The organism is Streptomyces sp. SirexAA-E (genome assembly GCF_000177195.2).
GTDB classification, from domain to species: Bacteria; Actinomycetota; Actinomycetes; order Streptomycetales; family Streptomycetaceae; genus Streptomyces; species Streptomyces flavovirens.
Genome location: NC_015953.1, coordinates 4,008,778 through 4,229,087, shown reverse-complemented (window position 1 = coordinate 4,229,087; position 220,310 = coordinate 4,008,778). Strand labels below are relative to the sequence as shown.

The following is a 220,310-nucleotide window of genomic DNA, read 5'->3' as shown; positions in this document are numbered from 1 at the left end:
GCTCGCCTACGGCTACACGCGGCGCCGGTTCGCCCTGCCGGGCGGTGCCGCCCCGGAGAACGTCTCGCTGATCGCGGCCGTGACCGAGGCGGCCGACCGGTCCTGACGCGCCCCTACGTCTCCGCGTCCAGCCCCTCCGCCAGCACCTCGGCGAGGTGCCGGGCGCGGCGACCCGCCAGTTGGTCGAGCTGGGTGCGGCAGGAGAAGCCGTCGGCGAGCAGTTCCGTGTCCGGTCCCGCCGCCCGCACGGACGGCAGGAGCTGGTCCTCGGCGCAGGCCACCGAGACGTCCCAGTGCCCCTTCTCGAAGCCGAAGTTGCCGGCCATCCCGCAGCAGCCGCCGCTCAACTCCCCGGTGAGTCCCGCCCGTTCCCGTAGCCGCCGGTCGGCCTGCGCACCGAGGACCGCGTGCTGGTGGCAGTGGGTCTGGCCGGCGACCGGCCGGTCCAGGCGGGGCGGCTCCCAGCCGGGCGCGTACTCCTGGAGGTACTGCGCCAGGGTGCGCACGGACGCGGCGAGGCGGGCGGCGCGCGGGTCGTCGGGGAGGAGTTCCGGCAGGTCCGTGCGGAGGGTGGCGGCGCAGCTGGGTTCCAGGACGACGACCGGGCCGTCGGGGACGCCGGCCATCCGGTCCAGGGTGCGGCGCATGACCGTACGGGCCCGGTCGAGCTGCCCGGTCGACACGTAGGTGAGGCCGCAGCACACGGCGCGCTCCGGGTACACGGGGGTGCGTCCGGCCGCTTCCAGGACCCGGACGGCGGCGCGGCCGACCTCGGGCGAGAGGTGGTCGGTGAAGGTGTCGGGCCAGAGGGTGACGGTCTCCCCGCGCACGGCGCCCCGGCGCGTGCGGGCCCAGCGGCGGAAGGTCCGGCGGGCCAGCACCGGGATCGTCCGCTCGGGCGCGATGCCGCCGAGCCGTTTGGCGAGGGCGGCCAGTGGGCTCAGGCGGGCCAGCGCGTTGAGGAGTCCGGCGAAGGGGGCGGCCATCCGGAGCCACTGCGGCAGCCGGCCCATCGCGTAGTGCGCGGCGGGCCGCCGCCGCCCCCGGTAGTGGTGGTGCAGGAACTCCGCCTTGTACGTGGCCATGTCGACGCCGACCGGGCAGTCGCTGCGGCAGCCCTTGCAGGACAGGCAGAGGTCGAGCGCGTCCCGCACCTCGGTGGACCGCCAGCCGTCGGTGACCACCTCGCCCGCGAGCATCTCGTGCAGCAGCCGGGCGCGGCCCCGGGTGGAGTGGGCCTCCTCGCCGGTCGCCCGGAAGGAGGGGCACATGACGTCGGCGCCCGGTGCGGTGGCGGTACGGCACTTGGCGACGCCGACGCAGCGGCGTACGGCCGCCGAGAAGTCGCCGCCGTCGTCGGGGTAACCGAAGGCCACGTCCACGGGCCGCTTCGGGAGCACCGCGAAGCGGAGGTCGTCGTCGAGGCGGCCGGGGCGGGCCAGCATGCCGGGGTTCATGCCGCCGTCGGGGTCCCAGAGGTCCTTGTAGCGGGTGAACAGGTCGACGAGAGCGGCCCCGTACATCCGGGGCAGCAGCTCGGCCCGGGCCTGGCCGTCGCCGTGTTCGCCGCTCAGCGAGCCGCCGTGGGCGACGACGAGGTCGGCCTGCTCCTCGGAGAAGCGGCGGAAGCGGGCCACCCCGTCGGGGGTGAGCAGGTCGAAGTCGACGCGTACGTGGATGCAGCCGTCGCCGAAGTGCCCGTAGGGGGCGCCGCGCAGGCCGTGTGCGGCGAGCAGGGCGCGGAAGTCGCGGAGGTAGGGGCCGAGCCGGGCGGGCGGTACGGCGCAGTCCTCCCAGCCGGGCCAGGCCTCCGTGCCGTCGGGCATGCGGGTGGCGGTGCCGGCGGCGTCCTCCCGGATGCGCCACAGGGCGCGCAGGTCCGCCGGGTCGGTGACGACGGCGGCGTCCAGGGCGTCGGCGGCCCGGACGATCCGCTGCGCGTGGGCGCGGGCCTCGGCGGGGGTGGCGCCGCCGGTCTCCACGAAGAGCCAGGCGCCGCCGCGCGGCAGTACGGCTGCTTCGCGTACGAGGTCGGCGGCCATGCCCTCGACGGTGAGCGGGTGGTGCGGGAGGAGGGCGGGGGCGGCCTCGGCGGCGGCCGACTCGTCGGCGTAGCCGAGGACGGCGAGCGCGCGGGCCGGGGGTGACGCGACGAGGCGTACGGTCGCCTCGGTGACGACGGCGAGGGTGCCCTCGCTGCCGCAGAACGCGCGGGCGAGGTCGGGGGTCCCGCCTGCTCCCGGGCCGTCGGGCAGCAGGGCGTCGAGGGCGTATCCGGAGATGCGGCGCGGGAGTTCGGGGAAACCGGTGCGGACGAGGGCGCGGTGGGCCTCGTCCTCGGCGAACTCCCTGAGTCCGGGCGGGGCGCCGGTCCAGCCCCGGCCCAGGTGCGCGGGTTCCGCGCCGCCGGAGTAGCGCAGGACGCGCAGACTCTCGACGTTGTCGGCGGTGGTGCCCCAGGCCACGGAGTGGGAGCCGCAGGCGTTGTTGCCGATCATGCCGCCGAGGGTGCAGCGGCTGTGGGTCGACGGGTCGGCTCCGAAGGTCAGCCCGTGCGGGGCGGCGGCGGCCCGCAGCTCGTCCAGGACGAGACCGGGCTGGACGACGGCGGTACGGGTGGCGGGGTCCAGCTCCACGAGGGCGCGCAGGTGCCGGGTGAGGTCGAGGACGACGCCGGTACCGGTGGCCTGGCCCGCGATGGAGGTCCCGCCGCCGCGGGGGACGACGGGCACGCCGTGCTCCCGGCACACGGCGAGCGCGGCGGCCACGTCGGCGGCGTCGCGGGGGGCGACGACTCCGAGCGGGACACGTCGGTAGTTGGACGCGTCCATGGTCGTCAGCGCGCGGGCGGTGGGGGTGAAGTCCACGTCACCGCGCACGGCGGCGGCGAGTTCTCGGGCGAGGTCGCGGTACGGGTCGGCCATGAGGCCAGCATGCCGGGTCCCGGGGCGGGTCAGCGGTTGTCCCGGCTGCCGGTGCGGGGCGGGCCTCCCGCGCCGGTCCCGTCCCCGGACGCCGGACGGGCCGCCGGACGGGCCGCCGGACGGGCCGCCGGACGGGCCGCCGGACGGGCCGCCGGCGGTGGGCCCGGCACGTGTCGCCGGGCGGGTCCGCTACTGCGCGCAGACCTGCTTGTCCCCTTCGACGCGCTGGATCTCGTCCGGGGCCTTCTCCGGGGCGCTGAGCGGGGTGCCCGCCTCCACGAAGTCGGGGCCCAGGGTCAGGACCATCGGGTCCATCTCGCCCGCGTCCGTCGTCGTCGGCTTCAGCGCCGAGGCCGACAGGCCCATCATCGCGGCCAGGCTGCGCGCCTGGTCGGCCTGGTTGGGGGCGTAGACGAGCTGGGTCTTCTTCACGTTCTCGGGCGCGTTCGACTTGTTCGTGGACTTCAGCACACCCTGGCTGTTCTGAAGCCAGTCCAGGGCGTTCTGCGCGGAACCGGCCGGGGCGCCACCGTTGTAGACGTCCACCCGCACGTCCGCCGGGGCGGCCTTCGCGCCCTTCAGCTTGGCGGCTTCCTTCTCCTTCGCCGCGGCCTTCTTCTGGGCGGCGACCTCGGTGAAGGAGACGTCCTCGCGCATCATCGAGAAGACCTGCGGTGCCTTCGACCGGTCCAGGATGACCGTGGCCTTGTCGTCCGGGTTGTCCAGCACCGGGACCGTGGTGAACGTGATGTTCTTCGGGTCGACCGAGGCCAGCTCCATGCCCAGCTTCCGCAGTTCGTTGATGTCGGCGATCTTGTCGTCGACGGTGAGCGCCTTGGTGGCCGCCTCCGCGAGCGTCCACATCTTGGTGGGGCTGGTCAGCGTGTCGTTGGACTTGAGCTTGCGCAGCAGCGAGCTGAGGAACTGCTGCTGGAGCTCGATGCGGCTCAGGTCGCTGCCGAAGCCGACGGAGTACCGCGTGCGCAGGAAGGACAGCGCCTCCTCCCCCTGGAGGGTGTGCTCGCCCTTCGCGAGGTTCAGGTGGGACTTCTTGTCGTTGATGTCCTTGGCCAGGCAGACGTCCACGCCGTCGACGGCGGTGGTCAGGGTCTTGACCGCGTTGAAGTCGGCCACCATGAAGTGGTCGACCTCCAGGCCGGTGAGTTCGGTGATGGTCCGCATCGTGCAGCTGGGCGTCCGGTCGGACTGTCCGAGGCTCGTGTTGAAGCGGTCGCCCTCCGTGCCCGGGATGGTCTTCGTCGAACCGTCGTCCTGCTTGGTCGGACAGTCCGGGACGGTCGCTATCAGGTCGCGCGGAACGCTCAGCGCGGTGGCGTTCGTCCGGTCCTTGGAGACGTGGAAGAGGATCGTCGTGTCGGCGTGGCCGACGCTCTCCTTGTCCCCGTAGCCTTCGTTGCCGTCTCCGGTGCGCTTGTCGGTGCCGATGACCAGGACGTTGATCGGGCGGTCCTTGCTGAAGCCGCCGGTCCCCGCGCCGTCGCTGGAGACGGCGGTGATGTTGCCGTTGAAGTGCTGGTAGACGAGGTAGCCCGCCGTGGCGGTGCCCACCAGCAGGAACGCCAGCGCACCGCCCGTCCAGACCAGGGCCTTCTTCTTGCCGGACTTCCTGGACCGCGTCGACCTCGCCCCGCGGCGGCCCGTCGCGGGCGCGGCACGGCCGCCCGCCCGCCCTCCTGGACCGCGCTCCGGCGTGGCGTCGCCCCGGCCGCCCCGGCGCCCACCGCGCTGTCCGGGTACGGAGGCCCGTTCCTCCGAGGACGGAGTGGCGCCGGGGGCCTCGCGGCGGCGGGAGGCGGGCGCGGCACCGCCACGGGAGGCCGAGGCCCCCGATCGCGCGGAAGCGGTCGGTCCCGAGGAGGGCGATCCGGCGGACGGGCCGGACGGCGTGGGGGTTAGCCCTGTGGAGGGAGTCAGTCGCAGTTCGTAATCGCCGGTGTCCGGATTGAGTACCCACTGGTCTGCGGGGTCGATGCCCTCGTCCCGCCCACGGCCTTGCGCGTCCACGGTTGCCTGCGTCCTCCGTCGGGGCCACGCGGCGCCTCCCCCTCAAGGCGCCCGCGGTGTGTCTTACGGCAGTGCCGCGACCTAGGGGGTCGGCTGCACCGGAGCGCTCACACTAGCGGCCCACCCGCCCTCAGGCGACGATCGTGACAAATCCCGCTCCACACACGCGACATATCGCCATATTCGCTACTGCTTCACCACGTACATCCGGCCACTCGCCCCTCCGGCCTCCTCGGAAGACCCGCGCCAGCATCGACTTCAAGACAAATTCCAAACAGAAGTGGCCACAAGGGATCGCCAAACGCGGCATCAATTCTCCTATAGTTGCCGGTACTTGATCAGGAACAATCAGCTCCAGTTGTGCTTCTTTCGCCACAGCCGCACCGAAGCGCCCGGATTGTCCCTGCCCCCCAAACCGTCCGCCCCGAGGACTCCGATTGCGCCCTTCACTCCGGCCAACCGCGCTCGCCCTGCTGGTCTCGGCAGCCGTCACCGGTTCCCTGTGCCTGTGGGCGGTGGCCGCGGCACCCGCCTCGGTACGGACCCCCGTGTCCTGGGGAGCGGGTGCCTCGGCCCTGCTGCTGTGCGTCGCGGTGGCCCTCACCGTCCACGCGCGGATCACCGCGCGGACGCTGCGGGCCCTGCGGACCGCCGACGCCGAACGCTTCACCGCCGAGATCTCGCGCCTCGTCTCCACCTCCGCCGCCGAAGCGCAGCGCTTCACCGCGGACACGGCCCGCATCAAGGCGGCGGCCGCCACCGAGACCTCCAGGGTCACGGCCGAGGCCGCCGAGCACGTCGCCCGCGTGACGGCCGAGGCCGACGCCGAGCAGGCCCGCCTCACGGCCGAGAACGCCCGGCTCACCGAACGCGCCCGGCGCAGCGAGACCGAGCGCTCCGCAGCCGTCGCGGCCTGCGCCAACGCGGCGGGCCGCATGCAGGCGCTGGCCACCGGCATGCTGGCCGACCTACGGGAGATGGAGCACCGGCACACCGCCGAGGACGTGCTCGGTGACCTCCTCCACCTGGACCACCGCACCGCCCAGGCGGGCCGGCTGGCCGACTCCATCGCCGTACTGACCGGGGCGCGTTCCGGGCGGCGCTGGGCGAAGCCGATCGTGATGGAGTCGATCCTGCGCGGCGCGATGGGCCGCATCGGCGGCTACCAGCGCATCCGGCTGCACTCCACCAGCGACGTGGCGATCGCGGGACACGCCGCCGAGGGCGTCATGCACGCCCTGGCGGAACTCCTCGACAACGCCGCCAACTTCTCGCCGCCCACCGCCGAAGTCCATGTGTACGTCGAGGAGGTCCCGGCCGGGATCGTCATCACCGTCGAGGACAGCGGCCTGGTGATGAGCGACGTCCAGCTGCGCCGCGCCGAGCGTGCCGTGGCGGCCCGCGACCAGGACCTCACCGGCCTCTCCGGGACCCGTCTCGGCCTCGCCGTGGTCGGCCGGCTGGCCCGTAAGCACGGTCTGACGGTCTCCTTCCGGCCGTCGGCGCGCGGCGGCACCGGCGCCTTGATGATGCTGCCGCACGAGCTCATCTCCCGTGGCGCCCTCCTGCCCGCCGTGCCCGCCCCGGCCGCCGCCGAGCGCCCGGAGCCGGAGCCGGTCCACGCGTCGGCCCGCTCCCGGGACGCCGGGCCCGGACAGGGCGACCCGGCACCGGACACCCGGGAAGAGGGCACCGCCCGGCCCGGCTCCGCGCCCGACAGCGCCTCCGAGACCACCGGGTCCGTCCCCCGGTTCGGCGAGAGCGGCCTGCCCAAGCGCCGCCGCGGCCGCACCCTGGCCGCCGCCGAAGCACGTAACGGCAACGCCGCCCCCGGCGGAGCCGATTCCCCCAGGCCCCGTACCACCGACCCGAAGGTGCAGGCGGCACGCTTCAGCACCTTCAGTCAGGCGGTCCGCGCCAACACCCCGCACCCGGAAGGCAACACCCGATGACCGCGACGACCGACGAGAAGCTCAACTGGCTGCTGGAGGGTCTGCTGGAACGCACTCCCGGCGCCCGGCACGCCCTGGTCCTGTCCCGGGACGGTCTGAAGCTGTGCCGTACCCCCGAGCTCTCCGTCGACCAGGCCGACCAGCTCGCCGCGATCTCCGCCGGTATCCAGAGCCTGTCGCACGGCGCGTCCGTGGAGTTCGGTGACGGGACCGGCGGGGTGCGCTCCGCGATGGCCGAGTTCTACGGCGGTGTGCTGTTCATCGTCGAGGCGGGTGCCGGCGCCCATCTCGCGGTCGTCGCCGCGGAGGACTCCGACGTCGGCCTCGTCGGCCACAACATGAGCGAACTCGTCGAGCAGCTCGGCGAGTACCTGGTGGCCCCGCCGCGCTCCTCGGGCGGGACCGACGCGGTGGCGCAGGCCACGGAAACCGCGGACGTATGACGTCGGCGCCGCGACCCCGCCCCGGGCGCGACGACGCCCCGGACCGGCTGTACACCCTCACCGGGGGCCGCAGCCGGTCCGGCTCGGACGCCTTCGACCTGGTGACCCTCGTCGTCGCCGAGTGCGATCCGGCGCCCGGGATGCAGTCGGAGCACGCCGCGATCCTGCGGATGTGCGAACGCCCCACGGCCGTCGTCGAGATCTCGGCCACCCTGAATCTGCCCGTCGGCATCGTCCGCATCATGCTCTGCGACCTGCTCGACACCGGCCGGATCAGCGCCCGCCATCCCCGTACTGCCCGTGTCGCGGACCGGCTCCCCGACACCGACACCCTGGAACAGGTGCTCGTTGGACTCCGCAATCTCTGACCGTGCCGCCCTGCAGGCGACGGCCGACAACGGACTGAAGATCGTCGTGGTCGGCGGCTTCGGGGTCGGCAAGACCACCATGGTCCGTTCCGTGAGCGAGATCCGTCCGCTCAACACGGAGGAGACCATGACCCGCGCGGGCGAGGCCGTCGACGACCTCGACGGTGTGCAGTCCAAGACGTCCACCACGGTCGCCTTCGACTTCGGCCGCATCACGCTCGACGCGCGTTCGGTCCTCTACCTCTTCGGCGCCCCCGGCCAGGAACGCTTCTGGTTCCTGTGGGACCGCCTCTTCTCCGGGACCCTGGGGGCCGTCGTCCTCGTCGACACCCGGCGGCTCGCCGACTCCTGGTACGCCATCGACCGGCTGGAGCACCACGGCACGCCGTTCATCGTCGCGTGCAACGACTTCGGCGGGCCCCTCCACACCGAGCAGCAGATCCGGGAGGCGCTGGACCTCTCCCCCGACGTCCCGCTCGTCGAGTGCGACGCCCGGGACCGCTCCTCCAGCAAGTACGTCCTGATCACCCTGGTCGAGCACCTCCACGCGCTCTCCGAGGCCCGCGCGAAGAACGCCGGCGCGGCCCTCGCGGGCGGTCAGGGCGCCACGGCGATGACCCCGGAGCGCACCCTGTGACCACGTGCCCCGTGCCCCACGGTTCCGTCCCCCTGTCCGGGCCGCGGTTCCAGACCGACGCCGCGCAGGTGTACCGGGACATGCGCCGTGACCACGGCGCCGTGGCCCCCGTCGTGCTCGACGGCGGGGTACCCGCCTGGCTGATCCTCGGCTACCGCGAGCTGCACCAGGTCACCAACGACCCGGTGCTCTACAGCCGGGACTCCGACCTGTGGAGTCAGTGGGAGAACATCCCGGACGACTGGCCGCTGCTGCCCATGATCGGCCACAAACAGCCGTCGATCCTCTACACGGTCGGCGAACGGCACACCGCCCGCGCGGCGATGATCGGCAACGCGCTGGAGGCCGTCGACCCGTTCGCGCTCAAGCGGTACGCGGAGGAGTTCGCCGACGACCTCGTCGACCGTTTCTGCTCCACCGGCCGCACGGACATCATCGCCGAGTACGCGATGCTGCTGCCCGCGCGTGTACTGGCGAGGATCTACGGATTCGGTGACGAGATCCTCGGCCCCCTCGTCGGTGCGATCAACGATCTGATCGACGGTGGCGAGGGCGCCATCGCCGGCCAGCAGCTCCTCGGCGGGGCCATGTACCGGCTCCTCGCCGACAAGCACGCCGAGCCCGGCGACGACGTCGCCTCCCGGATGCTCCAGGACCCGGGCGGCTTCTCCGACGAGGAGGTCGCCCAGGACCTCATGGTGATGATGGCCGCGGGCCACCAGCCGACCGCCGACTGGATGGGCAACTCGCTGCGGCTGATGCTCACCGACGACCGCTTCGCCGCGTCGCTGTCCGGCGGCCGGCACAGCGTCGCCGAGGCCATGAACGAGGTCCTCTGGGAGGACACCCCCACCCAGAACGTGGCGGGCCGCTGGGCCTCCCGCGACACCCACCTCGGCGGACGCCACATCCGCGCCGGTGACCTGCTGCTCCTCGGTATCGCCGCGGCCAACGGCGACCCGCAGGTACGCACCGACGGTTCCGCCCTGACCGGTGGGAACAACGCGTTCCTCTCCTTCGGCCACGGCGAGCACCGCTGCCCGTTCCCGGCGCAGGAGACCGCGGAGGTCATCGCCCGTACGGGGATCGAGGTGCTCCTGGACCGGCTCCCGGACGTGGACCTCGCCGTCCCCGAGGACCGGCTGACCCACCGCCCGTCCCCGTGGCTGCGCGGACTGACGGAGCTGCCGGTGCACTTCACGCCCACCCCCGCCCTTGGAGGACAGCAATGACCCGGATCGCCCTCGACCCCTTCGTCGCCGACCTCGACGGCGAGAGCGCCGCGCTGCGGGCCGCCGGGCCGCTGGCCGAGGTGGAGCTCCCCGGCGGGGTGCACTGCTACGCCGTCACGCACCACGCCGAGGCCCGCCAGCTGCTCACCGACAGCCGGGTGGTCAAGGACATCGGCGTCTGGAACGCCTGGCGGCGCGGCGAGATCCCGATGGACTGGCCGCTGATCGGCCTCGCCAACCCGGGCCGCTCGATGCTGACGGTGGACGGTCCCGAGCACCGAAGACTGCGCTCCCTGGTCGCGCAGGCGCTGACGGTGAAGCGGGTGGAGCGGCTGCGGGCGGGCATCCAGGCGCTCACCGACGCGAGCCTGGACCGGTTGGCGGCCCTGCCCAGGGGTGAGCGGGTCGACCTGAAGGCGGAGTTCGCGTATCCGCTGCCGATGAACGTCATCAGCGAGCTGATGGGCGTGGACGCGGCCGATCACCCCCGGCTGAAGGTGCTGTTCGAGAAGTTCTTCTCGACGCAGACCCCGCCGGAGGAGGTGCCGCAGATGATGGCGGACCTCGGGACCCTCTTCACGAAGATCGTCGACGACAAGCGGGCGAACCCGGGCGACGACCTCACCAGCGCCCTGATCGCTGCTTCCGAGGACGGCGACCACCTCACCGACGAGGAGATCGTCAACACCCTCCAGCTGATCATCGCGGCCGGTCACGAGACGACGATCAGCCTGATCGTCAACGTGGTGGAGGCGCTCCAGACCCACCCCGAGCAGCGCAAGCGCGTGCTGAGCGGGGAGGTGCCGTGGGAGAACGTGATCGAGGAGACCCTCCGCTGGAACACGCCCACCTCGCACGTCCTGATCCGCTTCGCGACCGAGGACATCGAGGTCGGCGACAAGGTCCTGCCCGAGGGGGAGGCCCTGATCGTGTCGTTCGGCGCGCTGGGCCGCGACGAGAAGCAGTACGGCCCGACCGCCGGTGACTTCGACATCACCCGCTCCCCGAACCGCCACATCGCCTTCGGGCACGGCCCGCACGTCTGCCCGGGTGCCGCGCTCTCCCGTATGGAGGCCGGGGTGGCCCTGCCCGCGCTGTACGAGCGCTTCCCGGAGCTGGACCTGGCGGTCCCGGCGTCCGAGCTGCGCAACAAGCCGATCGTGACCCAGAACGACCTGTACGAACTCCCGGTCGACCTCGGCTGACGTCCCGGCGGCCGCCCGCGACGAGCACGCCGGCACCCCCTCCGCGACACCGTCCACGGGCCGGAGCGCGCGTCTCATCCGACGGACACGGTTCCCGGACCGTGTCGCGGAGGGACTACGCTCCGGCTCGTGGCCGATATCCAGATTCCCGCTGACATCAAGCCCGCCGACGGACGTTTCGGCGCCGGACCCTCCAAGGTGCGGACGGAGGCGCTCGACGCGCTGGCCGCCACGGGCACCTCTCTCCTCGGTACGTCCCATCGCCAGGCCCCGGTCAAGAACCTGGTCGGCGAGGTACGCGACGGTGTGCGCAGCCTCTTCTCCCTCCCCGAGGGCTACGAGGTGATCCTGGGCAACGGCGGCTCCACCGCCTTCTGGGACGTCGCGACGCACGGACTCATCGAGAACAAGTCCCAGCACCTGAACTTCGGCGAGTTCTCGTCCAAGTTCGCGAAGGCGGCGAAGCTCGCCCCGTGGCTGGCCGACCCGACCGTGATCTCCTCCGACCCGGGCACCCACCCGGACCCGGCGGCCGAGGCGGGCGTCGACGTCTACGCCCTCACCCACAACGAGACCTCCACCGGCGTCGCCGCCCCGATCAAGCGGGTCGCGGGCGCCGACGAGGGCGCGCTCGTCCTGGTGGACGCCACCTCCGGTGCGGGCGGCCTGCCGGTCGACATCACCGAGACCGACGTCTACTACTTCGCCCCGCAGAAGTCCTTCGCCTCCGACGGCGGCCTGTGGATCGGTGTGTTCTCCCCGGCGGCCCTGGAGCGCGCGGCGCGGATCCACGCCTCCGGCCGGCACGTCCCGGAGTTCTTCTCGCTGCCCACCGCGATCGACAACTCGCTGAAGAACCAGACGTACAACACCCCGGCGCTGGCCACCCTCTTCCTGCTCAACGAGCAGCTGAAGTGGCTGAACACCCAGGGCGGTCTGGACTTCGCCACCGGCCGCACGGCCGCGTCCTCGCAGGCGCTGTACGGCTGGGCCGAGGACTCCAAGTACGCCACCCCGTTCGTCACCGACCCGGCGAAGCGTTCGCAGGTCATCGGCACGATCGACTTCGAGGACGGCATCGACGCGGCGGCCGTCGCCAAGGTGCTCCGCGCCAACGGTGTCGTCGACACCGAGCCGTACCGCAAGCTGGGCCGCAACCAGCTGCGCGTGGCGATGTTCCCGGCGATCGACCCGGCGGACGTCCAGGCGCTGACGGCGTGCGTCGACCATGTGATCGACAAGCTGTAGCGGCGCGTCCGAGACGGCCCCGCACACACCGGTGTGCGGGGCCGTCCTCTGCGCTGTCACTCGCCGGGGTGATCTCGTGGCCGCGGGACGATCGGGGATGCCCCGACCTACGATGATGGCCTCGACACCAGCCATTCCAGGAGGCCCGCAATGTCTGCAGCAGCAGTCGAGCACCCCTGTGGCGATGAACCGGAACCCATGCTCGTGACGGCGAACCGCCTCATGGAACAGCTTCCGGGGTATCGCGTCGAGATCATCGGAGGCGTCATCACCGTGGCCGCGCCACCGGACGGCCCGCACGCCCGCGCTCTGACCAAGCTCATGCGTCCCTTCATCGCAGCCGGGCTCGACGACGGAGAGACGGAAGTCCTCCAAGGCGTCGGCCTCTGGCTGCCGAGCGGCCCAGAGGACTACGCCGTCGCGGACCTGGCGATCGTCGACGCCGACTTCGACGCACACCTCGTCGAGAACAACTGCTACGGCCCGGCCGTCTTCCGCCTCGTACTGGAGGTGACGTCCGGCAACTACAAGAACGACCTGCGCAACAAGGTCTCCGCCTACGCCGAGGCCAAGATCCCCGTCTACGTGGTCGTCGACCGCAAGCACGGCCGGGTACACGTCCTCACGGAGCCCACCGGCTGCGGCTACGACAACCACGAGGTCTACGCCCCCGGGCAGTCGGCCGTGCTCCCCGGCTCGATCGGGGCCGAGGTGACGCTGAACGCCGCCGAGTTGGTCGAGGCCGGGCGTCCCCGCGCGTAGGGACCGCCGGTCCCGGTCACTACGATCCGGGGATGACGAAGACCAAGGCCGTGCCGTACACCGGCGGCGAGAAGGAAGTCCTCCACGCGAGCCTCGACCGGCACCGGGACGTGGTCCTGTGGAAGCTGGACGGGCTCGACGACGAACAGCTGCGCCGCCCCATGACCCCGACCGGCACGAACCTGCTGGGCCTGGTCAAACACCTGGCCACCGTCGAGTACGGCTGGTTCTGCTCCGCGTTCGGCCGGGAGACGGAGGACTTCTGGTTCGACACGTACACGGACGACATGACGATCGCCCCGGACGAGTCGACCGAGCGGATACTCGCCTTCTACGCCCGGGCCCGTGCCGCCGCGGACCGGGCGATCGAGGAGACCGGTCTGGACGACACGGGCACGTCGTGGAACGGCACCACGGTGTCGATGCGCTGGGTGCTCGTCCACATGATCGAGGACGTCCTGCGGCACGCCGGTCACATGGACATCGTCCGTGAGCTGATCGACGGCGCCACGGGCTCTCATCCCGCCTCCTGACCTCCCGGCCCCGCCAGGCTCGCGCGCAGGGACCGGACGCCGGCACTCCACTGCTCGTCCTGGTTCACGTCGGCCCAGAGCTCCAGCAGTTCGGACTCGTCGGCGACCACCCGGTCCAGCGCCCGCACGGCGAGCTCCCGGAGCTTCGGGTCCAGCGGGGGCAGGGGGTCGTCCGGCCCGTACACCGAGTCGACCGGTGCCCCGCCCGGCATCTGGGCGGCGAGCAGGGCGGCTGCGGCGACCGCCACCACCCCGTCGTAGGCGTCGAGGTACTCCTCGGCGCCGGTACGGGCCGCGGAGGTCAGCGCCTCCTCGATCAGCGCCTCCCGCTTGCCGGGCGGTGCGTCGTCCAGGCTCCCCGTGAAGTCCGCGGCGGTGTCGCTGTCGAAATGGCCCATCCCCCAGGTCCCCATGGAACCCCCTCCTCAGTCGGTGGCCCCATCCTCCTCGCCACCACTGACAAGGGGCTCCGGCGCGAGAGGCTTCCTCGCGATCAGGAAGGCCTGCGGTGTCTTCTCCGGAAAGGCGCTCTCGGTGTCGGCCTCACGCAGCATCCGGGCCCGCATCTCCAGGCCGGCGTCCTTCAGCAGCACCTCCACCTGCTCGGGCCGCCGCCGGCGGAAGTCGAGCGAGACGTCCCGGCCGAAGGCGTCGTCGAGGTGGAGGGTCGTGTCACCCGCCTGGAAACCCAGCAGGAGGTGTCCGCCGGGGGCGAGCACTCGGTGGAACTCGGCGAACACCTGCGGGAGCCGCTCGTCCGGCACATGGATCGTGGAGTACCAGGCGAGCAGGCCGCCCAGCCCGCCGTCCGGCAGGTCCAGGGCGAGCATCGAACCTTCCTCGAACCGCAGTCCGGGGTAGCGCGACCGCGCCTCGGCCAGCATCCCCGGGGACAGGTCGACGCCGAACACGTCGGCCCCCGAGGCGTGCAGATGGGCCGTCACCCGGCCCGTGCCGCAGCCGATGTCGGCCACCGGCCCTCCGCCGCCCGCCGCCACCAGTTCGGCGAAGCCGGTCAGGACGCCCCGGTCGAGCGGCTTGGCGGCGAGTTCGTCCTGGAAGCGGGACGCGTAGAGGTCGGCGAAGGCGTCGTAGGAGGTGCGGGTGGTCTGGAGGAAGGCAGGTTCGGTCACGGTCGGGCACTGTAGTCGGGCCCCGGCCCCCGTGTCGGTGCGTCGTCCGGAGGGCCGGTGACGCGGAGCGCGAGGACGGCCACGTCGTCGGGGCGCGGGAAGTCCTCCAGCCCGCGCGAGAGCGCGTCCAGGAGCTCCGGCAGGGGCCTGTCCCCGTGCGCGGACAGCATCGACACCGCCTGCGCGATGCCGTCGTCGATGTCGCTGTCGCGGTGTTCGACCAGGCCGTCGGTGTAGAGCATCAGCACGCTGCCCGGCGGGAGTTCGCGTGTGTGGTCGCGGCGGGGCGAGCCTGCCGGGGTGCCCAGCAGGAGCAGGTCGTGCTCCTGGAGGGCCGATACGCGACCGCCGGGCAGGCGCAGCAGGGGCGGTGTGTGGCCCGCGTTGGACCAGGTCAGCCGCCACCGGTCGCCGCACGGGTCCAGGCGGGCGTGCACGGCGGTTCCGCCGGGGCCCAGGGGCAGGACGGCGAAGGTGCTGTCGACGGCGGCCAGGGCTGCGGCGGGCGAGTGCTTACGGTCCCCGAGGGTGGCCTGCCGCAGCATGCTGCGGACCTGGCCCATCACGGCGGCGGCCCGCATGTCGTGGCCGATGATGTCGCCGATGGAGACCATCAGCGCGGCCTGCCGCCCGGCCGACCCGTCCGGCACGAGGTAGGCGTCGTACCAGTCGCCGCCGACCATGTCCTGGTCGGCGGCGGGCAGGTAGAGGGCCGCCATCTCCAGGCCGGGCACGACGGGGAGCGCGGTGAGCATGGCCGACTGGAGCTGTTCGGCGGCGCTGAGCCGGTTCTCCACGAACAGCGTGCGCTCCACCGCCTGGCTGGCGTATCCCGCCACGGCGGTCAGCACCGCCTCCTCGGTGACGGTCAGGACGTGGGCCTCGGCCCAGCACCACATCAGCACCCCGCGCCCCCGGGCCAGCGGGACGCACAGGACGGAGCTGAGGCCCAGGGAGTCGTACCCTGCCACGGCCTCGGGGCAGAAACCGTCGGCGAGTGCGGCGTGGTCGGGCACGAAGACGGTGCGCTGCTCCCGCATCGCCTGGGCGCTGGGGAAGCCCGCGTCCCGCTCCAGGCGGTCGATGTCGGCCTCCACCGGCCGCAGGTCGTCCGGGTCGGCCACCCGGAACAGTCCCCGCTCGTCGGCGAGCAGCAGGCCCACGTAGGACGGCTCGGCGGGGCCGGCGAACAGGCGGCGCAGCCGTCGGAGCAGGTCCGTCAGCTCGCGGGAGCGGCCCAGCTCGACCGAGGCGCGCAGCAGCACGGCGGCGTGGTCCCGGTCGCGCCGGATCTGCTCGGTGGCGATCCTCAGGCGCAGCTCCACCGAGCAGGCGGCGGCGAGGTCCTCCAGGTCCCGCAGCTCGTCCTCGGTCCACTCCCGGGGCTCGTGGCCGATGGCGCAGAGCGAGCCGAGGACGTGCCCGTCCGCGTCGGTCAGCGGCATCCCGGCGTAGGCGATGACCCGCAGGTCCGGGATGGCGAGGCTGGCGCAGGTGAGCCGGTAGAGCCGCGAGTCGTTGAGGATCAGCGGTTCGCCGCTGGCGACGACGTGCTGGCAGAAGGAGTGGCTCAGGGGGGTCTGCCGCTGTGACGCCCAGGGCTCCTCCAGTCCGACCATGCCGGGGAAGACCTGCCGGTCGGACTCCAGGATCGACACCAGCGAGACGGGGACGTGGAGGGACCGGGCGACCATCCTGGCGAAGCGGTCCATGCCGGGATCGGCCGCCGCGGTCAGCCCCGCGAGCCGCAGGGCTTCCAGCCGCCCCAGTTCGTCCACGGAAGGTCCTTTGTCGATCGGTCGGCGTGGGTCACACCCTCCCGGGCCGCGCGCCCCCGCGGCGGCCCGCACAGACAGACTGATGACGACGGTATCGGACATCTCATGCCATGTCATGGCCAAAGGGCACGTCCTGCGGGGCCTCACGCCGCCACCGCACCTCCCCGTCCTCCCGTTCCTCCGTGGGTTCCAGCCCCGCGGCGGCGGCCACGGCGGCGGACGCGGCGTGCTCCGGGTGGATGTGGGCGACGACGGCAGGCACCCCCTGGTCCAGCAGATGCCGGACCAGGCCCACCGCGGCCTCCTTCGCGTATCCCCGGCCCTGCCACCCCGTCCCCACCACCCAGGCCACCTCGGCCCGCGTGCCGCGCACGGTGGCCTGCACGTATCCGGCCAGGCGCCCGTCGGCGCGGACCCGGAGCACCCAGTTCCACCAGAGCTCGGCGGGATCGGGCGAGCCGGCGGTCTGCCGCTCGTAACGGGCCCGCAGGGCGCCGGCGTCCTCCGGGGCGCCACCCGTGTAGGCGTGGAGGGCCGGGTCCGCGAGGACGGCGGCCATCTCGTCCGCGTACGCGGGGCGGAGCGGGACGGCGTCGAGGCGGCGGGTGGCGAAGGGCGCGGGGCCGGAAGGCGCGGGGCCGGAAGGCGTCGTGGGCGGCGTCGTCATGGACGGCGACCCTACGCCGGGACGGGCCCCGCGCGTCGGCGCACCGGGGGGCCGGGCCCGACCGGACCGGTCCCTCCCGATTTCATGCACCATGGGACATATGGAGACGATCCGTGAGCTAGAGCCTTTTGTGAAGCAGTACACCGTCCTGCTCAGCAGCCGCCGGCCGGACGGAACCGCTGCCCGTACCCCCGTCAGCATCGCCGTGGAAGGCGACCACGCGTACATCCGTACGTTCTCCTCGGCCTGGAAGGTCGACCGCATGCGCAACCACCCGGTGGTGGAGATCGCTCCCTGCACCGTGCGGGGCGCGCCGACCGGGCCGCCGGTCAAGGCGTGGGCGCGCCTCCTGCCGCAGGGGTCGAAGGAGAACACGCACGCCGCCCGGACCCTGTCCCGGAAGTATCCGGCGCTCCAGGGCGTGGCCGTGCCCCTCACCCACCGGCTGAAGCGCGACCGCACCCTGCACTACGAGCTGCGGCCCTTCTCCGACGAGCAGTGAGCGGGGGGCGCCGGGCGGTCAGTCCAGGTCGGTGCCCCGGCTGACCTTCTCCCACTCCCTCAGCTCCGCCCGCACCGAGTCCAGGTGGCCGGTGATCGCGTCCACCGCGTCCCCGCCGAGCACCAGCCGCAGGGGCGTCGGCTCGGCCTCCAGCGCCAGCCGGATCGCTGCCGCGGCCTTCGCCGGGTCGCCCGGCTGGGCACCTCCGCCGTCCCGCACGGCCTTCCGGGTGGCCCCGGCGGTCTCGGCGTACGCGGGGCTCTCCTCGCTGAAATACGCGGCACCCTGGCCGAACAGGTTGGTCCGGAAGGCGCCCGGTTCCGCGATCAGCACCGTGACGCCGTGCGGCCGTACCTCGTCCGCCAGCCCCTCGGCGAGCTGTTCCAGCGCGGCCTTGGTGGCGCTGTACGCGGAGAAACCGGCGAAGGACAGCTGCCCGCCCATGCTGCTCATCATGACGACCGCACCGCTCCGCCGCTCCCGCATGTGCGGCAGCAGCGCCCGGGTCAGCCGGGCCGGTCCGAACACGTGCAGCTCGAACAGGTCCCGCAGCTCCTGCTCGGTGGTCTCCTCGAACGCCCCGACCTGGGTGCGCCCGGCGTTGTTGACCAGGACGTCGACCCGGCCGTAGCGAGCCAGGACGTCGGCGGCGACCGCGTCGATCCGCTCGGCGTCGGTGATGTCCAGGGCGACGGCCTCCACCTGGTCGGGGTGGGCGGCCACCAGATCGTCCAGGGCCTGGGGCCTGCGTACCGCGCCGATCACCGTGTCGCCGGCCGCGACGGCGGCCTGAGTGATCGCCCGGCCGAAGCCGCTGTTCGCACCGGTCACCAGCCACACCTTGCCGTTGTTCCCGACCATCGTGCCTCCCTCGCCATCTGCCGTACGGGGCGGCCCCGTTCGGTGAATCCCATCCTTCGCCACGCCTCCCGCCCCCGTCCAAGACCCGCTGTGATAGCCATGAGGCATGGACGTCCACGGGCGCGATCTCCGCTACTTCGCCGCGGTTGCAAGGGAGTTGAGCTTCACCCGAGCCGCCGGGCGCCTCTTCGTCTCGCAGCCCGCGCTGAGCAAGCAGATACGGATGCTGGAGAAGCAGCTGGACGCGGAGCTGTTCGAGCGGGACCGGCGTACGGTCCGGCTGACCGCCGTCGGACAGGCCCTGCTGCCGCACGCCCAGGTGGTGCTGGCGGCCTGGGAGGCGGCCGAGGCCGCGGTGGGAGAGGCGAAGGCCGCCGAGCGGGCGACGTTGACGATCGGGATGTCCACCAGTCCGGGACGCGGCCTGCTGCCGGCGCTGCGGGCCCGTCTCACCGCACGCTTCCCGGCGGCCCGGCCGGTGCTGCGGCAGGTCAACTGGGCCGACCCCACCGCCGGGCTGGCGGACGGGACGAGCGATGTGGCCTTCGTCTGGCTGCCGTTGCCGGACGCCGGGCGCTACCGGTGGGTGGTGGTGGCCCGGGAGCCCCGGATGGTGGCCCTGCCGGACGGTCATCCGCTGGTGGCGAGGGCCGCCGGTGACCCCGAGGGAGCGGTCGACTTCGCCGGCCTCCTGGACGAGCCGTTCCTCGCGCTGCCGTCCGCGGCGGGCCCGCTGCGGGACTACTGGCTGGCCCTGGACTCCCGGAACGGCCGGGAGCCGAAGCTTGGTGGGGTGGTCGCCAGCGCCGAGGAGACGCACGAGGCGGTCGCCAACGGCGAGGGCGTGGCCCTGCTCGCCGCGGGCAACGCCCCGCTGGTCGCCCGGGACACCGTGGTCTGCCTGCCGGTGCGCGGGATCACCCCGTCGGAGCTGGCCGTCGCCGTACGCCGTGAGGACACACGCCCGCTGTCCCGTGCCTATCTGGCCGGGGCCGGGGACCTGGCCGCAGGCGCGCCGGACTGAGCTCCGGGGTGCTCAGCCGCGCCGCTTCCTGAAGCCGAACACGACCAGGGCGATGACGGCGAGCAGCACGGCTCCCCCGGTCACCGTGCCCTTCTCCGTGCCGTCCGCGTCCTGGCCGCCCCCGCGCCCGGAGCCCGATGCCGCACCGGAGGATGACGTACCGCCGTCCTCCCCCTTCCCGCCGTCGTAGCCGTCCTCGGCCGTGGCCTCGACCCGCTGCACCCGGCTGCCCTCCCCCTCGGAGCCGAACATCATCGCCGAGCCGTCGGCCGTGTACGTCACCGACTCCGACTGCCTCTGGAGCGGTGCGCGCACCGCGTGGTCCGCGCCGAGCCGGCCGTTCTCGAAGAGGTAGCCCCGTGCGCTGAAGTAGGAGCGCAGCACCAGGTGTCCGCCGTCGGGGGAGAACGCCCCGTCCGTCACCCAGGGCACCTCGCCCACCCGCCGGAAGACGTTGTTCCGCCCGGTGGCCAGCTTCTCGGGGCCTTCGTAGAGTCCGCCGCCGTCCTCGTTCTTCGAGGCGATGTAGACCCGGCCGGTCTTCGGGTGGACCATCAGCGCCTCGGCGTTGCGGGGCCCGTCGGCGTACGTCACGTCGAACTGGGTGGCCTGCACGGTGGTGTCCGCGAGCCGCTTCGGTTCGGGGAAACGGTAGATCCAGACGTGGTCCCAGGTCCCGTCGAGGTTGTCCCCGATGTCACCGACGTACAGGTTCCCGTCCGGGCCGAGCGATATCGCCTCCACGTCCCGGGGTTCACCGACCCCGCGCATGGTGACCGTCGCGACGGTCTTCCCGGTCCGGGAGTCGACGGCGAAGACGTACGGGCCGTCGTCGCTGTCGTTGTGCGTCCAGTAGATCCCGGGGTGGACACGGCTGGCGGCGAGACCGCTGGACTCGGTGATCCGGGGGTCCTCGATCGTGAAGCTCTGATCGGCCTTCCCGTCGTCCGCCGTGGCGGGTGCCGCCCCCGCACCCAGCAGGACGGCGGCAGCGGCGGCGGTGGCGAAGGCGGTCAGCGGCGGTCTCATGCCACAAGTGTCCACTGTCACGTACCGGGCCGTAGAGGTGATCGGACATGATGTGGCCATGCGTTTTCTCTTCGTCGGCGACTCCATGACCATCGGGCGTTCCGGCGACTTCACCTGGCGCTACCGCATGTGGCAGCACCTCGAAGCGACGCTCGGCGACGGCGGCTACGCGATCACCGGCCCGCGCACCGAGCTGTACGACACCGAGGCGGGAGCCCCGGTCTCCCACGCGTACGGCGACCCGTCCTTCCCGGCCCCCGCCCGCCGGCACCTGGCCGGCTGGGGCGAGGGCTGGCTGCACATGGCCCCGGTCGTCGCCGACGCGGTACGGGCCGCCCGCGCGGACGTCCTGCTCGTCTCGCTCGGCCTGATCGACCTCGGCTTCTACACGGACAGCGACCGGACCGCCCTGAACGCACGGGGGTTCATCGCGGCGGCACGCACGGCGAACCCGCACGTCCGCATGGTCCTGCTCCCCGTGATACCGAACATACGGGCCGAGTCGGACGCCCCCTTCGCCGCCGAGTGCGACCGCTTCAACACACTCCTCGCCCAGGCCGTGGCCGACCTGGACACCCCGTCCTCCCCGCTGCTGCTCACGCCCCGTCCCCAGGGATACGACATCCACACGGACACCTACGACGGCACCCACCCCGGCCCCACCGGCGAACACCGCCTGGCCGCCGCGTTCGCCGACGCCCTGCACCAGGCGTGGGGCATCGGCGGACGGTACGCGGGTGCCCTGGCCTCGGCCTGAGGCTGCCGAGGAGCGCCACCGCCGGGCCACCGCACCGGAACCGGAGCGGTGATCACGGGCGTCGTCGTAGCGGACGGCGCCGGGCGGTCCGGCGGTCACGCAGGGGGGCGGGCGGGGCGTTGACGAGGACGGGGAATGGTGTGAACGGGGCATCCCGGTGGGGCTGGGCGCGGGGGCGCGTCCTCGCGTCGGTGGCCGTGCTGGTGGCCCTCCTGCTGGTCTTCCACGCCGTCGTCCCCGACACCCCCGCCCACCTCGGCAGTCTGCTGGAGACGTTCCTGCCGTGGCTGGGTCTCGCCGTCCCCGTGCTGCTCGTCCTGGCGCTCCTACGCCGCTCGTACGGGGCCCTGGCCGCGCCGCTGCTGCCGGCCGTCGCGTGGGCCGCGCTCTTCGGCGGGCTGCTGCTCCCGGGCGGCGCCCCGGGGGACGGGGACCTCACGGCCGTCCAGCACAACGTCAGCGATGTGAACCCGGACCCGTCCGGCACGGCCCGCGCCCTGCGGGACACGGGTGCCGGGCTGGTCGCCGTGGAGGAGCTGATGCCCGCCGCGCTGCCTGCCTTCCAGGCGGTCCTGGGGGCCGACTACCCGTACCGCGCGACCCAGGGCACGGTCGGCCTCTGGTCGACGTACCCGCTGTCCGACGTGCGGAAGGTCGACATCAAGCCCGAGGCGATCGGCTACGGCTGGGACCGCGGGATGCGGGCCACCGCCCGGACACCTCAGGGCGAGGTCGCGGTGTACGTCGCCCACCTGCCCTCGGTCCGGCTGGGCCTCGGCGGGTTCCGCGCGCAGTGGCGCAACGAGAGCGCGGTCCTCCTCGGTGAGGCGCTCGCCGCCGAACCGCTGGACCGGGTGGTCCTGCTCGGCGACCTGAACAGCACACTGGACGACCGCGGCCTGGACCCGGTCACCTCCCGCCTGACCCGCCCCGACACGGACCTCGCGTTCAGCTGGCCGGCGGGACTGCCACTGGCCAGGATCGACCAGATCCTGACCCGCTCGGCGAAGGTCACCCACCTCTGGTCCCTCCCGGCGACAGGCAGCGACCACCTGCCGGTCGCGGCCCGCATCAAGCTCTGAGTCGGGGCCGCCGAGCGAGCGCGTGCCCCTACGCACGTGCCCGCGCCCCGCCCCCCTCCACCTGGACACGGCCCCGGGGCCTACTCCGCAGGCCGCGCGATGCCCATCATCTCCAGCCCGAGCGTGGTGAGTTCCTGCGACACCTCTTCGGGCCGGGCGCGCCGCGCGCGGCGGCTGTGGTGGGCCATCAGTTCGTGCACGGTCCCCACCATCACCATCACCACGACGCGGTGGTCCCGCTCCTCCACCTCCCCGCGGACGGCGGCCCGTTCGGCCTCGCCCGTCAGGAAGTCCGCCCACAGGTCCTTCCACCGCTTGCAGTGCTCGTCCACCGCCGGACTGACGCCCAGCACCTCCACGAACGTCACCCGGGCCTCACGGAGGTCCCTGGTCACCGCGTACACGTACGCGTCGAACAGACGCCGGAAGCGCATCGCCAGCGGGCAGTCGTCCATGCCCTCCGAGAGCAGGGCCTGTTCGGAGGCGCGCAAGCCCTTGGTGGTCACCCGGTTGTGGATGGCCATCAGCACCCCCTCGCGGGAGCCGAACTCCTCCCACAGCACCTCCTCCGGCACCCCGGCCACCTCGCACAGCGCCTGCTCCGACGTCTGCGCGTAGCCGTAGACCCCGAACAGCTCCAGCCCCGCTTCGAGAAGCTGCCCACGGGCCCGGGTACGAGCCAGGTCGATCGTGCCGGTCACCTGATCCACCGAGACATCCACGACGGTCCCTCCTTCGTCTGCCACATCTCCGTCCGTTCGCGGCGGCTGAGCGGTGTCGCGAGCGCGGGAGAGGATTCGTCACCTCTGCATGGCGCCTGCGCCATTGTCCTCGCCCCGGCGTCCGAACCCCGGATCCGCCGCGCCGCCACACCCGGCCCGAACTCATGTCTCAGCACGGCTCGGTACGCGGCCCGTTGACGACCGCGAACCGCTCCCGCCACGGCAGCGGATCCGGCTGTTCCTCGGCCAACTCCCGCTGCCGGAGCCAGAAGCGGCGAGCCTCCGCCCTTCCGCACGGCCCGCACAACTCCTCGTCGCGCAACGGCCGGAAGAGGTGCTCGTCGCCCGGCCCCGCGCAAGGGATCATCGCGGCCGCCGTCGGCTTCGGCGCGTACGCCTCCGGCTGCGGTTCCTCCGGCAGCTTGTGCACGAGCCGGTACCGCAGGAACCCGACCGCCGACCGCACGCCACCGTCCGGCAGTTCACTGGTCAGCACCCGCCGCAACTGGGCCGCCGTGACGCCGCGCCGCAGCCACTCGGCGGCCAGCGCGGCGAGGGCCCGGGCCTCCTTGACGCCGAGGTACAGCTCCCGGCACGCGTGCCGCAGCGAGAGCAGCACCCGCTCGCCCTCCGCGACGTGCGGCGGCAACGGCGCCTCCGGCTCCGGCTCCCCCTCCTGCTTCGTCCCCTCCCGTTTCGCCCCGGGCTTCGCTTCGGAGGGTGGGTGGGGAGAGTTCTTCTCCCGTTCTTCGTCTACCGGTAGTTGACCACCGACCACCCGGCCCGCCGGTCCACCGACCGCCGGTTCGCCGACATCCGGTTGACCGACCGCCGGTTCCCGCGCACCCGGACACACCGAGACCTCTGAGGCGCCGCCCTGGCGGACCGCGGCGGCCTCGGCGGGTGTCAGGGAGACGTTCGACAGCAACTGCGCGGTCGCCCAGAGCCCACGCACGCCCTGCTCCCGCCGCTCGTGCAGGAACCCGTTCACGACGAGGAGCTCCTTGGCCTTCTGGTACGCCCTGCCGGTGATGCCGAGCTTCCGCGCGTGCTCGCCGAGCGGCATGTCCGCCAACTCGTCGGGGAGACCCTGCACATACAGCAGGAGAATCTTCGCGTCACTCGTGAGACGCGGATGGCGCACGACATCATGCGAAGCCTTCGTGTAGCGCCGGGAGGGCGCGATAGCATGCCGAAGCATTCCTGGTGGACTCCGTATCCACTAGCGGGTGAAGGCCCTCGGATCGGTGTTGGTAGCACCCCCGGGGGCCGCCCTGCGCGCGCGCGTGCACACAGAGTGTAATGAGGCGATCACGCTATCGCACCGCAGGAACCCCCGACACCCGAACAACGGGGGGCACACTCCTTCGATCAGGCACTCTCCAGAGCGCCGAGCGTCAGTTCGTGCAGCAGCCCCGGGTCGACGTACGGTGCCTCGCGCGTGGGCTTCGACCGCCAGTCCAGCGGCCACGTACGACCGTCGAGCGCCGGGACGCCCACGAACGCGTCGCAGCGCGCGTCCCGCCCCATGAGCCGCGCACCCGCCGGCCACCGGTACGCGGCGGCGGAGCGGGGCGGCAGCAGGAAGTACATGCTCCGCTCCCCGACCCAGGAACGCACGATCGGACCGGCCCGGAAGTCCGTGAACTGCATGATCTCGTAGGCCACTTGCTCGCCCAGCACCCCGACGATCCGCACGGCGTCGAAGTGCACCCCCGTGTGCCGGAGGGCGTGCCCGCTCGCGGGAATCCAGGACGGCACCGACTCCGGTGAACTTTTCTGATCCATACGGACAGCGTGAACGCCGACACATACGGTGACCAGAGTCACAGAGCGTCTGTGCACTGTCGTGTACTCGGGAGGTGGAGCTGTGCACTCCGGTGAACAGGGAAGCAGTAACGCGGAGATGTTCGGCACGCTCCTCCGTTTCTACCGCGAACGGGCCGGGCTGTCCCAGGAGGCACTGGGCGCGAAGATCGGTTTCTCCAAGTCGCAGGTGGCGATGGTGGAACGGGGAGCGAGACCGCCGAAGGGCGGCTTCATCACGGGAGCCGACAAGGCTCTGGGTGCACAAGGTGCACTGGAGGCGGCGGGGACGAAGCTGCGGTTCAGCTACTTGCCCGCGTGGACCGAGGAGTACACAGAGCACGAGGCTGTGGCGGTTGCGCTTCACAACTACGAGAACCATGTAGTGCCAGGCCTGCTCCAGACTGACGCGTATGCCCGGAGCGTCTTCGGCTGCCACTGTCCGCCGCTGGACGACGATGAGATCGAAGGGCGAGTGCGGACCCGTCTGACACGGCAAGATCTCCTCCGACGCCGCCCCGCCCCGATCGTCAGCTTCGTCCTGGAGCTGATCGTCCTCACGCGCCCACTTGGTGGAAACAGGACTCTGAAGGAGCAACTGCTGCACGTACTTGAGGTTGCCCAACTGCGCAACGTCGAGGTCCAGGTCATGCCGCCCGACCTGCGCAGCCACTCCGCGCTAAACGGCCCGATGTTCTTGCTGGAGAGTCCCGCGCGCGATCACCTCGCCTATATCGAAGGCCAGAGTGGCGGTATCTTCGTCACGGAACAGCCCGAGCTGAGCAATCTGTTCGCCCGGTACAGCCTTCTCCGGGCGCAAGCCCTCAGCCCGGAGGAATCCGCGAAACTGATCAAGCAGATGGCAGAGGCCCTATGACTACCGACCTCTACTGGTTCAAGAGCAGCTACAGCGGCAACGAGGGCGGCAACTGCGTCGAGATCGCCGTTGCCTGGACCAAGTCCACGTACAGCGGCGACCAAGGCGCCTGCGTCGAGGTAGCCGCCTGCCCGCACGCCGTCCACGTGCGGGACTCCAAGGACCTGACCGTCCCCGCCCTCACCGTCTCCCCCGCCGCCTGGACCGCCTTCGTCGGTGACGTGCTCCGCGTGTGACGTCAGCTGCCGCCTCGCACCTCTTCCTTGATGAGGGCGCGGAAGGAGCGCGGGGGCCGACCGGTCAGGCGGTGGACGGTGTCGGTGGTCCGGTCCTCCGCGCCTCCGGCGATGGCACGGTCCATACCGGCCAGCAGCGCGGCGAACTCCGCCGGTACCTGCGCCGTGAGGCGGTCGCGCATCTGCTCGTAGGACAGACGGCGGTGGGTCACGGTCCGACCGGTGACCTCGGTGATGATCGCGGCGATGTCGTCGTAGCCGAGCGCCTCGGGTCCGGTGAGGACGAGGTCGGTGTCGGGGGCCTGTGCGTCGGTCAGGGCGCGGACGGCCACGGCCGCGATGTCCCCGGCATCGACGAAACCGACCCGGCCGCTCCCGGTGGCGGACGCGATGACGCCGTCCGCGCGGATGCTCGCGGCATGGGCGTGTGTGCCGGTGAAGTTCTGCATGAACCACGAGGGCCGCAGTACCGCCCACTGTTCGAACAGACCGGGCAGGGCCTGGTGCACCGTTCCCACCGCCGGGCCGCCCTCGGGGACGGCCGAGGAGCTCAGCAGCACCGCGCGCCGTACCCCCGCGGCACGGGCCAGACGGAGGAACGGCAGCATGACCGCCTCCGGTTCGACGTCACCCACGGGCGGTACGAGGTAGACGCGGTCGATGCCGTCGAGGGCTGCGGCGTGGGTGGCCGGGTCATACCAGTCGAAGGTGACAGGCTCCGCGCCGGCGACCGGGGCGGCCCGTCGTCCGGCGGCTCTCACGCGGTGGCCTGCGGCCGTCAGCTGTGCGGTGGTGCGGCTGCCTGTGGTGCCCGTGGCGCCGATGACCAGGGTGGTACCGGTGTCGGTCATCGGCTGCTCCCGGCGAAGTCGGCGCCGTCCTCACGGAGGACGAGGGGGTTCCAGTAATCGCGGTACGAGGCGAAGCGCCCGTCCCGGACGGTCACGACGGCGATGTAGGTCATGTCGAAAGGCGCTCCGGTCTCCACCAGGCGGCCGACGCCACGCATCTCGACCACGATCGTCTGCGGATCGGCGGTCTCGTGGATCAGCAGATCGGGGAAGTCGTGGAGGTCGATGTGGTCGGGATAGTGGCGCATGTAGGCGGCTATCGCCTCCCTGCCCTCCAGGCGCCGGGGCCAGCCCTCGGGGGCGAAGGGGAACTCCATGAGGCCGTCCTCGCCCCACAGGGCGACCCAGGCGGGAATGTCCTTGTCGAGCAGCAGTCGCAGGCTGTGGCGGTACAGATCCGCCGGGGAAGTCGGTGCGGACATGGGTGTCCTCCAGGTCGTACAATCCGGACTACGGGTCCGCTTCAACGATACGGACCAGCGGTCCGCTTCGCAAACGAGGGAGCAGCATGCCCGAGCCCAGGTCCCGCAAGGACGCCGCCCGCAACCGGGAGGCGGTCCTCGCGGCCGCCGACGCCCTCTTCGGACGCTGCGAAAGCCCGGACGACGTCACCATGGCCGACGTCGCGGCGGCGGCCCAGGTCGGCAAGGGCACGATCTTCCGCGCCTTCGGCGATCGGGCAGGGCTGCTCCGCGCCCTGTACGAGGCACGGCTCGAACCGATCAGGAAGGCCGTCGAGTCCGGCCCGCCGCCCCTGGGGCCGGCGACCCCACCGCAGGACCGCGTGCCCGCCCTGCTCGACGCCACCCTCTGCTTCAAACTCGACAACCGGAGCCTGGCGCTGGCCCTGGAGGAGAGCGGGAGCGGGAGCCCGTACCGGGCGGAGCACTACGAGCGGTGGCACAGCATGCTGCGAGCGGTGCTGGAGCAGATCCCCGGACTGCCCGACAGCGGCTTCGCCGCCCACGTCCTGCTCGCCGCCACGCGAGCCGATCTCGTCGAGCACCTGGCCGGCGAGAAGCACGTGCCACGGGAGACGATGCGCGCTCAGCTGGCGGACTTCACCGCCGCGCTCCTGGCCTCCGGCTCACGGCGGGAGTCGGATGCGGGTGGGTGACCGAGAACCGTACAGGCCCGGCCTCACGGCCGGCCGCGCCGTACCGTACTCCCCGGGGTGTGCACGCGACTCCCCGGGGAGTACGCGATCGGGAGGAACCATGCAGCTCGACATGGCGGCCGACGAGCTGAAGTCGGTCCTCAACCGGCTCCGCCGGGCCCAGGGACAGATCGCCGGGGTCATTCGCATGATCGAGGAGGGCCGGGACTGCGAGGACGTCGTGACCCAGCTGGCCGCCGCCTCCCGCGCTCTGGACCGGGCCGGGTTCTCGATCATCGCGACGGGCCTGGAGCAGTGCCTGGCCGAGGAGGGCGGGACGGCCGCCGACAAGGACCGGATGCGCGCCCGGCTGGAGAAGCTCTTCCTCTCGCTGGCCTGAGGCCCTTGGCGGCCGTCGCGGGCCGGGACAAAAGCATTTGCCCCGCCCGCGGCCGGTCGCGGACCATTCCTGCCTGTGACCACGACACCCGCGCAGGAGATCCCCCGTCGTCCGCTCGCCCTGATCACCGGCGTGGGCCGCACGATCGGCATCGGCGCCGGGATCGCCCGCCAACTGGCCGCCTCGGGCTGGGACATCGCCTTCACCTACTGGACTCCGTACGACCTGCGTATGGAGTGGGGGGTCGAGCAGGGCGCCACCGAGGCGATCACCGCCGAGCTCACCAAGCGGGGCGCCGCCTCCGTCGCGATCGAGGCGGACCTCACCGACCCCGACGCCCCCGGGCGCGTCCTCGACGAGGCCGAGAGCCGGCTCGGGCCGGTGACCGCGCTGGTGATGTGCCACGCCGAGTCGGTGGACTCCGGGCTGCTCGACACCTCGCTGGAGAGCTTCGACCGGCACTTCGCCGTCAACGCCCGGGCCTCCTGGCTGCTGATCCGCGCGTTCGGGCTGCGCTTCCGCTCCGCCCCGGGGACCGGCCGGATCATCGCGCTGACCAGCGACCACACGGTCGGCAATCTGCCGTACGGGGCGAGCAAGGGTGCCCTGGACCGCATCACCCTGGCCGCCGCCCGCGAACTGGCGCACCTCGGTGTGACGGCGAACGTCGTCGACCCGGGCCCGGTGGACACCGGCTGGATGTCCCCGGAGGCCAAGCAGAGCCTGGCTTCCGCCACCCCGGCCGGCCGCCTCGGCACCCCCCAGGACACCGCGCACCTGGTGGACTTCCTGTGCTCTCCGCAGGGCCGGTGGATCAACGGGCAGCTGCTGATGAGCAACGGGGGCCTGGCCTAGGGTCCGCCTCGGCGGACGTCAGCGCTCCGGGAACCGCTCTCCGCAGGCACTGCAGAATCTCGGCGCCCGGTCCGCCGACAGCCGCCCGCACTCCGGGCAGACCAGGTCCAGCATGCAGGGGGCCTCGCCGCCCTCCTGGGCCGTGGGCGCCCGGACCGGCGCCGACGTGATCGCGAGACCCGGGCGGCGGCGGTGCACCGTGAGGTACGTCAGCCCCTCGGGCCCGGCCTCCAGGGCGCGGCGGGAGGTCCGGGGCAGCCAGATCACGGTGGTCGGGGCCAGGTCGAGGATGCCGCCGTCGCCCGTACGCAGGCGGCCGCCACCGGTGAGGACGAGCAGCAGGACGTCCAAGGTGTCCTCCTGGTGCTCCCCCACCGCCGCGCCCGGCGCGAGGCGCACGTAGTTGGCGTCCAGCTCGCGGCCCCGCTCGGCGAGATGCCACAGCGCCCCGCGCTCGTCCGGCGCGGCGGAGGCGAGCAGGTCGTCCAGCACGGCAAGCACCTGAGGAGTCGCGTTCACGGCGCCCAGGCTACGCCCGGGGCGGCGCCGTTCGACGGGACGGTGCGGGGCACCGGCGGACGGCCGGCCCCGCACCGCCTGGGACCTTACGAGCAGGTGAACCGGGCGGCCGCCCAGTCCCCGTGATCACCGGTCTTGGAGCCATTGGTGTCGGTGACCTTCAGGCGTACATGGCGTGCCCCGTCGAGCGGCACGTCCACCGGTACGGTCTTCGACGCCCCGGTCATCTTCGGCGAGGTCCACACCACCGCGCCGTCCGCCTCGACGGAGAAGGCGACCTCGCCGTAACCGTCGATCTCGTCGTCGATGCCGACGTCGGCCGTGAACGCCGTGCACCGGCCGCCGGTGTACACCTCGATGTCGGAGTCGGCGTGGACGCCGATCCCCTTGGCGTAGGTCTTCCCCGCGAGGGTGAGGGTGCGTCCGTCGGCCGCTCCCGACTCGCCGTTGGACCGATCGCGTTCCGCCGGGCCGTAGCCGTTGGTGTCCCGGAGCCAGTCCAGGTCGCTCGCCCAGGCGTCGGCGGTCGGGGGCGGCGGCGTCACGTCCACCGCGAACCGCTGGACGGCCGCGCGCGACTCGCCCCTCGCGCGATGGCGGACGAGCGCCGTGACCGACGCCTCGCCGAGCTCCGCGTCCTCGGCGGGAACGACGGCGACCCGCACCCTCTCCGTCCTGCCTGCGGGGATGCGGCCCTTGACGCGGGCGGGGGTCGCCTGCCAGCCGTCGGGGACGTCGAGCGTGATCTCGGCGTCCGTCACGTCGGCGGTGCCGGCGGTGACATCGACGGCGACCGTGCCCGCGGTCCCGGCCCCGATCTCCTGACCGCGCGGCGCGGAGAGCGTCGCCGCGGCCGTGGGGGTGCGGCCACCGACGGCGCTGGTGCCGTCGAGCCTCAGGGTGAACGGCTCGGCGGTGCTCAGCGGACGCGTCTTGATCTTCACCACGCCGCCGCGGTCGTCCTTGTCGTACCACCAGCCCGCCGCCGCCTTCTCGTACGCGGCCTCGGAGCCCAGCCGGGGGAGCTTGCCCGCGAGTTCGACGGCGCGCGGTGCGGAACCGGTGTGCACGCTGAACTGGTACGGCCGCTCGCTCTGCTTGCCCGCGAAACCGCCCTTGCTCGCGCCGATGCGTATGGCGACGTCGCCCGCGCCCCGGACCGGTGCGTCGACCTCCGCACGCTGGGTGGCGTACGCGCCGTCCCGGTGTTCACGCGTCACGCCGTCGTCCTCGTAGAGGGTGAACGACGAGTCGCCCTGCGGATAGACGTCCCAGGCGAGCGCGGAGTCCGCCGTGCGGTCCGTGTACGAACGGATGCCGGGCCACATCGGAATAGCCGCCCCGGCCTTCACGAAGAGGGGCAGGGTGTCCAGCGGAGCGCTGTAGTCGTCGATCGTGGTCGGCCCCTTGTAGGTGCGTCCGCTCCAGTAGTCGATCCAGGTGCCCTTCGGCAGGTAGATGCCGTCGCGCTCGGTGGAGTCCTCGTAGACGGGCGCGACGAGGAAGTCCTCGCCCGAGAGGAATTCGTACTTCGCCGCGTCGCCCGAGGCCCTGGGGTCGTCCGGGTACTCCAGGGCGAGCGGGCGGACCATACCGACACCGGTCTTGGTCGCCTCGTGGGCGTAGGAGTACTGGTAGGGCAGCAGCGACTCCTTCAGCTTCAGGTAGTCGCGGTTGACCGAGGTGTACGGCTCCCCGTACCGGAAGGGCTGCTTGTCGTTGGCCGCCCATCCGTCCATGGTCATCGTGGTGCCGAGGAGCATCTTCCACTGGAGGTCGCGGGTGTACGTCTTGGCGCTGCCGCCGAAGATGCCGTCGACGTCACCGGTGGTGTAGGCGAGCCCGGACATCGTGGCGCCCGCGTACGTGGGGATCTGCCAGCGTATGTACTCCCAGCTGCCGGTCTGGTCGCCGGACCACTGCACTCCGCAGCGCTGGGCGCCCGACCAGCTCTCCGGTGCCCAGGTGAAGCCGCGGGCGTCGCTGTTGTCCTCGATGCCCTTGTAGGCGTCCTTGCAGCCGTCGAGCGCGAACTTGTAGCCGGCGCCGACCCAGGCCACGTCGAGCTTGGCGACCCGCTGCCCGGCCCTGACCTGGTCGCCGATCTTCTCGATACCGTCCTCGGTCCACAGCCCGAGCTGCGTGCCGCGGTCCTGGAGTCCCTCGGCGGTCTCCGGCAGGTTCTCGTAGCCGCAGCCGTACCCGTCGTTGACGAGCATCCAGCCGTTGGGCATGTCGTGTTCGAGGTAGCCGTCGGCGACCTCCAGCGCGTCGAGGGTGTGCCGTTCACCGCGGTTGGCGTTGTGGAGGTAGCAGTCCGCGTCGCCGATCTCCATCCCGTAGACGGGCGGCAGGAAGGGCTTGCCGGTGAGGTCGGTGTACTGGCCGATGACGTCCTTGGCGTCGCCGGTGAAGTAGTAGGCGTCGAAGCGGCGTTCCCGGGCGCTCGCGCTCACCGGGTCGGTGAAGGAGTAGGTGTTGGGGGCGTAGGTGTTGCGGAAGACGCCGTAACCGGCCGAGGAGAGGTAGAACGGGACCGAGTTGGGATGGCCCCCGTCGTCCCAGTCGTAGTCGACGCTCACCTCGACGGTCTCGCCGCGGTGCGAGGTGTTGCCCCGGCCGTTCTGCATGCCGCCGCCGTAGAACTGCTCGCGGGCACCGCGGGCCAGGGTCTGGGTGGTCCTCTCGTCGTCCCAGCCGATCCCCTCGGTCTCGGACCACACCCGGGTGCCGTCGGAGCGGTACAGGGCGAAGCGCAGCGGTGACTTGTGGACCCGCAGCGTGACCTCGGACGTGCTGAGGTCGTAGCGGTCGCCGCGGTCCTTCCAGCGGGTGGCGGGTGCGGCCCCCTGAGCCAGCACGATGTCGTCGCCGGTCGGGTCGGTGAACTCACCGTCCGGCGCGAGCTCGATCCGGAAGGTCTCGGCGGACACGAAACTGACGCGGGCCGCGGCGGCGCCCGCGCGAAAACGGTAGACGGAACCGTCGGCCTCGAAGCCGGTGACGTTCCCGACGGTGGTGACGTCCCCTGCGGTGGTGCTCCCGGTGGCGGTGTCCCCGGTGGTGACGGCGGTCGGTTCGGCTCGGGCGACGCCGGGACCCGCGAGCACGGTCAGGAGACCGAACACGGCGCCGATTAATGCTCCCTTGATGCGCATTCTTGATTGCATGGGAGCTGTTTAGCGCAGTCCCGAGCAAGCCGCTAGAGGGCGGGTCGCTCTGGCTAAGCTCGGGGCCGTTGTTCGGCCGCCCCCGCGCGCCCGCCGCGGACGGACGTGCGCACCCCCGAGACGGAGAGGCCACCGTGGACCGGAAGCCCGACCAGCCGTACCCGCCGACCGAGCCGTACGACCGGGGGATGCTCGATGCCGGCGACGGCAACCTCGTGTACTGGGAGGTCTGCGGAAATCCGGCCGGCAAGCCCGCCCTCGTCGTCCACGGCGGTCCCGGCTCGGGGTGCACCACCCGGGCCCGGCGGTTCTTCGACCCGGACCGCTACCGGGTCGTCCTCTTCGACCAGCGCAACTGCGGCCGCTCCACCCCGCACGCGAGCGACCCGGCCGCCGACATGCGGCACAACACCACCGCCCACCTGATCGCCGACATGGAACTCCTGCGCCGCCACCTCGGCATCGAGCAGTGGCTGCTGTACGGCGGCTCCTGGGGCTCCACGCTGATCCTGGCCTACGCCGAGCAGCACCCCGAGCGGGTCTCGGAGATCGTGATCCCGGCGGTGACGACGACCCGGCGCAGCGAGATCGACTGGCTCTACCGGGGCGCGGGCGCGTTCTTCCCCGAGGCCTGGGACCTCTTCCGCGCGGGCGTCCCGGAGGCGGCGGGCCCCGGGGACCTGGTCGCCGCGTACGCCCGGCGGATGGAGAGCCCCGACCCGGAGGTACGGGCGCGGGCCACGGCCGACTGGTGCGCCTGGGAGGACGCGGTGCTCTCCATGGAGAACTGGAGCGGCCCGCCCCCGTACAGCGGCCGCCCGGACCGCGACCGGCAGGCGCTCGTCCGGATCTGCTCGCACTACTTCTCGCACGCCGCCTGGCTGGAGGAGGGGCAGCTGATCCGCGACGCGGTCCGGCTGGCGGGCGTCCCGGGGGTGCTGGTGCACGGACGCTTCGACATGGGCGGCCCGCTGACCACCGCCTGGGAGCTGGCGAAGGCCTGGCCCGGTGCCGAACTGACGGTGATCGACGGCGCGGGGCACCTGGGCGGGCCCGCGACCAGCCGTGCGGTGCTCGACGCGCTGGACCGGTTCGCGCGGCTCTGAGGCGACCTACTTGCTTCGAGCGCGCTCGAAGGCGTTGGCTTGGGCCCCATGAAGTACACGCAGCTCGGACGCACCGGACTCAAAGTCAGCCGCCTCGTCCTGGGGACGATGAACTTCGGCCCCCAGACCAACGAGAGCGACAGCCACGCGCTCATGGACGCCGCCCTGGACGCGGGCGTCAACTTCTTCGACACCGCGAACGTCTACGGCTGGGGCGAGAACAAGGGCCGCACCGAGGAGATCCTCGGCACCTGGTTCGCTCAGGGCGGCGACCGCCGGGACAAGGTCGTCCTCGCGACCAAGGTCTACGGCAACATGGGCGCCGACGGCGAGGCGTGGCCCAACCACGACAAGCTGTCCGCCCTGAACATCCGCCGCGCCGTCGACGCGAGCCTCAAGCGGCTCCAGACGGACCACATCGACCTGTACCAGTTCCACCACGTCGACCGGTCCACCCCGATCGACGAGATCTGGCAGGCCATCGACGTACTGATCCAGCAGGGCAAGATCCTGTACGCCGGTTCCTCCAACTTCTCCGGCTACAAGATCGCCCAGGCCAACGAGCGGGCCCGGCAGCGGGGCAGCTACGGCCTGGTCAGCGAGCAGTGCATCTACAACCTGATGCAGCGGGACGCCGAGATGGAGGTCATCCCGGCCGCCCAGGAGTACGGCCTCGGCGTCATCCCGTGGTCGCCGCTGCACGGCGGGCTGCTCGGCGGCGCGATCCGCAAGGAGCGCGACGGCGGCGGCGCCCGCTCCACCTCCGGCCGCTCCGGCGAGGCGCTCGCCGACCCGAAGACGCGGGCGCAGATCCAGGCGTACGAGGACCTGCTGGAGAAGCACGGGCTGGAGCCCGGCGAGGCGGGTCTGGCCTGGCTGCTGACCCGGCCCGGCATCACCGGCCCGATCTCCGGCCCGCGGACGCGGGAGCAGCTCGACTCCGCCCTGCGGGCGGTCGAGCTGGAGCTGTCGGACGAGGTGCTGGCCGCCCTGGACGAGATCTTCCCGGGCCCCGGCCCGTCGCCGGAGAACTTCGCCTGGTAGGGACCGTGCCGTGCGGCCGTCCTCGCGGGTTCAGCCCCCGAGGGCGGCCGCCGCCGCGACGACGAGGAACATCAGCACGAGCACGGCCGCCATGATGCGGTTTCTGGTCTTCGGATCCACCCGACGAGCGTAACCGCCCGCCTCACCGTCCCAGCGGCCAGGCCCGCACCACCTCGTACCGGGGCTGCTCCCCCGGCACCCCGCTCGCGGGCAGGTGGCTGCGCACCAGGGCGAAGCCGTCCACCTGCCACTGAGTGCCCTCGAAGCCGTCGAGGGCCGCCGTGTACGGGGCGAGATCGACCGGGACGCGGCTGCGGGCCAGGGTGAGGTGCGGGATGTAGGGGCGGTGCTCGTCCACCGGCACCCCGGCCCGGCGGGCCGCGGCGGGGCGACGGCCGCCGCGAGTTCGTCGCCGGCGGGTCCGGGCGGCAGGACGGCGGTGAAGAGCCGGCTGCGCGGGCTGCTGTTCATGGGGCCGAGTCCGGCAGCGTCCCGGCGCGTCGGTTGAACGCGCGGCCGCCCTCCGTCCCGGTGCGGGAGGAGGGCGGCCATGTGGTCGGTCCTGCGGCGGTCAGGCCGCCGTCGCGAGCTGTTCGCGCGGAACTATTCGCACGTGCGGGCGGCCCGGACGCAGGTCGACCTTGAGGCGCAGGCCCCCGACCCGGGTCAGCATGAAGCCCACACCGAGCGCGGCCACCATGGAGACGGCGCCACCGGCGGCCATACCGATCCGGGCGCCGTAGGCGTCGCTGATCCAGCCGACGATCGGGGCGCCCACCGGCGTACCTCCGGCGAAGACCATCATGTACAGGCTCATCACCCGGCCCCGCATCTCGGGGTCGGACGCCATCTGGACGCTCGTGTTGGCGCTGATGTTGGTCGTCAGACCGATCATGCCGATCGGCACCAGCAGGATCGAGAAGAGCCAGACGGACGGCGAGAGCGACGCGGCGATCTCCAGGAGACCGAAGACCGTGCCCGCGAGGACCAGCATCCGCAGCCGCGAGGAGCGGCGGCGGGCGGCGAGCAGGGCACCGGCCAGCGAGCCGGCCGCCATCAGGATGTTGAAGAACGAGTACATCCCGGCGCCGCCGTGGAAGATCTCGTCGGCGAAGGCGGTGAGCCAGATCGGGAAGTTGAAACCGAAGGTACCGACGAAGCCGACCAGGACGATCGGCCAGATCAGCTCGGGCCTGCCGGACACGTAGCGCAGGCCCTCACGCAGCTGGCCCTTGGCGCGCTTCACGGTCACGGCCGCGTGCAGCTCGTTCGTCCGCATCATCAGCAGGCCGACCAGCGGGGCCGCGAACGACAGGCCGTTCAGCATGAAGGCCCAGCCGCTGCCGACCGTGGTGATCAGGACACCCGCGACGGCGGGGCCGATGAGCCGGGCGGACTGGAAGTTCGCCGAGTTCAGGCTGACGGCGTTCCGCAGCTGCGCGGGGCCGACCATCTCGGAGACGAACGACTGGCGCGCCGGGTTGTCCACGACGGTCACCATGCCGAGCAGGAACGCGATCAGGTAGACGTGCCAGACCTCGACGACGCCGGAGAGGGTCAGTACGGCGAGTGCGATGCCGCACAGACCGAGCGCTGCCTGGCTGATGAGGAGCAGACGCCGCTTCGGGAGCCGGTCGGCGATGACGCCGCCGTACAGGCCGAAGAGCAGCATCGGGAGGAACTGGAGTGCCGTGGTGATACCGACGGCGGCAGCGGAACCGGTGAGGCTCAGGACGAGCCAGTCCTGCGTGATGCGGGACATCCAGGTTCCGGTGTTGGAGATCACGGCGCCCGTGGCGAACAGGCGGTAGTTGCGGATCTTCAGCGACGAGAAGGTCCCGCCGGTCTTGCTCTCGTGGGTGGAAGTCGGTGCGGGGGCGGAGTCTGCTCCGGATCCCGTACTCAAAAGAGTTCGCCTCCTCGGGCGTATACGACGTACGTACTGACGAGGACGTGGCGGCGGGCGCCGCGGACCGTGTCCGCCGCGCCCGAGGTCACAGGTGGGCCAGCTTCTCCAGCACGGGCGCTGCGGCCCGCAGCGTGTCCCACTCGTCCTCGTCCAGGCCTTCGGCGAGGTTGGCCAGCCAGGCGTTCCGCTTGGAACGGCTCTCGGCGAGCATGGCTTCCGCCTGCTCGGTGCGGCTGACCATCTTCTGCCGACGGTCTTCGGGGTGCGGTTCCAGTCTGACCAGGCCCTTGGCTTCCAGCAGCGCGACGATGCGGGTCATCGACGGCGGCTGCACGTGCTCCTTGCGGGCCAGCTCACCGGGGGTGGCGGAACCGCACCGGGCGAGAGTGCCGAGCACCGACATCTCGGTCGGGCTCAGCGACTCGTCGACGCGCTGGTGCTTCAGGCGCCGGCCCAGCAGCATCACGGCGGAGCGAAGGGAGCTCACGGCGGCGGCACTCTCACCGTCGTGGATCAGGTCAGGCATGTTCATTAGCGTAACTCATTAGCTTCACTAAAGACCACTCGGTGGTACACGCGCGAGAAACTGATCACCCGAACGAGTGAGTATGGGCCGGAAACACGCGCGAAACGGTCACATGTGCAGGGACCCTGCATGACATGGGATCGACAGTGCTCAGCCTGCGGATAGACGGTGAGCTGCTCGACCGGCTCCGCCGTCGCGCCGCCAGACGCGGTATGAGCGTGCAGGACTACGTGGTCCAGACGCTCGTCCGCGACGATTTCGACGAACGCTTCAACGCGGCCGTCGACGAGACGGAGAAGTTCTACGGGGCGGACCTCCCGCCCGTGGACCCGGCCGACCGGGTCACCTGAGGGAGATCCGCCCCGTAGGGGTGGACGTGTGCGGCGGTGCCTACGTGAGGCCGAGCGCCGGCATCGCGTAGTAGAAGACGAAGACCGCCGAGACCACGTACATCGCCACCGGGATCTCACGACCGCGGCCCACCGCCAGGCGCATCACGGTGAAGGCGATGCAGCCGATGCCGATGCCGTTGGTGATCGAGTACGTGAGCGGCATCATCAGCATGGCCAGGAACGCCGGGATGGCCAGCGTGAAGTCGCTCCAGTCGACGTCCCGCACATTGCCCGCGAGGATCAGGAACCCGACCGCGATCAGCGCCGGGGTGGCCGCCTGCGAGGGGACCATCGTCGCCAGCGGCGTCAGGAACAGCGACACCGTGAAGAGCAGCCCGGTCACGACGCTCGCGAGGCCGGTACGGGCCCCCTCTCCGACACCCGCCGTGGACTCCACGAAGCAGGTCGTCGCGGAGGAGGAGCTGCCGCCACCGGCGGCGACGGCGACACCGTCGATGAACAGGACCTTGCTCATGCCCGGGAACTTGCCGTCCTTGTCCATGAGCTTCGCCTCGTCGCCGACACCGAGGATGGTGCCCATCGCGTCGAAGAAGCAGGACAGCAGGACGGTGAAGACGAAGAGGACACCGGTCAGGATGCCGACCTTCTCGAAGCCGCCGAACAGGCTGACCTCACCGAGCAGCCCGAAGTCCGGGGACGAGACGGGGTTGCCCGGCCACTTCGGGACGGTCAGCCCCCAGGCGTCGGCCGGCAGCTCGGCGATCGCGTCGATGACCAGCGCGACGACCGTCATGACGACGATGGAGATCAGGATCGCGCCCGGCACCTTGCGGACGATCAGCGCGAGGGTCAGCAGCGTGCCGAGGATGAAGACCAGGACCGGCCAGCCGTTGAGGTGGCCGTCACCACCGAGCTGGAGCGGCACGGTGGTGTGCGCGACGTCGGGGATGCGGGAGACGAAACCCGAGTCGACCAGGCCGACCAGCAGCACGAAGAGGCCGATACCGATCGCGATGCCCTTGCGGAGCGACCTCGGCACCGCGTTCATCACGCGTTCGCGCAGGCCGGTCGCGACGAGGAGCATCACGACGATGCCCGCGAGGACGACCATGCCCATCGCGTCCGGCCAGCTCATCCGGGGCGCGAGCTGGAGGGCGACGACGGTGTTGACGCCGAGGCCGGCGGCGAGCGCGATCGGGACGTTGCCGATGACGCCCATCAGCAGCGTGGAGAACGCGGCCGACAGCACCGTGGCGGTGACGAGCTGACCACCGTTGAGCTGGTGCCCGTACATGTCGTGTGCGCTACCGAGGATGATCGGGTTGAGCACGATGATGTACGCCATCGCGAAGAACGTGGCGAGACCGCCGCGGATCTCACGCGCGACCGACGACCCCCGCTCGGAGATCTTGAAGAAGCGGTCCAAGCCGCCGTTGGACTGCGGAGAGGCCGGGGGCGGCGTGGCGTCGACCGGAGCGGTGGCCGAGGGGGACATGTATGACCTTCAGTCGTGCATCGGGGGATTAAAAGTGGTCAGCCTTGGATGTTCATACAAATAATTCGAGACAACCAGAAGCAGATTCAGTATGAATACATAAGGCGAAGATCGCTATCTCCGCGCGTAGACCCTTGGCCCAACTGCTCCGTCCGCCCCCGTCCGGCCAGGTCCTAGACTGGTCGCATGGAGAAGTGGACACCGAAGCACGAGGCGCCCGAGCCCCTGGAGGGCCCCGTCGTCGCCACCGTCACGGGGGGCACCGTCCTCTGGTTCGTCCTCTTCCTCGTCCAGATCCCCTTCTACGGCTGGTACGACGACCACGGGCACACCTGGTGGCTGTGGACCTGCCTGGCCGGCGCGGGGCTCGGTCTCATCGGCGTCTGGTACGTGCGCGCCCGGGACGCGGCGATCAAGCGCGACGCCGCGCGGTCCGGGGAGCCGGCTCCGGGCGCCCGGAGCTGACGGGTCCTCCCCGTACGTAGTACGACGGGACGGTTCCCGTCCTCCCACGGTCTGATCTTCGGGCCCCTCGGTGGGTGAGTCCTCCCTTCCCCCCGTACCGTCGGAGCCATGACGCAGCGGGCACTCGACTCCCCCGGAGAACAGCCGGACCCCGTACAGCCCCCTTCCGGGCCACCTCGCGGGCTGAGCGCCTCCGAGGTCGCCGAGCGGGTCGCACGGGGCGAGGTCAACGACGTGCCGGTGCGCTCCTCGCGGTCCGTCACCGAGATCGTCCGCGCGAACGTCTTCACCCGCTTCAACCTGATCATCGGCGTGCTCTGGCTGATCATGCTCGCCGTCGCGCCGATCCAGGACAGCCTCTTCGGCTTCGTGATCATCGCCAACACCGGGATCGGCATCATCCAGGAGTGGCGCGCCAAGAAGACCCTGGACAGCCTCGCGGTCATCGGCGAGGCGAAACCCACCGTGCGGCGCGACGGAGAGGCCGCCGAGGTGTCCGTCTCCGAGATCGTCCTGGGCGATCTGGTGGAGCTGGGGCCCGGGGACAAGGTGGTCGTGGACGGCACGGTCGCCGAGGCCGACAGCCTGGAGATCGACGAGTCGCTGCTGACCGGTGAGGCCGACCCGGTGATCAAGCGGACGGGCGACGCGGTGATGTCCGGCAGCTTCGTGGTCGCCGGGGGCGGCGCGTTCACGGCGACCAAGGTCGGCCGCGAGGCCTACGCGGCACAGCTCGCCGAGGAGGCCTCCCGCTTCACCCTCGTCCAGTCCGAGCTGCGCAGCGGCATCAGCACGATCCTCAAGTACGTGACGTGGATGATGGTGCCGACCGCGCTCGGCCTGATCATCAGCCAGCTCGTCGTCAAGGACAACAACTTCAAGGACTCCGTCGCCCGTACCGTCGGCGGCATCGTCCCGATGATCCCCGAGGGCCTGGTCCTGCTGACCTCGGTCGCCTTCGCGATCGGCGTCATCCGGCTCGGCCGCAAGCAGTGCCTCGTGCAGGAGCTGCCCGCCATCGAGGGGCTGGCCCGCGTCGACATCGTCTGCCTGGACAAGACCGGCACCCTGACCGAGGGCGGCATGGACGTCACCGAGGTCCGGCCGCTGAACGGCATGGACGAGGTCTACGTCCACCGGGTCCTGGCCGCCCTGGGCGCCTCCGACCCCCGCCCCAACGCCAGCCTCCAGGCGATCATCGACGCCCACCCGGACGGCGGTGGCTGGACCGCCACGCGGACGATGCCGTTCTCCTCGGCCCGCAAGTACAGCGGCGCCTCCTTCACCGAGGACGACGGCGGCACCTCCGCCTGGCTGCTGGGCGCCCCCGACGTGCTGCTGGAGGCCGACGACCCCGCCCTCACCGAGACCGGCCACCTCAACGAACAGGGGCTGCGGGTCCTGCTCCTCGCCCGGGTGCGCGGTGAGCTCGACGCCCCGGACGCGGCCTCGGGCGCCACGCCCGCGGCACTGGTCGTCCTGGAGCAGCGGCTGCGCCCGGACGCCGGGGACACCCTGGCGTACTTCGAGGACGAGCACGTCGACGCGAAGATCATCTCGGGGGACAACGCCGTCTCGGTCGGCGCGGTCGCGCAGAAGCTCGGCATGCCGGGCGCCGAGCACGCCGTGGACGCCCGCAAGCTGCCGGCGGAGCACGACGAGATGGCCTCCGCGATCGAGCGGAACGCCGTGTTCGGCCGGGTCACCCCCCAGCAGAAGCGGGACATGGTCGCGGCGCTCCAGTCCCGGGGCCACACCGTGGCGATGACCGGCGACGGCGTCAACGACGTCCTGGCGCTGAAGGACGCCGACATCGGGGTCTCGATGGGTTCGGGCTCCGAGGCGACCCGGGCCGTGGCGCAGATCGTGCTGCTGGACAACAGCTTCGCCACGCTGCCCTCGGTGGTGGCGGAGGGGCGCCGGGTCATCGGCAACATCACCCGCGTCGCCACCCTGTTCCTGACCAAGACCGTCTACTCGGTGCTGCTGGCGGTCCTGGTGGTCTGCTTCCAGGTGGAGTACCCGTTCCTGCCGCGCCACCTCACGCTGCTGTCCACACTGACGATCGGGGTGCCCGCGTTCTTCCTGGCGCTCGCCCCCAACAAGGAGCGGGCCCACCCGCACTTCGTACGCCGGGTCATGCGGTACTCGGTGCCCTCGGGGCTCATCGCGGGGGTGGCGACCTTCGTCACCTACCTGCTGGCCCGCCACCACTACAGCGGGCCGGGGGCGCTGGACGCCGAGACGAGTGCGGCGACGCTCACGCTCTTCCTGGTGTCGATGTGGGTCCTGGCGATCATCGCGCGGCCCTACACCTGGTGGCGGGTCGCCCTGGTGGCGTCGATGGGGCTGTGTTTCCTGCTCGTGCTGGCGGTGCCGTGGCTCCAGCACTTCTTCGCCCTGAAGCTGGTGGGCTCGGTGATGCCGTGGACCGCGGTGGCGATCTCGGTGGTGGCGGCGGCCGCCCTGGAGGTGACCTGGAAACTGGTCGGCCGCCGCTTCCGCGGATAGGAACCGCCGGCGGACAGGAACCGCCGGCGGACGGGAGCCGCTACTTCACGTCGACGAAGTCACCCGCGGCCGTCACGGCCGGGGTGGTCGACGTACCGGCGAAGGTGTAGCGCCAGTAGCCGTCCACCGAGGCCTTGACCGTGGTCTTCAGCGTGCCGGTGTTGGACGTCTTGAGGGTCTTGACGGTGGTGTAGGTCTTGCTGTTCTTCTTGCGGAACTGCAGCTTGACGGACTGCCCGGCGTAGCCCTTGTAGGTGCCGGTCTCCCAGTTGGCGCGCGACAGCTTGCCGGTGACCGTGAGGGTCTTGCCCTTCTTCACGGGCTCCGGGGCGGCGTTGACGGTGAGCTTGGAGAGCCGCTGGAGCTTCGTCTTCGCGAACGCGGTGTTGTCCACGTCCTGGCCGTCCTTGCTGAGCGCGGCGACGGCGACCTTCCAGGTCGTGGCGTCGGAGTTGATCAGCCAGCCCGGGTCCACCGTGACGGTCAGCGTGCAGGTGGAGGTGGTGGCGTTGACGGCCTTGCAGGACGCCTTCTTCTCGTTCTGCGGGAAGCCGAAGCTGTCGTCGGACTCGATGTCGCCGCCGATCCACAGGGCGGTGGCGACGTCGGCGATGCCGGAGTCGTCGGTCGCCGTGACGACGACGGAGACCTTCTTGGGCGCCGTGGTGCCGACCACGATCGGCTTGCCGCCGTTGACGACCGCCTTGGTGATCTTGAGGTCGCCGTTCACGGTGAGCGCGCGGGCGGCCATCCGCTCCTTGGCGGGTGCCTGCTGGGGCGCGGTCAGCCCGAGGTCGGGCGTCCACGAACGGCCGCCGTCGGCCTGGGCGGCCGGGACGGCGAGAGCGGAAAGAGCCAGGGCGCCGGAGGCGACGGCGACGGTGGCACGTATACGCATGTGTTCCCCTGATGGAGAAGGGGGCCCGCGGCGCGTGGTTCGGCCGGCCGGGCCCGTCCGGTCGATGAGTCTGCTGACTCGACAGATCAGACGGACACCGGATGTGAATGGTTGTACACATCCGTGACCTTCTGGTGAAGATCACGGATGTGTACAGGCTCGGGCTCTCAGTCGAACCAGCGGTCGCGGGCCAGCTCCTCGGTGCGGGACGGATCCTCCAGCAGGGCCGCCACCTCGAAGCGGCGCGGCCACTGACCGGCCGCCCACGCCAGACCGGCCGCCACGCCTTCCAGCGTCGAGGCGTGGACGACACCGTCCGGGGTGCGGCGCCAGTCCAGCTCGACACCACCGGCGCGGAGTTCGGCGTGTTCGAGGTAGGTGCCGGGGGTGCCCGCGCCCAGCAGGACCCGCACGGACTCCGGCACCCGGTGCTCCTCGCCCTCGGTCGTCACCTCGGCCTCGACGCTCTCACCGAGCCGCCGCACCTGGAGCAGCTCGGCCAGCTCGGCGGCGCGCGCCGGTGCCACCGGCAGCAGCGGCACCCCCTCGGTGAGCGGCAGCACGTCGGGGGCGTCCGCGATCACCGCGTCCGCCGCGTCGGCGACCCGCACCTCGCCGTCCACGACGGCACGCAACTCGTCGGGCAGGGTGACCTGTTCGGGGTCCAGCTCGGCGAGGGCGGTGTACAGCGAGTGCAGTTGCGGGGCGGTGACGGGGCGGTCCTCGTCCGCGAGCCTGGCCAACAGCTCGGCCGCGCCGCCCGGCTCGTCCAGGAGGGCGGCCACCGAGGTCCGCACCCCGAGGGCGCGCAGCACCTGGGCGTCGTCGAAGCCGGTGGCGTCGACGGAGTCGTACAGACCGGCCAGACGCGGGTCGCCGCCCGCGGCGCGCAGACCCGCCGGACGCCGGCCGTCGAGCACCGGGTGGTCGCGCAGCCACCAGGCGGTGTAAGGGCGCACGGACTGCGTCGTACCGTCCGGGAGCAGGACGCGTACCGGCTGGGTCAGCGCGTCGCGCAGCGGCGGCCGGGCCAGCATGGCGAGCGCCTGCGGCCAGGCGTCGTCGTCGACGAGGTCGAGGTCGCGTACGGCGACGAGCTCGGTGGCGACCGGCGGCACCGGCATGTCGGGCAGCTGGTCCAGGACGTCCTCGCACCACACGTCCACGGCGTCGAGCAGCCCGGCGTCGTCGGGCTCGGCGAAGTCGCCGTCCCGGGGCTCCAGTTCGTCCGGGTCGAGGACGACGTCGGTGGCGCGTACGAGGGCGAAGGTGGCCAGCACCCCGCAGGCGGTCAGCGGCTGCTCACCCCAGCGCTCCGTCAGTTCCTCGTCGCACAGGGCCAGTTCACCCTCGCGCATCACCTGCGCGAACGGGCTCCCCGGCAGCACGAGTTCACCGGCGGGGGCGGGTTCGCCGTCCTCGTCGGGCAGCGCCAGGGCACCCAGCCAGGGCTCGTCGCCGGGCTCCAGGTCGGCGTCCCGTACGAGGGTCAGGACGGTCTCGGCGAGCTCGTCGCCGTCCAGGGCGTCCTCGTCCCAGATCTCCCCGGCGTCCAGCGATCCGGCGACCGCCGCCCGAACCTGGGGGGTCATCAGGACGGCACGCGGGGTCGCGGGCAGGGCGCCCAGCTTCTCCAGCAGCGGGTGGGCGGCGTCCGGGTGGGCGACCTTCAGCCCGAGCCGGGCCAGCCGGGCGAGGACGGGGGCGGTCAGCGCGTCCGGCAGCGGCAGGAGGACCTGGCGGGGGCCGATCGTGGTGCGGGGCACCTCGTCCGCCGCGCCCTCGCCCGCCAGCGGGACGGGCAGCCCGGAGAGCCGGTCCGGGTCGACCCCGGCGAGGCTGTCGTAGAGCCGCCGCCACCACTCCGGGGCGCGTTCCAGGCCGGCCAGCCGGTCGATGGCCTCGGTCAGCGGGAGGCGGGCGACGCCGAGTGTGCGCAGCTCGGCGCGGCGTTCCAGACCGGCGGGCAGCAGACAGGGCAGCACCTCGGCCAGCACCCGTACGGTCTCGGCGCCCGCCCCCTCGACGACCTCGGCCTCCAGCGGGCGCAGCGCGGTGGTCGCGGTGCGGGGCGAGCCCTCGGCGTCGGCCTCCCAGTCGTCCCACCGGTCGTCCTGTGCCGCGAGGTCGCGGGGCGCCGCGGGCTCCAGGAACGCGACCTCGGGCAGCCGCTCCAGGATCGCGGCGCGCAGTTCGCCGTCCAGCTGCCCCTTGCCGAGCGGGCCGGGCACCAGCGCGATGGTGGCGGTGGACACCGGCTCCCAGGCGGCCAGCAGCTCGGCGTACGCGTCGGCGGCCCGCTGCACCAGGAAGTCGGTCAGCGGCCCGGGCGCGGGGTGCCTGCGGGTGGTGTCCAGCGGCAGCGAGGCGATCAGCAGCGCGGGCACCCCGAGGGGTTCCTCGGTGGGAGTCGGCGCGTGCACCACCGGGGCGGTACGGGGGGCGCGGGGTGCCCCGTCCTCGTCGACGGGCACGGCCCAGGTCACCGACCAGTGCGGACGCAGCCGCTCCTCCACGGGCCGGTCGGCGAGCAGCGCCCGCTCGACGGGGCCGTGGTGGACGACGGTGCGCCAGCGGTGGGTGCCGTCGGCGGAGTCCTCGACGTGGGTGTACGGGCCGTGCTGCGAGCGGCTCAACGTCCTTACGCCGTCAGGTGTTTCGATGACGATCTCGGCGAGGCCGGGCAGCGTCAGCAGCAGCGCGTCGTCCACCGAGGCGAGCAGCCGTGCGACCAGGTCCTCGGCGACGCCGTCGCGCAGGGGCAGCACGACGACGGTGTCGTAGCCCTCGGGCGCGGTGCCCTCGGCGGGCAGCGGGAGTCGGAGCAGCGGTACGTGCCCGTCGCGGCGGCGGAGCTCGTCCCCGAGGCCGGGGCTGCCGGTGGCCGCCTGGCGTGCGAGGTCGCGGGCCTCGGCGAGGGACCAGCGGACGCCGCCGTGCCGGCCGACGAGGGCGGGCTCGTCGCTGACCGCGAGGACGGCGGCGAACCCGACGCCGAACCGTCCGACGGCCTGCTCGTGGCCCTCGCGCTTGGCGGAGGCCCGCAGGGTGCTCAGGGACTCGACGCCGGTGGCGTCCAGGGGGGCGCCGGTGTTGGCGGCGGCCAGGACGGCGCGGCCGTCCCGGTCCTCGTGCAGGGTGAGCCGGAGCCGGCCGGGGACCCCGGCGCGGCCGGCGGCGTCGGCGGCGTTCTGGGCCAGCTCGACGACGAGACGGTCCCGGTAGCCGCCGAGGACCAGGTCCTCCTCGGCGTTGGCGTCCTCACGGAAGCGGGCGGGCCCGGCTCCCCAGGCGTCGAGCACACCGCGTCGCAGCCGCGCGGTCCCGAACGGATCGGCCCCCTCGGTCGCATTCATGCTCACGCTCGCAACTCCACTCTTCCGGTGACCCTGACGCCCAGTGTGCGCCCGAAGGTACCGCGCGTGGAGCCGCCCATCCGGCCGAGGGGCCGCGCCCGTCGAGGACGGGCAGCCCTGAGGGGCCCACCCTGAGATCGAGGGCAGGCGCGGTGGACCGGATCGCGCCTCCAGGAGTCCTCCGGAGCCCCTGGGGCCTCAGGAGCCCAGGAGTGGTCCAGGAGCCTCAGGAGTGGCCCAGGTCCTCCGTCGGGCCGTCCGGCTGGGCCGGGACCGAGCCGGAGTCGTCCGCCGGCCGCAGCGAGTACTCGTCCACCCGCATCGTGTCCATCGCGTGCGGTACCGGCTTCGGCGGCTTCGGCATCACCGCCGCCTCGGAGTGCCCCCCGCACCCGTACGCCAGCGAGACCACCCGGCCGTCCGCGGGGGCGAACTCGTTCGCGCACACCCCGAACGCCTGCCGCAGCGAGCCCGCCATCGGCACCAGGAACGCACAGGTCACACAGGACGCCGGCGCCGCCTGCGCCATCGGGGTCCGGGGCCCGAAGGCCTCGTCCCAGCGTTCCGCCGCCATCCGCAGCCCGTACCGGGACAGCACCCGCGCACGCCGTGCCCCGAGCTCCTCCGCGACGGAGGCGATCGCGCCGCGGTTCACGTCCGTGGGGCGGGACGTCAGCTCGGCGTCCTCCACGTCGACGAGGTCCGCGATGCCCTCGGACATCTCCGCGATCACCGAGTTCGGCGGCGGCTCGTCCTCCCCGGTGTAGCCGGGCTCCAGGCGCGGGTCCTCCGCCTCGGTGGGCAGCAGGTCGCCCGGCCCCATGTCGCCGGGCCGCAGCCGCTCGCTCCACGGCACCCACTCCGGGGCGAGGAGCGCGTCGGAGCCGGGCAGCAGCACCGTTTCGTCAAGGGTGACCTTCTTGGCACGGGAGGCGCGGGCGACCGTCACCGCCCAGCGCCAGCCCCGGTAGCCGGGGTCCTTGCACTCGAAGTAGTGCGTGACGACCCTGTCACCCTCGGAGACGAGGGACACATGCTCGCCGACCACACCGGGTGCGGCAGCCTCCTCGGCTGCCGCCCTGGCGAGGTCTACCGCCTCGGCGCACAGACGGTCGGGGGCGGGGGTACGGGCCGTACGGCTTCGCGTCGTCGCAGCACTCACAGGTCTCGCTTCTCTCCATACGCCGTCTCACGAGCGCGCCAGCAGCCCATCGATGTCCGATTTCGGCTGTCGCGGGTGCGGGCGGAGCGGACCTGGGGGCCGCGTCGACGTCCACACCCGCGGTGCCTGCCTCGGGCGCGCCTTCTGCCACCCATTCTGCGGGATCGCGAAGAGGCGCGCGGCCAAGAACCATCGCCGGTGGCGCGTGAGTGCACGCTACCCTCTCCGCCGCCCCGCGCCCACATGCACGTACCGAACAGGACCGGAACAGCAGCGGGACGGCGCCGCGACCGGTCGGGATCCACCGTCCGGAAGAGGGCGCCGGGCTCACCCGACAGAGCGTCCGCCGCCGCGCCCGGCCCGATCATGGGGTTCGTGACGGCAGGGGGTGGGGCACTATGACTGACGTGGCTGCCGACCGGTCGTCCGACGGGTCCGGCCCCCTTCGCAGGGCGGGCCGGGCGATCGGCCGTGCCCTGCGCGCGCCGTTCAGCTGGACCGGCAGGGGCATCCGCAAGGCGACCCACGCCCACGGGGCCGGCGAGTCCGGCCTCGGCAAGCTGATCGAGCTGCACGCGGTCAACGGCGCGGGTGACGTCATGATCACCGTCGCGCTCGCCTCCACCGTCTTCTTCTCCGTACCGACGGACGAGGCGCGCGGGCGCGTCGCCCTGTACCTCGCCGTCACGATGGCCCCCTTCACCCTGCTCGCCCCGGTGATCGGCCCGCTCCTGGACCGGCTGCCGCACGGCCGCCGGGCCGCGATGGCGGGGGCGATGTGCGCCCGGGCGGTGCTCGCGCTCACCATGTCGGGCGCGGTCGCCACGGGCGGCCTGGAGCTGTATCCGGCGGCTCTGGGCGTCCTGGTCTGCTCCAAGGCGTACGGGGTGGTGCGCAGCGCCGTCGTCCCGCGCCTGCTGCCTCCACGGTTCTCCCTGGTGAAGGCCAATTCCCGGGTCACCCTGGCCGGGCTGCTGGCGACGGGTGTGGCCGCCCCGATCGGGGCGGGCCTGCAGACCGTCGGTTCCGCCTGGCCGCTCTACGGCGCCTGCGCGATCTTCATCGGCGGCACGGTGCTCGCCTTCACCCTGCCCGGCAAGGTCGACTCCGCGAAGGGCGAGCGCCGCGCCCGCCTGGTCCCGCGCGGCGGCGAGGTACGGCCGCCCGCCGAGCCGGGAAGCACCCGCAGCGACCTGTGGACCACCCGGTGGGGCAAGGGGAAGAAGGGGAGGCCGGGGCTGCGGTCCGTCGGCCCGGCCGTCCTGCACGGCCTCCAGGCCAACGCGGCGCACCGCGCGCTCTCCGGATTCCTGATCTTCTTCCTGGCGTTCCTGCTGCGCGAGCACCCGCTCGGCGGGCAGAGCGCCGCCGTGTCCCTCGGCATCGTCGGCGTGGCGGCCGGCGCGGGCAACGCCATCGGCACGGCGGTGGGCTCCTGGCTGCGGGCGCGCGGTCCCGAGGTGATCGTGGCGACCGTGCTGGGGCTGGCCCTGGGCGTGGCGGTGCTGGCCGCCGTGTTCTTCAGCACCGTGCTGGTCGCCGCGCTGGCGGCGGTGGCCGGCTTCACCCAGGCCCTGTCGAAGCTGTCGCTGGACGCCATGATCCAGCGGGACGTGCCGGAGGAGGTGAGGACGTCCGCCTTCGCCCGGTCCGAGACCCTGCTCCAGGTGTCCTGGGTCCTCGGTGGCGCCATCGGCATCGCCCTCCCGCTCAACGGAGTGCTCGGCATGTCGGTCGCCGCGGGAATCCTCGCGCTCGGCGCGACCACCTCCGTACGGGGTCTCCTGGGCGCCGCGCGGCGCGGCTCACCGCACCCCCGCGTGGCGTGAACGGTGCCGACCGATAACCTTCGGCGCATGACCGTTGCGTTCTTCTCCGGTAAGGGCCGTCGAATCGGCGTCGCTCTCGGTGCCGTGTCCGCGGGACTCCTTGTCCTGTCCGCCTGCGACAAGCCGACGCCGCTCGCCACCGTGACGGTCGGCGACAACTCGGTGAGCACCGAGGCCGCCTGCTACAACGACGGCAAGGCACTCAAGGAATCCGAGATCGAGGGCTGCCTCAACAAGAAGGCGGACAAGACCGTCGAGGTCGCGATGGACGACAAGGTCCGCTTCGGCGTCGACCCCGAGATCGCCGACCACGGCTGGACCCTGTTCATCAACGGCCAGCAGGCCGAGCAGGAGCCGTACAAGAAGACCTACCGCTCGATCCCGGGCAGCGCCTTCTTCGCCAGCCAGACCGGCGAGGCCACCGCGGACAAGACGCAGGTCAGCATCGTCGAGACGCAGGGCCAGAAGCTCACGGGTGTCTGGCACTTCCAGCTCAAGAAGACCTCCTGACCGCCTGATCCCCCGATTCGCCAGGAGCTCCGCCGTGCGGGTCCTCGTCGTGACCGCCGTCCCGGCCGAACGGGACGCGGTCACGCGCGCCGTCGGCCGGCCGCCGGAGATCCGGGCCGTGCCGGGCGCCGAGGTGCACCGGGCGGGCCCCTTCGACGTGGTCGCGGGCGGTGCGGGACCGGCCGCCTCGGCGGCGGCCACCGCGTTCGCCCTGGCCGCCGCCCGGACACCCGACACCGGGGCGGCCGACTCCTCGACATCCCGCCTCGGGGGGCCCGGCTCCGAGCCACCCGGCTCCGGGTCACCTGGCTTGCGGTCACCTGCCTTGCGGTCACCTGACTCCCGGTCACCTGACGACGCGCCGTACGGGCTCGTCGTCTCCGCCGGCATCGGGGGCGGTTTCGCTCCCGCCGCGCCCGTCGGCTCCCTCGTCGTGGCGAGCGCCATCGTCGCCGCCGATCTGGGCGCCGAGACCCCGGACGGATTCGTGCCCGTCACCGGTCTCGGCTTCGGCAGGGACCTCTTCGTGCCGCCCGCCTCCCTCGTACGGGAGGTGGCCGAGGCCACCGGGGCCGTGCGGGGCCGGGTGCTCACCGTTTCGACCGTGACCGGCAGCGCCGCACGCACCGCCGCGCTGCTGGCCGCCCATCCCGGAGCCGTCGCCGAGGCCATGGAGGGCTTCGGCGTCGCGGAGGCCGCCGACCGGCTCGGCGTGCCGGTACTGGAGCTCCGGGCCGTCTCGAACGCCGTCGGGCCCCGCGACCGGGACGCCTGGCGCATCGGCGAAGCCCTGGCGGCGCTCACCGAGGCGTTCGGGAAGATCGCACCCGTAGTGGAAGGCTGGACCCATGACCGACTCGACCGACTCCGCGCCCCGCACCGTGACTGACAGCGCCGGCGGCATACCGCCCGAGCTGCGGATCGCCTTCTCGCCGTGCCCGAACGACACCTTCGTCTTCGACGCCTGGGCGCACGGAAGGGTCCCGGACGCGCCCGCCCTCGACGTCACCTTCGCCGACATCGACCTCACCAACGGCATGGCCGAGCGCGGCGAGTTCGACGTCCTGAAGGTCTCCTACGCCGTACTGCCGTACGTCCTCGACGAGTACGCGCTGCTGCCCTGCGGCGGCGCGCTGGGCCGCGGTTGCGGGCCGCTCGTCCTCACCCGGGAGCCGGGCGCGGACCTGACCGGCAAGACCGTGGCGGTGCCCAGCGAGCGGTCCACCGCGTACCTGCTGTTCCGGCTCTGGGCGGCCGAGGTGGTGCCCGGCGGCGTGGGCGAGATCGTCGTCATGCCGTTCGACCAGATCATGCCCGCCGTGCGCGACGGCCGGGTGGACGCCGGTCTGGTGATCCACGAGGCCCGCTTCACCTACCAGAACTACGGCCTGCACAGCCTCGCCGACATGGGCGAGCACTGGGAGTCGACCACCGGGCTGCCGATCCCGCTCGGCGCGATCGTCGCCAAGCGGTCCCTGGGCCAGGAGGCGCTGGAGCGGCTGACCGACGCCATCCGCACCTCGGTGCGGATGGCGTGGGACGACCCGGAGCGGTCGCGCCCCTACGTCGCGGAGCACGCCCAGGAGATGGACCCGGCCGTGGCCGACCAGCACATCGGGCTGTACGTCAACGAGTTCACCGCCGACCTCGGCGAGAACGGCTACGCGGCGATCCGCGGCCTGCTGACGCGGGCGGCCGCCGAGGGCCTCGTACCGCCGCTGGCCCCGGACGCGCTGTCGGTCACCGGTCGCTGACGCCTGAGACGCCGGGTCACCGCCGCCGCGCGCGACCGCCGCGGCGGTGCCACCCGCAGGGGGGACGCGTGCGTCACACGTCGAGCTGGTCCGCGACCGCCCGCAGCAGTCCGGCGATCTTGGCGCCCGCGGCCTTGTCCGGGTAGCGACCGCGCTCCAGCAGCGGCGTGATGTTCTCCAGCACGGTCGTCAGGTCCTGCACGATCGACGCCAGCTCGTCCGGCTTGCGCCGCTGCGCGGCCGCGACGGAGGGCGTGGGGTCCAGGACGACGACGGACAGGGCCTGGTCACCGCGCTGGCCCGCGACCACGCCGAACTCGACGCGCTGACCGGGCTTGAGGGCGTCGACACCGGCCGGGAGTACGGACGAGTGGACGAAGACGTCGTCGCCGTCGTCGCGCGAAAGAAAGCCGAAGCCCTTTTCCGAATTGAACCATTTGACCTTACCCGTGGGCACGTCTGTCCTCGTCCTCGTACTCGTCGGTGGGGCGGGAGAGCCGCGAAACGGCTCCGGATAGCAGTACAGCGGGTCCCGTGACCCGCCACGTCCAAGGCTAGTGGCCCGGAGGCCGAAGACAAGACGTCGCCGAACGGCTCCGCCGAGCTGGGAACTACCCTGGCCGGGTGAGTACTACTCCTTCCGGCGCAGGCGACCGGCTCGTACAGGTCGGCGCGATCGTCTTCTTCGTCGGCGCGCTCGCCACCCTGGTGACCGTCGCCCCCCTGTTCCTGGGCACCGATCCGTTCCCGTCCGCGGCTTATGCGGTGTGCATGCTGATGGGGCTGGGCTTCCTCATCGCCGCCGCCGGTGTGGTGCGCTCGGTCTGGAAGAGCTCGCCGAAGCGCGCCGCCGCCCGCTGACCAGGCCCCTCAGACCGCCTCGCCGCGTGCCGCCCAGGCGTTCAGCCAGGCCGGGAACCCGGTGAGATTTGGCAGGATCACGTCGGCGCCCGCGGCCCGCAGCTCCTCCTCGTCGCACGGTCCGGTGGTGACGCCGACCGACAGGGCGTCCGCCGCGCGCGCCCCGCGTACGTCGCCGGTGTGGTCGCCGACGTATATCCGCGCGCCGTGGTCCAGGAGCGCCTCCGCCTTGCCCTCGGCCCAGAGACCGCCGATCAGGACGTCCGGCACCAGGCCGAGGTGGTCGAGGTGGAGCTTGGCGTTCGGCTCGTACTTGGCGGTGACGACGATCGCCCGCCCGCCGAGCGCCTGGACCGCCTCGACGGCCTCCCGGGCGCCGGCCAGCGCGGGCGTCGGCGTGATCGCCCGGTCCGGGTAGAGCGCGCGGTACCGGTCGGCGGCGGCGGCGATCGACTCGGGCGGGTACCAGTTGGTCAGCTCGTCCTCCAGCGGCGGACCGAGACGGCTCACGACCAGGTCGGTGTCGATGTACACCCCGGTCTCGGCCGCCAGGGTCAGGTAGGCGGCCTTGATGCCGGGCCGGGAGTCGATGAGCGTCATGTCCAGGTCGAAGCCGACCGTCAGGGTGCGTGAAGGCATGCCGCCATTGTGCCGAGCGTCCGGAACCCGGGTGACGGCGCGGCGGCCCCCGCAGGGTGCCCACGGGCCCGGAGAAGGGGTGCCGGGCCCCGGAGAAGGGGTGCCGGGCCGGACGGGACCGCCAAGGGCACACTGACCCGGTTGACAGGCCGCGCATAGACTCAGCCAAGCCTTACCTTGCTCGTCCTCGCCACCCGATTGGTTCCGATGGCCCCCGCCGCACCCCGCCTCTCCAGACGCGCACTCGCGACCGCGGTGGCCGTCCTCGCCCTGCTGCTGGCCGTCCTGCTCAGTCTGGCCGTGGGCGCGCGGACCATCGCGCCCACCGCGGTCGTCGACGCCCTGCTGCACGGCGGGCACTCGGACGCCGCCGAGGTGGTCCGCGAGATGCGGGTGCCCCGCACCCTGATCGGGCTGATGGTCGGCGCGGCCCTCGCCCTCGCGGGTACGGCGCTCCAGGGCATCACCCGCAATCCCATCGCCGACCCCGGGGTCCTCGGCATCAGCCAGGGCGCCTCGGTGGCCGTGGTGCTGGCCATCGCCTACGCCGGGATCCACACCCTCTCCGGATACGTGTGGTTCGCCTTCGCGGGGGCCGCCGTCGCGTCCGTCGCGGTGTACGCCATCGCCTCCCGGGGCCGTGGCGGCGCCACCCCGGTGAAGCTCGCGCTGGGCGGCGCGGCGATCAACGCGCTGCTGGTGTCGGTGACCATGGCCGTGCTCACCACCAAGGCGTCCGCGCTGGACGAGTTCCGTTTCTGGCAGGTCGGTTCGATCGCCGGGCGCGAGGCCCAGGTCGCCCAGCAGATCTGGCCGTTCCTGCTGGTCGGCATGGTGCTCGTGCTCTCCGTGGCGCGCGGCCTGGACGCGTTGGCGCTGGGCGAGGACGTGGCGAAGGGCCTGGGCCGGAACGTGGCGGCCGTACGGATCGTCGGCGGCATCGGCGCCACGGCGCTCACCGGCGCCGGGGTCGCGGCGGCCGGGCCGATCGCCTTCGTCGGCCTCGCGGTCCCGCACATCGCCCGCGCGATCGTCGGCGGCGACCACCGCTGGGTGCTGCCCATGGCGGCGCTGATCGGGCCCGTGATGCTGCTGGTCTCCGACGTCGTCGGCCGGATCGTCCTGCCGCCCGGCGAGGTACCGGCGGGCGTGATGACGGCGCTGATCGGTGTGCCGTTCCTCGTCGCCCTCGTACGCCGGAAGGCGGTGCCCGCGTGACCACGGACACGGCAGTGCCCGCACGCCCCCCGGTCCGGCCCGCCGGTTACGGCGTCGTACGGGTCGGGAGGCGGGCCGGATTCCTGCTCCACCGGCGGGCGGCGCTGGTCTCGCTGGGGCTCGCCGTGCTGCTGGCCGCCCTCTCGGTGGCGTACCTCTGCGTCGGCGAGAGCTTCGTGGCGCCCGGAGAGGTGGTGAAGGTCGTCCTCGGGCAGCCGTCGCCGGACGAGCTCGTCGTGGGCACGCTGCGGCTGCCGCGCCTGGTGGTCGGGCTGCTCGTGGGCCTCGCCTTCGGTGTCGCCGGCGCTCTGATCCAGACCGTCGCCCGCAACCCGCTGGCCAGCCCCGACATCATCGGCATCAGCCAGGGCGCGGGCGCGCTCACGGTCGGCGCGATGACCTTCGGCGTCACCTCCTACACCCTCCTGCCGTACCTCTCCGTGCTCGGCGGCGTCGCCGCGGCGGCTCTCGTGTACGTGTTCGCGTGGCGCGGCGGGCTGCACGCCACCCGCTTCGTGCTCATCGGCATCGGTTTCGCGGTCGCCCTGCGCTCGGTGACGACCCTGTTCCTGACCAAGGGCGACTACCTCGTCGCCCAGCAGGCGCAGATCTGGATGACGGGCTCGCTCAACGGCCGCGGCTGGACCGAGGCCGCCCCGATCGGCTGGACCCTGCTCGTCCTGCTGCCCGCCGTGCTGTGGGCGGCCCGCGCGCAGCGCACCGTCTCGATGGACGACGACACGGCGACGGCGCTCGGGGTGCGGCTCGGCCGCGTACGGCTGGGGCTCGTCGCCCTCGGCGTGATCCTGGCCTCGGTGGCGACGGGGACGGCAGGACCGGTCGACTTCGTGGCGCTGCTGGCCCCGCAGATCGCCCGCCGGACGACCCGTACGGCACAGATCCCGCTGCTGTGCTCGGCACTGCTGGGCGCGATCGTCGTCGTCCTCGGCGATCTCCTGGCCCGCAGGCTCTTCTCGCCGACCGAGCTCCCGGTGGGCGTACTGACGGCGGCGGTCGGCGCCCCGTACCTGATCTGGCTGATCATCCGCGGCCACGGCGGCCGCAGTGGAGGCACCGCATGACCACGACCGGCCTCACCGGCACCGTCACGTCGAGGCTCACCGCCCGCGGGCTGACCCTCGCCTACGAGGACCGCACCGTCGTCCACGAGCTGGACCTGGCCGTCCCCGACGGGCGGGTGACGGTCATCGTCGGACCGAACGCCTGCGGCAAGTCGACCACCCTGCGTGCGCTCGGCCGGCTGCTGAGACCGGCGGGCGGGGCGGTCCTCCTGGACGGCACCGAGCTCTCCCGCATCCCGACACGGAAGATCGCCCAGTCCGTCGGGCTGCTGCCGCAGACCCCGGTGGCCCCCGAGGCGATCACCGTCTCCGACCTGGTCGCCCGTGGCCGCCAACCGCACCAGCACTGGTGGCAGCAGTGGTCGGAGGCGGACGAGCGGGCGGTGACGGACGCCATGGAGCAGACGGACGTCACCTCTCTCGCCGACCGGTCCGTGGACGCCCTCTCCGGCGGTCAGCGCCAGCGCGTGTGGATCGCGATGGCCCTCGCCCAGGAGACCGATCTGCTGCTCCTGGACGAGCCGACGACCTACCTCGACATCGCGCACCAGGTGGAGGTCCTGGACCTGGTGCGCCGGCTCGCCGCCCCGGCGGCCGACGGCACCCGGGGGCGGACCGTCGTCACCGTGCTCCACGACCTCAACCAGGCGGCCCGGTACGCCGACCACCTGGTCGCCATGAAGGCGGGCCGGATCGTGGCCGAGGGCCGTCCCGGGGACGTCGTGACCGCGGAACTCGTCCGTGAGGTCTTCGGCCTGGAGGCGGTGGTCGTCCCGGACCCGGTGACGGGTTCGCCGCTCGTCGTGCCGGGCGCGCCCTGGAAACCTTCCACACCCTCTCCCCGAAAGGCACTCTGACATGACCGGTTCGCTCCGCAGCCGCCGCGGCCTCGCCGCGGTCTCCTTCGCCCTGACCACCGCCCTGGCGCTCTCCGCCTGCGGGTCGTCGGACTCCGACTCCGACGCCGTGTCCGGAGGCGGCGCCTCGGCCGACACCCACACGGTCTCCACCGCGATGGGCAACGTGAAGGTCCCCGTCGCGCCGAAGCGGGTCGTCGTCCTGGACACCGCCGAGCTGGACTCCGCGCTCACCCTCGGCGTGAAGCCGGTGGGGGCGACCCACGCGGACGTGGACTCGGGCTTCCTGAGCTACCTGTCCGAGGACCAGGTCGCGGGCATCAAGGACGTCGGCGCGCTGATGACGCCGAACCTCGAGTCGATCGCCGCGCTCAAGCCCGACCTGATCCTCACCAGCAAGATCCGGCACGGCGACAAGTACGACGAGCTGAAGAAGATCGCCCCGACGGTCATGACGGAGAACACCGGCTTCACCTGGAAGGAGAACTTCCAGACCCACGCCAACGCGCTCGGCAAGGTCCCGGAGGCCGAGAAGGTCATCTCCGACTACGCCGCGCACACCGCGAAGGTCACCGAGGCGCTCGGCGGCAAGGAGAAGGCGGCGGCCACCGAGGTCAACATGGTGCGGTTCGTCGAAGGCGCGGACATCCGCATCTACGGCAAGCAGAACTACATCGGAACGGTCCTCGCGGACATCGGCCTCGGCCGCCCCGCGATCGTCGACAAGGCCAAGGACGGCTTCTCGTACGACGTCAGCCCGGAGAAGATCGACCTGGCGGACGCCGACGTGATCTTCCACTCGACGTACGGGGACGCGAAGAAGTCCAAGGAGACGCAGACCGTGGGCAGCGGGCTGTGGAAGAACATGGCCGCGGTGAAGAACGACAGGGTGTTCCCGGTCGACGACGAGCTGTGGATCCAGGGCATCGGCTACACGGCGGCGGGCAAGATCCTGGACGAACTCCAGGCCGACCTGACGAAGTAGCGGCGACGGGCGTGCCCTCGGCCTCCCGGGGCGGGGCCGGGGGCCGGGGGCCGGGGCGGGGCCGGGGGCCGGGGCGCGGCCCCTCCCGTCACCGGCCCTGGGGCGCCGGCTCCTCGGCAGACGCGACGACGGCCGCCAGGTCGGCGCCCGCCCGGAGCAGCGCCACGGTCCGTGCGGCGATCCGGTCGAGGCGTTGCCGCAGGATGCGTCGGGCCTCCCCCGAGCCGTCGTGCCGGCGCAGGGAGCCCATGATCTCCCGCACCTCGGGGACGCCGTATCCGGCACCGCGCAGAGCGACCACGATCCTGGCCGCTCCGACCGCCGAAGGACCGTAACGACGTGCGCGCAGGGACGTCACCCGCTCGGGCAGGACCAGCCCCTCCTGCTCCCAGAACCGCAAGGCCGAGGAACGCACACCGAGCGCTCCGGCGAGCTCCGTGATGGTCATGGCGTCACCCTCTTGCCCTGACCCGGGTGTGTGGGCTTCGGCCTCGATCGCACGCAACGCCTGCTGAGCGTGCAGAGTCTCCTCCCGTTCCCGCGTGAGCTGTACGTGCACCGCGCTGACCGCCGCGGCCGCCTCATCGAGCGTCTCCGTCTGCAGCCTCACGAGCGTCTTCCGGGCCTCGACAGGTCCGACAGCGCCCGCGAGCCCGCGATAGGCGCCCAGAGCCCGCACGTGAACCGGGGTGTAGGACCGGTACCCGTTGGCCGACCGAGCGGCCGGAGGAATCACTCCCAGCCGCTCCAGGTCACGCACCTCGCACCTGTTGCACCGAGTACCCCGACTCCCGGGCGACATCGACGGTGCGGAGGGGCACCCTTCGCGAACCGCTCACCGGACCTCCCACAAGCCGAACCCCACACAAGCACATGAAGATGATGCTTGAACCATGAGTATGGAACAGATCATCGCGACCGTACGAGGCTTCGACGGCGCGCTCGTGTTCGTCCCGGAGCCGGGAGACGGCTTCCCCGAGATCGCGTGGGGAGACGCGTTCTTCTACTACGCCCCCGACGGGGGGATGCCTCAGAACGTCCAGCCCTACGGGACGATCGTCACCAAGGACTGCCCCGACGACGCCACGTCCGACCTCGATCCTCCGGGGCGCCGGCGGGTGAACATCCACGTCGACCGGCCGACGTTTCGGGAGCTCACCGGGGAAGACCCGCACGGCGTCGGCCGTCCTCACGACCACGCCGCCGCCGACAGGGTCATGCCGCACCCGGTGTACGGCGCACTCGGCTGGGTCTCCGTGGTCAATCCCGGTGACAGGACGACGGACACGGTCATGCGGCTGCTGCTCGACGCCCACAACGCCGCTCGCCGCCGCTACGAGCGGCGCCACGGGCCGGCAAGGCCGGAGGGGGACGACTGCCGGTATTCCAGATAGGGCGGGCCGGCCGACGGCCTGGCCGATGCCACCAACAGCTCAGCCGGTTCGCGTGGTCGAGGCAGTCACAGGGTCGCCGACCGCAGGACGACGAGGGCGACGGCGACAGCTGTCAGGACGGCTGCCGGGGGCGCCCCCTCGTAGTCACCGACGCGCAGGTGGGTGGCGACCGCGCCTATGAAGTAGAGCGCCAGGCAGACGGCGGCGGCGATACCGAGCGGCCCCCACCAGAGCCCGACGACGAGGCCTCCGGCGCCCGCCGCCTGGGCGATGCCCAGGAACGGCAGCATGCCGTACGGCAGGCCGAGGGTGGACATCTGGTCGACAAGCCGCTTCGGCCGGGTGAACTTGGCACCGGCCGAAGCCAGGAGCACCATCGACATGAGTGCGGCGACGACGGCATAGGTGATGAACATGGTGACACCTCAGGTGTTCGACGGGGTGGGGTAGCCGGACATGCGCCGGTCCGGCTGTGCGGCGCTTCGCCGGTCCGGCGGCTTTCGCGCACCAGGGCGCAGCGTTCCGCCTGCCTGGTGTCGATCGCAGCGGGGCCGGTGACCATGGTGTGGACGCGGGACGGCCCACCGCCGGACCGGAGTTCCGGGACGGACCGGCGTGTGACGCCCGGGAGAGGAGACGCCGAGCTCGGTCTCGGCGCCCTTCGAAGGGGTGCGCTGCATGTCTTCGACGTTAGGCATCCGTCAGGTACCGATAGGTACCCTTCGGCTCGTGAGCCTCCGTCCCGGAACCGTCTTCCTCGCCGACTGCCCCGCCCGCACGGCAGTCGAGATCATCTCCAGCAAATGGGCCGTGGTCACGCTCTTCGCTCTGAGCGACGGCCCCCTGCGCCACGGCGAGCTGGTCGAACTCATCGGAGGCGTCTCGCGCAAGGTACTGACGCAGACGCTGCGCCGCCTCCAGGAGAACGGGCTCGTCGAGCGGCGCTCGTACGCCGAGGCGCCACCGCGCGTGGAGTACGGCCTGACCGAGCTCGGGCGCACCCTGGACGAGCCGATCAGGAGGCTCACCGAATGGGCGAGAACCAACGGTGAGGCGGTCGCCGCCTTCCACGAGGCGGCCGAGGAGAACGGCGCTTAGCCGCATCTCTCCGCGCGCTCCGGCCGGTTGACCGGAGTGACTGGCCGACGAGGGATCAGGTCACCCTTGCGAAGTGGGGCGGGACCGAGCCCCTGGTCCCCGCCGATCCGGTCCGCGGGTGGCGCCACGGCGCTCCCTCTCCCGGTCGCGGCGGGCGTACCGTGGCGACGTGGCAAACGAAGACCTGGGACGGGCCCTGCGCCGCCTGCGCCGTCTGGCCTCGCTGACGCAGGAAGAGCTGGCCGAGCGCTCCGGCGTGTCCGTCGACGTGATCCGTCAGCTCGAACAGGGGCGGAAGCACTCGGCACGCCTCCCCACGCTGCACGCACTGGCGAACGGTCTCGGTGTGGAGCTGACCACGCTTCTCGGTGACCCGCCTGCGGTCTCCTCCTCAGGCGAGAACGACGGACCGCGCTTCGTGGCCGTGCGCCGCGCCGTCATGCCCGTGCTCTGGGGGCCGGAGCCCGAACCGCCAGGGCCCGGCTTCTCTCCGGTCCGGCTGCGGGAACAGATCGCGGAGGGCTGGACGCAGTACCACTCCGCGGAGTTCGACACGGTGACGAAGGCACTGCCGGACCTGATCTCGGATGCGCGCGCCGCCACGGCCTCGGCGGACGACGAGGACCGCAGGGCCGGTTACGCAGCACTGGCCAAGGCACTCCAGCTCGCCGGACACGTCGCCGTACGGATGGGAAAGACGGATCTCGCCCTCATCAGCCTGGAACGCGCGACGGATGCCGCACAGCAGTCCTCCGATCCACTGCTTCTGCCGATGATCGTCAACTCCACGGCGTGGACGTACCAGCGACAGGGGCGCCTGGAAGACGCGTTGGGCATCGCGCTGCGGGTCGCCGACGACATGGCGGACGCGGGCCGCACCGGGACAGCCGACGGTTTGAAGGTATGGGGCGCGCTGACCATGAGCGCCGCCACGTCGGCCGCACGAAGCGGCGACTACGAGCGCGCAGCGGTGATGATGGAAGCGGCGGAGAAGGAAGCGGGCCGCGTCGCGCAGCTGCCTGACGGTGGGGACAACCGCATGGTCAGCGTCTTCAGCCCCTCGTCGGTCCGCATCGAACGTGTCCGGCTGGCGGTCCAGTACGGGCACCCTCAGGACGCCCTGGCGCTGGCCGAGGGCATGCGGCTGAGCAAGGACACGCCGCCGTCCTGGCGGACGTGGCTCCTGCTGGACGTGGCACGGGCCCATACGGACATCGGCGACGCGGCCGGGGCGGTGAAGACCCTGGAGTCCCTGCGCCGCGTGGCGCCGACGTGGATGCAGCACCACACGTTGGCCGTGGCCGTCGTGCGTGACCTCTGGGCACTGCCCAACCACCCGCCGGGGCTCCGGGCCCTGGCCGAGTTCCTGGGGATCGGCGAATAGCGTGGTGAAAGTGGGGCGTTGCGTCCCTGTCGGCGTTCCCCGCATGTCGCTTTCATGAGCGGACAGCGCCCCGACGGCCGTGCGACCAGCCGTGGGGCCCGGCCGATCCGAGAGAGCAGACCGACATGCCCCGACCTACGGCGCGGGCCCGCCCGACCGGGCACCCCGGGTACAGCGAGACCATGCCTCGTCTGCCGGAGAGCGCCGCGACCGCCCGGCGCCTGATCCGTGTGGCACTGACCGTCTGGGGCCTGGACGACGTGGCCGAGGACGGCGCCCTGATCGTCTCCGAACTGGTCTCCAACGCGGTTCGGCACGCCCGGCGGGACTCCATCCGGGTCGTCATCGACCGCCCCGAGGCGATGCGCGTCCGGATCGGCGTCGTGGACTTCTCGAAGGCCCCGCCACTGCGCGGGGAACCGGACCCGGAAGACGAGGGCGGGCGTGGTCTCGCGCTCGTGGAGGAGCTGGCCGAGGAGTGGGGCACCGAGCCGCTGCCTTGGGGGAAACAGGTGTGGGCCCAGTTGCGCGGGAAGGGCTGCGAATGACCGGTGAACAGGAACGCCCCCGCCCTCACCCCGGCAGTCGCCGGGACCTCCACACCAGGTAGACCGCGGACGCCACCGCCGCCGTGCGGACGACGCCCGGCCATACGTCCGTCATCGCGTCCCCCATCGCGCCCTCGGCGATCGGGGTGCCCCAACGGCCGTCCATGCGGCCCCAGAGCCAGACGAAGGCACCGGCCACCACCACGCCCGGGAGGCCCATCGCCACCCACTTCGCCTCCGTACGCGAGAGCTTGCGGGAGCTGTACGCCAGCACCCAGCCGCCCGCGAGCGCCAGCCAGGAGCCCAGCACCGCACCGGCCACCAGCAGGGCGGCGGCGAGGAGCAGGAACGGATGGGAGAGCCGGAGCCGTCGGCCCTGGGCGACGCGCTCGCGGCGGCGCAGCCCGTACCACCTGCGCGGGGAGGCCGGGGCGGGCTCCTCTGCGGGCGCCTCCGGCTCGGCCGCCGCGGTGTCCGGCACGTCCGCCGGTTCCTCCACCGGCCGTGGGCGTCCCAGTAGTTCCGGGCTCAGGCCGCCCACGAACCCCGGCACGGTCATGTCCGCGTCCGACACGCCCGCGCGCTCACCGAACGGTCCCGGTTCGGTCCGCCACCACTCCGGCTCGCCGTCCGACGCGCCCGCCTGCCCCAGGCCGAGCATGTGCGGCGCCGAGGCCGCAGGCCAGGCCGGTGCGGGTCCCCGCTCCACGTCCTCGGCCGGGACGTCACCACCCGGCGCGCCCGGTCCGTCGTCCGCCGGGGCCTCGCGTCCCAGGGCCTTGGCCGGCTCCTCGCCTCCTGGCCCCTTGACCACCGGATCCTTCCGGAACAGTCCGAGCCTCGGTCGCGGCACCCCGCGCGGCTCCGCCGGGGCCGGTGGCGCGGCGGCCGTCCGGGGTGACGGCATCGCGACCGTGCCGTCCCCCGACTCCGCGGCGGCGGCCACCAGTTCGTCCGGCGCGCCGAGCCGGCCGAGGATGCGCCGGACCGTGGCGGGCGTGTCCGCGCCCTGCGTCCCGCGCTGCCGGTCGATCTCGCCCCGGAGCGTCGAGACGAGTCTCATCCGGGCGCCCGAGGGCAGCTGTTGCTGCTGGGCCAGGTCGCCGACCCGGCTCAGGTAGTCGTAGACAAGCTGGTCACTCTCGATCCCCACCGATGGTTCTCCCTCTACCCGGCCTGCCCCGACGGTAGCGTTCCAGGGGCTACCGTGGGACGGATGGGGACGACCACACCACCGCGCACGCTCGCCGAGGCTCTGCGCGCCCGGGGCGACACATCGCTGGCAGGGCTGCTGCGTGCCCGCCCCGACCTGCTGAGTCCCGTGCCGAACGACATCACGCAGCTGGCGACACGGGCCGGGACGCGGGCCTCCGTCGTCCGCGCGCTGGAACACCTGGACCGGTTCGCCCTGCAGACCGCACAGGCGCTGGCGGTGGCGCCGGACCCGGCGCCGTACGCCACACTCCTCGCACTTTTGACGGGGGACGGCCAGGACGACGGCGAGGGCCGCGACGACACCGGGGCGGCGATCACCGCCGCACTGCCCGGCGCGCTGGCGACCCTGCGCGAGCAGGCCCTCGTCTGGGGCGAGGACGAGGCACTGCACCTCGTACGCACCGCCCGTGAACTGCTCGCCCCGTCCCCGCAGCACCCCTCACCCACCGGCCTCGGCCCGACCGTCGCCGAGGCCACCGCAGGCATGTCACCGGGCCGGCTCCAGGAGATCCTGGCCGCCGCCGGGCTGCCCCCCACCCACGACCCGGTCTCCGCCGTCGCCTCACTGACGGAGCTCTTCACCGACCGCACCCGCATGGCCGCGCTGCTGGACACCGCCCCGGTCGAGGCCCTGGCGGTGCTGGACCGGCTGGTGTGGGGCCCGCCGTACGGCGAGGTCACCGCGAACCCCGCGCCGCCGGTGCGATGGCTGCGCGACCGGGGGCTGTTGCTGCCGGTCTCGACCCGTACGGTCGTCCTGCCGCGCGAGGCGGCCCTGCACCTGCGGGCCGGACGTGCCCACCGTGTGCCGGAGCCCGTGGCGCCGACCGTGACGGCCGCCGCCGAACGCGATCCCCAGGCTGTGGACAGAGCCGCGGCCGGCCAGGCCTTCACCGCGCTGTCCACGATCGAGGAGCTGCTGAAGCTCTGGAACAACGGCGGACCGGCCATCCTCCGGGCGGGCGGCCTGAGCGTACGCGAGCTGAAGCGGACCGCGAACGCGCTGGACGTGTCGGAGCCGATCGCCGCCTTCTGGGTCGAACTCGCCTACGCCGCCGGGCTTCTGGCCCCCGACGGCGAGGCCGACGAGCGGTACGCGGCGACCCCGGCGTACGACGACTGGCTGGAGCTCCCGGCCCAGGACCGCTGGACCCGCCTTGCCTCCTCCTGGCTGGCCGCCACCCGCACCGCGGGGCTGGTCGGCGGCCAGGACGCCAAGGGACGGGCCCTGTCCGCCCTCGGCCCCGACCTGGACCGTTCGGCCGCCCCGGAGGTGCGCCGCCGGGTGCTGGCCCTGTTCGCCGCTCTCCCCGCGGGCACCGCCCCCGACCCGCAGTCCCTGCTCACCCGGCTGCGCTGGGAACGGCCCCTGCGCACCCCGGCGCCCGGCGCGTCACCGGCCTCCGGAGAGGCCGACCTGCGCTCCAGGATCGCCCTGTGGACGGTCAACGAGGCGGAGTTGCTCGGCGTCACCGGCCGCGGCGCCCTCTCCTCGCAGGCCCGCGCGCTGCTGGACGAGGCCCCGCGCGAGGCCGCCGCCCGGCTCGCCCCGCTCATCCCCGAGCCCCTCGACCACGTCCTGCTCCAGGCCGATCTGACGGCGGTCGCGCCCGGCCCGCTGGAACGCCCGCTCGCCGAGACGCTGTCGGTGCTCGCGGACGTCGAGTCCAAGGGCGGTGCGACGGTCTACCGCTTCACACCCGGCTCCGTCCGCCGCGCCCTGGACGCCGGCCAGGCCGCCTCCGACCTGCACGCCTTCCTCGCCACGCACAGCCGCACGCCGGTGCCGCAGCCGCTGAGCTACCTCATCGACGACGTGGCACGCCGCCACGGCCATCTGCGGATCGGGGCCGCGTCGGCCTACGTGCGCTGCGACGACGAGGCCGTCCTGAACGAGATCCTGGCCGACAAGCGCTCGGCCGCCCTGCGGCTGCGCCGCCTCGCCCCGACCGTGCTGGCCTCGCAGACCGACCCGGCGTCGCTGCTGGACGGCCTGCGCGAGATGGGGTACGCCCCGGCCGCCGAGTCCGCGGAGGGCGACGTCCTGATCACCCGCGCCGGAGCCCGCCGCACCCCGCCGCGTACGCCCCCGACGCCGGTGCCCGAGGGACCGCCGGTGCCGGACAGCACCTTGCTGTCGGCGGCCGTACGGGCCATCCGCGCGGGGGACACGGCCGCTCGGGCCGTCCGCGTCGGCACCGGGAGCACCCAGGACGGCCCTGACCCGGCGTCGGCCGGCGAGCTGCCCCGGACGACCCCGGCGGAGACCCTGGCAACGGTCCAGGCGGCGGCGATGACGGGGTCGGCGGTCTGGATCGGCTACGTCAACGCGGACGGCGCGGCCAGCCAGCGGGTGATCGCCCCGGTCAAGGTCGAGGGCGGCTTCGTCACGGCGTACGACCACACGGCGGACGAGGTCCGCACCTACCCGCTGCACCGGATCACGGGCGTCGCGGAACTCGCCGACGACCCGTCGGACTGACGGGACCACAGGAGGACATCCGAGTACGACCAGGTGGTGCGTGATCGATGTGGAGGCACCGACTCCGCACTCCAGCTCGACTGACGCGCTACGACTCGGTCCAGCGGTCCTGTGGAGAGTGCGCGGCCCACTTCATCGACTCCCCCATGCCGGAATGCCGCGACCATGTCCCGCAGCAGTTCGTCGTCCAAGTACGGCACCGCTCCGTAGCGCCCACCCAAGTAGCGCTTCTCCAGATTGTCGGCCGAGTCCCGAACCGAGAACTCGGTCATGGGAAACAGCCGGGTGGCGAGTGTCCTGGGGTCCTTCTCGGTGAACCACACCTGATCGCGAAACAGCTCGGTCCGCACGTTCCGTCCCAGCAGCGCCGCCTCGTGCGTGCTGACGACCAACTGAGCTCCCGCCCGGTTGACCCACGGGACTGGAACATACCGACCAGCGCATCGACCAGGTACGGGTGCAGCCGTGCGTCGAGTTCGTCCACACAGAGCACTCCGCCGTCGGCGAGGGTCGTGATGACCGGGCCGACGAGTCCGATCCAGGTGCGCGTGCCGCTCGATTCGTCGCGGAGGTCCAGCGGGAACACCCCTGCGTCCGTCCGGTGCTCGACCCTGACCCGCTGCTTGCTGTCCCCCTGCACCCTGACCTTGTCCCCCAGCGCCTCCCGCAGCGCCTCCCGCAGCGCCTCGGTGATGCGCTTGTGGTCCTTCAGGACGGTCTCGTCCCACTCCTTGATGTCCAATCCCGATACACCGAGATCAGCGAAACGCAGCATGGCCATGACGGGGGCCGATTCCCGCCGGTCTCCATCGGCCTGACAGAGCCGGATGGTGTGGTCCAGCCGCTGCGCGAAGTCCTGGTCCGTTGCCAGGCGCAGGCCGGAGCGGAACCATCGGAAGACTTCTCCCAACTGCTCGTGGCCTTGTGCCGCGGCAACCGAGAGATAGAGGCTGTTGGGGCGCAGCAGTTCGGCGATGAGCTTGCGTCGCCCCGTGAGCCATCGCCCGAACGTGACGACGCCGTCGGCCCCCCGCTCATACAGCCGCCGCTGTCGGCCCTCCGGGGAGTAGTAGAGCCATTCCTCGGTCACCCGGTCGTCGTTGACCGAGAAGCCGAACTGGTGGTGCACTCCGCCCAGTATGAAATCGAGCGCGAACGAACTGGGGTGCGCGGCGGCATCGTCACGCAGGGCGAACGGACGGCGTGGCACTCCGCCGCTGGGGTCCCAGTGGCGGAACGAGGACAGCACAGCCCTTCTCATCCATCCGACGGCATCGATGACGTTCGACTTGCCGGATGCGTTGGTGCCGTAGACAGCGCATACGGAGACCGCGCGGAAATCGCCGTTGGGCGTCTCCGCTTCCGCCCGTTCGGCGTGGTGATCCGCGGCCACCAGGGAAAGCTCTTGCTCCTCCAGGAGCGGGGCGCGCCGAGGCCTACGGCTGACGGGATTCCCCGGAGGACTGTCCGAGCCCGCCGACCCCGGCCGCCTCCCGGAGCACCTCGGTGAGCATCGGCATCGTCAGCCGGCCCGTGAACGTGTTGCGCTGGCTCGGGTGGTAGCTGCCCAGCAGGTGCAGTTCCTGCCGGTGTTCCGTGGCGGGCAGCACGACGTGCGCGCCGTGGCCGAAGGCGGGACGTGGGCGGGGCAGCCGCCAGCCCGCCTCGGCGAGGACCGGGAGCAGCGCCTGCCAGCCGAAACCGCCGAGGACCACCACCGCGCGCAGCCCGGGGCTCAGCAGGTCCAGCTCGGCCGCCAGCCAGGGCCGGCAGTTGTCGCGTTCCAACGGGGTGGGCCGGTTCGCCGGGGGTGCGCAGTGGACCGGGGAGGTGAGCCGTACACCGCGCAGGGTGAGCCCGTCCCCGGCGTCGACGGAGGTGGGCTGCGAGGCCAGGCCCACGGCGTGCAGCGCGGCGAAGAGGAAGTCGCCCGTCGCGTCGCCCGTGAACATCCGGCCGGTCCGGTTGCCGCCGTGCGCGGCGGGCGCGAGCCCGACGACTGCCACCGTCGCGTCCGGGGGTCCGAAACCGGGCACCGGCCGCCCCCAGTAGTCCCACTCCTGGAAGGCCGCGCGCTTGACCTCGGCCACCTCTTCCCGCCAGGCCACCAGCCGGGGGCAGGCGCGGCAGCCGGCGACACGTCGGTCCAGCTCCGCGAGCCCGGTGCTGCGGGACGCTCGGTACGCCGGAAACCCCGGGTCCTCGGCACCCGGGGCCGGATCTGCCGCTTCCGTTTCGTCCATCCCTCCACGCTACGGGCCGGGCGGGCGGTGTGATCGCGGCCTCGCACGGCCACCCGATCGCGGCCGCGATGCGGCACACTGGACGTTTGGCCGTTCGCGGCCGCCCGGCGGCGGACCCCAGCAGCAGGGCACAGGCAGAACAGAAAGGGCCGACGCGCGTGACCGGACCCCTCATCGTCCAGAGCGACAAGACGCTGCTCCTCGAGGTCGACCACGATCAGGCCGAGGCCTGCCGTCGTGCCATCGCCCCCTTCGCGGAGCTGGAGCGTGCGCCCGAACACATCCACACCTACCGGGTCACCCCGCTCGGCCTGTGGAACGCCCGAGCCGCGGGCCACGACGCCGAGCAGGTCGTCGACGCGCTCGTGGAGTACTCGCGCTACCCCGTGCCGCACGCGCTGCTCGTCGACATCGCCGAGACGATGGCGCGGTACGGCCGGCTCACCCTGTCCAAGCACCCGGTCCACGGGCTGGTGCTGACCAGCAACGACAGGCCGGTGCTGGAGGAGATCCTCCGTTCGAAGAAGGTCCAGCCGCTGGTCGGCGCCCGTATCGACGCGGACACCGTGGCCGTGCACCCCTCCGAGCGCGGGCAGATCAAACAGACGCTGCTGAAGCTGGGCTGGCCGGCCGAGGACCTCGCCGGGTACGTCGACGGAGAGGCGCACCCGATCGAGCTCGACCAGGACGGCTGGTCGCTGCGCCCGTACCAGAAGCAGGCCGTCGAGGGGTTCTGGCACGGCGGCTCCGGTGTCGTCGTCCTGCCCTGCGGCGCGGGGAAGACCCTGGTCGGGGCCGGTGCGATGGCGGAGGCCAAGGCGACCACGCTGATCCTGGTCACCAACACGGTCTCGGCCCGGCAGTGGAAGCACGAGCTGGTGAAGCGGACGTCGCTGACCGAGGACGAGATCGGCGAGTACAGCGGGACCCGCAAGGAGATCCGGCCGGTCACCATCGCCACCTACCAGGTGCTGACCACCCGCCGGAAGGGCGTCTACCCGCACCTGGAACTCTTCGACTCCCGTGACTGGGGCCTGGTGGTCTACGACGAGGTGCACCTGCTGCCCGCGCCCGTCTTCAAGTTCACCGCCGACCTCCAGGCGCGGCGGCGCCTCGGGCTCACGGCGACGCTGGTGCGCGAGGACGGCCGCGAGTCCGACGTCTTCTCGCTCATCGGGCCCAAGCGGTTCGACGCGCCGTGGAAGGAGATCGAGGCGCAGGGTTACATCGCGCCCGCCGACTGCGTCGAGGTCCGCGTCAACCTCACCGACTCGGAGCGGCTCGCGTACGCGACCGCCGAGACGGAGGAGAAGTACCGGTTCTGCGCGACGACCGCCACGAAGCGGAAGGTCACCGAGGCGCTCGTACGCAAACACAAGGGCGAACAGACCCTGGTGATCGGTCAGTACATCGACCAGCTCGACGAGCTCGGTGAGCACCTGGACGCCCCCGTGATCAAGGGCGAGACCAGCAACGCGCAGCGCGAGAAGCTGTTCGAGGCGTTCCGCCAGGGCGAGATCAGTGTGCTGGTGGTGTCGAAGGTCGCGAACTTCTCGATCGACCTGCCGGAGGCGACCGTCGCCATCCAGGTGTCCGGGACGTTCGGTTCGCGCCAGGAGGAGGCGCAGCGGCTCGGCCGGGTCCTGCGGCCGAAGGCGGACGGGCACGAGGCCCGCTTCTACTCGGTGGTCGCCCGCGACACGGTCGACCAGGACTTCGCGGCACACCGCCAGCGGTTCCTGGCCGAGCAGGGGTACGCGTACCGGATCGTCGACGCGGACGAACTCCTCGCGGAGCCCGACCCGGAGAGCTGAGCGGTCCGCTTCGGGCGGGGCTCAGCGGTGGCGGCGGACGACTCCGGCCTCCTCGGCGAACTCGCCGAGGACGGCCACCCCGAAGGCGGTACGCGCGAAGACGCCGACGGCGCGCACGACGCCCCCGAGGCCGTGGCTGCGGGACTGACCGGTCGCCGCGCTCGCGCCGTGCGCGGGGCCGGTCCTGCGGGGGTTCATGTATGCGGTGCTCATGTGTTCCATGGTGCTTCGCGCCCGCCGCCCGGGGCATCGGCCCGAGGGCGGAAGCGGGCGGCGGCCCGGGTAGGCCGCAGGTGCCATGCCGTCCCCTACGGGGAGGACGGGCGCACCCGTCCCGAGACCGTGCTCGACGCCCCGGGGGCGGCGGGTGCCGACCGGCCCGGCGCGCTTTATTCGTTCGACCTGGCCCCCCGGCGTCGATACAATCGCCGGTCTGCCCGCCTCCCGCACCGTGGTACCGGCCCGCCGCAGCAGCGGCCGGCAGCCGGGGGAGCGCCGCCGACCGGACGGAAACCGGCCGACACCAGCCGTACGCGGCCGCCGTGTACGCATCTGTGAGAGTCCCCCAAAGTCCCCCAGCGAGCCGTGCGGTGTGCACGGTCCGCCGTCCTGTGTCGAAAGCCGGAGGCAACACCGTGCCCGCGCACGAAGCGACAACCGAACCCGAGACACCCGAGACCGCAGTGGCCGGAGCATCCGGCGATCCCCTCGCACGCGAACGCGCCCACCTGGCCGCGTCCCGTGCCGCCCTGCGCGCGATGCGGGAGGACGTGCAGGCCCTCGACATCCGCGACGTCACCGCGAACTGGGTCAACGCAGCGGTCCTGCAGGCCCAGATGGACGACCGCATCAAGGCGCTCGCCGATCTGGCGCACACCCCGCTTTTCTTCGGCCGTCTCGACTACCTCCACCGCGTGGGCGGTGAGGCCGCCGAAGGGGCCGAGGGCGAGCAGTTCTACATCGGCCGCCGCCACGTCCACGACGCCCACGGCGATCCCATGGTCATCGACTGGCGCGCCCCTGTCTCCCAGCCCTTCTACCAGGCCTCCAGGAACAACCCCCTGGATGTCGACCGTCGGCGGCGCTTCGGTTACACCGGCGGTGAACTGACCGCGTACGAGGACGAGCACCTCACCGATCCGGCCGAGGCCGAGCAGACCAGCAAGCTCCTCCAGGCGGAGATCGAGCGCCCCCGTGTCGGGCCGATGCGCGACATCGTGGCGACGATCCAGCCGGAGCAGGACGAGATCGTCCGCAGCGGCCTCGGCGGGACGGTCTGTGTCCAGGGAGGCCCCGGCACCGGGAAGACGGCCGTGGGCCTGCACCGGGTCGCCTACCTGCTGTACGCGCACCGCGAGCGGCTCGCCCGTACCGGCACTCTCGTCATCGGCCCGAACCGGTCCTTCCTCCACTACATCGAGCAGGTCCTTCCCGCGCTCGGCGAGCTGGAGGTGAAGCAGGCCACCGTCGAGGACCTGGTGACGGCCCACGTCGAGGTGCGCGGCACGGACGAGGCCGCCGCGGCCGTGGTCAAGGGCGACGCCAGGATGGCCGAGGTGCTGCGGCGGGCGATCCGCTCCCATGTCACCCCGCCGACGGAGCCGGTCGTGGTGGTGCGCGGCTCGCGGCGCTGGCGGGTACCGGCGTACGAGGTCGAGGAGATGGTGACCGAGCTGCTGGCCCGCGACATGCGGTACGGCGCGGCCCACGAGGCGCTTCCCCAGCGGATCGCGCACGCCGTCCTCGTGCGGATGGAGGAGGCCGGAGAGGCCCCCGACGACCGGGTGCAGAACGCGGTGGCCCGCAATCCCGCGGTGAAGGCGGCGGTGAAAGCCGTCTGGCCCGCAGTGGACCCGGCGAAGCTGGTACTGCGGCTGCTGACGGACGCGGAGTTCCTGGACGCGCACGCGGACGGGATCCTCACCGAGGAGGAGCGTAAGCGGATCCTGATGGCGAAGCCCGCCCGCAGTGTGAAGTCGGCGAAGTGGACGGCGGCCGACGCGGTCCTCATCGACGAGGCGACCGACCTGGTGGCCCGTACGCACTCGCTGGGCCATGTCGTCGTCGACGAGGCCCAGGACCTGTCGCCGATGCAGTACCGCGCCGTGGGCCGGCGTTGCTCCACCGGTTCGGCGACCGTACTCGGCGACCTGGCGCAGGGGACGACCCCGTGGTCGACGGAGAGCTGGGAGCAGGCGCTGTCCCATCTGGGCAAGGCGGACGCGGTGGTGGAGGAACTGACGGCCGGCTTCCGTGTACCGCGTGAGGTGATCGCGTACGCCTCCCGCCTGCTCCCCGCCATCTCGCCCGGGCTGGCCCCGGTGGAGTCGGTGCGTGAGGCGGCCGGCTCGCTGACCGTACGTGAGGTGCCGGGCGCGGACGCCTTGGACGCGGCGGTGGTCGCGGCCTGCGAGGAGTCGCTGCGCCACGAGGGATCGATCGGGCTGATCGCCGCAGACGCCCGCGTCCCCGCCCTGGCCGCCGCGCTCGCGGCCGCGGGCCACAGCCCGCTCTCCCCCGGCGAGGAGACGACGGCCGACTCCCGTCTGACGCTGGTCCCGGCCTCGCTCGCGAAGGGCCTGGAGTACGACTACGTGGTGCTGGACGAACCGGCCGCCGTGGTCGACGGCGAGCCGGACGAGCGCACGGGCCTGCGCCGTCTGTACGTGGCGCTGACCCGAGCGGTGTCGGGCCTGGTCGTGCTGCACGCGGCGCCATTGCCGGAGCGGCTCGGCTGACCGGGCCGGGACCGGCCTGCGGACGGCCGGTCCCGGCGGCCCGTTCTCTTCACTTCGTGCGACCTTCATGGGTCCACCCCTCCCCGTTTCTCACAGAGAGTGACGAACCGTGTGCGCAGGGAGTTCCCGCGTGGGCGGAGAGTTTCCGAAGGGGCGAAGGAGCCTGGAGCGGGGAGAACTCGCGAGCGGGTCGGAGGACGCCGGGCGGCGGGCGGCAGCCGCCGTCCCGTCACCCGTCGATCGCCTGGCGCCACTCCCGTACCGCCGCCGTGTCCACCGGGCCGGACCAGCCGGTGGGCCGGGCCGCTCCCCCGATGTGGAAGGCGTCGATGCCGGCCTTCTTCAGGCGCGGCAGATGGTCCAGGCGGAGGCCGCCGCCGACCAGGATCCGCGCCTCGTAGCCGGGCTGCTCCGTGCGCGCCGCCTCTGCCAGCAGGGTCGGGATGCCGTCGTCGACGCCGGTCGCCGCACCGGCCGTCAGATAGGTGTCCAGGCCCGGCAGGTCGGCCAGGTGTTTGCGCAGGACATCGCGGTCCACGGCACGGTCGATCGCGCGGTGGAAGGTCCACCGGCAGCCGTTCAGTTCGGCGACGAGCCGCTCGACGGCCACCAGGTCGGCGTGCCCGTCCCGGTCCAGGAAGCCGAGGACGAACTCGTCGGCGCCCTCGGACCGCATCTCGTGGGCCTTGTCGACGAGTACGTCGATGTCACCGGCCGCGAACCCGTCCGCCACCCTGAGCATGACCCGCATGGGGATGTCCACGGCGGACCCGATCTCCGCGACGGTCTTCGGGGAGGGCGTCAGGCCGTCGGCGGCCATGTCGGTGACCACTTCGAGGCGGTCGGCACCACCCGCCTGGGCCGCGACCGCGTCCTCCGCGTCGAGAGCGATCACCTCCAGAAGTGCACGGTTGCTCATGGGATTCCAATTCTTCGGAGCGTCTATAGGTCTAGTCCATTGACCAGCCTACGGGTCAGCCACCTGAAGGCGCAGCTCCCTGTCTGAACGCGTGTGTCATGCCAGCGTAAGAGGGCGCGAGGCCGCGGCGGCGTCCGTGGGACGGACGCCGCCGCGGCCTCGCGCGGTTGCGGACCGGTGCCGTCAGGGCTGGACCGGCATCGACCAGCAGTTGGAGGTGGCCTTCTTGCCGTCGAGCCGGTCCGTCAGCCAGGACACGGCCTTGCCCTGGTCGGTGAGGAGCGGGGTGAGGTGGTTGGTGAGGATCTTGTCGCCGAGGTTGGGCAGGACGAGGGCGTCGTAGGTGACGTCACCGCCCTTGCGGCACCAGTCCACCGCCAGCTGCCTGGCCTGCTTGTGCGGCACGATGTCGTCGTGGACGCCGGTCGCCAGCCGCACCGGGCCGCTCGGCCTGAGGGTGCCGATGCGCTGCTGGGCGAGCACCGCCTGGAGCTTCGGCTCGCCCGCGATGATCTCGGCCAGGGACCGGCCGTCGGCGGTCCACTTCTTGCTGCTCGTGAAGCCGTAGCCGAATATCGCGTCGCCGACGCACATGGTGGAGGTGTCCGCCAGTGCGGCCTTGCCCGTCGCGTTGGTGCGGGCGTCGACGACGGCCCGCAGGGACGGGTCGGACTGGACGAAGCCGTTGATCGACCAGCCCAGCGCGCCGGCCAGGGCGCTGCCGTCTATGCCCTTCATGACCTCGGTCAGATCGGCGGGCGGCGCTCCGGCGTAGGTGCCGGCCAGCTCGATGTCGGGCGCGTAGCCGGGCTGGAGTTCGGCGGCCGCGGCGGCGGCCCCGCCGCCCTGGCTGTAGCCGTACAGTCCGACGCGCGAACCGTCGGTGACCGACGCCCCGGCCACGTCGTGCGCGGCGCGGACCGCGTCCAGCAGCGCGTGGCCCTCGTCGAGACGGTTGACGTAGGTGTGCAGCCGGTCGGTCGTGCCCAGGCCCGCGTAGTCCGTGACGACGACCGCCGCGCCGGCGGCCAGGAAGCGGTAGACGGCCAGGTTGTCGTAGCCGATGGACAGCGTCCCCTCACCGATGGTCAGGGGGTGCTGGAGGGCGAGCGAGGGGGCGCACTGGTCGCCTTGGCCCATCGTCCCCGAGGCCAGCGCCACCAGGGGGCGGGGGCCGGACCCCTTCCAGCGGGCCGAGGGTTCGATGTAGGCGCCGGTGACCGCGACGGCCTGTCCGGTGGAGTCCGTGGACTTGTACATCAGCCGGGTGGCGGTGCCCGGCACCGGGCGGCCGTCCAGTCCGGGCAGGCTCAGGCCGAGCGGCAGGGGCTCGGTCCGGACGAGGGCGCCGTCGGCGGAGGGCAGTTCGGCGGGCGGGGTGTAGAAGGCCGGGATGGTCACGCCCCGGGACACCACCTGCTCCGTACCGGTGGCGGCGGTCGCGGCGGGTACGGCGTAGGCGCCCAGGCAGGCCGCGGCGGCGACGGCGGCCACGGCCAGCCGCCGGGCGCGGCGGCGTGCGGTGGGGCGGAGGTCCTGGTGGGGGTCATGCGCGGTCGAGCTGGAACGGGCGGTCTGACGGGGACTCACGGCTCACTCCTCGCTCTGCTCGGATGCAGGGTGAGCGCAAGCTAACACCGAGGCGTTACCCGAGGTAACTCACCGGTAAGTTACGCTTCGGTAACGTCCGGTGGGCGCGTGAACGGGGAAAGGCAGGCCCGGCCCCCCGACCGGGCCTGCGGTCTCATGGGCGCCGCCCCAGCTCGTCCACCACGGCCGACCTCACCAGGCCCTTGACCTCCACGAACCCGGTCCCACCGGTCAGCTCGCCCGCCACCGGCTTCCGGCCGTCCGGACCACGGACGTCCAGCTCCGGCGCCCCCTCGGCCTCCACGAACTTCCGGCCGCTTTTCCCCTCCTGACGCAGCCCCAGGTACACGTACGTGTCCCGCTCGAAGATCAGGCCGTACGTCTGGCCCGGGTACGACACCCCGATCCCGTGCCGGCCGAGCGCGTCCACCTCGTCGGCGTCCACCACCACCCCGGGCAGCCGCGAGAGGGCCTCGAACGCGGCGGCCTGCAATCCGGGCGGCATGACACGCGGCCCGCGCAGCAGGAGGCACACGTCCATGTACGCCGCCTGGTCGCTCGCCCCGGAGTCGTCGCCGTACCGGAGCGTCCGCAGGAGTGCGTCCGGGTCGGTGGGCAGCCGCTTCAGCTGCGCGTACTCGGTGGGCGGCCACCTCACCTCGTGCCCGGTCAGGGGCGGTTCGTCGTGCACGCGTCCGGCGTAGCTGTACCGGGAGGGCCGTGAACCGTCGACGGAGACCCAGCTCTCGTCCGTGTACGTCGTGGTCCTCCCACCGCCCCCGAGCGGGGTCCGGATGGTGATCTCCTTGGTGTAGAAGTACTGGTCGTCGCGCGGGACCGGCAGGCCGGATGCCTCGGACCGCGACCGGTCGGCGGCCCGGTGCAGCACCTGGGCCGCACTGAGCGTGGTCATCCGCGGCGTGTCCTCGTCCCGTCCGATCCCGGAATCCCCGCCCGGCGGGGCGACGACCAGGGCGCCCGTCACGGCGGCGGCCGCCGTCGCGGCGATCCCCGCCCGCAGCACCAGCCGCCGCGGCGGCGCGGCGGACCGCGACCGGCGGACCTCCTCGGCGACGGCGCCGGCCAGCCGGGCGCGGGCGGCGGCCCGCGCCTCGTCGCTCGGGCCGGGCGCACCGGCCCCGAACTCCCGCAGCGCGGTGACGTCATCCATGCTCGGCCTCCTCCTGAACGTCCCCGGTACGGGTGGGGTCCGCCCCGCCCAGTGCGGCGCGCACCCTCTTGCGGGCCCGGTGCAGCCGCGAGCGCACGGTGCCCACCGGCACCCCCAAAGCCTCGGCCGCCTCGGCGTAGTCCAGGTCCCCCCAGGCCACCACCAGCAGCACGTCGCGGTAGCGGGCGGGCAGCGCCGCGAGAGCTCCCGCCAGCGCGCCCCGGGTGCCCTCGGCACTGACCCGGGCGGCCACCCGGTCCGCCAGCGGCTCTCCCTCGGCCCCGCGCCCGTCCGGGGCGGCGGCCCGCGACATCGCCCGGAGCCGCCTTGCCTCGGCCCGGCGGTGTCCGCCGACGAGGTTGGTGGCGATCCCGTAGAGCCAGGGACGCGCCTCGGGCCTGTCCAGGTCGTACCGGCGGCGCTGCTGGAAGGCGACCACGAAGGTCTCGGCCATCAGGTCGTCCGCCGCCTCGGCACCGAGTCTGCGGGCCACGTAGCGGTGGATGTCGTCGGCGTACCGGTGGAACAGCTCGGCGAACACGTCGGGGTCGGTCAGCGAACGCCTGACCACCGACGCGTCGGACTCGGCGGACGCGTCGGACGCGTCGCCGACGGCGGGGCGGGCCTTCGTGCCGGCGCCGCCGTGGCCGGTGCGGGCTTCCGTGCCCGTCGGGGCGGTCACTGGTCGGCTCTGGAGCTCATGGGCGTCCCTCGAAGAGGCGGGCACGGTCACCTGCTGTTGGCCGATGACCGCGTTCGGGTTCCCGCCGTCCTGGGAGGAGTTCAGGCCCGCACGAAGCGCACCGGTGTCCCGGGGGGCGCCTGCGCCGCCGCGGCCAGTGCGGAAGCGGCGACCACCCCGACGACGGGATAACCACCGGTCGTCGGGTGGTCGTTGAGGAAGACCACGGGCCGCCCGTCCGGCGGCACCTGTACGGCACCCAGCACCATGCCCTCGCTGGGCAGTTCACCGCCCCTGGCGCGTGCCAGGAAGGGCCCCTCGGTACGCAGCCCGATCCGGTTGCTCTGCGCCGCGACCCGGTACACGGCGGTGGTGAGCGTACGCAGCGCGGCGGGCGTGAACCAGTCGTCGCGCGGTCCCAGACGGACGGGCAGGACCAGCTCGCCGGGCGTGCCCGGCCAGGGCACCGGACCGACGGCCGGACAGCTGTGCCCGGGGGCCACCGCGCCCACGGGCAGGACGTCGCCGTCGCGCAGGACCGGCGGACCGAGCCCCGAGAGCAGGTCGGCCGACCTGCTGCCGAGCACCGGTTCGGGCACCAGGCCGCCGCCGAACGCCAGATACGCGCGAAGCCCGTGCAGCGCGGGCCCGGCCTCCAGCACCGCCCCCGGCGGCACGCGTACGGGCGCGCCCCAGGCCACCGGCCGCCCGTCCACCGTCACCCGGCACACCGCACCGCCGACCACGGCGGTCAGCGGCCGGACGCCGGACACCCGGACCGCACACCCCGTGAGCGTGGTCTCCAGCACGGCCGCGTCCGGCGCGTTGCCCACGAGCCGGTTGGCCAGACACCGGGCCGGCCCGTCCAGGGCGCCCGCCCGGGGCACCCCGAGATGCGCCCATCCGGTGCGCCCCGCGTCCTGCACCGTGGTCAGCGCCCCGGCCCGGACGACCTCCAGCCCGGGGCCGGCGGGCGCCCCGGACCGTACGACCGCGCGCCCCGGCGCCGGAACCCCGGCCCGCAGCGTCCCGGCCTCCCGGGTCATCCGGCGTCCTCCGCGGCCACGAAACGCACCCGGGAACCGGGCGCCAGCAGCGCCGCCGGCTCGCGCCCCGGGTCCCACAGCACCTCCGGCCCGGGCATCCGGCCGATGAGCTGCCAGCCCCCGGGCGAGGGACGCGGATAGACGCCGGTGTACGGCCCGGCGAGGGCCAGCGCCCCGGCAGGCACCCGGCTACGCGGAGTGGCCCGGCGCGGTACGCGCAGGTGCCCGGGCAGCCCCGTGAGGTAGCCGAACCCGGGCGCGAACCCGCAGAACGCCACCCGGAACTCCGTCCGGGCGTGGATGCGCGGTACGTCGGCGACGGGCACGCCCCACGCTCCGGCCACGTCGGCGAGGTCGGGACCGTCGTAGACCACCGGGATCTCGACGGCCTCACCGGCGTCCCGGCTCGGCGGGGGCACCTCCCAGGACGTCAGCCGCCGGGCCAGTCCGGCGACCGCCCGGGGCTCGATCCCGTCGAGCAGCACGGTGGTGGCCCCTGGGACGATCTCGCGGACGGCCGGCAGCCCGCCGTCGGCCCGGCGGCGCAGCAGCTCCGCGTGGAATGCCTCGGCCGACTCGCCGGAGGCCAGCTCCACCAGCAGGGCGCCGGGCCCGGCCGCGAGCACCCGTACCGCGCTCACACGAACGCCTTCACGGTCACACCCGCGTCCTCCAGGGCGTTCCGGACGCGCCGGGCGAGCGCCGCGGCCCCGGGGGTGTCCCCGTGGACGCACAGCGACCTCGCCTCGACCGGTATCCGGCCGCCGTCCGCACCGGTCACGGCGCGCTCGACGGCCATGCCGACGCTCCGGCGTACGACCTCGTCCGCGTCGTGCACCACCGCGCCCTCGTCGCCCCGGGGCACGAGGGTGCCTTGGGGCGTGTAGGCACGGTCGGCGAAGGCCTCCCCGACGGCGGTCAGTCCCGCCTCCCGGGCGTGGGCGAGCAGCCGGGATCCGGGCAGCCCCAGGACGGCGGGGCGGCCACCGGCGAGCAGCACCCCGGCGACGACTGCGGCCGCCTGTTCGTCGTCCCGGACGGTGCGGTTGTAGAGGGCGCCGTGCGGTTTGACGTAGGTGACGGTGGAGCCGGCCGCCTCGGCGAACACCCTCAGGGCGCCGATCTGGTAGGCGATCTCGGCCGTGAGCTCGGCGGCCGGCACGTCCATGGCACGTCGGCCGAATCCGGCCAGGTCCCGGTAGGAGACCTGCGCCCCGATCCGTACGCCCCGGGCCGCCGCCGTGTCGCAGACCCGCCGCATCACCGAGGGGTCGCCCGCGTGGAAGCCGCAGGCCACGTTGGCGCTGGTGACACAGGTCAGCAGCGCGTCGTCCTCGGTGAGGGTCCAGCGCCCGAACCCCTCCCCGAGGTCCGCGTTGAGATCCATCACGAGCGGCGGGGCAGCGAGGGCCGCGCCTTGGTCCGTCCGGTACGCCGCTTCTGTCACCGCCGCAAAGTAACCAGTCGCCGCCCCGCCCGACAAGGTCCCGGCCCCGGCACCGCCCGCTCTACCCTCGCCCTATGACCGACGCCTCCACGCTCCGCGTCCGCTGGCAGGACGCCCTCGTCGCCGCCCGGGGCGGCGACGCCTCGCCCGACCCGCTGCCGTACGCCGACAACCTGCTGGGACGCTGGGCCGAACCCCAGCGGCGCTACCACACCACCGCCCACCTCACCCAGGTCCTGGACCACGTCGACACCCTGGCCGCCCACGCCGCCGACCCGGACCTGGTCCGCCTGGCCGTCTGGTTCCACGACGCGGTCTACCGGCCCGACCGCTCCGAGAACGAGGAACGCAGCGCCGCCCTCGCCGAGCGGGCCCTGCCGGAGGCCGGTCTCCCGGACGCGGCGACGGCCGAGGTCGCCCGGCTGGTGCGGCTCACCGTCGGCCACGATCCGGCGGACGGCGACACCAACGGCGAGGTGCTCTGCGACGCCGACCTGGCGATCCTGGCCTCGGCCCCGAAGGAGTACGCGGCCTACGCGGCCCAGGTGCGCGAGGAGTACGGCTTCGTCCCGGACGACGCCTTCCGGGCGGGCCGGGCCGATGTGCTGCGCCAACTGCTGGGGCTGCCCCGCCTGTTCCGTACGCCCCACGGGGCCGAGGTGTGGGAGCCGCGGGCCCGGCAGAACCTGACGACGGAGCTGGAGCTGCTCACCGGCTGAGAGCCTGTCGGCGCTTCCGGTCGTCCGGCAGGCGCCGGGAGGGGGAATGGCGCGCACCGCGTCACTGTTGCTGTGTGTCATGTCCGATTCTGCTTCCCGTCACCGTCCCCGTATGCCACTGGCCGTGTACATCCTCGGCCTCTCGGTCTTCGCTCTCGGCACCAGTGAGTTCATGCTGTCCGGGCTGCTGCCGCCGATCGCGGACGACATGGACGTGTCGATTCCGCAGGCCGGGCTCCTCATATCCGCGTTCGCGATCGGCATGGTCGTCGGCGCCCCGCTGCTGGCCGTGGCCACGCTCCGGCTGCCCCGTCGTACGACGCTCATCGCCCTCATCTCGGTCTTCGGGCTGGGCCAGATCGCGGGCGCTCTGGCCCCCACGTACAACGTGCTGTTCGTCTCCCGGGTGGTGAGTGCGCTTGCGTGCGCCGGGTTCTGGGCGGTCGGGGCGGCCGTCGCCATCGCGATGGTGCCGGTGAACGCGCGGGCGAGGGCGATGGCCGTGATGATCGGCGGACTGTCGATCGCCAACGTGCTGGGTGTGCCGCTCGGAGCGTTCCTCGGCGAGCACTTCGGCTGGCGTTCGGCGTTCTGGGCGGTGGGCGCCGCCTCCGCGGTGGCCCTGGTCGGGGTCGTCACGCGGATCCCGCGCATCCCGCTGCCGGAGGAGAAGCCGCAGCTGAGGCGTGAGGTGGCGATCTACCGGGATCGTCAGGTGTGGTTGGCGATCGTCATCACCGCGCTCGCCGCCGGCGGCGTGTTCTGCGCGTTCAGCTACCTCGCGCCGCTGCTGACGGACGTCGCGGGGCTGAGCTCGGGCTGGGTGCCGTGGGTGCTGGCGCTGTTCGGCCTCGGCGCGCTGGTCGGCACGACGATCGGCGGACGGGTCGCGGACGCGCACCTCTTCGGTGTGCTGCTGAGCGGCATCAGCGCGTCGACGGTCTTCCTGGTGGCGCTGGCCCTGCTCGCGTCCAGCCAGGTCGCGGTGGTCGTGCTGGCGTTCCTGCTGGGCTTCTCCGCGTTCTTCACCGCCCCGGCGCTCAACGCCCGGATGTTCAACGTGGCGGGCGCGGCCCCGACGCTGGCGGGCGCGACGACGACGGCCGCCTTCAACCTGGGGAACACGAGCGGCCCGTGGCTCGGCGGGGCCGTGATCGACGCGGACTTCGGCTTCCGGGCGACCGCGTGGGCGGGCGCGGCCATGCTGGTCGTCGGCCTGGCGGCCGTGACGGTGGCGCTGCGGCTGGGCGGCGGCGGCAGGCCGTCGCGGCGGGTCGCGGGCGCCGACTCGGCACCCCGGACCGCCGCGGGCTCACCGGCCGCCGTCACACAGACGCGGACGGCGCCGTAGACGCGGGGAGAGACGGCGCCGGGCGGCCCTTCGGGCGCCGCAGCCCGGCGGCCGTGATCCGGCGCACGATCTCCTTCGAGCCGACCTCCTTCGCGCCCGCGCGCACCGCGTCCGCGTAATGCGCCTCGGGTACGTCGTAATGGTCGCGCTCGAAGGCCCGCGGCGGGCAGCCGATACGGGCGGCGAAAGCGTGCAGTTCCTCGAACGACACGTCGCTGACCAGGTGCGACCACATGCGCCCGTGGCCCGGCCAGGTCGGCGGGTCGATGTAGACGGTCACCGGCGCAGCACCTTGGCGAGCGCCCCCACCGGGGCGACGGACACCGCGGACTCCGTACAGACCCAGTGCGGGTCGGGGCCGAGCTCCGGTTCGACGTCGAGCGCGTGCGGTCCGCCCTCGGTGCAGACCGGGCACAGCGGCCAGCGGCCGTACCGCTCCAGCAGAGCGTCCTGGACGTCCTGCGCGATCAGGCCGGTGACGAAGGACGCGCCCTCGGGCCACTGCTCGACCCACCACCGCCGGTGGGTCACCGCGTCCTCCACCAGCGAGACGATCTGCGCCTCGGCGACGTCTCCCGCCACCAGGTCGGCCATCACCAGCGCCCGTGCGGTGTGCAGCCGCTGCTCCAGGGTGTTCAGCTCCATGTCCTCCATTGTCCTCCTGCCGCGCGGGCCGAAACGTGAGCCGGAGAGTTTTCCACAGGTAGGGACCAAAGGGGGTTGACGGGTCCCAGCGTTGAAAATATCTTTCAAGCGTGACCAATGACGTGAAGGAAAGTTTCAGCGCTGATTCCCCGCCCGCGCCGGCGGCCCTCGCGGCCAAGGTGCGAACACTCGCCCCGTCCATGACCCGCTCCATGCAGCGGGTGGCCGAAGCCGTCGCGGGGGACCCCGCCGGATGCGCCGCCCTCACCGTCACCGGTCTCGCCGAGCTCACCGGCACCAGCGAGGCCACCGTGGTCCGTACGGCCCGCCTCCTGGGCTATCCGGGCTACCGCGATCTGCGCCTGGCCCTCGCCGGGCTCGCCGCCCACCAGCAGTCCGGCCGGGCGCCCGCCGTCACCGCGGACATCGCCGTCGACGACCCGATCGCCGACGTCGTCACCAAGCTCGCCTACGACGAGCAGCAGACCCTCGCCGACACCGCCGCCGGACTCGACACCGTCCAGCTCGGCGCCGCCGTGGCCGCCGCCGCGACGGCCCGCCGCATCGACGTCTACGGCGTGGGTGCCTCCTCCCTCGTCGGCCAGGACCTGGCGCAGAAGCTGCTCCGCATCGGCCTGATAGCCCACGCGCACACGGACCCGCACCTCGCCGTGACCAACGCGGTGCAGCTCCGCTCGGGGGACGTGGCCATCGCCATCACCCACTCCGGCTCGACCGGTGACGTCATAGAGCCGCTGCGGGTCGCCTTCGACCGCGGCGCGACGACGATCGCGATCACCGGCCGCCCCGACGGACCGGTCACGCAGTACGCCGACCACATCCTGACCACCTCGACCGCCCGGGAGAGCGAGCTGCGGCCCGCCGCCATGTCCAGCCGCACGAGTCAGCTGCTGGTCGTGGACTGCCTCTTCATAGGGGTCGCCCAGCGCACCTACGAGACGGCCGCGCCCGCGCTGTCCGCCTCGTACGAGGCGCTCGCCCACCGCCACACGCCCCGCAGCCGCTGACGCGCGCCCCCGCGCCGCCCGCACGACACCCGCCCCCGCACCCGCACGTGATGTGAACGAGAAAGCAGAGCCGCCGTCCATGACCTCCACCACCGACGCCAACGCCGACGCCGCCACCCCCGACGGCTACGGCGAACTGCGCGCCCAGCTCGCCACCCTGACCACCGAGGCGTTCCGCCCGGAGCTCGCCGAGATCGACCAGCTCCCCACGGCGGAGATAGCCCGCATCATGAACGGCGAGGACAGCACCGTCCCCACCGCCGTCGCCCGGGCACTCCCGCAGATCGCCGCCGCGATCGACGCCACCGCCGAGCGCATGGCACGCGGCGGCCGGCTGATCTACGCGGGTGCCGGCACCGCGGGCCGCCTCGGCGTCCTGGACGCCAGCGAGTGCCCGCCCACCTTCAACACCGACCCGTCCGAGGTCATCGGCCTGATCGCGGGCGGTCCCACCGCGATGGTCACCGCCGTCGAGGGCGCCGAGGACAGCAAGGAGCTGGCCGCCGCCGACCTCGACGGGCTGGGCCTCACCGCGGACGACACGGTGGTCGGAATCTCCGCCTCCGGCCGCACGCCCTACGCCGTCGGCGCCGTCGAGCACGCCCGCTCCCTGGGCGCGCTCACCCTCGGCCTCTCCTGCAACGCGGACTCCGCCCTCGGCGCCGCCGCCGAACACGGGCTGGAGATCGTCGTCGGTCCCGAGCTGCTGACCGGCTCCACCCGCCTCAAGGCGGGCACGGCCCAGAAGCTCGTCCTCAACATGATCTCGACGATCACGATGATCCGGCTGGGCAAGACCTACGGGAACCTGATGGTCGACGTGCGCGCCTCCAACGAGAAGCTGCGCGCCCGCTCCCGCCGGATCGTCGCCCTCGCCACCGGCGCCTCCGACCAGGAGATCGAGGCGGCGCTCACCGCCACCGAGGGCGAGGTGAAGAACGCCGTCCTCACCATCCTGGGCGGGGTCGACGGCCCCACGGCCTCCCGGCTCCTCACCGAGTCGCACGGCCACCTCCGCGCCGCCCTCGCGGCCGTACACACCACCTGACGCACCGCACGCACCAGTCCCCCGCACAGCAAGGCACCACGCACCATGGCTACTGAAGACAAGAACCGCGCCACCGCCGCCGCGATCCTTCCGCTCGTCGGTGGCGCGGCGAACGTCAGCTCGATCGCCCACTGCATGACCCGGCTCCGGCTCGGCCTGCGCGACCGCTCCCTCGTCGACGACGAGGCCCTCAAGGCCGTCCCCGCTGTCATGGGCGTGGTCGAGGACGACACCTACCAGATCGTCCTCGGCCCGGGCACCGTCGCCCGGGTCACCCCGGAGTTCGAACGCCTCGTCGAGGAGGGCCGTGCCTCGGCCCCCGAGCCCGTCCCCGCCTCGGCGGTCCCGGACGCGTCGGGGCCCGCGCCCGTATCCGCGCAGGAGCTGGCCGCTCAGGGCGCGGCCATCAAGGCCCAGCAGAAGGCGAAGAACGCCACCCCGTTCAAGCTGTTCCTGCGCCGGATCGCGAACATCTTCGTCCCGCTGATCCCCGCCCTGATCGGCTGCGGCATCATCGCCGGCCTCAACGGTCTGCTGGTGAACCTCGGCTGGCTGCCGTCGGTGACGCCCGCGCTCGCCGCGATGGCCTCGGGCTTCATGGCGCTGATCGCGGTCTTCGTCGGCTACAACACGGCGAAGGAGTTCGGCGGTACGCCGATCCTGGGCGGCGCGGTCGCCGCGATCATCGTCTTCCCGGGCGTCGCGAACATCGACGCCTTCGGCCAGACCCTCGCCCCGGGCCAGGGCGGCGTCCTCGGTGCCCTGGGCGCGGCTGTCCTCGCGGTGTACGTCGAGAAGTGGTGCCGCCGTTGGGTGCCCGAGGCGCTGGACGTCCTGGTCACCCCGACGCTGACCGTCCTGATCTCCGGCCTCGTCACGATCTTCGGCCTGATGTACGTGGCCGGTGAGGTCTCCTCCGCCATCGGTACGTTCGCCGACTGGCTGCTCTCCACGGGCGGGGCCGGCGCGGGTTTCCTGCTCGGCGGGTTCTTCCTGCCGCTCGTGATGCTGGGTCTGCACCAGGCCCTCATCCCGATCCACACCACGCTGATCGAACAGCAGGGTTTCACGGTGCTGCTGCCGATCCTCGCGATGGCCGGAGCCGGCCAGGTCGGCGCGGCGGCCGCGGTCTACCTGCGCCTCCCCCGTAACGAGTCGATCCGCAAGACCATCAAGTCCGCCATGCCCGCGGGCCTGCTGGGCGTCGGCGAGCCGCTGATCTACGGCGTCTCGCTCCCCCTGGGGCGCCCGTTCGTCACGGCATGTGTGGGCGGCGCGTTCGGCGGCGGATTCGTGGGCCTGTTCAACCAGCTCGGCGACTCGGTGGGCTCCACGGCCATCGGCCCGTCCGGCTGGGCCCTGTTCCCCCTCCTGGACGGCAACCACGGCCTCGGCACGACGATCGCGATCTACGCGGGCGGCCTGCTGGTCGGCTATGTCGCCGGGTTCGTCGCCACGTACTTCTTCGGCTTCAGCAAGGCCCTGCTGGAGGAGTTCAACGTCTCCCAGGAACCCGCCCCGTCCACGGTCGCGGCCACCGGCCGCCCTGCGGCCGGAACCGGTACCGGCGACTCCGCGGCGAAGGAACCCGCAGGCGTGTGACACCTCCGGGGCACCTCCGGCCGCCCCCGGGCCCCGCCCCCGAGGGACCGTCTGACCAGCGGTTCCACCGGACGGGGGGCCATCCGGAAGGTGCCTGTAAAAAGAATCTAAGGATGATCGGTGTAGGGAATTACTTCAGGGGCACCAGATGCCTCGGAGGTTGATAACTATGGTTCCCCTGCTTCTCGTTCTTCTGCTCGCCCTGATTCTTTTCGGTGCCGGTTTCGCACTCAAGGCACTGTGGTGGATCGCGGTGATCGTACTCATCGTCTGGCTGATCGGATTCTTCGTCCGCCCCGCCGCAAGTGGTGGCAAGCGCGGTCGGTGGTATCGCTGGTAAATAGCTCTTCACCAGCATGAATGATGCGGATGGGCCGGAAAATATTTCCGGCCCATCCGCATTTTCTTTTCTCCTCACTTCGAGGCGTGTGCCTCCCATGATCGGGGGCACCCGCCTTACTGAGACCGAATAGACCGTCACGAAAGGAGCCGAAGATGAGCGACCACATGTGGGGTTACGAGCCGACAAGCGGTCACACCGCGGGCGCCGACCTGACCGGTTACACGGTCGAGGCGACCGATGGAAGCATCGGGAAGGTCGACAAGCACTCGGACGATGTGGGCTCCGCCTACATCGTGGTCGACACCGGCGTATGGATCTTCGGCAAGGAGGTGCTCCTGCCCGCAGGCACGGTCAAGGGCATCGACACCGAGCACCGGACGATCTTCGTCGACCTGACCAAGGAGCAGATCAAGGACTCCCCGGAGTTCGACAAGGAGAAGCACGTCGGCGACCCGGCCTACCACGCGCAGGTCGAGAGCTACTACGTCGGCCACCGCCTGCGGTAAGGCCGCAGGCCCGCTGAACAGAGGCGGGGGCAGGCCCGGACACACGGGCCGGCCCCCGCCGTTCGGCTGTTCCCGGCCCACCGCGTCCCGGGCGCAAGAGCCGGGAAGCCCCCCGTGGGCAGGGTGACACCGAAAGGCCCGGGAAGCGGGAAGCGCGAGGGGGTCGCCGAGCGGCATCGGGTCCGAGTGCCGCACGCCCCGCCCTCGTCCGGTTCACGGGGCGTGTCGGCGGTCACCGCGGCAGCTGCCCTTCCCGGTTGATCTCCGTCACCCGGGCCCGCAGCACCAGCCCCGGAGACGCCGGGTGCACGGCGTCCGGCGGACAGTCCCACTCGGCGCCGCCCCCCGGCGGTCGCAGCTGGACGTACGGCCCGACGCGGCCCATCACCCGGCCCACCCGGCCGTCCCGCCCGTCCACGGCGAACGTGCCGGGCTCGGGCGTACACGGCTCAAGTCCTTCAACTGTCATGGGGCGCCTTCGCTTCGAGCTGGGCGCTCAGCCGCAGCGCCGTCTCGATCGAGCACCGGCCGAGATCCACCAGCGGGTCCGGCTCGTTGCCCGCGCACGACGCCGGGTCGAGGCGCAGCGACGGCAGCTTCACGCCGACCGATGCGAGCCCCGCCCGCAACCGGGCCACGGCGTCCTCCGCCGCCCGCACTCTGTCCGCTGCCTCTTTGCGCCGTTCCGTAGCCGTCATCATGATCTTCCCCATTTCCACGCTGAGTAGTGGGTATGCCTACACAGCGTGGCCAATTCATGGTTAGGGGGAAGAGACTCGGTTCCCGGGCCCCGATGTGCCGTGCCGGGCCGCCGCGCCCGGGAGGCCGCGCCGACGGGTCAGCGGGACATCGGCCGGCTGTCGCCGTCCGCGTCTTCGGGGGTGTCCGCGGTGCCGCCCGAAGCCAGGGAACGGATGCGGGGAATCGGAGAGGGCAGCAGCCAGAGCACCGACAGGGCCCCACCGACGGCGGCGACGAGGAGGGTCGCCCTCAGGCCGACGAGGGTGGCGAGGGCCCCTCCGACGACGGCGCCGACGGGGCGTACGCCGTAGTTGACCGTGCTGAACGCACCGGCCACACGGCTGCGCATCCCGTCGGGGATCACCGAGGTCTGGAGGGAGTTGAGGTTGACGTCGAACAGCATGACGCCGAAGCCCGAAAGGAACTCCGCCGCGGCCAAGGCTCCGGCACGGAGCCAGAGCGGACCGTTCGCGGCGGCGGCGATGGCGACCGGCGCCGGAAACAGAACGGCGCCCACGACGATGCTGCGCCCCACACCGAACCGGCCCGAGAGCTTCGGTGCCGACACCGCGCCGAGGAGGGAGCCGGTCGCGCCGACTCCGAACGCGACGCCGATCGCCCCCGCCGACAGCCCGAGGCTCCGGTTGGCGAACAGCACGAGCAGCCCGCTGCCCGCGACGAAGGAGAAGAAGTTGACGGTCGCCGCACAGCTGAGGGCGGCCCGCAGTACCGGGTGGCCCACGACGAACGACAGCCCCTCACGGGCGCGCCGCCACAGCGAGGACGCCGTCGCGGCGTCCCGGTCGGCAGGCGGTTCGTCGACCGGGACCCGGCCCACCAGGAACGCCGACGCGAGAAAGGTCAGGGCGTCCACGACGAGGGTGACGGGCGCGGTCAGCACCTGGATCAGCGCACCTCCGACGGCCGGGCCGACGACGTACGAGGCGGACCGGGTGGTGCTGAGCTTGCTGTTCGCGTCGACGTAGGACGCGCGCGGCACGAGGCGCACGAAGAAGGGCGGATAGGCGGTGTTGAACAGGACCCCCGCGGCACCCGTGAGCAACGCCACCACGTACAACTGCCCCAGCGTCACCGCGTCCAGCAGACAGGCCACCGGGACGCCGAGCAGCACCGCGGCGCGCACCAGGTCGGCGAGGACCATCAGACGGCGTTTCCTGGCACGTTGATCGACCCAGGCCCCCAGCAGGATCGCGAGCAGGTTCGGCGTCCAGAGGAGGGCGGTGAGCCACGCCACCTGGTTGGCCGTGGCGCCCAGCGCGCCGACGGCGATCAGGGGCAGGGCCAGTTCGGTGATCCGGTCGCCGAACTGGGAGACCGACTGGCCGGCCCAGAAGCGGCAGAACCGCCGGTCCCGCCAGAGCGATGTCCCGGCGGTCGGCCCGGTGCCGCTCACCGGTTCTGCCCGGTCGGCTCCTGGTCACCCTCCGGCAGGACGTAGCGCATCAGCCGCACACCCCGTCCGTCGGCGGGCCGTTCGGCCGGACCCCGGGTGACGTACGGCGCGAGAAGGCGCTCGATGCCGTCCTCGATGGCCGCGAGTTCCTCGACCGACACGACGACGCGGGTGTGGGCCATTCCGGCCGACGCGCGCCACTCCGGGTCGAGCGAGGGTTCCACCTCGGCCGCCCATCGGCTCGGGAAGTCGGCGTAGCGCCGGAACATCTGCTGCGACAGCACCCGCGCGGCCGCCAGGCCCTCCTCGTCGGCCGGATCCTTCGGCGTCTCGAAGCGGAAGCCGCGTGCGGCGGCCTCCCACCGCCGCTGGCGGCGGTCCGGGCCGGGCTCGCTGTCCCGGACCAGTCCGAAGCCGGCCAGATGCCGCAGGTGCCAGCTGGTCACGGACGGCGTCGCTCCGACATCGGGCGCGAGTTGCGTGGCGGTCGCGGGCCCGTGCCGCTGGAGGTGGTCGAGGATCGCCAGCCGCACCGGATGCGCCAGCGCCCGCATGGCTTGCGGATCGGTGATCTCGATGTCGCTCAGGGGGTTGGTGGAGTCCATGGCGTGAGAGTCTCCTCTCACATTTTATGAGAGTCAACTCTCAGATCTGATCTCCAGCCGCGTCGCCCGTCTCACACCACCTGGATCACGTGCTTCCCCCGCACCCCGCCCGCCTCCAGCGCGCGGTGCGCGGCGGCGATGCCGGACAGCGGGTGGACCGTGTCCACCACCGGGCGGATCGCGCCGGTCTCCACGTACCGGGCCAGGCGGGCGAACAGGTCGTGCGTCGGGTTCCCGCTGAAGAAGCGCACCCGGCGCGGTCCGTGGAACGCGGACGCGGCCAGATAGCCGAGGCTCGCGGCGAGGTGGTCGATGTCGAACGCGATGGAGACCATGCGCCCGCCGGGTGCCAGCAGCCGCCGGAACGCCCGGAGTTCGGTGCCGACGGTGTCCAGGACCACGTCGAACCGGCCCAGCTCCGCCGGCCCCGTCGTGGTGTAGCTGCGGACCTCGTCGGCGCCCAGTCCGCGGACGAAGTCGAGGTTCCTCGGCCCGGCGATTCCGGTGACATGAGCGCCCAGGGCCTTGCCGAGCTGGACGGCGACGCTGCCGATCCCTCCGGACGCACCCCGCACCAGGAGGCGTTCTCCCGGGCGGAGCCGTGCCTTGGTCTCCAGCGCGGTGATCGCGGTCGTCCCGGCGGGCAGCGAGGCGGCCTCGACCAGGCCGATGTTCTCCGGGGTGTACGAGAGTCGCCGGGGCCGGACGGCGACGTACTCGGCGGCGCTGCCGAACGTGCGGCCCAGGAGCCCCCACACCCGGTCGCCTTCGCGCAGCCCGACGACGGCACCGTCCACCTGCGCGATCTCTCCGGTGAAGTCCATCCCCGTACGGAGGGGGAAGCGGCGCCCGGTCACCAGGCGGATGCGTCCGGCCCGCCCGTAGAGCTCACCGCCGTTGACGCTCGTCGCGTGGACCCGGACCAGCACCTCGCCCTCCTTCAGGGCCGGTACGGGCACCCGGCCCTCGTACAGCACCTCGGGCGGGCCGTACCTGTCGTAGAGCGCTGCTCGCATGTCGTTCATGTGTGCCACGCTAGGCGGGTAAGCGGACGATACCGTCCACTTGGCGCGAAGTGAGAAAGATGCCTGGTCAGCCCTCTCAGAAACAGCCCTCTCAGAAACAGCCCGCTCGTGAACAGCCCGCCCGGAACCACCACTCTCGGAAGCAGCCCGCTCCGGAGGGCGCCGCTCAGGGCCCGGTGGCCCTGCGCGCCGACGCCCGGGAGAACCGTGAGCGCATCCTGACGGCGGCCCGCGAGGCGTACGCGCTGCACGGGATCGATGTGCCGATGGCCACGATCGCCCGGCGCGCGGGCGTCGGGGTCGCGACCCTCTACCGGCGCTTCCCCACGCGGACCGCACTGGTGACCGAGGCCTTCGCCGAACAGCTCGCGCACTGCGTGGCGGCCTTGGACGACGGGCTGGCCGACCCGGACCCCTGGCGCGGTTTCTGCTCGGTCGTCGAGCAGGTCTGCCTGATGCAGGCGTCGGAGCGAGGCTTCACGCAGGCGTTCCTCACGCAGTTCCCCGACCACGCCGGATACGCGGAGGAGCGCGCCCGCGCCGAGGAGGGGCTGGCCCGGCTGGTGCGGCGCGCCCAGGAGGCCGGCCGGTTGCGGCGGGACTTCACCGTGGACGACCTGACACTGGTGATACTGGCCAACTGCGGTGCGGCGGGGGTGGGTCCGGACGCCTCACGGCGCCTGGTCGCCTATCTGCTCCAGTCGTTCCGGGCCCCGGCCACCGCACCGCTGCCGCCGTCCGTACGACTGGAGCTGGATCGGATCGTCGCCCCCTGAGGGGCCGCCCGTCAGACCCGCTCGCGGGGTGTGCGCACCTTCCAGAGCCAGCCCGCGCCCACGGCCACCATGACCAGCATCAGCCCGGTCAGCAGCCACGGCACATAGGCGGGTACGCCGTCGGCGGAGACGCCGACGTTGTAGCCGAGGGCGATCACCGTGGGGAGGAAGGCGGTCACCGTGACGCCCACCCACTTCTGGTTCCAGTCCCAGTGCCGTGACCTGCACAGCACGACGACCCCGATGATCCTCAGCACCAGCCCCAGCGCCCCGACGAGTATCCCCAGCAGCATGGCGACGACGGGCAGCCCGACCACGACCCAGTCCGGGGAGCGGCGACGCCCCGTGCCGGACCCACCGGCGGGCTCCGGCGCCCCGATCTCCGCGACGGGGCCCGGGCCGGCGGACCCCGCCTCCTGGAGCGCGGTGGTCGCGATGGTGCGCGGGTCGCCCAGCTCGCCCAGGATGTCCCGGGCCTCGCCCGGCCGTTCGGAGAGGGCGACCTCGATGTGCTCGGCGAGATCGGCGACGAGCTCCTGGCGCCGCTGCGCCGGAAGCGCCGACGCCTCCCGCCCGACCGCCGCGAGGTACCGCTCCACCAGCGCACGCTCGGTCGCGCCCGCGTTCTCGGCCTTCATTCCCCTGCCTCTCCGGATCGCCGCGCACACGCCCTCGGTGCGAGCAGGCTGTCGACCGCGTCCCGGAAACCGGGCCACGTCCCCGTGAACTCCGTGAGCGCCGCGTGCCCGGCCTCAGTCAACTCGTAGTACCGGCGCGGCGGTCCGGAGTCGGACTCCCGCCAGCTGGTGACGACGAGTTCGTCCCGCCGCAGACGCGACAGCAGGGGGTAGACCGTGCCCTGGCTGGTGGCCAGCGCCCCGGTCTCCCCCAGCTCCCGGAGCAGCTCCACGCCGTAGCGCGGCCCGTCCCGCATCAGGGCCAGCACGCAGTACTCCAGCACGCCCTTACGGAGCTGGCTCGCCGCCTTGCCAGGGGTACGCCGACTCGGCCCGCTCGGTTCCATGCAATGCACAGTACCTTGCCGTCCAGGGTTCCGGGGGCGGTGGTGCGACCGGGGCTCAAGCGGCGAGATCCGAGCGCTCTTCAGTGGATGGGGTGGAGGGATTTGTTCTCCCACCCACCCTCCCTGCCTGCGCCGTTGACCGTTCGTGACCGATTTGCCACGTAGCGTACGGACGCCTTAGCGTGCGGACACGAAGCGGCCCCCGCCGGTGCAGGAACACCGGACAGGGGCCTGACCACCTCGATCGAAGTAGGCGACCTGATGGCTGTCGACCAGCTTAGTGCTGCCCCCCAGACTCCGTACGCGCCGCCGCACCCGATGGCGAACCCCGGGTACGGCAAGCGCTCCGCGCCCGGCCAACACCCGCGCACCGCACCCGACTTCTCGCATCTGCCGCCCCGCGAGGCGGCTGTCGCCGCGTACATCGACCGGCTGCCCGACGGCGCCGACATCTCCGTGAAGACGCTGGCCAAGTGGCTCCCGTACGGGCAGTGCGCGCTGCGCACCGCGCTCCACCGGATCGAGGCCGCCGGCCATCTGCGCCGGGGCAGCGAGTGCGTGGCCACCGACGCGGTGCTGCTGTGGGTGACGCGTACGTTCTTCTCCCGGACCGCGCGGGACGACGTGTGGTGGGCGGCGTTCGTCCGGGGCGACGTCCCTCCGGAGCCGCAACGGCCCACCCGTTCGCGGGCCTACATCCTGCTGGCCGCCCTCGGCCGCACCGCACCCGCGCTGAGCCTGTCGGCTGCGGACTGCGCGAGCCTGGAGGGGCAGGTCGGCGAGTGGTTCGCCCGGGGCGCCACCGAGGCGGAGACCCTGCGCGCGCTGACCGAGGGGCTGCCCGCCGTCGTCCACCACCCCGCCTCCCTCGTACGCCGCCGCCTCGTCGACAAACTGCCGCCGGAACGGCCCCTCCCGGCTCCCCGGACCGTCGTCCTGCGCACCCTGGAGTGCGGTGAGTGCCGGGCACCCGGCAGCCCGGAGGCCCTGCGGGACGGCCGGTGCCGCGCGTGTCGCGGGGAGAGGGCTGACACGCCCGCCGGTCCGCCGGGGGCCGTGCCCGTCACGGGCGTGCGGGAGCGGGTGGCGGCCGTCCGGGCCGGCCTCGTCCCCCGCTCGGAACGGACGGCCCGCGCCCGGGGCGCGCACGACCGGCGCTGACACACGGCGGGAGCCCGGGTGCGGCACCCCGGAAGGCGGCCGCACCCGGGCCCAAGGGCGCCGCGCTCAGCCCGCTGAGCAGGCCCGGCCGTTCAGCTTGAACGCGCCCGGCTCGGGCGAGGAGCCCGCCGCCGAGGTGTTGAAGCCGAAGTCGACCGCCGCGCCGGGTGCCAGGGTCCGGTTCCACGACAGCGGCCGGGCGCTGACCGTACGGCCGTGCTGGTCGAACTCCGCGCTCCACGTGTGGCTCAGCCGCTGCTCGCCGGGGAGCAGCCAGGTCAGCGCCCAGGGCGAGACGGGATCCGAGCCGGTGTTCTCGACCCGTACCGTCACCGTCGACCCGCTGTTCCACGGGTGCGAGGAGTACGTGACCTGGCAGGTGCGGGCCGCGGCGGTCTGCCCGCCCTCGCCCGCGTCGTCCAGGTAGGAGGCGATGAAGGCGAGCGGTGCGTTCCAGTTGATGGTGATCTCGTTGGTCGCCCAGGAGCCGATGTCGTCGACGTAGCACATGGCGGGCGCGCAGCCGCTGAGCTTCTCCGCCGCCACCGGGTCACCGGAGGCGATCGCGGTGAGGTTGGGGCCGCCCGCGATCGAACCGGGCGCCGGGTTCGGCAGGCTGGGGTCGTTCTGGTGCGCCCAGAAGCGGTGGTGCTGGTTGTGCGAGTCCCGCTCGCCGTAGCCGGTGACGTACGACTGGTTCAGCGGGTTGCGGCCCAGCAGATAGTCGGCGCCCCGCAGCACGGCGTCCTGGTAGGCGGCGTCACCGGTCAGGTCGTGGGCGGTGGCCAGGACGACCATGTTGTTGAGCACCTGACTGTTGGACCCCCAGACGTAGTCCTCCCCCCGGGGCGCGTACGGCAGCCCGTACGCCTGCTCACGGGACTGCGCGGCGTAGCGGTCGGCGCCCTCGGTCACCACCGTGCGCACCTGGGCGAGCTGATCGGACGTCAGGGCGTTGGGCACGGTGGCCAGGGTGAGCACGCCGAGTCCGGCCGTGGAGCCCCAGGAGATTCCGCCGCCCGCCGGGAAGACCGCGCCCGCGTCACCGTGCCATGCGGAGGAGAGCACCGCCTGCCGGTAGATGTCCTTGCCCGTCGTGGTGAAGAGCTCGGCGGCCGCCCAGTAGAACTCGTCCGAGACGTCGTCGTCGTTGTACGCACCGCCGCCGATGCCGTCGTTCGGGTCGGCGAGCACGTCCGGGTGCCGCTTCGCCGCGTCCCACGCGGTCTCGGCGGCCCGCAGGCAGCGGTCCGCGAAGTCCGCGTCGAAGGGCGCGTAGAGCCGGGCGCACTGGGCGGCCGTGGCGGCGAGGTTGAGTGTGGCGGCCGTCGACGGCGGGTGCAGCTCGCGCTGCTGCGGGTCCAGGTGCGGCTTCATCGGCAGCCCGGTCCACTCGGCGTCGTGCATCTTGTGGTGGACCATCCCCGCCAGCTGCTCGCCCGCCGGGACCTGCATCTTGATGAGGAAGTCCATCTCCCAGCGCGCCTCGTCCAGGATGTCCGGCACCCCGTTGTCGCGCTCGGGCACCCGCAGCGCGCCGTCGCCGAGCTCGGCCGACTCCGCGTCCGGGGCGGTGAGGGTCCGCTCGTACGTGGCCATCAGCTGGGCCACCGAGATCCCGCCGTTGACCACGTACTTGCCGTGGTCGCCCGCGTCGTACCAGCCGCCCGACACGTCCAGCCGGTAGTCGCAGACCCCAGGTCGGCACGGCACGTCCGTGTCGCCCTTGTTGGGCGCGACGCCGATGTGACCGGCCGGGCGCGCGTACTGCTCACCGACGAGGTCCGCGTCGATCTCGATGCCGCTGCGGTTGTGGTAGAAGTACGCCAGCGCGTCCGAGCGCAGGGAGTCGTACAGGTCCCCGCGGATCGAGAACGGCTCGCTCACCTCACCGTCGACCTCCACGGTGTAGCCGTCCCCCGCCGTGGTGAGGTCGCCGAAGTCGAAGGTGTGGACCCGTCGGCGCGAGCTGGGGTCCTCACCTCGCGGAACGGTCGTACCGGTGGCGGCCGTCGAACCGTCCTCGGCTTTGACCGTCCAGGTCAGCGGCGCCTCGGCGTCGGTGACCACGGTGCCGCTCTTGGGACCGCGGGGCAGATACCCGACCTGGTTGACGCGGACCGGCGAGCCGGTGTCCGGTACGTACACGGGCGGCTCGGCCCCGCCCCGCAGCGACACGTCGTCCAGGCAGAACGTCGTCGCCCGCTCCCCGCCACCGATCTGCAACTGCACCGACGCGGCGGGCTGGTCCACCGAGGCCGTGAACGTGCGGGCGACCCGCGTGTCCTCCGCGCCCACCGGATCCGCCGTCGCCAGCACCGTCGTGTAGGGCTCCACCGCCTCCTGGACCCGGGTCTGAACGGTCAGGGGCACGGTCGAACGCGCCGTGTAGGACAGCTCGTAGCTCTCGCCCGCGACGATCGGTACGTCGTTCTGGCCGACGATGACGTCCCAGGCGTTGGCCGTGCCGGCGGGCACCTCCACGCAGAGCCGGCCCTCGGACACGGCGGCCGAGGCGTTCGGCGTCCACCACCACGGGGCTGAGGTACCGGTGGCGAAGTCGCCGTTGGTGATCTGCTCGGGGCCGGGTCCGGGTTCGGCGTCGTCGGCCATGGCCGTACCGGGCACGGCCAGGGCCCCTGCGCACAGCAGGGCGGCGGCCGACATCCCGAGCACGCGCCGCCCGTACCGGGACCGTGGTCGGACGGGTGCGGGCCGGGCGGGGGGTGGAAGGGCGTTCACCGAGGAAACCTTTCGTCCGGACGTGCGGAGGCGGAGGTACGGGTGACACCACATGGGAGCGCTCCCATCGCACGACGGCCAGGCAGGACGCCGAGGCGTGGGAGCGGTTCCACGGGGCGCAGCCATTGTGGGCCCGGAGACGCGCGTTACGCCAGGGTCATGACAGAAATGGCTCGGTACCCGCCGGTCCGGCCACACGCAGCACAGTGCGCCCGCCCGCCCCGTCCGCACCCAGCACGACGCCGGCCCCCGGGACGGATCCCGGGGGCCGGCGTCGAAACAGGTACTGCGTGGAACAGCTGATCCCGGGGGATCAGAAGTCCATGTCACCGCCCGGCATGCCGCCCGGAGCGGCCGCGGCGGCCTTCTCCGGCTTGTCGGCGATGACGGCCTCGGTGGTGAGGAACAGCGCGGCGATCGACGCGGCGTTCTGCAGGGCGGAGCGCGTGACCTTCGCCGGGTCGATGATGCCCTCGGCGATCATGTCGACGTACTCGCCGGTCGCGGCGTTGAGGCCGTGACCGATCGGCAGGTTGCGCACCTTCTCGACGATGACGCCACCCTCGAGACCACCGTTGACGGCGATCTGCTTGAGCGGGGCCTCCAGCGCGAGCTTCACGGCGTTGGCGCCGGTCGCCTCGTCGCCCGTGAGGTCGAGCTTCTCGAAGACGGCCGAGGCCTGGAGCAGAGCCACGCCACCACCGGCGACGATGCCCTCCTCGACGGCGGCCTTGGCGTTGCGCACCGCGTCCTCGATGCGGTGCTTGCGCTCCTTGAGCTCCACCTCGGTCGCGGCGCCGGCCTTGATGACGGCCACGCCGCCGGCCAGCTTCGCGAGGCGCTCCTGGAGCTTCTCGCGGTCGTAGTCCGAGTCGGAGTTCTCGATCTCGGCACGGATCTGCTTGACGCGACCCTGCACCTGGTCGCTGTCACCGCCGCCGTCGACGATCGTGGTCTCGTCCTTGGTGATGACGACCTTGCGGGCGGTACCGAGCAGGTCCAGGCCGGCGTTCTCCAGCTTGAGACCGACCTCCTCGGAGATGACGGTGCCACCGGTGAGGATGGCGATGTCGCCGAGCATGGCCTTGCGGCGGTCACCGAAGCCCGGAGCCTTGACGGCGACGGACTTGAAGGTGCCACGGATCTTGTTGACGACCAGCGTCGACAGCGCCTCGCCCTCGACGTCCTCCGCGATGATCAGCAGGGGCTTGCCCGACTGCATGACCTTCTCCAGCAGCGGAAGGAGGTCCTTCACGTTGCCGATCTTGGAGTTGACGATCAGGATGTACGGGTCGTCGAACGACGTCTCCATACGCTCCATGTCGGTGGCGAAGTACGCCGAGATGTAGCCCTTGTCGAAGCGCATACCCTCGGTGAGCTCGAGCTCCAGACCGAAGGTCTGGGACTCCTCGACGGTGATGACGCCTTCCTTGCCGACCTTGTCCATCGCCTCGGCGATCTTGGCGCCGATCTCGGTGTCGGCCGCGGAGATGGAGGCCGTCGAAGCGATCTGCTCCTTGGTCTCCACGTCCTTCGCCTGCTCCAGCAGGGCGGCGGAGACGGCCTCGACGGCCTTCTCGATGCCACGCTTCAGAGCCATCGGGTTGGCACCGGCGGCGACGTTGCGCAGGCCCTCACGGACGAGCGCCTGAGCGAGAACGGTGGCGGTGGTCGTACCGTCGCCGGCGACGTCGTCCGTCTTCTTGGCGACCTCCTTGACCAGCTCCGCACCGATCTTCTCGTACGGGTCCTCGAGCTCGATCTCCTTGGCGATGGAAACACCATCGTTGGTGATCGTGGGCGCGCCCCACTTCTTCTCGAGGACGACGTTACGGCCCTTCGGGCCGAGGGTGACCTTGACGGCGTCGGCGAGCTGGTTCATCCCGCGCTCGAGACCGCGCCGTGCCTCCTCGTCGAACGCGATGATCTTGGCCATGTGAAGTGGTCCTCCCGGACAGGGGTGGATTTCTCCGGACCGAGAGGCGCCCGCGACGGACGGCCTGCGTGCTCAGTGGTTCCTTGCCCCACTGGGCCTGCGGGCCTCACCGGCCCGGTCCAAGTTCTGTCACTCTCACCTGGAGAGTGCTAACGCCAATGATTAGCACTCGACCCCCGAGAGTGCAAGCGCCTTCCCTTGGTTGCGGACAACTGGAGGAGGCCCGCCCGCCGCCGGTACGCGCACACGCACGCAGGGCCCGTCCCCCCTTTACGGAGGTACGGGCCCTGCGTGCGTGAGTAGTGTCGTTGACCGACCGCGCCGAGCTCAGCCGACGGCGAGCTTGACCATGTCCGCCTGGGGCCCCTTCTGGCCCTGCGAGATCTCGAACTCAACTCGCTGACCCTCTTCGAGGGTGCGGTACCCGTCCATCTGGATCGCGCTGTAGTGGACGAAAACATCCGCACCACCGTCGACCGCGATGAAGCCGTACCCCTTCTCCGCGTTGAACCACTTGACGGTGCCCTGAGCCATGCCTAACTCCCCTATTACTGGCCCTTGCACGAGCCCGCACTTCGCGGGCCCGGGTCAGAACTCACCCTCCGTCAGGAGAGGGTGGCGTGCGTCGGAACGCGTCGACCGCCGCTGAATGTATCTGCCCAACTGCCCTCTGCAACAGGTCAATCGGACGAGAATTCTGGGCGCAGCCGAACGCCCGGATCGAGAAATCGGGGGAGATTCCCGGGCAAGTCGGGCCAGACAAAGGCCGCTTATGCCGCAAGGAGTGCACGTACTTTGGCTGCATCTTGTCGTGGCCGGGCGCATTCTCATATGCGGGCGGCACGAGCAGCGGAGGGGGCTTCCCCAACTGTACCCCGCTCAACCATGCAGAATTGCCCCCTCCGCTTCTGACGCGGAGGGGGCAATTGACGAGGATGTGGCGGGCGGTCAGCCTCCGGCGACGGCCGGGATGATCGAGATGCCGGCGCCGTCCGGGGTGGCCGCCTGCAGGCCGCCCTCGAAGCGCACGTCGTCGTCGTTGACGTACACGTTCACGAAGCGGCGCAGCTTGCCCTCGTCGTCCAGGACGCGGGCCGCGATGCCCGGGTGGTTCTTCTCCAGCGACTCGATGACCTCGGAGAGGACGGAGCCCTCCGCCGGGACCTCGGCCTGGCCGCCCGTGTAGGTGCGGAGGATGGTGGGGATACGGACCTTGACGCTCATGTGGGTGCCTTCCTCGTTCTCGGGTGGTCAGTGGGCGGCGGCGAGGCCGGCGTCGCGGAACGCGTCCAGGCTGGGCCGGATCGTGGCCGACAGGCCCGTGGTCGGGGCGACCGCGTCGAGCGTCTTGAGCCCGTCCCCGGTGTTCAGGACGACGGTGGTCAGCGCCGGGTCGAGCAGGCCCGCGTCGATCAGCTTCTTCGTCACGCCGACCGTCACCCCGCCCGCGGTCTCGGCGAAGATGCCCTCGGTCCGGGCCAGCAGCTTGATCGCGTCGACGATCTGCTCGTCGTTCACGTCCTCCACCGCGCCGCCGGTGCGCCGGGCGATGTCCAGGACGTACGGGCCGTCGGCCGGGTTTCCGATCGCCAGGGACTTGGCGATGGTGTCCGGCTTCTGCGGGCGCACCACGTCGTGGCCGCCCTTGAAGGCGGCGGAGACCGGGGAGCAGCCCTCGGCCTGGGCGCCGAAGATCTTGTAGGGCCTGTCCTCGACCAGACCGAGCTTGATCAGCTCCTGGAGCCCCTTGTCGATCTTCGTCAGCTGCGAGCCGGACGCGATCGGGATGACGATCTGGTCGGGCAGCCGCCAGCCGAGCTGCTCGCAGATCTCGTACGCCAGGGTCTTGGAACCCTCGCCGTAGTACGGCCGGAGGTTGACGTTGACGAAGCCCCAGCCCTCGCCGAGCGGGTCGCCGATGAGCTCCGAGCAGAAGCGGTTGACGTCGTCGTAATTGCCCTCGATGCCGACCAGTTCGCCGCCGTACACCGCGGCCATGACGACCTTGCCCTGCTCCAGGTCGTGCGGGATGAAGACGCAGGAGCGGAAGCCGGCGCGGGCCGCGGCGGCGCCCACGGCACCGGCGAGGTTGCCGGTCGAGGAGCAGGAGAGCGTGGTGAATCCGAAGGCACGGGCGGCCTCGACGGCGATCGCGACGACACGGTCCTTGAAGGAGTGCGTCGGGTTGCCGGAGTCGTCCTTGACGTACAGACCGCCGGTGACGCCCAGTTCACGGGCCAGGTTGTCGGCCTTGACCAGCTTGGTGAAACCGGGGTTGATGTTGGGCTTGTCCGCCACGTCGGACGGGACGGGCAGCAGCGGCGCGTAGCGCCAGATGTTGTCCGGGCCCTCCGCGATGCGCTTCTTCAGCTCCTCGGGGGAGCCGCTCGGCAGGTCGTAGGCCACTTCGAGTGGCCCGAAACAGGACACACAGGCGAAAATAGGACCGAGGGGGAAACGCTCACCGCATTCGCGGCAGGAAAGCGCCGCGGCGGGACCGAGGTCCACGGTGGAGGCGTTGTCGTTCGCTGCAACTGTCTGCACAGCCATGATGGCGGAGGCCCTTTCTCCTCATCTTCCTCACGACGTATTTCGCCGCAAGACGGAATTGGCACCTTCCCCACCGTGACCTCGCGGTCGGCAGGAGGGTTGCCGGGACTTCAACGGGCCGTTCCCTCTGTCCCTCTGGATGAGCGCTATGGCACCGGACCGAAGGATCCGGGCGTTTGTCCGCGGACCTACCCCGACATGCCGGGGCCGTCCGCGTTGTTCAAGACTGTAACCGAAGCCCCGGGCGATGGAGACAGTCGTCCGAACCGCGAGATGGATCACACACAGGGAGTACCGACCGTGCTGGAAGAGGTCGAACACTGGCTGACCAGGCGTTCCTGGTCGGCCACCGACCGCCCGCTCGACCGCCTCACCCAGGCCCGGGCGAAGGACCCGCACCGCGCGAGTGTGAGTGTCGTGCTGCCCGCGCTCGACGAGGAGGCGACGGTCGGCGCGATCGTCGCGGAGATCCGCCGCGAGCTGATGGAGAAGGTCCGCCTCGTCGACGAACTGGTGGTCATCGACTCCGGCTCGACCGACGCCACCGCCGCGGTCGCCCGGGAGGCGGGGGCCCGTGTCGTGCACCGGGACGCGATCCTGCCCCGGATACCCACCGTCCCCGGCAAGGGCGAGGTCCTGTGGCGGTCACTCCTGGTGACCAGCGGCGAGATCGTCTGCTTCGTCGACGCCGACCTCAAGGACTTCTCCGCCACATTCGTCTCCGGGACCGTCGGCCCGCTGCTGACCGACCCCTCGATGCAGTTCGTCAAGGCCATGTACGACCGGCCGCTGGGCGAGAAGGCCGGTCAGGGCGGCCGGGTCACGGAGCTGGTGGCACGCCCCCTGCTCAACATGCACTGGCCCCGGCTGGCCGGCTTCGTCCAGCCGCTGGGCGGCGAGTACGCGGTACGCCGCTCCCTGCTCGAACAGCTCCCCTTCCCGGTCGGTTACGGAGTGGAGCTGGGCCTCCTCGTGGACGCCCTCCACACGGTGGGCCTGGACGCCCTCGGCCAGGTCGACGTCGGCGTACGCAGGCACCGCCACCAGGACGGACACGCCCTGGGGCGCATGGCCGCGACGATCTACCGCACGGCGCAGCTGCGGCTGTCCCGGGGGCAGCTGGTGCGGCCCGAGATCACCCAGTTCGAGCGGGGCGAGCACGGCTTCGAGCCGCACACCTATCCCGTGGACACCGAGGAGCGTCCGCCGATGGCACAGATCGCGGAGTACGCCTCCCGCCACGCCGCATAGGGTTTCGGCTCTCGCGGCCGACGTCACGTTTGGCACCTTCCCCTACGGGCTAGGTTCGGGTACATGGTCTCCGAGCACGCCCCCAAGGTCCTCGTCGCGTCCAACCGCGGCCCGGTGTCGTACACCCTGCGGGAGGACGGCTCACTCGACTCGAAACGGGGCGGGGGCGGGCTCGTCTCCGGGCTGAGCGCCGTCGAGGACAAGGTGTGGGTCTGCGCGGCCCTGAGCGACGGCGACCGCGAGGCCGTGAGGCGCGGGGTGTCCGAGCCCGGCGTGCGGATGCTCGACATCGACGCCTCGGTGCACGCCGACGCGTACAACGGCATCGCGAACTCGGTCCTCTGGTTCGTCCACCACATGCTCTACCAGACACCGGTCGAGCCCGTCTTCGACGCGGAGTTCCGTCGGCAGTGGGCCTCCTACGAGGCCTACAACCGGGCCTTCGCCGAGGCGCTCGCCGAGGAGGCCGACCCGGACTCGGCGGTCCTGGTGCAGGACTACCACCTGACGCTGGTCCCCGGCATGCTGCGCGAACTGCGCCCCGACCTGCGCATCGGGCACTTCTCGCACACCCCGTGGGCGCCCGTCGACTACTTCCGGCTGCTGCCCGACGACATCGGCCGACAGGTGCTGCACGGCATCCTGGGCGCCGACCGGGCCGCGTTCCTGACCCGCCGCTGGGCGGACGCGTTCATCGGCTGCTGCACGGAGGTCCTGGGCGGCACCGGCCGCACCCGGATCGGCGTGCACGGGCTCGGCGCGGACGCGGACTTCCTGCGCCGCCGCTCGCGCGAGGCGGACGTGGACGAGCGGATGGCGACCCTGCGCGAGCAGGTCGGCGAGGGCCGGAAGACGATCGTCCGGGTGGACCGTACGGAACTGTCCAAGAACATCGTCCGGGGGCTGCACGCCTACCGGGCGCTGCTGGAAGAACGCCCCGAGTGGCGCGAGCGCGTGGTCCACGTGGCCTTCGCCTACCCCTCGCGGCAGGACCTCACGGTGTACCGCGACTACACGGCCGAGGTCCAGCGGGTCGCCGAGGACATCAACGCGACGTACGGCACCGCCGGCTGGACCCCCGTCCTGCTCCACGTCGACGACGACTTCGCCCGCTCGCTGGCCGCGTACCGGCTGGCGGACGTGGCCCTGGTCAACCCGATCCGCGACGGCATGAACCTGGTCGCCAAGGAGGTCCCCGTCGTCTCCGACCACGGCTGCGCCCTGGTGCTCTCCCGGGAGGCGGGCGCCTACGAGGAGCTGGGCGAGGACGCGATCGTGGTCAACCCGTACGACGTGTCGGCCACGGCCGAGGCCCTGCACGAGGCGCTGACCATGGACGGCGACGAGCGGGCGGCCCGCACCGAGCGGCTGGCCGCCGCGGCGACGTCGCTGCCGCCGCAGCAGTGGTTCCTGGGCCAGCTGGACGCGTTGCTGGGTTAGGGGGCGTCCAGGTGGCGGGCCAGCGTGTCGAGCAGGCCCACCACCGCCTCCGGGCCGGAGACCAGCAGGTCGGCCCGGTCGGCGAGTTCCGGGACCTCGGTGCCGCTGCACACCAGCAGACCGGGGACGCCCTGGGCGCGGAGCGCGTCCACGGCGGCGTACGCGGCGAGGTCGCCGAGGTCGTCACCGGCGTACAGCACGGCCTCGGCGCCCACCTCCTCGACGTACTCCGCGAGGGCGACGCCCTTGTCCATGCCCGGGGGGCGCAACTCCAGGACGAGGCGACCGGGTTCGACGATCAGTCCGTGCCGTTCGGCGAGGTCGGCCAGCGGGCCGCGCAAGGACTCGAACGCGGCCTGCGGGTCGGCGGCGCGACGGGTGTGGACGGCGACGGCGTGGCCCTTGTCCTCGACCCAGGCGCCGTCGGCGTCGGCCTGCTCCAGGACGGAGGGCAGTTCGGCGCGGACGCCCTCGACCCCCGGCGACGGGGCGGGGGCGTGGACGGTGTCCGTGGCGGCGTCCCAGCGCTCGGCGCCGTAGTGGCCGAGGACCACGAGGTGGTCGAGGCCGGGCGCCCCGGCGAAGCCGCCGAACCGGACGGCTACGTCCGCCGGGCGGCCGGTGATCACGGCGACGGAGGCGACCCGCGGGGCGAGCGCCGCGAGGGCCGGGACGGCGCCGGGGTGGGCGCGTGAGCGTTCCGGGTCCGGGACGATGTCGGCGAGCGTGCCGTCGAAGTCCAGCGCGACGACCGCGCGGGCGGGTCGGGCGAGCAGCGCGGCGAGGCCGTCGCGGCCGGCCTGGGTGGAAGGGGTCGGGAGGGGGTCCGGGGTGGCCATGCGGCGAGCGTATCGGTCCGGAACCGGCGAGGGGCGGCTCAGCGACGGTCGCGTCTGGCCTCGCGGACGCGGCGCAGGCGGTTGACCGTCACCGGGTCCTCCTCCAGTGCGCGGCGGTCGTCCAGGAGTGCGTTGAGGAGCTGGAAGTAGCGCACCGGGGACATCCCCAGCCGTTCCCGGATCGCGCGTTCCTTCGCACCCGGACCCGGCCAGGACTGCCGCTCCACGGCCAGCACCGCGCGCTCCTGGTCGGAGAGGGCGGCGTCCGGGGCCGAGGCGCCGGGATCCGAGGCGCCGGAATCCAGGGCGTCCGGGGCCGAGGCGTCGGGGTCCGGGGCATCCGGGTCCGGGGCGGCTGCGGTCATATCGCCCAACTTACTGCGCGCTCTCCGTGTCCCGCGCCACGGCCGCGATGTCGCCGAGGACGATCTCGGGGTTGCCGTTCGGCTCGACCGCGGAGCCGATCTTCTCCTTGACCGCCTCGCTGACCTGCGCCCAGGACGTCTTGCCGAAGGGGTAGAGCTGGGAGTTCGGCAGGGCCGACAGGAAGTCGTGCAGCGGCTTGTGCTTGGTGTCGGCCTCCATCTCGGCCGAGGCGCTCCCGGTCACCGGCAGCAGGTCGTACGCGTCGGCGAAGGCCAGCACGTTCTCGTCCTGATAGGCGAAGTCGAGGAACCTGCCTATCTCCTTGCGGTGGCCGTTCTGCTTGAAGCCCATCATCCAGTCGGCCACGCCCATGGAGCCCTCGGTCGGCCCGTCGGCCCCGGGCAGCGGGACCATGCCGACCTCGATGCCCTTCTTCTCGGCGTCCTCCATGAGCGTCGGGTGGCCGTTGAGCATGCCCACCTCGCCCTTGGTGAACGCCTCGAACGCCTTGGCCCGGTCGAGCTTGCCGGGGGCGACGGGCCCGGTGAGGCCCTTGCCGACGAGGTCTCTCTGCAGCCACTTGAAGGTCTCGACGTTGGCCGCGGAGTCGATGACGTACGTGCCGACGTCGTCCGTGTAGCCGCCGTTGCCGCTGAGCATCCACATCAGGGTCTCGGCCTGGGACTCCTCCGGGCCGAGCGGCAGGGCGAAGGGGTAGGTGACGCCGTTCTTCTTCAGCGCCTCGGCGTCGCTGCTGATGTCGTCCCAGGTCTGCGGGGCGTCGATACCCGCCGCGTCGAACAGCCCCTTGTTGTAGAAGAGCAGCCGGGTGCTCGCCACGAACGGAAGGCCGTACAGGGAGCCGCGGACCTTGCCCGCGTCGCTGAGCGACGGCAGGAAGTTGGACTCGGTGCGGATGGCCAGCATCTCGCTCGCGGGGTAGAGGTCTCCGGCCTCGGCGTAGTCGGCGTAGGCGCCGATCTGCGCGATGTCGGGGGCCTCGCCGGCCTTCACCATCTCGGCGACCTCGCGGTCGACGTCCTTCCAGGAGCGGACGGTGACGTCGACCCGGATGCCGGGGTTCTTCTTCTCGAACGCGGCGGCGAGGTCGTCCCAGTACTTCTGGGAACTGTTCTCGGCGCCGGTGCCGTAGTCCGCCGCCACCAGCTTCAGGGTGACGTCCCCCGAACCGCCGTCCGCTCCACAACCCGACAATGTCGCCGTCAAACCCAGTGCCGCCGCCACCGCGGTCACCCCCACAAAGCGCCGCTGCACAGCCTGGCCCATCCCTACGTTCGTCCGCACATGTACACCTACGTTGGTCTAAACCACCGCAGTATCGATTCGGCAATGTAGCAGGGGACGACTGGACACCGTTTGTATGCGCACGCAACAAACTGCGTTAGTGGACTAGACCTTTTAGGGGTCCTCGGGCGAAACTGTCTCCCGTGAGACACGTCATCGCCCTCGATGTGGGCGGCACAGGAATGAAGGCCGCACTGGTCGGGGAAGACGGCACCCTGCTCCACGAGGCGCGCCGGGCCACCGGCCGGGAGCGCGGCGCCGAGGCCGTCGTCGACACCGTCCTCGGCTTCGCGGAGGATCTGTACGCGTACGGCGAGGCCCACTTCGGCGAAGGGGCCGTCGCCGCCGGGGTCGCCGTACCGGGCATCGTCGACGCCGAGCGCGGGATCGCCGTCTACGCCACCAACCTGGGCTGGCGCGACGTCCCCCTGCGCGCCCTGATCGCCGAGCGGCTCGGCGGCATACCCGTCGCGCTCGGCCACGACGTCAGGACCGGCGGTCTCGCCGAGGGACGGATCGGCGCGGGCAAGGGCACCGACCGTTTCCTCTTCGTCCCGCTGGGCACCGGGATCGCCGGCGCCATCGGCATCGCGGGCTCCATCGAGGCGGGGGCCCACGGCTACGCGGGCGAGATCGGCCACGTCGTCGTACGCCCGGACGGCCCCGACTGCGGCTGCGGTCAGCGCGGCTGTCTGGAGACGCTGGCGTCCGCGTCCGCCGTCTCCCGGGCCTGGGCCGAGGCGTCCGGCGACCCGGAGGCCGACGCGGCGGACTGCGCCAAGGCCGTGGCCTCGGGCGACCCGGCCGCGCTCCGCGTCTGGCAGAACGCCGTCGACGCGCTCGCCGCGGGGCTGGTGACCGCCCTCACCCTGCTGGACCCCCGCACGCTGATCATCGGTGGCGGTCTGGCCGAGGCGGGGGAAACCTTGTTCACACCACTGCGTGCGGCCGTCGAGGAACGCGTCACGTTCCAGAAACTGCCCCACATCGTCCCGGCGGCCCTCGGGGACACCGCCGGATGCCTGGGCGCAGGGCTGCTCGCCTGGGATCTACTCTCCACGGAGGTATCCGCCTGATGGCCGGACGCGCAGACAGCACAGTTCTCGCAGGCGCCCGGGTGGTGCTTCCCACCGGAACCGTCGAGAACGGCCGGGTGATCGTCGAGGGCCCCCGGATCGCCGGCAGCACGCCGGACGGCGCCCGGACCGTCGACCTGTCGGGCCACTGGGTGGTCCCGGGCTTCGTGGACATGCACAACCACGGCGGCGGCGGAGCCTCCTTCGCCACCGGCTCCGCCGAGGACGTCCTGACCGGCGTGCGGACGCACCGCGCGCACGGCTCGACCACCGTCGTCGCCTCCACCGTCACCGGCGACATGGACTTCCTGGCCCGTCAGGCCGGTCTGCTCTCGGAGCTGGTCGAGCAGGGCGAGCTGGCCGGGGTCCACTTCGAGGGCCCCTTCATCTCCCCGTGCCGCAAGGGCGCCCACAGCGAGGCCCTCCTGCGCGACCCCGACCCCGCCGAGGTCCGCAAGCTGATCGAGGCGGCCCGCGGCACGGCCAAGATGGTCACCCTGGCCACCGAACTCCCGGGCGGCATCGAGTCCGTACGGCTGCTGGCCGAACACGGGGTGATCGCCGCCGTCGGGCACACGGACGCCACCTACGAGCAGACCGTCGAGGCGATCGACGCCGGCGCCACCGTCGCCACCCACCTCTACAACGCGATGCCCGTCCTCGGCCACCGTGCGCCCGGGCCGATCGCCGCCCTCCTGGAGGACGAGCGCGTCACCGTCGAGCTGATCAACGACGGGACGCACCTGCACCCGGCCGCACTCGAACTGGCCTACCACCACGCGGGAGCCGACCGGGTCGCGCTGATCACCGACGCGATGGACGCCGCCGGCGCCGCCGACGGCCGCTACCTCCTCGGCCCGCTCGACGTCGAGGTCAAGGACGGAGTCGCCCGGCTGGTGGAGGGCGGCTCGATCGCCGGCTCGACGCTGACCCTGGACACCGCGTTCCGCCGGGCCGTGACCGTCGACCGGATCCCGGTCGAGGACGTCGTCCGGTCCATCTCCGCCAACCCGGCGCGGCTGCTCGGCCTGGACGACCGGGTCGGCTCGCTCGAACCGGGCAAGGACGCCGACCTCGTCGTCCTGGACGCGGACTTCGCGCTCAAGGGCGTCATGCGCCGCGGCGAGTGGATCGTCGACCCCGCCTGAGCCCGGCGGGCTGGTCGAACACGTAACGAAGAGACGGCGGTTGTCCCGCGGGGCTGGGACGGCCGCCGCCTCTTTGGCATGATCGCCGGGGCAGCGCGCCGCGAGGAGACGGTGCGCGAAGGACGGACCACGAACGAACCGGGAGCCGGTGCAGGTGATACTGACCGTCACGCTGAACACCGCGCTCGACCTGACGTACGGCGTCCCCGCCCTCGTCCCGCACACCAGCCACCGCGTCGGCGAGATGACCGAGCGCCCCGGCGGCAAGGGCGTCAACGTGGCCCGGGTGCTCCGGGAACTGGGCCACGAGGCAGTGGTCACCGGCTTCGCCGGAGGTGCCACCGGAGCGGTCCTGCGCGAGCTGCTCGCCGGCCTCCCGAACCACCCGACCGACGCCCTCGTCGAGGTGTCCGGCAGCACCCGGCGCACCGTGGCCGTCGTCGACCGCGCCACCGGTGACACCACCCAGCTCAACGAACCCGGCCCGCACATCGGCGCCCACGAGTGGGACGCCTTCCTGCGGGCCTACCGCGACCTCCTCGGCACGGCCGACGCGGTCGCCCTCTGCGGCAGCCTGCCGCCCGGTATCCACGTCGGCGCCTACGCGGACCTGATCCGCCTCGCCCGCGCCGCCGGGGTGCCCGCACTGCTGGACACCAGCGGCGAACCCCTGCGCCGGGGCATCGCCGCCCGCCCCGACCTCGTCAAGCCGAACGCCGACGAGCTCGCCCAGCTCACCGGAGCCCGCGAACCCCTGCGCGCCACCCGCGACGCGCGCCGCCGGGGCGCCCACAGCGTCGTCGCCTCGCTGGGCGCCGACGGGCTGCTCGCCGTCACCCCGGACGGCATCTGGCGGGCCGCGCCCCCCGCCCCGGTCCGGGGGAATCCGACGGGCGCCGGGGACTCCGCCGTGGCCGGGCTGCTGGCCGGGCTCGTGGACGGACTGGACTGGCCCGGCCGGCTCGCCCGCGCGGTCGCCCTGGCGACCGCGACCGTACTGGCCCCCACCGCCGGCGAGTTCGACCCGGCGGCCTACGCGGAGCTGCTGCCCCGCGTCACGGTCGAGCGGCACGCCCCGGCCGCCTGACCCGGGACACGGCCGCGCCCCGGCTCGCGGGGCGAGACCGGGGCGCGGACGGTGTTCCCCGCGGGCGTACCTACTTGGTGTGGCCCGACTTCAGCTCCAGCTGGTCGAGGTTGGCGTCGCACGAGTCGCCCTCGCGGCACGACAGCGTGAGGGTGTTGGACCCCTTCTTGAGCTGCACCCACGCGTAGGTGTTGGTCCAGCCCTTCTCCAGGTCGCCCTCCGCGGCCTGTGCGAAGTTCTTCATGTTGATGGAGCGGGGCTCCTCGTCGTTGACCGTCAGGGACGTCTTGGCGTCCTTGCCGGGCACGCCGTACGTCACGTAGAGGGTGTACGGGCCGTCCGCCGGCACATCCACCGTCCAGGTCGCCGACCGGCCGACCTCGTTGAGGCTGATGTACTGGCCGTTGGCACCCTTGGCGCCCTTGACCGAGTTGTCCAGGGCCGCCGTGCCACCCAGGGTCAGCGTCGCCGCGTCCTGCTTGGGCAGTTCGACGGGCTCCTGGGACGGATCGGCCGACGTGGACGGCTCCGGGGACTCCTCGACCTCGCCCGCCGGGCCCGCCGACGAACCGGCCTCCTGCTTCTTCTTGTCGGAGTCGTCGCCCGTCATCAGCGCGGCGCCGATACCGATGAGCACCACCGCGACCACGGCGACCGCCGCGATCAGCAGCGCCTTGGTGTTGGGGCCGCCCCGCCCGGGACCGGAGCCCCGGCCGCCACCCTGCGGTGCGGTCGGCGCACCGCCCGGGTAGGTCTCCGGGGCCGCGTACTGCGGGTTCGGCTGACCGTACTGCGGCGGGGGCTGCTGGCCGTACGCCTGCTGCGGCGGTACCTGCCCGTACTGGCGCTCGCCGACGGTCCGCACCTGGTTGTACGAGGTTCTGGGCACGCCGGGCTGCTGTGCGGCCGGGCCGGGGTAGCCGTAGCCGCCCTGTCCCGGCGGCTGGGCGCCCGCCGCCTGCCCGTCCGCGTACAGATAGCCGAACGGATCGTCGTCCTCGGGCTTGCTCGCGCCGTTGTTCCCGGCCGTCATCCCTGGGTCACTCCTCACCATGTCGCCAGCCGTCGCCGACCGGCCGAGCCTACCCCGAACGGAGCAGACGTCGAATTGCCCCGGGCCGCCCCGGAAACCGGGCGTGGTACGGGAAGGGCGGGGGCGTGAACGTCATCCGGCCCTGCGGTGAACCTTCGACCGGGACCGCTTCTCCACGTACATCCGCTGGTCGGCGGAGCTCAGGACCTCTTCCACCGTCATGCCGCACTCGGCCCAGCCGATACCGAAGCTCGCACCGACCCTGACGGCCCGGCCGTCCACCCTGATGGGCGGAATGATGGCGTTACGCAAGCGTACGGCCAGATCTGCGGCATCCGCGGCCCCGAGCCCGTCCGCGAGGACGACGAATTCGTCACCCCCGAGCCGGGCGACGGTGTCACCGTCACGAACGCAGGTGGTCAGCCGCCTGGCGACCTCGATGAGGACCGCGTCGCCCGTGTGATGCCCGAAACGGTCGTTGATGGACTTGAAGCCGTCGAGGTCGCAGAAGAGGACGGCCAGGCCCTTCGTCCCGTCGTCGTGCTCCTCGTCCGGGGCGACGGTGTGGACGTGGTGGTCGTAGGGCCCACCGCCTGGGACGGCCTCGCCCTCGTAGCCGTCCGCGCGGTAGCCGTGGGCGGGCGAGGCCCCGGTGTCCCCGTACGCCGCGTCCAGCGCCTCGATCGCCGTGGAGGCCGAGGAGGCTGCCACCGAGTGAGGCCTCTCACACAGCCGGGCGCTGAGCCGGGAACGCAGCTCGGCGCTGTTGGGCAGGCCGGTGAGCGCGTCGTGGGACGCCCGGTGGGCGAGGTTCAGCTCGTTGCGCTTGCGCTCCTCGATGTCCTCGACGTGGGTGAGCAGGAAGCGCGGGCCGTCGGCGGTGTCCGCGACCACGGAGTTGCGCAGCGAGACCCAGAGGTAGGAGCCGTCGCGGCGGCCGAGCCGCAGCTCCGCCCGGCCGCCCTCGGCGGACGTACGCAGCAGGGTGCCGATGTCCTCGGGGTGGACGAGATCCGCGAAGGAGTAGCGGCGCAGCACGGAGGCGGGGCGGCCCAGCAGACGGCAGAGCGCGTCGTTGGTGCGCAGCAGCCTGCCGTGCTGGTCGCCGCCCATCTCGGCGATGGCCATGCCGCTGGGGGCGTACTCGAAGGCCTGGCGGAAGGATTCCTCACTGGCGCGCAGGGCCTGCTGCTCGCGCTCCAGCCGGACGAGGGCGCGCTGCATGTTTGCTCGCAGCCGGGCGTTACTGATCGCAATCGCCGCCTGGGAGGCGTACATCTGGAGGGCCTCACGGCCCCAGGCGCCGGGCCGGCGGCCGTTGCGCGGCCGGTCGACGGAGAGGACGCCCAGGAGGTCCATACCCCCGCCGGAGGCGTACATCGGGGCGTACAGCCGGTCCAGGGGGTGCCACTCGTCCTCGAAGCGGGGTTCCGGCCCGTCGGTGTGCCACTGCGGCACGTCGTCGTCGAGGAGCACCCAGCCCTCGGTGTGCGGTATGAACCGGAGCTCGTCCCAGGGCTCGCCCATGGACAGCCTGCGCTCCCAGGACTCCCTGGAGCCGACGCGGCCGGTGATCAGGGCCTCCGCGGCGTCGTTCCCGGCGAAGGCGGCGACGACGAGATCACCGTCGGGGCGGACGAGGTTGACGCAGCCCAGTTCGTAGCCGAGACCGGCGACGATGCCGTCGGCCACGGCCTGCAGCGTGTCGGCCAGACTCCGCGCCCTGTTGAGATCAGCGACGGCCTGGTGCAGCTGCCGCATGGTCGCAAGGCGGACGTACGGCTCCGACTCGGCCTCCATTGCTCGCACTCCCCGAGACCTCGACAGCAACTCCAGATTTCATATCGACGTACTTGTTGCAGTGTCACGGTCACTGAATCACAGTGAGCTGTGCCCTCGGTACACAGGGTCAACAAATAGTGGCCTCTGTGCTCCAAGTCACAACAGATGCCTCAGGAGTGTCGGATACCCGACAGGGCCCCTCCTGTCCGTTCCGGCGCTTTCTGAACGCAAATCGCGGAAGTCCCGGGAGCGCGGTACCCGGGTCCTAGGACCCGACTGGTCCCCTGGCCCGATGTGGCGGCGCCACCGGCCCCGCTAGCGTGCCGGATGTGCCATCTACGACTTCTCCCACCCCGCGCCCCGCGTCCGTACCCCATGCTGAGGGGGTGAGCAACGACGCGTTCCGTGCCGCCCTGGCCCGCCTGGCCGCCGGGGTGGTGCTGATCACCGCCGAGGAACCACCACTCGACGAGCACGGCCGGGGCGAGGACGTCGGGATGACGGCGACCGCCTTCGTCTCGGTCTCCCTGGACCCGCCGCTGGTCATGGTCAGCCTGCGCAACGACTCGCGGATGGACGACCTGCTGGCGGAGCAGCCCATGTGGGCGGTCTCGGTGCTGGCGGAGGACCAGCGGCAGATCGCCTCGCGGTTCGCCATGAAGGGGCGGATCAGCGACCGGCTGCTGTTCGAGAGCGTCCCCTACCTGCGGGGGGAGATGACGGGTGCCCCACTGGTGGCCGGTGCGCTGGCGACGCTGGAGTGCCGTACGGAGCAGCGGGTGCGGGCGGGCGACCACACGCTGGTGATCGGGCGGGTGCTGACCGCCGAGCTGCCGAGCGGGGACGGCGAGCCCCTGACGTACTTCAAGGGCCGCTACCGCCGGCTGGGCTGAGGCGGCGGGGCACTCGGGCGCGATGCGGCGGTGAGCACGTGGGCGCGATGCGGCGGGGCCACACCGGCCTGAAACGGTGCCCCCGCGCGGCCGCCGGGCGTCACACGGACCGAAACGGTGCCCTCGGACGGCTGCCGGGCGTCACCAGTCGCGGCCGGAGCGGCCGCGCTTCGTCTCGCCGCGCTGCTTCTTCTCACGCAGGCGGCGTTCGTTGATGCCGCGCGGGATCCGCTTCTTGCGACGCGGCGCGGGCGGCGGGGCGGTGGCCTCCGCGAGGAGCGCGGCGAGCCGCACGGCGGCGGTCTCGCGGTTGCGCCACTGGGAGCGGTGTTCCGAGGCGCGTACGGAGACGACGCCGCCCACCAGCCTGCCCGCCAGCCTTTCGAGCGCCCGGGCCTTCCACACCTCGGGCAGGGCCTCGGTCGCCGCCAGGTCGAAGCGGAGCTCCACCTGGGAGTCGGTGGTGTTGACGTGCTGGCCGCCGGGACCGGAGGACCGCGAGAAACGCCACATGAGCTCGGCCTCCGGCAGGGAGACCGAACCGCGGATGACATAGGGCCCGGACATGACACCCATGGTCCCTGGCCCGGGGCCGGTTCGTCACCTTGTTTTGCGTGCGTTCGGGCAGAAGTTCGGCAAAGAAAGTAAAGCGAGCAGGAACCTCCTGGTCCACTGCCCGCGTTATGACGGGTGACGGTAGCTTCGTGATGGCACGAAGCCCGCACACGACGAGGAAAGGGACTTCCCATGGCAGTAAGCCTGTCCAAGGGCGGCAACGTCTCGCTCACCAAGGAGGCCCCGGGCCTGACCGCCGTCACGGTCGGCCTCGGCTGGGACGTCCGCACCACCACCGGCACCGACTTCGACCTCGACGCCTCGGCGATCGCGGTGAACGCGGCCGGCAAGGTCTACTCCGACGGCCACTTCGTCTTCTTCAACAACAAGGCGACGCCGGACCAGACCATCGTCCACACCGGTGACAACGTCACGGGCCAGGGCGAGGGCGACGACGAGCAGATCAACGTCAACCTGGCGGGCCTCCCGGCGGACATCGACAAGATCGTCTTCCCGGTCTCCATCTACGACGCCGAGGCCCGCAGCCAGAACTTCGGCCAGGTGCGCAACGCCTTCATCCGCATCGTCAACCAGGCCGGCGGCACCGAGATCGCCCGCTACGACCTGAGCGAGGACGCCGCCACCGAGACCGCCATGGTCTTCGGCGAGCTCTACCGCAACGGCGCCGAGTGGAAGTTCCGCGCGGTCGGCCAGGGCTACGCCTCGGGCCTGCGCGGCATCGCCCAGGACTTCGGCGTCAACCTCTGACGCACAGTCACCGCAAGCCCCCGGGTCGCCCTTGCGGCGGGCCGGGGGCCTGCGTGTGCCACGGGCCGGGGACTGCCGCCGAGAAGGCCGTCTCTGCGCGGTGTGGCGACCGTCCCGGCACGGCGTGACGGCGCGGCCCGTCTCCTCCGGACGGCCCCGTGAACTCCGCGGACCCCGCCGCCCGCCGGCCGCCTCGCGGCCCGGCACGGGCCACCCGCCGGGCATGACACCATCGAACCGTGCTCGACATCGGCTACTCCCTCTCCCGGCGCTTCCCGGACCCCCCGCAGACCGACTACCGCCGCGCGGACGTCCGCGCCCTGCGGCACGACCTGTTCTCCGGGGACGTCTACCTCGCCGACACCAAGGCGGACCGCGAAGTGTCCACAGCCTGGGGATGGGTCCCCGTGCTCGACTTCGCCTGGGCGCTCTGCGACATCGTCGAGCAGCTCGACCAGGACCCGCGCGGCAGCCGCTCGCACCGCCGCCAGTACGCCGAGCTCGACTTCACCGAGTCCTCCGACCGCATGCTCTTCGAACGCCGCTTCGGCTGGGTGGACATCGAAGCGGACTGGATGCCCGCCGAGGAGCCCCCGCTCACCTTCAGCCACTCGCTGCTGCGCCGCGAGGCCCGCGACTTCCTGCACGACGTGATCGCCGACCTCGCCGACATGCATGACGGCCTCGCCGACAATCCCGTCGTCTGGGACCTCCAGGCCCGCTTCCCCCGCCTTTGAGCTCCTCCGTCTCCGAGCTCCTCCGTCCCCGAGCGGATGCCTACGCCTCCACCCGCACCCCGATCTGCGCGGCGAACGCCGGTGCCAGCTCCATCAGCTGGGCCGGGCTGATCACCGCCCCCGCCAGCCGGTCCACCCCCCGCGCGATGTCGAGCTCGGCGACCGAGCGCAGATCGACCGACTCCATCCGCACGGCGGTGAAGTCGGCCCGCCGCAGCACGCAGTCCCGGAACTCCACCCGTGTCAGCTGCGCCTGTCCGAAGTCCGGCTCGGAGAGCACACAGCCCTCGAAGACGACGTCTCTGAGCCGTGCCGTCCGCAGATTCAGGTAGTCGATCTTCCCGCCCCGCACCAGGACCCGCTCCAGCACCGCGCCGTGCAGCTGGACCCCGCCCAGCCGCGCGTCGACGATCTCCACATCGCGCAGGGACGCCCCGGCGAGGTCCGTGCCCACCCCGCGCACGCCCGTCAGCACCGAGTCCAGGAACCTGGCCCGCCCCAGCTCCGTACGGTCCAGGGAGCAGCCCCGCAGCTCGCAGTCCATGAAGCGGGCCCCCGGGCCCGCCGCGTCCGTGAGGTCCACCTCCTCGAACCGCACACCGTCGTAGTCCCCGTCCGGCTCCAGCCCCTCGCCCTCGTAAGCGACGAGGGGTGGCAGCCGGACCTCCGGGCGCCGCGCCGCGGCCACCGCGTCCTTCACACCCGCACGCCCACCGCTTCCGCTCCTGCTGCCTCTCCCTGCCATGCCCCCATCGTGACCTACGCCACCGACAGTCCGGCCCCGCCCCCTCCGAGGCCCGGCGATGTCAGGCACGGGCTTGACCTCAAGCGCGCGTGAGGTCGGACAGTGGCGGACGAAGCCACCGCCACGACTCCGGGGAGCCCGCATGCACGCCGTCCGCCTCCACGCCTTCGGCCCCGCCGAGAACCTCACCTACGAGCGGACCGACGATCCCGTCCCGGGCCCCGGCCAGGTCCGGATCGCCGTCGCCGCGGCGGGCGTCCACCTCCTCGACGCCGCCCTGCGGGAGGGCGCGGCCGGCCCCTACCCGGCGCCCACCGAGCTGCCCACGATCCCCGGCCGCGAGGTCGCCGGCACCGTCGAGTCGCTCGGCGAAGGCACCGATCCGGGCTGGCTCGGCCGCCGCGTCGTCGCCCACATCGGCATGGCCCCCGGCGGCTACGCCGAACTCACCGTCACCGACGCCGACAGGCTCCACCCGGTCCCCGACGGGCTCGACGAGGCCGAGGCCGTCGCCATGATCGGCACCGGCCGCACCGCACTCGGCATCCTCCAGTTCACCGAGCTGGGGCCCGACTCCGTCGCCGTCGTCCCCGCCGCGGCCGGCGGCATCGGCACCCTGATCGTCCAGTACGCCAAGAACGCCGGGGCCACCGTCATCGGCCTGGCGGGCGGCCCGGCCAAGGTCGCCCGGGTCACCGGGAACGGCGCCGACCTCGCCGTCGACTACACGCGCCCCGACTGGCACCGCGAGGTCCGCGCCCACCTCGACGCCCTCGGCCGCGACGCCACGGTCGTCTACGACTCGGTGGGCGGCGACACCGCCCGCGCCGCCGTCGGCCTGCTCGGGAAAGGCGGCCTGCACGTCGTCTTCGGCTGGTCGAGCCAGGGGATCCGCGACGGCGAGGGCCTCTCCTTCACCGAGGAGGAGCTCGCCGCACGCGGCATCACCTCACGGGGCGTCCTCGGCCCCGTCATGATCGAGAAGGCGGGCGGTCTGCGCGCCCTGGAATCACGGGCGCTCGCCGAGGCCGCCTCCGGACGGCTCCGGCCCGCCGTCCAGCGCTACCCCCTCGCGGAGGCCGCCGCCGCCCACCACGCCCTCGAGACACGCGGCACCACGGGCAAGGTCGTCCTCATCCCCTGACCCCCGCGGGGCCCGAGGGCCACCCCGTCGTCCTCATCCCCTGACCCCCGCGGGGCCCGAGGGCCGCCCTCAGGCCCCGCCCAGCTCCGCGAGCGCCCCGTCCGACAGCCGGTACACCGTCCACTCGTCCTGCGGGCGCGCGCCCAGCGACTCGTAGAACGCGATGGACGGGGCGTTCCAGTTCAGCACCGACCACTCCAGGCGCCCGTACCCGCGCTCCACACAGATCCGCGCCAGCTCCGCCAGCAGCGCCTTCCCGTGCCCTCCGCCACGCCGCTCCGGGCGCACGTACAGATCCTCCAGGTACACCCCGTGCACCCCGCGCCAGGTCGAGAAGTTGAGGAACCACAGCGCGAACCCGACAGCCTCACCGTCCTCGTCCGACACCGCGAGGTGCGCATACGCCGCCGGGTGCTCCCCGAACAGCGCCCGGCGCAGCTGCTCCTCGGTGGCCTGGGCCTCGTCGAGCGCCTTCTCGTAGTCGGCGAGCTCGCGGATCATGGCGTGGATGACAGGGACGTCGTCGACCGTGGCAGTACGAATCATGGGAGCACCCTAGACACGCGGCCACACGTCCACGCCTCAGCTCCGCCGCGACAACCGCCGGGCGATCTCCGCGTGATCGGCCGACAGCCGCCGCGCCCCGCCACCGGTCGACCACACCCCGTTCTGCAGCACCCGCCCCAGGGTCCAGGCCCGCGCCCTGTCCCGGTCGAGCCCCAGCACCTCCGTCAGCAGGTCGAACCGCCAGAGCACCTCGGAGGCGTCGAACCGGTTGTCCAGGGCGGGGAAAAGCTCGAACCCCGGGTCCCCGGCGAGCGGCTTCGGGTCCAGCGCCACCCACTGCCCCGCCCGGCCCTCCTCCGGCCGCCCGGCCAGGATGTTGTCGTAGTGCAGGTCCCAGTGCAGCAACCGGTCACCCGGCTCCCCCGCCACCTCCCGTACCGCCGCCGCGCAGTCGAGCAGCAACCGCCGCTCGCCCTCGTCCGCCAGCGCCCCGGCCGCCCCGGGAGCGGCCTCCAGCATCCGCGCCGCCACCTCGCCCAGGCCCCGCATGCCCTCCGGCGCCGGTACGGACACCAGCCGGGCCAGCGACCGGGCCAGCACACCCACCGCCACCCGCGCATCGGCCACCGCCGTCAACGGCCGCCGCTCGTCGAGCCGTTCCAGCAGCAGCGCACCGGTCCGCGCGTCGTACTCCAGCAGACCGACCGCTCCGGCGCCCGCCGCACCCCACGCCCGCAGCGCGGCCGGCTCCCCCACCGTCTCCTCGTCGACCATCTGCAACTTCAGCGCCGCCGGACGGCCGTCCTCCCGCACCACCGGCAGCACCAGCGCGCACATCCCGTACATCACGCCGCCGTCCGGCCGCAGCCCCCACCGGTCCAGGAACTCCTCGGCGAGCGCCGGCAGCGCGGACGCGAACGCCCGGCCCGCCGCGCCCTTGAACTCGACCTGGCAGGCGGCGAACTCCTCGGGAACCTCGATCACACCCCGAGCGTAGAAGAGCACGCCCGACGACGCCCCGCCGCGCAGTACTGTCCCCCCAGCAACTGGACTGCACACGGACAAGCAGGGGACATATGAACACGGTCAGCACCGTCAACGGCGGCATACCGTTCTGGTACGCGCACGGGGGCACCCCCGTCCCGCGCGAGCCCCTGCCCGGCGACACCACCGCGGACGTCTGTGTCGTGGGCGGCGGGTACACCGGCCTGTGGACGGCGTACTACCTCAAGAAGGCCGTCCCCTTCCTCGACATCACCGTCCTGGAAGCCGCGTCCTGCGGACACGGCGCCTCCGGCCGCAACGGGGGCCGTCTGCACAACGGCTTCGCCGGCCGCGGCCGCTACGCCCGGCTGCACGGCCACGACGCCGCCGTCCGCCTCCAGCAGGCCGTGAACGCCACGGTGGCCGAGGTCGTCCGCTTCGCCGCCGAAGAGAGGATCGACGCCGACATCCACCACGGCGGCGCCCTCGAAGTCGCCCGTAACCCGGCCCAGTTGGCGCGCCTCAAGGACCACCACTCGGTGGAGATCGCCTTCGGTGAGAACGATCGGGTCATGCGCGGTGCCAGGGAGACCGCCGAACGCGTCCGGATCGCCGGGGCCGTCGGCTCCAGCTGGACCCCGCACGGCGCCCGACTGCACCCCGGGAAGCTCGTCACGGGCCTCGCCGACGCGGTGGAGGCGCTCGGCGTGACCATCCACGAGTCGACCCCCGTCACCGAGATCAGACCCAAGCACGCCGTCACCCCCTACGGCACGGTCCGCGCCCCGTACGTCCTGCGCTGCACCGAGGGCTACACCGCCGCTCTCAAGGGCCACAAACGCACCTGGCTCCCCATGGACTCGTCGGTGATCGTCACCGAGCCGCTGCCCTCGTCGCTCTGGGACACCCTCGGCTGGGAGGGACGCGAGACCCTCGGCGAGCTGGCCCACTCCCCCGCCTACGCCCAGCGCACCGCCGACGGCCGCATCGTGCTCGGCCGCCGGGACGCCTCCTGCCACCACGGTCCGTCCGTCGGCGCCGACACCCGTACGCCGCCCGCCACCGTCGAGGCCCTGGCGACCTGCTGGTCCGCCTCTTCCCCACGACCGCCGGCACCCGGATCGACCACACCTGGTCAGGCGTGGTGGGCGTCCCCCGCGACCGGTGCGCCACGGTCGCCCTGGACCGCTCCACGGGCCTCGGCTGGGCGGGCGGCTACGCGGACTGCGGTGTCGCCACCGCCAACCTCGCCGCCCGCACCCTGCGCGACCTCATCCAGCAGGACTCCGGCCAGGCCGGTCCCACCGAGCTGACCACCCTGCCCTGGGTCGGCCACACCTCGCGCCGCTGGGAACCCGAGCCCCTGCGCCGGCTCGGCGTCCACACCGTGCGGGCGGCCTACCGCGCGGCCGACCGACGGGAGGCCACGGCGGTGAGCGCGGAGACGGACCGCCTCGCCACATGGGCGGACCGGCTCACGGGGCGTGCTTGACGCAACGCCGGGAAGGCTTGCCGAGCGGCGTGGACAGTTCGGCGTACCGGCGGGAGGCGGCTCGGCGGAAGGCGCGGCTCGGCGGGCATGGGTCCCCGGCCACTCGGGCGGTCGCAGAAATCGAACATATAGACACGATTGAGCCGGTTATCCGATTTACTGTGTACCAATGCCGGGCGTGCTGCACGATGGCTGTCGCGTACAACTCAGCTGCACGGCAGCGGTGTTCACCCGAGGAGATCAAGTGAGGGCCCAAGCGCAGGCTCGGCGGCAGGTTCGACAACTGCACAATGCCGTCCCCAAGGCGCAGCACATGGTGGTGGGACGCGAGTTGCGGCGGCTCCGTAAAGCCCAGGGCCTCTCCCAGAAGGACGCGGCCGATCTGCTGGGGGTCTCCAAGTACACCATCTGCCGCAACGAGACGGGCGAGACGCCCTGCAAGCCCGATGCCGTCCTCAAGGCACTCCAGGTCTACCGGGCGACACCCGAAGAGCGGGCGCACCTTCTCGAGGTCCTGGACAACGCCAACCGGCACCGCTGGTGGCAGGAGTCGGAGTGGCGGGGACTGGCCAAGCAGAAGCTGCTCACGCTGGTGACACTGGAGGAGGGAGCCCAGCTCATCCGGGTGTACGACCGGGACCGGGTGCCCGGGATGCTCCAGACGGCCGACTACGCACGCGCCGTGGTCCGGTTGGGGATGCCGGGAGCCACCGCCGAGGAGATCGACAAGCGGGTGCAGTTCCGGCTGGAGCGCCAGGCGCGCTTCAGGGAGTCGCAGTCGGCGCGCTATCTCTGCCTGCTGGACGAGGTGACGCTCATCCGCGGCTTCGGGTCCAGGGAGATCATGCGGGGACAGCTCGCCCACCTGGTCGAGCTGTCCCACGATCCGCGCTTCAGCCTGCACGTCGTCGAGCTGTCGCGATTGGACACACCGACCGGTATCGGACAGACCATGCTGTTCGACTTCGAGGAGCGGTTGCTTCCCACGGTCCTCTACGAGGAGCGCCACGAGAGCGGTCTCGTCTGCCAGGAGGCGGACGAGGTGGACCACCGCAGCAAGGGCTTCGACCGCCTCCTCAACGTCAGCCTGTCGAAGAAGCGGTCGCAGCAGCGGATCCGTGACCGGCTCGCGAGGACATGACGGTCCCGCCACGCGTCCCGTGGTGCGGAGGCATCACTTCTTCACTGCCACACCGGCGTAGAGGGACGCGTCGGCATCGGTCACCAAGCTCGGCCCGCTGGCCTGCTCAGGGCGCCAGCGGTGCGCGACGACCAGCCCGGGGCGCACCAGTTCGAGGCGTTCGAAGAAGCGCAGCACCTCGTCATGGCTCCGCACTTGCGCCGGGGTGCCTCTGCCCTTGTAGAGGTCCACGATGGCCTGCCAGGACTCCGGCGCGAAGTCACCGGTGCAGTGCGACAGGCTGAGATACGAGCCGGGCGGCAGCTCGTCGAGGAGCCGGTCCACGACCCCGTACGCGTCCTGGTCGTCGGGGACGAAGTGCAGCAGGGCGTGCAGGGTCAGCGCGACGGGCTCGTCGAACGAAAGGCATCCGTCTTCCCTGACGGCCTCGATGACCGCCTCGGGATCGGTGACGCTGGCTTCGACATAGCTGGTCTCACCCTCCCGGGAGCTGGTGAGGAGCGAGTCGGCGTACGCCAGGACGATCGGGTCGGTGTCGACGTACGCCACCCTGGATCGCGCGTCCACCGCTTGCACCACCTCGTGGAGGTTGGGTGCGGTGGGGATGCCGGTGCCGATGTCGAGGAACTGGCGAACACCTCGCTCCGCGGCGAGGAAGTGAACGGCTCGGTGCATGAAGGCACGGTTGACCCGGGCCGCCGTCAGGATCGCGGGGAACCGCTGGATGACCGCGTCGGCGGCCTCCCGGTCGACCGCGTAGTTGGTCTTCCCCCCCAGGTAGTAGTCGTACATGCGGGCGCTGTGCGGCCGGTCCTGACCTAAGTCGGTCAGCCCCGCACCTGGGAGCTCCGTCTTCTTCTCTACGCCGTCCACCAGGACATCCACCCATCTGTCACCGTGCCGTTGGCGTGCTTGTAGGCCGAACTCGCGTTGCTGCACGTGCAGTTGCACGGTCTACATGATGGGTGGTCAGCCCGGGGCAGTGCCAGGGCCGTCACTGCCCTTTGTTGTGATCTTGGCGGGTCAGGCCACCTCGACAGGCGCGAGGTGGCCGAATCACGCCCTCAGACCCGGCCCGCGGACAGCCGGCCCTCCGTCATCGCGGACACGAAGACCGCCGCCGCCCGACGGTCCACCGAGATCACGGGCCCCTGGGAGTCCTTGGAATCACGGAAGGCCACCGAGTGGCCCGCCTCTGCCAGCTCCACACAGTCGCCGTTGTGGTCGCTGTACGAACTCTTCCTCCAGACGAATCGTCCGTCCTCGTATCCGACTCGCACGGTGCTCGGCTGCGCCATCACGCCACCTCCGTGGTCTCCACTTCCCCCTTACAGGCGTGCAATTGCAAGCCTGCGATCGATAGGAGTATGACCGTTTGCCGCCACGGTCATGCCCCGGCGCGGGATTGATTCGAGATTCGATGGTGTGCGCCCGCGCGCAACTGCACGCGGCGGCCAACTTCTTTCCCTACCACCGCATCGGCGCGGAGCCGGGGCACAGCGACATCGGACGCGAACACGGGAATATGTGCCGGTCATATGTTCGCTGTGCTTCGCTACCCACTCCCAGCTGGGGAAACGCACGAATTCCCCGCCACTTCGAGCACCACGAAACACCGGGCGTCCTTACTGACTCCGGCGTAGCGGAAACGGCGGCATCACGCGCGCGCGTACGGCGGCGAGTCGGGGCGCGCGGGGGGCGCAATACAGGGCGAGGAGAAGGGAGTTGTGCGCACTACTGTCTGATGCGGCTGATCAGCTGATCAGCCGCAGGACCCCGGCTGCACAGTTTCGAGGCCGTCGCCACCAGGGCCCTGCGTTTACTCCGACCAAAGGAGAAACGTCCATGACGCCCTCTTCTGACCGCGTACGCGACAAGCGAAGCAAGCGCGCCCGCGGAAAAGAGGCTAGCAGTCACCTACGGGACACCGTGTGCTCGATCTGCCCGACCGACCAATGGCTCATGGTCACGCAGACATTGGGCGCAGTCCTGTCGTTGCAGGAGCCGCCCGCTTCACCGGTCGACCGCGTCACGGCGGTGCTCAGCCTGATGTCTCACGGCTACCAGCTCTACCGGACGCTGAAGAACGGCTGACGGAAGACCGGCGGTCACTCCCTCACGGAGCGACCGCCGGGTCCTCTCGGCGCGCGGCCCGTTGCCGCCGTCCTCACGCATGGAATCGACCACGCATCCTCGAATCAGGGCCTCCTCATATGGACCATGACGAAGGAACCCCGCCTCCCCGTTGGCACATCGGGCAGATCATGGAGCGCGTGCTACGGCTCGCACGGATACCGCCCGCCGAGGTCGCGGCCGGCCTGGGCATATCGCCCCGTGGGCTCGCACGCTTCCTCGACGGAACGGAGCTGCCCAGCCGTCTCCTGCTGGAACGGTTCGCCCGTACGTGCGGCGCCGACCCCACCGTCCTCCTGTTGGTGCGAGAGGACCAGCGGCGGCGTACGGGCGTCTGAGCGCCGGCCCGCACAGGTCCGTGACCAGGGGTTCGAGGCCGAGGCCCCCGACCGCTCACGGGTGCATGACGATCTTTCCCACGTGCCTCCTGCGGGCGAGTTCCTCCTGCGCCTGAGCGGCCTGGTCCAGGGGGAACGCCGCCGCGACGACGGGCTGGATCTCCGCCTTGCGGGCCAGCTCCATGAGGAGGCCGAAGTGCGTCGGCGTGTGCATCGCGGAGCCGATGACCTGCGCGTTGTGCAGGTAGAGACGGCGTACGTCGAAGGCCACGCCGTAGCCGCCGAGCGCACCGGCGATGACCCACCGGCCGCCTTCACGCAGCAGGGGCAGCCCGTCGCCCACCAGGTCCCCGGCGACGACGTCGAGTGCGACGTCGATGCCGTCCGGGGCGGCGGCGCGGGCCTGCTCGGCGATGTCCTCCGCCCGGTCGAGGACTTCGTGCGCGCCCGCCTCGCGCACCGCGTCGATCTTGGACCCGCTGCTGACGGCGAGCACCCTCGCGCCGCGCGCACGGGCGATCTGCACCAGCGCGAGACCGACACCGCCGGACGCCCCCGAGACCAGGACGGTCTCTCCCGCCCGCAGCCGGCCCCGCTCGATCATGCCCAGGGCCGTGCCGTAGGCGGTCGGCAGTGTGGCGAGCTGATCGTCCGTGAGGGGGGATCCCGTCACGTCGTGCGCCCGCTCCGCCGGCGCGGTCACGTACTCGGCATAGCCGCCGTCGCGTTCGCTCCCCATCAGGCCCACCGGGTTGGCGTCCGGGCCTTCGGTGTCGTAGATCGCCGGGTCGACGACCACGCGGCGCCCGACGAGGCTCTCGTCCACGTCGGCACCGACCGCCACGACGCGGCCCGCCACGTCGGCGCCCTGGATGCGCGGGAAGCCGATCGGCCCCCGCCAGCCCGACAGCGCCTCCGGGTCTCCGGGCCGACCGTAAGCCCCCTCTCGGGTCCACAGGTCGGTGTTGTTCAGCGCCACCGCGGCCACCCGCACCAGCACCTCTCCCGCCTGCGGCGCGGGCACGGCCACCTCCGCCAGTTCGAGGACCTCCGGCCCCCCGTGCTGCGCGATCCACACCGCGCGCATGGTCCCGGGCACATCCTTCATCGGCGCCTCCTCCTCGGTATACTGATCTGTGAACTCCTTCGACCGTACACCGATCAGTGAAGAGGTGCCCGATGCGGGAAGCGCAGCCCATGTCGCCGGCCGGCCGCCGCATCGTCGCGGCAGCGGAGGAGCTGTTCTACGACCGGGGCATCACGGCGGTCGGTGTGGACCTGATCGCCGAGCACTCCGGCGTGACCAAGCGGACCCTGTACAACCAGTTCGGTTCGAAGGACCGCCTCGTGGCGACCTACCTGGACGAACGCGACCAGCGCTGGCGGTCACTCGTCCTCGCCGCCGTCGACGCCTGCGACGGCCCCGTCGAGTCCGTCACCGCCCCCTTCGACGCCCTGCGCACCTGGAGCGAGAACAACACCCGTGGATGCGCGTTCATCAACGCGCTGGCCGAACTGGCGGACCCTTCGCATCCCGCGTACCGCATCGCGGCGAACCAGAAGCTCTGGCTGCTGAACCTGTTCGAGGAACTCGCCACCACGGCGGGCTGCGGGAACCCCGCCCTCCTCGCCACCCAGCTCCTCACGCTGCACGAAGGCGCCCTCGCCACACAGCCCCTGTCGCTCGACACCCTCTCAGCGGGCCTCGACCTGGCACGAGCCCTTGTCCGAGCCGACAGGCCGGACCCCCTCCGAGCCTGACTCGACGGGCGGTCCGTCGACCCGGAAACGGACCGGCAGGAGCTCGAGGACCTGCCGGAGGAAGCCGGCCTCGGCGATCGCCGCCTCCACGACGGAAGCCGTCACACGGCGGGCACGATCCTCAACGAACTCGGAGTGGACATGCCCACGATCATGGAGATCCTTCGGCACACCCAGATCACTCAGACAAGACGCTACGCGAAGGGCCGGTCCACGCTCGCGAAGGACGCCGTGCGGCGCATGGGAGACGCGTTCACGCCGGCCACGGAACCGGTGACTGAGACCAGAACCGCGACCCCGGACAGCACGCGTGCGGCGCCACCGGCGCGTCCGCCGAAACGAAGAAAGCCCAGGTCAGAGTGCATCTGACCTGGGCTTCCCGCTGAGCCCCCTGTCGGATTCGAACCGACGACCTACGCATTACAAGTGCGTTGCTCTGGCCAGCTGAGCTAAGGAGGCGTGCCGGAGCAGTGTAACCAACGTGACGGCCCGGCCCGCGCGGAATATTCGGGGCCCAGGACTACTGACAGAACGAAAACCGCCAGGTAGCGTCACCTCAGGTTCACTCCAGTGGACCACACCACTCCCTTACTCGGATCGTCCGGCACGTTCCTGCCGGTGGAGGAGAAGATCAGCATGGCCAGTGTCACGTTCGACAAGGCGTCCCGCGTCTACCCCGGCTCCACGAAGCCGGCCGTGGACCAGCTCGAGATCGACATCGAGGACGGCGAGTTCCTCGTCCTCGTCGGTCCCTCCGGTTGTGGCAAGTCGACCTCCCTGCGCATGCTCGCGGGTCTCGAGGACGTCAACGGCGGTGCGATCCGCATCGGTGACCGCGACGTCACGCACCTGCCCCCGAAGGACCGGGACATCGCCATGGTGTTCCAGAACTACGCGCTCTACCCGCACATGACCGTCGCGGACAACATGGGCTTCGCGCTCAAGATCGCCGGTGTGAACAAGACCGACATCCGGGCGAAGGTCGAAGAGGCCGCCAAGATGCTGGACCTCAGCGACTACCTGGACCGCAAGCCGAAGGCCCTCTCCGGTGGTCAGCGCCAGCGTGTGGCGATGGGCCGCGCCATCGTGCGTGAGCCGCAGGTCTTCCTCATGGACGAGCCGCTGTCGAACCTCGACGCCAAGCTCCGTGTCTCGACGCGTACGCAGATCGCCTCCCTGCAGCGCCGCCTCGGCATCACCACCGTCTACGTCACCCACGACCAGGTCGAGGCCCTCACCATGGGCGACCGGGTCGCGGTCCTCAAGGACGGTCTGCTCCAGCAGGTCGACTCGCCGCGCAACATGTACGACCGCCCGGCGAACCTCTTCGTGGCCGGCTTCATCGGATCCCCGGCGATGAACCTCGTCGAGGTGCCGATCACCGACGGCGGCGTGAAGTTCGGCAACAGCGTCGTCCCGGTCTCCCGTGCCGCGCTCTCCGCCGCCGCCGACCGCGGCGACCGTACCGTCACGGTCGGCATCCGCCCCGAGCACTTCGACATCGTCGAGCACGGTGGCGCCGCCGCCCAGAGCCTCACCAAGGACTCGGCCGCCGCGCCCGCCGGTCTCGCCGTCTCCGTCAACGTCGTCGAGGAGCTCGGCGCCGACGGCTTCGTCTACGGTGCCGCGCAGGTCGGTGGCGAGCACCAGGACCTGGTCGTCCGCGTCGGCGGCCGTGCCGTCCCGGAGAAGGGCACCGAGCTGCACGTCGTGCCGCGCCCGGAGGAGCTGCACGTCTTCGCGACGTCGACCGGCGAGCGCCTCACCGACTGACACCGCACGGCCGCACCACTCAGCCGCATCGCACGGCCCCCGCACTCGGCTCGCCCGGGTCGCGGGGGCCGTTCGCGTGCCCGGGGCAGCCCCGGGCCTCCGTCCCGCGGCCCGGCGGCGAGCCCGTTCGCGTGGCCGGAACGCTTTCGGGTTTCGTCTTCCCAGGGCCCCGAATCCCCGGCATACCGCGCCATTCGACCGCCGACGTCAACCCGGAATTCGAAAAGGCACGTCGAACCATCCCCCGCAAGAGTGACGGAATGTCGCCATGTCATCACCGGGCGCTACGCTCACCTGCGTGACCCACACCGCGCGCCGCATCGGCCGTTCCCTCGCTCTCGTACTGCCCGTCGTCATGGTCCTGTCCGGGACCCTCGCGGTCACCCGCGTGTCGTGGTCGGCGCAGGGCAGTGAGTCCCAGCTGCTGACCGCGGCATCCGAGACCACCCTGTCCAAGCAGGCCAAGGCACCCGCCCCGCAGGACGTCCTGCGCGACAAGCTCCTCCTGGAGCTGCGCGAGAAGGACCCGGGCGTCGCGCTCACCGAGCTCCAGCGCACCGTCGAGGCGCGCCCGTCGCTCGCCAGGCACTGCATGTCGATCGCGAAGGCGCTGGGCAAGGCCGCCGTCGAGCAGTACGGGCCGACCCGGGCGCACCGCTTCTCCCGCCCGGTCTGCGACACCTCGTTCGCCTCGGGCGTCGCCCAGTTCAGCTGAGCGACGACCCGGCCGGGTGGTCCCCGGGCACGGCATATCGTGCCTGGCATGCATACGTATCCGACGCAGGCCGTGATCCTGGCAGGTGGCCAGGGCTCCCGGCTGCGCCCGTACACCGACGACCGCCCCAAGCCGATGGTCGAGATCCCGGGCACCGGGACCCCGATCATCGGCCATCAGTTGTCCTGGCTGGCCGCCGAGGGCGTCACCGACGCCGTGGTCTCGTGCGGCCACCTCGCCGACGTCCTGCAGGAGTGGCTGGCGTCGGCCGCGCTTCCGTTGCGCGTCATCACCGTCGTCGAGACCGAGCCCCTGGGCCGGGGCGGCGGTCTCAAGCATGCCGCGGCCCGGCTGCCCGACCCGTCGCAGCCCTGGTACGCGACCAACGGTGACATCTGGACGCGGTTCTCCCTGCGGGAGATGGCCGCCTTCCACGCCGAGCGGGACGCCACCGCGACGCTCGCGCTCGCCCGCCCGCGGATCCCATGGGGCGCCGTGGAGACGGACGCGTTCGGGCACATCACGGACTTCATCGAGTCGCCGCCCTCGCCCTACCTCATCAACGCCGGGGTGTACGTCTTCGCGCCCGCCTTCAGGTCGCTGCTGCCGGACCGGGGCGACCACGAGCGGACCACGTTCCCCGGGCTGGCCCGTGAACGCCGGCTGGCCGGCTATCCGCTGCCGCACGGGGCGTACTGGCGGGCCATCGACACCGCGAAGGACCTCACGGAGGCGGCCAAGGAGTTGGGCGCCTCCCACCCCCAGGGCGCCTGAAGCGCCTTCAGGAGTTCCTGGAAGCGACACAGTCAACCCGCGTGCACAGGCAGACCGCGGACCGCGTGCGCAGGCAGCCGCGTGGACACGGGAGCGGACCGCGTGCACACGCGAGGGCGGCCACCGGATGGATTCCGGTGGCCGCCCTCATGCGGTGCGGCGCGTACAGGCCGGTGCGGCCCGTACAGGCCGGGGATCAGCCGAGCAGGCCGCCGATGGGGTTCTGGCCGGCGCCGCCCGTGGAGCCCTCCTCCGGGTCGCCCCCGTCGTCGGAACCGCCGCCGCTGCCACCGGAGCTGGTGCCGCCCGAGGAGGTCGGGCCCGCGCTGCCGGCCGGGGGCTCCTGCGGGGTGGTCTCCTGCGGCGGCTCCTGACCGGTGCCCTGGGTCTGGCTGGGCTGCCCGGTGCTCGCCCCGGCGGTCCGGCCGGACTCCGGTGCGGAGCCGGTCCCCGGTGTGGAGGCGTCGGCGGACGGGGTCGTGGGAGCCGTGGAAGGCGTGACCTCGGGGCGCCGCTGCTCCGGCGACCGGGAGGGCTTCTCGCGCTTCCCGGTGGTCTCGTCGGGCAGCGGCGAGCCGGGCAGTTGGTTGGTCGGGTTGCCGTTGGGGCCGGGCACGGTGACGACCTCGGTGGAGCGGACCGCCCCGCCGAGCATCGAGCCGACCAGCAGGGTCAGCCCGACGACGACCGTGGCGACCGCCGCACCGCGGCGCAGCACCCGGCGGCGGAGGTCCCAGATCGCCGACCGCGGGCCGAGCGTGCGCCAGGCCTCACCGGCGAGGCGCCCGTCCAGGGAGTAGACCGGGGCCCCGGCGATGACCAGAGGGCTCCAGGCCGCCAGGAAGATGATGTCGGAGGCGTCGTAGGCGGCGCCGCTGCGCCAGCTGACCGCGACGAGGAGCGCGGCGGCGAGCAGCAGCCCGAAGGCGGCCGCGATCCGCTGCCAGAGGCCGAGGACGGTCAGGACGCCGACGACGACTTGGAGGAAGGCGACGGAGAGTCCGGTGCCCACGGGGTGCGTCAACGCGAAGTCACGGACGGGTTCGGCGACGGACCAGGGGTGCAGGGACGTCAGCCACCTCACCATGGAGCCTCGGTCGCCGTCGTCGAAGTAGACGGGGTCGCAGAGCTTGCCCATGCCGGCGTAGATCGAGATGAAGCCGATGAGGACGCGCAGCGGGAGCAGGACGACACCGAGGTTCATCCGGCGCCCGGGGTAGTACGCGTGCCGGACGGTGTCGCCGGTCTGGCGGCGGTCCCCGACGGTGACCTCGTCCTCGGGGTCCTCGTCGTACGGCGGCTCGCCGGAGCCGGAGACGGCCGGCTCGACGCTGTCGTAGGCGCCGACGGCCCGCCGCATCGGTGGCAGCAGCGGCCCGGTACGGCCGCCGCCCGGTTGATGGGGCGCGACGAGTACGGGGTTGGGCTGGGTCTCCTCCAGGAGCGGGATGACCTGGGTCGCGCCGACCTGGGAGTCGCCGTGATCCGCGCCGAAACCGTCGGCGGGCGCGGTGTCCAGGCGCCCCGCGGTGGAGTTCCGTACGGCTTGGAGGAGTCCGGTCGCCCCGGGGTCGCCCGGCGCGGACCTGCCGCTCCAGACGACCGGGGCCCGCCTGCGGCCGGGCGCCCCGCTCATGGCGGGGATCCGGACCGGTCCGGCGGGGGCCACGGGGCGCAGACGTGTGCGCTGGCCCGGGGCGAGCTGCACCCGGAAGCTGGCGTGGTTGACGATGACCTGGGCGGGGTCACTGTCCACCTTCGTCATGCTCAGGGCGGGTTGGTCGTCGAACCGAGGCGTTCTGGTGTCCACACTCATCTAACCGAGTGACGTGTCGTTAGGACACTGCTTGACACGTCGGAAGTGTCCGAGACCCGTCAACAGCCCGTGACGGGCTGCCGCTTCGTCCCACCTCGCCCGTGTATCGCCCCTGGTCCGGCCCCGAGAGGGCGCGCGGACGGCGCGCACACGGATCGGCCCGGGAGCCGCACGCCCCCGGGCCGACCGTGTGTGCGCACTCAGGCGCGGCGGCGCGCCACCTCGTACAGGACGATGCCGGCGGCGACCCCGGCGTTCAGGGACTCGGCGCCACCCGGCATGGAGATCCGGACGCGGTAGTCGCAGGTCTCGCCGACGAGGCGGCCGAGGCCCTTGCCCTCGCTTCCGATGACGATGACGACCGGGCCCGAGAGCTGCTCCAGGTCCTCGACCGTGTGCTCGCCGTCGGCGGCGAGGCCGACGACGGTGAGGCCCGCCTTCTGGTAGCCCTCCAGGGCCCGGGTCAGGTTGGTGACCCGGGAGACCGGCGTGCGGGCGGCGGTGCCGGCCGAGGACTTCCACGCCCCGGCCGTCATCCCGGCGGCACGGCGCTCGGGGACGACGACGCCGTGACCGCCGAAGGCGGAGACGGAGCGGACGATCGCGCCGAGGTTGCGCGGGTCGGTGACACCGTCGAGGGCGACGATGAGCGGCTCCTCGTCGTTGTCGTACGCGGCGGCGGTGAGGTCCTCGGGGTGCGCGTACTCGTACGGCGGGACCTGGAGGACGAGGCCCTGGTGGTTCAGGCCCTTGGTCATCCGGTCCAGCTCGGGGCGCGGGGCCTCCATCAGGTTGATGTTGCCGCGCTCGCCGGCGAGCTGGAGGCACTCACGGACCCGCTCGTCGTTGTCGATGTACTGCTGGACGTAGAGGGTGGTCGCGGGGACCCCGTCGCGCAGGGCCTCGTAGACCGGGTTGCGGCCGACGACCATCTCCGAGGTGCCCTTGGCACCACCGCGGCGGGGCGCGGGGCGGCGGGCGGCGGCCTGCCGGGCCTGGGCGTTCGCCACCCGGTTCTTCTTGTGTCCCTTGCGGGCGGAGGCGGGCGGCGTCGGTCCCTTGCCTTCGAGACCACGGCGTCGCTGACCACCGCTGCCGACCTGCATGCCCTTCTTGTTGGACGTGCGGCGGTTCCTGCGCTGGCTGTTCCCGGCCATGACCTACCTGTTTCGTTGCTTCAGAAAAACGTCGTCGAGTGAAAGTGTGCCGCCCGGACGGCCGGGCGGCACATGTGCGCTGTTCACGCAGGGTGCGGCGGGTGCCTCAGCGCGGGCCGAGGGTCCACCGGGGTCCGCCGGAGCTGTCCTCGATGACGAGGCCCGCCTGGCTCAGCCGGTCCCGGATGGCGTCGGCCGCGGGCCAGTCCTTGCGGTCGCGTGCCGCCTGGCGCTGGTCCAGGACGAGGCGTACGAGGGTGTCCACGACACCGTGCAGGTCCTCGCCCTCGGTCTCGCTCACCCAGTGTGCGTCGAGCGGGTCGAGGCCCAGGACACCGAGCATGGCACGGACCTCGGCGAGACGGGCGACGGCCGCTTCCTTGTCGTCGGCCGCGAGGGCGGAATTGCCCTGCCTGACCGTGGTGTGGACGACGGCCAGCGCCTGCGGGACGCCCAGGTCGTCGTCCATGGCCTCGGCGAACGCCGGCGGCACCTCGGCAGCGGGGGCGACCTCGCCCCCGGCCATCTCGGTGACCCGCTGGACGAAGCCCTCGATCCGCGCGAACGCGGACTCGGCCTCGCGCAGCGCCTCCTCGCTGTACTCGATCATGGACCGGTAGTGCGGGGTGCCGAGGTAGTAGCGCAGCACGATGGGACGCCAGCGCTTGACCATCTCGCTGACGAGGACGGAGTTGCCGAGGGACTTCGACATCTTCTCGCCGGACATGGTGACCCAGCCGTTGTGCACCCAGTACTTCGCGAACTCGTCGCCGAAGGCCTTGGCCTGGGCGATCTCGTTCTCGTGGTGCGGGAAGATCAGGTCGATGCCGCCGCCGTGGATGTCGAAGGCGCTGCCCAGGTACTTGTGGGCCATCGCCGAGCACTCCAGGTGCCAGCCGGGCCGGCCGCGGCCCCAGGGCGTCTCCCAGCTGGGCTCCCCGGGCTTGGCGGCCTTCCACATCGCGAAGTCGCGGGGATCGCGCTTGCCGGTCTCGCCCTCGCCGGAGGGCTGGCGCAGGTCGTCCAGGTCCTGGTTGGAGAGCTCCAGGTATCCCTCGTACGAGCGCACGTCGAAGTAGACGTTGCCGTCCGCCTCGTAGGCGTGGCCGCGCTCGATGAGGCCGCGCATCATCTCGACCATCTCGGTGATGTGGCCGGTGGCGCGCGGTTCGTAGGTGGGCGGGAGGCAGCCGAGGGCGTCGTAGCCGTCGTTGAAGGCGCGCTCGTTCTCGTAGCCGATGGACCACCACGGGCGGTTCTGCTCCGCCGACTTCTTGATGATCTTGTCGTCGATGTCGGTGACATTCCGGATGAACGTCACGTCGTAGCCGCGGTAGGCGAACCAGCGGCGCATGATGTCGAAGTTCAGCCCGGACCGGATGTGCCCGATGTGCGGGGCTGCCTGGACGGTCGCGCCACAGAGGTAGATCGAGACACAGCCCGCTGTGAGCGGGACGAAGTCACGGATCTGCCGGGCGTTGGTGTCGTACAGGCGAATAGTCACCCCTCAAGGGTAGTGGGCCCGCACCAGTGCCCAGAGCCCCCTGGGGAAAATCCTCGTGGCGCCGCTCACGTGCCGCGGTCCGCCTCCGCCCCGGCCCGGGCCGGAAGCCGGGACCAAGGGTCAGATTCCGGCCTCCGGGCGCACCGGCGTACGCCCGGGCAGGGCGAGTGCGAGACCGGAGCCGGCCAGCGGCACCGCGGCGAGCACCGTCCACAGGACGGGCCCCGGGGCGTCCAGGAGCGTCCCGGAGGCGGCGCTGCCCAGCAGGACGGCCAGTCCGGAGACCGAGGACAGGGCGCCGGTGGCCAGGCCCAGGCGGTGGTCCTCGACGAGGTCCGGTACGAGCCCCCGCGCGGCCGGGACCAGCAGCATCTGCCCGAGGGTGAGCAGCACGACGAGCGTGGCCCCGGGGAGCAGGCCGGCGGGCCCGTCCGGGACCAGGGGGACGGCCGCGAAGCCCGCCGCGACGACGGCCAGTCCCGCCACGAGCGCGGTCCTGGGGGCGATCCGGTGGGCGGACCAGCGGGTGAGGGGCAGCTGGGCGGCGACGACGAGCAGGGAGGAGAGCGCGAAGAGGACGCCCAGCGCGTTCTGCGACCCGGTGGCGCGCTCCACCTCGGCGGGCAGCGCCAGATAGAGCTGGTTGTAGGAGACGAGGTAGGTGCTGTAGGCGAGGCAGAGCAGCAGGAAGGGCCGGTTGGCGAAGACCTCGCGGGAGAACACCGCGCGCCCGCCGGGCTCGCGGACGGTGCGCGGCCGGTGCGGCATCAGCCGGGCGTGTCCGGCCAGTACGCCGACGAACACGACGGCTCCGGCCAGGCAGGCGGCTCGGAAACCGCCTCCCAGGAGGAGGAGCAGGGTGCCGAGCAGCGGACCGAGGAACGCACCGGCCTGTCCGGCGGCGGAGAACACGGCGAGCACCCGGGCGCGCGGTGCCCCAGTGGCGCGCTCGTGGGCGACGGCGGCCCGGGCGGTCTCGGACTCGACGGCGGGCGAGAACAGGGCGGCGGCGAAGCCGATGAGCAGGACGGCGCCGATGACGGTGGCGGTGGAGCCGGCCTGGGCGAGCCAGCAGAACCCGGCGATGCGCAGCACGCACCCGGCCAGGACGACCGGGCGGGGGCCGTAGCGGTCGGTGAGGGCGCCGCCGACGACGAAGAGTCCCTGCTGGCTGAAGGTCCGCAGCCCGAGGACGAGCCCGACGAGCCAGCCCGCCATGCCGAGCCCGTCGCCGAGGTGGGCGGCGAGGTAGGGCAGGACGGCGTAGAAGCCGATGTTGAAGGCGAACTGCGTGCCGGTGAGCAGCCGGATGTACGCCGTGAGGCCCGGCGCGTCTCCCCGGGGCCCGGTGCGCCAGGCCGTCATGCCCGCCTCCTGGCGCGTACGGCCGGCCGTCATGCCCGCCTCCTGGCGCGTACGGCCGCCGAGACGAGCACCGCGAGCGCGCCGAGGGCGGCCAGGGCGGCGGCGGGGGCGAGGACGGCCCAGGGGGCCCGCTCGGCGTACGGCATGTTCTCGGAGAGCATGCGGCCCCACTCGGGTGCCGGGGGCTGGGTGCCGAGGCCGAGGAAGCCGAGCGAGGCGAGCGCCAGGGCGATCGCGGGGATCCGCAGGACGGCGTGGCGGACCACCGGCGGGACGACGCCCGGCAGCAGGTGGCGGCGGAGCAGATGGCTCCGCCCGGCGCCGAGGGCGCGGGACGCGGCGATGTGCGGGGCGGCCTTCTCCTGGGCGTACAGCGCGGCGGTGTGTGCGGCGAGCGGGGCCCAGGCGACGGCGGCGACGGCCAGCGCCGCGCCCAGGGGGCCGGGGCCGAGGACACCGGCGACGACGAGGCCGGCCAGGACGGCGGGCAGGGCGTTGGCCGTCTCGGTGAGCGCTCCGCCTCCGAGGGCCCCGACGACCAGGCCGAGGAGCAGGGTGACGGCACTGACGGCGACCGCGGTGAGGACGGTACGGGCGGCGCCGTGGCCCAGCCGGGCGAGGATGTCGCGGCCCAGCGAGTCGGTGCCCAGGGGGTGGGCCGGCGACGGGGAGGCGAGGCGGGCGGCGGCGTCGACGTACAGGGGGTCCCGCAGCAGGCCCGCGACGGCGACGGCGACCAGGAGCGCGGCCAGGACCACGGCGGCGACGGTGACCACGCGGCGTACGGGCAACGGCGGGGCGGCGAGCGCGGGCAGCGCCCCGGCCGTACGAGCGGGGCCGAGCAGGACCCGGGAACCGAGCCGGGCCGCCAGCCCCGCGGCGAGCCCCAGCAGGAGCAGCAGCAGGACGCACGCCTGGAGGACGGGCAGGTCATGGGCGAGGGCGGCGGCCAGCGCGGTGGAGCCGAGCCCCGGGACGGCGTACAGCGTCTCGACGGCGACCGCGCCACCGGTGAGCCCGACGACGACCAGGCCGAGCTGCGGCAGCAGGGCGGGGGCGGTCCGGCGCAGGGCGTGGGCCGCGATGCGGCGCGGCGGCATGCCGCTCGCGGTGGCGGCGCGGGCCCAGGGTTCGGCGAAGGCGCCGGGCAGGGCGTCGTCGAGCAGCCGCCCGAGCAGGGCTCCGGCCGGCACCCCCATCGCCAGGGCGGGCAGGACCGCCTGGTCGGCCCTCCCCCAGCCCAGGGCGGGGAACCAGCCCAGCTGTACGGCGACGAGGGTGGCCAGGACGGCGGCGAGGAGGAACTCCGGCAGCGCGGCGAGGACGGCGGCGCCGACCCCGGCCCGGGTGGTGGCGAGCCTGCGGCGGGCGCCCCGCCCCAGGGTCGGCGCGGCGAGGACGAACGCGAGGATCAGGGCGACGGCGAGCGAGCAGCCCATCAGGGAGAGGGAGACGCCGAGCGCGGACGTCACGTCGGGGGCGACGGGTTGCCCGGAGACCCAGGACTCCCCCAGGTCGCCCCGGAACAGCCCGCCCGCCCAGGCGCCCAGCACGTGCGGCGGCCCGCCGTCGAGCCCGGTCTCGGCGCGGATCGCGTCGAGGACGGCGGGCGTCGGCGGCCGGTCCGCGTAACGGGCGTGCAGGATCGTCAGGGCCGGGTCGGTGCGGGTCAGCCACGGCAGCAGGCCGATGACCGCGACGACGGCGGCGAGGACGACCAGCCGCCGCCCCAGGTACCGCATCCGGTCAGCCGACGTGCGTGTCGGCGGTGATCAGGGTGCGCTCCATCGGGTCGAGCGCGACGCCTTCGACCCGGTCGCCGTCGTAGCCCTGGACGAACCGTTCGTGCACGAGCGGTACGAGGGCGTCGGCGCCGAGCACGGCCGCCTCGGCGGTCATCTCGGCCCGGTGGCGCTCCTCGGTCCCGGCCAGGGAGGTCGCCTCGGCGATGGCGGCGTCGACGCGCGGGTCGCAGAGCTGGGAGATGTTGAAGCTGCCGTCGCAGGTGAAGTCGGAGGCGAGGTAGGAGACCGGGTCGGCGGTGTCCAGGAGGGTGTTGCGGGCCTGGATGAACGCGTCGTACTTCCCGGCGAGCGCGTCGGCCTCCAGCTGCGCGTAGTCGCGGACGACCTGCTTGACGGTGAAGCCGCGCTTCGTCAGCTGCTGCTGGACGATCGTGGCGACCTCGGGGAGTTCGGGCCGGTTGGTGTAGGTGGCGAGGACGATCTGCTTCGTCCTGGCCACCTCGCCCCGGCCGGCCGCCTTCGCCCGGTCCGTGGGCGCGGTGCGCTCCTCGGCGGCCCAGGGGACACCGGGGCCGAGGAGGCCCTGGGAGGTGTCGGCGCGGCCTTCGTAGACGCCGTCGACGAGGGCCTTGGAGTCGATGGCCTCACGGGCGGCGGCCCGCATGGCGGGGTCGGCGAAGACCCCGTACCGGGTGTTCAGCGAGAGGCCGTTGGTGCGGGCGGAGGGGAACTCATGGACGAACCCGTCGCCCAGCAGCGACGCCTGGGCGATCGGCACGTACTCGGCGACGTCCACGGCGTTCGTCCGCAGGGCGTTGGCGCGGGCGGTGCCGTCGGCGACGAAGGTGACGTCGACGCCCGGGGCCTTCGCCTCGTCGCCCCAGTAGTCCGCGTTGCGCTCCAGGGTGGCGGCGACCGCGCCCTTGACGTCGGTCAGGGTGAACGGGCCGGTGGCGTGCCCGGCGGGGTTCACCTTGCCGCCCTTGTAGGCACCGGCGGACAGGACGGTGAGCGAGGGGTTGGCGAGCCGCTGCGGCAGAAGCGGGTCCGGGTCCTCGGTGACGATCCGTACGGTGCCGGCGCCCTGGGCCGTCGCCGTCAGCCGGGTGTCCGACAGCACCCGGGGCAGCGGGGACGCCTTGCCGGCGGCGGTCAGGGAGCGGACCACGGCGTCGGCGTCGACCTTCGCGCCGTCCTGGAAGACGGCGTCGCGGAGCGTGAACGTCCAGGTGGTGGCGTTGTCCCGCTTCCAGGACGTGGCGAGGGCGGGCTGCGGCGCGCCGTTCCCGTCCAGGGTGGTGAGGCCCTCGACGACAGCGAGACGGCTCAGGGTCACCGCGTCGTCGCCGTACGGGGACATGGCCTGGGCGGGCGGGAAGGCCATGACGACCCGCAGCCGCCCGCCGTCGCCGGACCCCTCGTCGCCGCCGGAGGAGCAGGCGGCGAGGGGGAGCAGGAGGGCGGCGGCGATCACCGGCAGAGGTGAACGGCGGCTTCGGAGCGTAGACATGACGGAGACCCTATGTAAAAACGATTGTCATCTGAAAGTGGGGCCCGGCGAACCGGCCGACCGGGATCACGCGCCCGCCGGAGCGGGCAGCGGGAGTTCGAAGTGGATGATTCCCTGCCCGCCACCCGGCAGCGTCCGCTCGTCGCACACCTCGTGCGCCATCGACCGCCAGAACGGCTCGGCGCCCGGTACGGCCGGGTCGGTGTGCAGGTAGAGGGAGGTGTATCCGCCCGCGTTCGCGGCGAACGCGCCGAGCTCCCGCACGAGCAGCCGGGCCAGACCGTGCCTGCGGTGCTCCGGGCGTACGTAGATCCGGCACAGCTGGGCCGTGGAGCCGGACGGGAAGCGGTCGGCGATCCACCGGGGGTTGGGCGGCGCCTGGGGGCCGCGGTCGCGGACGGCGCCGGTCGCGACGACCTCGTCGCCGTACCGCACGACCAGCAGCGTGCAGCGCTCCGGCCGCAGATAGGCGTCCTCGAGGTCGATGATGTCCGCGTGCCAGCGCGGCACGTAGCCGGAGCGCAGGTCGTGGTAGACGGTGTCGAGCATCACGGCCCGCGCGCCGCCGACGTCCTCGGCTGTGGCCGTACGCAGGACGTACCCCTGCCGCACGGTCGCGGCGGGCGCCACGCCCCGCGCCCCGGTCATCGTCGCCCCGGCCGTCGCACCCACCACTGACGCTCACCCTCGCTCTCGGCCACCGCAGGGCTCTCACCTGCGCATCACTTGCCCTCTCAGCGTACGTGCAAGTGATGCGCAACAAGGTGACGGGTGGGGCGGGACGGGCGCCCGGGATCAGCCGGTGCGGTACACGAGAGCGGTCGCGATGCCCGCGATGCCCTCACCCCGGCCGGTGAAGCCGAGACCGTCGGAGGTGGCGGCGGAGAGCGAGACGGGGGCACCGACGGCCTCCGACAGCACCTTCTGGGCCTCTTCGCGCCGCTTGCCGATCTTCGGGCGGGTCCCGACGACTTGAACGGCGACGTTGCCGATGCCGAAGCCCTCGGCGCGCACGATCCGGGCCGCCTCGGTGAGCAGGGTCACCCCGGAGGCCCCGGACCACTCGGGGCGGCCGGTGCCGAAGTGCTGTCCCAGGTCACCGAGTCCGGCGGCCGAGAACAGGGCGTTGCACGCGGCGTGCGCGACCACGTCGGCGTCCGAGTGGCCGGCCAGACCGGGACCCTCGCCCTCCCAGAGCAGCCCGGCGCACCAGAGCTCGCGGCCCTCCTCGAAGGCGTGGATGTCGGTCCCGATGCCGACCTGCGGGATCACGGGCGCGGCCTGCCGTTCCGTCTCAGAAGCCATCGTTCGCCCTCCTGCGCGCGAGAACGGCCTCGGCCAGGACCAGGTCCAGCGGCCGGGTCACCTTGAACGCCTCCGCGTGGCCGGGCACGACCACGACGGGCGAGCCGAGCCGTTCCACCATCCCGGCGTCGTCCGTCGCCCCCTCGCCGTCGACGGCCACCTCGGCATGGGCCCGCACCAGCGTGTCGCGGTCGAAGCCCTGCGGTGTCTGCACGGCACGCAGTCGCGAGCGCACCGGGGTGGAGAGGACCGGCTCGGGGTCGCCCGGCGGCCCGGGTTCGACCTCCTTGACGGTGTCCGCGAGAGGCAGCGCGGGGACGACCGCGGGCGCCCCCGCCCGCACGGCCTCGATGACCGCGTCCACCGTGTCGACGGGGACCAGCGGCCGGGCGGCGTCGTGGACGAGGACGACGGAGACGTCCTCCGGCAGCGCGTCGAGGCCGAGCCCCACGGACTCCTGGCGTGTCGCACCGCCCGGCACGACGAGGTAGTCGGTGTGGTCGGGCAGGACGTGGGCGTCGACGAGGTTCTTCACCTCCGGCGCGCCGTCGGGCGGGGCGACCACGACGACGAGGCCGACGGCACGTGACGCGGCCATGGCCCGTACGGCGTGGATCAGCATGGGGGTACCGCCGAGCGCCCGCAGCGCCTTGGGCGCCCCGGGGCCGAGACGCACTCCGCGGCCCGCCGCGGGGATCACCGCGGCGGTGCGGGAAGAGCGTGGCCGGTCTGGCGTCGGTGACATCGATGACATCGGGTTGCACTCCGAAGCGTCGGCAGGTTTGTCCGCCCGACCGACGTGGGTATGGCCTGGGCGTGCCCCCCGGCCGTAGGTTGGGGGAGAGCCGGGCTCGACGCCTCGGCCTGACCGGGACCCTTTCCGTGACCCCTGGTCGGGTTCGTCGCGGCGGGGACCCGGTCGGGATCGGCCGAGGGGACGGCCGGACGGCACCAGGGGCGGTTTCACAGGATCCGGTGGATTCTCAGGACTTCGGGAACCGAACGTGCCGCAGCGCCCGGCGACTCACCGTTCAGGACGGTCGTCGGCGGGCACCGCGGCACATTCATCAGGGCCGGTGTGACACCGGTTCAGGACGCGAGAACCTCGTCGAGCAGAGCCTCGGCCTTGTCCTCGTTGGTGTTCTCCGCGAGTGCGAGCTCGCTCACCAGGATCTGGCGGGCCTTGGCGAGCATGCGCTTCTCACCTGCGGAGAGTCCGCGCTCGCGCTCGCGGCGCCACAGGTCGCGCACCACTTCCGCGACCTTGATGACATCGCCGGAGGCGAGCTTCTCGAGATTTGCCTTGTAGCGTCGGGACCAGTTCGTCGGCTCTTCGGCGTACGGCGCGCGCAGCACCTCGAAGACCCGGTCCAGTCCGTCCTGCCCGACCACGTCGCGCACGCCTACGAACTCCGCATTGTCCGCCGGCACGCGAACGGTCAAGTCGCCCTGGGCGACCTTGAGCACCAAGTAGGTCTTGTCCACGCCTTTGATCTGGCGAGTTTCGATAGCCTCGATCAGCGCGGCCCCGTGATGGGGATAGACCACGGTGTCGCCAACCTTGAACGTCATGTGACAGGTACCCCTTCCGTGGCTATCCAGAGTAACACGAGAATCGCTTCTCCTGAATGGCGTTTTCGCAGGTCAGGGCATATCTCGGGGCTTGACAACAACAACACGGACGTGCTGCGCAGGACCTCACGGAGGCGATATTCGCAGGTCGGAGCGGCCGTGCGGCTCCGCCGAAACGAGTGCGTCACACGGACCGGAAGACACTCAGAAGGGGCTGAACGTCCCGTTTTGCCGGGTTCCGGATGGTGAACTTTCCGTACTCCGTTCGGAGATCGATCACCCGTACGGACCTTAGTGTCCGTGGCCATTGAATTTGATCAACGACCGGCCGCCGGGCCGATTATGCGCAAGGAATGCGCCACCACCTGAAAATCGATCAGTCACTGATCACGCTCCGATCACGCACGTTATGTGAACACCGCGTGAATCGGCGCGTTCTCGGAGCCCGCAGGACCGGACGGCGCCGGGCCCGCCGCGAGAGATCGCGCAGAGGGGCGGGTCGGGTGCGGGCCCGGCACGACGGCTCGGTAACCTGAGCCCGCTGACACACACTTAGGGCGGCTTTGGCCGCTCGGCCTTCCTGTCCGCAGAGTCCGAAGCCCGCAGTCCGAAACGTTCAAGGAGTTGCCGCCGCCGTGAGCCGCAGCCTTCGACACGGCGCCTTCGCCGCCACTGCCCTCGTGTTCTCGATCGCTTCGCTGTCCGCGTGCGGCGCGGGCAACGACGCACAGACCCTCAAGGTCAGGCCGGACAACGCGGCGACCGCCGTCGACAACCTGAAGATCCAGAACGTCAACGTCATCACGCAGCCCGACCCCGAGGCCGAGGGCCCGGCCGTCGTCGCCGCCACGCTGTTCAACGACGGCACGAAGAAGGAGACGCTGGAGTCCGTCACGCTCCCGGGCACCAGCGCCACGGTGAAGCTGTCGCCCGCCAAGGGTGACGGCCCGGTCGTGGTCCCGGCCGGCGGCCGGCTCGTCCTGGGTGGCAAGGGCAACGCGTCCGCCGTGATCGAGAACGGCCGCGACGCCGGTGCGGACGGCGACGTCCGGACCGTCGCCTTCTCCTTCAGTGAGACCGGCGAGGTCTCGCTGGGCGCCGCCGTCGTCCCGGCGACCCACTTCTTCAAGGGCTTCGGCCCGAGCGCCCTCCCCTCGGCGAAGCCGACACCCTCCCCGTCGAAGAGCGCCTCCGGGACGCCGTCCGGCGAGGCGTCGGAGTCCGGGGCCGAGTCGGGCACGCCGTCCGACGACGCGGCCACCACCGAGTGACCACAGGCGAAGGGGCGCCCTCCGGCCGGAGGGCGCCCCTTCGCACGGACGGCCGCCACGCCCCCGGACAGGGGCGGGCGGCCGGGCCGTCTCACGGCTCGAACTTGTAGCCCAGCCCCCGCACGGTGACCAGGTACCTCGGCGCTCCCGGGTCGGGCTCGATCTTGGCGCGCAGGCGCTTGACGTGGACGTCGAGGGTCTTGGTGTCGCCCACGTAGTCGGCGCCCCACACCCGGTCGATCAGCTGCATACGCGTCAGGACGCGGCCCGCGTTGCGCAGCAGCATCTCCAGCAGGTCGAACTCCTTCAACGGCAGGTCGACCTTGCCGCCCGAGACCGTGACGACGTGCCGGTCCACGTCCATCCGCACCGGACCGGCCTCCAGGGCCGCCGGGGTGACCTCCTCCGGCTCGCCGCGGCGGCGCAGGACCGCCCGGATCCGGGCCACCAGCTCCCGCGAGGAGAAGGGCTTGGTCACATAGTCGTCGGCTCCTATTTCCAGGCCGACCACCTTGTCGATCTCACTGTCCTTCGCGGTGACCATGATCACCGGGACGTTCGACCGGACGCGCAGCTGCCGGCAGACCTCCGTACCGGGCAGGCCGGGCAGCATCAGGTCGAGCAGGACGAGGTCGGCGCCGTTGCGCTCGAACTCGTCGAGGCCGTCGGGGCCGGTGGCCGCGATGGCCACCTCGAACCCTTCCTTGCGAAGCATGTAGGACAGGGCGTCGCTGAAGGATTCCTCATCCTCGACGACAAGCACTCGGGTCACGGAAGAGCCTCCGGGGCAGGGAATGATGCGAAGGTGTCGGTCTCGTACGGCCCGTCGTCGTCGACGGAGCGGCCGTTGACGATGCGGGGTCCGCGGGTGCGGCCCCGTGCGACGCCCGACTCGGGCAGCCGCAGGGTGAAGGTGGAGCCCTGGCCCTCCGAGCTCCACACGGTGACCTCCCCGCCGTGCGAGGCGGCCACATGCTTGACGATGGCGAGGCCGAGACCGGTGCCACCGGTGGCCCGGGAGCGGGCCGGGTCGACGCGGTAGAACCGCTCGAAGACGCGCTCGCGGTCCTTCTCGGGGATGCCGAAGCCCTGGTCGGTCACGGCTATCTCGACGAGGTCCCCGCCGGACGCGGCCATCCGGTGCACCGCGATACCGACCCGCGTACGGGCCGGACTGTAGTTGACGGCGTTCTCCACGAGGTTGCCGAGGGCTGCCGCGAGCTGGCCGCGGTTGCCCCAGACGAAGAGGTCCGACGTACCGCCCGAGGCCATGGTGATCTGCTTGGAGCCCGCCTGCTGGCGGCACCGGTCGACGGCTTCGGCGACCAACTCGTCCACCCGTACCGGCTCGGCGTCCTCCAAGGGGTCGTCGTTCTGCACCCGGGAGAGGTCGATGAGCTCCTGCACGAGGTTGGTGAGCCGGGTCGCCTCGATCTGCATGCGTCCGGCGAACCGCTCCACGGCCTCCGGGTCGTCCGAGGCGTCCATGACGGCCTCCGACAGCAGTGACAGCGCGCCGACCGGGGTCTTGAGCTCATGGCTGACGTTGGCGACGAAGTCGCGGCGCACCGCCTCGATACGGCGGGCCTCCGTGAGGTCCTCGACCAGCAGCAGCACCAGCCGGGAGCCCAGCGGGGCGACGCGGGCGGAGACGGCCAGCGCCTCGCCGCGTCCGGTGCCGCGCCGGGGAAGGTCCAGCTCCACCTGCCGTATCTCGCCGTCCCGGCGGGTGTCCCTGGCCATGTGCAGCATCGGCTCGACGGCCAGGCGCCCGCCCCTGACCAGGCCCAGCGCGTACGCGGCGGAGCTGGCCTTGACCACGCTGTCGCTCTCGTCGAGCACCACGGCGGAGGAGCTGAGCACGGAGAGGACCGTGTCCACCCCCGGGGGCAGCGGCGCGCCGCGGTCGGGGCGCAGGGACGTACGGGTGGGGCGCTTCTGCTCGCGCTCGCTCCAGCGGAACGCCAGCATCGCGATCACGCCGGTGCACAACCCGGCAATCGCGGCAGCTGCGGCGACCGCCGCGTTCACGTCCATGCTTCAAGGTTATGCGGGTGCGCCGACACTCTCCCAGCCATCCGGGTGCCCTCTCGAACACTCGTCGCCCAGAGTTCACCGAGGGGATGGTGCCGGTTCACTTAGGGGGCCGGATCCCGACGCGTTCGGCCCGCACCGTGGAAGCGTGGGGCCGGCCCCAAGGCGCCGCACCCCACGTGCCGGTCGGTCCAAGGATCTGGAGAGGGACTTCCAATGCGCGACGCTTACCACGAGGAACTCGATTCGATCGGCGAGGACCTCGTCGAGATGGCCCGGCTCGTCGGCTCGGCGATCGGGCGGGCCACGACGTCCATGCTGGACGCCGATCTCAAGCTCGCCGAGAGCGTGATCGCCGCGGACCAGAAGGTCGACGACCTCCAGCACGACCTGGAGGCGCGGGCCATCGCCCTGCTGGCCCGCCAGCAGCCGGTCGCCACCGACCTGCGGATCGTGGTCACCTCGCTGCGGATGAGCGCGGACCTGGAACGCTCCGGCGACCTCGCCCAGCACGTCGCCAAGCTGGCACGGCTGCGCTTCCCGCAGTCGCCGGTGCCGCACGACCTGCACGCCACCATCCTGGAGATGGGCCAGCTCGCCCAGCGGCTGATGGCGAAGGCCGCCGAGGTCATCATCACCAAGGACGTCGACCTGGCGCTCCAGCTGGAGCAGGACGACGACGAGATGGACCTGCTGCACCGCACGCTGTTCCAGCACCTGATGGACGACCGCTGGAAGCACGGCATCGAGACGGCCGTCGACGTGACCCTGCTCGGCCGCTACTACGAGCGCTTCGCCGACCACGCGGTGTCGGTCGCGAAGCGGGTCGTCTACCTCGTGACGGGCGAGCACGCCGACGAGATCCAGACGCCGGCCCCGGTCGAGGGGGCGTAGGGGCGCGCGCCCGCCCAGGGGTCGCACGTCCGTCCAAGCACGCGTGCGCCGTTGATGCGCCCGCCGGGCAGGGCATCCAATGGGTGGTCGGGTACGGCGGGCGGGCCTTGCCCGGTGCGCCGCCCGGCCGTGCGGCCTGTGCCGTACGCCGTCGAGTCGTACCCCTGAGGACCCTTGAGGAGGGACCATGGCCGATTCGTCCATGACCGAACCCCAGCAGGAGATCCCGACCGAAGTGGTGCGTCTGCCCTTGCTCGGCGCCTGCGGCTGCGGCTCGGGCTGCGGGTGCGGCTGCCAGTCCGGCTCCCCGTGCCAGTGCGGCGGCAGCTGCTGACTGACACGCACGGCGGTGCCCCGCGACGGACGACGCGTCCGTCGCGGGGCACCGCCGTGCCGGTAGAGGCCGTCCGGCCTCAGGCCGCCGGTTCGGCGACCGCCGGGGTGGCCGGGACCGCCGGTGCCGGGAGCTGCGACCGCTCGGGCTCCGGCAGCTTGCGCATCAGCAGCCAGTAGCCGAGCGCGGCCACCGTGCCGAGCACAGCGCAGGTCCCCCAGAGCCAGTCGGCGCCGTAGCGGTCGATGACCACACCCGACATCAGCGGCGCGACGAGGGCCGCCGCCGACCAGGACATCGTGTACATGCCCTGGTAGCGGCCCCGGCCGTGCGCCGGGGAGAGCTGGACGACGATGCCCGTCTGGGTCGGCGCGTTGACGATCTCGGCCAGCGTCCAGACGCACACCGTCAGCGCGTACACCCCGACGGACCCGGCGAACGCGGTCAGCCCGAACCCGTACCCGGCGAGCACCGACGAGATGATCAGCAGCCTGCGCGGGTCGCGGTGCCGGATGAAGCGCGTCACCGGGATCTGCAGGACGACGATCAGCACCCCGTTCACGGCGATGGCCGTGCCGAAGTCGGAGCTGGACAGCCCGTCCGCCCCCATGGCCACCGGCAGACCGACGTACCCCTGCTGGAAGATCAGCGCGACGAGGAACGACAGCCCCACGACCCCCATGAAGCGCCCGTCGCGCAGGACGGTGCTCAGCCTCACGTCGTCGGGGGTGCGGGCCCCGGCGGGCGCCCGCACCGGGTCGGGCCGGGACTCCGGCACCTTCAGGAAGACGAGGACGGCGCAGCCCAGCGTCATGGCCGCCTCCCCCAGGAACCCGGCCAGATAGCTGTACTCGGCGATGAAGCCGGCCCCCGCCGAGGAGACGGCGAAACCCAGGTTGATCGCCCAGTAGTTGAGCGAGAAGGCCCGCACCCTGTCCTCGGGCCGGACGATGTCGGCCATCATCGCCTGCACGGCCGGCCGGGACGCGTTGGACGCCATACCGACCACGAAGGCCACGCCCGCGATGGCAATCGGATGGACCATGAACCCGAGCACCGCCACGGACACGGCGGTGGACAGCTGGGCGATCAGCATCGTGGGCCGCCGCCCCAGCCGGTCCGTCATCACCCCGGCCCCCAGCGAGGAGACGACCCCGCCGAGCCCGTGGAGCGCGGCGACCAGCCCGGCGTACGAGGCGGAGTAGCCCCGGTCCATCGTCAGGTACAGCGCCATGAAGGTGGCGACGAACGCCCCGAGACGATTGACGAGGGTGCTGGTCCACAGCCACCAGAACTCCCTGGGCAGTCCCGCGACCGTCTCGTGTGCCGCCTTCCTGAGACCGGCGACGGACATAGCGCTTCCCCCTGAGGACGTACCGCACGGATAGAGCTGGGGTAAGAGGCCCGCCAGCCGTCCGAACGTTACGGAGGGGGGTTCTCGGGCCGCCACTCGATTGACGCCGGACGTCAAACGTCGGCGCCGCGTCCGGGAGCCGTGAGCGCCCTTCTCCGCCCCCGCCCGCCCCCCCCTGTCCGTCCAGTGACCGGGCGCGCGCGGGCCGATGCGCTTCGATTACGCTCGGACACATGGCCGACGCACCGTACAAGCTGATCCTCCTCCGCCACGGCGAGAGCGAATGGAACGCGAAGAACCTGTTCACCGGTTGGGTGGACGTAGACCTCACCGACAAGGGAGAGAAGGAGGCGGTCCGCGGCGGTGAGCTGCTCAAGGACGCCGGCCTGCTCCCGGACGTCGTGCACACCTCCCTCCAGAAGCGCGCGATCCGCACCGCCCAGCTCTCGCTGGAGGCGGCCGACCGCCACTGGATCCCCGTGCACCGCTCCTGGCGCCTGAACGAGCGCCACTACGGCGCCCTCCAGGGCAAGGACAAGGCGCAGACGCTCGCCGAGTTCGGCGAGGAGCAGTTCATGCTCTGGCGCCGCTCGTACGACACCCCGCCGCCGGCGCTCGAGGACGGCACCGAGTTCTCGCAGAGCGACGACGCCCGCTACGCGACGATCCCGCCGGAGCTGCGCCCGCGCACGGAGTGCCTCAAGGACGTCGTCATCCGGATGATGCCGTACTGGTACGACGGCATCGTCCCGGACCTGCTGACGGGCCGCACGGTCCTGGTCGCCGCCCACGGCAACAGCCTGCGCGCCCTGGTCAAGCACCTGGACGGCATCTCCGACGCCGACATCGCGGGCCTCAACATCCCGACCGGCATCCCGCTCACCTACGAGCTGGACGCCGACTTCCGCCCCCTGAACCCGGGCGGGACGTACCTCGACCCGGAGGCGGCGAAGGCCGCGATCGAGGCCGTGAAGAACCAGGGCAAGAAGAAGTAAGCAGAGCTGAAGAAGCCCCCCACCTGCATTTTCTTCGCACGGTGGGGGTCTTTTCGGTGGGCTGGGCCGCCTATGGGCCGTCAGGCAGTGTCTCGGATCCTGGACCCATAGTGGTCCGTCCCAAAGAATCAGCACGCAAGGGGTGGCGAACAACCAATGGCTTCCACCGACGACGCGGAGCTCGGGAAGCAGCACGCCGAGATGCGTCGGTACGTCACAACCGTCGTCGACGCTCTCCGAAGCGTCGGGGCTACCCCGAGTGAGCGGTGGGACGAGGCAAGAGCCAGTGCCCTGTACTGGGTTGAAGGCGAATGTGCCCTCGCCGGCGGACCGTGGACACATGGGACGGTCGTGTTCTGGCGAATGACTGACGGCTGGCACTGCGCACCTCTGAACGCACACGGAGACGCCGCGCGGGATGGCGACCGACCCTTGCCGCTCGATCCTGCAGTCGCACCCACCGTCCTTGCCGAGTTCGTGGTCCGACTGTTGCGGTCAGGCGTGACCGACCAAGCGGGTCACGATGCACAGAAGGGAGAGTGCGGACCAGGGACCTCAGACGGATTCAGCAGCTGACTGTGCTTCGCCGAAGACGGCGGCCACGGCCTTACGGGTGCGCTCTCGGCTCGACGGCATCAGATGTGCATACACCCTCAGTGTCAGGCCCGGGTCCGAGTGGCCGAGGTACTCAGCCAGCGCCTTGACGTTCTCCCCGGCGTCCAGCAGCACCGACGCGTAGAAGTGACGCATGGCATGCATGCCGTTCTCGCGTGACTCGGTGTGCTGAGCGCCAGCCGCCGGGGTCGGGATCACTCCGGCGGAGGCCAGAGCCGGTTTCCACGCCTCCTCGTTCAGCGAGGTGCGCCAGACATGACCACCGCGTGGGCCCGTGAAGATGAGCCGCTTGGTCACCAGCGGTCCGCCCGCCGCCTTCCACGGCAACGTGATCTCGACCGGCGGGAATTGCTTCATGTGTGCCCGCAGCGCGTCGGCGACAGGGCCGGGAAGCGGCACATCCCGCAGCTTGCCACCCTTGGGCGGAGCGAAGACGGGCTTACTGCGGCTCAGCTTGAGCTGCTGGACCACGTGCAACGTGTCCGACCGGAAGTCGATCGCATCCACCGCGACACCCAAGATCTCGCCTTGCCGGAGACCGCAGCCGCCGCCCAAGTCGACCATCGCTTGATACCTCTCCGGCATGCCCGCACGCACCGCGAAGAGTCGCTCCGCCGTCCAAGGCGTGACACGCTTCGTGTCCACGGTCGGCGGCCGTACCGAGCGGGCAGCGCAAGGGTTCCGAGGAAGGTGCCCGTCGTCCACGGCCGCGCTGAGAGCCGCCCGCACGTTGGAGTAGATCGTCCGGGCGTACGAGCCACGCACACCGTTCGCTTGGAGTTGCTGCACCCAGTCGCGGATGTGAGCCGGCTGGAACGAACCAAGCGGACGCGTGCCGAGGTACGGGAACGCGTGCAGCCGGAGCTGCGACTCCATCGAAGCTTGAGTGTTGGGGTCCGCCCCTTGCGTAGACACCCAGCCCTCCGCGTACTGCTGGAAGGTGGTTCGGGCCGCGCGGGGATCGATGTACTGACCCCGCGCCATGTCTGCTTCGGTATGGGCCAGCCACTGATCAGCGAGCCGCTTCTGTCGGTCCGGGAAGCTCTTCGACTTCTCCGTGCCGTCCGGCCCGACGTAGCGCGCGCGGTAACGGGACCCCACTCCGTAACGACCCGACTTCACCTTGCGGGGCTTGCCGTCAGGGCCGGTCACGGTCACGAACCAGCGGTCCTGGACGTGTCCGGCCATCAGGCAGCCACCTCGCCCCGACGGGAGTCGACCCAAGCTCGTACATCGTCGGGGTCGAAGCGGAGGTGCCGACCGACACGGAAGCCGCGGGGGCCGGTCCGCTTCCGGCGCCACTGGTAGACCGTCTCGACGCTGGGCAGCTCGAACATCTCGACCAGGTCGTCAGGCGTCAGATAGCGACTCGGCAGAGGAAGCGCCATGGTCACCACTCCCCCTCGTCGACCAGCTCCGCCATGGCTGCACGGGCGGTTTCGCGGTTGAGCTGGAGACCACGGGCGATGGTCGCGGCGAGGACGGATTCGCCGGGCGAGTGACCGTGGCCGGCGTACTGCCAGTCGGCCAGGACGAGCACGGTGTCCGGGACGCGGTCCTCCAGGCCGAGGGACTGCCGTTCCTGCGCGGCGCGGAAGTCGGCGCGGGCCTGGCGGAGCTCACCGAGGGTGGTCGAGTAGCGGCGGGACTTCGAGGAGAAGTGCCCCCGGAACCCGAGCATGTGCGCCCAGGCCCACAACCGACGTTCGAGGTAGAGCGGATCGACGCGGTGGCATGCAGCGATGAGACGGCGGGCGTGGTCGGGAACGCTGTGGCGATCGAGTTCGGAGAGCTCACCAATGCGGCGGTCCAGAGTGCCGGTGTTCTCCGCCGCCTTGGTGGCGTACTTCGCGACGTAGGACGCCACAGCCTGTTCGGTGACATCGGAGCCGTCGCCGAAGGCAGCGACTGGGCGGACGTCGAGTTGTGTGCCCCAGCGGAAGGTACGAGCGGGCTGCTCATCGGCGGCTGGAGCGGACACCGAGGTGTAGTTGTGCCGAGCGGCTGCGTGTATTGCATCGGTGAGCAGGTCGACGGTGGCCCAGGACGGAGGTGGCGTGCCGGGCCCGTCCGGTCCGTCGATCCGCATCACGGTGTGGAAGTGGATCGCCCCACGCTTCTGGAACTCTGCGACTTTGCCGTACGAGAGCCGAGCCGATTCCTTCAGTTCCACCTGTGTGAGTCCAGCGCGGGCCGCGATCTCCCGTCGGAGGCGAGTCGTGAACCGCATCCAGAGGTCGCCAGCGTGGTTGTTGAACAGGACCGACCCGGCGTAGTCGTACGTCTCGGGGTCCAGGGCGGTACCGAGCTCGGGTGCATCTGCCGAGTGCCGGCTACCGCAACGGCAAGCGCCACGTTCGGGACGGTTGTGGACCGGGCCGAAGGACGGGGCGGTAAGGGTGGCGAAGACCCGGGGGTGATCCCGCACGGTGGCGGGGACGTCGCGGCGATCGTCTCCGGCCAGGCCCGCGCGGATCAGGTGGTAGGTGTCTCCGGCGTACGTCCAGGCGCAGGAGGGGCAACGGGAGGCACGGCGCTTCCCGCAGGCGAGGCGGAGTCGTCCGCCAGGCTCGATCTCAGTCGAGTAGTGGTGAAGGGTCTCGCCGGTGGTCTTGTCCCTGGCGAGGGTCCATCCGGTCAGGTGGATCGGGTTGGAGCAGCCACCGGTACGGTGGATCTGGTCCTCCCAGCGGCGGAACTCGGGGGCAGAGGCAACCCTCAGCAGGTCGCCGAGGGTGAGCCGGTCGAGCAGCGGCTCAGGCATGTGCACTCCCCGGCGGCGGGCGGTGCGGTCGGTCATGATGGTGCTTCCTTCCGGATCTGTGGTTCGGGGAGGAGCACGGCTTCCGGGCGGCGGATGCTTGGCGGTATCGAGGCCGCCCGGAAGCCGGTCAGCGGTGGTTCTGCGACGCCACGAGCGAGCGGACGATCAGGGCGCTGATGGCGAGCGATGCGGCGGTGACGGCGACCGCGAGGAGCATGGAGACCAGGACCGCGCCGACGACCAGGACAACGGCCGTGCCACCACCGATGACGGCGACGACGGCACCGGGCGTGAGCTGAACCGTGGGACGTGCGGGAGCCATAGGGGCTGGGGCCGGGGTCCGGTGGGGCACGGCGGGGACGTCGTTCCGGGCAGTGCCCGTGACGATTCCGGTCGGCAACGGGTTGGTGGGGATCCTCGGGCGGAGCATGGCGGTTCTCCCTTCGGTCGGGGCTACTTGACGGCGGTGTCGATCACGGGGGTCAGGAGGCTGTCGGCGAGGAGGTAGCCGCCGAGCAGCAGTACGAGCACGAGCCACCAGGGCGGGCGGATCAGTTTCACGCCGAGCCAGCCGACGGCGATCAGGGCGAGCCAGAGCGGTACGTCCATGGCGGGACTCCTTCAGCGGACCTTGCAGCGGTGAGTACGGGCGGCGAGCTGGGCGGCGGACCGGCTGCTGAAGTCGGACGACCAACCGCAGCGATCGGCGGTGCACACGGCGGCATGCTGGGTGCGGCCGTGCCGGTCGCGGTGGGTACCGATCTGCACCGGTCCGATCCGCATCACGGAGTGGAAGTGGTCGCGGGCGGGCATGGTGGGTCTCCTCTCGGGTCAGGCGAGCTGAGCGGCAATCGCGGCGGCGAGTTGAGGCGGAACTCCGAGGCGGGCGCGGAGCGTGTCGGTGTCGATCGGTGAACCGGTACGGGCGCGGTGGTCGTCGGCGACCTTCCGGGCGTGGTCGACGAGCGCGGCCGGCACGGGCGGAGACGCGTCGGCGGGAGGTAGGACCGGAGACTCCTCAGCGGCAGGAATCGGCGCTGGTTCCAGCTCCGGGACCTGTTCCTCGGTGACGAGCTCCGGCGCCGAGGGATCAGCCGTAGGCGCCGCCGGAACGGGCGTGCGGTCCTCAACCGGGGTCTCGGTATGGGCGAGGAGCGTCCCGCCGAGGAAGGCAAGCGCGGGCCACCCAGCGATGCCGAAGCGCAACCAGGCCGGAGGGTGCGCGAGATCGAGGAATCCGGCGGTGGCGACGTTGGCACCGAGCGAAGCGACGAACAGGCGAACGCCTTGCTGCCCCAAGTGGACGACGACCTGCCCTGGGGCAATGCCTGCCGCCGCACACCTGCCTACCTGGAAGTTCAGCGCGCCACTTGCTACGGCAGGCTGGGACTTGGTCATGAGGCCGTCTCCCTGTGGGACCAGATCCTCACCTCTGTACCGGACACGGCGCGGCGGGACCGCGGCGTCTACCTCGCACGTCACGCCACGGCCGCGGCCAACGCCGGTGAGCCAGAACAGGCGTGGGAAATCGCACGGCCAGCGGTGCAGATCGCCGCGGAGACCAGGTCGGCCCGCATACGAGGCGAGTTGAGAACCCTCCAAAGGGCGATGCGGCCATGGCAGGATGCACCCGTCGGCCAGGACCTGCTGGAAACCCTGGCCGGCGTGACAGAGGGGAACTGAACATGGCAGAGGCGCCTGTGCCGTTGACCGAGGCTGAGATCGATTCGGCTCTGTGTGACGCCACCGGCTGGCGACGCGACGGCGACGCGATCACGCGTGCATTCGGCATTCGCTACCACGGGGGCGTGGCGCTCATCGTCCACGTCGCCGACGTCCAACGCCTCATCGGCCACCACGCTGACATCGATCTGCGCTGGGACCACGTCCGTTTCACCATCACCACCCACGACGCCGGCCACAAACTGACGTCCGCCGACTTCGACCTGGCCCATCGCATCGACGGCATCGCCCGAGGGCACGGGGCGGATCCGCTGAACACCTGAACTCGGACTGCTCTCCGGGCGGTGGGCGGGGGCTGGGCCAGTTGCACGACGCCTTGGGCCTTGTGCATGCCCAGCTCAGGGTTGTCCCGTAATCCCCGGCGGGCGCGCGACGACAGCTACGGCACCTCGCCGCGTTGTCGGAACGCCCGAATACATCCAGTATTCGGACAGCCGTTAGCCGACGGTTGAGGGTTCGACGCCGCAGAAGACCACTCACGAGACGAGTGCGTGGGCCGCTTACCTGTCGCCGGCTGCGCCCGTTCTCTGCCTACGGCCCACATGGCGCTGCATCCGCCGTCGCACGCCGCAGGTCAGCTCTGCTGTCAGCCCTTCATGCTCACCAGGCCCAACACCGCGCACACGGCTCCCGCGATACCGAACCCGACCCTCATGTGGTCAGGGCTTTTCCAGGGCGTGCCCCACCGGGACCTCCGCGTGACCACCAGGTCCGCCCAATCCCACACCCGGAGCGCGACATTGCGGTAGTCGCAGGCCACCACTATCAAGCCACTTCCGACAAGCAGTCCGAGCAGCCCACGAAACATCAGGGCCCCGCCTTCCCCCACCCTGGCGACCGAGGTCGCCGTCACCAGTGGTGTCAGTCTGCACCAAGGACGGACCTGCGCGCCCGTACCCGACCCGCGCCCCTCAGCCCCCCGCCCCCACCTCCGACTCGCCCCACCCGGTGACCGTCACCTCGTCCCCCACCGCCACCCGCCCCGGCCTGAGGACCGCGTACTTGGTTCCGAAGGCGACCCCGCCCGCTACCGCCCGGCGGTAGCGGGCCAGGGTGCGCAGGGGTTCCGGGCCCGCGCGGTGGCCCGATGCCTGGTCGACCAGGACCACCGCGCAGCGGATGGCCGGTTTGGCGTAGGCCAGTTCCGCCGTGCCGACGGTGAGCCGGTGGGCCCGGTCCTCGGTGTGCGGGTCGGGCCAGCCGTCGATCACGAGGTTCGGGCGGAAGCGGTTCGGCGGGAGCGGTGGCGCGTCGTTCTCCGCCAGTTTCCGGTCGAGGTGGTCGAGGGTGGAGCGCGAGAGGACGTGCACGGCGCAACTGTCGGCGTATGCCGAGGTGCCCGGGGTGCGGCCGTCGGTCACCCGGTCGTGTTCCGGCGGCACTCGCACCAGGCGGCTGGCGGAGCGGAGTACGTCCGAGAGCCATTCGGCCACGGTGTCCCCCTGGTCGATGCCCTGGAACGCCGCGCCGAACAGGTCGACCGGGCGGCGGGCGCCGGAGGTGTCCACGGGCAGGGTCAGGGGTTCGGTGTCCGGGGCGCGGAGGGTGAGCCGCGTGCCGTCCCCGCCGATGGCGGGGCGGATGACGGCCAGCCGGGGGTCGCGGCGCTGGGTGCGGAAGACGCCCTCGTCACCGACCACCATGAAGCTGCGGTCGTGGGCCAGGCCGGCGGAGGTCATCGACGCCTCGTGGGCGGCCACCCCTGCACATCCCTTGACGGGGTAGTACGTCAACTCGGTCACGTGGGCGGCCATACCGCGCCCTCCCCCTTCTCCGCAGGACACGGTCAGTCGGTGACGACGGCCAGGGTGAAACCGTCGTACCCCTTGGAGCCGACGGTCTGGATCGTGGTGGCGGTGAGCCGGGGGTGCTCCGCGATCAGTTCGGTGAAGCGGCGGACGCCCTGAACTCGGGGGTCGGTGCTGGAGGGGTCGGTGACCGCTCCGTCGCGGACCACGTTGTCGCCGACGATGACGCTGCCGGGCCGGGTCAGCCTCAGGGCCCAGTCGAGGTAGGCGGGGTTGGACGGCTTGTCGGCGTCGATGAAGACCAGGTCGAACGGGCCGGCCCCCTCCTCGGCGAGCCGGGGCAGGGAGTCCAGGGCCTCACCGACCCGGATGTCGACCGTGCGCTCCAGCCCCGCGCGCGCGAGGTTGGCGGCGGCCACGGCGGCGTACGTCTCGTCGGCCTCCAGGGTGACCAGGTGCCCGTCCGGCGGGAGGGCCCGGGCCAGCCAGATGGTGCTGTAGCCGCCGAGTGTGCCGATCTCCAGGACCGTACGGGCGCCCTGGATCCGGGCCAGCAGGTGCAGCAACTTGCCCTGGTTGGGCGCGACCTGGTGCTCCGGCAGTCCGGCGGCCGCGCTGTCCGATCCGGCCGCGAGCAGGGCGTCGTCCTCCTCCACCAGCAGGCCGTTGAAGTAGTCGTCGACGGAGGTCCATACCTGCTGTGCCATGTGGGTTCCCCTTCGATACTGACAGCATTCCGAAAGGGAACCTACTATGGGGGCACGACGGTCTGTCAAAGTTTCCGGAGAGCGCCCATGAGTCCACGACGCGTGGCCGACGACGCCTGCGGTATCGCGCAGGCCGCCGCCGTGGTGGGCGACTGGTGGAGCCTGCTGATCCTGCGGGAGGTCGCCCGCGGTCATGTGCGCTTCGACCGGCTGGCCGAGGAACTGGGCGTGTCCCGGAAGGTCCTCTCCGAGCGCCTGCGCACCCTGACCGACCACCACGTACTCGAACGGCGCCTCTACCAGGACCGTCCGGCGCGCTACGAGTACGTCCTGACCGAGCGGGGCCGAGGGCTCGTCCCCGTCCTCGTCTCGCTCCAGGACTGGGCCGACCGGTGGCTCCTCGGGGACGGCACGCTCACCGGCGAGGCACCCGGCGAGGGCGCCGAGGCCCGCCGGGTCGCCGGACTCGTGGGCGAGCCGGTCCCGCCCGGTCTGCTGCTGCCCGGGACCGACGGCAGCGCGCACGACCCGGTGGCCGCCGACGGCCCGGGGACCGTCCTCTTCGCCTACCCCGCGACCGGCGTCCCCGGCGTCCCGGCCGACCTCGCCGGACCTCCGGTCCCGGGCGGCGCGGGCTGCACCCTGGAGAACCGCCAGTTCCGCGCGGCCTGGCCGGAGTTCCGGGACGCCGGGGTCACCGTGTACGGGGTGAGCACCCAGTCACCGCCGGAGCAGGCCGCCTTCGCGCGGGCGGAGGACCTGCCGTTCACGCTGCTCAGCGACGACCGGCTCCAACTCACCGCGGCCCTGCGCCTGCCGACCTTCCGGGCCGGCCAGAGCCTGCGCGTCAAGCGGCTGATCCTCGTCGTCGGCCCGGACCGTGTCGTACGGCATGCGGTCTTCCCGGTCACCGACATCCCGGCCGCCGTCACGGAGTCCCTGGACCTCGCCCGGGCCATGGCCCGGCAGTAGTCCGGCCTCCGGAACGGCAGTTGGCCCTCGGGCGACGGCCCCGCCGCACGGTGGATCACCCGACGCCCCCTGCCGCCCCGGATACGGCACCACTTGACCGGCCGCCTCCCCGCCTCGGGCGAACATGAGTCCCCGGGGATGCCCCTGACCACCCGTCACACGCTAACGTGGCCTGTACGCCGCCCCGTTCGACGCGTGCACACCCCGCGCGGAACGGGTACACAGCGCGGAGGGCAAGGAGATCGGGGAGAGCGATCATGGGCGAGTCTCTGAAGACCTTCGTCGGGGGGACCGAGGTCGACGTCCCCAACAGCATCCCGGCGATCCGCGCCGCGCTCCCCGAGGAGAGACGCGAGGAGTTCGACCAGGCGATCAACGAGGCGGGCATCCATGAGATCCAGGCCGTCATGCGGCACTGGATGCTGGAGTCCGTACCCGATCCCGAGGCCGAACGCATCCTGCACAGACTGGCCCAGGACGAGGCCGAGAGGCGGAGCGTGGCTTGAGCTTCCGTATCTCGTACGCACCGCCCGCCGACGACACCCTGGCCAAGATGCGGAACGGCGACTCGTTCCGGCGCGAGATGGCGCGCACCCTGGGCCGTGATCCGTACGGACACGCCTCGACCGCCGTGAAGCGTGAACGCGACCGGCGCGAGGCGACGGTGTCCGGGTCGATCGTCCTCTACTACGTCTCCGGGACCGTGTGGACGGTCACCGTCGTCCGGCTCGTCCCCCTGCCGTGAACACCACGGTGTACGCCGCCGGGAACCCTGCGGTGCGACCCGCCGCACCGTCGGACCTCAAGCCCGCCTGACCTGCCGGTCCGTGTCGCCCAGGGTCTCCAGCAGGCCGCGCAGATCGTCCGCGACCCGGTCGCGCTGTTCGTCCGTCAGGCCGGAGAGCAGCCGGTTCTGGTTCTCCACGTGGTCGACCAGGGCCCGGTCGATCAGCTCCCGGCCCGCCTCGGTGAGCGACACGTGGACACTGCGGCCGTCCCCCTCCCTGCGGGTACGGAGGACGAGCTCCCGCGCCTCCAGCCGGTCCAGCCGCTGGGTGATCGCCCCGGACGTGACCATGGCGGACCGCATCAGGTCGGCCGGGGTCAGCCGGTGCGGTGCCGGACTGCGGCGCAACGTGGCCAGGACGTCGAACGCGGCGGCGTCCAGGTCGTGGAGGGCGAAGGTGGCGCGCTGCTCCGCCTCCACGATCCGCGCCAGCCGCTTGATGCGCCCGAACACCCCCATCGAGGAGGTGTCGAGCCCGGGAACCTGCTCGGCCCACTGCGCCAGCACGCGGTCCACATGGTCACTCATGACCTCAGCATAGCAATAGCTTAGCGCTGAGATACCTTCTTGCTTAGCGCTAAGCTATCGCTGTACGGTCCTGGCCATGACACAGGACCCAGGCCCCCTGACCGTGCCGCAGGCGATCCGTACGCGCCGCAGCATCCGCCACTACCTGCCCGACCCGGTGCCCGAACGGCAACTGGCCGAGCTCATCGACCTGGCGCTGGAAGCGCCCTCCAGCTGGAATGTGCAGGCGCGATTCGTCGTGGCCGTGTCGGACGACGAGGGACGTGCCGCCCTCACCCGGGCCACCGGCGGTCAGCCGCACCCGCGGGAGGCCCCCGTCACGCTGGTGTTCGTGGCCTCCGGCCAGGCCTGGCGTGAGGACCTGAGCGACATCTACGACCGGGCCCGGCGCAACGGCGCGTGGAGCGAGGCGTTCGTCAGCGGCTTCTCCCGGGCCACGCTCGACTTCCAACGGGACCTCGAACGGCGCGGCCTGCTCAGGGAGTACGCCGTCAAGGACGCCGTGATCGCCGCCACGTACGCGATGCTCGCCGCCACCTCCATGGGGCTCGCCACCTCCCCGATGAACGGCTGGGACGAGCGGGAGGTGAAGCGGGCCATCGGCGTCGAGGACCGCGAGGACCTGCACATCGCGATGCTGCTGCCCGTGGGCAGACCCGCCGAGACCCGTGCGCACCCCGGCCGCCGGCCCCGCTCCCGGCAGGCGTTCACCGGCCGCTACGGCCACGCCGGAGGTGGCCCCCGGTGACGTCCGACCGGACCGCGGCCGACTCCGCGCTCACCGCACTGGCCCCGCTGATCTGGGGCTCCACCTATCTCGTCACCACGGAGACGCTGCCGCCCGGCAGACCCCTGCTGGCCGCGACGGTCCGAGCCCTTCCCGCAGGCCTGATCCTGCTCGCGATCGGCCGGACGCTTCCGCGCGGCGGCTGGTGGTGGCGTGCCGCCGTCCTCGGGACGCTCAACATCGGAGCGTTCCTCTACCTGCTCTTCGTCGCCGCCTACCATCTGCCCGGCGGTGTCGCGGCGCTGGTGATGGCCGTGCAGCCCACGATCGTCCTCGCCCTGTCGGCGCTGCTGCTGAAGGAGCGGATCACACCGGTCCACGCCGCCGCGTGCGCCCTCGGGATCGTCGGGGTCGGCCTGCTGGCCCTGACTCCCCGGGCCGAGCTGGACCCGGTGGGTGTGGGCGCGGGACTCCTGGGCGCGGTGAGCATGGCGAGCGGCATCGTGCTCACCAAGCGCTGGGGGCGGCCCCCGGGCGTGGGCCTGCTGACGTTCACCGGGTGGCAGCTGAGCTTCGGCGGGCTGCTCCTGCTGCCCGTCACCCTGCTCGGAGAGGGGCTGCCCGGCGCGGTCAGCGGACGCAACGTCGCCGGTTTCGCCTACCTGGGGATCATCGGGGCGCTGTTCGCGTACGCGATCTGGTTCCGCGGCGTGGAGCGGCTGCCGGCCCTGACCGTCTCCATGCTCGGCTTCGCCTCACCCCTCGCCGCGACGGCGCTCGGCTATCTCGTGCTGCACGAGACCCTGGACCCGGCGCAGATCGCCGGGGCACTGACGGTGGTCGCCGCCGTCGTGCTCGCCCGGCCCCGTGCGGCGGGCGGCGGCCGGGGCCGTCCGGCCCGCCCCCGCCCGCCGAAGGCGGAGCCGACCGGATGATCAGCCGAGCTTCTCGACCTGGGCCGCGACGACCTCGGACGGGAGCCCGAAGTCGATCTCCGCTTCGCCCGCCGCACCGAGGTTGAAGGAGAAGAACGTGGCGACCGTGCCGGCCTGACGGAGGCTCACGAGCTTGAAGGGGACCACGACGCCGTCCTCCTCCATCGTCGCCGTCCAGGCCAGCGCCTCCTCGCCGCCGGACACCTTCTCCTCGGTCAGCTTCGTGATCTTCTGCTCGGAGCCCTTCACGGACAGCGTGAACCCGCCGGTGGCGCACGCGGCGGCGGACCGACGGAGTTCGGCGAGGTTCTTCTCGGCGCCGTCACCGTCGTACGAGGCGAGGGTGACCAGGGACGACGTCAGGTCGAACCCGGCTTCCAGAGCGTCGGCGGCGTCCGTGAGGTCTTCCTTCTCGGGCTCCTGGACGACCTTGCGCCCGGCGTTGCCGACCGGGGTGCCGCGCTTCACGCCGTAGAAGGTGTACCCGATGGGCTCGCACTCCTTCTTGTCCACGGTGACGTCCTCGGGCCGGGCGATCTCCTCCGGGCCGGTCCTGCTGATCCTGTGGCCCGCCACATCGCCCTGCTCCAGCGCCACCTTCTCCAGCTCCGCCGAGGTCAGCGCCTTGACCGCGGCCTTCGTGGCGCCGCCGCCCTCGGCGGCCGGCGCCTTCGCGTCACCCTTGGCGTCCTCGTCCGAACCCCCGCACGCGGTGGCCAGCAGGGCCAGGGACACCGCGGAGACGGCGAGGGCGGTACGGCGTACGGCGGTGGCGTGCATGGCTGGTTCATCTCTCGTGAGGAGGAGCGACATGCCTCCCGGCGCGGAACTTTGCCGGTTCCGGGGGCTGTTGCGAAGAAGCACACCCTACGATCGGACATCTGTCCGGTGATCGTTCCGCACGGTCACGGGATGTGATCGTGATGGCACTGTGATCATCCTGTGAAGAGCCTATGAGGACGGCCATGGAGCCGTAGCCGAGCCGAGGAGTGCCCGCCGTGCCCGTCGACCCCACCCCCGCCGTGCTCGACGCGGTCCGGGCCCTCGGCGCGGCCGGGGCGCCGGGCGACCCACCGCCGGTCTGCGAGACGCTCACCGGCGGCACGTACAACACCGTGACCAGGGTGACCTTCGCGGACGGCCGCGACTGGGTGGTGAAGGTCCCGCCGACCCACAGCGCCGGGCTGCGCTACGAACAGCACCTGCTCGTGGGCGAGACCGCCTTCCACGAAGCAGCCGCGACCGTCGGCGGCGACCTGGTCCCGCGGGTCGTGCACGCCGATCCGGTCCCCGGTTCGGCGACGGGCGCGTACGTGGTGATGACCGCGTGCCCCGGCCGTCCCTGGAGCGATCTGGCGGCCGACCTGACGGAGAGTGAGCGACGTCGACTGCGTAAGGAACTCGGCGCGCTCGTCGGCCGGCTCCACACGGTGACGGGCTCGGACGGGTTCGGGTATCCGGGCGAGCCCCTCGGACCGCTCTCCCCCACCTGGCGCGAGGCGTTCACCGCCATGGCCGGTGCCGTGCTCGACGACGCCGAGGCGTACGCGGCACGGCTGCCCCGCCCGGCCTCCGAGATCCGTGCGCTGCTCGGCTCCGCCGCCTACGCCTTGGACGAGGTGGTCCGGCCCGCGCTCGTCCACTTCGATCTGTGGGAGGGAAACGTCCTGCTCACCGGCGAACGGGGAGCGCGGGCCCTCGGCGGGATCATCGACGGTGAGCGGATGTTCTGGGGCGATCCGGCCGCCGACCTCGTCTCGACGGCGCTGCTCGGCGACATCGAGGACGACGAGGACTTCCTCGCCGGTTACGCGGCCGGGGCCGGTTCCCCCGTCGTGTTCACCGCTTCCCTGCGGCTCCGCCTCGCCCTGTACCGCAGCTACCTCTACCTGATCATGCTCGTCGAGACCGTGCCCCGACAGGCGTCCGGGGAGGCCCTGGAGTGGGTGTGGACGCGGGTGGCGCCGCAGCTCGACGCGGCGCTGGGCGAGGTGGCCGGGGCCGTCAGCCGCCGGACCGCCGGGTGAGGTGGCTGAACGCGTCCAGGTTCCGGGTGGACTCGCCGCGCTCGACCCGCCAGGCGTACTCCTTGCGGATCGCGCTCGCGAAGCCCAGCTCCAGCAGGGAGTTGAAGGCGCCGTCCGCCGTCTCCAGCACCACGCCCAGCAGCCGGTCGAGCTCCTCGGGCGTGATCACGGAGAGCGGGAACCGGCCGACGAGGTAGATGTCGCCGAGCCGGTCGATGGCGTAACTCACCCCGAAGAGCCGCAGGTTGCGCTCCAGCAGCCAGCGGTGCACGGCCGCGTCGTTCTCGTCCGGGTGGCGGATGACGAACGCGTTGAGGGAGAGGGAGTGCCGGCCGACGAGCAGGGAGCACGTCGTGGACAGCTTGCGTGTTCCAGGCAGCGTCACGACGTAGTTTCCCGGTTCGGGGTTCTCCCACGCGAGCTCGGCGTCGTTCAGCGTCGCCTCGATGACCTGCGCCACTGCTGCTTCGTCGGGTACGTCAGCCATGGTCCGAGCGTACGGCAGCGGGCGCCGGACGGCCGAGGCGCGCGGCCGGCGGCCGGGGGCCGCCTCAGGCGTGGGGAAGCCGGGCGCGGCGCCGGTGGTCGTACATCGCGGCCGTGTAGACGTCGGCGGTGGCGGAGGCCGCCGTGTCCCAGCCGAAGGACTGCGCGTGCGCGGCGGCCGCCTCGCCCATCCGGTCGGCCAGCTCCGGGTTGTCCGCGAACCGGCCCAGCGCCTCGGCGTAGGCCTCCGGGTCGTGTCCCGGGATCAGGAAGCCGCTCACCCCGTCGCGCACCGCCACCGGCAGCCCGCCCACCGCGGCGGCGACCACCGGCGTGCCGGAGGCCTGGGCCTCGATGGCGACCAGCCCGAAAGACTCGCTGTACGAGGGCATGACCAGCACGGACGCGGCCCGGAACCAGTCGGCGAGCTGTTCCTGCCCCACCGGCGGGTGGAAGCGCACGACATCGGCGATGCCCAGCCGGGCCGCCAGCTTCTGGAGGCCCTCGGGCTTGGCCAGTCCGCTGCCGCTGGGGCCGCCGACCACCGGGACGAGCACGCGCGAGCGGAGCGCGGGGTCACGGTCCAGCAGGGCGGCGACGGCGCGCAGCAGGATGTCCGGCGCCTTCAGTGGCTGGATACGGCCGGCGAAGAGCGGGATCAGGGCGTCCTGCGGCAGCCCCAGCCGGGCGCGGGCGGCGGCGCGGGCGGATTCCCGCGGCCTCAGGCCCTCGGAGCCCGCGGGGAACGGACGGAAGCGTTCGAGGTTGACGCCGGGATGGACGACGGCCACGGAGGCGGGGTCGGCCTCGTAGAAGCGGACGAGCTCGTCCGCCTCCTCGGCGGTGTTCGCGATGAGCCGGTCGGAGGCGTGCACGATCTGCGTCTCACCGATGACGCGGGCGGCGGGCTCCGGGCTGTCGCCCTCGGCGAGCGCGGCGTTCTTGACCTTCGCCATGGTGTGCATCGCGTGGACCAGCGGAACGCCCCAGCGCTGGGCGGCGAGCCAGCCGACCTGGCCGGAGAGCCAGTAGTGGGAGTGGACGAGGTCGTAGTAGCCGGGGCGGTGGCCGGCCCACGCCTGCATCACCCCGTGGGTGAAGGCGCAGAGCTGGGCGGGCAGCTCCTCCTTGGCCAGCCCCTCGTACGGACCGGCGTCGACGTGCCGCACCAGCACGCCGGGGGCCATCTCGACCGAGGGGGGCAGGGCTCCGGTGGTGGCCCGGGTGAATATCTCCACCTCGACGCCGATCGCGGCGAGCCGCTTGGCCAGCTCGACGATGTAGACGTTCATACCGCCGGCGTCACCGGTGCCCGGCTGATGCAGGGGCGAGGTGTGCACGGACAGCATCGCGACGCGGCGCGGCTTGCGGTGGCCGCCGGCGAAGCCGCCCGGGAAGCGGATACGGGGTGCCACACGGCTGCCGCCGAGCCGGGAGATGTACTGGCTCACGTGGTCCGCTCCTCCTCGCTCGGGGCATGACACCTCGGGGGCGCGCGGCCCCACGAGAGGCAGAACAGCGGAACGAAGCCTTTCATTTCCGCTTTACCAAATCATTACGCGCCGTCCCCGGAGCACCGCCCCCCCTCGCCGCCTGCCGCTCACCGCTGTCCGCTCGGAGCCGCCCGCTCACAGCCACCCGCTCACCGCCGCGTGCGGAGTCGTTAGGCTCGCCGTCATGCACCAGCGCCCCATCGGCACCGCCACACGCGGGACCACCAACCCCAACCGGCTGCGCCGTATGGACCGCTGGATCGCCGCCACCCACGGCCCCGCCCTGCGCCGCAGCGACCGCCCCGTCGCGGTCGACCTCGGATACGGCGCGGCCCCCTGGACCGCCGTCGAGCTGCTGCAACGACTGCGCACCGCCGAACCGCGCACGGCGGTCGTCGGGGTCGAGATCGACCCGGACCGGGTCGCCGCGGCCAAGCCGTACGAGCGCGACGGCCTCACCTTCGTCCACGGCGGCTTCGAGATCCCGCTGGACGCGCGCCCCACCCTCGTCCGGGCGGCGAACGTGCTGCGCCAGTACGACGAGGCCGAGGTCGCAGCCGTCTGGGTGCGGCTGTGCGCCCGGCTCGCCCCGGAGGGACTCCTCGTCGAGGGCACCTGCGACGAGATCGGGCGGCGGCACGTCTGGGTCGCGCTCGGACCGGAGGGCCCCCGCACGGTCACCTTCGCGGCCCGGCTGGGTTCGCTGGAGCGCCCCTCGGACCTGGCGGAGCGGCTACCGAAGGCCCTGATCCACCGCAATGTGCCCGGCGAGCCGGTGCACGCCTTCCTGCGCGACCTCGACCGAGCCTGGGCCACGGCCGCCCCGTACGCGTCGCTGGGCGCGCGGCAGCGCTGGATCGCGGCGGTGCGGGCGGTGTCCGCCGACTGGCCCCTGACGGACGACGTACGTCGCTGGCGGCAGGGCGAGGTCACGGTGCGCTGGTCCGCACTGCGGCCCGCCACGGCCGTGGCCTGACGGCGTACGTCGGACCGGCCTGCGGACACGCGCCCGTACCGGGAACACGCACGCGTCCTCGTTCGTACCTCTGTGTGACGCGTCACGCGGCCCGGACCTCTGTCGCTTTGCGGTGCACCGTGGCACGATCACGTCGTCACCGATAAGTTACTGACGGTAAGTCAGATGCCCCCGACCCGGCATCCGGCGACGTCACCTGGAGGGGGAGCTAGTGAACCGACGCCACTGTGCCTCTGCTGCGATCACCCTGGTCTGCGCACTGGCCCTGCTGACCGCGCCGGTCCAGGCCCTGGCGGCCCCGGTCCCCGAGCCCGCCCCCTCCTCCACGCCCGCCACGGCCGGGAAGAGCCTCGAAGAGGTGCGCGAGGAGATCGACACCCTCTACCGCAAGGCGGGGGCCGCCACCGACGCGTACAACCTCGCCGAGGAGCAGGCGAAGAAGCAGTCCGCGGAGCTCGGGCGGCTCACCGACGCGATCGACGACGGCGAGGCGCGGATCGCCGAGCTGAAGAGCAGGGCGGGCGCCCAGGCCCGCGAGCAGTACCGCAACGGCGGCCTGCCGCCCGGGGCCCAGCTCATGCTGAGCGGCGACCCCGGCCTCTTCCTCGACGGGGTGAGCCAACTCCGCCAGGGCCAGCAGGCCACCAAGGGCATGCTCGGTGAACTGGAGCAGAGCCAGGAGGACTTGGAGCTGTACACCAAGGACGCCGGTCTCAACTGGAAGAAGCTCGAAGCCACTCGGCTCAAGCAGAAGAAGGCCAAGAAGAGCATCGACGCCCAGATAGCGGCGGCAGAGAAGCTCGAAGCACAGCTGGAGAAGGAGGAGAGGGCCCGTCTGCTGAAGATGGAGCGGGACGCCGCGTCCACGGCACAGAACGCCTGGCTCTCCTCCGGCGCGCTCAAGGACATCGACCGTGAGGCGAGTGCGAGCGGCAAGGCGGCCGTGGCCTTCGCGACCGCCCAGATCGGCAAGCCGTACGTGTGGGGCGCCGAGGGCCCCGGCTCCTACGACTGCTCCGGGCTGACCTCCCAGGCCTGGGCCGCCGCGAAGCGGCCGATACCCCGGACGTCCCAGGAGCAGTGGCGGCAGCTGCCCCGGATCGCCGTCCAGGACATGCGCCCCGGGGACCTGATCATCTACCACAGCGACGCCAGTCACGTCGGCATGTACGTCGGCGGCGGCTCGATCGTGCACGCCCCCCGGCCCGGCCGCGACGTCACGCTGGCGGGCGCCGGCTCGATGGAGATCCTCGGCGTCGTCCGTCCCGACAAGTAGGCCCTCCCGTCCGGACCGGGCCGGGGCCGCGCGCCCCGGCAGCGCGCCCGGGACGTGTCCCAGAGTCCTGCCCGGCGACGCCTGGCACGCACGCTCGCCGCGTCGTCGTCACCGCGTGATGTTCGTCATGGCCCCCGTGTCCGTTTCCTCCGCTCCCATCCCGTCGGATCCGTGACAGGACGCGACTTATGGCCGCGCATATGACAGGGGCCGATCTCGTGCGCCATTCCGTTCCCCTGCCACGGACCGCTATGGTCCCCGTCTGGCGGGTCGTCGATCGTCGGTCCGCCGCGCCCTCGGGGGGAGGGAAGGAAACCCGAACCGATGCCCGTACCCGTACCGCAGCAACGTGCCGTTTCCGCTGCGGAGACCACCCACGGCCCCGACCTCACCCTTCTGGTGATCTCGGACGACCCTGCGGGCACCTTCACCGTCCCCGAGCTGTCGTCCGAGGGCGGGACCCGCGTCCGCGTCCGTACCGCCCGCAACCTCACCGAGGCGGGCCGGCTGCTCACGGACCAGGTGGACTGCGTCCTGGTCGACCTCGACCTGGCGCCGCCCGGCGGGGCACGCGCCGACAGCCACCCGGACGACGGCACCGAACCCCACGACGAGCTCGCCACCCTCCAGCACGTCCTGCGCGTCGCCCCGCGCCACGCCGTCCTCGCCCTCACCGCCGAGGACGACGCCGAACGGGCCGCCGACGCCGTACGAGTGGGGGCGCAGGACTACCTCTTCCGCGGGGAGCTGGACGGACGCCTCCTCAGCCGCGCCATCCGGTACGCCGTGGAGCGCAAGCGGGCGGACATCGCCCAACGCCAGCTGACCGAGTCCCGGCTGCGCGCCCAGGAGAACGCCCGGCTGGAACGCGGACTGCTGCCCACACCGCTCCTGGAGGGCTCCGACCTGAGCTTCGCCGCCCGCTACCGGCCCGGCCGCAGCCGCGCCCTGCTCGGCGGTGACTTCTACGACACCGTCCGCACCCCCGACGGCACCGTGCACGCGATGATCGGCGACGTCTGCGGCCACGGCCCCGACGAGGCGGCGCTCGGCGTGGAGCTGCGCATCGCCTGGCGGGCGCTGACCCTGGCCGGACTGTGCGGAGACGCCCTGCTCGCCACCCTCCAGGAGGTCCTGGAGCACGAGCGGCAGAGCGAGGAGATCTTCGCGACCCTGTGCACCGTGGACATCGCGCCCGACGGTCGCAACGCCGGTCTCTGCCTGGCCGGCCACCCCGCACCACTGATCGCCCGGCAGGGCCGCGCGGCGCACCTCCTCCCTCACGAGGAGGGCGGCCCCGCGCTCGGGCTGCTGCCCCGCGCCCGCTGGCCGAGGCGCCAGGTCCAGCTGGGCGGTTCCTGGAGCCTGATGATGTACACCGACGGGCTGATCGAGGGCCGCGTCTCGGCGGAGGGCTCCCAGCGGCTCGGCCAGGACGGCATGGTGGCCATGGTCAACGGCCAGCTGGACCGAGGGCTGGGCGGTGAGGAACTGCTGGAGGCATCGGTCACCCAGGCGCGGGAGCTGAACGGCGGCGAGCTGACCGACGACGTGGCCGTGCTGCTGCTGGAGCGCGACGAGGCCCGGATACGCCGACGGGGCCGGAGCGCCTCGCGCTCCCGCCCCGGTCCCGCCTCGCCCGCCGGCGCTCAGCGCCCGCCGTTGTAGGGGCCGTACGGTCCGTCGCTGGACGAACCGCCGCGGCGATTGCCGCCGCCCGACACCGCCTTGATCGCCGGCCGCACGTCCACCATGAAGACGATGGAGGCGATCACGCCCGCGATCTGCAGGAACAGGATCGGGATGAACAGGTTCACGACGACGGTGATGCCGAGGATGATCAGCCAGAAGGACTTCTTCTGCTTGTCCGCCGCCCGGTAGGCGTCCTCGCGCGCCGTGACGGCGAAGACCAGCGCGACCACAGCGAGAACGAGCATGGCCAGGTAGATCAGCTGGAGAAACGAGCCGAATGCTTCGAGCAACACGGTGAGCACCGCCTAATCAGGGGAAAGAGCGCCTCGCGGCCAAGGTACCGGGACAACGACCGGGGCACCCCGAAAGGTGCCCGACCGTGCCCCGGCCCGTCTGTCCGCCTCCCGGCACCCGGAGCCCGCATCGGGCTCCGGGCTCCGGCCGGGTCTCCGGACTACTCCGCGGAGGGCGGGGTGGTCTTCTTCGCCGCCGGCTTACGGGCAGGGGCCGTCTTCCGCGCGGGTGCGGCGGGCGCCGCCTTGGCCTCGGTGCTCCTCGGCGCGGTCTTCGTGACCGGCTTCACCGCGGGCTTCTTCTCCGACGCGGCCGGAGCCTCGGCCTTCTGCGGCGGCACCGGCCTGGGCTCCGCCTCGACGACGGTGGCGATCTCGACGATCTCGTCGGCCGTCTCGCCGCGCCACGTCCGCACGCTCTGCTCGCCGCGCTCGGCGACCTTCTCGTACGTCTCCCGGGCGCGGACCGCGTACTCGGCGGCCACACCCACGCTCCGCAGCGCCAGGTCCTGGGCGCTCTCGCCCAGCTTCTTCAGGTCGGTGTCCAGCGACCCCAGGACCTCGGCCACCCTCGCCTGCACGGTGGCCTGAGCCTCCCTGGCCTGCGTGGCGACCCTCTCCTGCACGGTCTTCGGGTCGGTGTTGCGGACGGCCTCGAACCGCTCGGGCGCCTCGGCCCGCAGCTGCTCGATCAGCGCCGGCACCTTGCGCGCCTGCTCCACGGCGAGTTCGGCCGTGCCGGCCGCGAAGTAGAGGGGGGTCGGGTCGGTGAGGGTCTTGCGCAGGTCATCGCTGATGGCCATGACTGTGGTCCTCCCGGATCATCGTGAATCAGTTCAGGGGTGGTGTCTCTGCGTCAGGTGTCCCTGCGTCAGGTGTCTCCGCGTCACTGCCACCGGCCGCGCGTGGGCCGCGGGCATCCGAACCGGCGTCGCCGTCCGGCCCGCCGGCACCCTTCGGAGCCTCGGCGTCGAAGCCGTTCTCCTTGCGGAAGGAGTCGTAGATCTGGAGCAGGACGTTCTTCTGCCGCTCGTTGATCGACGGGTCGGCGAGTATGACCGCCCGCGTCTCCAGCTCCTCCCGCTCCCGCTCGTCGAGGATCCCGGCCCGCACGTACAGCGTCTCGGCGGAGATCCGCAGCGCCTTCGCGACCTGTTGCAGCACCTCGGCGCTCGGCTTGCGCAGGCCGCGCTCGATCTGGCTGAGATACGGATTGGACACTCCGGCGGCGTCGGCGAGCTGCCGCAGCGAGAGCTGCGCGGTACGCCGCTGCTCACGCAGGTACTCACCGAGATTGCCGACGTTGAGTGATGCCATGCCCCGATGGTGCACCACTCTTGCTAACTTTTGCAAGCAGCCGCTTGCAAAAGTGTTCCAGGTCGCATCGGCCGATCACAAGTGCTTGGCCTGGGTGTCCGTTCCCAGTGCTTGTGAGGGTTTCCCGCTGAATCTGCTCGGCGAAGTGAACGAGTCCCAATCAATCTGCGCGGCGAGTTCTCTCGTGGGTTGAGCTCGGCCTTGGGCCACAGCGGTACAGCGGTACAGCGGTACAGCGGTACAGCGGTTAACGCTAAGCCGGTGATCATGGGATCGAGGCAGGTCGTGGGAGGGACTACCGCAGCTCGGCGTTCGGGCGGGGCTGCGCATGGAGCCGCTCGCGGAGGTCGATCTCCTCGGGGCTGAGCGGGTCCTCGGGCCGCCGGATGCGTACGGGTTTGGGTCGCAGCGGCAGGCCGTCGTCGGCCATGGCGGCGGTCTTCCCCCCTCGGGTGCGGCAGGCGGAGCCGGCGGGCGCGTCATAGTTCGGATAGTTGTGACGTTCTACCGCCAATGCGGCCCGATCGGGCGCGAGATCCATCCGGGAAGTCTCTCAGAACCGCCTCGCACAACATGCGGGTTTCGAGAGGGCTTTTGCGAACGGCGACCTGCGGAAACGTGATCACTGCGGGGGCTCTCGCAGATGAACATTTGTGAGAACCGGAGGTCTCACCCCTTCCGCTTTCCGAAACAGGCCACGGGCGCGGCCGCCTGGATCGTATGCTCGTTGCTGTGAGTTCCAGAAAAAATGTGTGCATGGAGATGGCGGAGACCACACACAACCAAGTGGCGCTGTTGGCGCTGGCCTGGGGGGTCTCCGAGAGCGAGGCGGTGCAGAGGCTGGTGGAGCACTTCCAGCGCACTTCCACCCCCAAAAAGAGCGATAAGGAGGGAAAGATCAACGTTCACGCCCTATACAACGGGGTGCGGATCGAGGGGCTTTACGACCCGACGGCGGAGAGTGTGACGGTGACGAGCGGGCCGGCGCAGGGGCGGTACAAGTCTCCGAGTGGCGCCGCCGCTGCGGTGCTGCGCGCACAGAACCCCAAGGTGAGCGCGAGTCGGAACGGCTGGTCATTTTGGATCATCACGGACACCGGCAGCGTGCTGCAGACCATCCGTCACTGAGTCGCGTCAGGCGTGCGGGATGTCCGCGCTCCGTTTCGCCCTGGTGTCGCCTCAGCCGGCGGGCAACGTGGCATGAGGGGCCTCGCTCTGCGAGGCCCCTCGGCTACCACCAGCGGTGATGCGAGAAAATTGCAGATGCGAGAAACCCAGGGATGCGAAAATATTTGACATGCGAGAAATTTCTACGATTGAGTAGCCGTCAGACACCATCCCATGAAGGGAGTTGCCCCCGTGGCGACGACGAAGACCACTACGGCGCGGAAAGTCGTGGTCAAGCGGCGCAGCAAGGCCGCGCCGCCGGAGTATGAGCCGGTGCCGGTCGACCCCCGGCCCGTCTACTACCAGAAGATCCGCGTGGGCCTCCTGGAGGTAGACCCCAGCCTGGACGCCCAGCGCATGTTCCAGCGCTCCTGGGCAAACAAGCTGGGGAAGAAGTGGAACCCGCGCCTTCTTCTCCCCGCGATCGTCTCGAAGCGAGCGGATGGCCGGTACTACCTCCTGGACGGCCAGCACTCCACCAAGGTGGCCACGGAGAAGCACGGCCCCAACTTCGAACGGCACTGCCTGGTCTACGAAGAGCTGACCCCGGCCGAGGAAGCCGCGCTGTTCCTCGCCGCAAACCGTGACCGCAAGGCGGTCAAGCCCGTGGACAACTACCGTGTGGCGCTGACCGCAGGAGAGCCCCTGGTGACCCGCGTCAACGCCGAGGTGGAGTCCTGCGGCCTGACGGTTACCGGCAGCAGCTCCCCCAACCAGGTAGGCGCCGTCCAGGCTGTCCTGACCATCGGCGAGAAGCGCGTGGGCCTGCTCCCCATGGTGCTGTACACCCTGACCGAAGCATGGGGCCGGGACAGCACGTCCTGGGACAACATGATGATCCGCGCGGTGGGGATGGTCATCCACACCAACTGGAAGAAGAAGGAGGAGGGGAAGGAAGAGGAGGATCCGAAGGTCGACCTGGACCGCCTGGCCCTCGTGCTCCGCAAGCGCACCGTGCGCCAATGGAAGACCGACGCCATCCGCTCCACGCACTCCGGCGGTGGCTCCCAGTCCCGCTCCCAGCCGCTGGCTGAGAACATCGTGACGGCCTACAACATTGGCATCACGGACCCCACCCAGCTGGTGATCGCACCCGGCCGCGGTACCAGCGCGTAGCCACCTTGCAAGGACAGTGAGCCCCCACCCCGGTATCGACGGGGTGGGGGCTCACTGCGTCTCCGGATGCTACCGGGCCACCGCGAACTCAGGGTTCAGCCGAGATAGGCGCCATAGGGATAATGGGATGATCTTGGAAGCCGAACCGTCGCAGTAAATCCGGTATTTACTGCGACAGAGCCCCGGCCATGATCGTCGCGACCTGCGGCGGACCGGGGTCTGAGAAACATCCGTGTCAGATCGTGCGCTAAGCGTTCGTCAGCCCTGGTGGGCGGCTGACGGGGCGTCGACCTGATCCGTGAGGGGGAAGGGCGCTCTGTTCTGTAAAGCCTGTTCTGGTTGGCGCCCGCCGGGGTGGCATAACTTGCCGCTCTCGTGGGGCGAGGCCCCCCGGGGCGCATCACCTTCATAGATGCAGTGGGAGTCTCAGGCGTTACGCCTCCCGACGGCCGCCCCGGTCCTTACAGTTGCCCCATGACCACTGAAGACGGGCCCGGGATGGTCCGGGAGAAGATGATCGTCGAGTACCCGGCCGACACCCGCCTCTCGCAGTCGAGCACCACGCCGGGTGGGCGCAGCAGCCTCCTGCGCGACGAAGACAACCACCTCGCCGGCCACAGCGTGCTCTTCCCGGCCGACGACGACCTGCTCACCCGGGCCGAGGCCGACGCCCTCGCCGACGCCAGGGTCAGGCTCACGCAGGCTGAGGCGGAGGCGATGCTCAAGCTGGCCATGGCTGGCGCTGCCGCGGTGGGCATCGCGGCGACCGCCGCGGCGGTCAAAGCCGCCCCGTACGTCAAGAAGGGCTTCGCGACCCTCAAAACGAAGCTGAACCACGGCGAACCGGAACTCGCCGACGAGACATCCGGGACCATCATCGAGATCGATTCCCCCGGACGGACTACCAGGTCGGAACAGCCGCCACGCGAGATGCCCGCCTCGTGACCCAGACGGCACGCCTGCCCGGGACAATCGGATCGGCGACCGGACACACCGCCGCAGAGACATCTGCGGAAACGCGAACGGGCCGAGCCCGCTGCGTTGCAGTTCTTCCCATACAGCCCCTCTCCGGACAAGCGGAGGTAAGTACCTTGCGTCGGCCCTCCGGATCGCCCCGGAGGGCCGACGCGGCAAGCGGGACGCCTGCGGCGGGGCTGGTCTGAAGTCGTCCTCCAGATAATGATCCGTAAGGCCGCGGGCACCTCGCGGACACGGCCAAGGAGAGACGTTGTCGAGACTGACCCTCGTCGAGCTGAGCGACCTTCCCCGCAAGTCCCACGGCTGCCCACCAGAAGTCGAGCGAAGCTGGGCCCGTCTGGTGGCCACCCACAAGTCCGTGGGTGGGCTGTTCACCACCCTCAACGAACTGCGCGCTGGTCAGGACGACATGCGCGGCGCCGTCTCCGAGACCCACCGCGACCAGGCCCGAGCCGCCATCGTCTTCACCGCGGCCGGTATCGACGCCTGCCTGCGCACCCTGCTGCGAGATTCTCTGCACACCCTGCTCTCCACGACCGGCGACGTGCATGGCGCCTTCGTCGCTCACTTCATGGCCAACCGCCTCGCCGGCGACATGACCAAGGCCACCAAGCAGGCCGTCGTCAACATTGACCCGCGCTCCGCTCTGATCGATCTTTACGTCGAGGACCTGGCTGGCCCCAGCATCCAGGGTGGTACCGACCTCATCCGCTGCCGCAACGCCCTCGGCTTGAAGCAGGAGTCCGCCCTCGACGATCAGATACTCAAGAGCCACCAGCCGTTCTTCAACGCCCGACACGAGGTCGTCCACGAACTCGACCTCATCGACCCCTCCGGCCGGGGCACCCGCGGGCGCCGACACCGCGACCTCGCAGCCGTCGGCGCCCAATGCGACGGCGCGCTGCAACTGCTGCACGCCTTCATCGCGCCCACCGCCCGTACTGTGAAGGCCGCGCGCCGCGCAATGGGGTTGAGCACCACATGAACGCACCGGCCCGCAGCACAGCCACCGTGTAGCGGTTCGTAGGCTCGCTCCGTCAGCCGCCCACCAAGACCGATTTCGGCTTGGCGCACGATCTGACACGGATGTTCCTCAACCCCCGGACCGTTCCGGACGCCGGGGCGAGGTGTACGCATTTACTGCGGCATCACCCGCTGACCGCGCGCTGAGTCGAATCAAGATCGACTCATTGCCCCTTTGGCGCACATCTCGGCTGAACCCCACCTCGGCGCAGCGGGCCTACCCGCCTCGTGGAGCTGGGCAATGAGCGGTTCGACGCCGAGTACGTCAAGGCAGTCAAGGACACCGACATCAAGCCTCGGGCACCCTGGGAACGGGCCGCCACGGCTCCGAAGCGGCTGGCCAAGGCGGCGGCTCACAAGCTGATCGGCGCCCTTGCCAGGCTCCTGACACCGTCAGTCCTCGTCGTCGTCGAGTCCCGGTGCCTCCGGGTCCCGCGGCGAGCGCAAAACGCCGGCGGCCGGGGTGGAAGCGGTGAAGCTGTAGCGGCCGAGCACGTTGAGGTTGCGGTGCTTGAGCGGGGAGAGCCGGACGATGTCCTCGGCCCGGATCTCGTGCCCCTCGGCCTTCAGTTCGGCGACGGCGGCGTCGATGTAGCGGGTGGTCCAGAGCGCGATGGCGTTGAGGACCAGGCCGAGCGCGCCGAGCTGGTCCTCCATGCCGTCGCGGTACACCTGGTGGATGGTGCCGCGCTTGCCGTGGCACACGTCGCGGGCGAGCTTGTGCCGGGACTCCTGCGCGGTGAGCTGGCGGTTCATCTGCCGACGGTAGGTGTCGTCGAGGGTCGACCATCCGCAGCAGATGCTCGGTCTTGGCGATCCGCCCGTTTTCCGCGAACGCTGCCCCGAGCGGGGTGGGGTTGCCCTCGCGGCCGAACATCCGCAACAGGTCGTACGCCCTGACCTGGTTGGTGACCAGGGAACCGGCGACCCGGAGCATGTCCGGCCACCACGTCTCGATCTTCTTCAGGTTCACGCGGTTGCGGGCGAGCGGCTCCAGCAACCCGTACGTGCCCGTCTCCACCCCGGGCATCGTCGCCCGCCAGAACCGCTGGTCGTCCAGGTCCTGAAGCGGGGGCTGAAGTTGTAGCCCAGGATCTTGAAGATCCCGAACACGATGTCGGAGTAGGAGGCGTTGTCGGTGGCCACCATCTCCGGCTTCACGCCGCCGTCGAGGTTCAGCAGCGCGTCCAAGATGTGCAGGGAGTCACGGATGCCTGCTCAATTTTGCCATCTACCAGCGGTGTTGGCCGTCCTGCCGCGAGAGACTTTCGGCCGATCACTCGGATGGGGGATTTGGTCCCATTCCTTCTTCTCGTTCCCGCCGCTTCTGCACAGTGGTTCACATGGGGGCCCAAGGAACAGCACAGCAGGCGTTGCCAGCCGTGGACCAGTTTGAGGTCGAATGGCGGGATGCCGACGGTGAGCATCGGCGACCGTTGGCGGATGTGCTCTCGGTGGAGTTCGAGGCAGGGCTGCCAGTACGCGGGTTCCCGTCGTACCGCGGCCAGCGAAACTTCCCGGGCCTGTACTGGTCGGCCACGACAGGCGGGCACGTGGGGTTCGAGTCGTGGCTGGAGCGGGATCACGCGATGCTGCTGGACTTCACGCCGGAGGTGACGGGGCTGCTGTCACAGCCTCTGTGGCTGTTCTGGAAGGACGAGCGGGGTAAGCGCATCTCGCACGCTCCGGACTACTTCGCTCGGTTCGAGGACGGGCGGGGGCTGGTGGTGGACTGTCGGCCGCTGGACCGGATCGACTCACGGTCAACGGCCAAGTTCGCCGCGACGCGCACAGCTTGCGAGGTGGTGGGGTGGGGCTACAGGGTTGTTGGCGAGGTGGACGCCGTGCGGATGGTGAACGTTCGCTGGCTGGCGGGATACCGGCATCCGCGGCACGGGGCCGACGAAGGCCTCGTGGCCCGGTTGTTGGCACTGTTCTCGGCGCCTTCGCCGCTGGTGCCGCAGGCTGCGTTGCTCGGCGATCCGATCGCGGTGTTGCCGGCGGTGTTCCATCTGCTCTGGCTGGGACGGCTGGCCGCCGATCTGTCACGGCCTCTGTCGGACGCCACGCTGGTGTCACCGGCGGCGACCCGGTGAGCGGGCACCCAGGGCCACGGGCGGCGGTGAGGGTTGGGGATCAGGTGCGCCTGGATGACCGGCTGCAGGTGGTCGTCGGCCTGTCCGGGACGACGGTGCGGCTCCTCGACGAAGCCGGGTCGGCGAGTCTGGTGTTGCTGTCCCACCTACTGGCCTCCGAAGGCTTTGAGCTGATCGGCCAGGGTGTCGATCAGGGCCGTATGCCACCGTTCGCGTTGTTGGACATCGTGCCGGAGCGGGAAGCGGAGAAGGCGGCGGCCTGGGAACGCCATGTGACCGAGGTGGAGTTCGGCAAGCCATTGGATACTGACCCCACGACTCCACCTCGCCCTGAATACGACCCGGCAAGCCACACAGTGGAAGAGCGAGTGGCGGCCAAGGCTGCGGAACTACGGGCTATCGGATGGCAGGCGAGTGCGGGAACCGTTCAGCGAATGCGCAGGCGCTACCGCGAGCAGGGCGTGTGGGGGCTGGTCGATCACCGCAAAACTCGGGTTTCCTCGCCGACGGGGCGGGCCGATGACCGGGTGGTCTCCGCCATCGCGGAGATCCTCGCCTCGACAACGAACGAGTCCACCGGCACCCGCGGCCGGCTGTGTCGGCGAGTGGAGGCGCTGCTGGCTGAGCGCCATGGCCCGGGAACGGTGCCAATGCCGTCGAAGTCGGCGTTCTACCGGCTCGTCGAGGCGGTGAGCGAGGGCACGCATGCTTTCGGCGAGGCCACGTCCCGCAGGTCAGCGGCTCGCCGCCCGCAAGGAGCGTTCACCCCTTCCTCGGCCTGCCGCCCCGGCGAGATGGTGCAGATCGACACGACACCACTGGACGTGCTGGTGGTCCTGGAGGACGGGGTGAGCGGACGTCCGGAACTCACGATCGCCGTCGACGTGGCAACGAGGACGATCTGCGCTGCGGTGCTGCGACCAGCAGGCACCAAGGCCGTGGACGCCTCCCTGCTGCTGGCCAAGATGCTGGTCCCGGAGCCGCTACGGCCCGGCTGGTCGGAAGCACTGGCGATGTCGATGACGCTGATCCCCCACCAGAGGCTGTTGGAGATCGACGCGCGCCTGGAGCAAGCGGCCGCCAAGCCGGTGATCGTGCCAGAGACGATCGGCATTGATCACGGGAAGGTGTTCGTCTCCAACACCTTCCTGACCGCCTGCCGGTCGCTGGGCGTCTCCGTCCAGCCGTCCCGCCCGGCGACCCCGACTGACAAGGGAATCGTCGAGCGGACGTTTTCCTCGATCAACACGCTGTTCTGCCAGCACATCCCTGGCTACACCGGTTCGAACACGACCCGCCGGGGGGCCGAGGTCGAGGCCGTCTGGACGCTCGCGGAAGTGGACGACCTGTTGCAGGAATGGATCGTGGCCTGCTGGCAGCAGCGGCCACACGAAGGACTGCGCAGCCCATTCCTACCGGGCCGGCCGATGTCTCCCAATGACGCATACGCCCTGCTGGTCTCCCGCACCGGCTACCTGCCGATGCCGCTGAGCGGCCCCGACTACTTGGAACTGCTGCCAGCACTCTGGCGTTCGGTCAACGACTACGGCATCCGTGTCGACCACCGCACCTACAACTGCCCCGGGCTGAACCCCTTGCGGCGGCGCTCCTCGGGAGTGACCGCCAAGGGCGGACTCTGGGAAGTCCATTACGACCCCTACGACCTGTCCCAGATCTGGGTACGCGACGCACGCACCGGAGAGTGGATCACGGTTCCGTGGACACACCGGCACCTGGTCTCCGCGCCGTTCGCGGACTTCACCTGGCGTCGAGCCCGGGACCTGCTTGCGATGCGGGGCCAGGACGACACCAACCAAGCCGCCGTGGCCGCCGCAGTCGACCAGTTGCTGACGCGGGCGGAAAGCGGGCCGGACCGCCGCATCGCGGCCCGCACCCGCGCCGCCCTGGAGCCCGCCCGGTCCGTCCCTGCGCTGCCGCAGGCACCAGCTTTTGAAGACGCCGAGGACGAGGCCACCGTCCCGGAGCAGACATCGAACGTCATTCCCTTCGGCGTCTTCGATGCCTTCACCGACGGGAGTCGCCTGTGAGCGAGGCTCCGCCACCGGACATCGCCAACCCCCAGATGTCGCTGACCACGAAGGAAGGCTGGCGGGCGTTCGTCGATGAGAACCCTGATCCCCCGCCGTCGCTCCCGTCCGGCACCGTCCTGGACGAGGACGAGCTGGAGTCCTACAGGGAAGCGCGGATCGACTATCACACACGATCCGTCATCGTGAACACTCCCACGATCCGTGGCGTCGTCACCACGGGCCGCAAACGCATCGTGCTCAACCGGCACCAGGTCTCCGCCCGCCGCGGCCTGATCGTGTCCGGTTCGGCCGGCACCGGCAAGACCACAGCGATCACCCAGCTGGGCAAGAACGTCGAACAGATCACCCGGCGGCGCAACCCCACCGCCATCGGCGGACTGCCGGTCGTCTTCGTCACCGTCCCCCCGGCGGCCACCCCGAAGATGCTCGCAGGCGAGTTCGCCCGATTCCTTGGCGTCCCGCTGGAGCACCGCATGAGCCAGGTCCAGATCACCAACGCCGTCTGTGACCTGCTCGGCAAGCTCGGCACCACACTCGTCCTGGTCGACGAGATCCACAACCTCGACCTGACCACCCGCAACGGAGCCGAGGCATCCGATCAGCTGAAGTACCTCTCGGAACGGATCGCGGCCACCTTCGTGCTCGCTGGTCTCGACGTCGAGACCAGCAGCCTGTTCCAGGGCACACGCGGACAGCAGATCGCCGGACGCTACACGGTCATCCCCTCCCGGCCCTTCGGCCACAAGAACCGCACGGACAAGGAGAGCTGGCAGGCCCTGGTGGTGACCATGGAGAACTCCCTGCGACTACAGGCCCATCGTCCCGGCACCTTGGTCGCCATGACCGATTACCTCCACGAGCGCACTGGCGGGCTGATCGGCAGTCTTTCCCAGCTCATCCGAGAAGCCGCAGTCGACGCCATCGACAGCGGCACGGAAAAGATCACCAAGCGCATGCTCGACGAGATCGAGCTCGACCACGCCGTCCAGAAGGCCCGGCCCGATCGCCCCCGTGCCAAGTACGCTCGCAGGCCGAAGGCGGCCTGAGTAATGGAGCCCTGGGAAGCCCCGGTCCGGCTCCTGCCACTTCCTCTGCCACCGGTCCACGGGGAGGTCTTCGGCTGGTACCTGCACCGCCTCGCCGCCGCAAACCACGTGACGTCGGGACAACTGGCGAAAACACTGACGCCGTTCAAGAACGCGCTGATCGGCAAGCGGACGGACACGTTATGGCGCTGGACTCCGATGGTTCTGCCGCGGCTGGCACTCCTGACGGGTCTCACTCACGAGACCCTTCGGATGCTGCTGCCAGCGATCTCCCGGATTGAGGCGCGTACCGGAGGCGAGGTGATCCGCTATCGGCGGCGTCTCTACGTCGCGTGCTCACACTGCATGCACCGCCGTGGAATCACCGAACCAGTCCTCGCGCATCGCCCCGCCGATCTCCAGCTCTGCCGCCGACACGGCATCTGGCTCGACGGCAACCGCCAATACCGCGTCAGCCACCTTCCAGAACTTGCCACGGCTCAACACCGGCACCGGCGAATCGCCCGCCGCTTCCCCAACACCTTGGAAGCAGCCACAAAGGAAGCGCAGCACATGGTCCGGTCCTGGCTTCTGAACAAGAAGCAGCCCCATCTGCTCTCACGCTGGAACGACCGTCTCGCTCAGCTACCGCCCAAGGAAGCCGCCTACGAGAACATCATCAGGCGACGCGTCGACGAGCGGGAGTTCATCGCCACCTACCCGGAGTTCGTCACCATGCTCGGCATGGTGGCCGACCCTGCTTGGCGAGCACGACGGGCGCCTCGCCAATGGGTGAACCTCAGCCAGCACCGGCGCACGATCGACGCTGTCTACGCAGAAGCCGAGCGCCGGCTCAACGTCCCCTCTCTCCGCGAGAAGCGTCAGTCCCACACCTTCTCCAACGACGCCCTCTTCCGCTGGACCGACTCATCGGGGAGATCACTGATGCTGGTGATGACACCGGAGGACCACAACGCCCTACGAGATGATTCCCAGTGGAACTGAGAAGCCCCAGGCCAGAGCCTCTTCGGCCAGACAGAACTGCTGGGACAGCCGCACCTCACGCCCAACCAGGCTCACCACTGTTCAGATCCACTGGGCCCTCCACGCTCCGAAGCGTCCCGGCTGAAATGACAAGGCGCAGATCAGGGGCACCTCATCGATTCAGATCTCTCGGGAACGGACACTGGGGCAGCTACGGAGGCCTACCAGATCCGGGGGCAGGGGGCGACACGCGACCTGGACGCTCAGGTCACGACTGGGGTGGTCGCAAGGCGCCGGCGATGACGGTGGTCACCATCTTGCGGACTGCGGCGGTCTGCGGTGGGGCGCTTGTCCGGTCGGCGAACAGCAGGTGCCCGGCCCCGACGAGGGTGGGGGCGAGCGTGTCGATGTCGGCGTCACCGGCCAGACGCCCCAGCTCCCGCTCGGCAGTGAGGTATGCGGCGATCATGGCGGCGCCCTGCACGGCCAGCGGGATGCCGGTCAGACCGGCCTCGCGCAACCGGGCGCGGAGGCCGTCACGGAAGGTGATGAGCGCGACGATCGCCACCGTGACCGGCCCGAACAGGTCCTGCAGCGCGTCGGAGAGGTTGTCCACCACGCTCCCGGTGCCGGCGGCCGCGCGCAGAGTCGTGGTCCGGTCCTCGATGCCGCGGACGCGGTCGAGGACCAGTTCCGCCAGAAAAGCGTCGAAGTCGGTGAAGTGCCGGTGCAGCACACCCTTGGCGCAGTTCGCCTGCTCCGTGACCGCCCGGCTGGTCAACGCGTCGGGCCCGTCCCGAAGCAGGACGCGCTCGGCGGCTTCGAACAACTGGCCGCGCACGTTGTGGATGTGCACCCCTGACGGCATTGTCTCCCTTTCCGCGCCGCCCGCCTTAACAAGTGGGCAACCGCCCATTAGTGTGGGCGCATGCCCACTTTATCGCAGGGACAGCCGGACACGTCCGGCCCCGAGCCCCACCGCCACCGGCAGACGGCCGAGTCGTTCGGAGTGGACGCCGAACGCTACGACCGCGCCCGACCGCCGTATCCCCAGGCCCTGGTGGACAGGATCGTCGCGGCAAGCCCCGGCCGGCACGTCCTCGACGTCGGAGCCGGGACCGGCATCGAGGCCCGGCAATTCCGGGCGGTCGGCTGCACCGTGCTCGGTGTCGAGCCCGACGAGCGGATGGCCGCCTTCGCGCGACGCAGCCGTGTCGAGGTCGAGGTCGCCAGGTTCGAGGACTGGCAGCCGGCAGGGCGGCAGTTCGACGCGGTCATCGCCGGCACCGCCTGGCACTGGGTGGACCCCGTCGCCGGCGCGGCCAAGGCGGCCCAGGTGCTCAGACCCGGCGGCCGACTCGCCCCCTTCCACCACGTCCCCCAGCTCCCGGCCGAGGTGATCGACGCCCTCGCCGAAACACTCCAACGGGTCGCCCCCGATTCCCCGTTCAACCCCGGCCTGCTCAGAGGATCGGCCGTGGACGCCTACCAGCCACTGTTCGCGAAAATCGCCGACGGCATCCGGCAGACCGGCAGGTTCAGCGAGCCGGAACAGTGGCGCTTCTCCTGGGAGCGCACCTACTCCCGAGAGGAGTGGCTCGACCAGCTCCCCACCCTCGGAGGCCTCACCCAACTCTCCGCGGACAAAATGGCGGAGGTCCTGGACAGCGCCGGGACTGCGATCGACATGCTCGGCGGCCACGCCACCATGCCCTACACATCCGTCGTGATCACCTCTACCCGCTCCCATACGGCCTGACCGCCGCAAACGTCGGGCGTCGCCGGGCGCGAACAGACTGGTGGACTCGGCGACGCCCCCAGGGAGGCGGGGAAGAGGACTCGCAAGCGGGGAAGGTTCCCCGACTTCTTGCGCCGGGCCTCGGCGGGCCCGGCACCTCCGCGCCGACCAGTGGACTTCCACGATGAGCACCCTAGGGCTTGTTTCGAAAGTCCCGCCTGTCCGGCGGGCGGACGGCGCTACTTTCGAAACAAGCCCTAGAGGCGGCTGCCTACGGTTGAGCGGGACATCGACGGCCGACCTGTCCCACTCAACCGTAGGCACCGCAGGTCAGAACCTCGCCCTGCCCACAGTTATCTGGGACAGGACACGGATGGTCCGGCCGGACGTCCGCAGGGTGTGCGCCGTGATCGCTCGGCGCCGCACCGGACGTGGTCCGGGCGCCCGGGACGATCAGGCGGCTCTCGTAGGCGAGGATGACCAGTTGGGCTCTGCTGGACACCGCGAGTTTGCGCATGACCCGGTTGATGTGGGACTTGACGGTGAGAGGGCTCACGCCGAGTGCGAGGGCGATGGCGGTGTTGTCGGGCTGGGTGGCGACGAGGGCGAGCACTTCGCGTTCCCGCTGGGTGAGGGGCGACAAGGAGCCGTGGGCAGCCGGCGCGGGGGGTGTGCGGGAGGGAGCGGGCGCGATGACCATGGCGCCGCGGCAGACCGCGTCCAGTGCCGTGAAGAACGCGTCGGGTTCGAGACAGGGGCCGAACACACCGGTCACGCCCGCCTCCGTGAGGAGCGGGAGCCCGGCCGGTGGGATCGTGCCGAGCACAGCGGTCCGGGTGCGGGCCGCGGCGAGGCGCAGTGACACCTGAGCCGCCGCCCACGGGACGCGGGCGAGTTCGCGGGCCTCGATGAGCAGGAGGTCGCAGGTCGTGGGGGTCAGGGCGGTCAACGCCTCGGTGAGTGTCGCGGTCTGGCCCTGGAGGACGAAGGCGGGGGACGCGACGACGACGTGCGCGTAGGCGTCCCGGACGAGGGCCGGGCCGCCCGCGAGAAGTACTCGGTGCATCGGCGTCCTCGGGACGGGGCGGGCCCGCGGCCGTGGCGGTCGCGGGCCCGTGCGGCGGGCGTCGTCAGTGGTCGCGGTCCGTGGCACCGGCGAGGCTGGGTTCGGGGGCCGTCGGCTGGGCGGGGGTCTGCCGGCCGAGCTTCTCGCCTTCGATGTCGACGTGGGGCAGGATGCGGTCGATCCAGGCGGGCAGGGACCAGGCGCGCTTGCCGAGGAGTGCGAGGACGGCCGGGACGATCGTCATGCGGACGACGAACGCGTCGAAGGCGACGGCGACGGCCAGGCCGAATCCCAGCGACTTGATCATGGCGTCGTGGGAGCCGACGAAGCCGGCGAAGACGCTGATCATGATGAGGGCCGCCGCGGTGACGACGGTGGCGCTGTGCTTGAAGCCCGTCTCGATCGCTGTGCGGGCATCGGCTCCGTGGACGTACGCCTCGCGCATGCGGGTCACCAGGAACACCTGGTAGTCCATCGCCAGGCCGAACACGATGCCGACCATGAGCACGGGCATCAGGCTCATGACGGGGCCGGTCTGTTCCAGGCCGATGAGGTCCTTCAGCCAGCCCCACTGGAAGACGGCGACGAGCGCGCCCAGGGAGGCCAGCACGGAGAGCAGGAAGCCGAGGGCCGCCTTGACGGGGACCAGGACGGAACGGAAGACGAGGATCAGCACGAGGACGGCCAGGCCGACGACGAGCGCCAGGTAGGGCACGATCGCCGCGCTGAACTTGTCGGAGATGTCGATGTTGAGCGCCGTCGTACCGGTCACGAGGGAACGGGCACCGGTGTCGGACCGGAGGTCACCGGCCAGGACGCGGATGTCGTCGACGAGGTCCTTGGTGGCGTCGCTGCCCGGTGCGCTCCGGGGGATGACGGTGATGATCGCGGTGTCGCCGCTCTCGTTGAAGGCGGCCGGCGTGACGGCGGCCACGTCCGGAAGGCCGGAGAGGGACGTACCCATGGCCTCGGCGCCGCTGCGGGCGACCGCCGGGTCCTGGTCGTCGACGGTCACGGTGAGGGGACCGTTGAAGCCGGGCCCGAACGACTCGGACAGTATGTCGTACGCCTTGCGCTGGGTGGACGAGGCGGTCTTGGAACCGTCGTCCGGCAGCCCGAGTTCGAGCTGGGTGGCCGGGAGGGCGACCACGCCGAGGGCGACCACGGCCAGGATGAGCATCCGGGCCGGCCTGCGCAGCACGTAGGAGATCCAGCGCTGCCCCGGCCCCCGCCTGCCGGGCTCGGTACCGGCGGCCGAGGGGACGGTCTTCTCGCGGCGCCTGCCACGGACGCGTTCGCCGGCGAAGCCGAGGAGGGCGGGGACCAGGGTGGTGGCGACGAGGACGGCGATGACGACGGCGCCGGCGGCGGCGAGTCCCATCGCGGTCAGGATGGGAAGGTTCACCACGGCCAGACCCGCGAGGGCGATGACGACGGTCAGTCCCGCGAAGACGACGGCGGAGCCCGCGGTGCCGTTGGCGCGAGCGGCCGCCTCGCGGGCGTCGTAGCCGTCAGCGCGTTCGGAGCGGTAGCGGGAGACGATGAACAGGGCGTAGTCGATGCCGACCGCGATGCCCAGCATCGTGGCGAGGGCCGAGGCGTTGCTGTTGAGGTCGAGCGGACCGCTGAGCGCGGTGATGGCGGCCATGCTCACACCCACTCCGACCAACGCGGTGACCAGGGGCAGGCCGGCGGCGACGAGGGAACCGAAAGTGATGAGGAGGATGACGGCGGCCAGGGCGAAACCGATGGCCTCGGCCGTGTGGCTCTCCTCGGCGGCGGCCAGCGCGTTGCCGGACGCTTCCACCGTCAGCCCCTGGTCACGTCCCGATTCCAGGGCCTTGTCGAGTCCGGTGCGGTCGCCGTCGGCGAGGTCGGACTCCGCGGCGGTGTAGGTGACCTGGGCGTAGGCGGTGGTGCCGTCCGCGCTCACCGCCTTGGAGGCGAAGGGATCGCTGATCTGCCCGATGCGGGCGGAGGAGTCCTTGACGCCGGTCAGGGTCGCTTCGAGGGCGGCCTTGTTCTCCGGAGCGCCGATCTTCTCCCCGTCGGGTGCGCGCAGCACGACGCGGGCGGTGGCTCCGTCGGCGTTGGCCGCCGGGAACTTCTCGCCCAGGAGGTCGAAGGCGCGCTGGGCCTCCGTGCCGGGCAGGGTGATGCTCGAGCTCGCGGGACCCGCGCTGTTGGAGGCGCCGATGCCCACGACGCCCAGGACGAGTGCCCAGAGGAGGACGACCGGCCGGCGCCGCTTGAACGCGGCCCTGCCGATCCTGTGAAGAAATGTGGCCATGGGGAGACACTCCGGATCGGTGGTGTTTTCGGACGTGCGGTGCCCTGGACCCGGCGGCTGACCGGCGCGGGCCTCGAAAAGGGCGTGCGGAGGTGGACGAGCGGCGTTACGCCGTTGTCAGGGTGTGCGAGGTCACCGGTGCGGCCGGAAGGCGCGTCCGGGGAGACGGTCGGGGTTCGGGTGGGGTCAGGCGGTGGCGGACTGAGCGGTGAGGGCCGGCAGGAGAACCCGCTCGACGACGGTTTCCATCAGCTCCTGGGTCGCCGGGATCCCGTGGAGGATGTTCTGGGCGAGCCACGGGCCGAGCAGGATCTGGTCCGCCAGGCCGATGACCGGGTTCGCGGCTTCGATCTCGCCCCTGTCCACCGCTCGCTCGAAGAGCTGGGCCAGGTCGCGCAGGATCGGGTGGATCAGGATCTCGCGGACGATCTCCATGAGGCCCTCGTCCTGAACGATGGCGGCCGGCACCGTGGTGAAGGTGTCCTTGACCGGGTCGTCCGACACCAGGTACCGCGCCACGTCCATCAGGTCGCCGCGCAGGCTGCCGGTGTCGATGCGGGACAGGTCCTTCCCGGCCTCGCTGGTGAGAGCCTTCCAGGCCGAGATGACCAGCCGTGGCTTGCTCTCCCACTGCCGGTAGAGCGTGGCCGTACTGCACTTCGCCCGCTGCGCGACCGCGGCCATGGTCACCTGCTCGTACCCGACCTCACCGACGAGCTCGGCCGTCACCCGCAGCAGCTCGTGCTCCCGCTCCGGGGTGAGCTTGCGGCGGCGCGACGCCGCAGGTGCCTCGGCCATGACTGCTCCTGATCCGGTCTGTAGCTGACAGCAGAACTGTAGCCACCCACAGAAGCGAAAATCAAGTTTTCGAAATGGCTGTTTTCGAAACTGCGGTTTTCGATACGTCTCGCACCCGCGTAGCCGTCGCCGACGGGTCCGAGCAGTCGCTCCGGCGAGCGCCCGGCCGCCAGGACTGCCGGGCAAGGGCCCGCCGAACACCCACCTTTTTGTGCGTACTTGGCAGCATGCGGCGACGCAGCGAAGCTGGTCACAGGCAGACGGGCGAGTCCCCCGGGACGCCGGACACGGAGGGAGAGGGAGCGGGAGGGGCTTACGTCAGGGCGCCACCCGGTCGCCCGAGAGCCGTTCCAGGCGGCGGTGGCCCCAGTCGGACACGGGGCCCAGCAGCTCGGAGAGTTCGCGGCCGACGTCCGTCAGCGAGTACTCGGTCTTCAGCGGCAGCACGTCGTACACCTCCCGGTGCACGAGGCCGTCCTCCGCCATCTCGCGGAGCGCCTGGGTCAGGACCTTCTCACTGAGGCCCGGCAGCCGCCGACGCAGCTCGGCGGGGCGGTGCGGCCCGGATTCCAGCAGCCACAGCAGTGCCGTCTTCCACTTGCCGTCGATCACGGCGATCGCGGCGGTCACCCCGCACACCTCGGTGTCCCGGGCACGTCCACGCGTCATCGTCGACCCCTTCGCCATGTTCCGCACACCTATGGGAGTTGCACATGTCCACGCACCACGACCAGTCTGCCGTCACCGTCCTCGGTCTGGGGCCGATGGGCCGTGCCCTGGCCGGGGCGTTCCTCGACGCCGGGCTGAGGACCACCGTCTGGAACCGGACGCCGGGCCGGGACGGGGAGTTGACCGCCCGGGGAGCGCACGGCGCGCGATCGGCGCGGGAGGCGGTCGCCGCGAGCTGGCTGACCGTGATCTGCGTGGTGGACGACGACGCGGCCCTGAGCGTCCTGCGGCCCGACGCGGTCGCCGGCGCGCTCAAGGGCCGTACGGTCGTGAACCTGTCCGCCGACACCCCGGCCCGGTCCCGGGAGGTGGCCGACTGGGCTGCCGGGCAGGGCATCCGGTACCTGGACGGGGCGATCATGACGCCGACCCCCACGATCGGCACGCCCGCCGCGGTGTTCCTGCACGCCGGTCCCGAGGAGCTCTACCGGGAGCACCTGCCCGTCCTGGAGGCGCTGGGCGGCACGCACACCCACCTGGGAGAGGAGATCGGCCGGGCCGCCGCCTACGACATCGCCCTGCTCGACATCTTCTGGACCGCGATGGCGGGGTACGCACACGCCTTGGCCCTCGCGGAGGCCGAGGGCGTCACGGCGCTGGAGCTGGCGCCGTTCGCCCAGGGCATCGGCGCGATCCTCCCGCCGCTCTTCGAGCAGACCGCGCGGGACGTGGCGGACGGCGGCTACTCCGGCGAAGGCAACCCGATCACCTCGGCCGTGTCGTCCATGGCCCACGTCGTCCACACCTCCGAGGCCCACGGCATCGACGCGGGTGTGATGCGCGCGGCCGAGGGCCTGGTCCGCCGGGCCATCGGCCGGGGCCACGGTGCGGACGGATTCAGCCGGATCGCCGAAGTGCTCGGCCGCCGGTGAGGGGGCCGCTGTAGGTTGCGGATGCGGACAGCGGCGGCTGCGGGCATCGAACGCCGGGACGGACATCGGGGGCAGGAATGATCACGGAGACGGAAGCGGTGCTGGCCGACGGCCGCAGGGTGCGGATGTACGACACCGGCGGGCCGGATTCCGGCCACCGCCTCACCGTCTTCTGGCACCACGGCACCCCGAACGTCGGCAGTCCGCCCGCACCCCTCTTCCCCGCCGCCGACCGGCTCGGCATCCGCTGGGTGTCGTACGACCGGCCCGGGTACGGCGGTTCGACCGCGCGTCCGGGCCGGGACGTGGCGTCGGTGGCCGACGACGTGGCCCAGGTCGCCGACGCGCTGGGCGTCGGCCGGTTCGCCGTCATGGGACATTCCGGCGGCGCGCCGCACGCCCTGGCCTGCGGGGCGCTGCTGCCCGACCGCGTCCTGGCCGTGGCCGGTGTGGCGGGTCTGGCGCCGTTCGGCGCGGAGGGCCTCGACTGGTTCGCGGGCATGTCCGCCTCCGGGCGGGCCTCCTTGCGGGCCGCCGCCCGGGGCCGCGCGGCGAAGGAGGAGCACGAGGCGGGCGCGGTGTACGACCCGGAGATGTTCACCCCGGCCGACCACGCCGCGCTCTCCGGTACGTGGTCGTGGTTCGGTGACGTCGTCGGGCCTGCCGTGGAGAGCGGGCCCGGCCCGCTGGTCGACGACGATCTGGCCTACGTCGCCCCGTGGGGCTTCACCCCCGGCCAGGTCGGGGTGCCGGTCCTCCTCCTGCACGGCGAACAGGACCGGGTCGCGCCCAGCGCGCACAGCGGGTGGCTCGCCCGTCACCTCCCCGCCGCGGAGCTGCGGCTGAGCCCCCAGGACGGACACCTCTCCGTCCTCGACTCCGCCGACGCGGCCCTGGCCTGGCTCGTGGACAACTCCGCCCCGGCCTGAGCACCGGGGCCGCCACCCCGTTCCGGACGGGGAACGCTCGCACAGGGCCTCCGGCCCTGGGTGAGCACGCCCGGACACCGCCCGCGTGGAGCGGGCCGGTCCCCCCGGCGCCGCCCCGGCCGCAACGTCTCGTATCGGATGATCCGTCACGGAACGGCTGGGTACCCTGGCACACATGACCGCCATGAGCCCCGCCCGCACCGCACCCGACCTCTCCTTCCTCCTCGATCACACCAGCCATGTCCTGCGCACCCGGATGGCCGCCGCCCTCGCCGAGATCGGGCTGACCGCGCGCATGCACTGCGTCCTGGTCCACGCCCTGGAGGAGGAGCGCACCCAGATCCAGCTGGCGGAGATCGGCGACATGGACAAGACCACGATGGTGGTGACCGTGGACGCCCTGGAGAAGGCCGGACTCGCGGAGCGCCGGCCGTCCAGTCGCGACCGGCGGGCCAGGATCATCGCCGTCACCGAGGAAGGCGCCCGGCTCGCCGCACGCAGCCAGGAGATCGTCGACCGGGTGCACCAGGAGGCGCTGGCCTCGCTCGCCGAAGGCGACCGCGAGACTCTGCTGCGCGCCCTGAACCAGCTGACGGAGGGGCACCTAGCCACCCCCGCCGAGAACCCCCGGCCGGTACGCCGGGCCCGCCAGGGCAAGGCGTAGGGACCAGGGCAAGGCGTAGGGAACCGGCAAGGACCGGGCACCCGCCAGGAAACACGGCCAGGAGGCAGGCGACACCGAGGAGCGCCGGGCTCCCACATAGGACCGTTAAATATAGTCTGTAACAGAACCATCTGCTACGGTCGCTCCATCGATCCGCCCGACAGGAGATGACCGATGCCCTCCGCCCTGCCTCCCTCCCACTCCTCGCCCTCCCCCGGCCCCGAACCGGACGACCGCCGCCGTCGGCTCGCCCTGGGGGTGATCGCCACCGGGATGCTGATGATCATCCTGGACGGGTCCATCGTCACCGTCGCGATGCCCAGCATGCAGCGGGACCTCGGCTTCACACCGGCCGGACTCAGCTGGGTGGTCAACGCCTACCTGATCGCGTTCGGCAGCCTGCTTCTGCTGGCCGGCCGGCTCGGAGACCTGATCGGCCGCTCCCGCGTGTTCGTCGCCGGGACCGCCCTGTTCACCGTGGCGTCCGTCCTCGCGGGCGCCGCCACCACCCCGGCGCTGCTGATCGCCGCCCGTTTCCTCCAGGGCGTGGGCGGTGCGGCGGTCTCCGCCGTCGGGCTCGGCATCCTGGTCACCCTGTTCACCCGGCCCCGCGAACGGGCCCGCGCCATCGCGGTGTTCTCCTTCACCGGAGCCGCTGGCGCCTCGATCGGGCAGGTGCTCGGCGGCGTCCTCACCGAGGCGCTCAGCTGGCACTGGATCTTCCTGATCAACCTGCCGGTCGGCGCCGCCGTCCTGTTCGTCGCCCGCCGCGTCCTGCCCGCCGAGACCGGCACCGGCCTCTCCGGCGGCGCCGACGTCCTTGGTGCCGCGCTCGTCACCGGGGGCCTGATGTCGGCCATCTACGCCGCAGTCCAGCCCGCCGAGTACGGCTGGGTGTCGGCCCCGACGCTCGTCCCGGCCGCACTCGCCCTCGTCCTCCTGGTGGCGTTCACCGTCCGCCAGGCCACTGCCCGTACGCCGCTCATGCCGCTGCGGCTGTTCCGCTCGCGGAACGTGGCCGGGGCCAACCTCGTCCAGGTCCTCATGGTGGCCGCGCTGTTCTCGTTCCAGGTGCTGGTCGCGCTGCACCTCCAGAACGTCCTCGGGTACGGCGCCGCCGCGACCGGCCTCGCCATGCTCCCCGCCGCCCTCGCGATCGGCGCGATGTCACTGGGGGCGTCGGCCCGGCTGATCGCCAGGTTCGGCGAACGTGTGGTCCTGCTCGCCGGGATCCTGCTGCTGATCGGCACCCTGGGCCTCCTCACCCGCGTACCCGAACAGGCCCGTTACGTGACCGATCTGCTCCCCGTGATGCTCCTGGCCGCCGGCTTCGGGCTCGCGCTCCCCGCGCTGACGGCGCTCGGTATGTCCGGGGCGCGCGACGACGACGCGGGGCTGGCCTCCGGAGTCTTCAACACCACCCAGCAGACAGGGATGGCCCTCGGGGTGGCGGTGCTGTCCACCCTGGCGGCCGGCCGCACGGACCGGCTGCTCGGCACCGGCCACGCCCGGGCCGAGGCCCTGACCGAGGGCTACCGGCTGGCGTTCACCGTCGGCACGGGCCTGCTCGTCGCCGCACTCGCCGTCGCCTTCCTCGTCCTGCGCCCCACCCCCCGGCCGCCCGTCGCCGCCCCCGCGGACCTCACCGGTACGGTGGCGACCCCCGCGACCGCCGAAAGGTGACCTGGTGCACACCCCCGCCCCGACGACCGGTGCCCGCCCGCCCGCCACCGCGTACGACGCCGTGCTGTGCGACCTGGACAACGTCGTCCGGTACTACGACCTGACCCGCGTCACCGCACTCGAACAGGCCGCCGGCCTCCTGGAAGGCACCACCGCCGGCCTCGCCTACGCCCCCGGGCTCGACCTCCCCCTCCTCCTCGGCCGCATCACGCCCGAGGAGTGGGCCGAGGCCATCACCGCGGGGCTGACCGACCGGGTCGGCCCGGAGTGGGCCCGGGAGCTGGGGCGGGCGATGGCCGAGGCGCCGTTCCGGGCGGACGAGACGGTGGTCGCCCTGCTGCGCCGGGTCCGGGAACGTGTCCCACTGGTCCTGGTCACCAACGCCACGCTCCAGCTCCACGACGACCTGGCCGCCCTGGGCCTCGGCGACCTGGCCGACCATGTGGTGGGCAGCGCCCACGAGGGCGTCGCGAAGCCCGACCCGGCCATCTACCGGATCGCCGCCGCTCGGGCGGGGGTTCCGGTGGACCGCTGCCTGTTCGTCGACGACCGCCAGGAGAACGTCGACGCGGCCCTGGCGCTCGGGATGACCGGTGTACTCTTCCGCGAACCGGCCGACCTGCACGGCCCGTTCGGGTTCGGCCGGACCGACGGGCGAACGGGGGGCGGATGAGCCGGGAGCCGGGCGAGCCGGACGTCGAGGTCCTGCGCGGGGGCATGGACAACGCGGGTGCCGTCGTCCGCCGGGGCGACACCGTGGAGCGCCCGGCCCCGCCGCACGCCGCCGCGCTCCACGCCCACCTCAGGGCGCTCGCCGCACAGGGCTTCGACGGCGCGCCCACCCCGCTGGGCACGTTCGACGGCGGCCGCCGGGAACGGCTCGGCCACATCGAGGGCGAGGTCGCCGTCCCGCCCTTCCCGGCCCGGACCTGGTCCGACGACGGGGTCCTGAGGTCGGTGGGCGCCCTGCTGCGGCGGTTGCACCGCGCTTCCGCCGCCCTGCCGGTGGACCGGGGCGTCCCCTGGCGGACCGGCCTCGCCGATCCGGAGGCGGACACCTCCCCTGCGGACAGCCTGATCCTCTGCCACAACGACGTCTGCCCCGAGAACGTGGTCTTCCGCGACCGGGTCGCCACCGGGTTCATCGACTTCGACCAGGCCGCCCCGGGACGGCCGCTGTGGGACGTGGCGACGGTCGCCCGGTACTGGGTGCCGATGTCCGGCGAGGGACCCCGCACCCTCGACCGGCTGCGCGTACTCGCCGACGGCCACGGCCTGGACGCCGGGGGCCGGGCCGCCCTGCCGCGCACGATCGAGCAGGCGGCCGCCGTCGCACGGGAGTTCAGCGCGCGGCGGGTGCGGGACGGTGACCCCGTCTACGTGCGGGCCCTGGCGGCACGCGGCGGATGGGAGAGCTGGGACCGCCACCAGGCATGGCTGGCGGCGCACCGGCGCGCCTTCGCCGACGGTCTCCTCGACAGCCGATACGACAGCCGGGCGGGCAGCCGTACCTCCCGAAGCGGTACGGACAGCCGTACCGACGGACTTCCCGACGGCCTCACCGACAGCCGTTAAGACAGCCGGCGCGGCCCGGGCCGCCGAGGACGCCCCTCACCCGGCTTCCCGCCGGACGAACACCTCGATCCCGTCGAGCACCCGCGCCAGGCCGAACTCGAACTCGTGGTCGGGGCCGTCGGGTTCGCTGATGACCCCGGTACCCAGCAGCCCGGCCAGCTCCGGATGCCGCACCGGATCGACGAGCCTGCGCACCGTTCGCTCCCATCGCGCCATGAACTCCTCGGCGGGAACACCCTTCTCCTCGACGGCGGCGGCGACGTCGCTCATCAGCGTGGCCTCGTTCCGTACGAAACCGGAGACCAGCAGGACCACCGAGATCCTGGTGCCCGCGGAGAGGCCGCTGCCTCTCAGCGCCTGGAGCCCCTGCTCCCACCAGGCCACGGAGTTGGGGCTCGCGGGCGGGCCCGCGATCGGGATGCGCAGCGCCCACAGGTTGCGCTGGAACATCCGCCGCTGGGCCCACGCCCACTCGCCGAGCGCCGCGCGCCAGCCCGCCCCCGACTCCAGCGCGGGCAGCGGCTCCGGGGTGCCCATGGCCGCCTCCTGCATCAGGAGGTACAGCTCCTCCTTCGCGGAGACGTACCGGTAGAGCGCCATCGTCGAGGCACCCAGCTCCTTGGCGACCCGCCCCATCGAGACGGCCCCGAGCCCTTCGGACGCGGCGACGCCCACGGCGGCGGCGACGATGCGGTCCACCGACAACCCCGGTTTGGGGCCCTTGACCGGGCGGTCCCGCAGCCCCCAGGCGGCCTCGATGCCGGGCGAAAGCCCCGTACCGCCCGCCGCGTCGTTCTTCCCGGTCACCCGAAGCCGCCTCTCGCCGTACCGCCTTGACCGCCATCCTAGTTTTGCGTAATGCTTACGCGGTAGCGCGTACTAGATACGCAGAACCGAAGGGGGGTCTCCGCCGTGCCGGAGACGATGATCGAGGCCCACGGCCTCACCAAGTCCTACGGAGAACGGTCCGCCCCGGTGCGCGTCCTGGACGGCATCGGCCTCCAGGTCCCGCGCGCCGGTGTCTTCGCCCTGCTCGGCCCCAACGGTGCGGGCAAGACCACCACGGTCCGGATCCTCGCCACCCTGACCACCGCCGACTCCGGCACCGCGCACGTCGCCGGGTACGACGTCGTCGCCGACCGGCGCCGGGTCCGCCGGGCGATCAGCCTGACCGGGCAGTTCGCCGCCGTCGACGAGACCCAGACGGGCGAGGAGAACCTCCGAATGACGGCCCGGCTGACCGGCCTGTCCCGCACCCGTGCCAGGCAACGGGCCGAGGAGCTCCTGGCCCGCTTCGACCTCACCGACGCGGGACGCCGGCAGGTGCGTACGTACTCAGGAGGGATGCGTCGCCGGCTCGACCTGGCGGCCGGGCTGGTCGGCTCCCCCGAGCCCGGCGTCTTCTTCCTCGACGAGCCCACCACCGGCCTCGACCCCCGCAGCCGCCGCGAGCTCTGGACGGTCGTCCGCGACCTCGCCGACCGGGGCGCGACCGTGCTGCTCACCACCCAGTACCTGGAGGAGGCGGACCAGCTGGCCGACCGGATCGCCGTGCTCGACGGCGGCCGGATCGTCGCCGAGGGCAGCCCCGAGACCCTGAAGGCCCGTGTCCCCGGCCACCGGCTCGATCTGGTCCTCACCGGCAAGGAGGCCTACCTCCGCCTCGCGACCCGCGCCGTCCACCACTCCCCCGGCACGCTCACCCTGGGCCTGCCCACCGACGGCACCGCGGCCCACGTCCGCGCCCTGCTCGACGAGATCGACCCGCACCGCACCGACGTCGACCGCTTCTCCGTGCACAGCGCGAGCCTCGACGACGTGTTCCTGGCCCTGACCGGGGCGACCACCGAACCGACGGAGGCACCCGACCATGTCTGACGCCCCCGGGATCCTCACCCACGCCGCCGTCATGACCGGCCGCAGCCTGCGCATCAGCCGCCGCAACATCGACGCCGTGATCACCTCGCTGATGCTGCCGGTCATGCTGATGCTGATCTTCGTCTACTTCTTCGGCGGCGCGATCGACACGGGTACCGCCTACGACTCGTACGTCATGTACGTCGTCCCCGGCGTCCTCCTGCTGTGCGCGGGCTTCGGCTCGGCCACCACCGCCGTGGCGGTCAGCGAGGACATGAAGGGCGGCATCATCGACCGCTTCCGCTCCCTGGACGTCGGCGGCACACCGGTCCTGGCCGGGCACGTGGCGGCGAGCACCGTGCGCAACCTGGTCTCCACCACGCTGGTCTTCGGCGTCGCCCTGCTCATCGGCTTCCGTCCCGCCGCCTCGCTCGGCGGCTGGATCGCCGCCCTGGGCGTCCTGCTCGCCTACATCGTCGCGCTGTCCTGGATCTCGGCGGCCATCGGCCTGCTGGCCCGCACCCCGGAGGCGGCCGGCGGCTTCACCTTCTTCATGTCGTTCCTGCCCTACCCGAGCAGCGCGTTCGTCCCGGTCGACTCGATGCCGGGCTGGCTGCACGGGTTCGCCGACCACCAGCCCGTCACCCCGGCCGTCGAGGCGCTGCGCGGCCTGCTGCTCGCCCAGCCGGTGGGCAACGCCCCCTGGGTCGCGCTGGCCTGGGCGGCGGGCATCCTCACCGTGGCCGTCGGGCTGTCGGGGGTGCTGTTCAAGGTGCGGACCGCGTGATCCGGTGGGGCGCCCCCGCCTGAGGCCGCGTCAGAAGACGTCCGGGCACCACGCCCGCCGCGGCGCCCGGAACAGCGCGTCCGCCACCGCCACCACGCCCGGCCGCAGCTCCTCCACCCGGCCGAGCGCGGCGAGCCGTGCCACGGACTCGTCACCGAGGTAGAGCGTTCCCAGTTCCCTGACGTCCAGGGCGAGATCGGCACTCCGGGTCGTCGGCGTACACGAGGCGCCCCCCGGTGCGGCCTCCAGCAGGAAGCGGCCCCCGGCCAGTCCCGCCGCGTCGTGGACCTCCAGGACCAGGGAGGCGTCGGCGGACCAGGTCCGGGCCTCCAGCGCCCGGGGCACGTCCAGGAGGCGCAGCCACAGGAAGTCCGCCTGGGTCACCACCCGGGCGGCCCGGGGGTCCGGGAGGAAGAAGGGGAGCAGGTCGTCCGGGGCCCGGTAACCGCTGCGGACGGTGGTGATCCAGTCCACCGAGCACACGAACCGCCACAGCGCGCGTTCCGCCGCCGGGGTCGCGGCGATCAGATCGCTCACCGTCGCCTTGTTCAGCGGCTGCTTGGCGTCGCCCCAGTGGTCGTCGGCCCGGTAGGCGATCAGCCCGTCCACCTCACCGCCGGCCGAGCGGTAAACCGCGTAGAAGGGCTCGGTCCATGTCTCGTGCGCCGGCACCTCGATCCCCGTGCTCCGCTGCCACCAGCGCGCGTCCCGGCTGACGATGCCGTGCTGCCGGGCCGCCAGCCGCCCGTGGAGCTCGGGGCCCAGCTTGCGCACGGCGTCGCCGTCCACCAGGTCGATCCGGCCGCCGTCCGCTTCGTCCGGCACCGGCCGGCGCGGGTCCAGACCGCTCCGGGGCACATCGATCTCCCACTCGGTGGCCCAGGCGGCCTGGCCGAAGCCGTACCTCCCGTAGATCGGGTACTCGGCCGCGATCAGCGAGGCGACCACGTCACCGCGCTCCTTCGCCGCCGCGAGGTCCACCGCCATCATCCGTCCCAGCAGCCCGCGGCGGCGGTGCGTGGGTGACACGGTCACCGCGGTGACCGCGTCGGCCGGCACGGTGGCGCCGCCCACCACGGTCAGCTCCTGGGCGAACGACCGGAAGGTGGCCACACACCGGTCCCCGTCGAACACTCCCTGGACCCGCGCCAGATCGGTATGGGTCAGCCGCACCGCGACCTCCTCGTCCGTCGCCACGTACGGCCGCAGGAAACCGGTGCTCACGGCACGCAGCCAGTCGGGGAAGTCGGAGACGGTGACCGTACGCGGATCGAGGCTCATGCCCCCCCACGCTATGCACGCCGCCCCCAGGCTGTCGCTCCGATTACGGGGCGCCCCACCGCGCCGGCCGCCTCAGAACGCCGCGCGGATCCGGCCGACCTCCTCGGCACCGCCCAGCAGCGGCGCCCGGCCGATACGGGACACCACCGGGGCGTCCACACCCAGGAGTTCGAGCGCACGGGCCAGCACCGGCCCCAGGGCGCGCGTCGAGCCGTCGTCGATCTTGAAGGCCAGCGCCCGGCCGTCCGCCAGCGCGACCGCCTGGACCGCCTCGGCGCCCATCTTGGACAGCGTCCCCGGCACCTCCCGCATCAGCCAGGTGTCCGGGCGGCGGGTGCCCGCCACGTACTCGGGGTGGGCCCGCATCGCGTCCGCGACCCGGCGCTCCGCCGAACCCGGCTCGGCGGTGACGAACGCGCGGAAGGCGCGGGCCAGCCCCACCAGCCCGATCGCCATCAGCGGCGCCCCGCAGCCGTCGGTGCCGACCGCCGCGACGGGCTCGCCCGCCGCTTCGGCGACCATCTGCCCGACCAGGACCTGCAAGGGGTGGGCCGGGTCGAGGTAGGTCGCGGTGTCCCAGCCGTTGCGCACGCAGACCGCGAGCATCGCCGCGTGCTTGCCGGAGCAGTTCATGGTGAGCGGCTCCCGGACCCGGCCCGCCGCGAGGTACGCCTCCGCCTCGACCGGGTCCAGCGGCAGGTCCGGCGGGGTCCGGAGGTCGTCCGGCGTCAGACCGTGTTCGGCGAGCATCGTGCGGACGAGAGCGAGGTGGAAGTCCTCACCGGAGTGGCTCGCGGCGGCCAGCGCCAGCCGCTCACCGCTCAGTTCGAGACCGGCCCGCAGGATCGCGGCGGCCTGCATCGGCTTGTTGGACGAGCGCGGGAAGACCGGCGCGGCCGGGTCCCCGAGAGCGAGGTCGACGCTCCCGTCGGCGGCCAGCAGGACCAGCGAACCCCGGTGGTGGCCCTCCGTGAAGCCGGACCGTACGACCTCGGCCAGGACCGGGAGCGGGGCGGACGCTGAGGAGTTCTGCGAGGTCATGGTGACGGACGGCCTTCCGGAGGCGGGCGGGACCCGCCCCCGGAAGGGTCGCCTCAGGCGAGCAGGTCGTCTACTTGTGCTTCCCCGTCACGGTACCTGCGGGCGATCTCGGCGCTGCAATCGTCCACCGTCCGCTGGAGCCGGTGACGGCGCCGGGACACCTGCTGCTCGTAGCGGACGAGCCGCCCCATCGCCGCCAGCAGCTCGTCGTCCGTGCGCGCCCCCAGGTCGGACAGGCCCACCTCGGCGAGGGTGTCCGCGGCCAGCCGCCGGTACTCGTCGCTGCGCGGCGTGGTGAGGGTGACGTGCCGCACCGAGGACCGGTGCACGGACGGGGTGTCGGCGAGGATCTCCGAGAGCCGGTCCACCACCGGCGACCGGTGTCCGGCACGCCGGGCGAGCTCCGCCCGCAGGATGTCGATCCGGCCCTGGACGAGCCGGCGCACGTAACTGAGGTCCGCCTCGTCACGCTGGGCGTCCCGGCGCCGGCTCCGCAGATCCGGGAGCCGCAGCCCGCCGAACTCCGCGTGCCCGCGCGCCGCCCCCTCGCCCGTACCACAGCCTCCCGCGGTCTGCCCGGGCACGTGCAGCGGCCCGGGCGGCTGCGCGGACAGCGGCGCGGACTCGGCGAGCTGGTCCGGTCCGGGTGTGGCGCCTGTCCGCTGTACAGGTGGCCGCAAGGTACCGGCAGTACGTGTCACCGGTACGGCGCCGGGGGATGACCCGGTTCCCTGTGTACTCATGCTGTTCCGTCCCCTCGGCCGGTGCGTCGGCACACCGACACCGTGCATGGTGCCACTACGGAGGGTGTCCATGCAGGCACTCTGTACCCGTTCAGCCCAAGATAGGTTGGTCTGTATGCGTGCAGTGATACAGAGAGTGGACGGCGCGAGCGTCGCCGTCGCGGGTGGCGCGGACGGTGCGCCGGAGCCCGGGAAGGTCGGCGAGATCGTCGGCGAAGGACTGTGTGTGCTGGTCGGGGTCACGCACGGGGACACCCCGCAGAAGGCGGCGCAGCTCGCCCGCAAGCTGTGGAGCCTGCGCATCCTGGAGGGCGAGAAGTCCTGCTCGGATGTGAATGCACCGCTTTTGGTCATTTCGCAGTTCACCCTCTACGGGGACGCCAGGAAGGGCCGCAGGCCCACCTGGAACGCGGCCGCACCCGGCGAGGTCGCCGAACCCCTGGTCGACGAGGTGGTGGCACAGCTGCGCGCGCTCGGCGCGCGGGTGGAGACGGGCCGGTTCGGGGCGGACATGCGCGTCACGCTCACCAACCACGGCCCGTTCACCGTCCTGGTCGAGGTCTGAGGCCGTCCCCCGTCCTACGGCTCGACGACCGTCTCCTGGGCCGCCGCCGTGTCACCGGCGATCAGTTCCGCGTCCACGGCCACGTTCCGCTTCACCAGGGCCAGGGCGATGGGGCCCAGCTCGTGGTGGCGGGCTGACGTGGTGACGAAGCCGAGCTGCCGCCCCTCCGCGCCGTCCGCCGCGAGCCGCACCGGCGTCCCGTGGCCGGGCAGGTGCACCTCGCTGCCGTCCAGGTGCAGGAAGACCAGCCGACGGGGCGGCTTCCCCAGGTTGTGGACGCGGGCCACGGTCTCCTGCCCGCGGTAGCAGCCCTTCTGGAGGTGGACGGCCGTGCCGATCCAGCCCAGCTCGTGCGGGATGGTGCGGTGGTCGGTCTCGAAGCCGAGCCGCGGGCGGTGCGTCTCGACGCGCAGCGCCTCGTACGCCAGGATCCCGACGGCCGGGCCGTGCGCGGCGGCGTACGCCTCCAGATCGGCGCGGGGCAGGAAGAGGTCACGGCCGTGCGGCATCTCCCGTACGGCCACACCGTCCGGGACCTCGGCGATGGAACCGGCCGGCAGGTGGACGACGGCGACGTCCCCGGTGCGGTCGGCGACCTCGACCCGGTAGAAGAACTTCATCGACTCCAGGTACGCGATCAGCTCGCCCTCGGTCCCGGGCTCGACGTGCGCCCACACCGTCGTGCCGTCGTCGACCAGGTAGAGGGCGTGCTCGATGTGCCCGTTGGCGGAGAGGATCAGCGCCTCGGTCGCCTGGTGGGGGGCGAGGTCGCTGACGTGCTGGGTGAGCAGCAGGTGCAGCCAGGTCAGCCGGTCGTCGCCGGTGACCGTGACGACCCCGCGGTGCGAGAGGTCGACCAGGCCGCTGCCGTCGGCGAGCGCGCGTTGCTCACGGAACAGGTCGCCGTAGTGCGCGGCGACGCCTTCGTCGCGCCCCTCGGCGGGGACGGCGCCGGGCAGGGACAGCAGGGGGCTCTTCATGCGACCAGCGTACGACTCGCGCCGACGCGGACACGGGACAGCCCTCAGAACCTGTCGGAGGGCTCCGCTCGGGCGTCCACGCCCCGACAGGCCCTCAGCCGGTGGTCGACGGGCCGGACCCGGCCGCCTTCGCCGCGCAGTCGGCACACCGGCCGAAGATCGCGAAGTGCTTCATGTCCGTCTCGAAGCCGAACGCGCCCCGCAGCTTCTCGGTGAAGTCGGCGACCACGTCCACGTCCGCCTCGATGACGTCGGTGCAGTCGCGGCACACGAGGTGGATGTGGTGGTGGCGGTCGGCCAGGTGGTACGTCGGGGCCCCGTGCCCCAGGTGCGCATGGCTGACCAGGCCGAGCTCCTCCAGGAGCTCCAGCGTCCGGTAGACGGTGGAGATGTTGACACCCGACGCCGTCTTGCGCACCTCGCAGAGGATGTCGTCGGGGGTCGCGTGTTCCAGCGTGTCGACGGCCTCCAGGACGAGCTGGCGCTGGGGCGTCAGCCGGTAACCGCGCTGCCGAAGATCGGTCTTCCAGTCGGTGCTCACCACACGCCCAGTGTAGGGCGGCGCGGGCACCGGCCGTCGAGACCTGTTGCCGGAGGGCCTGCTTGAATTCGGAGGGCCTACTTGAAGAAGGCGATGCCGTCGTCCGGCATGTCACCGAGGCTCTTCGCCATGGCGGCGACCTCCTCGGGGGTGACGACCTTCTTCAGGTGCGCCGACATGTACGGCCGCAGCTCCACATCGGGGGTGGCCTTCTCGCCGACCCACATCAGGTCGCTGTTCACGTAGCCGTAGAGCCGCTTGCCGCCGCTGTACGGGCCGGAGGCCGCCGTACGGGCCACCGCGTCGGTGACGACGTCGATCTGCGGCTTCTGCTTCGCCAGCTCGCCGTACCAGACCTCGACGACGCCCTGGTCGCGGACCATGACGATCTCGACCTTGCGGTCCTTGTCGACGCGCCAGTAGCCGGACTCGCTCTCCAGGGGCCTGACCTGGTTGCCCTCGGCGTCCAGCACCCAGGAGTGCGAGACGTACTCGAGGAAGTCCCGGCCGTCGTGGCTGAAGGTGACCTCCTGGCCGAAGTTGCACTTCTCGGCACCGGGGAAGTCGGAGACACCGGCACCCGCCCAGTTCCCGAGGAGGAAGGCCAGCGGCACGAGGTCCGGGTGGAGGTCGGACGGAATCTCGATCATGAGCGGCTCAGACGATCTGTGAGGGAGTTACGGAGGTGTTCGGCGAGGGTCAGCGCTGGCCCTGGTACAGCTTCTTCACGGTCACCGCGGCGAAGGCGAGCACGCCCACGCAGACCAGGACCAGCAGGGCGGAGAAGAAAGCCTCAAGCACGGGAGCTCCTCGGGACGACAGGACGGCAGAACGGGGCCGGGCCCCAGCCTAATGGGTGGGGCCCGGCCCCGGCGGTCCGGGGTTTCCCCCGGGCCCCGTCATCCCAGCGGCCGGTTCCGCGGGGCCATGGTCTGCCGGAAGGGGACGCCCGCCGTCCCGGCCTCGCCCGCTCGCGGCTGCACGGCCAGGACGAGGGCGCCCCCGCGGGCGCCGGCTCACAGGCCACAGGCCACAGGCCACAGGGGAGGTCGTCCACCGGACGATTACAGTTCGGTACATGTCCAAGAAGCTCGTGATCAAGGTGACCGCCGGGGCGGATTCCCCCGAGCGCTGCTCGCAGGCCTTCACCGTGGCGGCCGTGGCCGTCGCCAGCGGGATCGAGGTCTCGCTCTGGCTGACCGGCGAGTCCGCCTGGTTCGCCCTGCCCGGACGGGCCGCCGCCTTCGAACTGCCGCACTCGGCACCGCTGCCCGACCTGATCGAGTCGATCCAGGCGGGTGGCCGGATCACGCTCTGCACCCAGTGCGCGGCCCGGCGGGACATCACGGAGAAGGACGTCCTGGAGGGCGTGCGCATCGCCGGCGCGCAGGTGTTCGTCCAGGAGGCCATGGCGGACGGCACCCAGGCGCTCGTCTACTGACCGCGTCCGCGCGCCGGGCCCGCGGGCGGACGGATCTCAGCGCGGGCGTTTCTTCCCGTCGAGCTCGTCCCACCAGGCGTCCGACTCGGGGTCGCCGGTGGGCTCGGCCCTGCCCGGACGGGGCCGGGGAGCCGGTGGAGGGGGCGGCGGGGGTTCGTCGAACCAGCGGTCCTCCGGGCCGCGCCGGTTGGCGACCATCGCGGCGACCGGCGGGATGACCATGGCGACCACGCACATCGCCACCGCCGCCGGGATGGACCAGAGACGGACGAAGGCCCAGGCGGAGACGAAGAGGGCGAGGCAGCCGCCCATCAAGAAGAAGTAGGCGCGCCTGCGTCGGGCGTACATGAGTCCAGCGTAGAGCGGGATCCGCGCCTCGGCAGCGGTCCGGCGGTCCCTGGCCCCGCGAGGCCGGAGAGCGGCCCGGGACAGCACGGAGGGCCGCACCCCGCTCAGGTGGCGTCCAACCCCCTGGGGTGCGGCCCTCCGGCCGGATCCGTGCGCGCACACGGCGCGCGCGGGCGCACTACACGGCGATGGCCACCTCGGAGAGCCCTCCGGTCTGGGCCACGACCGTACGGTCGGCGGTACCGCCCGGAACCAGGGCGCGGAGCGTCCAGGTGCCCTCGGCCGCGTAGAAGCGGAACTGCCCGGTCGCCGAGGTCGGGACCTCGGCGGTGAACTCACCGGTCGAGTCCAGCAGGCGGACGTAGCCGGTGACGGGCTCGCCGTCGCGGGTCACGCTGCCCTGGATGGTCGTCTCGCCGGGCTTGATCGTCGAAGCGTCGGGGCCGCCGGCCTGTGCTCCACACATGGTGTTCTGTCCTTCTGGTCGGGGTCCTGCTGAACTGGTGCTGCTGGCTTACTTGTTGGCGCCGAGCTCGATCGGCACGCCGACGAGGGAGCCGTACTCGGTCCACGAACCGTCGTAGTTCTTGACGTTCTCGACACCGAGCAGCTCGTGCAGCACGAACCAGGTCAGGGCCGAGCGCTCACCGATGCGGCACAGCGCGATGGTGTCCTTCGACAGGTCGACCTGCTCGTCCTCGTAGAGGGCCTTGAGCTCGTCGTCCGACTTGAAGGTGCCGTCGTCGTTGGCGTTCTTCGACCACGGGATGTTGCGCGAGCTCGGCACGTGGCCGGGACGCTGCGACTGCTCCTGCGGGAGGTGCGCCGGGGCGAGCAGCTTGCCGCTGAACTCGTCGGGCGACCGCACGTCGACGATGTTCTGGTTGCCGATCGCGGCGACGACGTCGTCACGGAAGGCGCGGATCGAGGAGTCCTGCGGCTTGGCCTTGTACTGGGTGGCCGGACGCGTCGGGACGGCGTCGGTCAGGTCGCGGGAGTCGAGCTCCCACTTCTTGCGACCGCCGTCGAGCAGCTTGACGTTCTCGTGGCCGTAGAGCTTGAAGTACCAGTACGCGTACGAGGCGAACCAGTTGTTGTTGCCGCCGTAGAGGACGACCAGCGTGTCGTTGCCGATGCCCTTCTCGGACAGGAGCTTCTCGAAGCCGGCCTGGTCGACGAAGTCACGCCGGACCGGGTCCTGGAGGTCCTTGGTCCAGTCGATCCGGATCGCGTTCTTGATGTGGTTCTTCTCGTACGCCGAGGTGTCCTCGTCGACCTCGACGATGGCCACCTGCGGGTCGTCGATGTGGGCCTCGACCCAGTCGGCGTCGACCAGAACGTCTGCGCGGCTCATGTGTTTCTCCTCCGGGGCAGTCTGCGGCGGGGTGGTGCGGCGTGCGTGGTGCGGGGTGTACGGGCGGGCGCTCGGCGCGCGGCACACGTACGGGGGGAGGCACGGATTCGGCCCTGAGGTCGTCGAAGGGCCGAGGGGAAACGGGAGCTGGTCCCGCTCAGAAGGTGCGACAGAGCATGGCGGCGACGCGGCACAGGTCTACTGCCCGCCGCTTCGTGAGGTCCGCCTGTCGCTTCATGGGTCCGATCGTAGGGAGGTACGGGCGGGAATGTCACCGCCGTGTCGGATCCTGAGACGCGATCGTCCGCGATACGAGACGCACACCGGGCCGGGCGGCTCGCCGACCCGCGTGCGGGAGCCGGGGTACGGGTCGCCATCTGCGCCTCGGACAGGCCCGTCTCAGCATCCGGATCGCCGCACACCGGCGCCGCGGTCCCCCTACCCGTCCCCGCCGTGGGATATCCGCCCGCCGAGAATGACGCGTCAGCCCTCGGGCCCGCGGGTCACCCGGCGAGTGCGATGTCCGCGCCGCTCACCGAGATCTCGAGGCCGTCCGGGGTCACCTCGATCTTCTCCAGCTCCAGGCCCTCCGGCAGCCCGCCGATCTCCCGTTCGAAGTCGGTCTTCTTGCGGACCAGGCTCTCCAGGCCGGGGATGCCCTCGCCCGGCACCTCGTCGGCGCGCACCTTGACGGTGTCACCGCGGACGAGGGTGACGGTGGAGAGCACACTGCGCGAGAGCTGCTTGCCCAGCAGCGGGACCTGGACGGTCCCGGTGACCTTGACCTTGCCCTCGCCGCCGTAGGCGACGGTCACCCCGTCGTCGGCGGCGGCGGTGAGGTCCGCGTACGAGACGACGGCCGTCCCGGTGGCCCGGGCGGCCGTCGCGCTGGTGTATCCGGGGCCGAGCTTCACCTGGTGGAGCCGGGCCCGTATCTCGCTGATCCGGATGGCCCGACCGGCAGCGCTGGCCTGGATGTCCCTGACCGTGACGTCGACCCGGTCCAGCTCGGACCCGGCGACCTGGGTCAGGAAGGGGAAGCCCTTGATCGAGACCTCGGTGGACCCGGTCTCGGCCCCAGCGAAGCGGACCCGGTCCTCGGCCTCCGACTCCGCGAAGTACACGGCGGCACGGTCGACGGCGACGAAGATCCCGCCCAGCACCACAGCAAGGATCAGCAGTATTCGCAGTGCTCGCATGCCCGTTGCTCCCCACTCAGACCGGCCGGACCCTGATGCGTCCGCGAGCCTACTGCCGTTGGCCGGCACGCCCTCAGTGATCGACGAGGTACGGGCACGGCCGGTTCCCTCCGCCCGCGAACGGCGTGCGGAGGAGACCGGCGGCGCGTCAGGCGAGGACCCGCCCGATCAGGTAGACGGCGGGCGCGGCGGCGGTCAGCGGCAGCGCCACCCCGGCCGTCATGTGCACGAACCGGGACGGGTAGTCGTAGCTCGCCACCCTGAGGCCGATCAGCGCGCAGACCCCGGCCGCGAGACCGAGGAAGCCGGCCTGCGTCCCGAAGCCGGTGAAGGTCCCGGCCACGGCACCGGCACCGGCGGCGGCGACCAGCGCCACGACGACCGAGACCGGGCCGGGCAGCGGGAGGGCCCTGACAACCACGGCGGCGGCGACGGCGAGCGCGCCCACGGTCACCGCGTCCCCGGCTGCGGCCAGATGACCTGCGGCCAGGACGGCCAGCGCCGCCGAGGCGACGGTGGCCGTCAGCCCGTACATCCGCTCGTCGGCCCCCGCGTGGCTGCGGAGTTGGAGCACCAGGGTCAGCAGCACCCAGACGCCGAGCGTGCCGAGGAGGGCGGCCGGCCCGTCGTCCCGTCCGGCCACGAGCAGGACGCCGTCCGCGACGACACCGCCCGCGAACGCGAGCGCGATGCCCTGCCGGGCGGGCCACATCCCGTTGAGCCGGAACCAGCCGGCCGCGGTGACGGCCTGCAGCAGGACCAGCGGGACGAGCAGGGCGTACGACCCGATCGCGGCACCGGCGGCGAGGAGCAGGCCGAGACCGGCGGTGAGCGCGGCGGGCCGCATCCCGGGCGCGATGATCGGCGACCGCCCCTCGGCGCGGGCCCGCTGGGCGTCGGTGATCCTGCTGTTGCCCAGGGTGGTGGCGGGCCCGTAACCGTCGCCCTCACCGGCGGTGGCCGGAGCGGGGGCGGGGACAGGGGCGGGGTCCGCCACCGGCGCCTCGGGCGGCAACGGGTAGGCCCCGGAGCCGCCTTGCGGGCCGGCCTGCCGGGCGGCGGCGTACGGCTGCGCGCCGGTGGGCTGCGGTGCCGCGTGCTGGGGTCCGGTGTGCTGCGGGGCGCCGTACTGCGGTGTCCCGCCCTGCGGGGCCGGGTACTGCGGTGCCGGGTACTGCGGTGCCGCGTGCTGCGGGGCCGGGTACTGCGGTGCCGGGTACTGCGGTGCCGCGTGCTGCGGGGCCGGGTACCCCGGTGCGCCGTACTGCTGGTCCGGCGCACCGTAAGGCGCCGGTTCCTGCGGTGGGGCCGGGCGGGGCCGGATCGAGGGCTGGTACTGGGTGTCCCAGGTCTGGCCCTGCCACGTCTGCGCCGCCCCGAGGCCGGCCTGCCCCTGCCCGGACTCCGGGTAGGCGGGCGCGGCCGGCTGCCCCGGTTCCTGGCCCTGGGCCAGGGGCCAGCCGTCCCCGGCCGACGCCCCGGACGCCGGATACGCGTCGTACGGGCGGCCCTGGGCGTCGTACGCCTGCCCGTCCCCGCGCCCGTACTGCGGCCCGTGTCCCTGGCCGTACTGCTGCTCGTCGTTGCTCATGGTCTCCGGTTCACCCTCCTGCGAACGGCGGGAGCACCTCGACCGTGCCGCCCTCGGCAAGCCGTACGGTCTCATGGTCCCGGGTCCCCACGGGGTCCCCGTCGATCAGGAACGAGCATCGGCGCAGTACGCGCGTCAGCTCGCCCGGGTGCCGCTCGCGCACCCCGTCGAGCGCCTCCTTGAGCGTCGCCGCCGCGTACGGCTCCTGAGCGGTCCCCGCCGCGGCCTTGGCCGCGGCCCAGTAGCGGATCGTCCCCGCCGCCATGGCGGCACCCCTTTCCTCGTCCGTCAGCTGTCCATCATCGGCCACGCCACCCCTCACACCGACGCGGTCCAGTCCGCGATACGCGTGAGCAGGCCCTCGTCCGCGGCGTTCTCGGCGTGTCCCATCCCCCGCTCCAGCCACAGCCGGGCACGGTCCCCACCCGCCGCCGCCAGCGTCCGCGGGTGGTCGAGCGGGAAGTACGGGTCCCGGTCGCCGTGCACGATCAGCAGCGGCACCCGGATCAGCGGGACCGCCTCGACCGGGGAGAGCGGGACGGGGTCCCAGTCCTCGGTGTGGATCCGGGTGCGGAAGCCGTACCGGCCCACGAGACGGCCGGCGGGCCGGGTGACCACCCAGTGCAGACGGCGCATCGGAGCCGTCCCCCGGTAATACCAGCGCGCCGGAGCGCTGACGGCGACCACCGCATCCGTATGCGCCCCTGCGCGCCCGTCGCGCGCATCCATGCGCCGCCCCACTCTTCCGGCCGTGTCCCCGGAATCCTTTTCCGCGCATTCGGCGCCGCCCTCAGCCGTATACAGAGCCGCGTGCCGGAGCACCACGGAACCGCCCATCGAGAAGCCGACCGTAACGACCCGCCGGTGTCCCAGAGACCTCGCCCAGGCGACCGCGGCGGCCAGGTCGAGCACCTCCCGGTCCCCCACCGTGGACCGCCCGCCGGACCGTCCGTGTCCCCGGAACGAGAACGTGATCACGGCCGCACGCTGCGAGAACACCGCGGCGGCCCGCAGCAGGGCCGGCCGGTCGGCCGATCCGGTGAAGCCGTGCGCCAGGACGACGGCCGTCCGCTGCGTTGCCCCGCCGTCCGGCTGCGCGGAATCCGCCGTACACGGGGTGTACACCGCCTCGATACGCACCCCGTCACCCGTCAGCAATGTCGTGCGCCGGGGCACCGGCGTGAGCGAGGGAACAGAAGAACTCAGGAAACGACCCTCGGACGCAGAACTCATGTGGGCTATTGTGCTGCGGAGAGGATCCGGGCAATGCAGCCCCCGGGTCCTTTTGTGCTTTCCGAGCCTTGTTACGGAGACGTTTCAACAAGCTCAGCGCTCCCTGGACAGGGGTCGCACCAGTAAAAACCGTATTGCGGCCGCCTCCGGGCTGACGCCGTACGGGCGTACGAAGCAGTGCCGCATACTCCCCCGGGCGCGGCCCGGGAGTGCCCCTCTCGCAGGGAACGAGGAGGACCGACGTAATGGGCGAGCGAACCGTGCACGATCGACCGACGACCCAGGCAGGTGGGCGGCGATGAGTTCACTGCTGCTTCTGACGAATGCCCTTCAACCGTCGACGGAGGTGCTTCCGGCCCTCGGCCTCCTGCTCCACAGCGTGCGGGTGGCCCCCGCCGAGGGGCCCGCGCTCGTCGACACCCCCGGCGCCGACGTGATCCTCATCGACGGGCGGCGCGACCTCCCCCAGGTCCGCTCGCTCTGTCAGCTGCTGCGGTCCACGGGCCCCGGCTGTCCGCTGATCCTCGTCGTCACCGAGGGCGGCCTCGCCGCCGTCACCGCCGACTGGGGCATCGACGACGTGCTGCTGGACACCGCCGGCCCGGCCGAGGTCGAGGCCCGGCTGCGGCTGGCGACCGGCCGCCAGCAGATCACCACCGACGACTCCCCCATGGAGATCCGCAACGGGGACCTGTCGGTCGACGAGGCGACGTACAGCGCCAAGCTGAAGGGCCGGGTCCTGGACCTGACCTTCAAGGAGTTCGAACTGCTGAAGTACCTCGCCCAGCACCCCGGCCGGGTCTTCACCCGCGCCCAGCTGCTCCAGGAGGTCTGGGGGTACGACTACTTCGGCGGCACCCGCACCGTCGACGTCCACGTACGGCGACTTCGCGCCAAGCTCGGCCCCGAGCACGAGTCGCTCATCGGGACCGTCCGCAACGTCGGCTACCGCTTCGTCACCCCCGAGAAGCCGGAACGCCCCACCGAGGACGGCAAGGCCAAGGCGGCCGCGGAGGCGGCCGGGGAAACAGCCACCCGTTCGGAGCAATCGGACCAGGCACGGATTTCGGAAGAAGCCCCGGTCCGACCTGCCAAGCGGTAGGTCGATCCGCGTAGACTGCCGCGCGTGGCCAAGGTGACGCGGGACGATGTGGCGAGACTGGCGGGGACCTCGACAGCGGTCGTCAGCTACGTCATCAACAACGGACCCAGGCCGGTCGCCCCGGCCACGCGTGAGCGGGTGCTCGCCGCGATCAAGGAGCTCGGCTACCGGCCGGACCGCGTCGCCCAGGCGATGGCCTCACGGCGGACCGACCTCATAGGGATGATCGTGCCGGACGCCCGGCAGCCGTTCTTCGCGGAGATGGCCCACGCGGTCGAACAGGCCGCCGCCGAGCGCGGGAAGATGGTGCTCGTCGGCAACTCCGACTACCGCGACGAGCGTGAGGTCCACTATCTGCGGGCCTTCCTCGGCATGCGGGTCTCCGGGCTGATCCTGGTCAGCCAGGGCCCCAGCGAGCGCGCCGCGGCCGAGATCGAGGCCTGGGACGCCCGTGTCGTCCTGCTGCACGAGCGGCCCGAGGCCATCGACGACGTCGCGGTCGTCACGGACGACATCGGCGGCGCCCAGCTCGCCACCCGCCATCTGCTGGAGCACGGCGTCGCCTACGTGGCGTGCCTCGGCGGCACGGAGTCCACCCCGGTCGTCGGCGACCCCGTCGCCGACCACATCGAGGGCTGGCGCCGGGCGATGCAGGAGGCCGGGCTGCCGACCGAGGACCGGCTCTTCCACGCCCCGTACAACCGCTACGACGCCTACCAGGTGGCGCTGAAGCTGCTGGCCGGGCCCGAGCGGCCCCCGGCGATCTTCTGCTCGACCGACGACCAGGCCATCGGTGTGCTGCGGGCCGCGCGCGAGCTGCGGATCGACGTACCGGGGGAGCTCGCCGTCGCGGGCTTCGACGACGTGAAGGAGGCGGGCCTCACCGACCCGCCGCTGACGACCGTCTCCTCCGACCGTCCGGCGATGGCGCGGGCCGCCGTGGACCTCGTCCTCGACGACGCGCTGCGGGTGACGGGGTCCCGGCGGGAGCGCCTCAAGCAGTTCCCGTCCGCCTTGGTGGTGCGGCGCTCCTGCGGCTGCGGGGAGCCCGCGGCCGGTGCGGTGTAGGGCCCTTATTTCGGGCATACGCGGTTCTGCCGGGCTTCTCAGCGGGTACTCAGGCTGCTCTCATGTTCGCTGGCCACTCTCGTAGACATGACCGACAGCCACCGCCCGAGCGGCGAGTACCCGACGTACCCCTCGTACGGCACCGGCGAGACGGCCTACCCGCCGCCGCCGGCGTACGACCCTCCGCAGCCCACCGCCGACTACGCCTGGCCCGCCCCGTCCCCGCACCCCGAGCCGGCCGCCGAGGCCCCGAGGGCGGAGCGCAGGATGAAGCGGCCGGCCGCGCTGCTGGTGGCCGTGGCCATCGCGGCGTCGGTGGTCGGCGGCGGCACCGCGACCCTCATCAGCTCCTTCGTCGGCGGCGGCTCGTCCGCCGTGGGCTCGGGCGGCGCCGTCAGCGGCACCACCGTGTCGCAGAGCAGCGTCGGCACCGTCTCCGGGGTGGCGGCGGCCGTGTCGCCGGCCATCGTCGAGATCGGCGCGACGTCCTCCGCGGGTGAGGCCACCGGGTCCGGTGTGGTCGTCACCGCGGACGGCGAGATCGTCACCAACAACCACGTGATCTCCGGTGCCTCCCAGATCAAGGTGACCCTCAGCACCGGCAAGACCTACACCGCCGACGTCGTCGGCACCGACGCCGACAAGGACCTGGCCCTCATCAAGCTCCAGGGCGCGAGCGGGCTGAAGACGGCCACGCTCGGCGACTCCTCCTCGGTGAAGGTCGGCGACGAGGTCGTGGCGATCGGCTCGCCCGAGGGCCTCACCGGCACCGTCACCAGCGGGATCGTCTCCGCGCTGGACCGGGACGTCACGGTCGCCAAGGACGAGGACCAGGGACAGCAGCGGCAACAGCAACAGGGCGGCGGCAACTGGCCGTTCGAATTCGGCGGGCAGCAGTTCAACGGAGACACCGGCACGTCCAAGACCACGTACAAGGCGATCCAGACCGACGCCTCGCTCAACCCCGGCAACTCCGGCGGCGCGCTCATCAACATGAACGGCGAGATCATCGGCATCAACTCCGCCATGTACTCGCCCAGTTCGTCCAGCACCGCCGACAGCTCCTCGGCGGGCAGCGTGGGCCTCGGCTTCGCCATCCCCGTCGACACCGTCAAGGCCGACCTGGACGCCCTGCGCGCCGGGAACGGCTCCTGACCGGGAGGTTGCCCATGAATCCCGCCACCCGTGCCGGGCCCGCCGACCTGGCCCTGCCCCTCGCCCTGGCCGCCGAGTCGGCTGCCAGGGCGGCCGCCCCGGCCGACACCGGCGCCCGCCCGCCCGAGATCCGCGGCGGCGCCCGTCCCCGCGGCCGACGTGCCGCGCGACGCCGTGCGGCCCGCGTGGGACGCTGAGAGCACAGCAGAACCGGACCCACGAGAAGAGGACCAGGAAGCGATGAGCCCCGCCGAAGACGATCCCCAGCGTGTCCTGATCGTCGACGACGAGCCCGCCGTACGCGAGGCCCTGCAACGCAGCCTCGCCTTCGAGGGCTACGGAACCGAGGTGGCCGTGGACGGATACGACGCCCTGGCCAAGGTGGAGGCGTACGCCCCCGACCTGATCGTCCTGGACATCCAGATGCCCCGCATGGACGGCCTCACCGCCGCCCGGCGCATCCGCTCCACCGGCTCGACCACTCCCATCCTGATGCTCACCGCCCGGGACACCGTGGGCGACCGGGTCACCGGTCTCGACGCGGGCGCCGACGACTACCTGGTCAAGCCCTTCGAACTGGACGAACTCTTCGCCCGGATCCGGGCCCTGCTGCGCCGCAGCTCGTACGCGGTCGCGGCGGGCGGCACCGACCCCGACGACGACGTGCTGTCCTTCGCCGACCTGCGCATGGACCTGAACACCCGCGAGGTGACCCGCGGTTCGCGCCGGGTGGAGCTGACCCGCACCGAGTTCACCCTGCTGGAGATGTTCCTCGCCCACCCCCGCCAGGTGCTGACCCGGGAACAGATCCTCAAGGCCGTCTGGGGCTTCGACTTCGAACCCAGCTCCAACTCCCTGGACGTGTACGTGATGTACCTGCGCCGCAAGACCGAGGCGGGCGGCGAGCCCCGCCTCGTGCACACCGTGCGGGGCGTCGGCTACGCGCTGCGGTCCGGCGGCGGTGACGGGTGACCGGTCTGCCCCGGCGGCTGCGCGCGCTGCCGCTCCGCTCCCGGCTCGCCCTGCTGGTCGCCCTGGCGGTGGCCGTCGCGGTGGCGGCGGCCGCCGCCGCCTGCTGGTTCGTCACGCGGGAACAGCTGGAGGGCCAGCTGGACGACTCGCTGCGCAAGTCACCGTCCGTCGACAAGTCCTACGTGACGGAGCTGCTGTCCAGCTGCCGCGGAGCCGACCGCGGGCCGGTGCAGTCGCCCGGTTCGTACACCCTCCAGATCATCGACGGCGCCGGCCAGGTCTGTCCGAGCCCGGGTTCCGCCCGCATCCCGGCGACCGACGAGGACGTGGAGGTGGCTGCCGGGGAGCGCCCGGGCGTGCTGCGCTCGGCGACCGACGAGGACGGCCGGAAGATGCGGGTCTACACCTACCGCGTGGTCCTGCGTCCCTCCGGCGAGTCCTACGCCGTGTCGGTGGCCCGCCCCGAGAGCGAGGTCACCGACCCCCTCTCCAGCCTCGCCTGGGTGCTGGTCCTCGTCTCCGGCGTCGGCGTGCTCGGCGCGGGCGCGGCCGGTCTGTGGGTCGCCCGTACGGGACTGCGGCCGGTCGACGAACTCGCCCACGCCGTCGAGCACGTGGCCCGGACCGAGGACCTCACCGTCCGGATCCCCGCCGAGGGGGAGGACGAGATCGCCCGGCTGTCCCGTTCCTTCAACTCCATGACCAGCTCCCTGGCCACCTCCCGCGACCGCCAGGCGCAGCTCATCGCGGACGCGGGGCACGAGCTGCGCACCCCGCTCACCTCGCTCCGCACCAACATCGAGCTGCTGGCCCGCAGCGACGAGACCGGTCGGGCCATCCCGCCCGAGGACCGCAAGGCCCTGCTGGCCTCCGTCAAGGCCCAGATGACCGAGCTGGCCGCCCTCATCGGCGACCTCCAGGAGCTCTCCCGCCCCGACGCGGCCCAGCCGGGCCCCCTCCAGGTGGTCGCCCTGCACGACATCACCCGTACCGCCCTGCGGCGCGCCCGGCTGCGGGGCCCGGAGCTGACCATCACCGCCGAGCTGGCCCCCTGGTACGTGCGGGCCGAGCCGGCGGCGCTGGAACGGGCGGTGGTCAACGTGCTGGACAACGCGGTGAAGTTCAGCCCGCCCCGCGGCACCGTCGACGTGTGCCTGGACCGCGGGGAACTGACCGTCCGGGACCACGGCCCCGGTATCCCGGCCGAGGAGCTCCCGCACGTCTTCGAACGCTTCTGGCGCTCCCCGTCCGCCCGCCAGCTCCCCGGCTCGGGTCTGGGCCTGTCGATCGTGGCCCGTACGGTCCACCAGGCCGGCGGAGAGATCGCGCTGCGCCCGGCGGACGACGGCGACGGCACGGTTGCCTCGATCCGGCTGCCGGGGGCGCCGCAGCCGCCGCCGGGCCACTGAACGCGTCTCAGGCCACCGGGTTGTGCCTGATCAGCGACTCGACCAGGCCGGGGCGGGTCGCCGGATAGTCCAGCGGGACGATTCCGAGGCCGGTCCAGCCCGCCGCCTCGGAGCCGTCGAGGAACGTGTGGACCTGCGGGTTGAGCCGGTCGGCGTTCGAGCGCGGCGGCAGCAGGGCAGCGGTGGACACGTAGTTCATGAAGAGCTTGCCGGGCTGCTGGGCGGCCTTGCGGAACTGCGCCTCGATCTTGGGGTACTTGCCGAAGGGCTCGGCCATGTAGTCGTCCTGGATGTCGAAGACCGCCGGGTCGGCGTACCGGACCCCGGGCAGGCCGCCGTTGTCCGCGAGGAGCACGACCTTGCCCCGGGCGCCGCCGAGGTCCGGCAGGGTGGGGTCGAGGCGGAAGAGCGGGCGCCAGCCCTTGCCGTCGAGGTACAGGTCGAAGATCTGCCGGAACGCGGCGTCGCTCTCCTCCGAGTACTCCTGCTTGACCCGCATCAGCACCGTCTCGGACGGGTGCGCGGCCAGGAAGTCCCGGCAGGCGATGAGGACGTCCCCGAACATCAGGTTCTGGTACGAGGCGCCGTGGTGGATCGCGAACGCGTCGCCGGTGATCCGGCAGCGCACGTCCAGGAAGCGGATGCCGCTGCCGAGCTGCTCGGCCACCGTGGTGTTCTGGCACTCGGTCCAGGGTCCGCCGTAGCGGGCCCCCGCGTTGTGGGTGCCGGGGATCGTGAGGCGTCGCAGCGGGGTGGAGTCGGCGAGGGCCCCCATCCAGTCCTGGGTCCCCAGGACTCTCGCGGGGGCGGCGAGGGCGGGCGTACCACCGAGGACGACTCCGGTGGCGGCGGCCAGGGCGCCGGTGAGGAAGGTCCGGCGCGTGGCGGTGTACGGGCTCATGCGGGCAGGTCTCCGTCGGCCGTGGGGGGCGGGCCTGAATTATGACGCGTCCCCATCAATCGCGGAACAGGGCGACCGGCTCCGGGCCCCACGCGAAGCGGGGCGGTGGGCCCGCCGGCCCACCGCCCCGCCCCTCACCCGCGTACGGGGGTCACCGCACGATGGTGATCCGGTCCGTGGCCGGCGGGGCCAGCGGCGCCGCGGCCGTGGAGTGGTCCGCCAGGTAGGTGTTGAACAGGTCCAGGTCGGACGGGCCGACCAGCTTGTTCGTCCCCTCGCCGAGGGCCGCGAAGCCGTCGCCGCCGCCCGCGAGGAACTCGTTCATCGCGACGCGGTACGTCTTCGCCGGGTCGATCGCCGCACCGTTCAGCCGGACGGTGTCCGCCACCACCCGGTCCGCGCCCGACTTCGTCAGGTCCAGCGTGTAGGTGAGCCCCTTCGAGACCTGGAGGATCTTCGGCGAGGCCTCGTTGGAACCGCTGACCTGCTGCTGGAGCGCGGCCACCAGCTGCGCGCCGGTCAGGTCGACGACGTTCATCATGTTGGTGAACGGCTGGACGGTGAACGCCTCGCCGTACGTCACCACCCCGTCGCCCTCACTGCCGGACGCCGCGTACACCAGGTCGGCGCGGATCCCTCCCGGGTTCATGAACGCGACGACCGCGCCGCCCTTGTCGGCCGGGGCCAGGCCCTCCAGCTGGGCGTCCGCGATCAGGTTGCCGAGCGGCTTCTCCGGTGCGGTGGAGCCGCGCCCGTCGATGTCGGCGGTGATCCAGCCCTGCGGCTTGTTCGCGATGGGTGCGGCGAGCCTGTTCCAGCGGTCGATCAGCTTCGTCATGTCGGCGGCCTTGGCCTGTTCGCGGCTGACCACGTGGTTCGCCGACCGCACCGACGTACGCACGATGTCCTTGGTGCGCAGGTCGTAGGTGAGGGTCGTGTCCGTGTAGAGCTTGCCGAACGACGAGGCCGAGGTGACCATGCGCGGCTTGCCGGACGGGTCCGGGACCGTGCAGACGTACGCCTGGTGGGTGTGGCCCGTGACCAGCGCGTCGACCTTCGGGCTGATGCCCTTGGCGATGTCCACGATGGGGCCGGAGATCCCGTCACCGGCACCCGGGCTGTCGCAGTCGTAGTTGTACGAGGTGGAGGCCGGGGCCCCGCCCTCGTGGATCAGCGCGACGATGGACTTGACGCCCTGCCGGTCCAGCTCCTTGGCGTACTTGTTGACCGTCTCGATCTCGTCGTGGAACTTCAGGCCCTTGACGCCGTTGGCCGTGACGATGTCCGGCGTACCCTCCAGGGTCACCCCGATGAAGCCGATCTTGACGCCGTTCTTCTTCCAGACCGTGTACGGCTTGAGGATCGGCTTGCCGGTCTTCTCGCTCGTCACGTTGGCCGCGAGGTACGGGAAGTCGGCACCCTTGAACTTCTTGCCCTTCTCGTAGCACCCCTCGACCGGGTGGCAGCCGCCGTTCTGGAGGCGGGCCAGCTCCGTGGCGCCCTCGTCGAACTCGTGGTTGCCGACCGATGTCACGTCGAGCTTCAGGCCGTTGAGCGCCTCGATGGTCGGCTCGTCGTGGAAGAGCCCCGACAGCAGCGGGCTCGCGCCCACCATGTCGCCGCCGGCCGCCGTGACGGAGTACGGGTGGCCCTTGCGCGCGGTGCGCAGCGAGGTCGCCAGGTACTCGACGCCACCGGCCGGGACGGACGTCACCGTGCCGTCGGCCTGCGTCTCGCTGACCGTGCCGGCCGAACCGGCGGGCGGCTCCAGGTTGCCGTGCAGGTCGTTGAAGGACAGCAGCTGCACGTCGACGGTGCGGGGTGACGGGTGGCCGTGGCCGTGCCCGTGTCCCCGGTCGTGGGCGCCGGCCGGCATCGCGGCGACGAGCGCGCCGACGGTGGCCAGCCCGGCCGCCGCGGCGAGCAGCCGTCGAGGCGCGCGGTTCTTCGGTTGCGGAGTCGCTGACATCGGTCCCCTTGTGAGTTCAGCGGAGGGTGGTGTGCGTGGTGACACGTCTGGATCCTGCTGCCGCAGCCTAGGGTCAACGCGCGTAGCGCGACAGATGTCGACGGTTACGAGCTGGTTGCTTCCGGATCGGAAAGCGGCAGATCCGGCCGTATCGCCTGCGCGTCGGCCGACATCACCGCCGACAGCCCCCGCGGCCGAAAAGGCCCTCCCGGCTCGGCACACGCCCTGCCCGGGCGCGCCTCCGCCCGCACCCCGCCACCGTACGCTCGTACCCATGACGACTGACTCACCCCTTCCCTCCCCCGGGCGCGAGATCGAGACCCTCGACGCGCTCACCTCCGAGCAGGCCGACGCCGTCCTCGCCCTCCTCGGCGAGGCCGCCGGGAGCGACGGCAGGCAGGCCGTCTCAGAGCAGGGCCGGCTGCAGTTGAGGGGCGGGCACCGCGAGGGTGTCCGGCACTTCCTGCTCACCGCCGACGGCGTCCTCGCCGGGTACGCGCAGCTGGAGGACACCGACCCCGTCGAGGCCCCAGCCGCCGAGCTCGTCGTGCGCCCCTCCCACCGCGGCCACGGGCACGGCCGGGCGCTGGGCGCCGCCCTTCTCGCGGCGACCGGGAAGCGGCTGCGGGTCTGGGCGCACGGCGGCCGGGCGGCCGCGCGGCACCTCGCGCAGGTCCTGGGCCTGTCCCTCTTCCGTGAACTGCGCCAGCTGCGGCGTCCGTTGGACTCCCTCGACATCGCCGAGCCGGTACTGCCCCCGGGCGTCACCGTCCGCACCTTCGTGCCCGGCGAGGACGACACCGCCTGGCTCGCGGTCAACAGCGCCGCCTTCGCCCACCACCCCGAGCAGGGCTCCCTCACCCAGCGCGACCTGGACGACCGCAAGGCGGAACCCTGGTTCGACCCGAAGGGCTTCTTCCTCGCCGAGCGGGACGGCCGGATCATCGGCTTCCACTGGACCAAGGTGCACGCCGAGGAGCGGCTCGGCGAGGTCTACGTCGTCGGCATTCTCCCGGACGCCCAGGGCGGCGGCCTCGGCAAGGCACTCACCGCGATCGGCCTGCGCCACCTGGCCGCCGAGGGCCTGCCGACCGCGATGCTCTACGTGGACGCCGACAACCCGGCGGCCCTGTCGGTGTACGAGCGGATGGGCTTCACCACGTACGAGACCGATCTCATGTACCGCACGGAGTCCTGAGGTCCGGTCAACCACAGCAGGGGCGGCGCCACTTGACGCCGCCCCTTCCTTAGGCCGCCCTTTCACTACTCAATTAGTGAAAGGGCGGGGAACATGGCAGGGGCCGCAGCGGTCGAGTTCCGCATCGACCGGCGCAGCGGCGTCGCCACCTATCTGCAGATCGTGCAGCAGACCAAGCAGGCGCTCCGGCTGGGCGTGCTGGAGCCGGGCGACCGGCTGCCCACGGCCCGCGAGGTCGTCGAGGCCCTCGCCGCAGGCCTGATGAGGCCGGCCGAGGGCACGCTCCGGGTCCTCGGCTCCACCGACCCGGCCGAGGTACGCCACCGCATCGCGTACGTCTCCCAGGACAAGCCCCTGTACCCGCGGCTCACGGTCCGACACCCTGTGGGCGGGCCGGGAGCTCAACCCGGGCACCTGGGACCGGGCCACCGCCGACCGCATCGCCGGCCCGCTCCCGCAGGACGCCAAGGTCCGCACCCTCTCCGGCGGCCAGCGCACCCGGCTCGCCCTCGCCCTCGCGCTCGCGCTCGCCAAGCGGCCCGAACTGCTGCTGCTGGACGAGCCGATGGCCGACCTCGACCCTCCCCCATGGCCTCAGGGGCATGGGGGCGCCCCCATGCCCGGCACCGGCTGACGGGCGCGCTGATGGCCGAGGCCGCCACCACCATCGTGATGTCCTCGCACATCCTCACCGAGCTGGAGGGCGTCTGCGACTACCTGCTGCTCGTCGACGGCGGCCGCGTCCGGCTCGGCGGCGAGAGCGACGACCTCGTCACCGCGCACGCCCTGATCACCGGCAGGCCCCGCGACCTCGCCCCGCACACGGTCATAGAGTCCCGCACGACGGGCCGTCAGCTCACCGCGCTCATCCGCAGACAGGGCCAGGTCGACCCGGACACCTGGGACGTCCGCGAACCGTCCCTGGAGGGACTGCTGCTGGCCCACCTCCGCTCCCCGCAGGCCCCGCCGCTGCTCACCCCGAGCGCGGACGCGGGCAAGGCGGTGGCCGCCGCATGAGCACCCTCACCCCGACGCGTCCCTCTCTGCGCGGTCCGGCCCGCGTCGTCGTCCGCCAGCACCGACCGGCTCTCCGCATCGCGGGCGGCCTCGCCCTGGCGGCGGTCCTCGGCCTGGTCGCCACCGCCCTGTGGTCGTCCCACGTCGTCGACGCCTTCGCGTCGGGCTCCTGCTCGATCGAAGGGGACCCGGGCCGCAGCTGCTACCAGCCGTCCGCGACTACCTGGACACCGCCCTCGCGCTCAGCCGGGTGTTCGACTACGCCGCCCTGGTGCCGGCGGTCCTGCCGGTGCTCGCCGGCATGTTCGTGGCGGGCCCGATGATCGCCAGGGGGCTGGAGAGCGGCACCTTCAAGGTCTCCTGGACCCAGTCCGTCCCGCCCGCCCACTGGCTGGCCGCCAAGCTCGCCGTGCCCGCCGCGCTGCTGCCGGCCGGTACGGCCGTACTGACCGCCGTACTCGCCCGGGCACGGTCCTACCCCCACATGCCCTACCCCGCCCAGTGGTACGAACCGCCGGTCTTCAACGCCTCGGGAGTCCTCCCCCTCGCCTCCACCCTGCTCGGCCTGTCCGTGGGCGCGCTCGCCGGTCTCCTGATACGCCGCACGGTCGCGGCGATGGGCGCCGCCGCCTTGACGACCGGAGCGGTGACCGTCGCCCTCACCGCTGTGCGCGGCAGCCTGTGGCCGGCCAGGACAGTGACCGGCACCCCGGAGACGGCCCGCGCGCCGGACGGCGCCTGGACCCTCGACAACGGCCGGATCACCGACACCGGCGAACGGCTGTCCGCGGACACCTGCTGGCAGCCGGTGTCCGAGCACCCCGCCTGCCTGTCCGGCAAGACCGTCACCGGCGAATACGCCGACTACCACCCCGCCTCGCACTTCTGGCCGCTCCAGCTCGTCGAGGCCGGCATCCTGCTCGCCCTCGCCGCCCTGGCCCTCGTGCTCGCCTTCCGGGTGCTGCGCCGCCGCCACGGCTGACCGGCCCCCTGTCCGGGTTCCGGGTTCCGGGGGGCCCGGAACCCGGACAGGGCCACCAAGAATGTGTACGAGGCACGGGTCCGCCTGGCAGTCACACCGCTTCCTGTACGTCATGTCATCGTTACCGGCCATTCAGACGGCCTTGGGACCCTCACGGGATGCAGCCAGCTGTGCCCATCCCCCGCAACGGGAGAGACCGGGGTTCACCGCCCGCTCCCACCTCCTCCGCGATCTCCGACGGCTCCGACGCGCCTGAGTCGACGAACACGCGGAAGAATAGGTCCATGAGCCAGCAGCCCAGCTCCGAGGTCCCCGCCCCGCCCGCCCAGCCGTCGGTCGGCTCCCTCGCCGCCCACCGGCCCCACGCCGTCGCCGGCTCCTCGGTGCCCACCGGCCTGTCCACGGCCGGCGATCTGGAACCCGACCTGGACAACGACGCGGACACCTACGAGCCGGAGAGCGACGGGGACGAGCTCCCGCAGGGCCGGTTCCTGGACCGCGAACGCAGTTGGCTCGCCTTCAACGAACGGGTGCTGGAGCTGGCCGAGGACCCCGCCACGCCCCTCCTGGAGCGGGCCAACTTCCTCGCGATCTTCGCCTCGAACCTGGACGAGTTCTTCATGGTCCGGGTGGCCGGCCTCAAGCGCCGTATCGCCACCGGGGTCGCCACCCGCTCCGCGTCCGGGCTCCAGCCCCGCGAGGTCCTCGACCTGATCTGGAACCGCTCACGCGAGCTCATGGCCCGGCACGCCGCCTGCTACCAGCAGGACGTGGCTCCCGCCCTCTCCGACGAGGGCATCCAGCTGATCCGCTGGCCCGAGCTGACCGACAAGGAACAGGCCCGCCTCTTCACCTTCTTCCGGCAGCGGGTCTTCCCCGTACTGACCCCGCTGGCCGTCGACCCGGCGCACCCCTTCCCGTACATCTCCGGGCTCTCGCTCAACCTCGCCGTCGTCGTCCGCAACCCGGTCAGCGGCCACCGCCACTTCGCCCGGGTCAAGGTGCCGCCGCTGCTGACCCGCTTCCTGGAGGCGTCCCCGCAGCGCTACGTCCCGATCGAGGACGTCATCGCCGCCCACCTGGAAGAGCTCTTCCCGGGCATGGAGGTCCTCGCCCACCACATGTTCCGCGTCACCAGGAACGAGGACCTGGAGGTCGAGGAGGACGACGCGGAGAACCTTCTCCAGGCGCTGGAGAAGGAGCTCATGCGGCGCCGCTTCGGCCCCCCGGTCCGCCTGGAGGTCGAGGAGTCCATCGACCCGTACGTCCTGGACCTCCTCGTACGCGAACTGAAGATCTCCGAGACCGAGCTCTTCCCGCTGCCCGGACCGCTCGACCTCACCGGGCTGTTCGGCATAGCGTCCCTGGACCGGCCCGAGCTGAAGTTCCCGAAGTTCGTCGCCGGAACCCACCGCGACCTCGCCGAGGTCGAGTCCGCCTCCGCGCCCGACATCTTCGCGGCCCTGCGCGAGCGCGACGTCCTGCTGCACCACCCGTACGACTCGTTCTCCACCTCCGTCCAGGCCTTCCTGGAACAGGCGGCGGGCGACCCGGACGTCCTCGCCATCAAGCAGACGCTGTACCGGACCTCCGGCGACTCCCCGATAGTGGACGCCCTCATCGACGCCGCCGAGTCCGGCAAGCAGGTCCTCGTCCTCGTCGAGATCAAGGCCCGCTTCGACGAGCAGGCCAACATCAAGTGGGCCCGCAAGCTGGAGGAGGCGGGCTGCCACGTCGTCTACGGACTCGTCGGCCTCAAGACCCACTGCAAGCTGTCGCTCGTCGTCCGCCAGGAGGGCGACACCCTGCGCCGCTACTCCCACGTCGGCACCGGCAACTACCACCCCAAGACCGCCCGGCTGTACGAGGACCTCGGCCTGCTCACCGCCGACCCGCAGGTCGGCGCGGACCTCTCCGACCTCTTCAACCGGCTCTCCGGCTACTCCCGCCGCGAGACCTACCGCCGACTGCTGGTCGCCCCGAAGTCCCTGCGCGACGGGCTGATCGCCCGGATCAACAAGGAGGTCACCCACCACCGCGCAGGCCGCCCCTCCTACGTCCGCATCAAGGTCAACTCCATGGTGGACGAGGCGATCATCGACGCCTGCTACCGCGCCTCCCAGGCCGGGGTGCCGGTCGACATCTGGGTCCGCGGCATCTGTGCGATCCGCCCCGGCGTCCCCGGCCTCTCCGAGAACGTCCGGGTCCGCTCCGTCCTCGGCCGCTTCCTGGAACACTCCCGGGTCTTCGCCTTCGGCAACGGCGGCGAGCCCGAAGTCTGGTTCGGGAGCGCCGACATGATGCACCGCAACCTCGACCGCCGGATCGAGGCCCTGGTGCGCGTCACCGACCCCGCTCACCGGGCCGCCCTCAGCAGGCTCCTGGAAACCGGCATGTCCGACACCACCTCGTCCTGGCACCTCGGCTCCGACGGTGACTGGACCCGGCACTCCACGGACGCGGACGGCCAGCCGCTGCGGCACGTACAGGAGATGCTCATCGACGCCCGGAGGCGCCGGCGTGCGACACCCTGACCAGCAGACGACGACCCGCTCCGCGGCCTCCGTCCTCGCCCCCCACCTGCACGAGCAGGCCGCCGCCTTCCTGCGCGGCCTGCGCCTGCACCGCGAGCACAGCGCCCCCACGGACGCCGGCGCGCACGGGGCCGAGGAGGCCACCACCGCACTGCGCCACGCGGCGCACCGGATCAGCGGCACCCTGCACACCTTCCGCGCGGCCCTCGAACCGGCCTGGGCCGACCACCTCCGCACGGAGCTGGCCTGGCTCTCCGGCACCCTGGCCCGCGAACACGCCTACGCCGG

General features: G+C 72.0%; 220 protein-coding genes, 1 tRNA gene, 6 pseudogenes and 1 riboswitch (2 of these 228 only partly in view). Of the genes and pseudogenes, 111 read left to right on the top strand and 116 right to left on the bottom strand.

Annotated elements, in window-relative coordinates; all coding sequences use genetic code 11:
• Positions 1-106, top strand: partial view of an EstA family serine hydrolase gene (locus SACTE_RS18970; protein ID WP_014047633.1) — the 3' end only. Its footprint begins 1,061 nt before the window's first position; the window shows 106 of its 1,167 coding nt (coding positions 1,062-1,167); its start codon lies beyond the left edge, outside the window; its stop codon occupies positions 104-106.
• Between the two features lie 7 nt (positions 107-113).
• Here SACTE_RS18970 and SACTE_RS18965 read toward each other — a convergent pair whose 3' ends face one another.
• On the bottom strand, positions 114-2,924 hold the full coding sequence (locus tag SACTE_RS18965) for an FAD-binding and (Fe-S)-binding domain-containing protein (RefSeq protein ID WP_014047632.1): 2,811 nt from the start codon (positions 2,922-2,924) through the stop codon (positions 114-116).
• A gap of 189 nt (positions 2,925-3,113) precedes the next feature.
• Positions 3,114-4,949, bottom strand: coding sequence for an LCP family protein (locus SACTE_RS18960; protein WP_014047631.1), 1,836 nt, complete (start codon positions 4,947-4,949; stop codon positions 3,114-3,116).
• Positions 4,950-5,386: 437 nt separating this feature from the next.
• Here SACTE_RS18960 and SACTE_RS18955 point away from each other — a divergent pair, with 437 nt between their 5' ends.
• The 9 genes from SACTE_RS18955 (at position 5,387) to SACTE_RS18915 (ending at position 13,329) form a co-directional block, all read left to right on the top strand.
• Positions 5,387-6,901, top strand: a complete 1,515-nt coding sequence (locus tag SACTE_RS18955; protein ID WP_014047630.1) for an ATP-binding protein — start codon at positions 5,387-5,389, stop codon at positions 6,899-6,901.
• Positions 6,898-7,344, top strand: coding sequence for a roadblock/LC7 domain-containing protein (locus tag SACTE_RS18950; protein WP_014047629.1), 447 nt, complete (start codon positions 6,898-6,900; stop codon positions 7,342-7,344). The genes SACTE_RS18955 and SACTE_RS18950 overlap by 4 nt, the downstream gene beginning before the upstream one ends.
• Positions 7,341-7,712 carry a DUF742 domain-containing protein gene (locus SACTE_RS18945; RefSeq protein ID WP_014047628.1) on the top strand — a complete coding sequence of 124 codons (372 nt, stop codon included), beginning with the start codon at positions 7,341-7,343 and terminating at the stop codon, positions 7,710-7,712. The genes SACTE_RS18950 and SACTE_RS18945 overlap by 4 nt, the downstream gene beginning before the upstream one ends.
• Positions 7,693-8,349, top strand: a complete 657-nt coding sequence (locus tag SACTE_RS18940; protein ID WP_014047627.1) for an ATP/GTP-binding protein — start codon at positions 7,693-7,695, stop codon at positions 8,347-8,349. The genes SACTE_RS18945 and SACTE_RS18940 overlap by 20 nt, the downstream gene beginning before the upstream one ends.
• Entirely contained in the window at positions 8,346-9,581 is a 1,236-nt protein-coding gene (locus SACTE_RS18935; RefSeq protein ID WP_014047626.1) for a cytochrome P450, read from the top strand. Before SACTE_RS18940 ends, SACTE_RS18935 begins: the two co-directional genes overlap by 4 nt.
• Positions 9,578-10,786, top strand: coding sequence for a cytochrome P450 (locus SACTE_RS18930; protein WP_014047625.1), 1,209 nt, complete (start codon positions 9,578-9,580; stop codon positions 10,784-10,786). The genes SACTE_RS18935 and SACTE_RS18930 overlap by 4 nt, the downstream gene beginning before the upstream one ends.
• Before the next feature lie 129 nt (positions 10,787-10,915).
• Positions 10,916-12,034, top strand: coding sequence for a phosphoserine transaminase (gene serC / locus SACTE_RS18925; RefSeq protein ID WP_014047624.1), 1,119 nt, complete (start codon positions 10,916-10,918; stop codon positions 12,032-12,034).
• 150 nt (positions 12,035-12,184) lie between these two features.
• Positions 12,185-12,796 (top strand): Uma2 family endonuclease, encoded by a 612-nt coding sequence (locus tag SACTE_RS18920; protein WP_014047623.1) that lies wholly within the window; start codon positions 12,185-12,187, stop codon positions 12,794-12,796.
• A 32-nt stretch (positions 12,797-12,828) separates the two neighbouring features.
• On the top strand, positions 12,829-13,329 hold the full coding sequence (locus tag SACTE_RS18915) for a DinB family protein (protein WP_014047622.1): 501 nt from the start codon (positions 12,829-12,831) through the stop codon (positions 13,327-13,329).
• On the opposite strand, the gene SACTE_RS18910 is transcribed toward SACTE_RS18915, so the two are convergent.
• The 4 genes from SACTE_RS18910 to SACTE_RS18895 form a co-directional block, all read right to left on the bottom strand.
• Positions 13,314-13,742, bottom strand: coding sequence for a DUF4259 domain-containing protein (locus SACTE_RS18910; protein ID WP_014047621.1), 429 nt, complete (start codon positions 13,740-13,742; stop codon positions 13,314-13,316). The genes SACTE_RS18915 and SACTE_RS18910 overlap by 16 nt on opposite strands.
• Before the next feature lie 12 nt (positions 13,743-13,754).
• Positions 13,755-14,462, bottom strand: coding sequence for a class I SAM-dependent methyltransferase (locus tag SACTE_RS18905; protein WP_014047620.1), 708 nt, complete (start codon positions 14,460-14,462; stop codon positions 13,755-13,757).
• Positions 14,459-16,240, bottom strand: coding sequence for a SpoIIE family protein phosphatase (locus SACTE_RS18900; protein WP_014047619.1), 1,782 nt, complete (start codon positions 16,238-16,240; stop codon positions 14,459-14,461). Before SACTE_RS18900 ends, SACTE_RS18905 begins: the two co-directional genes overlap by 4 nt.
• A gap of 103 nt (positions 16,241-16,343) precedes the next feature.
• Positions 16,344-16,907 (bottom strand): GNAT family N-acetyltransferase, encoded by a 564-nt coding sequence (locus SACTE_RS18895; protein ID WP_014047618.1) that lies wholly within the window; start codon positions 16,905-16,907, stop codon positions 16,344-16,346.
• A gap of 100 nt (positions 16,908-17,007) precedes the next feature.
• Between SACTE_RS18895 and SACTE_RS18890 the strand changes: the two genes are divergently transcribed.
• On the top strand, positions 17,008-17,409 hold the full coding sequence (locus SACTE_RS18890) for a PPOX class F420-dependent oxidoreductase (protein WP_014047617.1): 402 nt from the start codon (positions 17,008-17,010) through the stop codon (positions 17,407-17,409).
• Between the two features lie 18 nt (positions 17,410-17,427).
• On the opposite strand, the gene SACTE_RS18885 is transcribed toward SACTE_RS18890, so the two are convergent.
• Entirely contained in the window at positions 17,428-18,270 is an 843-nt protein-coding gene (locus tag SACTE_RS18885) for an SDR family NAD(P)-dependent oxidoreductase (protein ID WP_014047616.1), read from the bottom strand.
• Positions 18,271-18,376: 106 nt separating this feature from the next.
• On the opposite strand from SACTE_RS18885, the gene SACTE_RS18880 reads away from it, so the two are divergent.
• Positions 18,377-19,294, top strand: a complete 918-nt coding sequence (locus SACTE_RS18880) for a LysR family transcriptional regulator (RefSeq protein ID WP_014047615.1) — start codon at positions 18,377-18,379, stop codon at positions 19,292-19,294.
• A 12-nt stretch (positions 19,295-19,306) separates the two neighbouring features.
• Here the strand turns inward: SACTE_RS18880 and SACTE_RS18875 are convergent, their stop codons facing one another.
• A complete protein-coding gene (locus SACTE_RS18875; protein ID WP_014047614.1) occupies positions 19,307-20,323 on the bottom strand; it encodes a hypothetical protein in 1,017 nt (338 codons plus the stop codon).
• A gap of 58 nt (positions 20,324-20,381) precedes the next feature.
• Here SACTE_RS18875 and SACTE_RS18870 point away from each other — a divergent pair, with 58 nt between their 5' ends.
• Positions 20,382-21,080: a GDSL-type esterase/lipase family protein gene (locus tag SACTE_RS18870; protein ID WP_014047613.1), complete on the top strand. Its 699-nt coding sequence runs from the start codon at positions 20,382-20,384 to the stop codon at positions 21,078-21,080.
• Positions 21,081-21,220: 140 nt separating this feature from the next.
• Positions 21,221-22,162: an endonuclease/exonuclease/phosphatase family protein gene (locus SACTE_RS18865; protein ID WP_014047612.1), complete on the top strand. Its 942-nt coding sequence runs from the start codon at positions 21,221-21,223 to the stop codon at positions 22,160-22,162.
• Positions 22,163-22,242: 80 nt separating this feature from the next.
• Here the strand turns inward: SACTE_RS18865 and SACTE_RS18860 are convergent, their stop codons facing one another.
• The 3 genes from SACTE_RS18860 to SACTE_RS18850 all read right to left on the bottom strand — a co-directional run bounded on the left by SACTE_RS18860 (position 22,243) and on the right by SACTE_RS18850 (position 24,672).
• A complete protein-coding gene (locus SACTE_RS18860) occupies positions 22,243-22,884 on the bottom strand; it encodes a TetR/AcrR family transcriptional regulator (RefSeq protein ID WP_014047611.1) in 642 nt (213 codons plus the stop codon).
• 169 nt (positions 22,885-23,053) lie between these two features.
• Positions 23,054-24,085: a hypothetical protein gene (locus SACTE_RS18855; RefSeq protein WP_014047610.1), complete on the bottom strand. Its 1,032-nt coding sequence runs from the start codon at positions 24,083-24,085 to the stop codon at positions 23,054-23,056.
• Between the two features lie 170 nt (positions 24,086-24,255).
• Positions 24,256-24,672, bottom strand: coding sequence for a hypothetical protein (locus SACTE_RS18850; RefSeq protein WP_014047609.1), 417 nt, complete (start codon positions 24,670-24,672; stop codon positions 24,256-24,258).
• An 82-nt stretch (positions 24,673-24,754) separates the two neighbouring features.
• Between SACTE_RS18850 and SACTE_RS18845 the strand changes: the two genes are divergently transcribed.
• Together SACTE_RS18845 and SACTE_RS18840 are read left to right on the top strand one after the other, a co-directional pair.
• Entirely contained in the window at positions 24,755-25,567 is an 813-nt protein-coding gene (locus SACTE_RS18845) for a helix-turn-helix transcriptional regulator (protein ID WP_014047608.1), read from the top strand.
• Entirely contained in the window at positions 25,564-25,803 is a 240-nt protein-coding gene (locus tag SACTE_RS18840) for a DUF397 domain-containing protein (RefSeq protein ID WP_014047607.1), read from the top strand. The genes SACTE_RS18845 and SACTE_RS18840 overlap by 4 nt, the downstream gene beginning before the upstream one ends.
• Positions 25,804-25,805: 2 nt before the next feature.
• Here the strand turns inward: SACTE_RS18840 and SACTE_RS18835 are convergent, their stop codons facing one another.
• Entirely contained in the window at positions 25,806-26,654 is an 849-nt protein-coding gene (locus tag SACTE_RS18835; protein ID WP_014047606.1) for an NAD(P)H-binding protein, read from the bottom strand.
• A complete protein-coding gene (locus SACTE_RS18830; RefSeq protein WP_014047605.1) occupies positions 26,651-27,076 on the bottom strand; it encodes a nuclear transport factor 2 family protein in 426 nt (141 codons plus the stop codon). Before SACTE_RS18830 ends, SACTE_RS18835 begins: the two co-directional genes overlap by 4 nt.
• A gap of 86 nt (positions 27,077-27,162) precedes the next feature.
• Here SACTE_RS18830 and SACTE_RS18825 point away from each other — a divergent pair, with 86 nt between their 5' ends.
• The 3 genes from SACTE_RS18825 to SACTE_RS18815 all read left to right on the top strand — a co-directional run bounded on the left by SACTE_RS18825 (position 27,163) and on the right by SACTE_RS18815 (position 29,005).
• Positions 27,163-27,771, top strand: a complete 609-nt coding sequence (locus tag SACTE_RS18825; RefSeq protein ID WP_014047604.1) for a TetR/AcrR family transcriptional regulator — start codon at positions 27,163-27,165, stop codon at positions 27,769-27,771.
• 100 nt (positions 27,772-27,871) lie between these two features.
• A complete protein-coding gene (locus tag SACTE_RS18820; protein ID WP_014047603.1) occupies positions 27,872-28,150 on the top strand; it encodes a metal-sensitive transcriptional regulator in 279 nt (92 codons plus the stop codon).
• A 75-nt stretch (positions 28,151-28,225) separates the two neighbouring features.
• Entirely contained in the window at positions 28,226-29,005 is a 780-nt protein-coding gene (locus SACTE_RS18815) for an SDR family oxidoreductase (RefSeq protein ID WP_014047602.1), read from the top strand.
• A gap of 18 nt (positions 29,006-29,023) precedes the next feature.
• On the opposite strand, the gene SACTE_RS18810 is transcribed toward SACTE_RS18815, so the two are convergent.
• Positions 29,024-29,524, bottom strand: a complete 501-nt coding sequence (locus SACTE_RS18810; RefSeq protein WP_014047601.1) for a hypothetical protein — start codon at positions 29,522-29,524, stop codon at positions 29,024-29,026.
• 86 nt (positions 29,525-29,610) lie between these two features.
• Positions 29,611-32,694: an NPCBM/NEW2 domain-containing protein gene (locus SACTE_RS18805; RefSeq protein ID WP_026359145.1), complete on the bottom strand. Its 3,084-nt coding sequence runs from the start codon at positions 32,692-32,694 to the stop codon at positions 29,611-29,613.
• 134 nt (positions 32,695-32,828) lie between these two features.
• On the opposite strand from SACTE_RS18805, the gene pip reads away from it, so the two are divergent.
• Entirely contained in the window at positions 32,829-33,800 is a 972-nt protein-coding gene (pip, locus tag SACTE_RS18800) for a prolyl aminopeptidase (RefSeq protein WP_014047599.1), read from the top strand.
• Between the two features lie 48 nt (positions 33,801-33,848).
• Positions 33,849-34,844, top strand: coding sequence for an aldo/keto reductase (locus SACTE_RS18795; protein WP_014047598.1), 996 nt, complete (start codon positions 33,849-33,851; stop codon positions 34,842-34,844).
• Positions 34,845-34,986: 142 nt separating this feature from the next.
• On the opposite strand, the pseudogene SACTE_RS18790 reads toward SACTE_RS18795, so the two are convergent.
• The 3 genes and pseudogenes from SACTE_RS18790 to SACTE_RS18780 form a co-directional block, all read right to left on the bottom strand.
• Positions 34,987-35,229: pseudogene (locus tag SACTE_RS18790) on the bottom strand (2'-5' RNA ligase family protein); the annotation flags it as partial.
• Between the two features lie 186 nt (positions 35,230-35,415).
• On the bottom strand, positions 35,416-36,750 hold the full coding sequence (locus SACTE_RS18785) for an MFS transporter (RefSeq protein WP_014047597.1): 1,335 nt from the start codon (positions 36,748-36,750) through the stop codon (positions 35,416-35,418).
• Positions 36,751-36,838: 88 nt separating this feature from the next.
• Positions 36,839-37,279 carry a MarR family transcriptional regulator gene (locus tag SACTE_RS18780; protein ID WP_026359146.1) on the bottom strand — a complete coding sequence of 147 codons (441 nt, stop codon included), beginning with the start codon at positions 37,277-37,279 and terminating at the stop codon, positions 36,839-36,841.
• Positions 37,280-37,413: 134 nt separating this feature from the next.
• On the opposite strand from SACTE_RS18780, the gene SACTE_RS18775 reads away from it, so the two are divergent.
• The gene (locus SACTE_RS18775) at positions 37,414-37,629 is read left to right on the top strand and encodes a hypothetical protein (protein ID WP_014047595.1); all 216 of its coding nucleotides are present in this window, start codon (positions 37,414-37,416) and stop codon (positions 37,627-37,629) included.
• Positions 37,630-37,669: 40 nt separating this feature from the next.
• On the opposite strand, the gene SACTE_RS18770 is transcribed toward SACTE_RS18775, so the two are convergent.
• The gene (locus SACTE_RS18770) at positions 37,670-39,127 is read right to left on the bottom strand and encodes an NCS2 family permease (RefSeq protein WP_014047594.1); all 1,458 of its coding nucleotides are present in this window, start codon (positions 39,125-39,127) and stop codon (positions 37,670-37,672) included.
• A 186-nt stretch (positions 39,128-39,313) separates the two neighbouring features.
• Here SACTE_RS18770 and SACTE_RS18765 point away from each other — a divergent pair, with 186 nt between their 5' ends.
• Both SACTE_RS18765 and SACTE_RS18760 read left to right on the top strand, forming a co-directional pair.
• Complete coding sequence (locus tag SACTE_RS18765; protein ID WP_014047593.1) at positions 39,314-39,592, top strand: DUF2530 domain-containing protein; 279 nt, start codon at positions 39,314-39,316, stop codon at positions 39,590-39,592.
• A 108-nt stretch (positions 39,593-39,700) separates the two neighbouring features.
• Positions 39,701-42,103, top strand: coding sequence for an HAD-IC family P-type ATPase (locus SACTE_RS18760; RefSeq protein ID WP_014047592.1), 2,403 nt, complete (start codon positions 39,701-39,703; stop codon positions 42,101-42,103).
• A 40-nt stretch (positions 42,104-42,143) separates the two neighbouring features.
• Here the strand turns inward: SACTE_RS18760 and SACTE_RS18755 are convergent, their stop codons facing one another.
• From SACTE_RS18755 to SACTE_RS18745, 3 genes are all read right to left on the bottom strand, one after another.
• On the bottom strand, positions 42,144-43,001 hold the full coding sequence (locus SACTE_RS18755) for a DUF5707 domain-containing protein (protein WP_014047591.1): 858 nt from the start codon (positions 42,999-43,001) through the stop codon (positions 42,144-42,146).
• Positions 43,002-43,168: 167 nt separating this feature from the next.
• Positions 43,169-46,357 carry a hypothetical protein gene (locus SACTE_RS18750; RefSeq protein WP_014047590.1) on the bottom strand — a complete coding sequence of 1,063 codons (3,189 nt, stop codon included), beginning with the start codon at positions 46,355-46,357 and terminating at the stop codon, positions 43,169-43,171.
• Positions 46,358-46,583: 226 nt separating this feature from the next.
• Positions 46,584-47,519 carry a DUF3027 domain-containing protein gene (locus SACTE_RS18745; protein WP_014047589.1) on the bottom strand — a complete coding sequence of 312 codons (936 nt, stop codon included), beginning with the start codon at positions 47,517-47,519 and terminating at the stop codon, positions 46,584-46,586.
• Positions 47,520-47,926: 407 nt separating this feature from the next.
• Between SACTE_RS18745 and SACTE_RS18740 the strand changes: the two genes are divergently transcribed.
• From SACTE_RS18740 to SACTE_RS18725, 4 genes are read left to right on the top strand one after another with little or no spacing between them, the layout of a single operon-like run.
• Positions 47,927-49,348: an MFS transporter gene (locus SACTE_RS18740; protein WP_019993382.1), complete on the top strand. Its 1,422-nt coding sequence runs from the start codon at positions 47,927-47,929 to the stop codon at positions 49,346-49,348.
• Between the two features lie 27 nt (positions 49,349-49,375).
• Complete coding sequence (locus tag SACTE_RS18735; RefSeq protein ID WP_014047587.1) at positions 49,376-49,858, top strand: hypothetical protein; 483 nt, start codon at positions 49,376-49,378, stop codon at positions 49,856-49,858.
• A gap of 34 nt (positions 49,859-49,892) precedes the next feature.
• Positions 49,893-50,747 carry a futalosine hydrolase gene (locus SACTE_RS18730; protein WP_014047586.1) on the top strand — a complete coding sequence of 285 codons (855 nt, stop codon included), beginning with the start codon at positions 49,893-49,895 and terminating at the stop codon, positions 50,745-50,747.
• The gene (locus SACTE_RS18725; RefSeq protein WP_014047585.1) at positions 50,707-51,612 is read left to right on the top strand and encodes a 1,4-dihydroxy-6-naphthoate synthase; all 906 of its coding nucleotides are present in this window, start codon (positions 50,707-50,709) and stop codon (positions 51,610-51,612) included. The genes SACTE_RS18730 and SACTE_RS18725 overlap by 41 nt, the downstream gene beginning before the upstream one ends.
• A 73-nt stretch (positions 51,613-51,685) precedes the next feature.
• On the opposite strand, the gene SACTE_RS35520 is transcribed toward SACTE_RS18725, so the two are convergent.
• Positions 51,686-52,069 (bottom strand): cold-shock protein, encoded by a 384-nt coding sequence (locus SACTE_RS35520; protein WP_014047584.1) that lies wholly within the window; start codon positions 52,067-52,069, stop codon positions 51,686-51,688.
• A gap of 167 nt (positions 52,070-52,236) precedes the next feature.
• On the opposite strand from SACTE_RS35520, the gene SACTE_RS18715 reads away from it, so the two are divergent.
• Positions 52,237-52,473, top strand: a complete 237-nt coding sequence (locus SACTE_RS18715; RefSeq protein WP_014047583.1) for a hypothetical protein — start codon at positions 52,237-52,239, stop codon at positions 52,471-52,473.
• A gap of 9 nt (positions 52,474-52,482) precedes the next feature.
• Here SACTE_RS18715 and SACTE_RS18710 read toward each other — a convergent pair whose 3' ends face one another.
• The gene (locus tag SACTE_RS18710; protein WP_014047582.1) at positions 52,483-53,112 is read right to left on the bottom strand and encodes an HAD hydrolase-like protein; all 630 of its coding nucleotides are present in this window, start codon (positions 53,110-53,112) and stop codon (positions 52,483-52,485) included.
• Positions 53,113-53,319: 207 nt separating this feature from the next.
• On the opposite strand from SACTE_RS18710, the gene SACTE_RS18705 reads away from it, so the two are divergent.
• The 4 genes from SACTE_RS18705 to SACTE_RS18690 are packed head-to-tail and all read left to right on the top strand — an operon-like array spanning position 53,320 to position 57,254.
• A complete protein-coding gene (locus tag SACTE_RS18705) occupies positions 53,320-54,330 on the top strand; it encodes an iron ABC transporter permease (RefSeq protein WP_014047581.1) in 1,011 nt (336 codons plus the stop codon).
• Positions 54,327-55,412 carry an iron chelate uptake ABC transporter family permease subunit gene (locus SACTE_RS18700; RefSeq protein ID WP_014047580.1) on the top strand — a complete coding sequence of 362 codons (1,086 nt, stop codon included), beginning with the start codon at positions 54,327-54,329 and terminating at the stop codon, positions 55,410-55,412. Before SACTE_RS18705 ends, SACTE_RS18700 begins: the two co-directional genes overlap by 4 nt.
• Complete coding sequence (locus SACTE_RS18695) at positions 55,409-56,269, top strand: ABC transporter ATP-binding protein (RefSeq protein WP_014047579.1); 861 nt, start codon at positions 55,409-55,411, stop codon at positions 56,267-56,269. Before SACTE_RS18700 ends, SACTE_RS18695 begins: the two co-directional genes overlap by 4 nt.
• A gap of 1 nt (position 56,270) precedes the next feature.
• Entirely contained in the window at positions 56,271-57,254 is a 984-nt protein-coding gene (locus SACTE_RS18690; RefSeq protein ID WP_014047578.1) for an iron-siderophore ABC transporter substrate-binding protein, read from the top strand.
• Between the two features lie 88 nt (positions 57,255-57,342).
• On the opposite strand, the pseudogene SACTE_RS18685 reads toward SACTE_RS18690, so the two are convergent.
• Positions 57,343-58,129, bottom strand: a pseudogene (locus SACTE_RS18685) (MerR family transcriptional regulator).
• A 24-nt stretch (positions 58,130-58,153) separates the two neighbouring features.
• On the opposite strand from SACTE_RS18685, the gene SACTE_RS18680 reads away from it, so the two are divergent.
• On the top strand, positions 58,154-58,648 hold the full coding sequence (locus SACTE_RS18680; RefSeq protein WP_019993384.1) for a DUF6194 family protein: 495 nt from the start codon (positions 58,154-58,156) through the stop codon (positions 58,646-58,648).
• Between the two features lie 65 nt (positions 58,649-58,713).
• Here the strand turns inward: SACTE_RS18680 and SACTE_RS18675 are convergent, their stop codons facing one another.
• Positions 58,714-59,064 (bottom strand): DoxX family protein, encoded by a 351-nt coding sequence (locus SACTE_RS18675; protein ID WP_014047576.1) that lies wholly within the window; start codon positions 59,062-59,064, stop codon positions 58,714-58,716.
• Between the two features lie 313 nt (positions 59,065-59,377).
• Here SACTE_RS18675 and SACTE_RS18670 point away from each other — a divergent pair, with 313 nt between their 5' ends.
• From SACTE_RS18670 to SACTE_RS18660, 3 genes are all read left to right on the top strand, one after another.
• Positions 59,378-59,746: a helix-turn-helix domain-containing protein gene (locus SACTE_RS18670; protein WP_019993385.1), complete on the top strand. Its 369-nt coding sequence runs from the start codon at positions 59,378-59,380 to the stop codon at positions 59,744-59,746.
• 169 nt (positions 59,747-59,915) lie between these two features.
• On the top strand, positions 59,916-61,130 hold the full coding sequence (locus tag SACTE_RS18665; RefSeq protein WP_014047574.1) for a helix-turn-helix transcriptional regulator: 1,215 nt from the start codon (positions 59,916-59,918) through the stop codon (positions 61,128-61,130).
• A gap of 182 nt (positions 61,131-61,312) precedes the next feature.
• A complete protein-coding gene (locus tag SACTE_RS18660; protein WP_019993386.1) occupies positions 61,313-61,678 on the top strand; it encodes an ATP-binding protein in 366 nt (121 codons plus the stop codon).
• A gap of 25 nt (positions 61,679-61,703) precedes the next feature.
• Here the strand turns inward: SACTE_RS18660 and SACTE_RS18655 are convergent, their stop codons facing one another.
• A complete protein-coding gene (locus SACTE_RS18655; RefSeq protein WP_014047572.1) occupies positions 61,704-62,831 on the bottom strand; it encodes a hypothetical protein in 1,128 nt (375 codons plus the stop codon).
• Positions 62,832-62,894: 63 nt separating this feature from the next.
• Here SACTE_RS18655 and SACTE_RS18650 point away from each other — a divergent pair, with 63 nt between their 5' ends.
• A complete protein-coding gene (locus SACTE_RS18650; RefSeq protein WP_014047571.1) occupies positions 62,895-65,375 on the top strand; it encodes a helicase C-terminal domain-containing protein in 2,481 nt (826 codons plus the stop codon).
• A gap of 268 nt (positions 65,376-65,643) precedes the next feature.
• Here SACTE_RS18650 and SACTE_RS18645 read toward each other — a convergent pair whose 3' ends face one another.
• On the bottom strand, positions 65,644-66,768 hold the full coding sequence (locus SACTE_RS18645) for an ATP-binding protein (protein WP_050986371.1): 1,125 nt from the start codon (positions 66,766-66,768) through the stop codon (positions 65,644-65,646).
• 43 nt (positions 66,769-66,811) lie between these two features.
• Complete coding sequence (locus SACTE_RS18640; RefSeq protein ID WP_014047570.1) at positions 66,812-67,618, bottom strand: uracil-DNA glycosylase; 807 nt, start codon at positions 67,616-67,618, stop codon at positions 66,812-66,814.
• Positions 67,619-67,776: 158 nt separating this feature from the next.
• On the opposite strand from SACTE_RS18640, the gene SACTE_RS18635 reads away from it, so the two are divergent.
• Positions 67,777-69,432: a DNA repair helicase XPB gene (locus SACTE_RS18635; RefSeq protein WP_014047569.1), complete on the top strand. Its 1,656-nt coding sequence runs from the start codon at positions 67,777-67,779 to the stop codon at positions 69,430-69,432.
• A 21-nt stretch (positions 69,433-69,453) separates the two neighbouring features.
• On the opposite strand, the gene SACTE_RS18630 is transcribed toward SACTE_RS18635, so the two are convergent.
• Positions 69,454-69,645 carry a hypothetical protein gene (locus SACTE_RS18630; protein WP_026359149.1) on the bottom strand — a complete coding sequence of 64 codons (192 nt, stop codon included), beginning with the start codon at positions 69,643-69,645 and terminating at the stop codon, positions 69,454-69,456.
• A gap of 470 nt (positions 69,646-70,115) precedes the next feature.
• On the opposite strand from SACTE_RS18630, the gene SACTE_RS18625 reads away from it, so the two are divergent.
• Entirely contained in the window at positions 70,116-72,170 is a 2,055-nt protein-coding gene (locus SACTE_RS18625) for a UvrD-helicase domain-containing protein (RefSeq protein WP_019993388.1), read from the top strand.
• A gap of 229 nt (positions 72,171-72,399) precedes the next feature.
• On the opposite strand, the gene SACTE_RS18620 is transcribed toward SACTE_RS18625, so the two are convergent.
• The 7 genes from SACTE_RS18620 to SACTE_RS18590 all read right to left on the bottom strand — a co-directional run bounded on the left by SACTE_RS18620 (position 72,400) and on the right by SACTE_RS18590 (position 78,965).
• On the bottom strand, positions 72,400-73,089 hold the full coding sequence (locus SACTE_RS18620; RefSeq protein WP_014047566.1) for a copper homeostasis protein CutC: 690 nt from the start codon (positions 73,087-73,089) through the stop codon (positions 72,400-72,402).
• Positions 73,090-73,272: 183 nt separating this feature from the next.
• On the bottom strand, positions 73,273-74,679 hold the full coding sequence (locus SACTE_RS18615; RefSeq protein WP_014047565.1) for a lipase family protein: 1,407 nt from the start codon (positions 74,677-74,679) through the stop codon (positions 73,273-73,275).
• Positions 74,680-74,833: 154 nt separating this feature from the next.
• Complete coding sequence (locus SACTE_RS18610; protein WP_014047564.1) at positions 74,834-75,850, bottom strand: CU044_5270 family protein; 1,017 nt, start codon at positions 75,848-75,850, stop codon at positions 74,834-74,836.
• Positions 75,843-76,532 carry an RNA polymerase sigma factor gene (locus tag SACTE_RS18605; protein ID WP_014047563.1) on the bottom strand — a complete coding sequence of 230 codons (690 nt, stop codon included), beginning with the start codon at positions 76,530-76,532 and terminating at the stop codon, positions 75,843-75,845. Before SACTE_RS18605 ends, SACTE_RS18610 begins: the two co-directional genes overlap by 8 nt.
• 101 nt (positions 76,533-76,633) lie before the next feature.
• Positions 76,634-77,578 (bottom strand): biotin-dependent carboxyltransferase family protein, encoded by a 945-nt coding sequence (locus SACTE_RS18600; RefSeq protein WP_014047562.1) that lies wholly within the window; start codon positions 77,576-77,578, stop codon positions 76,634-76,636.
• Positions 77,575-78,219 carry an allophanate hydrolase subunit 1 gene (locus tag SACTE_RS18595; protein WP_014047561.1) on the bottom strand — a complete coding sequence of 215 codons (645 nt, stop codon included), beginning with the start codon at positions 78,217-78,219 and terminating at the stop codon, positions 77,575-77,577. Before SACTE_RS18595 ends, SACTE_RS18600 begins: the two co-directional genes overlap by 4 nt.
• Positions 78,216-78,965 (bottom strand): 5-oxoprolinase subunit PxpA, encoded by a 750-nt coding sequence (locus tag SACTE_RS18590; RefSeq protein ID WP_014047560.1) that lies wholly within the window; start codon positions 78,963-78,965, stop codon positions 78,216-78,218. The genes SACTE_RS18595 and SACTE_RS18590 overlap by 4 nt, the downstream gene beginning before the upstream one ends.
• Positions 78,966-79,099: 134 nt before the next feature.
• On the opposite strand from SACTE_RS18590, the gene SACTE_RS18585 reads away from it, so the two are divergent.
• Together SACTE_RS18585 and SACTE_RS18580 are read left to right on the top strand one after the other, a co-directional pair.
• Positions 79,100-79,744 carry a hypothetical protein gene (locus SACTE_RS18585; RefSeq protein ID WP_014047559.1) on the top strand — a complete coding sequence of 215 codons (645 nt, stop codon included), beginning with the start codon at positions 79,100-79,102 and terminating at the stop codon, positions 79,742-79,744.
• Between the two features lie 112 nt (positions 79,745-79,856).
• A complete protein-coding gene (locus tag SACTE_RS18580) occupies positions 79,857-81,095 on the top strand; it encodes a Cmx/CmrA family chloramphenicol efflux MFS transporter (RefSeq protein WP_019993389.1) in 1,239 nt (412 codons plus the stop codon).
• Here SACTE_RS18580 and SACTE_RS18575 read toward each other — a convergent pair.
• Entirely contained in the window at positions 81,070-81,375 is a 306-nt protein-coding gene (locus SACTE_RS18575; protein ID WP_014047557.1) for a DUF4031 domain-containing protein, read from the bottom strand. The two genes, SACTE_RS18580 and SACTE_RS18575, sit on opposite strands and share 26 nt — an antisense overlap.
• A complete protein-coding gene (locus tag SACTE_RS18570; RefSeq protein WP_026359152.1) occupies positions 81,372-81,740 on the bottom strand; it encodes a hypothetical protein in 369 nt (122 codons plus the stop codon). The genes SACTE_RS18575 and SACTE_RS18570 overlap by 4 nt, the downstream gene beginning before the upstream one ends.
• Positions 81,741-81,850: 110 nt before the next feature.
• Between SACTE_RS18570 and SACTE_RS18565 the strand changes: the two genes are divergently transcribed.
• The 5 genes from SACTE_RS18565 (at position 81,851) to SACTE_RS18545 (ending at position 86,267) form a co-directional block, all read left to right on the top strand.
• A complete protein-coding gene (locus tag SACTE_RS18565; protein ID WP_014047555.1) occupies positions 81,851-82,768 on the top strand; it encodes a MurR/RpiR family transcriptional regulator in 918 nt (305 codons plus the stop codon).
• Between the two features lie 79 nt (positions 82,769-82,847).
• Entirely contained in the window at positions 82,848-83,816 is a 969-nt protein-coding gene (murQ, locus tag SACTE_RS18560) for an N-acetylmuramic acid 6-phosphate etherase (protein ID WP_014047554.1), read from the top strand.
• Between the two features lie 45 nt (positions 83,817-83,861).
• Entirely contained in the window at positions 83,862-85,418 is a 1,557-nt protein-coding gene (locus tag SACTE_RS18555) for a PTS transporter subunit EIIC (RefSeq protein WP_014047553.1), read from the top strand.
• 169 nt (positions 85,419-85,587) lie between these two features.
• Complete coding sequence (locus SACTE_RS18550; RefSeq protein ID WP_014047552.1) at positions 85,588-85,758, top strand: hypothetical protein; 171 nt, start codon at positions 85,588-85,590, stop codon at positions 85,756-85,758.
• 155 nt (positions 85,759-85,913) lie between these two features.
• Positions 85,914-86,267 carry a PRC-barrel domain-containing protein gene (locus SACTE_RS18545; RefSeq protein WP_014047551.1) on the top strand — a complete coding sequence of 118 codons (354 nt, stop codon included), beginning with the start codon at positions 85,914-85,916 and terminating at the stop codon, positions 86,265-86,267.
• Positions 86,268-86,499: 232 nt separating this feature from the next.
• On the opposite strand, the gene SACTE_RS18540 is transcribed toward SACTE_RS18545, so the two are convergent.
• The 5 genes from SACTE_RS18540 to SACTE_RS18520 all read right to left on the bottom strand — a co-directional run bounded on the left by SACTE_RS18540 (position 86,500) and on the right by SACTE_RS18520 (position 90,052).
• Positions 86,500-86,736 (bottom strand): hypothetical protein, encoded by a 237-nt coding sequence (locus tag SACTE_RS18540; protein ID WP_014047550.1) that lies wholly within the window; start codon positions 86,734-86,736, stop codon positions 86,500-86,502.
• Positions 86,726-86,965 (bottom strand): hypothetical protein, encoded by a 240-nt coding sequence (locus tag SACTE_RS18535; protein WP_037759163.1) that lies wholly within the window; start codon positions 86,963-86,965, stop codon positions 86,726-86,728. The genes SACTE_RS18540 and SACTE_RS18535 overlap by 11 nt, the downstream gene beginning before the upstream one ends.
• Positions 86,966-87,105: 140 nt before the next feature.
• Positions 87,106-88,422, bottom strand: a complete 1,317-nt coding sequence (locus SACTE_RS18530; RefSeq protein WP_014047548.1) for an MFS transporter — start codon at positions 88,420-88,422, stop codon at positions 87,106-87,108.
• Complete coding sequence (locus SACTE_RS18525; protein WP_014047547.1) at positions 88,419-89,027, bottom strand: helix-turn-helix domain-containing protein; 609 nt, start codon at positions 89,025-89,027, stop codon at positions 88,419-88,421. Before SACTE_RS18525 ends, SACTE_RS18530 begins: the two co-directional genes overlap by 4 nt.
• 71 nt (positions 89,028-89,098) lie before the next feature.
• The gene (locus tag SACTE_RS18520; RefSeq protein WP_014047546.1) at positions 89,099-90,052 is read right to left on the bottom strand and encodes an NAD(P)-dependent alcohol dehydrogenase; all 954 of its coding nucleotides are present in this window, start codon (positions 90,050-90,052) and stop codon (positions 89,099-89,101) included.
• A 176-nt stretch (positions 90,053-90,228) separates the two neighbouring features.
• On the opposite strand from SACTE_RS18520, the gene SACTE_RS18515 reads away from it, so the two are divergent.
• The gene (locus SACTE_RS18515; RefSeq protein WP_019993393.1) at positions 90,229-90,828 is read left to right on the top strand and encodes a TetR family transcriptional regulator; all 600 of its coding nucleotides are present in this window, start codon (positions 90,229-90,231) and stop codon (positions 90,826-90,828) included.
• Positions 90,829-90,839: 11 nt separating this feature from the next.
• Here the strand turns inward: SACTE_RS18515 and SACTE_RS18510 are convergent, their stop codons facing one another.
• Together SACTE_RS18510 and SACTE_RS18505 are read right to left on the bottom strand one after the other, a co-directional pair.
• Positions 90,840-91,466 (bottom strand): hypothetical protein, encoded by a 627-nt coding sequence (locus tag SACTE_RS18510; protein ID WP_014047544.1) that lies wholly within the window; start codon positions 91,464-91,466, stop codon positions 90,840-90,842.
• A complete protein-coding gene (locus SACTE_RS18505; protein WP_014047543.1) occupies positions 91,463-91,852 on the bottom strand; it encodes a PadR family transcriptional regulator in 390 nt (129 codons plus the stop codon). Before SACTE_RS18505 ends, SACTE_RS18510 begins: the two co-directional genes overlap by 4 nt.
• Before the next feature lie 318 nt (positions 91,853-92,170).
• Between SACTE_RS18505 and SACTE_RS18500 the strand changes: the two genes are divergently transcribed.
• Complete coding sequence (locus SACTE_RS18500) at positions 92,171-93,013, top strand: hypothetical protein (RefSeq protein WP_019993395.1); 843 nt, start codon at positions 92,171-92,173, stop codon at positions 93,011-93,013.
• A gap of 66 nt (positions 93,014-93,079) precedes the next feature.
• On the opposite strand, the gene SACTE_RS18495 is transcribed toward SACTE_RS18500, so the two are convergent.
• The 5 genes from SACTE_RS18495 to thrC all read right to left on the bottom strand — a co-directional run bounded on the left by SACTE_RS18495 (position 93,080) and on the right by thrC (position 100,241).
• Complete coding sequence (locus tag SACTE_RS18495; protein ID WP_026359153.1) at positions 93,080-95,680, bottom strand: glycoside hydrolase family 9 protein; 2,601 nt, start codon at positions 95,678-95,680, stop codon at positions 93,080-93,082.
• Between the two features lie 388 nt (positions 95,681-96,068).
• Positions 96,069-97,691, bottom strand: coding sequence for a chaperonin GroEL (groL, locus tag SACTE_RS18490; RefSeq protein WP_014047540.1), 1,623 nt, complete (start codon positions 97,689-97,691; stop codon positions 96,069-96,071).
• 327 nt (positions 97,692-98,018) lie between these two features.
• A complete protein-coding gene (locus tag SACTE_RS18485; protein WP_003967346.1) occupies positions 98,019-98,225 on the bottom strand; it encodes a cold-shock protein in 207 nt (68 codons plus the stop codon).
• Between the two features lie 414 nt (positions 98,226-98,639).
• Entirely contained in the window at positions 98,640-98,915 is a 276-nt protein-coding gene (locus SACTE_RS18480; protein WP_014047539.1) for a MoaD/ThiS family protein, read from the bottom strand.
• 27 nt (positions 98,916-98,942) lie between these two features.
• Positions 98,943-100,241: a threonine synthase gene (thrC, locus tag SACTE_RS18475; RefSeq protein WP_014047538.1), complete on the bottom strand. Its 1,299-nt coding sequence runs from the start codon at positions 100,239-100,241 to the stop codon at positions 98,943-98,945.
• Positions 100,242-100,259: 18 nt separating this feature from the next.
• A riboswitch (SAM riboswitch) is annotated at positions 100,260-100,387 on the bottom strand.
• 154 nt (positions 100,388-100,541) lie between these two features.
• On the opposite strand from thrC, the gene SACTE_RS18470 reads away from it, so the two are divergent.
• Positions 100,542-101,492: a glucosyl-3-phosphoglycerate synthase gene (locus SACTE_RS18470; protein ID WP_014047537.1), complete on the top strand. Its 951-nt coding sequence runs from the start codon at positions 100,542-100,544 to the stop codon at positions 101,490-101,492.
• 63 nt (positions 101,493-101,555) lie between these two features.
• Positions 101,556-102,932 (top strand): trehalose-6-phosphate synthase, encoded by a 1,377-nt coding sequence (locus SACTE_RS18465; RefSeq protein ID WP_014047536.1) that lies wholly within the window; start codon positions 101,556-101,558, stop codon positions 102,930-102,932.
• Here the strand turns inward: SACTE_RS18465 and otsB are convergent.
• Genes otsB through SACTE_RS18450 form a run of 3 tightly spaced genes read right to left on the bottom strand, consistent with a single transcriptional unit; the run spans position 102,929 to position 105,424 of the window.
• Positions 102,929-103,771 carry a trehalose-phosphatase gene (otsB, locus tag SACTE_RS18460; protein WP_014047535.1) on the bottom strand — a complete coding sequence of 281 codons (843 nt, stop codon included), beginning with the start codon at positions 103,769-103,771 and terminating at the stop codon, positions 102,929-102,931. The two genes, SACTE_RS18465 and otsB, sit on opposite strands and share 4 nt — an antisense overlap.
• A 38-nt stretch (positions 103,772-103,809) precedes the next feature.
• Positions 103,810-104,136 carry a DUF3263 domain-containing protein gene (locus SACTE_RS18455; RefSeq protein ID WP_014047534.1) on the bottom strand — a complete coding sequence of 109 codons (327 nt, stop codon included), beginning with the start codon at positions 104,134-104,136 and terminating at the stop codon, positions 103,810-103,812.
• Positions 104,137-104,146: 10 nt separating this feature from the next.
• A complete protein-coding gene (locus SACTE_RS18450) occupies positions 104,147-105,424 on the bottom strand; it encodes an extracellular solute-binding protein (RefSeq protein WP_014047533.1) in 1,278 nt (425 codons plus the stop codon).
• A gap of 161 nt (positions 105,425-105,585) precedes the next feature.
• Between SACTE_RS18450 and SACTE_RS18445 the strand changes: the two genes are divergently transcribed.
• From SACTE_RS18445 to SACTE_RS18435, 3 genes are all read left to right on the top strand, one after another.
• Positions 105,586-106,518, top strand: coding sequence for an ROK family protein (locus SACTE_RS18445; RefSeq protein ID WP_026359154.1), 933 nt, complete (start codon positions 105,586-105,588; stop codon positions 106,516-106,518).
• Complete coding sequence (gene nagA / locus SACTE_RS18440; RefSeq protein WP_014047531.1) at positions 106,518-107,666, top strand: N-acetylglucosamine-6-phosphate deacetylase; 1,149 nt, start codon at positions 106,518-106,520, stop codon at positions 107,664-107,666. Before SACTE_RS18445 ends, nagA begins: the two co-directional genes overlap by 1 nt.
• Positions 107,667-107,820: 154 nt before the next feature.
• The gene (locus SACTE_RS18435) at positions 107,821-108,753 is read left to right on the top strand and encodes a 1-phosphofructokinase family hexose kinase (protein WP_014047530.1); all 933 of its coding nucleotides are present in this window, start codon (positions 107,821-107,823) and stop codon (positions 108,751-108,753) included.
• 70 nt (positions 108,754-108,823) lie between these two features.
• Here SACTE_RS18435 and SACTE_RS18430 read toward each other — a convergent pair whose 3' ends face one another.
• Positions 108,824-109,786 carry a hypothetical protein gene (locus SACTE_RS18430; RefSeq protein ID WP_014047529.1) on the bottom strand — a complete coding sequence of 321 codons (963 nt, stop codon included), beginning with the start codon at positions 109,784-109,786 and terminating at the stop codon, positions 108,824-108,826.
• Positions 109,787-109,918: 132 nt separating this feature from the next.
• The gene (gene cdgB / locus SACTE_RS18425; protein ID WP_014047528.1) at positions 109,919-111,586 is read right to left on the bottom strand and encodes a diguanylate cyclase CdgB; all 1,668 of its coding nucleotides are present in this window, start codon (positions 111,584-111,586) and stop codon (positions 109,919-109,921) included.
• A 368-nt stretch (positions 111,587-111,954) separates the two neighbouring features.
• Between cdgB and SACTE_RS18420 the strand changes: the two genes are divergently transcribed.
• Positions 111,955-112,461, top strand: coding sequence for a flavin reductase family protein (locus SACTE_RS18420; protein WP_014047527.1), 507 nt, complete (start codon positions 111,955-111,957; stop codon positions 112,459-112,461).
• A 141-nt stretch (positions 112,462-112,602) separates the two neighbouring features.
• On the opposite strand, the gene arfB is transcribed toward SACTE_RS18420, so the two are convergent.
• Positions 112,603-113,037 (bottom strand): alternative ribosome rescue aminoacyl-tRNA hydrolase ArfB, encoded by a 435-nt coding sequence (gene arfB, locus SACTE_RS18415; protein ID WP_019993402.1) that lies wholly within the window; start codon positions 113,035-113,037, stop codon positions 112,603-112,605.
• 171 nt (positions 113,038-113,208) lie between these two features.
• Here arfB and SACTE_RS18410 point away from each other — a divergent pair, with 171 nt between their 5' ends.
• Positions 113,209-113,784, top strand: coding sequence for a TerD family protein (locus tag SACTE_RS18410; protein ID WP_014047525.1), 576 nt, complete (start codon positions 113,209-113,211; stop codon positions 113,782-113,784).
• A 239-nt stretch (positions 113,785-114,023) separates the two neighbouring features.
• Positions 114,024-114,521 carry a hypothetical protein gene (locus SACTE_RS18405; protein ID WP_014047524.1) on the top strand — a complete coding sequence of 166 codons (498 nt, stop codon included), beginning with the start codon at positions 114,024-114,026 and terminating at the stop codon, positions 114,519-114,521.
• A 40-nt stretch (positions 114,522-114,561) separates the two neighbouring features.
• Here SACTE_RS18405 and SACTE_RS18400 read toward each other — a convergent pair whose 3' ends face one another.
• Complete coding sequence (locus tag SACTE_RS18400; protein ID WP_050986370.1) at positions 114,562-115,266, bottom strand: pentapeptide repeat-containing protein; 705 nt, start codon at positions 115,264-115,266, stop codon at positions 114,562-114,564.
• Positions 115,267-115,408: 142 nt separating this feature from the next.
• On the opposite strand from SACTE_RS18400, the gene SACTE_RS18395 reads away from it, so the two are divergent.
• On the top strand, positions 115,409-116,410 hold the full coding sequence (locus SACTE_RS18395; protein WP_014047522.1) for a zinc-binding dehydrogenase: 1,002 nt from the start codon (positions 115,409-115,411) through the stop codon (positions 116,408-116,410).
• Between the two features lie 69 nt (positions 116,411-116,479).
• On the opposite strand, the gene SACTE_RS18390 is transcribed toward SACTE_RS18395, so the two are convergent.
• A complete protein-coding gene (locus SACTE_RS18390) occupies positions 116,480-116,956 on the bottom strand; it encodes a GNAT family N-acetyltransferase (RefSeq protein ID WP_014047521.1) in 477 nt (158 codons plus the stop codon).
• A gap of 36 nt (positions 116,957-116,992) precedes the next feature.
• The gene (locus SACTE_RS18385; protein ID WP_026359155.1) at positions 116,993-117,901 is read right to left on the bottom strand and encodes an aminoglycoside phosphotransferase family protein; all 909 of its coding nucleotides are present in this window, start codon (positions 117,899-117,901) and stop codon (positions 116,993-116,995) included.
• A gap of 92 nt (positions 117,902-117,993) precedes the next feature.
• On the opposite strand from SACTE_RS18385, the pseudogene SACTE_RS18380 reads away from it, so the two are divergent.
• Together SACTE_RS18380 and SACTE_RS18375 are read left to right on the top strand one after the other, a co-directional pair.
• Positions 117,994-119,393, top strand: a pseudogene (locus SACTE_RS18380) (FAD-dependent oxidoreductase).
• A gap of 313 nt (positions 119,394-119,706) precedes the next feature.
• Positions 119,707-120,534 (top strand): helix-turn-helix transcriptional regulator, encoded by an 828-nt coding sequence (locus SACTE_RS18375; RefSeq protein WP_014047519.1) that lies wholly within the window; start codon positions 119,707-119,709, stop codon positions 120,532-120,534.
• A gap of 33 nt (positions 120,535-120,567) precedes the next feature.
• On the opposite strand, the gene SACTE_RS18370 is transcribed toward SACTE_RS18375, so the two are convergent.
• Both SACTE_RS18370 and SACTE_RS18365 read right to left on the bottom strand, forming a co-directional pair.
• On the bottom strand, positions 120,568-121,365 hold the full coding sequence (locus SACTE_RS18370) for an SAM-dependent methyltransferase (protein ID WP_037759165.1): 798 nt from the start codon (positions 121,363-121,365) through the stop codon (positions 120,568-120,570).
• 233 nt (positions 121,366-121,598) lie between these two features.
• Positions 121,599-121,832: a DUF397 domain-containing protein gene (locus tag SACTE_RS18365; protein WP_014047517.1), complete on the bottom strand. Its 234-nt coding sequence runs from the start codon at positions 121,830-121,832 to the stop codon at positions 121,599-121,601.
• Between the two features lie 547 nt (positions 121,833-122,379).
• On the opposite strand from SACTE_RS18365, the gene SACTE_RS18360 reads away from it, so the two are divergent.
• Together SACTE_RS18360 and SACTE_RS18355 are read left to right on the top strand one after the other, a co-directional pair.
• Positions 122,380-122,628: a hypothetical protein gene (locus SACTE_RS18360; RefSeq protein ID WP_014047516.1), complete on the top strand. Its 249-nt coding sequence runs from the start codon at positions 122,380-122,382 to the stop codon at positions 122,626-122,628.
• A gap of 119 nt (positions 122,629-122,747) precedes the next feature.
• Complete coding sequence (locus SACTE_RS18355) at positions 122,748-123,005, top strand: helix-turn-helix transcriptional regulator (RefSeq protein ID WP_014047515.1); 258 nt, start codon at positions 122,748-122,750, stop codon at positions 123,003-123,005.
• Positions 123,006-123,060: 55 nt separating this feature from the next.
• Here the strand turns inward: SACTE_RS18355 and SACTE_RS18350 are convergent, their stop codons facing one another.
• The gene (locus SACTE_RS18350; protein ID WP_014047514.1) at positions 123,061-124,113 is read right to left on the bottom strand and encodes a zinc-binding dehydrogenase; all 1,053 of its coding nucleotides are present in this window, start codon (positions 124,111-124,113) and stop codon (positions 123,061-123,063) included.
• Positions 124,114-124,184: 71 nt separating this feature from the next.
• On the opposite strand from SACTE_RS18350, the gene SACTE_RS18345 reads away from it, so the two are divergent.
• Positions 124,185-124,766, top strand: a complete 582-nt coding sequence (locus tag SACTE_RS18345; RefSeq protein ID WP_014047513.1) for a TetR/AcrR family transcriptional regulator — start codon at positions 124,185-124,187, stop codon at positions 124,764-124,766.
• A gap of 3 nt (positions 124,767-124,769) precedes the next feature.
• Positions 124,770-125,135, top strand: a pseudogene (locus tag SACTE_RS33340) (tyrosine-type recombinase/integrase); the annotation flags it as partial.
• A 16-nt stretch (positions 125,136-125,151) separates the two neighbouring features.
• Here the strand turns inward: SACTE_RS33340 and SACTE_RS18340 are convergent.
• Positions 125,152-125,225 (bottom strand) — tRNA-Thr (locus tag SACTE_RS18340).
• A 177-nt stretch (positions 125,226-125,402) separates the two neighbouring features.
• Between SACTE_RS18340 and ugpC the strand changes: the two genes are divergently transcribed.
• The 3 genes from ugpC to SACTE_RS18325 all read left to right on the top strand — a co-directional run bounded on the left by ugpC (position 125,403) and on the right by SACTE_RS18325 (position 128,028).
• The gene (ugpC, locus tag SACTE_RS18335) at positions 125,403-126,539 is read left to right on the top strand and encodes a sn-glycerol-3-phosphate ABC transporter ATP-binding protein UgpC (RefSeq protein WP_026359157.1); all 1,137 of its coding nucleotides are present in this window, start codon (positions 125,403-125,405) and stop codon (positions 126,537-126,539) included.
• 298 nt (positions 126,540-126,837) lie between these two features.
• Positions 126,838-127,254 (top strand): hypothetical protein, encoded by a 417-nt coding sequence (locus SACTE_RS18330; protein WP_026359158.1) that lies wholly within the window; start codon positions 126,838-126,840, stop codon positions 127,252-127,254.
• 48 nt (positions 127,255-127,302) lie between these two features.
• Entirely contained in the window at positions 127,303-128,028 is a 726-nt protein-coding gene (locus tag SACTE_RS18325; protein WP_014047510.1) for a nucleotidyltransferase family protein, read from the top strand.
• Between the two features lie 196 nt (positions 128,029-128,224).
• Here SACTE_RS18325 and SACTE_RS18320 read toward each other — a convergent pair whose 3' ends face one another.
• From SACTE_RS18320 to SACTE_RS18275, 10 genes are all read right to left on the bottom strand, one after another.
• Positions 128,225-129,844 carry a DoxX family membrane protein gene (locus tag SACTE_RS18320; RefSeq protein WP_014047509.1) on the bottom strand — a complete coding sequence of 540 codons (1,620 nt, stop codon included), beginning with the start codon at positions 129,842-129,844 and terminating at the stop codon, positions 128,225-128,227.
• Between the two features lie 200 nt (positions 129,845-130,044).
• Positions 130,045-131,001, bottom strand: a complete 957-nt coding sequence (rlmB, locus tag SACTE_RS18315) for a 23S rRNA (guanosine(2251)-2'-O)-methyltransferase RlmB (RefSeq protein WP_014047508.1) — start codon at positions 130,999-131,001, stop codon at positions 130,045-130,047.
• A gap of 106 nt (positions 131,002-131,107) precedes the next feature.
• Complete coding sequence (gene cysS, locus SACTE_RS18310) at positions 131,108-132,505, bottom strand: cysteine--tRNA ligase (RefSeq protein ID WP_014047507.1); 1,398 nt, start codon at positions 132,503-132,505, stop codon at positions 131,108-131,110.
• Positions 132,506-132,625: 120 nt separating this feature from the next.
• On the bottom strand, positions 132,626-133,870 hold the full coding sequence (locus SACTE_RS18305) for an MFS transporter (protein WP_086021288.1): 1,245 nt from the start codon (positions 133,868-133,870) through the stop codon (positions 132,626-132,628).
• A gap of 29 nt (positions 133,871-133,899) precedes the next feature.
• Positions 133,900-135,612 carry an ABC transporter permease subunit gene (locus SACTE_RS18300; protein WP_014047505.1) on the bottom strand — a complete coding sequence of 571 codons (1,713 nt, stop codon included), beginning with the start codon at positions 135,610-135,612 and terminating at the stop codon, positions 133,900-133,902.
• A gap of 4 nt (positions 135,613-135,616) precedes the next feature.
• The gene (locus tag SACTE_RS18295) at positions 135,617-137,125 is read right to left on the bottom strand and encodes an ABC transporter substrate-binding protein (RefSeq protein ID WP_014047504.1); all 1,509 of its coding nucleotides are present in this window, start codon (positions 137,123-137,125) and stop codon (positions 135,617-135,619) included.
• A 66-nt stretch (positions 137,126-137,191) separates the two neighbouring features.
• A complete protein-coding gene (locus tag SACTE_RS18290) occupies positions 137,192-137,773 on the bottom strand; it encodes a GNAT family N-acetyltransferase (RefSeq protein WP_063822190.1) in 582 nt (193 codons plus the stop codon).
• A gap of 147 nt (positions 137,774-137,920) precedes the next feature.
• Complete coding sequence (gene ispF, locus SACTE_RS18285; protein ID WP_014047502.1) at positions 137,921-138,430, bottom strand: 2-C-methyl-D-erythritol 2,4-cyclodiphosphate synthase; 510 nt, start codon at positions 138,428-138,430, stop codon at positions 137,921-137,923.
• Complete coding sequence (gene ispD, locus SACTE_RS18280) at positions 138,420-139,184, bottom strand: 2-C-methyl-D-erythritol 4-phosphate cytidylyltransferase (RefSeq protein WP_014047501.1); 765 nt, start codon at positions 139,182-139,184, stop codon at positions 138,420-138,422. Before ispD ends, ispF begins: the two co-directional genes overlap by 11 nt.
• A 335-nt stretch (positions 139,185-139,519) precedes the next feature.
• Positions 139,520-140,002 carry a CarD family transcriptional regulator gene (locus SACTE_RS18275; protein WP_003953493.1) on the bottom strand — a complete coding sequence of 161 codons (483 nt, stop codon included), beginning with the start codon at positions 140,000-140,002 and terminating at the stop codon, positions 139,520-139,522.
• A 635-nt stretch (positions 140,003-140,637) separates the two neighbouring features.
• On the opposite strand from SACTE_RS18275, the gene SACTE_RS18270 reads away from it, so the two are divergent.
• The gene (locus tag SACTE_RS18270; protein WP_014047500.1) at positions 140,638-141,273 is read left to right on the top strand and encodes a hypothetical protein; all 636 of its coding nucleotides are present in this window, start codon (positions 140,638-140,640) and stop codon (positions 141,271-141,273) included.
• A 91-nt stretch (positions 141,274-141,364) separates the two neighbouring features.
• Here SACTE_RS18270 and SACTE_RS18265 read toward each other — a convergent pair whose 3' ends face one another.
• Together SACTE_RS18265 and SACTE_RS18260 are read right to left on the bottom strand one after the other, a co-directional pair.
• A complete protein-coding gene (locus tag SACTE_RS18265) occupies positions 141,365-142,045 on the bottom strand; it encodes a response regulator transcription factor (protein WP_014047499.1) in 681 nt (226 codons plus the stop codon).
• The gene (locus tag SACTE_RS18260; RefSeq protein ID WP_014047498.1) at positions 142,042-143,310 is read right to left on the bottom strand and encodes an ATP-binding protein; all 1,269 of its coding nucleotides are present in this window, start codon (positions 143,308-143,310) and stop codon (positions 142,042-142,044) included. The genes SACTE_RS18265 and SACTE_RS18260 overlap by 4 nt, the downstream gene beginning before the upstream one ends.
• A 213-nt stretch (positions 143,311-143,523) precedes the next feature.
• Between SACTE_RS18260 and phoU the strand changes: the two genes are divergently transcribed.
• Both phoU and SACTE_RS34630 read left to right on the top strand, forming a co-directional pair.
• Positions 143,524-144,201, top strand: a complete 678-nt coding sequence (gene phoU, locus SACTE_RS18255; RefSeq protein WP_014047497.1) for a phosphate signaling complex protein PhoU — start codon at positions 143,524-143,526, stop codon at positions 144,199-144,201.
• A gap of 187 nt (positions 144,202-144,388) precedes the next feature.
• The gene (locus SACTE_RS34630) at positions 144,389-144,535 is read left to right on the top strand and encodes a hypothetical protein (protein WP_014047496.1); all 147 of its coding nucleotides are present in this window, start codon (positions 144,389-144,391) and stop codon (positions 144,533-144,535) included.
• A gap of 79 nt (positions 144,536-144,614) precedes the next feature.
• On the opposite strand, the gene SACTE_RS18250 is transcribed toward SACTE_RS34630, so the two are convergent.
• Entirely contained in the window at positions 144,615-145,889 is a 1,275-nt protein-coding gene (locus SACTE_RS18250; protein ID WP_014047495.1) for an MFS transporter, read from the bottom strand.
• A gap of 233 nt (positions 145,890-146,122) precedes the next feature.
• On the opposite strand from SACTE_RS18250, the gene SACTE_RS18245 reads away from it, so the two are divergent.
• A complete protein-coding gene (locus tag SACTE_RS18245) occupies positions 146,123-146,884 on the top strand; it encodes a phosphoglyceromutase (RefSeq protein WP_014047494.1) in 762 nt (253 codons plus the stop codon).
• Positions 146,885-147,439: 555 nt separating this feature from the next.
• On the opposite strand, the gene SACTE_RS18240 is transcribed toward SACTE_RS18245, so the two are convergent.
• From SACTE_RS18240 to SACTE_RS18215, 7 genes are all read right to left on the bottom strand, one after another.
• On the bottom strand, positions 147,440-148,687 hold the full coding sequence (locus SACTE_RS18240; protein WP_014047493.1) for a tyrosine-type recombinase/integrase: 1,248 nt from the start codon (positions 148,685-148,687) through the stop codon (positions 147,440-147,442).
• A complete protein-coding gene (locus SACTE_RS18235) occupies positions 148,687-148,887 on the bottom strand; it encodes a helix-turn-helix domain-containing protein (RefSeq protein ID WP_014047492.1) in 201 nt (66 codons plus the stop codon). Before SACTE_RS18235 ends, SACTE_RS18240 begins: the two co-directional genes overlap by 1 nt.
• 2 nt (positions 148,888-148,889) lie before the next feature.
• Entirely contained in the window at positions 148,890-150,299 is a 1,410-nt protein-coding gene (gene repSA / locus SACTE_RS18230) for a replication initiator protein RepSA (RefSeq protein WP_014047491.1), read from the bottom strand.
• A 91-nt stretch (positions 150,300-150,390) separates the two neighbouring features.
• Positions 150,391-150,693 carry a hypothetical protein gene (locus SACTE_RS18225; protein WP_014047490.1) on the bottom strand — a complete coding sequence of 101 codons (303 nt, stop codon included), beginning with the start codon at positions 150,691-150,693 and terminating at the stop codon, positions 150,391-150,393.
• A gap of 23 nt (positions 150,694-150,716) precedes the next feature.
• Positions 150,717-150,872, bottom strand: coding sequence for a hypothetical protein (locus SACTE_RS34625; protein WP_014047489.1), 156 nt, complete (start codon positions 150,870-150,872; stop codon positions 150,717-150,719).
• A gap of 12 nt (positions 150,873-150,884) precedes the next feature.
• Positions 150,885-151,076 carry a mobile element transfer protein gene (locus tag SACTE_RS18220; RefSeq protein ID WP_014047488.1) on the bottom strand — a complete coding sequence of 64 codons (192 nt, stop codon included), beginning with the start codon at positions 151,074-151,076 and terminating at the stop codon, positions 150,885-150,887.
• An 18-nt stretch (positions 151,077-151,094) separates the two neighbouring features.
• Complete coding sequence (locus tag SACTE_RS18215; protein ID WP_026359160.1) at positions 151,095-151,661, bottom strand: hypothetical protein; 567 nt, start codon at positions 151,659-151,661, stop codon at positions 151,095-151,097.
• A 287-nt stretch (positions 151,662-151,948) separates the two neighbouring features.
• On the opposite strand from SACTE_RS18215, the gene SACTE_RS18205 reads away from it, so the two are divergent.
• On the top strand, positions 151,949-152,269 hold the full coding sequence (locus tag SACTE_RS18205; RefSeq protein ID WP_014047486.1) for a 4a-hydroxytetrahydrobiopterin dehydratase: 321 nt from the start codon (positions 151,949-151,951) through the stop codon (positions 152,267-152,269).
• 648 nt (positions 152,270-152,917) lie between these two features.
• On the opposite strand, the gene SACTE_RS18195 is transcribed toward SACTE_RS18205, so the two are convergent.
• Complete coding sequence (locus tag SACTE_RS18195; RefSeq protein ID WP_014047484.1) at positions 152,918-153,760, bottom strand: MOSC N-terminal beta barrel domain-containing protein; 843 nt, start codon at positions 153,758-153,760, stop codon at positions 152,918-152,920.
• Between the two features lie 32 nt (positions 153,761-153,792).
• Positions 153,793-154,461, bottom strand: a complete 669-nt coding sequence (locus SACTE_RS18190; RefSeq protein ID WP_014047483.1) for an O-methyltransferase — start codon at positions 154,459-154,461, stop codon at positions 153,793-153,795.
• Between the two features lie 87 nt (positions 154,462-154,548).
• Here SACTE_RS18190 and SACTE_RS18185 point away from each other — a divergent pair, with 87 nt between their 5' ends.
• The 3 genes from SACTE_RS18185 (at position 154,549) to SACTE_RS18175 (ending at position 156,178) form a co-directional block, all read left to right on the top strand.
• Entirely contained in the window at positions 154,549-155,433 is an 885-nt protein-coding gene (locus SACTE_RS18185) for a winged helix-turn-helix transcriptional regulator (protein WP_014047482.1), read from the top strand.
• A 257-nt stretch (positions 155,434-155,690) separates the two neighbouring features.
• Entirely contained in the window at positions 155,691-155,939 is a 249-nt protein-coding gene (locus SACTE_RS18180) for a hypothetical protein (protein WP_014047481.1), read from the top strand.
• Positions 155,936-156,178, top strand: coding sequence for a hypothetical protein (locus SACTE_RS18175; protein ID WP_014047480.1), 243 nt, complete (start codon positions 155,936-155,938; stop codon positions 156,176-156,178). The genes SACTE_RS18180 and SACTE_RS18175 overlap by 4 nt, the downstream gene beginning before the upstream one ends.
• Before the next feature lie 57 nt (positions 156,179-156,235).
• On the opposite strand, the gene SACTE_RS18170 is transcribed toward SACTE_RS18175, so the two are convergent.
• Positions 156,236-156,748, bottom strand: a complete 513-nt coding sequence (locus SACTE_RS18170; protein WP_014047479.1) for a MarR family transcriptional regulator — start codon at positions 156,746-156,748, stop codon at positions 156,236-156,238.
• 76 nt (positions 156,749-156,824) lie between these two features.
• On the opposite strand from SACTE_RS18170, the gene SACTE_RS18165 reads away from it, so the two are divergent.
• Together SACTE_RS18165 and SACTE_RS18160 are read left to right on the top strand one after the other, a co-directional pair.
• The gene (locus SACTE_RS18165; protein WP_014047478.1) at positions 156,825-157,496 is read left to right on the top strand and encodes a nitroreductase family protein; all 672 of its coding nucleotides are present in this window, start codon (positions 156,825-156,827) and stop codon (positions 157,494-157,496) included.
• Complete coding sequence (locus SACTE_RS18160) at positions 157,493-158,410, top strand: EamA family transporter (RefSeq protein WP_014047477.1); 918 nt, start codon at positions 157,493-157,495, stop codon at positions 158,408-158,410. Before SACTE_RS18165 ends, SACTE_RS18160 begins: the two co-directional genes overlap by 4 nt.
• Here SACTE_RS18160 and SACTE_RS18155 read toward each other — a convergent pair whose 3' ends face one another.
• Entirely contained in the window at positions 158,411-159,190 is a 780-nt protein-coding gene (locus SACTE_RS18155; RefSeq protein WP_014047476.1) for a hypothetical protein, read from the bottom strand.
• A 218-nt stretch (positions 159,191-159,408) separates the two neighbouring features.
• On the opposite strand from SACTE_RS18155, the gene SACTE_RS18150 reads away from it, so the two are divergent.
• Positions 159,409-160,437, top strand: a complete 1,029-nt coding sequence (locus SACTE_RS18150) for an aminoglycoside phosphotransferase family protein (RefSeq protein WP_014047475.1) — start codon at positions 159,409-159,411, stop codon at positions 160,435-160,437.
• On the opposite strand, the gene SACTE_RS18145 is transcribed toward SACTE_RS18150, so the two are convergent.
• Together SACTE_RS18145 and mshA are read right to left on the bottom strand one after the other, a co-directional pair.
• Complete coding sequence (locus tag SACTE_RS18145) at positions 160,415-160,924, bottom strand: YbjN domain-containing protein (RefSeq protein WP_014047474.1); 510 nt, start codon at positions 160,922-160,924, stop codon at positions 160,415-160,417. The genes SACTE_RS18150 and SACTE_RS18145 overlap by 23 nt on opposite strands.
• 64 nt (positions 160,925-160,988) lie before the next feature.
• Positions 160,989-162,374 carry a D-inositol-3-phosphate glycosyltransferase gene (gene mshA / locus SACTE_RS18140; protein ID WP_014047473.1) on the bottom strand — a complete coding sequence of 462 codons (1,386 nt, stop codon included), beginning with the start codon at positions 162,372-162,374 and terminating at the stop codon, positions 160,989-160,991.
• Between the two features lie 226 nt (positions 162,375-162,600).
• On the opposite strand from mshA, the gene SACTE_RS18135 reads away from it, so the two are divergent.
• From SACTE_RS18135 to SACTE_RS18125, 3 genes are all read left to right on the top strand, one after another.
• The gene (locus SACTE_RS18135) at positions 162,601-163,392 is read left to right on the top strand and encodes a methylase (RefSeq protein ID WP_014047472.1); all 792 of its coding nucleotides are present in this window, start codon (positions 162,601-162,603) and stop codon (positions 163,390-163,392) included.
• Positions 163,393-163,603: 211 nt separating this feature from the next.
• A complete protein-coding gene (locus tag SACTE_RS18130) occupies positions 163,604-164,668 on the top strand; it encodes a C40 family peptidase (protein WP_014047471.1) in 1,065 nt (354 codons plus the stop codon).
• Positions 164,669-164,992: 324 nt separating this feature from the next.
• A complete protein-coding gene (locus SACTE_RS18125) occupies positions 164,993-166,336 on the top strand; it encodes a response regulator (protein ID WP_014047470.1) in 1,344 nt (447 codons plus the stop codon).
• Here the strand turns inward: SACTE_RS18125 and SACTE_RS18120 are convergent.
• The 4 genes from SACTE_RS18120 to SACTE_RS35425 form a co-directional block, all read right to left on the bottom strand.
• Positions 166,318-166,653 (bottom strand): DUF2516 family protein, encoded by a 336-nt coding sequence (locus SACTE_RS18120; RefSeq protein ID WP_014047469.1) that lies wholly within the window; start codon positions 166,651-166,653, stop codon positions 166,318-166,320. The genes SACTE_RS18125 and SACTE_RS18120 overlap by 19 nt on opposite strands.
• A 161-nt stretch (positions 166,654-166,814) precedes the next feature.
• The gene (locus SACTE_RS18115; protein WP_014047468.1) at positions 166,815-167,456 is read right to left on the bottom strand and encodes a hypothetical protein; all 642 of its coding nucleotides are present in this window, start codon (positions 167,454-167,456) and stop codon (positions 166,815-166,817) included.
• 28 nt (positions 167,457-167,484) lie between these two features.
• Entirely contained in the window at positions 167,485-167,970 is a 486-nt protein-coding gene (locus tag SACTE_RS18110) for a helix-turn-helix transcriptional regulator (RefSeq protein ID WP_014047467.1), read from the bottom strand.
• A 295-nt stretch (positions 167,971-168,265) separates the two neighbouring features.
• The gene (locus tag SACTE_RS35425) at positions 168,266-168,400 is read right to left on the bottom strand and encodes a hypothetical protein (RefSeq protein ID WP_019993424.1); all 135 of its coding nucleotides are present in this window, start codon (positions 168,398-168,400) and stop codon (positions 168,266-168,268) included.
• Between the two features lie 326 nt (positions 168,401-168,726).
• On the opposite strand from SACTE_RS35425, the gene SACTE_RS18105 reads away from it, so the two are divergent.
• The 4 genes from SACTE_RS18105 to SACTE_RS18090 all read left to right on the top strand — a co-directional run bounded on the left by SACTE_RS18105 (position 168,727) and on the right by SACTE_RS18090 (position 172,216).
• Positions 168,727-169,098, top strand: coding sequence for a hypothetical protein (locus SACTE_RS18105; protein WP_014047465.1), 372 nt, complete (start codon positions 168,727-168,729; stop codon positions 169,096-169,098).
• A 231-nt stretch (positions 169,099-169,329) separates the two neighbouring features.
• On the top strand, positions 169,330-170,253 hold the full coding sequence (locus tag SACTE_RS18100) for a DUF6551 family protein (RefSeq protein ID WP_014047464.1): 924 nt from the start codon (positions 169,330-169,332) through the stop codon (positions 170,251-170,253).
• Positions 170,254-170,727: 474 nt separating this feature from the next.
• Positions 170,728-171,198: a hypothetical protein gene (locus SACTE_RS18095; protein WP_226995176.1), complete on the top strand. Its 471-nt coding sequence runs from the start codon at positions 170,728-170,730 to the stop codon at positions 171,196-171,198.
• A gap of 283 nt (positions 171,199-171,481) precedes the next feature.
• Complete coding sequence (locus SACTE_RS18090; protein ID WP_014047462.1) at positions 171,482-172,216, top strand: hypothetical protein; 735 nt, start codon at positions 171,482-171,484, stop codon at positions 172,214-172,216.
• Between the two features lie 431 nt (positions 172,217-172,647).
• On the opposite strand, the pseudogene SACTE_RS33330 reads toward SACTE_RS18090, so the two are convergent.
• Positions 172,648-173,463: pseudogene (locus SACTE_RS33330) on the bottom strand (Tn3 family transposase); the annotation flags it as partial.
• A 173-nt stretch (positions 173,464-173,636) separates the two neighbouring features.
• Between SACTE_RS33330 and SACTE_RS18080 the strand changes: the two are divergent.
• The 4 genes from SACTE_RS18080 to SACTE_RS33325 are packed head-to-tail and all read left to right on the top strand — an operon-like array spanning position 173,637 to position 178,431.
• Positions 173,637-174,350 carry a TnsA-like heteromeric transposase endonuclease subunit gene (locus tag SACTE_RS18080; protein ID WP_014047461.1) on the top strand — a complete coding sequence of 238 codons (714 nt, stop codon included), beginning with the start codon at positions 173,637-173,639 and terminating at the stop codon, positions 174,348-174,350.
• 44 nt (positions 174,351-174,394) lie between these two features.
• Positions 174,395-176,398, top strand: coding sequence for a Mu transposase C-terminal domain-containing protein (locus tag SACTE_RS18075; protein WP_014047460.1), 2,004 nt, complete (start codon positions 174,395-174,397; stop codon positions 176,396-176,398).
• Positions 176,395-177,447, top strand: coding sequence for an ATP-binding protein (locus SACTE_RS18070; RefSeq protein WP_014047459.1), 1,053 nt, complete (start codon positions 176,395-176,397; stop codon positions 177,445-177,447). The genes SACTE_RS18075 and SACTE_RS18070 overlap by 4 nt, the downstream gene beginning before the upstream one ends.
• A gap of 3 nt (positions 177,448-177,450) precedes the next feature.
• Positions 177,451-178,431 (top strand): TniQ family protein, encoded by a 981-nt coding sequence (locus SACTE_RS33325; protein WP_014047458.1) that lies wholly within the window; start codon positions 177,451-177,453, stop codon positions 178,429-178,431.
• A 247-nt stretch (positions 178,432-178,678) separates the two neighbouring features.
• On the opposite strand, the gene SACTE_RS18055 is transcribed toward SACTE_RS33325, so the two are convergent.
• On the bottom strand, positions 178,679-179,266 hold the full coding sequence (locus SACTE_RS18055; protein WP_019993432.1) for a helix-turn-helix domain-containing protein: 588 nt from the start codon (positions 179,264-179,266) through the stop codon (positions 178,679-178,681).
• A gap of 72 nt (positions 179,267-179,338) precedes the next feature.
• On the opposite strand from SACTE_RS18055, the gene SACTE_RS18050 reads away from it, so the two are divergent.
• The gene (locus SACTE_RS18050; RefSeq protein WP_014047456.1) at positions 179,339-180,169 is read left to right on the top strand and encodes a class I SAM-dependent methyltransferase; all 831 of its coding nucleotides are present in this window, start codon (positions 179,339-179,341) and stop codon (positions 180,167-180,169) included.
• A 289-nt stretch (positions 180,170-180,458) separates the two neighbouring features.
• Here the strand turns inward: SACTE_RS18050 and SACTE_RS18045 are convergent, their stop codons facing one another.
• The 4 genes from SACTE_RS18045 to SACTE_RS18030 all read right to left on the bottom strand — a co-directional run bounded on the left by SACTE_RS18045 (position 180,459) and on the right by SACTE_RS18030 (position 184,971).
• Positions 180,459-181,214, bottom strand: coding sequence for a response regulator transcription factor (locus SACTE_RS18045; RefSeq protein ID WP_014047455.1), 756 nt, complete (start codon positions 181,212-181,214; stop codon positions 180,459-180,461).
• Between the two features lie 64 nt (positions 181,215-181,278).
• Entirely contained in the window at positions 181,279-183,504 is a 2,226-nt protein-coding gene (locus tag SACTE_RS18040) for an MMPL family transporter (protein ID WP_014047454.1), read from the bottom strand.
• 186 nt (positions 183,505-183,690) lie between these two features.
• Entirely contained in the window at positions 183,691-184,302 is a 612-nt protein-coding gene (locus SACTE_RS18035; protein WP_014047453.1) for a TetR/AcrR family transcriptional regulator, read from the bottom strand.
• A gap of 318 nt (positions 184,303-184,620) precedes the next feature.
• A complete protein-coding gene (locus SACTE_RS18030) occupies positions 184,621-184,971 on the bottom strand; it encodes a helix-turn-helix domain-containing protein (RefSeq protein WP_026359161.1) in 351 nt (116 codons plus the stop codon).
• Positions 184,972-185,015: 44 nt separating this feature from the next.
• On the opposite strand from SACTE_RS18030, the gene SACTE_RS18025 reads away from it, so the two are divergent.
• From SACTE_RS18025 to SACTE_RS18000, 6 genes are all read left to right on the top strand, one after another.
• Positions 185,016-185,903 (top strand): NAD(P)-binding domain-containing protein, encoded by an 888-nt coding sequence (locus tag SACTE_RS18025; RefSeq protein WP_014047451.1) that lies wholly within the window; start codon positions 185,016-185,018, stop codon positions 185,901-185,903.
• Between the two features lie 77 nt (positions 185,904-185,980).
• Positions 185,981-186,832, top strand: a complete 852-nt coding sequence (locus SACTE_RS18020) for an alpha/beta fold hydrolase (RefSeq protein ID WP_014047450.1) — start codon at positions 185,981-185,983, stop codon at positions 186,830-186,832.
• 175 nt (positions 186,833-187,007) lie between these two features.
• A complete protein-coding gene (locus SACTE_RS18015; protein WP_014047449.1) occupies positions 187,008-187,496 on the top strand; it encodes a MarR family transcriptional regulator in 489 nt (162 codons plus the stop codon).
• Between the two features lie 174 nt (positions 187,497-187,670).
• On the top strand, positions 187,671-189,179 hold the full coding sequence (locus SACTE_RS18010) for an MFS transporter (RefSeq protein ID WP_014047448.1): 1,509 nt from the start codon (positions 187,671-187,673) through the stop codon (positions 189,177-189,179).
• A gap of 4 nt (positions 189,180-189,183) precedes the next feature.
• Positions 189,184-189,852 (top strand): HAD-IA family hydrolase, encoded by a 669-nt coding sequence (locus SACTE_RS18005; protein WP_014047447.1) that lies wholly within the window; start codon positions 189,184-189,186, stop codon positions 189,850-189,852.
• Positions 189,849-190,754 (top strand): phosphotransferase, encoded by a 906-nt coding sequence (locus SACTE_RS18000; protein WP_014047446.1) that lies wholly within the window; start codon positions 189,849-189,851, stop codon positions 190,752-190,754. The genes SACTE_RS18005 and SACTE_RS18000 overlap by 4 nt, the downstream gene beginning before the upstream one ends.
• 36 nt (positions 190,755-190,790) lie before the next feature.
• Here the strand turns inward: SACTE_RS18000 and SACTE_RS17995 are convergent, their stop codons facing one another.
• On the bottom strand, positions 190,791-191,561 hold the full coding sequence (locus SACTE_RS17995) for a TetR/AcrR family transcriptional regulator (RefSeq protein ID WP_014047445.1): 771 nt from the start codon (positions 191,559-191,561) through the stop codon (positions 190,791-190,793).
• Positions 191,562-191,678: 117 nt separating this feature from the next.
• On the opposite strand from SACTE_RS17995, the gene SACTE_RS17990 reads away from it, so the two are divergent.
• Together SACTE_RS17990 and SACTE_RS17985 are read left to right on the top strand one after the other, a co-directional pair.
• Entirely contained in the window at positions 191,679-192,632 is a 954-nt protein-coding gene (locus SACTE_RS17990; RefSeq protein ID WP_176724359.1) for an ATP-binding cassette domain-containing protein, read from the top strand.
• Entirely contained in the window at positions 192,625-193,398 is a 774-nt protein-coding gene (locus tag SACTE_RS17985; RefSeq protein ID WP_014047443.1) for an ABC transporter permease, read from the top strand. The genes SACTE_RS17990 and SACTE_RS17985 overlap by 8 nt, the downstream gene beginning before the upstream one ends.
• Positions 193,399-193,428: 30 nt before the next feature.
• Here SACTE_RS17985 and SACTE_RS17980 read toward each other — a convergent pair whose 3' ends face one another.
• The 3 genes from SACTE_RS17980 to SACTE_RS17970 all read right to left on the bottom strand — a co-directional run bounded on the left by SACTE_RS17980 (position 193,429) and on the right by SACTE_RS17970 (position 196,463).
• Complete coding sequence (locus tag SACTE_RS17980) at positions 193,429-194,679, bottom strand: GNAT family N-acetyltransferase (RefSeq protein WP_014047442.1); 1,251 nt, start codon at positions 194,677-194,679, stop codon at positions 193,429-193,431.
• Between the two features lie 72 nt (positions 194,680-194,751).
• The gene (locus SACTE_RS17975) at positions 194,752-195,720 is read right to left on the bottom strand and encodes an asparaginase (protein WP_014047441.1); all 969 of its coding nucleotides are present in this window, start codon (positions 195,718-195,720) and stop codon (positions 194,752-194,754) included.
• A gap of 53 nt (positions 195,721-195,773) precedes the next feature.
• Positions 195,774-196,463 carry a hypothetical protein gene (locus tag SACTE_RS17970; protein ID WP_014047440.1) on the bottom strand — a complete coding sequence of 230 codons (690 nt, stop codon included), beginning with the start codon at positions 196,461-196,463 and terminating at the stop codon, positions 195,774-195,776.
• Positions 196,464-196,578: 115 nt separating this feature from the next.
• Between SACTE_RS17970 and dtd the strand changes: the two genes are divergently transcribed.
• Positions 196,579-197,028, top strand: coding sequence for a D-aminoacyl-tRNA deacylase (gene dtd / locus SACTE_RS17965; protein WP_037759148.1), 450 nt, complete (start codon positions 196,579-196,581; stop codon positions 197,026-197,028).
• 14 nt (positions 197,029-197,042) lie between these two features.
• Here dtd and SACTE_RS17960 read toward each other — a convergent pair whose 3' ends face one another.
• From SACTE_RS17960 to SACTE_RS17950, 3 genes are all read right to left on the bottom strand, one after another.
• Positions 197,043-198,008: a glycine cleavage T C-terminal barrel domain-containing protein gene (locus SACTE_RS17960; protein ID WP_014047438.1), complete on the bottom strand. Its 966-nt coding sequence runs from the start codon at positions 198,006-198,008 to the stop codon at positions 197,043-197,045.
• 94 nt (positions 198,009-198,102) lie between these two features.
• On the bottom strand, positions 198,103-198,552 hold the full coding sequence (locus SACTE_RS17955) for a Fur family transcriptional regulator (protein WP_019993436.1): 450 nt from the start codon (positions 198,550-198,552) through the stop codon (positions 198,103-198,105).
• Between the two features lie 74 nt (positions 198,553-198,626).
• Positions 198,627-199,199 carry an FABP family protein gene (locus SACTE_RS17950; protein WP_014047436.1) on the bottom strand — a complete coding sequence of 191 codons (573 nt, stop codon included), beginning with the start codon at positions 199,197-199,199 and terminating at the stop codon, positions 198,627-198,629.
• A 428-nt stretch (positions 199,200-199,627) separates the two neighbouring features.
• Between SACTE_RS17950 and SACTE_RS17940 the strand changes: the two genes are divergently transcribed.
• On the top strand, positions 199,628-199,990 hold the full coding sequence (locus SACTE_RS17940; protein ID WP_014047434.1) for a DsrE family protein: 363 nt from the start codon (positions 199,628-199,630) through the stop codon (positions 199,988-199,990).
• A gap of 36 nt (positions 199,991-200,026) precedes the next feature.
• Here SACTE_RS17940 and SACTE_RS17935 read toward each other — a convergent pair whose 3' ends face one another.
• The 7 genes from SACTE_RS17935 to SACTE_RS17905 form a co-directional block, all read right to left on the bottom strand.
• Entirely contained in the window at positions 200,027-200,338 is a 312-nt protein-coding gene (locus tag SACTE_RS17935) for a DUF3099 domain-containing protein (RefSeq protein ID WP_014047433.1), read from the bottom strand.
• Positions 200,339-200,516: 178 nt separating this feature from the next.
• Entirely contained in the window at positions 200,517-200,804 is a 288-nt protein-coding gene (locus tag SACTE_RS17930) for a DUF1416 domain-containing protein (RefSeq protein WP_014047432.1), read from the bottom strand.
• A gap of 48 nt (positions 200,805-200,852) precedes the next feature.
• Positions 200,853-201,692, bottom strand: a complete 840-nt coding sequence (locus tag SACTE_RS17925) for a sulfurtransferase (RefSeq protein ID WP_014047431.1) — start codon at positions 201,690-201,692, stop codon at positions 200,853-200,855.
• Between the two features lie 503 nt (positions 201,693-202,195).
• Complete coding sequence (locus tag SACTE_RS17920) at positions 202,196-202,891, bottom strand: DUF2993 domain-containing protein (RefSeq protein WP_014047430.1); 696 nt, start codon at positions 202,889-202,891, stop codon at positions 202,196-202,198.
• A gap of 148 nt (positions 202,892-203,039) precedes the next feature.
• A complete protein-coding gene (locus SACTE_RS17915) occupies positions 203,040-204,482 on the bottom strand; it encodes a membrane protein (protein ID WP_014047429.1) in 1,443 nt (480 codons plus the stop codon).
• A gap of 10 nt (positions 204,483-204,492) precedes the next feature.
• A complete protein-coding gene (locus tag SACTE_RS17910) occupies positions 204,493-204,747 on the bottom strand; it encodes a MoaD/ThiS family protein (protein ID WP_014047428.1) in 255 nt (84 codons plus the stop codon).
• A 53-nt stretch (positions 204,748-204,800) separates the two neighbouring features.
• The gene (locus SACTE_RS17905; protein ID WP_014047427.1) at positions 204,801-205,715 is read right to left on the bottom strand and encodes an alpha/beta fold hydrolase; all 915 of its coding nucleotides are present in this window, start codon (positions 205,713-205,715) and stop codon (positions 204,801-204,803) included.
• Between the two features lie 298 nt (positions 205,716-206,013).
• Here SACTE_RS17905 and SACTE_RS17900 point away from each other — a divergent pair, with 298 nt between their 5' ends.
• The 6 genes from SACTE_RS17900 to SACTE_RS17875 all read left to right on the top strand — a co-directional run bounded on the left by SACTE_RS17900 (position 206,014) and on the right by SACTE_RS17875 (position 211,421).
• Positions 206,014-206,817, top strand: a complete 804-nt coding sequence (locus SACTE_RS17900; RefSeq protein ID WP_014047426.1) for a response regulator transcription factor — start codon at positions 206,014-206,016, stop codon at positions 206,815-206,817.
• Positions 206,818-206,841: 24 nt separating this feature from the next.
• On the top strand, positions 206,842-207,885 hold the full coding sequence (locus SACTE_RS17895) for a LacI family DNA-binding transcriptional regulator (RefSeq protein ID WP_014047425.1): 1,044 nt from the start codon (positions 206,842-206,844) through the stop codon (positions 207,883-207,885).
• Between the two features lie 87 nt (positions 207,886-207,972).
• Positions 207,973-209,040 (top strand): trypsin-like peptidase domain-containing protein, encoded by a 1,068-nt coding sequence (locus tag SACTE_RS17890; protein WP_014047424.1) that lies wholly within the window; start codon positions 207,973-207,975, stop codon positions 209,038-209,040.
• 14 nt (positions 209,041-209,054) lie between these two features.
• Complete coding sequence (locus tag SACTE_RS17885) at positions 209,055-209,237, top strand: hypothetical protein (protein ID WP_014047423.1); 183 nt, start codon at positions 209,055-209,057, stop codon at positions 209,235-209,237.
• Between the two features lie 43 nt (positions 209,238-209,280).
• Positions 209,281-210,012 (top strand): response regulator transcription factor, encoded by a 732-nt coding sequence (locus tag SACTE_RS17880; RefSeq protein ID WP_014047422.1) that lies wholly within the window; start codon positions 209,281-209,283, stop codon positions 210,010-210,012.
• A complete protein-coding gene (locus tag SACTE_RS17875; protein WP_014047421.1) occupies positions 210,009-211,421 on the top strand; it encodes a HAMP domain-containing sensor histidine kinase in 1,413 nt (470 codons plus the stop codon). Before SACTE_RS17880 ends, SACTE_RS17875 begins: the two co-directional genes overlap by 4 nt.
• Positions 211,422-211,428: 7 nt before the next feature.
• Here the strand turns inward: SACTE_RS17875 and SACTE_RS17870 are convergent, their stop codons facing one another.
• Positions 211,429-212,322 (bottom strand): phosphatidylinositol-specific phospholipase C, encoded by an 894-nt coding sequence (locus SACTE_RS17870; RefSeq protein ID WP_014047420.1) that lies wholly within the window; start codon positions 212,320-212,322, stop codon positions 211,429-211,431.
• 151 nt (positions 212,323-212,473) lie between these two features.
• Positions 212,474-214,291, bottom strand: a complete 1,818-nt coding sequence (locus SACTE_RS17865; RefSeq protein WP_014047419.1) for a bifunctional metallophosphatase/5'-nucleotidase — start codon at positions 214,289-214,291, stop codon at positions 212,474-212,476.
• A 274-nt stretch (positions 214,292-214,565) separates the two neighbouring features.
• On the opposite strand from SACTE_RS17865, the gene mshD reads away from it, so the two are divergent.
• From mshD to SACTE_RS17840, 5 genes and pseudogenes are all read left to right on the top strand, one after another.
• The gene (mshD, locus tag SACTE_RS17860) at positions 214,566-215,489 is read left to right on the top strand and encodes a mycothiol synthase (protein ID WP_014047418.1); all 924 of its coding nucleotides are present in this window, start codon (positions 214,566-214,568) and stop codon (positions 215,487-215,489) included.
• Positions 215,490-215,732: 243 nt separating this feature from the next.
• A pseudogene (locus SACTE_RS35515) lies at positions 215,733-216,506 on the top strand (ATP-binding cassette domain-containing protein); the annotation flags it as partial.
• A 130-nt stretch (positions 216,507-216,636) separates the two neighbouring features.
• Complete coding sequence (locus tag SACTE_RS17850) at positions 216,637-217,488, top strand: hypothetical protein (RefSeq protein ID WP_226995175.1); 852 nt, start codon at positions 216,637-216,639, stop codon at positions 217,486-217,488.
• 284 nt (positions 217,489-217,772) lie between these two features.
• Entirely contained in the window at positions 217,773-220,022 is a 2,250-nt protein-coding gene (locus SACTE_RS17845; RefSeq protein WP_014047417.1) for an RNA degradosome polyphosphate kinase, read from the top strand.
• Positions 220,009-220,310 carry the 5' end (the start) of a CHAD domain-containing protein gene (locus SACTE_RS17840; RefSeq protein ID WP_014047416.1) on the top strand. It continues 679 nt past the right edge of the window, so 302 of the gene's 981 nt are visible here — the first part of the coding sequence; its start codon is at positions 220,009-220,011; the stop codon falls past the right edge of the window. Before SACTE_RS17845 ends, SACTE_RS17840 begins: the two co-directional genes overlap by 14 nt.

What these genes read in the sequence shown, in the direction of transcription:
- SACTE_RS18770 (WP_014047594.1), bottom strand. Translation starts at nt 39,127, where the DNA reads ATGTCCCCCTCGGCCACCGCTCCGGTCGACGCCACGCCGCCCCCGGCC.
- SACTE_RS17935 (WP_014047433.1), bottom strand. Translation starts at nt 200,338, where the DNA reads ATGTACGCCCGACGCAGGCGCGCCTACTTCTTCTTGATGGGCGGCTGC.
- murQ (WP_014047554.1), top strand. Translation starts at nt 82,848, where the DNA reads ATGACCTCCACCACCGACGCCAACGCCGACGCCGCCACCCCCGACGGC.
- SACTE_RS18190 (WP_014047483.1), bottom strand. Translation starts at nt 154,461, where the DNA reads ATGGCACAGCAGGTATGGACCTCCGTCGACGACTACTTCAACGGCCTG.
- SACTE_RS17980 (WP_014047442.1), bottom strand. Translation starts at nt 194,679, where the DNA reads ATGAGCCTCGATCCGCGTACGGTCACCGTCTCCGACTTCCCCGACTGG.
- ispD (WP_014047501.1), bottom strand. Translation starts at nt 139,184, where the DNA reads ATGTCATCGATGTCACCGACGCCAGACCGGCCACGCTCTTCCCGCACC.
- SACTE_RS18115 (WP_014047468.1), bottom strand. Translation starts at nt 167,456, where the DNA reads ATGGCCATCAGCGATGACCTGCGCAAGACCCTCACCGACCCGACCCCC.
- SACTE_RS18135 (WP_014047472.1), top strand. Translation starts at nt 162,601, where the DNA reads ATGCACCAGCGCCCCATCGGCACCGCCACACGCGGGACCACCAACCCC.
- SACTE_RS18235 (WP_014047492.1), bottom strand. Translation starts at nt 148,887, where the DNA reads ATGGCGCTTCCTCTGCCGAGTCGCTATCTGACGCCTGACGACCTGGTC.
- SACTE_RS18215 (WP_026359160.1), bottom strand. Translation starts at nt 151,661, where the DNA reads ATGACCAAGTCCCAGCCTGCCGTAGCAAGTGGCGCGCTGAACTTCCAG.
- SACTE_RS18880 (WP_014047615.1), top strand. Translation starts at nt 18,377, where the DNA reads ATGGACGTCCACGGGCGCGATCTCCGCTACTTCGCCGCGGTTGCAAGG.
- SACTE_RS18245 (WP_014047494.1), top strand. Translation starts at nt 146,123, where the DNA reads ATGGCCGACGCACCGTACAAGCTGATCCTCCTCCGCCACGGCGAGAGC.
- SACTE_RS17920 (WP_014047430.1), bottom strand. Translation starts at nt 202,891, where the DNA reads ATGCGAGCACTGCGAATACTGCTGATCCTTGCTGTGGTGCTGGGCGGG.
- SACTE_RS18620 (WP_014047566.1), bottom strand. Translation starts at nt 73,089, where the DNA reads ATGAGCAACCGTGCACTTCTGGAGGTGATCGCTCTCGACGCGGAGGAC.
- SACTE_RS18325 (WP_014047510.1), top strand. Translation starts at nt 127,303, where the DNA reads ATGCATACGTATCCGACGCAGGCCGTGATCCTGGCAGGTGGCCAGGGC.
- SACTE_RS18195 (WP_014047484.1), bottom strand. Translation starts at nt 153,760, where the DNA reads ATGGCCGCCCACGTGACCGAGTTGACGTACTACCCCGTCAAGGGATGT.
- SACTE_RS18430 (WP_014047529.1), bottom strand. Translation starts at nt 109,786, where the DNA reads ATGACGGCCGGGAACAACGGCGCGAGCAAGCCCGAGGACGACGATCCG.
- SACTE_RS18205 (WP_014047486.1), top strand. Translation starts at nt 151,949, where the DNA reads ATGGCAGAGGCGCCTGTGCCGTTGACCGAGGCTGAGATCGATTCGGCT.
- SACTE_RS17870 (WP_014047420.1), bottom strand. Translation starts at nt 212,322, where the DNA reads ATGAGCCCGTACACCGCCACGCGCCGGACCTTCCTCACCGGCGCCCTG.
- SACTE_RS18805 (WP_026359145.1), bottom strand. Translation starts at nt 32,694, where the DNA reads ATGCAATCAAGAATGCGCATCAAGGGAGCATTAATCGGCGCCGTGTTC.
- SACTE_RS18690 (WP_014047578.1), top strand. Translation starts at nt 56,271, where the DNA reads ATGACCGGTTCGCTCCGCAGCCGCCGCGGCCTCGCCGCGGTCTCCTTC.
- SACTE_RS18835 (WP_014047606.1), bottom strand. Translation starts at nt 26,654, where the DNA reads ATGACCGACACCGGTACCACCCTGGTCATCGGCGCCACGGGCACCACA.
- SACTE_RS18505 (WP_014047543.1), bottom strand. Translation starts at nt 91,852, where the DNA reads ATGGAACCGAGCGGGCCGAGTCGGCGTACCCCTGGCAAGGCGGCGAGC.
- SACTE_RS18820 (WP_014047603.1), top strand. Translation starts at nt 27,872, where the DNA reads ATGCAGCTCGACATGGCGGCCGACGAGCTGAAGTCGGTCCTCAACCGG.
- nagA (WP_014047531.1), top strand. Translation starts at nt 106,518, where the DNA reads ATGGCCGGACGCGCAGACAGCACAGTTCTCGCAGGCGCCCGGGTGGTG.
- SACTE_RS18500 (WP_019993395.1), top strand. Translation starts at nt 92,171, where the DNA reads ATGGCGAACCCCGGGTACGGCAAGCGCTCCGCGCCCGGCCAACACCCG.
- SACTE_RS18305 (WP_086021288.1), bottom strand. Translation starts at nt 133,870, where the DNA reads ATGACGGCCTGGCGCACCGGGCCCCGGGGAGACGCGCCGGGCCTCACG.
- SACTE_RS17910 (WP_014047428.1), bottom strand. Translation starts at nt 204,747, where the DNA reads ATGGCGGCGGGGACGATCCGCTACTGGGCCGCGGCCAAGGCCGCGGCG.
- SACTE_RS18400 (WP_050986370.1), bottom strand. Translation starts at nt 115,266, where the DNA reads ATGGCAGGGAGAGGCAGCAGGAGCGGAAGCGGTGGGCGTGCGGGTGTG.
- SACTE_RS18910 (WP_014047621.1), bottom strand. Translation starts at nt 13,742, where the DNA reads ATGGGGACCTGGGGGATGGGCCATTTCGACAGCGACACCGCCGCGGAC.
- SACTE_RS18580 (WP_019993389.1), top strand. Translation starts at nt 79,857, where the DNA reads ATGCCACTGGCCGTGTACATCCTCGGCCTCTCGGTCTTCGCTCTCGGC.
- SACTE_RS18155 (WP_014047476.1), bottom strand. Translation starts at nt 159,190, where the DNA reads ATGCACGCCACCGCCGTACGCCGTACCGCCCTCGCCGTCTCCGCGGTG.
- SACTE_RS17915 (WP_014047429.1), bottom strand. Translation starts at nt 204,482, where the DNA reads ATGAGCAACGACGAGCAGCAGTACGGCCAGGGACACGGGCCGCAGTAC.
- SACTE_RS18610 (WP_014047564.1), bottom strand. Translation starts at nt 75,850, where the DNA reads ATGGATGACGTCACCGCGCTGCGGGAGTTCGGGGCCGGTGCGCCCGGC.
- SACTE_RS18050 (WP_014047456.1), top strand. Translation starts at nt 179,339, where the DNA reads ATGCCCACTTTATCGCAGGGACAGCCGGACACGTCCGGCCCCGAGCCC.
- groL (WP_014047540.1), bottom strand. Translation starts at nt 97,691, where the DNA reads ATGGCCAAGATCATCGCGTTCGACGAGGAGGCACGGCGCGGTCTCGAG.
- SACTE_RS18240 (WP_014047493.1), bottom strand. Translation starts at nt 148,687, where the DNA reads ATGGCCGGACACGTCCAGGACCGCTGGTTCGTGACCGTGACCGGCCCT.
- SACTE_RS18125 (WP_014047470.1), top strand. Translation starts at nt 164,993, where the DNA reads ATGCCCGTACCCGTACCGCAGCAACGTGCCGTTTCCGCTGCGGAGACC.
- SACTE_RS18885 (WP_014047616.1), bottom strand. Translation starts at nt 18,270, where the DNA reads ATGGTCGGGAACAACGGCAAGGTGTGGCTGGTGACCGGTGCGAACAGC.
- SACTE_RS18220 (WP_014047488.1), bottom strand. Translation starts at nt 151,076, where the DNA reads ATGCCCGCCCGCGACCACTTCCACTCCGTGATGCGGATCGGACCGGTG.
- SACTE_RS18640 (WP_014047570.1), bottom strand. Translation starts at nt 67,618, where the DNA reads ATGGACGAAACGGAAGCGGCAGATCCGGCCCCGGGTGCCGAGGACCCG.
- thrC (WP_014047538.1), bottom strand. Translation starts at nt 100,241, where the DNA reads ATGGCTGTGCAGACAGTTGCAGCGAACGACAACGCCTCCACCGTGGAC.
- SACTE_RS17950 (WP_014047436.1), bottom strand. Translation starts at nt 199,199, where the DNA reads ATGATCGAGATTCCGTCCGACCTCCACCCGGACCTCGTGCCGCTGGCC.
- SACTE_RS18260 (WP_014047498.1), bottom strand. Translation starts at nt 143,310, where the DNA reads ATGGACGTGAACGCGGCGGTCGCCGCAGCTGCCGCGATTGCCGGGTTG.
- SACTE_RS18600 (WP_014047562.1), bottom strand. Translation starts at nt 77,578, where the DNA reads ATGACCCGGGAGGCCGGGACGCTGCGGGCCGGGGTTCCGGCGCCGGGG.
- SACTE_RS17900 (WP_014047426.1), top strand. Translation starts at nt 206,014, where the DNA reads ATGAGTTCACTGCTGCTTCTGACGAATGCCCTTCAACCGTCGACGGAG.
- SACTE_RS18000 (WP_014047446.1), top strand. Translation starts at nt 189,849, where the DNA reads ATGAGCCGGGAGCCGGGCGAGCCGGACGTCGAGGTCCTGCGCGGGGGC.
- SACTE_RS18585 (WP_014047559.1), top strand. Translation starts at nt 79,100, where the DNA reads ATGACCGACGCCTCCACGCTCCGCGTCCGCTGGCAGGACGCCCTCGTC.
- SACTE_RS18765 (WP_014047593.1), top strand. Translation starts at nt 39,314, where the DNA reads ATGGAGAAGTGGACACCGAAGCACGAGGCGCCCGAGCCCCTGGAGGGC.
- SACTE_RS18165 (WP_014047478.1), top strand. Translation starts at nt 156,825, where the DNA reads ATGACACAGGACCCAGGCCCCCTGACCGTGCCGCAGGCGATCCGTACG.
- SACTE_RS18930 (WP_014047625.1), top strand. Translation starts at nt 9,578, where the DNA reads ATGACCCGGATCGCCCTCGACCCCTTCGTCGCCGACCTCGACGGCGAG.
- SACTE_RS18870 (WP_014047613.1), top strand. Translation starts at nt 20,382, where the DNA reads ATGCGTTTTCTCTTCGTCGGCGACTCCATGACCATCGGGCGTTCCGGC.
- SACTE_RS34625 (WP_014047489.1), bottom strand. Translation starts at nt 150,872, where the DNA reads ATGGACGTACCGCTCTGGCTCGCCCTGATCGCCGTCGGCTGGCTCGGC.
- SACTE_RS18675 (WP_014047576.1), bottom strand. Translation starts at nt 59,064, where the DNA reads ATGTTCATCACCTATGCCGTCGTCGCCGCACTCATGTCGATGGTGCTC.
- SACTE_RS18855 (WP_014047610.1), bottom strand. Translation starts at nt 24,085, where the DNA reads ATGCTTCGGCATGCTATCGCGCCCTCCCGGCGCTACACGAAGGCTTCG.
- SACTE_RS18450 (WP_014047533.1), bottom strand. Translation starts at nt 105,424, where the DNA reads ATGGGCCAGGCTGTGCAGCGGCGCTTTGTGGGGGTGACCGCGGTGGCG.
- SACTE_RS18360 (WP_014047516.1), top strand. Translation starts at nt 122,380, where the DNA reads ATGACGCCCTCTTCTGACCGCGTACGCGACAAGCGAAGCAAGCGCGCC.
- SACTE_RS18590 (WP_014047560.1), bottom strand. Translation starts at nt 78,965, where the DNA reads ATGGATCTCAACGCGGACCTCGGGGAGGGGTTCGGGCGCTGGACCCTC.
- SACTE_RS18035 (WP_014047453.1), bottom strand. Translation starts at nt 184,302, where the DNA reads ATGGCCGAGGCACCTGCGGCGTCGCGCCGCCGCAAGCTCACCCCGGAG.
- SACTE_RS17865 (WP_014047419.1), bottom strand. Translation starts at nt 214,291, where the DNA reads ATGTCAGCGACTCCGCAACCGAAGAACCGCGCGCCTCGACGGCTGCTC.
- SACTE_RS18705 (WP_014047581.1), top strand. Translation starts at nt 53,320, where the DNA reads ATGGCCCCCGCCGCACCCCGCCTCTCCAGACGCGCACTCGCGACCGCG.
- SACTE_RS18300 (WP_014047505.1), bottom strand. Translation starts at nt 135,612, where the DNA reads ATGCGGTACCTGGGGCGGCGGCTGGTCGTCCTCGCCGCCGTCGTCGCG.
- SACTE_RS17930 (WP_014047432.1), bottom strand. Translation starts at nt 200,804, where the DNA reads ATGTGTGGAGCACAGGCCGGCGGCCCCGACGCTTCGACGATCAAGCCC.
- otsB (WP_014047535.1), bottom strand. Translation starts at nt 103,771, where the DNA reads ATGGCCACCCCGGACCCCCTCCCGACCCCTTCCACCCAGGCCGGCCGC.
- SACTE_RS18355 (WP_014047515.1), top strand. Translation starts at nt 122,748, where the DNA reads ATGGACCATGACGAAGGAACCCCGCCTCCCCGTTGGCACATCGGGCAG.
- SACTE_RS17985 (WP_014047443.1), top strand. Translation starts at nt 192,625, where the DNA reads ATGTCTGACGCCCCCGGGATCCTCACCCACGCCGCCGTCATGACCGGC.
- SACTE_RS18735 (WP_014047587.1), top strand. Translation starts at nt 49,376, where the DNA reads ATGACCGTTGCGTTCTTCTCCGGTAAGGGCCGTCGAATCGGCGTCGCT.
- SACTE_RS18535 (WP_037759163.1), bottom strand. Translation starts at nt 86,965, where the DNA reads ATGACGGCTACGGAACGGCGCAAAGAGGCAGCGGACAGAGTGCGGGCG.
- cdgB (WP_014047528.1), bottom strand. Translation starts at nt 111,586, where the DNA reads ATGGAGGCCGAGTCGGAGCCGTACGTCCGCCTTGCGACCATGCGGCAG.
- SACTE_RS18775 (WP_014047595.1), top strand. Translation starts at nt 37,414, where the DNA reads ATGGGATCGACAGTGCTCAGCCTGCGGATAGACGGTGAGCTGCTCGAC.
- SACTE_RS18830 (WP_014047605.1), bottom strand. Translation starts at nt 27,076, where the DNA reads ATGTCCGCACCGACTTCCCCGGCGGATCTGTACCGCCACAGCCTGCGA.
- SACTE_RS18965 (WP_014047632.1), bottom strand. Translation starts at nt 2,924, where the DNA reads ATGGCCGACCCGTACCGCGACCTCGCCCGAGAACTCGCCGCCGCCGTG.
- SACTE_RS18915 (WP_014047622.1), top strand. Translation starts at nt 12,829, where the DNA reads ATGACGAAGACCAAGGCCGTGCCGTACACCGGCGGCGAGAAGGAAGTC.
- SACTE_RS18010 (WP_014047448.1), top strand. Translation starts at nt 187,671, where the DNA reads ATGCCCTCCGCCCTGCCTCCCTCCCACTCCTCGCCCTCCCCCGGCCCC.
- SACTE_RS18145 (WP_014047474.1), bottom strand. Translation starts at nt 160,924, where the DNA reads ATGGCTGACGTACCCGACGAAGCAGCAGTGGCGCAGGTCATCGAGGCG.
- SACTE_RS18725 (WP_014047585.1), top strand. Translation starts at nt 50,707, where the DNA reads ATGACCGACTCGACCGACTCCGCGCCCCGCACCGTGACTGACAGCGCC.
- rlmB (WP_014047508.1), bottom strand. Translation starts at nt 131,001, where the DNA reads ATGGCCGGGAACAGCCAGCGCAGGAACCGCCGCACGTCCAACAAGAAG.
- SACTE_RS18375 (WP_014047519.1), top strand. Translation starts at nt 119,707, where the DNA reads ATGGTGGTGGGACGCGAGTTGCGGCGGCTCCGTAAAGCCCAGGGCCTC.
- SACTE_RS18510 (WP_014047544.1), bottom strand. Translation starts at nt 91,466, where the DNA reads ATGAAGGCCGAGAACGCGGGCGCGACCGAGCGTGCGCTGGTGGAGCGG.
- ispF (WP_014047502.1), bottom strand. Translation starts at nt 138,430, where the DNA reads ATGGCTTCTGAGACGGAACGGCAGGCCGCGCCCGTGATCCCGCAGGTC.
- SACTE_RS18095 (WP_226995176.1), top strand. Translation starts at nt 170,728, where the DNA reads ATGACCACTGAAGACGGGCCCGGGATGGTCCGGGAGAAGATGATCGTC.
- SACTE_RS18890 (WP_014047617.1), top strand. Translation starts at nt 17,008, where the DNA reads ATGGAGACGATCCGTGAGCTAGAGCCTTTTGTGAAGCAGTACACCGTC.
- SACTE_RS18545 (WP_014047551.1), top strand. Translation starts at nt 85,914, where the DNA reads ATGAGCGACCACATGTGGGGTTACGAGCCGACAAGCGGTCACACCGCG.
- SACTE_RS18695 (WP_014047579.1), top strand. Translation starts at nt 55,409, where the DNA reads ATGACCACGACCGGCCTCACCGGCACCGTCACGTCGAGGCTCACCGCC.
- SACTE_RS18525 (WP_014047547.1), bottom strand. Translation starts at nt 89,027, where the DNA reads ATGGACTCCACCAACCCCCTGAGCGACATCGAGATCACCGATCCGCAA.
- SACTE_RS18410 (WP_014047525.1), top strand. Translation starts at nt 113,209, where the DNA reads ATGGCAGTAAGCCTGTCCAAGGGCGGCAACGTCTCGCTCACCAAGGAG.
- SACTE_RS18825 (WP_014047604.1), top strand. Translation starts at nt 27,163, where the DNA reads ATGCCCGAGCCCAGGTCCCGCAAGGACGCCGCCCGCAACCGGGAGGCG.
- SACTE_RS18290 (WP_063822190.1), bottom strand. Translation starts at nt 137,773, where the DNA reads ATGACCGGGGCGCGGGGCGTGGCGCCCGCCGCGACCGTGCGGCAGGGG.
- SACTE_RS18780 (WP_026359146.1), bottom strand. Translation starts at nt 37,279, where the DNA reads ATGCCTGACCTGATCCACGACGGTGAGAGTGCCGCCGCCGTGAGCTCC.
- SACTE_RS18250 (WP_014047495.1), bottom strand. Translation starts at nt 145,889, where the DNA reads ATGTCCGTCGCCGGTCTCAGGAAGGCGGCACACGAGACGGTCGCGGGA.
- SACTE_RS18840 (WP_014047607.1), top strand. Translation starts at nt 25,564, where the DNA reads ATGACTACCGACCTCTACTGGTTCAAGAGCAGCTACAGCGGCAACGAG.
- phoU (WP_014047497.1), top strand. Translation starts at nt 143,524, where the DNA reads ATGCGCGACGCTTACCACGAGGAACTCGATTCGATCGGCGAGGACCTC.
- SACTE_RS18895 (WP_014047618.1), bottom strand. Translation starts at nt 16,907, where the DNA reads ATGACGACGCCGCCCACGACGCCTTCCGGCCCCGCGCCTTCCGGCCCC.
- SACTE_RS18040 (WP_014047454.1), bottom strand. Translation starts at nt 183,504, where the DNA reads ATGGCCACATTTCTTCACAGGATCGGCAGGGCCGCGTTCAAGCGGCGC.
- SACTE_RS18540 (WP_014047550.1), bottom strand. Translation starts at nt 86,736, where the DNA reads ATGACAGTTGAAGGACTTGAGCCGTGTACGCCCGAGCCCGGCACGTTC.
- SACTE_RS17960 (WP_014047438.1), bottom strand. Translation starts at nt 198,008, where the DNA reads ATGAAGAGCCCCCTGCTGTCCCTGCCCGGCGCCGTCCCCGCCGAGGGG.
- repSA (WP_014047491.1), bottom strand. Translation starts at nt 150,299, where the DNA reads ATGACCGACCGCACCGCCCGCCGCCGGGGAGTGCACATGCCTGAGCCG.
- SACTE_RS18570 (WP_026359152.1), bottom strand. Translation starts at nt 81,740, where the DNA reads ATGGAGCTGAACACCCTGGAGCAGCGGCTGCACACCGCACGGGCGCTG.
- SACTE_RS18020 (WP_014047450.1), top strand. Translation starts at nt 185,981, where the DNA reads ATGATCACGGAGACGGAAGCGGTGCTGGCCGACGGCCGCAGGGTGCGG.
- SACTE_RS18320 (WP_014047509.1), bottom strand. Translation starts at nt 129,844, where the DNA reads ATGAGTGTGGACACCAGAACGCCTCGGTTCGACGACCAACCCGCCCTG.
- arfB (WP_019993402.1), bottom strand. Translation starts at nt 113,037, where the DNA reads ATGGGTGTCATGTCCGGGCCCTATGTCATCCGCGGTTCGGTCTCCCTG.
- SACTE_RS17970 (WP_014047440.1), bottom strand. Translation starts at nt 196,463, where the DNA reads ATGAGTACACAGGGAACCGGGTCATCCCCCGGCGCCGTACCGGTGACA.
- SACTE_RS17940 (WP_014047434.1), top strand. Translation starts at nt 199,628, where the DNA reads ATGTCCAAGAAGCTCGTGATCAAGGTGACCGCCGGGGCGGATTCCCCC.
- SACTE_RS18390 (WP_014047521.1), bottom strand. Translation starts at nt 116,956, where the DNA reads ATGATTCGTACTGCCACGGTCGACGACGTCCCTGTCATCCACGCCATG.
- SACTE_RS18795 (WP_014047598.1), top strand. Translation starts at nt 33,849, where the DNA reads ATGAAGTACACGCAGCTCGGACGCACCGGACTCAAAGTCAGCCGCCTC.
- SACTE_RS17845 (WP_014047417.1), top strand. Translation starts at nt 217,773, where the DNA reads ATGAGCCAGCAGCCCAGCTCCGAGGTCCCCGCCCCGCCCGCCCAGCCG.
- SACTE_RS35425 (WP_019993424.1), bottom strand. Translation starts at nt 168,400, where the DNA reads ATGGCCGACGACGGCCTGCCGCTGCGACCCAAACCCGTACGCATCCGG.
- SACTE_RS18555 (WP_014047553.1), top strand. Translation starts at nt 83,862, where the DNA reads ATGGCTACTGAAGACAAGAACCGCGCCACCGCCGCCGCGATCCTTCCG.
- SACTE_RS18680 (WP_019993384.1), top strand. Translation starts at nt 58,154, where the DNA reads ATGGAACAGATCATCGCGACCGTACGAGGCTTCGACGGCGCGCTCGTG.
- SACTE_RS18045 (WP_014047455.1), bottom strand. Translation starts at nt 181,214, where the DNA reads ATGCACCGAGTACTTCTCGCGGGCGGCCCGGCCCTCGTCCGGGACGCC.
- SACTE_RS18170 (WP_014047479.1), bottom strand. Translation starts at nt 156,748, where the DNA reads ATGAGTGACCATGTGGACCGCGTGCTGGCGCAGTGGGCCGAGCAGGTT.
- SACTE_RS18630 (WP_026359149.1), bottom strand. Translation starts at nt 69,645, where the DNA reads ATGAGCACCGCATACATGAACCCCCGCAGGACCGGCCCCGCGCACGGC.
- SACTE_RS18480 (WP_014047539.1), bottom strand. Translation starts at nt 98,915, where the DNA reads ATGAGCGTCAAGGTCCGTATCCCCACCATCCTCCGCACCTACACGGGC.
- SACTE_RS18650 (WP_014047571.1), top strand. Translation starts at nt 62,895, where the DNA reads ATGGGGACGACCACACCACCGCGCACGCTCGCCGAGGCTCTGCGCGCC.
- SACTE_RS18180 (WP_014047481.1), top strand. Translation starts at nt 155,691, where the DNA reads ATGGGCGAGTCTCTGAAGACCTTCGTCGGGGGGACCGAGGTCGACGTC.
- SACTE_RS17885 (WP_014047423.1), top strand. Translation starts at nt 209,055, where the DNA reads ATGAATCCCGCCACCCGTGCCGGGCCCGCCGACCTGGCCCTGCCCCTC.
- SACTE_RS18030 (WP_026359161.1), bottom strand. Translation starts at nt 184,971, where the DNA reads ATGACGCGTGGACGTGCCCGGGACACCGAGGTGTGCGGGGTGACCGCC.
- SACTE_RS34630 (WP_014047496.1), top strand. Translation starts at nt 144,389, where the DNA reads ATGGCCGATTCGTCCATGACCGAACCCCAGCAGGAGATCCCGACCGAA.
- SACTE_RS18185 (WP_014047482.1), top strand. Translation starts at nt 154,549, where the DNA reads ATGAGTCCACGACGCGTGGCCGACGACGCCTGCGGTATCGCGCAGGCC.
- SACTE_RS18920 (WP_014047623.1), top strand. Translation starts at nt 12,185, where the DNA reads ATGTCTGCAGCAGCAGTCGAGCACCCCTGTGGCGATGAACCGGAACCC.
- SACTE_RS18760 (WP_014047592.1), top strand. Translation starts at nt 39,701, where the DNA reads ATGACGCAGCGGGCACTCGACTCCCCCGGAGAACAGCCGGACCCCGTA.
- ugpC (WP_026359157.1), top strand. Translation starts at nt 125,403, where the DNA reads ATGGCCAGTGTCACGTTCGACAAGGCGTCCCGCGTCTACCCCGGCTCC.
- SACTE_RS17890 (WP_014047424.1), top strand. Translation starts at nt 207,973, where the DNA reads ATGACCGACAGCCACCGCCCGAGCGGCGAGTACCCGACGTACCCCTCG.
- SACTE_RS33325 (WP_014047458.1), top strand. Translation starts at nt 177,451, where the DNA reads ATGGAGCCCTGGGAAGCCCCGGTCCGGCTCCTGCCACTTCCTCTGCCA.
- SACTE_RS18395 (WP_014047522.1), top strand. Translation starts at nt 115,409, where the DNA reads ATGCACGCCGTCCGCCTCCACGCCTTCGGCCCCGCCGAGAACCTCACC.
- SACTE_RS17925 (WP_014047431.1), bottom strand. Translation starts at nt 201,692, where the DNA reads ATGAGCCGCGCAGACGTTCTGGTCGACGCCGACTGGGTCGAGGCCCAC.
- mshD (WP_014047418.1), top strand. Translation starts at nt 214,566, where the DNA reads ATGACGACTGACTCACCCCTTCCCTCCCCCGGGCGCGAGATCGAGACC.
- SACTE_RS18755 (WP_014047591.1), bottom strand. Translation starts at nt 43,001, where the DNA reads ATGCGTATACGTGCCACCGTCGCCGTCGCCTCCGGCGCCCTGGCTCTT.
- SACTE_RS18455 (WP_014047534.1), bottom strand. Translation starts at nt 104,136, where the DNA reads ATGACCGCAGCCGCCCCGGACCCGGATGCCCCGGACCCCGACGCCTCG.
- SACTE_RS18485 (WP_003967346.1), bottom strand. Translation starts at nt 98,225, where the DNA reads ATGGCTCAGGGCACCGTCAAGTGGTTCAACGCGGAGAAGGGGTACGGC.
- SACTE_RS18495 (WP_026359153.1), bottom strand. Translation starts at nt 95,680, where the DNA reads ATGTCGGCCGCCGCCCTGCTGTGCGCAGGGGCCCTGGCCGTGCCCGGT.
- SACTE_RS18275 (WP_003953493.1), bottom strand. Translation starts at nt 140,002, where the DNA reads ATGACGTTCAAGGTTGGCGACACCGTGGTCTATCCCCATCACGGGGCC.
- SACTE_RS18950 (WP_014047629.1), top strand. Translation starts at nt 6,898, where the DNA reads ATGACCGCGACGACCGACGAGAAGCTCAACTGGCTGCTGGAGGGTCTG.
- SACTE_RS17975 (WP_014047441.1), bottom strand. Translation starts at nt 195,720, where the DNA reads ATGACCTCGCAGAACTCCTCAGCGTCCGCCCCGCTCCCGGTCCTGGCC.
- SACTE_RS18025 (WP_014047451.1), top strand. Translation starts at nt 185,016, where the DNA reads ATGTCCACGCACCACGACCAGTCTGCCGTCACCGTCCTCGGTCTGGGG.
- SACTE_RS18710 (WP_014047582.1), bottom strand. Translation starts at nt 53,112, where the DNA reads ATGCCTTCACGCACCCTGACGGTCGGCTTCGACCTGGACATGACGCTC.
- SACTE_RS17905 (WP_014047427.1), bottom strand. Translation starts at nt 205,715, where the DNA reads ATGAGTTCTGCGTCCGAGGGTCGTTTCCTGAGTTCTTCTGTTCCCTCG.
- SACTE_RS18875 (WP_014047614.1), bottom strand. Translation starts at nt 20,323, where the DNA reads ATGAGACCGCCGCTGACCGCCTTCGCCACCGCCGCCGCTGCCGCCGTC.
- SACTE_RS18520 (WP_014047546.1), bottom strand. Translation starts at nt 90,052, where the DNA reads ATGAACGACATGCGAGCAGCGCTCTACGACAGGTACGGCCCGCCCGAG.
- SACTE_RS18850 (WP_014047609.1), bottom strand. Translation starts at nt 24,672, where the DNA reads ATGGATCAGAAAAGTTCACCGGAGTCGGTGCCGTCCTGGATTCCCGCG.
- SACTE_RS18945 (WP_014047628.1), top strand. Translation starts at nt 7,341, where the DNA reads ATGACGTCGGCGCCGCGACCCCGCCCCGGGCGCGACGACGCCCCGGAC.
- SACTE_RS18350 (WP_014047514.1), bottom strand. Translation starts at nt 124,113, where the DNA reads ATGAAGGATGTGCCCGGGACCATGCGCGCGGTGTGGATCGCGCAGCAC.
- SACTE_RS17880 (WP_014047422.1), top strand. Translation starts at nt 209,281, where the DNA reads ATGAGCCCCGCCGAAGACGATCCCCAGCGTGTCCTGATCGTCGACGAC.
- SACTE_RS18465 (WP_014047536.1), top strand. Translation starts at nt 101,556, where the DNA reads ATGGTCTCCGAGCACGCCCCCAAGGTCCTCGTCGCGTCCAACCGCGGC.
- SACTE_RS18365 (WP_014047517.1), bottom strand. Translation starts at nt 121,832, where the DNA reads ATGGCGCAGCCGAGCACCGTGCGAGTCGGATACGAGGACGGACGATTC.
- SACTE_RS18225 (WP_014047490.1), bottom strand. Translation starts at nt 150,693, where the DNA reads ATGCTCCGCCCGAGGATCCCCACCAACCCGTTGCCGACCGGAATCGTC.
- SACTE_RS18750 (WP_014047590.1), bottom strand. Translation starts at nt 46,357, where the DNA reads ATGAATGCGACCGAGGGGGCCGATCCGTTCGGGACCGCGCGGCTGCGA.
- SACTE_RS18660 (WP_019993386.1), top strand. Translation starts at nt 61,313, where the DNA reads ATGCCTCGTCTGCCGGAGAGCGCCGCGACCGCCCGGCGCCTGATCCGT.
- dtd (WP_037759148.1), top strand. Translation starts at nt 196,579, where the DNA reads ATGCGTGCAGTGATACAGAGAGTGGACGGCGCGAGCGTCGCCGTCGCG.
- SACTE_RS18295 (WP_014047504.1), bottom strand. Translation starts at nt 137,125, where the DNA reads ATGTCTACGCTCCGAAGCCGCCGTTCACCTCTGCCGGTGATCGCCGCC.
- SACTE_RS18105 (WP_014047465.1), top strand. Translation starts at nt 168,727, where the DNA reads ATGGAGATGGCGGAGACCACACACAACCAAGTGGCGCTGTTGGCGCTG.
- SACTE_RS17990 (WP_176724359.1), top strand. Translation starts at nt 191,679, where the DNA reads ATGATCGAGGCCCACGGCCTCACCAAGTCCTACGGAGAACGGTCCGCC.
- SACTE_RS18110 (WP_014047467.1), bottom strand. Translation starts at nt 167,970, where the DNA reads ATGGCATCACTCAACGTCGGCAATCTCGGTGAGTACCTGCGTGAGCAG.
- SACTE_RS18015 (WP_014047449.1), top strand. Translation starts at nt 187,008, where the DNA reads ATGACCGCCATGAGCCCCGCCCGCACCGCACCCGACCTCTCCTTCCTC.
- SACTE_RS18345 (WP_014047513.1), top strand. Translation starts at nt 124,185, where the DNA reads ATGCGGGAAGCGCAGCCCATGTCGCCGGCCGGCCGCCGCATCGTCGCG.
- SACTE_RS18550 (WP_014047552.1), top strand. Translation starts at nt 85,588, where the DNA reads ATGGTTCCCCTGCTTCTCGTTCTTCTGCTCGCCCTGATTCTTTTCGGT.